Genomic DNA, 226,044 nt, shown 5'->3' with positions numbered 1-226,044 from the left:
GCAGCGCGGGCCGGGAGCACTCCCGGCCCGCGCTGCGGCGCACGGCGTGGAACAGGCCTGGCCAGTCGGTCAGTCAGGTCCTGAGGCGCCCGGCACGTGTTCCCCCACCGATCTGCGCCCCTTCGTCGTTCTCTTCGTACAATTTGAGTCCGAACGGTCAATGAAGTGCGAGGGAGCGCCCGTGCCCGGCCAGCGATCCATCACCGAAGCCGAGAAGCTCGCCGCGGCGAAACTCGGCGGCATCCCGATACGACGGGACCAGATGGCCGCCGTGGCCAACATCTACCGGGCCGCCTCCGCCGTCCGCCAGCATGTGGAGAACTCGGTGCTGCGCGGCTCCGACCTGACCTGGACGGCGTTCGTCGTGCTGTGGGTCGTATGGGTGTGGGGCGAGTCGGAGACCCGGCACGTGGCCGAGGAGGCGGGCATCTCCAAGGGCACGCTGACCGGGGTGTCGCGCACCCTGGAGTCGCGTGGCCTCCTTATGCGGGCCGGCCACCCGACGGACGGACGGCTGGTCCTGCTCAGCCTCACCGACGAGGGCGAGCAGCTGATGCAGCGGCTGTTCCCGGCCTTCAACGAGGAGGAGGCCTTCGTCACTGCCCAGTTGACGGACGAGGAGTGCCGGACCCTGGCGGAGGGCCTGCGGCGCGTGGTGATGCAGGTGGAGCAGAACGGCGAGGAGCGCCGCCAGACCCTCCTCAACGGCGCCGAGCCGGCACCCCGGCGCAGTGGCCGGCGGGCGAAGGGCTGAGTTTCGGCCGCGGTGGCCGACGGAGACCGCCCGCGGGTGACTGGACAGCGGGCGGTGTCTCATGGAGATCACGGCGAACCACCCCTATCATTTGAACTCAAACAATAAGTTCGAAGAGGCCCGCCGAGAACCAAGGAGCCACCGTGCGCGCACTCGTCGTCCAGCACGACCACACGACGGAACCGGGGCTGGTCGGTGCCCGCCTCGTGGAGCGTGGTTACGGCCTGGAGGTCGTGACCGTCGTGCCCGAGCACCGTCACCACGCACCGGACGTCGCCTTCGCCTTCCCCGACGCCGCCGACTGGGATCTCGTCGTCTCGCTCGGCGCACCCTGGTCGGTGTACGACGAGACGGCCATAGGCAGCTGGATCGGCGGGGAGCTCGCGCTGCTGCGCAAGGCGCACCACCTCGGCATACCGGTGCTCGGCGTCTGCTTCGGTGCCCAGGCGCTGACCACCGCCCTCGGCGGATCGGTCGAGCCGTCGCCGCGTCCCGAGATCGGCTGGACCGAGATCGACACGCACGACCCGTCGCTCGTGGGCCGGGGCCCCTGGATGCAGTGGCACTTCGACCGGTGCGTACTACCCCCGGGCGCCGAGGAGTTGGCGCGGAACGAGGTGGGCGTGCAGGCGTTCCGGGTCGGGCGGAGCCTCGGGGTGCAGTTCCATCCGGAGATCACGATGTGGATGCTGCGCGGGTGGCTGGCGAACGGCGGTGAACAGCAGGCACTGCGGCACGGCGTCGACCCCGGCCGGCTCCTCGCCCGAAGCAGCGACTTGGAGGCGGTCGCCCGGGCCAATACCCGCGACCTGGTCGACGGGTTCCTCGACCGGGTGGCGGGCGCGACGGACTGACACGGTCCGCAGCGAGCACGGCTCAACCACCCTCTCCGAGGAGGGAGTTGGGGCGCGATCCCACCCCTCGCCCCATCCGCCCTCCGCACAACTCCTCCCCCGCACATCACCTTGACCACCACCCCCCGCACCAGCAGAATATGGCCACTTGAGAGCGCTCTCAAAGAGCAGAGCTCTCGGACCCAGCAGCGTCACCGATCCCGAGGAGAGCAGCCATGGCCGAGATCGCCCGTCGGACGGCCATCGGGGCAGGGGGCGCCGCTGCCGCCCTGGCCGTGTTCGGCGGTGGCACGGCTCGCGCGGCCACCGGCTCAACTCCCGCCGCCGGGGCGGAAGATGCCCGGACGCGCGGCCATGCCTTCCTCGCTGCGGCCATGGACGGCTACCCGGACCACGGCGGCATCCGCCTGGCCCAGAGCTACACCGATCAGGCCGGGCTCTTCAGCACGGCGTTCACGTACGACAACGCCCTCGCGATCCTGGCCCACCTCGCCCGCTCCGCCCCCGGTTCGCGCGCCAGAGCCATCGCTCTCGGGGACGCACTGCTCTACGCACAGACCCACGACCCGCAGCACACGGACGGCAGGCTCCGGCAGGCGTACAACGTCGGGCCGTACGTCTTCTACGACGGTTCACCGCAGCCGGACGGCTTTGTGCGGGCGGACGGCACCGTGAACGTCGGCACCCAGTTCGGCTTCACCGGTACGGCCGTCGGTGACATGGCCTGGGCGGGCATCGCGCTGACGGCGCTGGCCGCCCGCACGGGGGCGGCGCGGTTCCTGACGGGTGCCGTGCGGATCGGCGAGTGGGTGGAGGCGCACGGCCGCACCGACGAGCCGCTCGGCGGCTACAAGTTCGGCGTCGACGGCAGCGATCAGAAGCTCCCCTTCACCTCCACCGAGCACAACATCGACCTGACCTGCCTCTTCGCCCGTCTCGCCCGACTCACCGGGGACGGCGTCTGGCTGGAGCGGCGAGCCCGCGCACAGGCGTTTCTCGACAAGATGTGGAACGAGTCCGGCGGCTACTTCTACACAGGCACCAACGACGGAGTCACCGTCAACACCTCGCCGGTGCCCGAGGACACCCAGACCTGGAGCCATCTGTCCCTCCACGACCGCCGCCGCGCCCGCTCGGTGGACTGGGCGGCAGACCACCTCGCGGTGCTGGACACCGCCGACCGCCCCAACAGCACGGTTCCCGCCGGGCAGTCGTACGAGGGTGTCACCTTCAGCTCGGCATCCCTCCTCGCGGACGAGAGCTCGCCCATCGCGGCCTCCCAGCCCAAGCCCGACCGCAACGGCGTGTGGTTCGAGGGCACCGCCCACCTCGCCCTGGCCCTGCGGGAACGCTGCGCGAGCGGAGACGAACGGCGGGCCGCGCGCCTCATCGCCTCCATCGAACAGGCCCAGGACCAGCTCGGCGCGGGCCAGACGGTGGGGAGCAAGGCGCTGCCCGAACGGTCGGGTGTGGTGTCGGCCAGCAGTCCCTTGGACACCGGTTTCGGCTTCGGCTACTACCCGTACCGACACCTCGGCGCCACGGCCTGGTACCTGCTTGCGGCGGCCCGCGCCAATCCGCTGCGGGGACACTGAGCCGCCTCGGGCAGACGCCCGGTCGCCGCGGAGGCCGCCGTCAGCCGCCGGCGGGGCGCTTCTGCTGCCCGCCGACGAACGTCAGGGCCTCCCGCGCAAGGGGTGACCAGTCCAGGGCGGACTCCGGGGAGAGAGCGAACCACTCCTTCATGGGGGTGCCCTTGTTGGCGTCGAAGTGGCCCCCCTCTTCCGCGTCGACCAACGCGTCCACCCGCTCTTTGGGCAGCTTCACGACCAACTGCCCGCGGACGAGCATCGCGAAGATCTTGCCGTGCACCCGCAGCGCGCTCCGACCGAAGCCGGAGCCGCCGGGAGGAGTGACCCCGGGAAGGCCCAGCAACTCGCTCACCAGGTCGTCGAAACGCTCCTCGGCCGGCGTCATACGGCTCCTCCCGGGTTCTGCGGCGAGACCGGTACCCAGCCCACTGAATCACGCCGGCATCAGGGGCGCAGCCTGTCGAAGCGGAACGGTTCCAGGGCTTCGGGACGCCGGCCCGTACAGACGTACTCGGTGAGTCGGCGCCCGGTGACCGGGCCCAGGGTGACGCCGAGCATGCCGTGTCCGGTGGCCACGAAGGCGTTGGCGTGGCCGGGGACGCGGTCGATGACCGGAAGGCCGTCGGGCAGGAAGGGGCGGCCACCGACCCAGGGGTCGCGGATCAGGCCGACCAGGTCGTCCGGGTCGTCGAACCAGCGGCCCAGGTAGTGCCGGCTCGCGAGGGCGACGGCCACGACGCGGCGCCAGTCGAGACGGTTGTTGTTGCCGCTCAGCTCCATCGTGCCGCCGATCCGTGTCGTGCCGCCGATCGGTGAGGCGACGGCCCGGCGTTCGCCGAAGTACAGGGTGTGCCGGGGGGCGGGGTCCAGATCCACGGAGAAGCTGTAGCCCTTGCCCGCCTGGAGGGGCAGCGGGTGTCCCAGCGCGCCCAGGAGGCCGGCGGAGCGCATGCCGCCCGCGATCACGACGGCCTTGCACGGCATCTCTCCCAAGGTGGTGCGCACCGCCGCGACGTGGCCCCCCTCGGTCCCCCTGCCGGTCCTGAACCCCACCGCCTCCGCGTTCTCGTGGACCTTCACACCGGTCGCGGCCAGCGCCTGTCCGAGCCCGAGGGCGAATGCCTCCGGGTCGACCACCCCCTCCCCCTCCACGAGATACGCCGCGCGCACCCCGGACGACAGCGCGCCGTCGAGCAGCCGGGCCTCGTCCCCGGTGGTGACATCGTCGGGCAACGGGTAGCGGTCCTCGGCCATCTCCCGTTGTACGGCGAGGTGATGGCGGGCCTCGGCCGGGGAGAGGAAGGCGTGGACCATGCCGGGGCGGGTCAGAGTGGTGTCGACTCCGGCGTCGCGCAGGCCGTCGAAGAGGTCGAAGGTGGTGCGGTTCAGCTCGGCGATCGCCGCGTAGCCGCGCCGGAAGGCGGCCGGGGTGCTGCTGCGCCAGAACCGCCACAACCAGCGCACGAAGGCCGGGTCGGGCAGGGGACGCAGGTACAGGGGTGAGTCCGGTCGGCCCAGGGAGCGCAGTGCGTACCGCACGACACCCGGGGCAGGGACCGGCGTCGAGTGGCTGAGGCAGACCCAGCCCGCATTGCCCCGGGACACTCCGGAAGCCAGGCCGCGCCGTTCGACGACCTCCACCGCGAGGCCCGCCTCGGCCAGGTAGTACGCGGTGCACAGTCCGACGACGCCACCTCCGAGGACCACCACGGGCGCGGTCATGACGCCGACTCGTAGGAGGCGAGGAACTCCCGGGTGCGGGCCCGGGCGGGGCGGTCGAGGACGTCCTGCGGCGCGCCCTCCTCCACGATGCGGCCGCCGTCGACGAAGACGACGTGGTCGGACACCTCGCGGGCGAACGGCAGTTCGTGGGTGACCAGCAGCATCGTCATGCCGTCGGCGGCCAGTTCACGCATCACGCCGAGCACTTCACGGGTGGCCTCAGGGTCGAGGGAGGAGGTGGGCTCGTCGAAGAGCAGCACCTCGGGGCGCAGCGCCAGCGCCCGGGCGATCGCGACGCGTTGCTGTTCTCCACCGGAGAGCTGGTCCGGCTGGGCGAGGCCGCGGTGCGCCACGCCGACCCGGCGCAGCAGCACGACAGCCCGCTCCAGCGCCTCCTGCTCGGGAATGCCGGCCCTGCGCTGCGCCAGGACGACGTTCTCCACGGCGGTCAGATGGGGAAAGAGGTTGAAGCGCTGGAAGACCATGCCGACCGTACGGCGCAGCCGGGGCAGGTCGCGGCACACCATGCGGCCGCCGCTGTGCACCACCTCGCCGGCCACCTCCACCGTTCCCTGGTCGGGGCGTTCGAGGAGGTTCACGCAGCGCATGAGGGTGGTCTTGCCGCCGCCGCTCTGTCCGATGACGCTGACGATGCGGCCGCGGTCGACCTCCAGGTTCACGTGGTCGAGCACCAGGCGGCCGTCGAAGGACTTGCTCAGGCCCTGGATCCGTACGACCGCCTCGGTGGGGGCCGTCGGCGCGTTCCTCGCCGTGGTGACGGGCTCGGTCATACGACCGCCTCCTTCGGGTTGGCTGCCGCGCCGGGGTCGGCGGCGAGCAGCACACCGGCGGCGCGCACCCGGCGCCGTCGCCAGGGGGACAGGGGGACACCGGCGCGTACCTTCCGCTCCAGCAGCAGGAGGAGTTGGGAGAGCGGGTAGCACAGGGCGAAGTAGATGGCCGAGATGACCAGGTACACCTCCAGTGCCCGGAACGTTTCCGAGGTGATGAGCCGGCCCTCCGACATCAGCTCGGCGGCGGACACGGTGACCAGCAGCGAGGTGGACTTGAGCAGGTCGACCAGCATGGTGTTGGTGCCGGGCAGGGCCTGCCGGACGGCCTGCGGAAGGACGACGTGCGCGAAGATGCCCGCCTTCCCGAGTCCGAGCGCCTCGCCCGCCTCGGTCTGTCCGGCGTGCACGCCGCTGATGGCGGAACGGAAGATCTCGGACAGGTAGGCGGCGTAGAAGACGATCAGGCTGAGGCAGCCAGCGCTGAACACGTCCAGCCGGATCCCGGCCGAGGCCAGGCCGAAGTAGGTCAGGAAGATGATGGCCAGCAGCGGGACGTTCTTGAACACCTCGGTGTAGACGGCGGCGACGGCCCGCGCCGGCCAGGCCCGGTTCAGCCGCAGCAGCGCCACGGCCAGGCCGAGGAGGACCGCGCCGACAAAGCTGACCAGTGTGTAGGAGACGGTGCGCCAGAGCGCGTCGAGGAGGTCGGACCGGTAGTCGGACCAGGGGACTTGGAAGAGGCCGGACATGTTCGCTCCCTCACTGTCCGATGGACGGCGGCGTCCAGGTGCCCGGCCGGTCCACGCCGCGGCGCGCGGTGGCGACGTCGGCGGCCGGCTTGAGGAACTGCTCCGGGTCGCCGCCGTACTTCTTCACCAGCTTGGCCATCTCGCCGTTGGTGTACATGGCGTCGATCTGCGCGGAGATCGCCTTCTCCAGCTTCGTTGCCTGCTTGGGGAGGTAGAAGCCGGTCTGGTACGGCTGGAAGTACGCGTAGGCGGGCTTGGCCTTGACCTCGGCAGCGGTGGGCGGTGTCAGGTACTCCGTCCTGATCTTCAGTTCCGGGCGTTGTTTCTGGGCCGCGATGATGATCAGCGGGTCGAGGAAGCCGACGTCGACGCGGCCCGCCCCGAGGTCGTCGAAGACGCCGGTGGCGTCCGGATAGGCGTGCAGCCTGGCGCCGGGCACGGACTGGATGGACTTCACCCAGACGTAGCCCTCGACGGTGCCGAGGTCGAGGCCCTTGAGGTCGTCGACGGTCTTGTAGGTCTTTCCGCTGCGGACCGCCATCGCCGGGGGCGAGTAGTAGGGCGGGTCCGTGAACAGGCCCTGCTTCTGCCGGTCGGCGGTCCAGGCGACCCCGCCGATGGTGATGTCCACGCGCCGGGACTGCACACCGGCGAGCATGCCGGCGAAGTCCGTGACCTGCGGCTTGACCTGCAGGCCGAGCTTCTTGGCCACGTGGGTGAGGATGTCGCCGTCCAGGCCGACGATTTTTCCGCCCTGGACGGTGGTGTAGGGCGCGTACGGCTGGACGGCGACCTTGATGACACCGGGCGTGAGCGTGCCGAGGGCGGCGGTCTTCGCGGACACGTCCTTCGGGGTGTCGTCGCCGTCCGAACCACAGGCGGCAACGGTGGACATCATCAGCATCGCGGACAAAGCGACAGCGAACGAGCGCACACGGATCATCGGCGTGGGCCTTCCGTATCGGCACTGAGGGGACCCGCCGTTCACCGCGCTGTGCCCTCGGCGGGAGCTTGGTTGGGCCCATACGCTAGAGATCGACCGTATGGTGCGTCACCGTTCGCTTCGTACGAACGTGTGGCCGGAATCATGCGATGCCCTGTACGGTGCGTCCAACCCCGGCCCGCTCTCCCCCACGGGAGGAACCGTCGTGCTGAGCCCGTCACTCGCCCAGGAGATCGCCGGGGACACCTCCGCCGTCATCGGCTTCAACGTGCTGATCACCGATGCGGAGGGCATGGTCATCGGCAGCGGTGACAGCAGCCGTCTGGGGTCCTTCCACGAGGCGTCGGTCGAGGTCCTCCGTACACAGGAACCGGCCACGCACAGCGCCTCACAGGCCCAGCAGCTGCGCGGGGTACGCCCCGGCGTCACCCTGCCGCTGGTCGCGGGCGGCCAGGCGGTGGGCACCGTCGGGATCACCGGCACCCCCGCCCAGGTGCGCCGCTTCGGACTGCTGGTGAAGCGCCAGACGGAGATCCTGCTGAGGGAGTCCGTGATGCTGCGCTCCCGTCTGCTCTCGGAGCGGGCGGCGGAGAAGCTGCTCGCCGACATCGCCTCCTACGATCCCCAGGTCGTCGAGGGCGACTTCCTCGTCTTCCGTGCCGCCGAACTCGGCTTCGACCTGCGGCTGCGGCGGGTGGCGGTGGCCATCGAGGTGACCGTGCCCGAGGGGGCCGCACGGCGCCGGGGCGGCGGGCCCGCCCAGGACGTGGCACTGGTCCGCACGGAACTGCTGCGCACCGTCCGCGAGGTCTTCGCCGACCCGCAGGACATCGTCGCCGGTGCGGCCCCCGGGCGGATCGGTGTCCTGCACCGTGTTCCGGCCCGGCGCCGCACGGAGTTGGTCGCCGACTGCCGGCGGGTCGTCGACGTCATCGCCGCGCAGGACGGTCTCACCGCCCGGGTGGGCATCGGCGAGCCCGCCTCCTCGGTGGGCGGTCTGCACGACTCGTACCAGGACGCCTGCGACGCGCTGCGCCTGGGCGGGCGTACGACGGGGGACTCCCCCGTCCAGCTGATCGCCGATCTGCGGGTCCACCAGGTCCTGGCCGCGGTGAACCAGTCCGCCCGCAACCGCCTGGTCGACCTCACCGCCGCGGAGCTGCGCGCCCAGCCGGACTGGCCGGCGCTCCGCGACACGATCACCGCCTGGTGCGAGAGCGGATTCAACCTCGTACGGGCCTCCGCCGCCCTGCACATCCACCGCAACACCGTCGTCTACCGCATGAACAAGATCGAGCAGATCACCGGCCGGCCGCTGCGCGAACACCGCACCACCATGGCGCTCTACCTCGCCTGCCTGGCGGACCGGATGGGCAGTGGCTGACCCGCCGTTCCGCTCAACTCCTGCGGCTACAGGCGCCGTTGACAGTGCACGCGATCCGCGTCACGGTGAGGGCTCCGTCGTGCCCGGAGGTCGTCCATGGCTCCGTCGTCAGCACCACGTTCCGACGCCGGCATCGTCGAACGCGCCCGCGCGATCGCCCCGTTCATCCGCGAGCACGCACTCCGTACCGAGCAGGAGAGGAGTGTGCCCAGCGAGGTCGTCTCAGCGCTGACGGACGCCGGGATCTACCGGATGAACGTCCCCCGGCGGTACGGCGGTTACCAGACCCGGCTGCGCACCCAGGTCGACACGCTCACCGAGGTCGCCGCCGCGTGCGGCTCGACCGCGTTCACGGCCCTGATCCAGGCCGGCTGCGCCTTCATCGCGGCGCTCTTCCCCGACGAGGCGCAGGACGAGATCTTCACCGGTCCCGACGTACGCATCGGCGGCACCCTCATCCCGGACGCCACTGCCCTCGCCACGACGGACGGCTATGTCGTCAACGGCACCTCGCGGTTCGCCACCGGCTGCCGGCACGCCGACTGGCACCTGCTGACGGTTCGCGTGGACTCGGGTGAGGGGCCGCCCGAGGTGCTGTGGACCGCCGTACCCATGGCCGAGTTGGAGATCCTCGACGACTGGCATGTCTCCGGTCTTGCGGGCAGCGGCAGCAGCAGCGTGGTCGCCCGTGACGTGTTCGTGCCCGCGCACCGTGTGCTGCACGTCGGGCCCCTCCTCCAGGGCGAGTTCCCCTCCAAGTCCAACGCCGACGACCCCTTCTACCGGATGCCCGTCCTGCTGATGTTCTGCGCCTGGACGGCGCCGAACGCGCTCGGCCTGGCGCGGGCGGCGCTGGAGGACTTCACGGGGCGGATTCATCGGCGGGGCATCACCTACACCTTCCACCAGCGGCAGAACGAGGCGACGGTCACTCATCTCCAGGCGGCCGAGGCGGCGCTGAAGATCTCCTGCGCCGAGCTGCTGACCAGCGATTTCGTCGCCCGTATCGAGGCCGGCGAACCGTACAGCCAGGAGGAGCGCGCCAGGATCCGCGGGCAGAGCGGCTATGTGGCGCGGCTGTGCAAGGAGGCCGTCGATCTGATCGCCTCCGCCTCCGGGGCGTCCTCCCTGCACCGGGAGGTGCCCATCCAGCGGGCGGTGCGCGATGTGCAGGCCCTGAATCTGCACTCCTTCGTCAACCCCGCGACCAATCTGGAGATCTACGGCCGGGTCCTGTCGGGACTCGATGCGGGCACACCGTTCCTGTGAGGCAGGTGCGGCACCTTCTACGGCCGTCCTGCTCCCGGCACCTCGACCGGCACCGAGAGCACCTGGCCGGTTCCGGGCGCCACCATCTCGGTCTCGGTCATGCCCTGCCAGCGGGCCGCGGTGACGAACAGCGTGCGGCGGTCGGGTCCGCCGAGCACACAGGCGAAGGCTCCGCGGTCCAGCTCCACGGTCTCCAGGACGGTGCCGCCTTCCGCGACGCGCACGCACCGCCGGTTGGGCACGTCCGCGTACCAGACGGCGTTCTCCGCGTCGACGCAGATGCCGTCCGGGACGCCCTCGCCCAGATCGGCCCAGACGCGCCGGTGCGACAGGGTGCCGTCGGCGCCGATGTCGAAGGCGAGCAGCCGGCGGCGGTAGGAGTCGGCGACGATCAGGGTGGCGTCGTCGGCGGTCACCGCCATGCCGTTGGGGAAGGCGATGTCGTCGGCCACCTCGCGCACCGAGCCGTCGGGCGCGGCCAGGTGGACGGAGCCGGGTTTGACGTCCTCCCCCGCCATCGGGTCGAAGTGGGCGCGGTTGACGTAGGCGTTGCCGCGGCCGTCCGCCACGATGTCGTTCCAGCCGGGGATGCCGAGATCCGCGTACTCGACGAGGCTTCCGTCCAGCTCGCGGCGCAGCAGCCGCCCTTCCGCGGACGAGACGATCAGCAGTCGGCCGTCGGGCAGCCAGGCGGTGCACAGCGGCAGCGACGGCACCCGCGCGACGACCTCGCTGCGGCCTTCCAGGTCGACGGCGAGGACCTCGCCGGCGGTCCAGTCGGAGAGATACAGCAGCTCGTCGTGCCAGCGGGGTGACTCGACCAGGCCCCGTCCGGTGAGCAGCGTGGATACGTGGGTCATCGTTCTCACAGCCCTGCGCTCGGGCCGGCCCGGTGCCGGCCTTCACCCTCTACACGAACGAGGGCCCGCCGCATCGACAGCGAGCGGCGACCGGTACCTGGGAACTGCTTTCCCGGCTACCCGGCCTTGCGGCCGACCCCCGCATACACCCAGTACTCCGACGGCTTGTCCGGGATCCGGTCGTCGGCGTCCGGGCGCCACAGGGGGAGGTAGACCAGGCCTGGTTCCACGAGGTCGAAGCCGGTGAAGAGTTCGAGGATCTCGTCGTGGGAGCGGGTGATGACCGGCGAGGTGGCCCTGGACCGGTACAGCTGGCCCACCGCCGCGGCCTTGTCCGGGCGGTCCTGGTTCGTGCCGTGCGACATCGCCAGGTAGCTGCCCTCCGGCAGGACGTCCCTGAAGGCGGCCACAAGGCCGGCGGGGTCCTCCTCCGCTGTGATGAAGTGCAGGATCGCATTCATGAGGACGGCGACCGGCTGCTCGAAGTCGATCAGCTTGCGCACCTGCGGAGAGGCCAGTATGTCGGCCGGCCGCCGGATGTCGGCGTCGACGATGTCCACGTCCGGGTTGTCGGCCAGCAGCGACGTGCTGTGCGCCACGGCCACCGGGTCGTTGTCCACGTAGACCACCCGGGCTCCCGGGCTGACCGCCTGCGCCACCTCATGGACGTTGCCCTGGGTGGGGATGCCCGAGCCGAGGTCGAGGAACTGCCGTACCCCGGACTCGACCAGGAAGCGCACGGCCCGGCCGAGGAAGGCGCGGTTGGCCCGGGCCAGGGTGCGCGCCTGGGGCTCGATGGCCGTGATGGCCGCCACCGCTTCCCGATCGATGGCGAAGTGGTGCTCCCCGCCCAGCAAGGCGTCGTACACGCGGGCGACGCTCGCCCTGTCCGGATCGGTCCCCGGCGGGAAACCTTCACTCTCGGGCACTGCAACTCCCTTTTTGACCAGGGGCCTTGACGCAACATCATATAGTTGCCGACGACACACGGCGAGCCACCCTCATCGCCGCGTGCCCGGAGCCCCCCACCCGGAAAGGCACGACCCCTGCGGAACGAACCGCGCAGCCGCACCGACATTCCCCCCGCCGCACTGCCCTCGCCCCGCCGGTCGGCCTTCTCCCCCGCCGCCGACGCCATCGGTTCGGAACTGAACCTGGGGCTGACCGGCAGCCATGTCGTGCACGCGCTGACCCCCGGCTTCTGCGACGCGGCCTCGATCTATCTGCTGGAGCGCTGGCTGCGCGACGAGAACCTGTACGCCGTCGCGGACCCGCCCCAGATAGAGGCGCGCCGTCTGGCGCTGCGCATCGGCACGGACGCGGTGGAGGACTGGGAGGGGGTGCTCCCGGTCGGCGAGGTGATCGTCTTCCCGCGCGAGACACCGTATGCCCGTGCGCTCGCGGCCGGCCATGCGCAGTTGCTGGACGCGATCGACCCGCACACCTCACAACGGCTGGTCGCCTCCGCGGGCGGCGACGCGCGGATCGACGACCTGCTGCGCATGTCGTCCTTTCTCGTCGTCCCGCTGCAACTGCGAGGCGCCTCGGTCGGGTTCGTCGCCTGCTCGCGCGGCCCGGACCGGGCCCCCTTCCGGCCCGCGGACGTCGTGGCCGCGGACGCGCTGGCCGCACGCGCCGCCACAGCCCTGGACAACGCGCGCCGCTACGAGCGCGAGCGCCGCACCGCCCTGGCCATCCGGAACAGCCTGCTGCCGGGCACGGCGCAGGAGGTCGAGGGCTGCCGCATCGCGCACGGCTGTCTGCCCGCCGGGCAGGGCAACATCATCGGCGGTGACTGGTTCGACGTGCTGAAACGGCCGGGCGACCGGGTCAGTCTGGTCGTCGGGGACGCCATGGGACACGGCCCGGAGTCGGCCGTCGCGATGATCCAGCTGCGCACCGCCGTCCGCACCCTGGCCACCCTCGACATCCCGCCGGCCGATCTCATACGGCGCCTCGACGCACTCGCCTGCGACACCCCGGGGGCATCGTTCGCGACCTGCATGTACGCCGAGTGGGACCCGCGGCGGCGCACCTGCACCCTGGTGGGGGCCGGCCATCCACCGCCGCTGCTGCGCGGCCCCGACGGCCGGACCGCGCCGGTCGCGCTCACCGGCCCGGGCCTGCCCCTGGGACTGGGCGCGGGCAGCTACGAGGCGACCGTGCTGACCGTGGACGAACCCGCTTTGCTCGTGCTCTACAGCGACGGCCTGGTCGAGTCCCGGGACGCCGACATCGACCAGGAGATCATCCGCCTCGCGCGCGCCCTGGACACGGCGGCCGCCCAGTCCTCGGCCGCCGGCGAGCAGGAACCGCTGCAGTCCCTGTGCCGGCGGCTGCTGAGCACCCCTTCCACCGCGGCGGCTGCCGACGACCGCACCCTGCTGCTCGCCGAGCTGACCCCGCAGAAGGGCTGAACGCCCTTCCCCCGGCAGGCTCTCAGGCCGTCAGGTGCGCCCACACGGCGTTGCCGCCGGTGAGTCTGGACCGGTCGACTCCCCAGCTGTCCGCGACCTCCCCCACGATGAGCAGCCCGCGGCCGCTCTCGTCGTCGGGGCACGGCTCGCAGCGGGGCAGGCCGCGGTCGCTGCGGTCGTGGTCGTGGACCTCGAGGCGCAGGCACTGTTCGGTGATGAGCCCGATGCCGCACAGGATCCGGGCGCTGAGCGTGTGCCGTACGGCGTTGGTGGCCAGTTCCGACACCAGCAGGACGGCGTCCGCGCACAGGTCTGCCGGCAGGCGCCAGCCGCTCAGCCGCGCGCCGACGGAGCGGCGGGCGACCCTGATGCTGGAGCGGTGCGGCGGCAGTTCGAGCCAGTGGGTGCGCTCCGGGTCCGGGGCGTCTAAGAGCTGCGGAGAGGAAGTCGTGTGGGGGGACACGCAGTTGCCTTCCGTGGGGAGCGGGGCGCGCTGTGACCGTCGTAACGATTCACACAAGTAACTATGCTCTCAGGGAAGTTCAAGCTGCAACCAGCTGCCTGATAATTTCATGGAGCCGGTATCTGTCCGTCCGCATCGTCAAGTCGCTTTCAGCAATGGCACGGTGACGGCGACTCAGGAGGTAGGGCGTGGTGAACGAAGGCCGGTCGGGCGCGGGCAACAGCCCCAGCGCACCTACCGTTCTCCGCATGATCCTCGGCCGGCGGCTGCAGGAGCGGCGCCAGGATGCGGGTCTGACGCTGGACGAGGCGGCCAGGGCCCTGCGGGTGACCTCCTTGACCATCAGGCGCCTGGAGAAGGCGGAGGTCGGCCTCAAGCCCCTGTACGTGGACAAGCTGCTGGAGACGTACGGAGCCGACCGGCAGGAGATCGACGAGTTCGTCGCCCTTGCCGAGCGGGCCAACGAGCCCGGCTGGTGGCATCTGTACCGCGATGTGCTGCCGAGCTGGTTCAGCGGCTATGTGAGCCTGGAGTCCGGCGCGACGACGCTGCGTACCTACGAGCCGCACTATGTGACGGGGCTGCTGCAGACCCACGACTACACGCGCGAGGTGCTGCGCGGCGGCTTCCCGGGCGGGAGCGAGGAGGACCTGGAGCGGCGGGTGGATCTGCGGCTGCGCCGACAGAGTCTGCTGGAGAGACCCGATGCGCCCACGCTGTGGGTGGTGCTCGAAGAGACGGTGCTGCACCGGGTGGTGGGCGGCCCAGAGGTGATGCGGGAGCAGATCGACCGGCTCCTGGAGGTCTCGGAGCTGGAGCACGTCAGCGTCGACGTCGTGCCGTTCTCCGCGGGCGCCCACGTCGGCGCGTGCGCCCCCTTCACCTACTTCCGGTTCAAGGAGCCGGAGCTGCCCGACATCGTCTACAGCGAGATCCTCTCCGGCGCCATGTACCTGGACCAGCGCTCGGACGTGGCGGCCCATCTGGAGGCGCACAACCGCATGTCCCTGCTGACCTCGGACACGGACAGCAGGGCGCTCCTGAACCGCATGCGAAAGGAGTACTCATGACCAGCGCCGACGGCGGTGTCCGCGGCGTCTACAACGGCATGCCGGCCTCGGACCTCGGCGAACAGGGCTGGGAGTCTCCGTGGAGCGGCCCCAACGGGGGCCAGTGCGTACAGACGAAACAGCTCGCCGACGGCCGGGTGGCCCTGCGGCAGTCGACCGACCCCGCAGGACCCGCGCTGATCTACACCCCGGAGGAGATCACCGCGTTCGTCGCGGGAGTCAAACGAGGTCTCGCCGATCATCTGACGGCCCTGTACCCCCCACGCACCCCACCGAAAGGGACAGCATGACCAGCTCGCACGCCGCGCGGGACATCGACACCAGCAGGCCCCACTCCGCCCGGATGTACGACTACTACCTCGGCGGCAAGGACCACTTCGAGGTCGACAAGCAGGCCGCGGAGACCGTCGCCTCGGCCTACCCGGCGATCTTCGTGTGCGCCCGTGAGAACCGGGCGTTCATGCACCGCGCCACCCGCGTGCTCGCCCAGGAGCACGGCATCCGCCAGTGGCTGGACATCGGCACCGGCATCCCCACCGAGCCGAACCTGCACCAGGTGGCCCAGTCCGTGGTCCCCGAGGCCAGGGTGGTCTACGCGGACAACGACCCGCTCGTCCTCAAGTACGCCGAGCGCCTGATGCGCAGCACGGCCCAGGGCCGCACCACGTACATCGAGGCGGATGTCAACGACCCGGCGACGCTGCTGGACTCCCCCGCCCTGGCCGAGGTCCTGGACCTGAACCAGCCGGTGGCCCTGTCCCTCAACGCCCTGATGCACTTCGTGACGGACGCGCAGGACCCGTACGGCATCGTGGACCGTCTGCTGGCCGTCCTCCCCTCGGGCAGCGCGCTGGCCCTGAGCCACTGCACGCCCGACTTCGACCCGGCCACCTGGCAGAAGGTCACCGACATCTACACCACTGCGGGCACGCCGGTGCAGTTCCGCTCGAAGGACGACGTCGCCAAGTTCTTCGGCGGACTGGAGCTGCTCGATCCCGGCATCGCGGTCGGCCACCGCTGGCGCCCGGACGGCGAGCCCGACGCCACGGACGCCGAGGTCAGCCTCTGGACCGGGGTGGGCATCAAGCCGTAGCCGCGACGTTCGGCGGGGTGCCGGACGGTCCCGGGCCCAGTGGCTCCGGGACCGTCCGGCGGCTGGTGCGAGGATCAGGGCTGGACGGGCCGGCCGCGTCCCCAGGCCCAGGCGAGACGGTCCGCGCCGGACTGGTTGGTGGTTTCCAGCCAGGGGCGGGAGGCGTCGCCGACGAGCTTCTGTATCGAGTAGATGTCGTCGGTGCGCAGGCCCGGCCAGTACACCGAGCCCATCTTCAGCTCGCGGGCGGTGTCCGTCTCGGCCTGGATGAAGTTGACGTAGTTGTCGTCGGGCGCCGGCTTGTCGTAGTTCAGGCCCGTGGTCATCGGGGCGCCGAACTCGTCGATGACCGTACGGCTCGCGCAGTCGCCGATGCGCTCCTTGAGGTCGGCCTTCCACTGGTCGTAGGTGGCGTACGACTTCCAGAAACCGTAGTGGTGCAGCGACAGGTAGGTGCCCTTCAGCCGCGGGTCGGCGCAGACCGAGGTGACGTGGTCGTTGTAGCCGGCTCCGCTGACGAAGACCCGGCCCCGCGGGACCGACCCGTACGTCGCGAGCCACTTGGCGGCGATGTCGGCCCACTGCGTGTCGGTGTAGCCGTGCGGCTCGTTCATCGGCTCGAAGTAGACCTTCGAGTTGCCCTTGTAGGCCTTGACGACGGTGTTCCACATCGGCCAGTAGGTGGCCTCGTCGTCGATGAAGCCGTCCTTCTGCGCCCCCGTGCCCTCCCAGTACGACAGGATCACCTTGAAGCCCTTGGCCGTCGCCGCGTCGATCACACCGCGGTACGACTTCCAGTAGGAGCCGTTGACGGTGTACGGGTTGATGGGCAGGCGGACGGTGTTGGCGCCGAGGTTGGCGCGGAAGGCGGAGATCACCCGGCTCGCCTTGGTGTAGGTCTGGGCGTAGGTGTCGGAGAGCGACAGACCGGACAGGACGACGGGGTCGTCGGCGTAGTTGTCGCGCGGGTCGGCCCAGTTGACGCCCTTGAACTGGGTGGTGTCCGTCTTCGGCGCGGCGGAGGCGGGGCTGCCGGTGAGGGTCGCGCCGCTGACCGCGGCGATCGCTACCGCCGCACCGGCGGCACGGAGCCGGGGAGCGAGGCGGTTGGTGGGGGTCTTGCGCATCGACGTGGCCTTTCAGGAGGTGGCGGCTCGGCGCCCCGCATGTTTACGTAAACATGCGCTGGTCGTCGCAACGGATGTTTACGTGAACTCGGCGGCGCCGGAATCGTGGCATCCGCCCCAGCGACCGTCAAGGCTCCTCACGCGTAACATCCGGTGCGTCGCGCAACAGGTCGGGCACCCGAGGGAGGCACCAGTGGTCGAACGGGGCAGCACCGGCGTCCCGGGCGGACGCCGCAAGCAGCGGGTCTCCATGGCCGATGTCGCCAAGCGGGCGGGCGTGTCCTCCCAGACGGTCTCGCGGGTCTCCAACGGCTACCCCGGGGTGATCAGTTCGACCCGGGAGCAGGTGCTCTCGGCCATGCGCGACCTGGGCTACCGGCCCAACAGCGCGGCGCGCGCCCTGCGCTACGGCCAGTTCAACACCATCGGCGTGATCCTCTTCAGCCTGTCCTCGACGGGCAACAGCCGCACCGTGGAGGCGATCGCCACCCATGCCGCGGCCGAGGGGTACGCGATCACCCTGATCCCCATCGACGTCCCGACCCAGGACAACGTCCTGGGGGCGTTCACACGCATGGGAGAGCTGGCCGTCGACGCCGTGATCGTCATCATGGAGATCCATCTGCTGGACACCGGCACGGTGCAGCTGCCGCCCGGCGTGCACGTCGTCGTGGTGGACTCCGACGCCGGCGACCGCTACAGCGTGGTCGACACCGACCAGGCCGACGGCACCCGCAAGGCCGTCAGCCACCTGCTCGACCTGGGCCACCGCACCGTCTGGCACGTGACCGGACCGGAGACGTCCTTCGCCGGTCAGCGCCGCACCCAGGCCTGGCGCACGGTCCTCAAGGAGGCGGGACGCCCGGTGCCGCCGCCCCTGCACGGCGACTGGTCGGCCGAGTCCGGCTACGCGGCCGGCCTCGCGCTCGCCGAACAGCCCGACTGCACCGCCGTGTTCGCCTCCAACGACCAGATGGCGTTGGGGCTGCTGCGTGCCTTCCACGAGCGCGGTGTGCGGGTGCCCGCGGACATCAGCGTCGTCGGCTTCGACGACATCCCCGACGCCGCCTTCTTCGTGCCGCCCCTGACCACGGTCCACCAGGACTTCGCGGAGGTCGGCCGCCGCTGCGTCCAGGACGCCCTCCAGCAGATCCGCACCCGCGGCGACTCCAAGCCCGGCACCGATCTCGTCCCGACCAGCCTGGTGGTCAGAGACAGCACCGCACCCCCACCGGACCGGCATCGATGACTGTGCCGTTGCGCACAACACCGGCGAGCCCTGGCCCGCCGGAGCAGCCGGGCAACTGCCCGCGTGCTAGAAGCCTGGGCATGGAGATCGAACCGGTCACCGCCTCCACCCCGCGGCCCGTGCGCCGGCCGACGCTGGTGCAGGGCTGGCACGAACTGACCTTCCTGCACTGGCCGGTGGAACCGGAGCGGGTGGCTCCCCTGCTGCCTTCCGGCACCCGGCCCGACACCCTCGACGGGGTCACCTACGTCGGCCTCGTGCCGTTCCTGATGCGCGGCGTGGGACTCGGTCCGGGGCCCGGTCTGCCGTATCTCGGAACGTTCTGCGAGACGAACGTACGGCTGTACTCGGTGGACGAGCGGGGCCGCCGCGGTGTCGTGTTCCGTTCCCTGGACGCGACCCGGCTGCTGCCCGTGCTGGTGGGGCGGCTGGGCGTACGGCTGCCCTATGTGTGGTCGGCCATGCGGCTGCACCGCGCGAACGACAGGATCACCTACACCTGCCGCCGCGGACGGTCCGCAGCCCGCGGCCCCAGCAGCCGGGTCGTGGTGCGACCCGGCGCGCCCATAGCGCAGCCCACACCCCTGGAGCTGTTCCTCACCGCCCGCTGGGGCATGCACGTCCCGTGGCACGGCCGCACGGTGCACCTGCCCAACGAGCATGCGCCCTGGCCGCTGCACCGGGCCGAACTTCTCGACCTGGACGACGAGTTGATCATGGCGGCCGGTCTGCCCCGGATGACGGAGGCGCCGGTCAGCGTGCTCTACTCGCCGGGCGTCTCGGTCCGGTTCGGGACACCGTCCGCCGCCCGCTGAAACACATGTGAGATCTTGGGGCGTTGTGCCGGTTGACGGGCGGAGCGCCAGTGGTGGGATGAGAGCATGGGCTGTCGCTTCGGCCTGATCCTGAGTGAGTGATCATGACTGCAGCTGAGCTTGTGTCGGCTTACCTGGCGGCGCTGGAGCGGGCGGACGCCGAGGCGGTGCTGGCGTTGTTCGCGCCTGGAGCGATGGTGCACTCTCCGCTGTACGGCCCTCGACCGGCCACGGAGTTCTATCCCGAGCTCTTCGCCGATACCAGCCGGGCGGGCCTGACTCTGCTGGGGGTGGCGGAGGGCCGGACCCAGCAGGGGGCCGCACTGATCTCGTTCTGGTTCCACTTCGACTGGCGCCTGCCGTCCGGAGCTGCCGCGCCGTTTGACGTGGTGGACCTGGCCGAGCTCGCCGAGGACGGCCGTATTGCCACGCTGCGCATCGTGTACGACACCGTGGACGTGCGTCCGGCGTTCGAACGCGAGACCGGCAGTTCGTGGCGGCCCAGCCCAGATCAGAGCTGACGGGCTGCTGTCCACCCCGGCACCACGTGCGTCTCCCTCTCGGCGCTGTTCGGCCCCGCTCCGGACGGGCGTGCCACCAGCGGTACGCGTGGACGCCGACGGCCGTTCACCCGACACCCGGACAGAGCGATCAGGAATCGAGAAGCGCAGTCCCCCGGCCACGCCTAGCGTGACGGGGGTGATCCGACGCCTCGTTCCCTCCACCTTCCGGCCGGTCCTGGCCCACCGGCTGTTCCGGCGGCTGTTCCTCGGCTTCGCGGTCTCCTGCCTCGGCGACGGCATGAGCTTCGTCGCGGTGGCGTGGCTCGCCATCGAGCTCGCGCCGCAGTCCGGTGCGGGGCTGTGGGTCGGCGGCGCGGTCGCCGCGTACACCCTGCCGGGCGTGCTCGGCGCGCTCCTGCTCGGCCGCCGGCTGCGCCGGGTGCCGGCCAGGCGGCTGCTGATCGCCGACAGTGTGGTGCGCGGGGTGTTCCTCGGCGCTGTGCCGCTCGCCTGGTTCGCCGGGCTGCTCACGCCGTCGCTGTACGTCGTGCTGCTCGCGGTCTCCTCGCTGCTGCACGCCTGGGGCAGTGCGGGCAAGTACACGCTGCTCGCCGAGCTGCTGCCGGACGAGCAGCGGCTGGCCGCGAACACCCTCGTCGGCTCGCTCGACTTCGCCGCCACGATCGCCGGCCCGGCCCTCGCCGGAGTTCTGGTCACGTACGCGAGCTCCGCGCTCGTACTGGGCCTGGACGCGCTCACCTACGTCTTCCTCGCCGTGTTCGTCGTGCGCACCCGGCTGCCGGAGTCGGGGCAGGTCTCCCCTGTCGACGGGCCGGCCGCCCGCGGCGGGCTCGCGCTGCTGCGGTCGCGTCCCGAGCTGCTCGGGCTGCTGGCCCTCACCTGGTTCTTCAACTTCCTCTACGGCCCGGTCGAGGTCGCCCTGCCGCTGCATGTGACCGAGGACCTGCACGCACCCGGCACCCTGCTCGGCCTGTACTGGATGCTGTTCGGCCTCGGGGCCGTGCTCGGCTCGCTGGCGGTCGGGGCACTGCGGCGGCTGCCGCTGTGGCCCGTGACGGTCGGCATCGTGACGGCCTGGGGGCTCGTCCTGGTGCCGTTCGGGACCGATGCGCCGACGGCCGTCACCGTCGCGTGCTTCATGCTCGGCGGCGCGATCTACGGCCCGTTCGTGGCACTGTCGGTGACGCTGATGCAGGCCAAGTCGCCCCCGCAGCACCTGGCGGCGATGCTCGCGGCCCGCAGCGCGGTACTCCTCACCGCGTCGCCGCTCGGCACGGCGCTCGGCGGACCGCTCACCACGGCGCTGAGCCCGGGCGCGACGCTCGGCGGCTCGGGCCTCGCGACCGTGGCACTCGGCGCCGTCGCCTGCGTCCTGCTCCAGGCCCGCCGGGGCGACCGGTCAGGAATCGAGAAGCGCCCACTCCTCGGCCGCGGCTAACGTGACCGCAGAACGACGACTCCCGCGCCCGCCCGGCCCGACCCATGGAGAGACGATGACCACGGCGAAGAGGACGAACGCGCAGGTGCCCGCGCTGCACGCGGCAGACAGCCACGACATGATCCGCGTGCACGGCGCGCGCGAGAACAACCTCAAGGACGTCAGCATCGAGATCCCGAAGCGCCGGCTGACGGTCTTCACGGGTGTCTCCGGCTCGGGCAAGAGCTCGCTGGTCTTCGACACGATCGCCGCCGAGTCGCAGCGCCTGATCAACGAGACCTACAGCGCCTTCGTACAGGGCTTCATGCCCAGCCTGTCGCGGCCCGAGGTCGACGTACTGGACGGGCTGACCACCGCGATCTCCGTCGACCAGCAGCGGATGGGCGCCGACCCGCGTTCCACGGTCGGCACCGCCACCGACGCCAACGCGATGCTGCGGATCCTGTTCAGCCGGCTCGGCAAGCCCTACGTCGGGCCGCCCGGGGCGTTCGCCTTCAACGTGCCCTCGGTCTCCGCGGCCGGTGCCATCTCGGTGGGCGGCGGCGCCAAGCAGAAGGTCACCTTCAACAAGGTGGGCGGCATGTGCCCGCGCTGCGAGGGCCGCGGCTCGGTCTCCGACCTGGACCTGACCCAGCTCTACGACGACAGCAAGTCGATCAACGAGGGTGCGTTCACCATCCCCGGCTACACCGGCGGCGGCTGGAACTCCCGGCTGTACGCGGAGTCCGGCTTCTTCGACCCGGACAAGCCGATCAGCAGCTTCACCAAGAAGGAGCTGCACGACCTGCTGCACCGGGAGCCGACCCGGATGAAGATCGCGGGCATCAACATGACCTACGAGGGTCTGATCCCGCGCCTGCAGAAGTCGATGCTGTCCAAGGACAAGGAGGCCATGCAGCCGCACATCCGGGCCTTCGTGGAGCGTGCGGTCACCTTCACCGTGTGTCCCGAGTGCGAGGGCACCCGGCTCGCCGAGCACGCCCGCTCCTCGAAGATCGAGAAGATCTCGATCGCGGACGCCTGCGCGATGGAGATCAGGGATCTGGCCGACTGGGTGCGCTCCCTCGCCGAGCCGTCGGTGGCGCCGCTGCTCAGCTCGCTGCAGCAGACCCTCGACTCGTTCGTCGAGATCGGTCTCGGCTACCTCTCGCTGAACCGGCCCGCGGGCACGCTCTCCGGTGGTGAGGCGCAGCGCGTGAAGATGATCCGCCACCTCGGCTCCTCTCTCACCGACGTCACCTACGTCTTCGACGAGCCGACCGCGGGCCTGCATCCGCACGACATCCAGCGGATGAACGGTCTGCTGCTGCGGCTGCGGGACAAGGGCAACACGGTGCTCGTCGTGGAGCACAAGCCGGAGGTCATCGCGATCGCGGACCACGTGGTCGACCTCGGTCCCGGCGCCGGCACGGCGGGCGGCACCGTCTGCTACGAGGGCCCGCTCGACGGGCTGCGCGGCAGCGACACCGTCACCGGGCGCCATCTCGACGACCGCGCGAAGCTCAAGGACGGGGTGCGCGAGTCCACCGGCACCCTGGAGATCCGGGGCGCCACGGCGAACAACCTGCGCGACGTCGACGTGGACATCCCGCTCGGTGTGCTCGCCGTCATCACCGGTGTCGCGGGGTCCGGCAAGAGCTCGCTCGTGCACGGGTCGATCCCCGAGGAGCTCGGGGTCGTCTCGGTCGACCAGAGCCCGATCCGGGGTTCGCGGCGCAGCAACCCGGCGACGTACACCGGTCTTCTCGAACCGATCCGCAAGGCGTTCGCCAAGGCCAACGGCGTCAAGCCCGCGCTGTTCAGCGCCAACTCCGAGGGTGCCTGCCCGACGTGCAACGGGGCGGGCGTCATCTACACCGACCTGGGCATGATGGCCGGGGTCGCCAGCACCTGCGAGGACTGCGAGGGCAAGCGGTTCGACGCCTCGGTGCTGGAGTACCGGCTCGGCGGCCGGGACATCTCCGAGGTGCTCGCGATGCCGGTCTCCGAGGCCCTGGAGTTCTTCGCCGGGGGCGAGGCCCGCACTCCGGCCGCGCACAAGGTCCTGGAGCGTCTCGCGGATGTCGGGCTCGGCTATCTCACCCTGGGGCAGCCGCTCACCACGCTCTCCGGCGGTGAGCGCCAGCGCCTGAAGCTGGCCACGCACATGGGCGAGAAGGGCGGCGTCTACGTCCTCGACGAGCCGACCACCGGCCTCCATCTCGCCGACGTCGAGCAACTCCTCGGTCTGCTGGACCGGTTGGTGGACTCGGGCAAGTCCGTGATCGTCATCGAGCACCACCAGGCGGTCATGGCGCACGCCGACTGGATCATCGACCTCGGCCCCGGCGCCGGCCACGACGGCGGCCGCGTCGTCTTCGAGGGCACCCCGGCCGACCTGGTGGCGGCCCGCTCCACTCTCACCGGCGAGCACCTCGCGGAGTACGTCGGCGCCTGACCGGTGCGCCACACCTCCGGTCGGCCTTGACCCTGTCCAAGGGGCGGGGCCGACCATGGCGGTATGGATGACGACGCACTGCTGGCGGAGCAGTTGGCCTCCTACCGGGCGGGCGCGGCCGAGTACGACCGGCCTTACGCCGAGCACGCAGAACTGCAGGCGCTGCTCACCGCCGTCGACGATCTCCCGATAGTCGGGGATGTGCTGGAGCCGGCCTGCGGAACAGGCCAGTGGACCCGGCTGCTCGCCGCGCGGGCGCAGTCGGTGACCGCCGTCGATGCGGCGGCCGAGGTGCTGGCGCTCGCTCGTGCGCGCACTGGGGCCGCCACCGTCGAGTTCGTCCAGGCCGACCTGTTCGCGTGGCAGCCGCCGCGGCGCTACGACATCGTGTTCTTCGCCTTCTGGCTCTCGCATGTCCCGCCCGCGCGCCTGCCCCGCTTCTGGGACACCGTCGCCGACTCGCTCGGCCCGGGCGGCAGAGTGATCTTCATCGACGACGGGCCTGCCGGGGCCGCGGCGGAGGACGTCGTCGCCGATCACCCGGTCCCGGCGGCGGTGCGACGGCTCGACGACGGCAGCGAGTACCGCATCGTGAAGGTCTTCCACGACGCCCGGACGCTCACGAGCGACCTCACCGCGCTGGGCTGGTCGGTCCGCGTCCGACCGGTGGCCGGGCACTTCATCGGCATCGCAGAACCCGCGAACTGATACCCGTACATCGGATCAATCTCTGATGCGTCGAGGTCGTTGACGCCTACTGTGCACCAGTCCTACGCTTCGCCGGGATATAGATCCGATGAATCGAACCGTCAGGAACTGTCCGTCGCATCGTGGAGGCACCCCGCAATGACCTCTAGACGAACCGTGCTCGGCTCAGCCCTCGGCGCCACGACGGCCGCCGCCTTACCCGGCGCCGCCGCTGCGGCCACCGCTCCCCCGGAGGCCTCCGCGCCCGGCGCGCGCTGGCGGCTTCGCAACCGGATGGACTCCGACGACGCGTGGGCCGGCTTCCTGCGGGGGCAGGATCTGGTGTGGCACCGGCTGCCCACAGTCTGGTACGAGGGCCCGTTCCTCGGCGACGGGCGCCTGGGCAGCATGGTGTACCGGGAACCGGACGCCAACAGCATCCGTTTCACCGTGCAGCACGGCGAAGTGCAGGACCACCGCCCCGAGTTCGGCAGCGGCTGGGGTACCGCCCGGCTGCCCGTGGGGCACCTCACCCTCGATCCGGCCGGCACCATCACCTCCGTCGACTGGCGACTGAGCCTGTGGAACGCCGAGCTCACCGGCACGGTCACCACCGACAAGGGCACCCTGACGCTCTCCGCACTCATCCACGACGGGATCCTCGCCGCACGCGTGACGGCCGCCGGCGAGGAGCAGGTCCGCTGGACCTTCCACCCCGAGGAGGCCATCAGCCCCCGCAAGGTCCAGGAGGCGCCCCCGGCGGGATACGTCGCCAACCCGCCCTGGACCACACGGACCACCGGCGACGTCGAACAGGTCCTTCAGCCGCTCGCCGGCGGCGGCCAGACCGCGACGGCCCACCGCCGCTCGGGCGACACCCTCCTGCTCAGCGTGGCCCACAGCCACCCCTCCGACACCCGCGCCGGTGAGGTCTCGCTCAGGAAGATCCAGCGCGCCGGTTCCTACGGCGAGCTCCGCTCGCAGCACACCCGTTGGTGGCACGCCTTCTACCGCAAGAGCTTCGTCTCGATCCCCGACCAGCGGCTGCAGAGCTTCCACTGGATCCAGCTGTACAAGGTCGCGTCGGCGAGCCGCGCGGGCGGCCCCGTGATGGCCACCTCCGGGCCGTGGCTGGAACCGACGCCCTGGCCCGCCGTGTGGTGGAACCTCAACGTCCAGCTCGAGTACTGGCTCATCCACGGCTCCAACCACCTCGAACTCGACTCCCTCGTCAGCACGTTGAGGCAGAGCCAGGAGCAGCTGACCGCCAATGTGCCCTCCGCCTATCGCCCGGACAGCGCCGGCGTCGGCCGCAGCTCCGACATGTTCGCGAACCGCAGCGTCGGCACGCCCGGCACCGGCGCCGAAGTGGGCGACCTGACCTGGGCGCTGCACAACGCGTGGCTGAGCTACCGGCACACCATGGACGAGGCCCTGCTGCGCGACACGATCCACCCGCTGCTGCGCCGCACCGTCAACTACTACTGGCACTTCCTCCAGCCCGGCGACGACGGCAGGCTCCACCTGCCCTCGACACTCTCGCCGGAGTACCCGGTGGTCCCGCCACGGGACACCAACTACGACCTGGCGCTGATCCGTTGGGGCTGCGCCACGCTTCTGGACGCCACCGCACGGCTCGGGATCGACGACCCGCTGAAGGAGCGCTGGCAGGAGATACTGGCCAGACTGACCCCGTATCCGGTCGACGAGAACGGCTTCATGATCGGCGCGGAGACCCCGTACGCCCAGTCCCACCGCCACTACTCGCACCTGCTGATGGTGTATCCGCTCTACCTCGTGAACTGGGACCAGCCCGACCAGCGGGAGCTGATCGAGAAGACGGTGGTGCGCTGGCACGCGCTGACCGGTGCGCACCGCGGTTACAGCTACACGGGCGCCGCGTCGATGTACGCGATGATGGGCCGCGGCGACACGGCGCTGACGTATCTGAAGAAGTTCTTCGACCCCACCACGCGCTACCCGTGCCGGGCCAACACCCACTACACCGAGGCCGGTCCGGTCATCGAGACACCGCTGTCGGCCTCGCAGTCCCTGCACGACATGCTCTGCCAGAGCTGGGGCGGCGTCGTCCGGGTCTTCCCCGCCGTCCCGTCCTCCTGGCCGGACGTGACCCTGCACGACTTCCGCACCCAGGGCGCCTTCCTGGTCAGCGCGGTCCGCACCAAGGGGGTCACCCGCTTCGTGCGCGTGCGCAGCCTGGCGGGCGAGCCGCTGGAACTGCGCCACGGGCTGCCTGAGGGCCGGCTGACCGCCGTCCTCGACGACGGCAGCCCGGCGCACACCCGCACCGCCTCCGACGGCACCCTCGCCGTCGACCTCCCCAAGGGCCGCGAGGTCCTGCTGTACACGGGGGAACGGCCCGATCTCGTCATCGCTCCCGTGGCCGTGAGCGAGCCCGGTGCGGCGTGGGGCCTTCCGTAGCGCCGTCCATGCCCGGCGCAGGACAATGACCGCATGGGTGAGCTGGTGGACGAGGCCGTGCGGGCGGTGCCTGCGCGGCCGCTGCGCGGGCTGGTCGGCTGGTACTCCGGCTACCGTCAGCGCGGCATCCCGCACGGCCGGCACCGGGGGCTGCCCTCCCCGTGGCTGACCCTGATCATCACCCTGGACGAGCCGCTCAGCATGGCCGCCCATCCCGATCCGGGCGCCGCCCCCGGCGACTACCCCACCCTGCTGGGCGGCCTGCACCTGACGCCCGCGCTGATCGACATCCCCGGGCGGCAGTCCGGCATCCAGATCGCCATCAGCCCGCTCGGCGCCCGCGTCCTGCTGGGGCTGCCCGCGGGAGAGCTGGCCGGGACCGACGTGCACGCCGACGAGGTGCTGGGCGCGGGCGTGCGCGAGGTCCACGACAGGGTGCGGGAGGCTCCGGACTGGGCCGCCCGGTTCGCCGTCGTCGACGACTGGCTGCTGCACCGCATGTCCCGGCACGACGGCACGGGGACGCTCACCTCCCCGGTGGCGGAGGCCTGGCAGCGGCTGCTGTCCGCCGGAGGTGGCCTGCGCATCGACCAGCTGGCCGCCGACACCGGCTTCAGCGAGCGGCACCTGCGCAACCGCTTCCGCGCCGACATCGGGCTCACCCCCAAGGCGGCCGCCCGGGTCATCCGCTTCGACCTGGCCCGACGCCGCCTGGCGGCCCTCCCCCACTCTCGGCTCCGCTCGAGCGGGGGGACCCCCATGGGCGTGCCCGATCTCGCGGGGCTGGCCGCCGACTGCGGCTATGCGGACCAGTCCCATCTCGACCGCGAGTTCGCCGCCCTGGCGGGCTGCACACCGAGCGCCTGGCTGGCTCAGGAGTTCCGAAACATCCAATCCGGGCACCATCCGCCCGCGTGACCCTGGTGAGAGCGGCCGGGCACTCCCGGCAGGCTCCCGGTTCCCGCGAAACGGAGGCGCGTCACCATGACGACCAGTACGCCCGACAACGCCAAGCAGCCGCCCGCCCCGCAGGTCTGGCCCACCCTGCGCGCCCACGACGCCCGCGCGCTGATCCGCTTCCTCGTGGAGGCCTTCGGCTTCGAGGAGACCGTGGTCCACGCAGAGGGCGACCTGGTCCAGCACGCCCAGCTCAGCTGGCCCGAGGGCGGCGGCGTCATGCTGGGCTCCGTGCGCGAGGAAAAGGAGCCCGGCAGCGGTCCGACGCCGCCCGGTGCCTTCAGTGCCTACGTCGTCACCGCCGATCCGGACGCCGTGCACGCCCGTGCCAAGGCCGCCGGCGCCGAGATCACCACGGATCTGCACGTCACCGACTACGGCTCCCGCGACTTCGCCGCCTGCGACCCCGAGGGCAACCGGTGGTACTTCGGAACATATAGGGGTGAACCACGCTGATCATCATGAGGTGAGCATTCTCACCCGGACCGGTCGCAGGCGGGCCGACCTGGGATTTGTCGCCCTCCGGCCCCTGCCCCGGCATCCACATCACTGCCACCGTTCACCGCGGGCGCGCACACTGGGGCATGCGCTGCTGCCTGTCCGCTCCCCTCGCCGCTCTCTCGGCCGTGCCCGACCCCTGTCAGATCCTGCGTTCCGGCGCCCTTCTCACCCCTGCCCTGCTGCGGGCCGCCGCCGATGCCCTGCGCGGCCCCGCGGGCAGGAACAGGCACAGCCACCGCGACGGCCTGGCCGCCGTCCATCTGGAACTGGTCACCCTGACCGAGGACCGGGCGGTCATCACCTGGTACACCGGCGTCCCCGGCACCGACGACGGCTTCGGGCACATGCTCCCCGCGGTCACCGAGGGCGAGGTCGTCTACGGCACCCATCCCGGGCGCCTCACCCGCGTCGCGGCGGAGGACGGCCCGGGGGCGCACCACTACGTGGAGCTCACGGACCTGGAGCCCGGGCAGACGTACTACTACCAGGCCCGCTCACGGGGCGTGGCCGCGACGCCGACGCCGCTGCATCTCGTACGCGGCAACGCCGTCGGCACCAACCGCCACGGGCTGGGCTCGGCCGGAGGCCCGTACTCCTTCACCACGCCGCAGCCGCCGCCGGGGCGGCACCTGCTGTCGATCGCGCTCTGCAACGACCTGCACCTGGGCGAGACCACCGCCGGCCTGGTCACCGGCATGCCCCTGATGCGCGGGATCACGCAGGAACACGGCCGCGCGCCGTATCCCGAGATCATGAGCCGGGCCGTGGTCGAGGAAGCCCGCCGGCGCGGGGCGGACGTGCTGCTGGCGGCCGGGGACATCTCCGCCGGCGGGGCGGCCGAGGACCTGGCCGAGGCCAAGCAGATCCTGGACGGTTTCGGCGCCCACGGTGAGGACTACTTCGTCGTACGCGGCAACCACGACCGGCCCGGGCACGGCAACTGCCGCTCATGTGACGGCGGTTGCGGGGACTCCTTCCGGGACGGCTTCCTCGACGGCGACGGGCCCGCGTACTTCGCGCGCGACCTCGGCGGACTGCGGATCGTCGGACTCGACACCTACGAGAAGGACGGCAACGGCGCCGACTCGGGTGGCCTCGGCGCGGAACAACTGGCATGGTTCCGGGCCCGGTTGAAGGAGAACGGGGACCAGCCCACGGTGGTGTTCGGACATCATCCGCTGGCCGTGCGGGACTCCGTCTTCCCGGTGACCGGCGGGCAGCGCCTCGGCCGCCGTCAGGCCCGCTCCATCCTCGACGCCTATGCGAGCGCACCGGGCGTCTTCCTCCATCACGCGGGCCACACCCACCGCAACAAGCGCACGGTGCTGCCGCAGGCTCCGCACGTCACGATGCAGGAGGTCAGCGCGGTCAAGGACTATCCCGGCGGGTTCTGTCTGCTGCGGATCCACTCGGGCGGGTACGCCGTGAACCACTACAAGGCGAGCAGCGCCGCGGCCCGTGAATGGACCGAGCGCAGCCGCCGGGTGGCCGCGGGGCTGTGGCCGCACCACGCCCTCGGCCGCTCGGTCACCGACCGCAACAGCATGGCCGCACGCGACCTGTCCGGCATCACCCGCCCGGCACCGGCGATCCCCTCCCAGCGCCGGCCCGAGGCGCTCTCCGTACGTCCACAGCAGTGACGGCTGACGCCGACCGGATCAGGCACGGGCGGCGGCCCACCGCACGTCGACGGCCGTGAGCGCCAAGGCCAGCGGCCCCGGCGCCAGGAACGCCAGCGGCACCAGCACCCACGCGCACACGGCAGCCGTCGCCACCGCCAGGAGCACCAGGCCGCTGCCGCCCATGTCCCGTACCGCGTCCCTGGCGGCCTCGCGCACGGCGGCCGACCAGTCGTCGAGGGACTCGGGGCGGGCGCAGGCCCTGAGGGCGGCCACGGTGGCGCAGGCGCCGATCGCGGCGGCGGTCACCGCGAACAGCGGCGCCCCCGGCAGTCCCGCCCCCGCCAGCGCCAGGTCCGCGGCGAACAGCAGCGCACCCGCCAGGGCGGCGGCACCTGCGACCAGGTCGCCCACCCGTAGGCGCCGCAGCAGCAGGGCGAAGTAGCGGCCGGCGGTGACCGGTTGGTCCTCCCGCGCGCCACGCAGGACCGCGCAGGCCGTCGACAGCGCGGCCGGGGCGGTCAGCAGCGGCAGACAGGCCGCGGCCGTGGCGAGGCCGACGCTCAGCATGTCGGCGAAGAGGGTCATGCGCGGTCCGAAGACCTCGCCCGGCTCCCGCGTGCGCGTGTCGCTCATCCCGCTCACCCCTTCAGTCCGGAGCTGGCCATGCCCTCCACCAGGAACCGCTGGAAGGCGAGGAAGAAGAGCACGATCGGCAGCAGCGCGATCACCGACATCGCGAACATCGGGCCGAACGCCGACTGACTGGAGGCGTCCACGAACGAGCGCAGCGCGAGGGTGAGCGTGAACTTGTCCGGGTCGAAGAGGTAGATCAGCTGGGTGAAGAAGTCGTTCCACGTCCAGATGAACGTGAAGATCGCCGTGGTGATCAACGCCGGTCGGGTGAGCGGCAGGATGACCTGGAAGAAGCTGCGGAACGGTCCGCAGCCGTCGATGCGCGCCGCCTCCTCCAGCTCCCTCGGCAGTCCGCGCATGAACTGCACGATCAGGAAGACGAAGAACGCCTCGGTGGCGAGGAACTTCGGCAGGATCAGCGGCCAGTAGGTGTTCACCATGCCGAGCTTGTTGAAGATGATGTACTGCGGGATCAGCACCGCATGGTGCGGCAGCATGATCGTCGCGATCATGAAGGCGAACATCGGGCCGCGGAAGCGGAAACGCAGCCGGGCGAAGGCATAGGCCGCAAGGGAGCAGCTGATGACGTTGCCGACGACCGCCCCGCCCGCGATCAGCAGCGAGTTGCCGAGCAGCCTCCAGATCGACACGTCGTTCACGCCGTCCAGGGCGGTCTTGTAGTTCGACCACTCCAGATGGCTGGGCAGGAGGTTGAGGCTCGCGATCACTTCGTCGGCCGGTTTCAGCGAGGTGGCGAGCAGCCAGGCCAGCGGATAGAGCATGACCAGCAGTGCGGCGAGACAGCCGAGGTGCACGGCGACGCGGCCCCAGCGAACGGGCCTTCGGACTACGGCGGTTGTGGTCATCGCTCCCCCTCGGAGGCGTAGAAGACCCAGGAGCGCGAGGTGCGGAACAGCACCGCGGTGACGGCGCCGATGACGAGCAGCAGCACCCAGGCCATGGCGGAGGCGTAGCCCATGTGGGAGGCGACGAAGCCGCGGTCGTAAAGGTAGAGGGTGTAGACGAGGGTCGAGTCCGCGGGACCGCCCTTGCCGCCACTGACCGCGAAGGCGGGGGTGAACACCTGGAACGCCTGGATGGTCTGCAGCACCAGGTTGAAGAAGAGCACCGGGGACAGCATCGGCACGGTGACGGACCGGAACTGCCGCCACCTGCCCGCCCCGTCCACGGCCGCCGCCTCGTACAGCTCGGCCGGTATCTGCTGCAGCCCGGCCAGGAAGATGACCATCGGCGCACCGAACTGCCACACCGTCAGCAGCGCTACGGCGACCAGCGCCCAGCCGGGTTTGTCGACCCAGCCGCCAGTGCCGAAGAGGTGGTCCACGGTGCCGCCGTCGTTGAAGACCGCGCGCCAGACGAGGGCGACGGACATGGACGCGCCGAGGAGGGAGGGGGCGTAGAAGGCGGAGCGGTAGAAGCCCTTGCCACGTTTCATGGTCTTCAGGGCGAGCGCGACCACGAGGGCGAGCGCCAGTTGCAGGGGTACCGCGATCACGACGTACGTCAGGGTCGTCACGACGGAACGCCAGTACCGCGGGTCCTCGGTGAACATCTGCGTGTAGTTGCGCAGGCCCACCCAGTGCGGCGGGTTGAACAGGTCGTAGTCGGTGAAGGAGAGATACAGCGACACGGCCATCGGCAGCACCGTCAGGACACTCGCGCCGAGCACCCACGGGGACAGGAACACCCAGGCGGCGCCCTCGCGTTCGCGTGCGGGGCGACGCCCGGCAGGGGGCGCGGGCCGGGGCGGGCGTGCGGTGGGTGCGGGAATGTCGGTGGTGGTCATGACCTCAGCTCCGCCTTCGCCTCGGTGACATAGTTCTCGGCCGCCCGGCGCGGCGACATGCGCTCGTACGACACCTGGTCGTAGTCGCGCTGGAAGGTGGTCTGCAGGGCGTTGTCACCGGAGGGCGGAGCCTGCGGCGGGTCCTTGAGGGAGCCCTCCAGGGAGGACTGGAAGCCGGCGACCGTCTTGTCGAAGTCCTTGAGCTGTGAGGCCGTCTGCTCGCGGATGGTCTCGTTGATGGGGATGCCGCGGGTCGCGCCGAGGATCTTCGCCGCCTGCGGGTCGTTGAGGAGGAACTCGACGAGTGCGGCGGCCTCCTCGCGGTGCCCGGTGTGGGCTCCTATGCCGAGGAACATGGAGGGCTTGAAGTACTGGCCGGGCGTGCCGTCCTCCCCCGAGGGCATCGGTGCGAGCGCGACGCCGCCCTTGACGAGCGCGAGGTAACCGCTCGACGGGGCGTCCCAGTTGAAGTCGGCGGTGGCCTTGCCGCGGCCGAGCGGGGTGTTCTCGACGGAGCCGTCGAGCTGCGTGGTCTGCTCGGCCGGGGAGACGGCGCCCTCCCGGCGGAGCCGGTCGGTGAAGGTCCACCAGCGGGCGAGGTCGCCGGCCGTGAAGCCGAGGCCGCCGGCCTTGGTGTACAGGGCCTTGCCCTGGCCGCGCAGCCACACCTCGAAGGCGTCCTCGCTCTGGCCCGGGTCGGTGGAGCCGGGCCCGCCGGTCCTCTTGGCCAACTGCCTCATGGCGTCGGCCCATTGGTTCCAGGTCCAGCCCTTGCGCGGGAGGGGCACCCCGGACGCCTTCCAGGCCTTCACGTCGTAGACGACGGTCTCGGTGCCGCGGCCCTGCGGGATGGCGTACTGGGCGCCGTTCACCCGGCCGGTGGCCAGCAGACCCGGGTCGATCTCCGCCGTTCGCAGGACGTCGCTGACCTTGCCGAGGTCGAGCAGGACATGGCCGGTGGCGTACTGGTCGATCTGGCGGTAGTCGAGCTGCATCACATCGGGTGCGTCGCCACCGGTGGCCTGGATGGCCAGCTTCTGCTTGTAGGCGTCGTAGCCGGAGAACGACGTCTGGACCCGCACGTTCGGATGCTGCTTCTCGAACAGGGCGACGGCCTGCTCGGTGCGTGCCGCGCGGTCGGGGTTGCCCCACCACGTGTAGCGCAGCACGACCTTGCCACCGCCGGTCGACTCCCCCGATCCCCCGCAGCCGGCCAGCACCGCACTGAGCACGAGTGCGGCGGCCGCCGCGCAGAACCCCTTTGTCCTGTGTCCGGGCATGCCGAGGTCACCTCTTTCCTCGCAGCTGCTTGCTCTCAGGGCCGGACGGTCACCACGCCAGACCCTCCAGGTGGCCGGCGACGCGGTCGCGGTCCCAGGCGCCGTCGGCGACGACAAGCCGATAGCGGTAGGCGAAGGACTCGCCGGGCGGCAGCTCGAACTCCTCGAAGAACGCCCAGGAGAACGCGACCGTGGGGATCGGTTCCGAGCGCACGAACCAGTGCGAGTCGTGGATCGCGGACTGCGCGTCGAGGTTCTCGGGGGCATGGGCGAACACGAGCGTGGAGTGCGCGTCGACGTCGTCGTGCTCGGTGGTGAAGGCCAGCCAGGGGCCCTGGGTGCCCATCAGCTTGCTCGCGTCCGTGCCCGCTCCCCCGTCGACGTCGGGGCCGAAGGCGGTGCCGCCGGTGAAGTCGCGGGGGCCGCGCCACTGCAGTCCGGTGTAGCCGGCCATCTCGCGGCCCTCGGTGGTGGGCGAGCCGAAGGCCAGGGGCTCCTCGCGGAGGTTGGTGAGGTGGATCGACCAGTCCAGGGCCCAGGCGCCGGCCTCCTGGTCGACGGAGTGGACGGTGAGCCCGCGCTCCTCGCGCGCCCACTCGGCGCCGCCGTTCTCCACCCAGGTGAGGGCCTCGGTGAAGGCGAGCCGGCCGTCCTCGACCGTGAACGCGGGGAAGCCGTCGTGGCGCATCGAGCCGATGCGGTCGGGCAGCGGCAGATAACCGCGGCCGTGGACATAGCAGTTGCCGCCCCAGAAGTTCTGCCCCGAGAGGTGACTTGCCGTCATCTGCAGGCCCTTGTGCCAGCGGTGGTCGCTGGGGCGGTAGCCGGTCACGGTGCGTCCGGCGAGGGTGCGCACCGGGTGCGCGTAGGGCTTGCGCGCCTCGAAGGCATCGGGGTCGGGACGGTAGACGTAGCGGAGGATCTCGGTGCCGTCCGGCGCCGCGACCGCGATGTGGTCGCCGTACGCGTGACTGACGCGAATGCTCATGCGCACTCCTCGGGGCGCAGTGTGGGGGTGGTCGCCATGCCTGGCCTGGTTGCAGAAAGCGCTTGCGCCCGAAGGTGACCTTAGGTGCGAGGGAATGTCAGGACAACCCCCCGTGCAGCGATGGGCGTTCGCGCCGGCCACCACCCCCGCGATGATCGACTCATCCGGTCTCCCTCACACGCGGAATTGGTATGGACCTCCCGTCGATCCCCCGCTAGGCTCTGCCGCGCATGAAGTGAGAGCGCTCTCAACGTTCTGCTGTTCCACCCCCACCCTGCTGGAACAACGAAGGGACCACTCCCTTGAGACGCACAACAGCCATGCGCACCGCGCTGTCCGCACTCCTGCTGCTCGGCAGCTGGGCCACCGCGAGTGCCGTGCCGGCCTCCGCCGCCGACTCCCGCTCACGCTCCACGGAACCCCCGGCCTCCGCCTCCCTCCTCTCTGCCATGCAGCACGACATGGGACTGACGAGAAGTCAGGCCGAAGCGCGTCTGGCCGCCGAGAAGAAGGCGACGGCAGTGGAACGGAGGGCGAAGCGTGCCGCCGGGTCGTCGTACGGCGGCTCCTGGTTCGACGCCGCAAGCGGCAAGCTGACCGTCGCCGTCACCCGCGGCGCGAACACCGAGGCCGTGCGCGCGACCGGCGCGAGCGTACGTCTGGTGCGGCACAGCGCTCGGCAGCTGGACGCGGCGAAGGCACGCATCGACGCCCTCTCCGCGCCCGCAGGCATCAGCAGTTGGCACGTCGACGCCAAGACCAACAAGGTCGTCGTGAACGTCGTCGCCGCACACCGTCGTGACAACGATGTCCGGACCTTCCTGGCCCGGGCCCGCCAGGCCGGCCCGGTCACCGTGCGGCAGACCGCCGACGCGCCGCAGACCTTCGCCGCCGGCACCGTGGGCGGCGACCCGTACTACACCGGCAACGTCCGCTGCTCCATAGGTTTCTCGGTGTACGGCGGCTTCGTCACCGCCGGGCACTGCGACCAGCACACGGGCGCGGTGTACGGCTGGGACGGCTCCTATGTCGGCAACTTCCAGGGCTCCTCGTTCCCGGACAACGACTACGCCTGGGTCAACGTGGGCAGCGGCTGGTGGACCGTGCCGGTGGTGCTCGGCTGGGGCACGGTCTCCGACCAGCTCGTGCGCGGTTCCGCCGAAGCCCCCGTCGGTGCGTCCATCTGCCGCTCCGGCTCCACCTCGCACTGGCACTGCGGCACCGTCCTGGCCAAGAACGAGACGGTCAACTACAGCCAGGGCGCCGTCCATGAGCTGACGAAGACGAGCGTGTGCGCCGAGCCCGGCGACTCCGGCGGCTCCTTCATCAGCGGCGACCAGGCACAGGGCGTCACCTCCGGCGGCTGGGGCAACTGCAGCTCCGGAGGCGAGACCTGGTACCAGCCGGTCAACGAGATCCTCAACCGGTACGGACTGACGCTCCAGACCGCCTGAGACTGCGCCACCGCGGCCGAGCGGGCTTCGCCGGACCAGTCGGCGGAGTCCGCCCAGGCCTTGGGCAAGTCAGCGCCGCCGTGACCGAGCGGCCGCGCCGCAGAGCAACCGGCAGAGCCCGCCGCCCAGCACGTGGGCAGGTACAACGGCCTCTCGGAACGCGGCCACATGACTGTGCGCCCAGTCGGCGAACATGCGGGGCGGGCGGCCCCGGACCTGCTCGACAGCGGGACTGACGCGCTGCTCGACAGGCGGGGCTCGCCCACACCGGCACGGGCTGATCCTGCATCCCGCCTGAGACCGCGCCGCCGCGGCCGAACGGGCCTCGCCGCAGAGCAATCAGCCGAGCCCGCCCAGGCCTTGGGCAAGTCAGCGCCGCCGTGACCGAGCGGCCTCGCCGCAAAGCAACCGGCAGAGCCCGCCCAGCACGTGGGCAGGTACAACGGCTTATCGGAACGCGGCCACATGACTGTGCGCCCAGTCGGCGAACATGCGGGGCGGGCGGCCCAGAACCTGCTCGACAGCGGGACTGACGCGCTGCTCGACAGGCGGGGCTCGCCCACACCGGCACGGGCTGATCCTGCATCCCGCCTGAGACCGCGCCACCGCGGCCGAACGGGCCTCGCCGCAGAGCAATCAGCCGAGCCCGCCCAGGCCTTGGGCAAGTCAGCGCCGCCGTGACCGAGCGGCCTCGCCGCAGAGCAACCGGCAGAGCCCGCCGCCCAGCACTTGGGCAGGTACAACGGCTTATCGGAACGCGGCCACATGGCTCCGCGCCCAGTCGGCGAACGTGCCGGGCGGGCGGCCCAGGACCTGCTCGACGTCGGGGCTGATGCACTGCTCGGCCGGTGTGGGCTCGCCGAGGATGGCGAGCGTCGTGTCGACCACGGGGTCGGGCAGGAACCGCAGCATCTGTGCGCGGGCCTCGTCGCGGGTCTGCTCGATGAAGCGCACCGGTTCGCCGAGCGCGTCACCGATCGCCTCGGCCTGTTGCCGGGGCGTGGTGAGGGCGGGCCCGGTCAGCTCGTAGGTCTGTCCGGCGTGGCGGTCCTCGCGCAGTGCCGCGGCGGCGACTTCGGCGATGTCGTCCGGGTCGACGGTGGGCAGGCCGATGTCGGCGAACGGCGCGGCGATCACCCGGCGGGTGCGCACGGACTCGGACCAGGCGTAGGTGTTGGAGTTGAAGCCGCCGGGCCGCGGGATCGTCCAGTCGAGTCCCGACTGCCGGACGGCGTCCTCGACGGCGCCTGCGACACCCCCGTGCGAGGCCGACTCGGGCCGGGTCGCGACCCCTTGGGAGGACAGCAGCACGACCCGCTCGATCCCGCCGGCCTTGGCGATGTCGAGGATGTCCCTCGGCCTGAGCAGGTGCGCGCTGGGGCCACCGTTCTGCAGGAACAGCGCCTCTGCGCCGTCGAACACCGGCCTCAGGCTCTCCGGATCGGTCAGGTCCGCCTGTCGGTGGCGGACGCCGTGCGGCGCGTCCGCGGCCGAGACGGCCCGGGATGTCGCGGTCACCCGAGCACCGCCGGCTGCGAGGGTCTGCACGAGCGATCGGCCGACGTTGCCAGTCGCCCCCGTCACTACGATCACGGTCAACTCCCCTGTTCATACGGTGTGTTGTCGATGCCCGATCGGGCGAGAACGCCGCGGAGTGCTGTTCTCCGGGCGCTTCGGGGACGCTAACACCGCCGGTATAGTAGGTACCTAGGGGAAAGTGGCTATCCCGGAGGGATGCTCATGGCGGTCAAGGGCATGCGGGCGGCAACTGCCGGGACCGATCCGGAAGTCGCCTGTCCGATCGGTCCGGTCGTGGACATCGTGTTCAGCCGGTGGACCACGCCGATCCTGTGGAGCCTGCACACGCACGGCCGGCAGCGGTTCGTCGAGCTGGAGCGGCGCATCGCGAGGATCACGCCGAAGGTCCTGACCCAGCGGCTGAGGCAGCTGGAACGTGACGGTCTCGTCGTGCGCACCTACCACCCGGAGGTCCCGCCCCGGGTCGAGTACGAGATCAGCGAACTCGGCCGCAGCCTCGCCCCGCTCTTCGCGCATCTCGCCGAATGGTCCGCCGACAACCTCGAAAAGGTCGAGCAGTCCCGGCAGGACTACGACGCCGAATCGGCCTGAGACCCTGTCGCTCCGCGCTCACCGCAATATCCGTCAGCGCTTCCGCGGTGAGCGCGGAGCCCGCTTCCCCGGTACGGCGAAGGGGCCGGAGGCGGCCGCCCTCAGCAGGCGGCGGAAGGTGGGGCACTCCATGTGGCTCGGCGCGGGGCAGGCTGCGGCATGCCGCAGGGAGTCACGCAGGACGCCGAGTTCACGGATCGTGCGGTCCAGCTCCTCCGCCTTGGCCGCCAGCGCCTCGCGGTCGATGCGCGGCTGCCCGTCCGGTGCGAACATGTGCGCGATCTCGTCGAGCGAGAACCCGGCGGTGCGCCCCATCGCGATCAGCGCCAGGCGCTCCAGTACGGCCGGGTCGTACTGACGGCGCAGACCCCGCCGGCCGCTGGCGGCGATCAGCCCCTTCTCCTCGTAGAAGCGCAGTGTGGAAGCGGGGACTCCGGCGCGCTGCACCACCTCCGCGATGTCCAGCTCTGTCATCCTCTTTACCTCAAGTCGACTTGAAGTGGCACGGTGTCATCTCGACCGGACCAAGGCAAGCGGAGGAGGCGATCATGAACGTCGCGCGCGGGAGCGATGACGATCAGGCGGCCCGTTGGAAGGGGCCCGGCGGCAACGCCTGGGTCGAACTGCAGACGGTGCTGGACGAGATGTTCAGGCCCTTCGAGGACCTGCTCGTCGATGCCGTGGCCGCCCGACACGCGGGCCGAGTGCTCGATGTCGGCTGCGGCACCGGCGGCGTCACGCTGGCCGTCGCCCGCCGGCTCGCTCCGGCGGGCCGCAGCGTGGGCGTCGACATCTCCGAACCGGTGATCGCGGCCGCCCGGGCGCGCGCCGAACGGGAGGGCACACCGGCGTCCTTCGTCCTCGGCGACGCCCAGGACCACCCCTTCGAGCCCGCCACCTTCGACGCCGTCATCTCACGTTTCGGTGTCATGTTCTTCAAGGATTCGGTACAGGCGTTCACGAACCTCCGACGTGCCGCGACGGACGGCGCCCTGCTGCGGTTCATCGCCTGGCGCGACCCGGCGGAGAACCCGTTCATGACGACGGCCGAACGCGCCGCGGCACCGCTGCTGCCCGACCTGCCCGTCCGCCGCCCGGACGAGCCGGGGCAGTTCGCCTTCGCGGACCCGGACCGAGTCCGCGGCATCCTGGCGGAGAGCGGCTGGGCGGAGGTCGGCATCCGGCCGATCGATGTGTCCTGTGCCCTGCCGGAGAGCGAGTTGGTCCACTACCTCACCCGGCTCGGTCCGGTCGGTCTGGCCCTGGGCCGGGTCGACGAGCAGACCCGCGCACACGTCACCGACACGGTCCGCGCCGCCTTCGACCCCTTTGTGCAGGGCACGGAGGTCCGCTTCACCGCCGCCTGCTGGCTGGTGGACGCCCACGCCTCGGGCACCCCGGCAGCCGGCTGACTCGGAGGGGAAGACGTAGGGGGCGCCCGTAAGTTGGCGGGTTCCCGCGGTCGGGGGCTCGGCGGGGGCGAAACTTTCGCGCATCCGGCAGCCCGTTGCCGGGCGCGGGTGACTGGCGCATAGTGAGGACTCCGTACGACGGGGTGAAGGAACACGATGCAGCCGAAGAAAGCCCTGGTGGTCCGAGGCGGATGGGAGGGGCACCGGCCGGTCCAGGCCACGGAGTTGTTCCTGCCCTTCCTCGAAAGCAGCGGTTTCACGGTCCGGGTCGAGGAGTCGACCGACGTCTACGCGGATGCCGCCGAGATGGCGCGCACCGACCTGGTGGTGCAGTGCGTCTCGATGTCGGAGATCAGCGCCGAGCAGGTGTCGGGACTGAGCGCGGCCGTCGCGGCCGGCACCGGTTTCACCGGCTGGCACGGCGGTATCGCCGACTCCTTCCGCGCCTCCTCCGACTATCTCCAGCTGGTGGGGGGCCAGTTCGCGTGCCACCCCGGCAAGGAGCCGTGCGAGCGCCGGGGTGAGGCGGAGGACAACTTCCTGCCGCACACCATCGGCCTCACCGAGCTCGGGCGTGAGCACCCCGTCACCAAGGGGCTCGACGACTTCGAGCTGTGCACCGAGCAGTACTGGGTGCTCCACGACGATCTGATCGACGTCCTGGCCACCACCACGCACCCCGCCCGGCCCTGGCAGCCCTGGCAGCGGCCCGTCATCTCACCGGCGATCTGGACGCGGCAGTGGGGAGCCGGGCGGATCGTGGTGACGACACCGGGGCACAGCCTGGACGTCCTGGAGAACCCGAACGTCCGCACCGTCATCGAGAGGGGCATGCTGTGGGCGACGCGCACCGCATCGGCGTCGTAGGTCTCGGCGTCATCTCCCGCGCCTATCTGGACACGCTCCTCGGCCATCCCGCCGTACAGGTCACCGCGGTCGCCGACCTCGACGCCGCGCGGTCCGCCACGGTCGCCGCCGAGCTGCCCGACGCCCGGGCGCTGACCGTCGAGGAGTTGCTGAGCAGCCCGGAGGTGGACACGGTGCTGAATCTGACCGTCCCCGCCGCCCACGCCGAGATAGCCCTGGGCGCCATCGCCCACGGCAAGAACGTCTACGGGGAGAAGCCGCTGGCCGCCACCCTCGCCGAGGCCCAGGCCGTCATGGCAGCCGCCGAGAAGGCGGGAGTCGGTGTGGGATGCGCGCCGGACACCGTCCTGGGTACCGGAGTGCAGACGGCGCGGGCGGCCGTGGAGGCGGGGAGCATCGGGCGCCCCCAGTTCGCCTCGGCCGTCATGGTCACTCCCGGACACGAGCGCTGGCATCCCCACCCCGACTTCTACTACACCGCCGGGGGCGGCCCCCTGCTCGACATGGGGCCGTACTACCTCGCGTCCCTGGTCCATCTGCTGGGTCCGGTGCGTGCCGTGATCGGGGCGGCCGGCCGGCTGCGCGGCGAGCGCGTGATCGGCTCCGGCCCGCGCGCGGGCGAGCGGATTCCGGTCGAGGTGGACAGTCATGTCTCCGGTGTCCTCGAGCACGTGGGCGGTGCCCTGACCACGATCACGACCAGCTTCGACGGCGTGGCCACCACGGCCGCCCCGATCGAGGTCCACGGCGAGACCGGCACGCTCACGGTGCCGGATCCCAACCACTTCGAGGGCGAGGTGCGGCTCCTCGCACTCGGCGGCACCCAGTGGCGCACACTCCCGCCGTCGGCGGGTTACGCCGACGGCGCGCGCGGCCTGGGCCTGCTCGACTTCATCACCGCCGACGGGCGGCGGCCGCCTCGCGCGAGCGGCGATCTCGCCCTGCACGTGCTGGAGACGATGACCACCCTGCTCCGCTCGGCGGCCGAGGGACGCCGCATCGAACTGACGACCTCGGCCCTGCCACCGGTCCTGGTTCCGCTCACGGCCGCCGAGGCGTGGCGAGAACCGGCTGCCGGCCGAACCGCGGCACGGTGAAACCGGCACTGCTCACGCAGCTTCGGAGGCCAGGTCCCTGCCGCCGGGCTCCGCGTCGCACGCAGTCTCGCTGAGGGCCGGTTTACGGATCAGGAGCAGCGCCGCGTCGTCGTGGAGACGGCCGCCGACATGCGCCAGCAGTTCGTCATGGAGCGCCCCGAGGGTGCGGGCCGGGTCGTCGGACACATGACGCGCCAGACCCTCGTCGAGCGGATAGAACGCCCGGCCGCGGTCGCGGGCCTCGGTGACGCCGTCGGTGTAGAGCAGCAGTTGCTCCCGTTCAGCGAAGGGCAGCACCTGGAGGCCGGGGGTGTGACCGGTGAGCCCACGCAGCCCGAGCGGCGGAGCCGGATGCGCGGACTCCACCGCCGCGACGCTGCCGTCCCCGCGCACCAGCAGCGGTGGCGCGTGACCGCAGTTCACCACCTCCAGCAGCCCGGCCCTCGGGTATCCGGCAACCACGGCCGTGACGAAGTCGTCGCTGCCGAGGTTGCGCGCGAGGCTCCGCTCGATCCTGTCGACGACGGCCAGGAGATCGGGCTCGTCGTAGGCGGCCTCCCGGAAGATTCCGAGCACCAGCGCGGCGGTTCCCACCGCCGGCAGCCCCTTGCCCCGCACGTCGCCGACGATCAGCCGTACCCCGTACGGGGTGGGAATCAGCGCATAGAGGTCGCCGCCGATACGGGCCTCGGCCGCGGCGGCGCTGTAGCGGACGGCCACCTGGAACGGGCCGACGGTCGCCGGGACGGGCGCGAGCAGCGCATGCTGGGCGGTCTCCGCGACCGAGCGGACGGCGGCGAGCACCCGTTCGCGGCGTCCGCGCAGCGCACTGGCCAGTCCGCTCGCCAGGGTGACGGCCGCCAGGGCGGACAGTACGGCCGCCAGCTCGCTGTCCGGTACACCGTTGCGGGTGCCGAGCGTGAAGCCCAGCACCGCGGCGAGGAGGCCGACGCACAGGACGCCGCGCGGGCCGTTGGTGGTGGCGGCCAGGGCGGGCCCGGCCGCGAGCATCGGCAGCCAGGTGATCCCCGCTCCGCCGGCCAGGTCGGCGAGCACGATCACGGAGACGATCAGCACGGGCAGGACGGGTGCCCCCGCGGCCAGTTGCGCGACGGCTTGTCTGAACGACCGTATCGGCCAGTGTCCGCCATGGTCTCGGGCCTGACTCATCTTGTGTCTGCAGTCCTCACCTGTGTGGGGCGCGTCGGTCCGGGGGCCCACCGCTGAAATGTCTGTTTCATCCAGGAAACGCGGTCGGTCCGGGCCGTCACAAGCAGAGGATTTTCAGATAGTGAGCGACAGGCTCCTCGTCACGCGGTCCGCCGTCGGGAGCAGCCGCGCCCGGATCTCCGGCAGCCGGGAGAGCCGCTCCGCCGGCATCGAGACGCCGAGCGAGCCGAGGGTGTCGCCGCTGTAGACGGGGACGGCGACGCAGACCGTGCCGAGGCTGTACTCCTCCAGGTCCGTGACGGCCGGGGCCACGGGCGAGGTGTCCAGCCGCCGGAGCAGCTCCGGTCGGCTGGTGATCGTCCGGGGGGTGAGGTCGGCGAGGTGATGGCGGGACAGGTAGTCCCTGCGGGCCTCGTCGTCCAGTTCCCGCAGCACGGACTTGCCCAGCGCGGTGGCGTGCCCCGCGTCCTCGAACCCCACCCACAGATCGACACGGGGTGCCCGGGCACTGTCGACGATCTCGGCGACGCGGATCTCGCCGTCCTCGTAGAAGGTGAGGTAGGCGGCGGTGGCGAACTCGTCCCGCAGTGCGGCGAGTGCGGGGCGGACCCGGCTGAGCAGTGCCTGTCCACGGCCCGTGGTCTGCAGTGTCTGCAGTGTGTCGCCGAGCACGAACCCGCCGTCGCCCAGCTTGCGCAGGTATCCGTCGTGGACCAGCGTCCGCAGCAGGTGATAGGCGGTGGCCAGGGGCAGCCCCGTCTCCCGTGCCAGCTGTTTCGCCGGCGCGCCGTTCTCGTGCGCGCTCACCGCCTCCAGCAGCCGGAAGGCCCGCTGGACGGAGGTGATCAGCGTCGGGCCGTCGTGCTCACCCATATGACCAGCGTGCGTCAGGCGCACAGGGCGCGCAACAACTCGCCCGATGCCCGGCCAAGTTGGCGGATTTCAATATCTGATTACGTCGCGGTTCACTCGCAAGGCGTATTTCCGGCCATCGACCAAGGTAGTGAGTGATTTCCCGAATTCGGCGCGCCGCCGGATGTTCCGGGGATATTTCTTATTAACCTCCACAACTGCACGAAGTCGATCTATCGCAGGTCGCATCCACTTCACTCCACCGGAGATGACATGCACCAGCTTCGCAAGGCTGCCGTCCTGGTCGCCGCCGTCAGCGTCGGCCTCCTGGGTGCCGGCACCGCTCAGGCCCACGACGGCGGCGGCAAGGGCGGCGGCGGCACCACCGTCCTGCAGAGCACCACCTGCAGGTCACACGACCTGAACCTGGACATCCTCGGCCAGGTCGGACTGCTCAACGGCCTGCTGGGCGGCGCGCTGAACGGCGAGGGCAACGAGGGCGCACAGTCGACCTCGCTGGGCTCGTCCATGGGCTGCAACAACAGCGTCGGCGGTAAGTAGGAAAAAGCTCGCCCCGGTGCCCCGGCCGCAAGCCGGGGCACCGGGGTTTTCGCTTGCCCGGAAAAACCCGGTCGGCCGCCGCGACCCAGAAAGCAGAAATGCCGGACGGGGAACCTCCGGGTCCGTTCATTCGTGAATACAGACGATTGTTTTCCCCTTGGCGGGGCTCTTTCCGTTCCGGCTCTCCGGGGGACGGGACGTGTGCCGGCTGCCGGGCACGGTCGAGGCCCGGATCCCCTCGCCGTCGACCGGCGAGGACCCCGGGCCCTGAACAATGCGGAAGTGCGGAAAACGCAGCAGCCCAGGCGCGCACCCCGACGGGGTTCAGCGCGTCCGGGCTGCCTCAGCTGCTCTGACGGATGTGGGCCGACCAGGGTGCGGACTACGGAGCCGCTCGCCCCTGTGACGCCTGGCTACTTCTGGCTCGAATCCTTGGAGACCGGGGCGACGAACGCATCGATGAACCGATTGAGATCCAGCTCCGGCACGGTGTATCTGGGCGCCTGCTCCGGAGTCGCCTTCTTGGAACTCTCCACCGGCGCGAAGTGCCAATGCGGGGTGACTTCGGTGGCCTGCCGCGGCCCGTCGGCATCGTCGGCGAAGCCGACACCCACACCGAGAACAGACAGCCCCGCGACCGCTGCGGCTACGACCGCAGCGCGCTGAAACTTGCGCATGGTTGACCCTTTCTCACCTGGGCGCGAAGCCCTGGGTTGACTACTTAATGTGAGCATATACATGCACTAAGTAGTAATTTGGGATCTTGGGCGCTCTCTACTCCATTTCGGCCCGCAGCGCATCCGCAGGGAGTCCGGCACCACGACCTGCGCCGCGCATTCAGCACGCCGCTCGCGCCCCAGCACTGGCCACAGCCCCGTCCGGCCTACATCACCGGCGCGCTACGCCTTCTGGGGGCGGGCGTGTCGGAGCAGGCGCCGGCGGCGCACGCCGTGAGCCACTGGTCGAAGCCGGCGTCGTAGCGGGTACCGATGTCGGAGGTGTAGACGGCGTATCCGCCCGGGTAGTCGCCGGCGCGGAAGCGGGCGAGCATGCGCTGGATGTCCGCCGGGTGGTTCTCGACCATGTAGCGGACGGCGAGATAGCCCCAGGGGTAGGTGCGGATCACGTCGCTGTTGGCGTAGGTGTTCTGGAACAGCGTGCTCAGCCGGTAGGTGTGCTTGCCCGCCTCGGCGACCGCCTGCTCGTCGGTGATGCCCCGGTAGCCGTAGGAGACGTATTCGGCCAGGCCCTCGATCCACCAGACGTCCGGCACCGATGTCTGCCGGGTGAAGTCGCCCTGCATGTCGAAGCGGGCGTCGAGGAGGTGCGTGTACTCGTGGTTGAGGTTCCAGACGCGGGCCGTGAAGCCGTCGTCGGAGGGCTTCTGGTACATGATCGAGAGCGGCTGGTTGGCGGGGTCGGCCGGGTCTCCCGTCAGCGTGATGCCCCCGTTGTCCGTGCTGACGCCGTAGATCGCCCCGGCGTAGGTCTGGTAGTCCGCGCGGCTGGCGAAGACGACGAGCTGCACCGTCGACAGGTACTGGCCGGGTATGGGGCCGTCGTCCTTGACCAGCTCGTGGAAGTACGGGTCCTGGGCGCCGAGGTCGGCGCATACGGCGTCGAGGTCGGCGGAGGTGAGCGCCTGGGCCCGGACGGTGTGGGTCGCGTCGCAGCTGTGGGTGAGGGGCAGGGCCGCGTCGGTCAGCCGGGCGGTCAGGTCGCAGATGTCGTAGTACGAGCAGTCGGGGCGGTCGTAGTAGTCGGCCTGGGTCGCCACCGCGACCCACAGGCCGGCTGTGGGACCGGTGATCTCCGAGCTGTTCAGCAGGTCCTTGGTCAGCGGCTGGACCGTGGCGCGCAGCGCGGTGTGTTCGACGTAACGGGCGAGGTTCATCCCGGCGTTGGAGTCCAGGTAGGCGCGGTCGGTGCCGAGCAGGTCGACGTGCCTCAGCGCGAACCCGTGCAGCGTCCGGGCGATGCCCGGGTCGGCGGTCACGGCCTTGACGTAGTCCGGGTTCCAGTTGCCGCGCCAGAGCGGGGTGTAGACGGCGTTGACGGCGGTGAGCATGCTGGGGACCGCGTCGTAGGAGCGGTCGTAGGCGTTGAGCAGCCGCTGATAGGCGCTCAGGTAGCGGGCCTGCTGGTCGGCGCTGTCGGTGAGGATGACGGTCTCGCCCAGTACGTCGCCGTTCGCCGCGGTGACGTCCCGGGAGCGCCGGTTGGCGAAGAAGGCGTCCAGGCCACGGGTGGTGGCCTGGGCCAGGGCCGCACCGTAGGGCCCGACGTCGGACGGGTGGTTGAACTGGACGTAGTAGCCGGCCCTCAGGAACAGGACGAGCTGCCACACCCCGAAGGAGTTGTCGCCCCCGTAGCGCCGCGCCTCTCGTGTGAAGGCCTTCGCCACGGTGACCATCTGGGACTGGCGGAAGATGTCGCGGGCGTCTGTGCCCGTCACGGCGAACAGGGTGTTGACGCAGCCCGTGGTCGAGGCTTCGACGAAGGTGACGAGCGCTGAACCGGTCCTGCTTGCGAAGTCGGCCGGGGTGCACGAGACCGGCTTCGGTTGGGACTTCGGTCCGGTCTCCGTGGCGGACCGGACTCGGGCGGGAGCCGGCCTCGACGGCGGTAGCTGAGCCGTGGTGTACGGGCGGCCCTGTACGGCGGGCCGGTCGGCTGCGGTGGCGGTCGAGCCGGTGGGCGGCGGGGTCTTCCCCGCCGGTGTCGTGGGAGTGGCGCCGTACCGGGCGGGGGGTGCCGCGAGCGCCGGCACCGACAGCAGGCCCGCGAGGGTGATGCAGACGGCGAGAGTGACGACGGCGCGTCTGGGCAGCGCGAAGAGGTAGCGCATCTCTGGACTCCTCTGCGGAAGGATGCGCCTCGATACGGGTGTTGAGGCGCGTGAGGCACCATCTCAGCGGCGACTGCCTCCAACAATGGAATGTGACATAGCACTGTGCCGCGGCCGGCCATAACACCCGGCCGACCCACGGGCCGCCCCGGTTCCGGCTACGCCCCGCTCGCCCGCCAAGTGCGCGCAGCCCACGCCCTCAAGTGCGGTGACCTCTCGGCGAGTTCGCGGTATGCGGAACCGGCGGAGTGGAACAGCTCCTCCGCCACGTCCTCGGCAACCGTGTCACGCCGCCAGGCCAGCACATAGCGGCACCACAGCGGCGTACCGATCAGCGGTTTGATCACCACGTCCGGGATCGGCCGCAACGTCGCCTGCACGACGGACACCCCGAGGCCGTCGGCGATCATGCTCTGCAACTGCAGTTGGTCACCGAGGAATTCATGGACGGCAACCGGAGAGAACCCGGCCGCGGCGCAGGCCGTGTAGAAGACGCCCGGCCAGCCGGCCCCGTCGTCCGGTGTCAGGAACCAGGCGTCCTCGGCCAGATCGGCGAGCGAGACCTGGGCGCGGCGTCCGAGGGGATGGCGGGTGGGCAGCGCCACGAAGGTGGGCTCGGTGACGATCCCTCGGTGGGTCACCGTGTCCGCATGCTTCAGCTCCATCCCCGGATAGTCCGCAGCGACGGCCACGTCGACTTCGCCGTCCTCCAGGAGTTCGACGATCCGCGAGGAGGCGTACACACTGCTGACGGCGAGGGTGAGGTCCGGCAGTCGGCTTCGGACGCGCGAGACCATGCCGGACAGCACCGGCGAGTTGGTCGCCGCGACGCGCAGGGTCCTGCGGGTGCTCGTGGCATCGGCGACCGGACGGCATCCGATCGCCGCGGCCCGGGTCAGGACGTCGCGGGCCTGGGCGACGACCTCGGCGCCGTACCGTGTCGGCCTGACGCCCTTGGCCCCGCGCTCGAACAGCGACTGCCCGAAGTAGCGCTCGATCCGCCGGAGTTGGGTGCTCAGGGCGGGTTGTGAGTAGCCGAGGTCCGAGGCGGCGCGGCCCACGCTCCCCGCATCGGCGATCGCACACAGGACGCGTAGGTGCCGAAGCTCCAGGTCCATCCGTACGCTCCCCTGCCGACCGTGGACAGGAAGCGTTCCATCGCGCCGCCCCACACACAAGACCCAGGTCAGCCACCCTCCGACAGGGGGGTCCGACCGGCACGCTACGTCGGTGGCGGCTGCGTTTCAGCGGTCGCGCTCTCCTCGCCGGCGACGCCGGGAGCCGTCCCGATCTCCTCACGCTGCTTCTTCAGGGCGAGTTCCCTGGCCGTCTTCTCCGAGTGCAGCCTCATCTCCGCCTCAGTCCGAAGATCGAACACCGTTGCCTCCTTTGCCATACACCGAAAGTTCCTTTGCTTTTACATTACCTTACGGGTGGGGTCGAAGTCACGGTCGAATTGACCTGGTGACGCAGGTGGCCAGTTTCCCTAAGTGCCGCGCGGAGCCGAGGTGTTGACACTTGACCGATGCGCGGACCGCGCGTTCGTCGAAGTGAGGTCGTGCCATGAGAGCGATCGTCGTGGGGGCGGGCATCGGGGGACTCGCCGCGACGCCGAGTCTGCGGCGGGCGACGAGTTCCACCTGCCGGACGGCCCCGAGGCCGAGGCACGCGACGCCCGTATGGCGGCGTACGCGGCCGAGTACGGGTTCATGCCCGCGGCGGCCGAGTGCGGGGGCGGCGTCGTCGACGAGCAGTCGTGACAGCACGGCGAACGTCCACCGCGTCAGTCAACCGGCCAGGTGTGCGCGGGCGCGTTCAGGTGCATGTAGTCCATGTATGTGATGGTCATCCGGCGCAGCGCCTCCTGGCGGTCGGTGCCGGTCTTCTCCAGGTGGTGGACCGTCTCCGCCTGCCACAGGGCGCCGTTGCGGGCCGTGACGCAGCGCTGTTCGATGATGCCGAGCAGGGGTTCGCGCCAGGTCGCGTCCATGCCGGCCAGTTCCAGGCCCCGGTGGGCCAGCGGCAGCAGGCGCCGCAACACCAGTTCCGTGACCGGGACTTCGCCCACGCCGGGCCAGTACAGGCGGGCGTCGATGCCGTCGCGGGCGGCCGCGTGCAGGTTCTCCTCGGCCACCGCGAAGGACATCCGCGTCCACACCGGCCGGTCCTCGTCGACCAGGGCACGGGTCAGTCCGTAGTAGAGGGCGCCGTTGGCGATGATGTCGGCCACGGTGGGCCCCGCCGGCAGGACGCGGTTCTCGATGCGCAGATGCGGGCCGCTGTCGGTGACGGCGTACACGGGGCGGTTCCAGCGGTAGATCGTGCCGTTGTGCAGCGTCAGTTCGCCCAGTTGCGGGACGCCGCCGGCGTCGAGCGTCGCCTGCGGGTCCTCCTCGTCGCACAGCGGCAGCAGGGCGGGGAAGTACCGGACGTTCTCCTCGAAGAGGTCGAAGACGCTGGTGATCCACCGCTCGCCGAACCACACCCGCGGCCGTACGCCTTGGGCCTTGATCTCCTGCGGGCGGGTGTCGGTGGCCTGCTCGAACAGGGGGATGCGGGTCTCGCGCCACAGCTCCCGGCCGAAGAGGAAGGGCGAGTTGGCGGCCAGGGCGATCTGTACGCCCGCGATGGCCTGGGCCGCGTTCCAGTAGGGCGCGAACTCCTTCGGGGCGACCTGCAGATGGAACTGGGTGCTGGTGCAGGCGGCCTCGGGCGTGATGGCGTCGGCGTACATCGACAGGCGCTCCACACCGTCCACCCGGATCCGCAGGTCCTCGCCGCGTGCCGCGAAGATCTGCTCGTTGAGCAGCTTGTACCGCGGATCCCCGGACAGGGCGGACTCGCCCACGTCCGACTCCCCCAGCGTGGGCAGAATCCCGATCATGATCATGTGTGCGCCCACCGCGGAGGCGCGTTCCTCGGCGTGGTTGAGCGCGTCGCGGATTTCCTGCTCCCAGGCACCGGGGCCACCGGCCGTCAGCTGCCGGGGCGGGATGTTGATCTCCAGGTTGAAGCGGCCGAGCTCACTCGACCAGGCGGGGTCGGCGATCGCCTGGAGCACCTCGGTGTTCCGCATCGCGGGCCGTCCCTCGCCGTCCACCAGATTGAGCTCGATCTCCAGCCCGACCTGGGGACGCTCGCTCTCGAAGCCCGACTCGCGCAGCATCTGCGCCAGCACGTCGAGACAGAGGTGCATCTTGTCCCGGTAGCGGCGGCGGTCCTCGCGCGTGAACACCAGGGCAGGTACGTCACGTCCCATCGGGCCCTCCCGAGTGCCCTCGGCGGTTGCCTCTCGTCCCAGCGTCCCACCTCGAAGGGGTCCAGCACAGTCGGCGACCTGCCGATCACGTCGAGTGTCGGACGGTGCGACGGAGGGTGAATGGGGCGGCGTCCGTGCTGAACTCGGAGGACACAGTGAGGAGCACGGCCCATGAGCAGACCGCAGTCCGAGTTCCACCGTCCCGAGGCCCCCTGGCTGCGGCCGCCCGGAGCGGCCGAGGGCGTGTGGGAGCAGCTGCTGGCCGAGGATCCGCAGACCGGGGACGCCACCGTGCTGCAACGGTACGAGCCAGGGACGGACACCAGCGCGCAGGGCAGCGTCCGGCACGACTACTTCGAGGAGGTGTACCTCGTCGACGGTTCACTGACCGACCTGCGCCTCGGCGAGACGTTCACCGCGGGGATGTACGCGTACCGGCATCCGGGAATGGAGCACGGGCCGTGGACGAGCGCGGATGGCGTGCTGATGCTGGTCAGGCGAGGGCGTGCAGGAGCGCCCGGCGGTCCTCCGGGATAAAAACGTTTTAGCCGCCATCAGGGTAGACTTGCGTCGCCCATGAGGACCACGTCGTGCCTGGTCGCACGGCTGTCACAGCGAGGGGGGGTGGACGCCATCCCGGTTCGCCCCGCCCGGATCCAGGACGTCGCAGCCGCCGCCGGAGTGTCGGTGTCGACGGTGTCGAACGTGCTGAACCGCCCGGAGCGCGTCAACGCGGCCACCGCCGAGCGGGTCCGCGACGCGGTCGCGGCGCTCGACTACGTGCCCCACCCGGGCGCCGCGGGACTGCGCACCGGCCACACGTCCTCGATCGGCCTGGTCCTGCCCGACGTGACCAACTCCTTCTACGCCCGCATCGCGCGGGGCGCCGCCGACGCCGCCTACGACCACGGCTACTCCCTCGTCCTCTGCCACAGCGGGGACGCCCCGGAGCGCGAGCAGGGCTACTTCACCATGCTCGTGGAACAGCGCGCCGTCGGTGCCGTGGTCGTCCCGCTCAGCGCCGACCCCACCCGGCTGACACGGCTGCGCGAGCGGGGCATTCCCCTGGTGCTGGCGGACCGTGCGATGCCCGCGCAGGACGGCTGCTCCGTCTCCGTCGACGACATCGCCGGTGGCCGCATCGCCGTGCAGCACCTCCTGGAGTGCGGGGCGCGCGACATCCTCGTCGTGAACGGCGAACGGTCGATACGGCAGTGCGCCGACCGCTACCAGGGCGCCCGGCAGGCCGTGCGCACCCGGCGCGAGGCCCGGCTGGGCCAGGTGGTCGCCGAGGAGATGACGGTGGCGTACGGCCTGGAGATCGCCCGGGGGCTCGACGAGCTGCCCGACGGGGTGTTCTGCACCAACGACTTCCTCGCGGCCGGACTGTGCCGGGGCCTGGCCGAGCGGGATGTGAAGGTTCCCGAGGACGTGCAGGTGGTGGGTTACGGCGACCTCGACATCGCCAGCTTCGTGGGGACGACCCTGACGACGGTCCGGCAGCCCGTCGAGGATCTCGGCCGGGCCGCCGTGGAGATGCTCCTCGACGAGGTGGAGGCCCGCGCCGAACACGCCCACGAGACAAGGGTGTTCGCGCCCGGGCTCGTCCTGCGGGACTCCACCCGGTCACTCACCGGCTGATTCCCGGACCCGCAACGTCACCGGCCCCAGCAGCCCGGACGCCAACTGGGAGGGGAAGGCCCAGGCGGTGGGGGTGGCTTCGGCGAGATACGGCGCCAGGGTGTTGTGTACGGTCACATCGATCCGAACGGTGCGCCCCGCGGCACCGGGCAGCTCGAAACGGTACGGCGCGCAGAACGCCGCGCCGACCGGCTCTCCGTCGAGAAGCACCGCGACGCTCCCTCGCACCCGCCCCAGGTCGAGCACCGGATCAGGCCCGGCGGGCACCTCCACCTCGCGTGAGTACGTCACACCGCCGCTCCAAGCACCGAGACCCAGCGACTGCCAGTTGCCGAGGGGCAGGGGCGCCGCCACGGTACGCACGCGCACCGGCCCCCACCAGGCGGAGCCGCCGCGCAGCACGGCGGTCGGGTCGGTGACCAACTCGAACTCCATCGTCCCAGTGGTGGGCTGAGGGAATGTCAGTTCCTGTCCGTCGAGGACCTGTTCCGCGCCGTCCGCGTCCCTCACCCGTGCGGGCAGCGCCAGAGGCAGCCTGAGCGACACGGTCCCCGGGGGCACGGTGAAGCGGAAACGCTGTGCGCGGGGGCGTACTTCGTCGGTGGAGCGCAGCGGCAGCACGGGGGCGCCGAGCACCGGCCGGCCGGTCAGCCACTCGGTGTCGGGCAAGGGGTGCGGTCGTACGGCGGCGTGGCAGTGCTGCAACTCGCCCCACCTGCCCTCGTGCTCGACGGTGCGCCCACGCCACTGCCCCGTCTCGGCCTCCCAGCCGGCTCCGCTCACCAGCGCGGTCACACCCGCTCCTGCTACGAGGTCGACGAACACGGCATCGCGTGCGCGGACGCTGTCGGCCACGACGTCGAGGACGTGATCGCCCGCCGGGAGGATCAGTTCGTGGCGGAAGAACATCGGCACCGCGCCCCAGTCGGACTCGTAGTACTCGACCTTCTCCTGCCGCGCCACGACCGCGCCGTCGAGCAGCACGGTGACGCCCGCCGCGGCGCCCACCACGAGCACCGCCCGCGCCCCGCTGCCGGAAAGCCGCAGTCGGCCCCGGTAGGTGACGCCGCCGTCCGGCCGTACACCCTCCGGCAGGCACATGAACTGCGGACGCGGCACGAACCCGTCGGGACGAGAAAGACAGAAGTAACTGCCCAAGGGGGCCTGGGACTTGGCCGAGATCATCGAGGGGCGGTCCTCGGCGTCGGACAGTTCGTACTCCAGGACGTTGCGGGGCCGGTCGATCTCAACCCGGGCGGACGCCAGGTATCCGCGGTCCGTGGGCAGCCTCTCGCCGTTCCACCACACCCGCTTGACGGCTGCCGCGCCGACGTGCAGATCGGCGGGCCCGCGGTGGTCGGTCTCGACGATCGACCGGACCCGGGCGACGGTTCCGCGGCCCGGCACCGGCACGCGTACGAACTCCTCGCTCACCAGCCCCTTGTTGCCCAGCAGCCCGTCCGGATCCGGGATCCCACGGCTCGACGAGAACAGTGCCACCGACCAGCTCTCGTCCCAGGGCACAAGGGGCTGCTCTCCGGCCAGGACCCGCTCGACGGAGGCCTGGTCGAGCGGGTCGGGGGCCTTCGCGGTGGGCACCGGCGGCAGCACGCGTACCCGGTTGCCGTACGTCGCCCGGGTCTGCTCCCAGCGTGCGTCGGGGGCCTCGCTCTCGGTCCACCGCATGGTCCAGATCTGCGGTTCGTCCACGGACGACCCGGCGGGCAGCGCGAGGTCGCCCCACGTGTTGTCCATGGTGGGTGCCAGGCGGCCCTCCCAGCCGCTGGACAGGTCGATGGTCCGGACCGACGCGGGCGGTGGTGCGGGACTCGGGGACCCCGGGGTGCCTTCTCGCCATACGGCGAGGGCGGCCGGGGCGCCTTCCAGCGGCACCTCGATGGTCGAGACGCCGTCGCCGACGGTGATGCGGGCCGGACGTCGGTCACCGGTCGCCGGGTTCCAGACCTCGGCCTCGGCGACCGGGGCGCGCACGGTGAGGGATTTGGTGGGGGCGTAGCGGGCGGGGTCGACGCCATGGTTGCCCGAGGGCGGATGCGCGCGGGCGTCGGGGAAGGCCCCCGTCACCAGGGCGACCGCGTCCTCTCCCTGCCGCCGCACGAGCAGCGGCACGTCACCGGTCGCGTAACCGGCGGGGTCCGCCACCGCCGCGGCGCCCGCCTCGGCGTCACTCGCCCGCTCCAGCCGGGGATGAGCACACAGTGCCGCGACGACGGCGTCGTCACCGGCCAGGCCTGCCGCAGCCGCCGGCGGGCGGCCCACGGCCACCACCCGCCCGCCGGCGTCGAGCAGTTCGGTGAGCCGTCGTGCCGTGTCCTGTTCCAGGACGCTCGCCGAGGGCAGCAGCACCGCGGTGTACGCCAGATCCCCGATCCGCAGGGCACCGTCGGCGGGCGTGGCCCGCTGCACCGAGGCGTCGTCGACGACGTCGTAGGAGACACCGTGCCGGTCCAGGGTGCCGATGTGGGGCCGCAGCCAGTTGTTGGTGCCGCACAGGTCCAGGTAGTGGCGCTGGGTCTCGTCGACCTCGGGGTGGCTCTCGCCGAGGCGGCCGTCGCCGAAGTGCTTGACGGGGGCGTCCAGCGGGATGAGGGACTGCATCGTGGTCGTGGGGTGCAGGACCGCCACGTCGGCGCTGTAGGTGCCCCAGGACAGGATCGCGCAGAGGCGGGCGACGGCCCGGGAGAAGGCGGGGTACTGCGGCCAGTAGGGCTGGCGCCAGTCGGTGGACGGCGGCGCCCACTCGAACCAGCCGCCCGCGGTGCCGAAGTAACTGGCGTGCGGGTTGTACAGATTGGCGCCGCTGCGCAGGAACGGCAGGAGCCAGTCGTAGGTGTCCTCCAGGGTGCCGCCCCAGCCGGAGGAGTGGAACGCCTCGATCCACACGCGCTCGTGTCCGTAGAGGTGCGCCATGGAGGAGTGGACCTTGGAGTCGCCGTGGTGGTCGCTGCCCGCGGCGCCGTACCAGCGGTGGGTGCGGAAGTAGTCCGAGTAGATCTGTGTGGACTGGGCGGGGAAGCCGGAGCGGGCGGGGTGGCTCTGGTCGCAGCCCAGGAGCATGCCGCGATCGTCGTGCCAGGCGGCGAGGGGTTTGAACAGGGCCTCTTCGGTGAGTTCGGCGCGGACCGCGTAGTAGTCGGCGCGGACCTTCGCGGCCCGGGCGGCGTCGGGAATGTCGTGGAAGAGGGCCGGCAGGTGATCGAGCAGGTCGTAGCCGCGACGGGCGAGGAACTCCTCCGGGAAGCGGCCGCTCCAGGCGTTGGTGCCGGGCAGTTCGTCCTGGAAGCTCCCGGCGACGACATTGCCCAGGTACTCGGGGACGCGCCGGTCGTACTCGTGGTGCACGGCCTCCAGGAGGAGGCGGACGGCGCCCGGGTCCAGGTAGTCGAAGGCCGTGGGAACGGCGGTGACGAGCTGCACCTCGCCGCCGTCGGTGGCCGCGATCCGCGCGGTGCCGGTGACGGGAAGGCGCCGGCCCTCCGCGGAGTACGCGCCGACCAGGGTTTCCGAACTCCCCAGCGGGACGGCGCCGTTGGAGACCCGCGCCGTGCGGCGGCGCAGCGCGAGGCCGGCCGCCTCGGGATGCACGCGGGTCACCGCGCCCTGGACGTTGGCGCCGGAGAACCCGATCTGGTCGTAGAACCACAGACGCATGCCCAGGTCCCGGGCGATCTCGCAGGCGTCGGTGAAGCGTGCCCACCACTCCTCGCCGAACCACGGCGGATCGTCGGCGCGGGCGCCGAAGCCGGGACCCGCCGGCGCCAGGTTGATCACCACGAGGTTGTGGACGCCGCCCTCGGCGAACCTGCGCAGCTGCCAGGCGAGGCGCTCGCGGGTGACTTTCGCACCCGACCACCACCACAGCGGAGTGGGGCCGAAGTCCCGGGGCGGGTCGTCGAACAGCTGCTGCAGCGCGGAGGAGATCACGGGCACGGTCCTTCCGAGTACTCTGGGGCTCCCTCACGGATCAAAACGTTTTACGTGTGTCTGCCTCACGATGTCTGCGCAGGTCACTCCGGCAGTCCTGCTCTTCTGCTGGGGGGTCCGGGGGTTAACCCCCGGGAAAATGCAGTACACGGGTCTGGTCGCCGACAACCTGGAATGTTCGCACCGGATCCCGGACGCGGGAAGCATGCCGACGCGTCTTCCTGCAAATGGGCGCATGAGGGGTTGTTGGAACGTTTTTCCGACCCTATATTCACTGCACTCGGCCTCAGAGCCGCCACGTCCCCCTCCGCTCGGCCCATCCCCAGACGACGGAGTCGCATCATGGTCCGAACCCCGACCGCTCCCGAACGCCCGGAACAACCCATCCCCTGGCGGCTGTGGAAGGTGGCGGCCCTGTCGGGCATGGCCTCCTACCTCGACGCCGCCCTCATCGTCAGCATCGCCGTCAACCTGGCCATCTACCGCGACAGTTACGACATGGGCGTGTGGATGGCGGGCGCGATCAGCGCGATCGTCACCGGCTGCATCGCGGTCGGATCCCTGGTCGGCGGGCGGCTGGCCGACATGTTCGGGCGCCGCCGTGTCTACAACTGGGACATCTTCTGTTTCGCGCTGGGCGCGGTCGTCATCACGCTCGCGCCGAACGACATCGTGCTCTTCGTCGGGGTGCTCGTGGCGGGGCTCGCGGCCGGCGCCGACCTGCCGACCTCCCTGGCCGTGGTCTCGGACGCCGCACCCGCCGAGGGCCGGGCGCGTCTGGTGTCCTTCACGCAGGTCATGTGGGTGGCGGGCATCGTCGTCGTCATCTTCCTCGGCTATCTGCTGTCGGACACGGGCATGACCGGGGCGCGGATCATCACCGGCCATCTGGCTGTCGCCGCCCTGGCCACCTGGCAGCTGCGCTCCCGGCTCGACCTGGCCGACGAGCCGTCGGACACGGAGCTGGCCCAGGAGGCGGCCGCGCTGGCCGCCCCGCGCGGCATCGAACTGAAGAACGTGTGGAACCGTGCCGCACTGCTGCCGATGGCGGCGACCTTCGCCTATTACGTCACCTGGGGCATCGGCGCCAACACCTTCGGGCAGTTCGGCACCTATCTGCTGGTCACGGTCAGCGGCGCCTCGCAGAGCCTGGCCACCGGGATCAACCTGGCCTTCCTGCCGATCGCGCTCGTGCTGACCCTCGTCTTCGTCCGGCTGGCCGACACCGCCTGGCGCGACCGCCTCTTCTACGTCTTCACCGTGGTGCAGATCGTCGCGTTCTGCATCGCCTCCCTCACTGCCGGCGCGCTGGCCGGGATGCTGGTCTTCTTCGTGCTCTACCAGATCTCCAACCCCTTCGCGGGGGAGGCCAGCTACAAGGTGTGGTCGCAGCTCACGCTGCCGCCGGACACCCGCGGTACCACCCAGGGCCTCACCTACGCCGTGTCGCGGGGAGTCTTCGCGGGCGTCGCCTTCGTCACGCCCGCCCTGATGGAGTACAGCGCCTCCGTGCTGCTCTGGTCGATCACCGCCTGCATGGCGGCCTCGGCGGTCGCGGGCGTGTACATCGTCCGTGTCCTCATCCAGCGCTCCCCCGGCGCCGCTGCCGCCCCGGCGGACCTGGGAGTGGCCCGGGCGTAGGGAGTGGCCCCGGCCCCCTTGAACCCGACTGTGGACCTGCGAAGGAGCTACCCCGAGTCATGGCAACCGCCGAACACTCCATGTCCCTGCAGGAGTTGCTGCCGCCGGTGCGGCGGCGCCGGACCCGTGTCGGCCTGGTCTCGGGCGGGCTCGGCACCTACTGGCCACAGTTTCCCGGTCTCCTGCCGCAGTTGAAGGAGTCGGCCGCGTACGTGGCCGAGCGGCTCGGGCAGCTGGGCGCGGAGGTCACGGACGTCGGTTTCATCTCCGACGCGGAGGAGGGGGCCCTCGCCGCCGAGGAGCTGCGCCGGGCCGACTGCGACCTGATCGTGCTGTTCCTGACGACGTATCTGACCTCGTCGATGGTGCTGCCGATCGCCCGGCGCTCGCACACCCCGGTGCTGGTCGTCGACCTCCAGCCGTCCGAGCGGATGGACCACGCCACCTTCGACACGGGTGCCTGGCTGGCGTACTGCGCGCAGTGCTCGGTGCCCGAGGTCGGCAATGTCTTCCGCCGGGCCGGGATCCCCTTCCGGTCGGTGTCGGGCTGGCTGCGCCAGGAGTCCGCCTGGCGGCGCATCGAGCAGTGGGTCCGTGCGGCCCGGGTCCGCGCGGCGCTGCGGCACGCCCGGCACGGCCTGATGGGGCATCTGTATCCCGGCATGCTGGACGTGTCGACCGATCTGACCCTGCTGCCGACGACCTTCGGCTCGCATGTGGAGGTATTGGAGTTCGACGACCTGCGACAACGGGTGGAGCGGGTGACCGAGGCTGAGGCCCGCGACCGCATGGCGCTGGCCCGCCGGGTCTTCACCCTCGACGACAGCGTGGCGGACGAGGACTTCGCGTGGGGTGCGAAGGTGTCCGTCGCACTGGACCGGCTGGTCGAGGACTTCGGCCTCGACACGCTCGCCTACTACCACCGCGGCCTCGACGGCGAACTGCACGAGCGGCTCGGCGCGGGCATGATCCTGGGCGCCTCCCTGCTCACCGCCCGGGGCGTGCCCGCGGCCGGCGAGTACGAACTGCGCACCAGCGTCGCCCAGTTGGTCTCGCAGAGCATCGGTGCCGGGGGCTCCTTCACCGAGATCCAGGCCCTCGACTTCGAGGACGGTGTGGTGGAGATGGGCCACGACGGGCCCGCCCACCTCGCTGTCAGCGCCCGTGACCCGCTGCTGCGCGGTCTTGGCGTCTACCACGGAAAGCGTGGCTGGGGCGTCAGCGTGGAGTTCGACGTCCGGCACGGCCCGGTCACCCTCCTGGGCCTCGGACAGGACGCCGACGGCAGCCTGTCGTTCATCACCTCCGAGGGCACCGTCGTGCCCGGCCCCCTGCTGGAGATCGGCAACACCACCAGCCGCGTCGACTTCGGCCGCGACCCCGGCGAATGGGTCGACGCCTGGAGCGCGACGGGCGTCGGCCACCACTGGTCCCTCGCCGTCGGCAGCCACGGCGCCGATTTCCGGGCCGCGGCGAGCCTGCTGGGCATCGACCACCGGGAGGTGTGAGCTCCCCTCCCGCGCGCCCTCGTTCACTCCGGTGCATTGCGCCGTGAGCCTGATCCGCGCGCGTTCCACGGCAAGGCGCCGCGCAACCACGCCGTCCGGTCGGGAAGGTGGGCAGTCCGTCGTCGTACGCCACCGCGACGTCCCACCGTCTCGAGGAGAGCTTCTTGCGCCTGCACCCTGTCGCGGCTGCCCTGACCTCGGCCGTGCTGCTGGCCTCGCCGCTCCCGGCGGCGTCCGCCGCCCCGGCCACGGCCGAGCCCGCACGCGCCACGGACGACCCCGCCGGCTACGTCAACCCGTTCGTCGGCACCGCTCCGGGAGGCACCGACTTCGGCCACGGCGGCGGCGCCGGGAACACCTTCCCCGGCGCCTCGGCGGCATTGGGCGGGATCCAGTGGAGCCCCGACACGGTCACCCGCCAGCACGGCGGGTACGCGTACAAGGACAACCGGATCCGGGGTTTCAGCCTCACCCACATCTCCGGCGCCGGCTGCAGCGACTACGGCAACGTGCCGTTCATGCCGCTCACCGGCCACCCGGACCCGGACCCCGCCGCGCGCCACGCCACCTTCTCCCACGCCAACGAGGAGGCTTCGCCGGGCAGTTACGGGGTCCGGTTCGACAACGGCATCCGTACGCAGATCTCCGTCACCCAGCGCTCCGGCATCGCCCGGTTCACCTACCCGGCCCACGAAGGGCGGCCCGCCGGGCTGACGGTGGACGCGGGACGGGCGTTCAACAAGGCCACCGGGAAGATCAGCATCGGGTCGCGCACCCTGTCCGGCTACACCGACAGCGGTGGCTTCTGCCACTCCTCGAACCGCTACCGGCTCTACTTCCACGTCGTCTTCGACCGGCCCTTCGCGCACACCGAGCCCCTCGACGGAAAGACCTCCGGGGCGTACGTGTCCTTCGCCCCCGGCACCCGTACGGTGACCGCACGGGTCGGTGTGTCCTTCGTGGACGTCGACGCCGCCCGCCGCAACGCCGCCGCGGAGCAGGGCAGGCGCTCCTACGACCAGCTGCACAGTGCCGCCCGTGAGCGCTGGAACGAGTGGCTGGGCAGGATCGCCGTGCGCGGCGGCACCGAGACCCAGCGCCGGGTGTTCTACACCGCGCTGTACCACGCTTTGCTGCACCCCAGCGCCTTCAGCGACACCGACGGCCGCTACCGGGGCATGGACGGCAAGGTCCACCGCACCCGGCCCGGGCATGTGCAGTACGCGGACTTCTCCGGCTGGGACGTCTACCGTTCCCAGGGCCAGCTGCTCGCCCTGATCGCGCCGCACGAGGCGTCCGACATCGCCCAGTCGATCCTCAACCAAGGCCGACAGGCAGGGTATTTCGACCGCTGGACGGTGGCCAACGGCGGCACCCGCGTCATGGTCGGCGACCCACTGCCGGCCATGGCCGCCTCCATCCACGCCTTCGGCGCCACCGACTTCGACGCCCGCGGGCTGCTGCGGGCGGCCGTGGCGGGCCGGCAGGACGACCGGCAGCGACCTGGGCACCAGCAGTACGACACCCTCGGCTACATCCCGGCCGGCACCAAGGGCGTCTGGGGCAGTGCGGCCACCACGCTGGAGTACGCCATCGCGGACGCCGCACTGGCCCATCTGGCCGGACGCCTCGGCGACACCAAGACCCAGGCGGCCCTCACCCACGCCGCCGGCAACTGGCGCAATCTGTTCAACCCGGTGAGCGGCTACATCCAGCCCCGCAACGCCGACGGCAGCTGGCCGTCCTTCTCCCCCACCCAGCACGGGGAGTACGTCGAGGGCAACGCCGCGCAGTACACCTGGCTGGTGCCGCACGACCTGCCGGGCCTGTTCACCGCCATGGGCGGCCCCACCGCGGCCGCCTCACGTCTCGACACCTTCTTCACCCAGCTCAACGCCGGCGCGGACAAGCCGTACGCCTATCTCGGCAACGAACCGTCCTTCAACATCCCCTGGGCGTACGACTACGCGGGCCGCCCCGACCGCACGGAAGACATCGTGCGGCGGGCCCTCACCACTCTCTTCACCGACCGCCCCGACGGTCTCGTCGGCAACGACGACCTGGGCGAGATGTCGTCATGGGCGGTCTGGGCCTGTCTGGGCATGTACCCCCAGGTCCCGGGGAGTTCCCAACTCGCCCTGGCCGGTCCGCTGTTCCCGGCCGCCACCGTGCGCCGCGGCAACGGGGTCGCCCTCTCCCTCCTCGCCCCGGACGCATCGGCCACGAACGCCCATGTCCGGTCCCTGAGCCTGAACGGGCTGCCCGTCAACGGCCCCTTCCTGCCGGAAGGGGTCCTGACCTCGGGCGGTGTGCTCCACTACGGGATGACGTCGTGATCGCTCGGGCCAGGGTCACCTCGACGGGCAGCCTCTTGACGCCGTTGACGAAGCTGGACCTGACGCGCGGCACGTCACCGGTCAGGCGGATGTCCGCGAGACGGGGGATCAGTTCCTCGGACGTGGTGCGGATCTCGGTGCGGGCGAGCAGGTTGCGCAGGCACAGGTGGGGGGCTGCCCTTGCCGAAGGTGACGTGGTCGTTGTGGGGCCGGGTGACGTCGACGTCGTACGGGTTGCCGAAGACCTCCTCGTCACGGTTGCCGGAGGCGAACCACATGACGACCTTGTCGCCCTCCCTGACCTGCTTGCCGCCCAGCTCCACGTCCCTGGTCACGGTGCGGCGGAAGTGGTGGACGAGGGACGCCGCGTGCCGGCTCGCCGGCGAGGCGGGGCTACCGCCGGGCGTGCTCAACGTCGTGACCGGCGACGGACCAGTGGCCGGCCGGGCGATCGGCTGCACCCCGATGTGGCTGTCCTGGCGGTCACCGGATCCACCGCGGTGGGCCGCCACTTCCTGCACCACACGGCCGACTCCCACCTCAAGCGCGTCTGGCTGGAGCTGGGCGCCTTCGACCTCGAACTCGCCCGTACGGCCCTGGACCTGGGCCTGCCCCTGCTGGCGATCTGCCGTGGCCTCCAGGTCGTCAACGTCGCCCTCGGCGGCACCCTGCAGTGAGGCGTCCTGCTGCCACCACCAGCGGGTGGACCGCCCTGGTGCCGGGCTCACGGTCACCGCGCGCGCCGCGGACGGCACGGCCGAGGGACTCGAACTCCCCGACGCCCGCGGGTGGTTCACGGCCGTTCAGCGGCACCCGGAGGACACCGCCCAGCAGGGCCTCTTCTACGCCCTGGTACGGGCGGCGGGGGACGGGCACTGACTCCTCACGGACCCGGCGTCACGCGCGCAGCCGCCGCAGGGCTCGGGCTGCGGCATGGGCTCCGCACATTCCGTGGGCGCCGGCGCCGGGCGGGGTGGCCGCCGAGCACAGATAGTGGCCGGGGACTCCGGTGTCGTAGGGGTGCAGGGTGAGGTGCGTTCCGAGGAGGAGCTGGGGGATGTCCGTGGCGCCGGTCATGATGTTGCCGCCGACGTAGTTGGGGTTGTACTCGGCGAAGCCGGGCGTGGTGCGCACCGCGGTGCCGATGACGCGGGCCCTGAAGCCCGGCGCGAAGCGTTCGATCTGGGCGGTGATCGCCGCGGTGGCGTCTCCGGTGTAGCCGTTCGGGACGTGGGCGTACGACCACACGGGGTGGACGTCGCCCGCCGAGCGTGACGGGTCGGCCAGGTACTGCTGGCCGACCAGGACGAACGGCCGCTCGGGCATCCGCCCGGCATGGACGTCCCGCTCCGCGGCCGCGATCTCGGCGTAGGTGCCGCCGAGGTGCACCGTGCCGGCCCTCCGTGCGGCCTCGGCGCGCCAGGGGACCCCGCCCTCGACCGCGAAGTCGACCTTGAACGCGCCCGGTCCGTAGCGGTAGCGCCGGTAGGCGCGGGCGGTTCGCGGCGGCAGCAGCTCGCCGAGGATGTCGGCCAGGGCGGTGGGTGCCACGTCCCACAAGGTCACGTCCGCGGGCGGGAGTTGGGCCACCGACCGCACTCGTACCCCCGTCTCGATCCTCCCGCCGAGTTCGCGCAGCAGCGCCGCCATGGCGTCGGTGATACGGCGTGAGCCTCCTTCGGCCACGGCCCAGCCGTAGCAGTGGCCCGCGGTGACGATGCCCAGGCCGATACTCGCGGTCAGCGGCCGCTCCAGGGGATGGAAGGCGTGCGCGGCGACGCCGCCCCACAGACCCCTGGCCTCCTCGGTCCTGAACGCCTTCGCCACCAGCGCGGCGGGGGCGAGCGCGGGAACACCGAAGCGGGCGAGGCGTAGCGGATGCCGGGGAAGGCGCAGGAGCGGGCCCATGATGTCCTCGCCGAAGGTGTCGTACGCCGCCGAAGGGCCCTCGAACAGCCGCCGCCAGGCCGGGCCGTCGGCGCCGAGACCGGCGGCGGTCGCGGTCACCGAGCGGTGCAGCACCCCGGCCGTGCCGCCGTCGAGCGGATGGACGCAGTCGATCTCCGGCCACGCCCACCGCAGCCCGTACCGGTCCAGGCCGAGCCCGTTCAGGAACGACGAGCCGACGGCCATGGGGTGGATGGCCGAGCAGAAGTCGTGCAGCAGTCCCGGCACGATGGCCTCGCCGGAGCGGGTGCCGCCACCGATCGTGTCGGCCGCCTCCAGCACCGTGACCCGCAGGCCGGCCCGGGCCAGGGCGACGGCGGCGGCCAGACCGTTGGGCCCGGCGCCGACGACGGTCGCCGTATTCATCCCGACTCCTCTCGTTCGACCTGTCGCACATCGTTCGAAACCTCTTGACGCTGCCCAGGACGCCGATTGAAACTCTCGCAACACGACGTCACCTCCACGTAACACCAGGCCCGCGGCGCATGCGTTGTCGGCCCGCCGCCGCTTGCCCGCATCCCGCCTTCCCCCCTCATCAGCCGTGTCTCAGCAGGGAATCCCGACATGACGCACAGCGCACGACTTCTCGGCCGCGCGAGACGCCTGGCGGGCCATCTCGCCGGGCCGACCGCCGCCGCGATGCTCCTGGCCCTCGCCGCTCCCGCCCTCCCCGCGCAGGCGGCACAGACGGCCGAACCCCCAGGTCTCACCGACGGTCTGGCTCTCTGGTACAAACTCGACGGCGGATCCGGGACCACCGTGAGCGATGCCTCCGGCAACGGCCGCGACGGCACGGTGAGCGGCACCGCCGACTGGTCGGCAACCGGTCAGGGGCTCGCCTTCAACGGATCCGACACCTACATCAAGGTGCCGGACGACGTCATGAAGGGCATGGACTCGATCACCGTCTCCCTGGACGTGCTCCTCGACTCCGCGCAGACCACGCCGTACTTCCTCTACGGCTTCGGCAACTCCAGCGGCGGAAACGGCAACGGCTACCTGTTCACGACCGGCAACTCCCTGCGCACCTCGGTGGCGACCGGCAACTGGTCCACGGAACAGACCACGAAGCCGTCCGACGCCCACAACCTCACCCGCGCGGTCTGGAAGCACCTCGCCTACACCCAGACCGGCACCACCGGCGTGCTCTACGAGGACGGCGTCGAGGTGGGCCGCAACACGTCGGTGACGATCACCCCCGGCGCGATCGGCTCCGGCAGCACCACCGCCAACTACATAGGCAAGTCGGTGTACTCGGGCGACAAGCTCTTCAAGGGCCGCATCCGTGACTTCCGCGTCTACGACCGCGCACTGGCCGGCTCGGAGGTCGAACAACTCGCCCTTTCCGTCGACACGCAGGGCGTCGCCGCCGACAAGGCGGCCCTGAGCCTGGGTGACACCAGCGCCGTCACCGCCGACCTGGAGCTGCCCAGGACCGGTACGGCGGGCGGCTCCACGATCAGCTGGGCCAGCGACAACGCCTCGGTCGTCTCGGCCTTGGGCAAGGTGACCCGCCCTGCGGCCGGTGCACCGGACGGCCACGCCACGCTGACGGCGACCCTGAAGAAGGGCACGGTCACCGACACGCGCACCTTCGAGGTCACGGTCCTGCCCGACTACGACGACGCCACCGCCACCCGGCAGGCCGCCGACGCGCTGAGCGTCCACAACCTCGACGACGCACGCGGCAACCTCACCCTCCCGACCAGCGGCTCGTACGGCACACAGGTCGCCTGGTCCTCCGCGAACCCGGACGTCGTCTCCGCCGACGGCGTGGTCCACCGCCCCGCGCACGGCGACGGCGCCACCACCGTCGAGCTGACCGCCACCGTCACCAAGGGCGGGGCGACCGCCACCCGCACCTTCACCGCACACGTGCCCGAACTGCCCACCAAGGCGGCCCTCAAGGGCTATATGTTCAGCTACTTCACCGGGGAGGGCACCGCGGACGGCGAACAGGTCTACAACGCCCTCAGCAAGGGCAACGACCCGTTGCACTGGCGGGAGTTGAACGACGGCAAGCCCGTCCTGACCTCCAGCCTCGGTGAGAAGGGCCTGCGCGACCCGTTCATCATCCGCTCCCCCGAGGGCGACAAGTTCTACCAGATCGCCACCGACCTCAGGATCTACGGCAACGGCGACTGGGACGCCGCCCAGCGCACCGGCAGCAAGTCCATCATGATCTGGGAGTCCACCGACCTGGTGCACTGGACGAACCAGCGGCTGGTGAAGATCTCCCCCGACAGCGCGGGCAACACCTGGGCGCCGGAGGCCTTCTACGACGCGAAACGCGGCGAGTACGTGGTCTTCTGGGCGTCGAAGCTGTACGACAACGCCGAGCACAGCGGCGACACGTACAACCGCATGATGTACGCCACCACCCGCGACTTCTACACCTTCAGCGAGCCCAAGGTCTGGATCGACCGCGGCTACTCGGTCATCGACTCCACGATGATCCAGCACGACGGGACGTACTACCGGCTGTCCAAGGACGAGCGGAACAACACCTCCTCCACCCCCAACAGCAAGTTCATCTTCGAGGAGAAGAGCGACTCGATCCTGGGCTCCTGGGACCCGGTCGCCGAGGGCATCGGCAAGGGCGCGATGAGCGCGGCCGAGGGCCCGCTGGTGTTCAAGTCGAACACCGAGGACAAGTGGTACGCCTTCCTCGACGAGTTCGGCGGCCGCGGCTACATCCCGTTCGAGACGACAGACCTGGCCTCCGGCAAGTGGACCCCGTCCACCGGCTACGACCTGCCGGCCAGGCCCCGCCACGGCACCGTCCTGCCCGTCACCCAGGCCGAGTACGACCGTCTGCTGCGCGCCTACCAGCCCGACCAGCTGGTGGAGAGCGTCGAGGGCGTCAAGGTGAAGACGAAGACCGGTCAGGCACCGGTCCTGCCGGCCACCGTGATCGCGAAGTACGCCGACGGCGTGGACCGGCCGGTTGCCGTCACCTGGGACGACGTCCCGGCCTCGGCCTACGCGAACCCCGGGGCCTTCACCGTGACCGGCAGCCTGCCGGACGGCACCGCCCTCCCCGTGCGGGCCGAGGTCACGGTCTCCGAGGAGGGCGCCGACGTCCCGGCCGACCTGCTCCTGCACTACGACTTCGACGAGACGAGCGGCAACATCGCCCACGACTCCAGCGGACACGGCTACCACGGCACCTACGTCCACACGCCCGACTTCGGCACGGGGGTGCAGGGCGGCTCGTTCAAGATGTCGGGGGACGCGTCGCGTTCGCCGTATGTGAAGATCCCGAACGGGGTGCTGAAGAACGCCGACAGCCTGACCGTGTCGACCTACGCCAAGTGGAAGGGCGGCAGCAGCTTCCAGTGGCTGTTCGGGCTCGGTCCCGACAGCGACAAGTACCTCTTCGCCACCCCCTCCAACGGCGGCTCCAGCCTCTACTCGGCCATCACCAAGGCCAGTTGGTCGGCGGAGTCGAAGCTGACGGCCGGCTCGCAGCTCACGCCCGGCGAGTGGCGGCACGTCACCGTCACCCTCGACGGCTCGACCGGCACGATGGTCCTCTACGTCGACGGCATCGAGGCGGCCCGCACCACGACCACCATCAAGCCGTCCGAGCTGTACGACGCGAACAAGGACTACAGCGGCTACATCGGCCGCTCCCTGTACTCGGCCGACCCGTACTTCGGCGGCGAGGTCGACGACTTCCGCATCTACGACCGGGCCCTGTCGGCCGCGGAGGTCATGGAGCTCAGCGGCAACACGGCGGGCATCGCGAAGGCCACGCACCCTGGTCTGAAGGTCGACGCCATCGTCGACAACGCGGACAGCAAAATCACGCTGCCGATGAAGGAGGGCACCGATCTCACCGCGCTGGCACCGGAGTTCACCCTCGCCCACGGCGCGGCGATCAGCCCCGCCTCCGGCAGCGTCCAGGACTTCAGCAAGCCGGTGACGTACGAGGTGACGGGCTCCGACGGCAGGAAGCGCACCTGGACCGTGACGGCGCTCGTCATGAAGAGCCCGGTGCTGCCCGGCCTGAACGCCGACCCGAACATCGTCCGCTTCGGCGACACCTTCTACCTGTACCCGACGACCGACGGCTTCGACGGCTGGAGCGGTACGCGGTTCAAGGCGTACTCCTCGACCGACCTGGTCCACTGGAAGGACCACGGCGTCATCCTCGACCTCGGCCCGGACGTCTCCTGGGCGGACAGCAGGGCCTGGGCGCCGACCATCGCCGAGAAGGACGGGAAGTACTACTTCTACTTCTGCGCCGACGCGAACATCGGCGTCGCGGTCTCCGACTCGCCGACGGGGCCGTTCAAGGACGCGCTGGGCAAGCCGCTGCTGAAGGCGGGCCAGTTCAGCGGCCAGATGATCGACCCCGCCGTCTTCACCGACGACGACGGCCAGTCGTATCTGTACTTCGGCAACGGCCACGCGTATGTGGTGCCGCTGGGCGCCGACATGACCTCCGTCGACACCTCGAAGGTCAAGGACATCACCCCGAGCGGCTACAACGAGGGCTCCTTCGTCATCAAGCGCAAGGGCACCTACTACTTCATGTGGTCGGAGAACGACACCCGGGACGAGAACTACCGGGTCGCCTACGCCACCGGCCCCTCCCCCACCGGCCCCTGGACCAAGCGGGGCGTGATCCTTTCCAAGGACCTCTCCCAGGGCATCAAGGGCACCGGCCACCACAGTGTCGTCCACGTCCCGAACACCGACGACTGGTACATCGCCTACCACCGCTTCGCCATCCCCGGCGGAGACGGCACGCACCGTGAAACCACCATCGACAAGATGGAGTTCGACTCCGACGGTCTGATCGAGAAGGTCGTCCCGACGCTCACGAGCATCGACCCGGTCACCATCGTCCACGCGGGCCCGGACGCCACCGGCACCGAGGGCGACGCCATCCCGCTGGCCGGCACCGTCTCCGGTGCGGGCGCGCCCAAGTGGACGGTGGAGAGCAGCTCACCCTGCACGGTCACCGACCCCGACTCGGCCCGCACCACGGTCACTTGCACCGACAACGGCACCTTCGAGCTCACCCTGACGGGCGGCCGCAGCACCGACACCACCACGGTCACGGTCTCCAACGCCGCCCCGTCGATCACCTCGGCGACAGGCCCGGCCGCCCCGACTCCCGTGGGGAAAGAGGTGGTTGTCACCGCATCCTTCACCGATCCGGGCACGTCCGACAGCCACACCTGCACGATCGACTGGAAGGACGGCACCCGACCGGCGTGGGGCCGGCTCACCGATTCCGGCGGCACCTGCCGGGCCGAGCACGTCTACGCCGCCGCGGGCATCCACCGCCCGGTGATCACCGTCTCGGACGACGACGGGGGCACGGACAGCACCACGCTCCCCGAGGTGATCGTCTACGACCGTGACGCCGGCCCGGCGTTCGGCGCCGGCACGATCACGTCGCCGGCCGGCGCCTTCCCGGCCAGACCCGCTCTGACCGGCAAGGCGGCGTTCACCTTCGACGCCCGGTACCGAAAGGGGGCCACCACCCCCACCGGTGAGGCCGTGTTCGTCTTCGGGGCCGCCAAGCTCACCTTCCGCTCGACCGGCTCCGACTGGCTCGTGATCACCGGCTCCCGGGCCGTCTACCAGGGCTCCGGCACGGTCGACGGCCACGGCGGCTACGGGTTCCGCATCACCGCCACCGACGGCCCGGACACGTACCGCATCAGGATCTGGAAGAAGTCCAGCGGCGACGTCGTCTACGACAACCAGGACGGTACGAGCACCAGCGGCACCGTCAGGATCGGAGACCACCGGCACTAGGCGCACACTCCCCGCGCCCGGGAGGGCGCGGGGAACACCCACGTCAACTCAGGGCTGACTTCCGTTGATTGACCGATCAAACCTGGTCACAGGTCTAGGGACGCAGCATGCTCCGAGCGTAGGGTGAGACGCCATGGGGGAACTGCGTGCGGACTGGAGACTCAGGCTGCGGCGCGAGGGCGCTCACGGGCCCATCTGTGGTGCCGGCGTGCTCGTGGACCAGAACACGGCACTGACCTGCGCACATGTGGTGGAGCGCCCGGACGCCGTCATGTGGCTGGAGTTCGCGGAGAACAGCGACCTGGAACCGGTGGCCGCCCGCGTCCTGCCCGGCGGCTGGCTCCCCGACCGCGAGAGCGGTGAGGACGTCGCCGTGCTGCGCCTGGACAGGCCACGCCCGCAGGCACGCCCCGCCCCACTGGAGCGCGCACTGCACGGCGGCATGGAGGTGTACGCGACCGGCTATGCGGTGGGCTTCGACGACGGCATGAGCCTGTGGGGCCGGATCAGCGGGGCCAGCGGCGATCTGGTGCAGCTCGACGCCGTCACCAAGGCGGAGGTGGTCCGCCGGGGCTTCAGCGGCGCCGGCGTGTGCACCGGGCCGCGTGAAGGGCCTCCCGTGCGGGTGGTCGGCCTCGTCGTCAGCTGGCGCGGCGACAAGAACGAGGTGCTGCCGGAGAAGAACCGGCTGGCCTTCTCGTATCTGATCCCCATCGAGAGGATCGCCGGGCTCTCGCCACTCGTCGACGAGTTGAGCCGCCCCTCCGCATGGGACCGCGACTTCGAGGAGCGGTCGATCCGGTGGTTCGAGGACCCGGACGAGGACCCGGTGAAGATCACCGTGGTGGCCCCGGGCAGCGGCAAGGACCGCTCGCTGCGCCATCTGCTGCACCGCGCCGACGTCGTCCATCGCGGCGGCGCCAGCAGACCGGACCTCGCCGACCGCGCCCTGGACAGGATCACCGTCCCGACCGGCGAGTACCTGGCGTACTGGTACTGGCTGCTCGGCCGCAAGCCCCAGCCCGCGCGGGTGGCCGACCGCGCGCCCGTCCGCCCGGTCACGGTCCTCGTCGACGGCCTCGACGAAGAACCAGAGCCGGGTCCGCTGATCGAACTCCTGGTCCGATTACGGGTCCTCGGCGTCCGGCTGCTGCTCGTCTTCCGCCACGAGGGCGGCACCGGCTGGAACGCCGCCCGCGACCAACTCCTGCGGCCCGCGCTGCTCGCCCATGCGGACGCGCTGGTCACCCGTCTGCAGAACGCGGAGTTCGGCCGCGCGATCCGACGCGACGTCGTCGACAGCGCCTCCCTCAGCCGCGCGACCGAGACCGCCGACCGGCGGCGGCACGAGCTCCGCGTGATCGAAGCCCTCACGCAGCCGCATCAGCAACTGTCCCGGCTGCGCGGGCTGATCAAAACCGTGCGAGCCGACCTCCGGCACCACGGAGGCCAGGGATGAGGGGCTCCGCCCGGCCCGGGCGGCGGAGGAGGGCAAGAGCATGACGGCCTGCCCGCACCGGCGTTTCAGCGGCGCCCCCTGCGGCGGCACCGTGCTGCCCACCGGTTACTGCTCCGACTGCGGCCGTGCCGTCGACGCCCCCGAGCTGCCCGCCCTGCCCGAGAACCCGCGGGAGCTGGGGCCCGGCGAACTCCTGGCGCTGCCCCGGCGCGTGCCGCGACCCGCCGAGGCACGCCTGATCGACCCCGAAGCGCCGCTGCGCATCACCATGGCCTGCTCGTCCGCCGACTGCGGCATCACCTTCGCCCCGCCCTACACCGAGGGCCCGGTGCCGACCGAGGGGCACTGCCCGGTCTGCGGCCGGCCCTACTCGTACCGTCCGGAACTGACCGAGGGCGACCTGCTGCGTGACCAGTACCGGATCATGGGGCCCATCGCGCACGGCGGGCAGGGCTGGGTCTACCTCGCCGAGGACACCCATCTCGGCGACGTCGTCGCCGTCAAGGGACTGCTCAACCGCTACGAGCAGGACGGCGCCCGGCTCGCCGACGTCGAACGCCAGAACCTCGTCGCGATCCGCCACCCGCGCATCGTCCAGATCCGCGACTTCGTCGCCCGCAGCGACGCCGACGGCCAGGTCACCGGCGGCTACCTCGTCATGGACGACGTCGGCGACGGCACCCTCGAGAAGGTCGTCGAGGAGACCCGGCGCGGCGAGACGGTCCTCGACATCGAGCACGTCGCCGCATACGGCTGCCAGATCCTGGAGGCCTTCGTCCATCTGCACGCCGGCCGCGAACGCGTCTTCGTGTACGGGGACATGAAGCCCTCGAACGTGGTGCACCACGAGGACGGCGTCAAGGTCATCGATCTCGGCGGCATGCGCGAACACGGCCAGAGCCGGCCCCCGGCCCATGTCACGCCCCCGTACATGGCGCCCGAGACCGCGTTCCTGCCGGGCCCCACCGTCGCCCACGACCTGCACACCGTCGGTGTCACCCTGCGGGAGCTCGGCGGCTGGGCCGTCGACAAGGCGCCTGGTCTCGGCGCCGCCTCGTTCTGGCGGGTCGTCGAGCGTGCCGTACGGCCGAACCCGGGCGAGCGGTTCGCCGACGCCCGGGAGATGGCCGGCCAGCTGCGCGGCGCGCTGCGGGAGATCCGTGCACTGCGCGGCAAGAGCGACCCGCCCGAGCCCTCCGACTACTTCCGGCCGTCCCCGCAGCTGCTCGGTGCCCGGCTCGGCACGGTCCCGGGCATCGAGCACTGGCTGGAGCGCCCCCGCCGCTTCCGCTACGAACCGCCGGCGGCCCCCGCCCTCGACCTGGGCGCTCCCACGCCGGCCGAGATCGCCCGCTGTCTGCCGGTGCCGCGGCGTTATCCGGGCGATCCGCAGACCGCGCGGTTCGAGGTGAGCAGCGGCTACGACCCCGGCCAACTCCTCGACCAGGAGGACCGGGAGCCGCGCTCGGTGGAGATCTGCCTGCACAACGTGCGCGTCCTGCTGGACCGGAACACCGAGGACGACCTGAACCGGGCGCAGCTGGAGCTGGACACCGCCGACTCCATCCCGGGGCCGTCCGCCGTGCGCCGGTGGCGGCTGGAGTGGCACCGCGCGCTGCTCGCCCTGCGCAGCGCCGGCCTGCACGAGGACCCCCGGCAGGTCGCCGAGGCCAGGACCCACTTCGCTCAGGTGCACCTGGAACTCCCCGGCGAGTACGCGCCCAAACTGGCCCTCGCCTACTGCGGGGAGCGGCTCGGCGACGACCGGGCCGGGCCCACCGCCAAGGAACTGTACGAGGCCGTGTTCGCCCGCAACCCCGCGCACGGCGGCGCCGCCCTCGGCCTGGCCCGCCTCGCGCTGCGGGCGGGCGACCGCGGGGCGGCCCTCGACGTGCTCGGCCGGGTCCGCCCCGGCACCCTGGACCACACCGTGGCCCGGATCGCCTCCCTGCGCATCCGCGCGGCCCGGCTGCCCGGGGACGGCGATCAGCTGCCCGCGCCGGCCGACGTGGACGCGGCGCTGGCCGAGCTGGCCGGCCTGGTGCACCAGACACCGGGCGCCGGTGAGCCGAGCCTGTCCGAGGACGAGGCGCTGCGCCTGAGCACCGAACTGCACGAATGGAAACTGGACGCCCTGCACGGCCTGAGCGACCGGCCAGGCGCCACGGGAGGAGACGCCGGACGGCTGTACGTCCGCAGCCTCAGACGCATGAGCGCGGCGGAGCGCGAGCTGCGCAGACAGATGGAGTCGCACTACCGGCAACTGGCCGCACGCAACCGGGAGTCGGCCGCCGCCCATGAGCACCTCGTGGACCTGCTGCACGCGATACGGCCCCAGACCGTGTTCTGACGGCCGGCCGTACGGCAGCGACAGCCCGAACGGCGACGAAGGGAAGGAGCGGTGACGTACGCCATGAGCAGCCACACCCTGCGGCTGCAGCCGGACATCCAGCTGCACGTCGATCTCGACGGTGACCTGCGCCCGCACCGCAGCGCGAAGATCGAGGCCCATCTGCGGGTCGACGTGGCCGCCGACAGCGCCCCCGTCGACCTGCCCGCGGTGGAACTCGCCGTGATCATCGCGGTGGACGTCGCCGAGGCCAACCGGCCGGCCGTCCGGCACGCTCTGGCGGCCGCACTGCGCGCCCTGCCCGACGGTATCTCCTTCACCGTGCTCGGCAGCGGCCCCGGGCCGGTGCGGTGCTATCCGCGGGGCGATGCCGAGTGGGCCGTCGCCGACCAGGCCGAGAAGCGCCGGGCCGTCTTCGCCGCGGGCGCGCTCCCGCTGCACCGGGACGGTCCGCGGCCCGCGGGGTACGCCGTCTGGGCGGCCGGCGCTCGCGCCCTGCTCACCGGCCGCCCGCTCTCCGTACGCCATCTGGTGCTGATCACCGACGGTAGCAGCGCCTCTGGCGAGACCCGGCTCGAGGAGGAACTGGAGGCCTGCACCGGGCAGTTCACCTGCGATGTGTTCGCCGTGGGCGCGGACTGGGACCCCGACCCGCTGCTGGCCCTCGCCGAACGGCTGCACGGCACCGCCGAGTTCGTGGAGGAGGGGCTCGGCGGGGCGATCACCGGCGCCATCGAGCGGCTGCGCCGGGTGCACACCCCGCAGCTGCCGATCGAGGTGACCGTACGGCCCTCCGTGCGCCAGGTCTCGCTCAGCGAGAAGGCACCGAGGCCGCGCCGCCTGGGCGCACTCCCGCAGCCCGACCGGCCGCACCGCTGGAGCTTCCCGACCTACCAGTGGCGGGAGCAGGGCAGGCGCGACTATCTGCTCACCCTCGTCGCCGACGCGGACGCCGACCCGCTGGAGACCGACCTCCAGTTCGCCATGGTCTCCATCGGCGAGGTCCATGCGCCCGTCGTCGCCCGCTGGCACCGCCCCGGACCGGCCCCGGCGCACGCCTCGGCGGGCGCTGCCAGCGTGCGCTTCCTGACCGGCACCACCGCCATGCGCAATGCCCTCCGGGAGGGCCTCGAGGCTCTCCAGGAAGGCCAGCGGGAGGCCGCCGAACGCTGCTTGGGGCAGGCCGCGAGCATGGCGGAGAAGTTCGACGCGGACTGGGTGCTGGGTGAGATCCGCGAGGTCGCCGAGATCGAGGACGCCGCCGCGGGGCGGGTCCGGCTGCCGACCGCCGTCGACTCCGGTGCCCTCCGCCCGATGATCCTGCGCGCCGGTTCCTATCCCGGCGGAACCCTGACCGACACGGTCTTCCCGCGTCCGGGGCCGCGCTGCAGACACTGCTCCACCCCGGCCGGGAGCGAGGCCCGTTACTGCATCGTCTGCGGGAAGGAGCTGCTGTGACGAGCGGACTCGCCGCCTCCCGGCGGGGCTACTCCCCTGCCGCCTTCTGGCGCGGACGCCTGAGCCCCTTTCGGACCCGCCGGCTGCTGGAGGTGCACCTCCTGGTCCTCACGACATGCGCGATGGTGGCGGTGGCCTCCCTGCTCCTCTCCTACCACCAGACCCAGCGCGGCGCCGAGGCACTCTCCTCCCGGGAGGCACCGGCCGTCCAGGGCCTTGCCGCCGCCCGGCTCGCGGTGTTGCGTGCCGAGTGGGAGACCGAGGTCCTGTGGCACAAGGACCTCATCCGTGTCGCGGGCTCCGGCGAGACCTACCGGTCCCAGCTCTCCGCCGCCGACCAGAGCCTGTCCCGGATCGCGGACCGGACGGACCAGGACCTCGGCACCGTCAACGGTCTGCTCGCCACCTACGGCCAGTCCCTCAACCTCGGCACGTCCCAGTACCAGGACCAGGACTTCATGCAGGAGCAGAAGCTCAAGGAGGCGAGGTCGCTGCTCACCCGCCCGGGCGTGGGGCTCGTGCCCCGGCTGGACCGGCTGCAGCAGGTCCAGCTGAAGCACGCCGAAGCCACCGCTTCCACGGGGTGGGTGCAGCGCAGCGGCTGGTGGATCTCCGAACTCTCCCTGGCGGCCCTGGCACTGACCCTGATGTCCGCACTGTTCGTGCTGCGCGACCGCTGCGGCCGCGACTGGAATCCGTACCTGCTCGCAGGCTTCGTCCTCACGGTGCTGCTCGCGGTCGTCCCGCTGATGACGACGTCCTCCACCGAGGACGACCTCGACAACGCGTTCGGCGACCTGCGGACGATCACCGAGGTCTCCGGTCAGAACTGCTGCAGCGACGAGCTGGTCGGCGCGCAGCAGGCGGTCGCGGAGAAGTCCGAGGACGTCCGGCGGCAACTGGCCGACAACGCCTGGACCGACAGGGTGTACCGGGGCACCTTGATCGGCGGGCTGCTGGTCGTCCTGCTCCCCGCGACGGGGCTCGTGCTCCGGCTCGACAGCGACTACTGGAGGCGACGGTGACCCGGCGGTTCAAGGTGCTGGTGCTCGTCCTGGTCCTGCTGCTGACCGCGGCCACCGGCATCGTGGTGGTGTGGGCGGAGCAGGACGACCGGCAGCCGGTGACCATCCTCGGGACGTGGACCGGCACCCAGGAGAAGCAGTTCAAGGAGGTGCTGCAGGGGTTCGGCATCCCGTTCCGCTACCAGGGCACCGCGGCCCAGCGCGAGGTGCTGCTCTCCAAGGTGCAGTCGGGTGAGCCCCCGGACATCGTGATCATGCCGGGTATCGGTGAACTCGCCGAGTACGCGGACCAGAAACGGCTGAAGCGGCTCAACAGCCTCTACGACCCCCAGCAGTACGGCTCGCCGTGGAGCTCGGCGAGCGGGACCTCCCAGGACGTGTACTGGGTCCCGGTCAAGGCGGACCTGAAGAGCATCGTCTGGTACCGAAAGGGCCACCGGCCCGCCAACCACCCGGCGCCGCTGACGAGTTGGTGCATCGGCATGGGGGACGACGGCGCCTCCGGCTGGCCCGGCACCGACTGGATCGAGGATCTGGTGCTGCAGCGCTCGGGTCCGCGCGTCTACGGAAAGTGGGCGCTCGGCAGGAACAAGAGCGAACACTGGTGGACCAGTGCTGCGGTGCGCGGCGCCTGGGAGGCATGGGCCCGTCCGTTCCAGAAGGACGAGCCGGCGGCCGCGCACGCCCTGCTCACCGATCACCGCGGCGCCCCGGACGGCCACGGACTGCTGTTCGGCGGCCTGCGCGGATGCACTCTGGAGCACCAGGGCTCCTTCGCCCGCTTCTTCTACGGAGAGGCGGCAGCCAAGCGCGCAGAGCTGATGGACTCCGCTCCGCTGCTGCCCGGAGGCCCGGGTCGGGTCCGGGCCCATGAGGTGACCGGTGACTTCGCGGCCCTGTTCAGCGACCGCCGCCAGGCCAAGGACCTGATCGAGCGGCTGGCCTCCAAGGAGGGCCAGCAGCAATGGGCCGAGGTGGCACACGTCTTCTCGGCCAACCGCCAGGTCCATCCGCAGGAGGGCCGGGTCGAGGACGAGATCGCGAAACGGCTCAGCGGTGACGGCCCACGCTGTCTGGACGCCTCCGACGTCATGGCTCCCGCCGTGCGGGACGCCTTCTACGAGGCCGTTCTGCTGACCCTGGCACGAGCCGCGGCCCGCCAGGACCCCGACATCCCGCACCTCCTCGCAGGCATACAGGCAGTGCAGAACGCACAGCCCACCCCGAGTGCGGCACCGAAGACGGTCTGCAGCACACAGTGAGGCGACTACCGTGCGAGTCCGGCCTTCTGACAGGCGGTCCGGAGCGCGTGGGTGCAGATCTCGTCGACGGTGTACACGCCGTCCTTGACGAGCGTCTGCTCGATGGTGTGGGCCGTGACAGGCCTCGGGGCGAGCAGCACGGACGGGATACGACTGGTGGTGGGACTGTCGGTGGTCGTGGTGGCGACGTTGCTCAGATCGTCGCCGCGCCCCAGCGCCACGGCCATGGCGGCGGCCGTGTCCGCCTCCGCCCGGAACGGCTTGTACACCGTCATGTACTGCTCGCCCGCGACGATGCGCCGTAGGGCGTCGAGGTCGGCGTCCTGACCGGTGACCGGGGGAAGCGGCCTGACGCCCGCGCGTTTCAGCGCGGACACGGCACCCGCGGCTATCGCGTCGTTGGCCGCCAGGACCCCGCCGATCCGGTCCGGGCCCAGGGCTGCGACGGCGGCGGACATCTGGGCGTGGGCGTCGTCCGTGCTCCAGCCCTGGATGGCGTACGACCTGCCGATCCTGACCTTGCCCGCCAGGACGGATAGGGCGCCCTTTCTGTACCAGGCCGCGTTGGGGCTGGTCGGATCGCCGTTCAGCATGACGACCTGACTGCTCTTCGTCCGGCCGTCCATCGCCTTCAGGAGCGCCTCGCCCTGGAGCCTGCCGACCTGTGCTCCGTCGAAGCTGACAAAACCGGAGATGGGGCCTTCCGCGAGCCGGTCGTAGGCGACGACCGGTACGTCCGCCCGGTGGGCCTCGACGATGGAGGAACGCAGCGCCCGCGCGTCGGCGGCGTCGAGGATCAGGACCCGGACCCCCGTGGTGATCATGGAGGTCAGCTGCTGCCGCTGCCGGTCCGCGTCGTTCTCGGCATTGGCGTACTTCACGGCGCAGCGCGGGCACAGCTCCTTCAGCCGCTTCTCGATCAGCGGTCTGTCGGAGTGCTCCCAGCGGGGGACCGATCGGCTCGGGAGCAGCAGGCCGACGGTGAAGCTGTCCGATCCCGCCTTGCCGTCTCCTCCGCAGGCGGCCTGGGACATCGTCATGAGCCCCGCGACGAGGGCGGCGGCGACATGCCACAGGCGGGTTCTCACCGGAGGCCCCCTCGTTCCGTTCCCGGCCCCGAGGCGGAGGGCGCCGGTGCTCGTCCCGGCAGGACGATCTCGCTCCACACCTGTTTGCCGCCGGCCACCGGCATCGAGCCGAACGACTCCGACATCGCCTCGACCAGGAGCAGACCCCGGCCGCCGGTCGACTCCCAGTCCACGATCACTGGTTTGGCGGGGGCACGGGGCGAGGAGTCGCTCACACAGACCCGTACCCGGTCGCCACGGAGCATGAGGTCGAGACGGACCGGGCCCTGTGTGTGCACCAGGGCGTTGGTGACGAGCTCGGACACGACCAGCAGGACCGCGTCGGCCACGTCCTCGGCCCGCCAGCTGCGCAGGGTGCGGGCGGTGAAACGTCGGGCGTGCATGACGGCGTCGGGCAGCCGCCACACCACCCAGCCCGCCCTGATCGGCCGGGTCCCCATCCCGTCGTAGCGCAGCAGCAGCACCGCGACGTCGTCCTCGCGGCGGCCGACGTCGCCGAGCAGTTGGTCGGCCATGCGCCCCAGATCCGCCGGATCGGCCGCTGCGAGCGCGATGCGGGTCTGGTTCATGCCCTCGTCGAGGGGCAGACCGGCGGCCTCGACCAGGCCGTCGGTGACCAGGGCGAGGACGGTGCCGGGAGACAACTCGACCGCGGTCATGGGGAATTCCGCCTCGTCGAGGATGCCCAGCGGGAGTCCGCCCTCGACCTCGATCTCCTCGGTGCTGCCGTCGGGGTGGCGCACCAGGGGGGCGAGGTGCCCGGCCCGGACGAAGAGGGTGTTGCCCTGCTCCAGGTCCAGTTCGGCGTAGCAGCAGGTGGCGAAGAGGTCGGTCTCCATGCCGACGAGCAGGCGGTTGGCGTGGGAGACGACCACGTCGGGCGGGTGGCCCTCCACGGCGTAGGCCCTGACGGCCGTACGCATCTGGCCCATGATGGTCGCGGCTCCGGCGCTGTGCCCCTGCACGTCGCCGATGACCAGGGCCACGCGGTCCTCGGACAGGGCGATGACGTCGTACCAGTCGCCGCCCACCTGCAGTCCCCGTCGGGCGGGCAGATACCGGGCCACGGCCGTCCCGCCGGGCAGCGTGGGCAGGCGACGGGGCAGCAGGCTGCGCTGCAGCATCGTCGCGAGTTCCTGCTCGGCGTCGTGCTCGTGGGCCCGCTTGAGGGCCTGTCCGACGAGCGCCGCGGTGGCGGTCAGCAGGGACCGCTCGTCGGGTGCGAACTCGTGCGGCTGGTCCCAGCCGACCATGCAGAGGCCGGCGACGCGGCCCTTGGCGGGCAGCGGCAGGACGGCCAGGCCTCCGTCACCGATGCCCGCGAGGTTCGGTTCGAAGGCCGTGCCGGCCGGCCACAGATCCAACCGGCCGTCGCGCAGGGCGAGTTGGAGGGTGGGCAGGGCGCTGACCGGTGCCTCCGGCCACTCGGTGCGCCACTCGGCGCGCCAGGCTTCCGGCCAGGCGGCGGGCTGCGGTGGATCGAGCACGGTGACCATGAGCCGGTCGCCCTGCAGCTCCGCAAGGGCCACCCGGTCGGCGCCCAGCGGCTCCCGAAGCGCGGTGACCACGACACGGCCGACGTCACGGACGGTGGTGGCGTCGTCGAGTGCGGCGGTCAGCCACTGGATCCTGGAGACGTCGTCGGGGCCGCCGCGCAGCACGGAGGTCGCCGTCACCACGCCCAGCACCTGCTCGGGGCGGTCCTCGGTGCCCGCCACGACCCGGCAGCTCAGGCTCAGCCAGCGCATCTCCCCCGTCGGGCCGCGCACCCGGAACTCCAGCTCCCGCCGGCCGAACGCCTGGGGAGCCGGTTCCAGGACCGACACCAGGGCGTGCATGTCCTCGGGCAGGGCGTGCGCGAGCAGGGTGTCCGCCTTGCCGTCGAAGTCGGCCGGCGTGATACCGAGGAGTTCGAGCAGGGCGTCGTCCGCGTCGATCAGGCCGGTGTCGGGCACCAGCACGAACGAGCCGACGCGCAGGCTCCGCAGCGCGGGGCCCAGCAGCGGCGACGGCGGGGACCGGCCGGCAGCGCTCAGAAGCAGACCGGCGACGGCATCGGCGTACCGCTCCAGGAAGCGGCGCTGCTCGTCCTCGAAGCCGTCCGCGCCACCCCCCACGACGACGAGGCAGCCGAGCCGGCTGCCGTCCGCCTCCAGCGGCAGGGCGCCGAGCGAGGACTCCGTGTGCGGCGGTGTGGGGGCGCCCTCGGGGTAGGCGGCCACTTCCGCGGGGGTGAGCCACAGCGGCCGGTCGGTGCGGAAGGCGAGCGCGGCGGGTGAGCCCCCCGACAGGGGCAGCCGCTCCGGCAGCCGGTAGTCGGAGACGGCCCAGCGTGCCGTCTCCGCCAGTCTCAGCTCGTCCGAGTCGCCGGCGGGCACGTAGACGGCTGCCATGGCCGCTCCGGCGAAGGCCAGAGCGCGCTCGCCCGCTGCCGCCTCCGGCACCGCGCGCAGCCCGCCCGAGTCCGCGCCGTCGGCTCCGGATGCCCGCAGCTGAGAGACTCCGGCCCGGGCACCGCCGTCTTCAGGCATGTCCGCAACCTACCTCCCGTCCGTGCCGCGGATGCGGCTGAGATCGGGCGTCCCCACAACAGAATCGCATATCAGAGCAAACCGCCACTGCATTCGCAGATCGCCGTGGCCGGTGCCACACTGACGGCATGGTCGTCTTGCCGCTCGCGTGAGAGGGCCAGGTGTCGCCGCGTGCGGGCAGCGACCAGTGCACTTCTGGATCTCCATGCCGGCGTGACCACCCGACCCGCGCTCGGAGGGAAGTCTCGCGCATGAAGGCCTGCATACGGGGCGCGGCCGTCGTCATGACCGCGGTCTCGACGGCCGTGGCAGTACCGGCCTGCGGGTCGGGCACCGACGGCGACTCCGACGGGGGGACCGCACCGAAGATCGCCCTGCTGCTGCCGGATGCCACCACGGCCCGTTGGGAGACACAGGACAGGCCCTTGCTGGAGAAGAAGATCATGGAGCTGTGCCGGAGCTGCACGATCGAGTACGCCAACGCCAAGGGCGATGTGGCGTTCCAGCAGGACCAGATGGACTCGATGATCACCAAGGGTGTCGACGCGATCGTGCTCGTGGCGGTGGACGCCAGATCCCTTCGCCCCGCGGTGCAGGAGGCCGCTCGGGCGCACATCCCGGTGATCGCCTACGACCGGCTCGCGCAGGGCCCGATCTCGGGCTATGTCTCCTTCGACGGCGAGGAGGTCGGCAGGCTCCAGGGCAGGGCACTGCTGAAGGCCATGGGCGACCACGGCCGCACACCCCAGATCGTCATGATGAACGGCGATCCCGGCGACCCCAATGCGGTGTCGTTCAGGAAGGGCGCGCTGTCCGTGCTCACGGGGAGAGTGAAGATCGGCAAGGCGTACGACACGCCGCAGTGGCGGCCTGAGATCGCGAACACGAACATGTCCGGCGCCATCGCCGCCCTGGGCGTGGCCAACATCCAGGGGGTCTACTCCGCCAACGACGGTCTCGCCGGGGGCAGCATCTCCGCCCTCAAGGCGAACAAGGTCGACCCGCTGCCCCCGGTCACCGGGCAGGACGCCGAACTCGGGGCCGTGCAGCGCATCGTGGCCGGCGATCAGTACATGACCGTCTACAAGCCGTTCGACCCCGAGGCCTCCGCCGGCGCCGCCATGGCCGTGGCCGCGGCCCGCCGGACCGCCCTGGAAAAGGTCGCCAGGGACAAGGCCACCACCAGCGGCGGGACGACGGTTCCGGCCGTCCTGCTCACCCCCGTGTCCGTGACCGCCGCCAACATCAGGAACACCCTGGTCAAGGACGGCTTCTACACCGTCCGGCAGATCTGCGTCCCCCGACTCGAGGCCGCCTGCAGCAGGTCCGGACTGACCTGACGAACCGGCTTCGAGCGAATCCGAGCCCCGGGAAGGAGATGGTCTTGGTGCCGGATTCCCCCTTGCTGGCGCTGCACGGCGTGTGCAAACGCTTCGGTGCCGTCGAGGTCCTCAAGGACGTCGAGCTGGAGATCCGCGCCGGCCAGGTCGTCGCCCTCCTCGGCGACAACGGCGCCGGAAAGTCCACCCTCGTCAAAGTGATCTCCGGCGTCGCCCCCGCGGACAAGGGCGTCATCGAGTGGGAGGGCCGCACGGTGCACATCAGGCGCCCGCACGACGCCCGGGACCTCGGCATCGCCACCGTCTACCAGGACCTCTCGCTGTGCGGGAACCTCGACGTCGTCGGCAATCTCTTCCTCGGCCGGGAGATCCGCAGGTTCGGGTTCCTCGACGAGATGGAGATGGAGAGCCGCACCATCGAGCTGCTCGAACGTCTCACCAGGACCGTGCCCGCACTCCGCGCCCCGGTGGTCTCCCTGTCCAGCGGCCAGCGCCAGACGGTCGCCATCGCACGGTCGCTCCTCGGCGAGCCCCGCGTCCTCCTGCTGGACGAACCGACCGCGGCGCTGGGCTTCGAGCAGACCACCGAGGTCCTGGACCTCGTCGACGCGCTGCGTGACCGCGGCATGGGAGTGCTGCTCATCAGCCACAACATGGGGGACGTCAAAGCGCTCGCGGACCGGGCCGCGGTGCTGCGGCTCGGCCGCAACAACGGCTTCTTCAACGTGAACACAGCCTCCCAGGAACAGATCATCTCCTCCATCACCGGTGCCACCGAGAACGTGCCCCGGCGGCCGGCCACCCACGAGGCGTGGTGAAAGGGATGCGCCGCATGACGGACAACACGCGGGCCGAAGAGACCGCGGCCGCCGAGACCCGCGGGCCGCACGGCCGGGCGGCCCTCGCCCTCGCCGTGAAGGACGGGGCCGACTTCCTGCGGCGCAGGTTCCGCGCCGGTGAACTGGGCTCGCTGCCCGTGGTGCTCGTTCTCGCCACGGTCTGGATCATCTTCCAGTCCCTCAACGACAACTTCCTCTCCCCCCGGAACCTGTCCAACCTCAGCGTGGACATCGTGGGCACCGGCCTGATCGCGGTCGGCATCGTGTTCGTGCTGCTGCTCGGTGAACTCGACCTGTCGGTGGGCTCGATCAGCGGCTTCGCCGCGGCCATCTTCGCCGTGCTGAACGTGAACAACGGCGTGCCCGAATGGATCGCCCTCGTCCTCGCGGTGCTCGCGGGCACCGCGGCGGGAGCCCTCCAGGGCTTCTCCTGCGCCAAGACCCGGGTACCGGCCTTCGTCGTCACGCTTGCGGGGCTGCTGACCTGGAACGGCCTGATGCTCTACGTCCTCGGCACCAGCGGCACGGTCAACCTGGACGAGAACGGGCTCGTCGCCGACCTGACCAGCTACTACTTCACCAATGACGCCGTCGCCTACGGCCTGGCGGCGCTCTGCGCGGGCCTCGTCTTCCTGATGTCGTACCTGGACCGGCGCCGCCGCGTGGCCGCCGGCATGCCGCACCGCTCACTGCGGGACATCGTGGTGCGCGCGGGAGGACTCGCGGTGGTCGCGTTCACCACCGCGTATCTGCTCAACCGGTTCCAGGGGCTGCCACTCGCCCTGCTGATCTTCCTCGTGGTGGTGGCAGGCCTGGACATCGTGCTGCGGCACACGCACTACGGCCGGCAGGTCTACGCGCTGGGCGGCGGCGTCGAGGCGGCCCGTCGCGCCAGCCTCAATGTGACGGGCATCCAGACCGCGGTGCTCGCGGTCTCCGGGACGATGGCCGCGGTCGGCGGGCTGTTCCTGGCCTCGCGCATCACCTCGGTCAGCCAGAGCTCGGGATCGGGCGTCCTGCTGCTCAACGCCATCGCGGCAGCCGTCATCGGCGGCACCAGCCTGTTCGGAGGACGCGGTACGACCTGGTCCGCGGTGCTCGGCATGCTGGTCATCCAGTCGATCGCGTCCGGAATGGCGATCACGGACACTCCCACGGCCATCCAGTTCGTCATCACGGGCGGGGTGCTCTTCGCCGCGGTGGTCATCGACGCGCTGTCGCGCCGCTCGCAGGAGGCGCACGGGCGGGCGTGACGCACCGGCCCCCTTCATCACCGAGGAGAACGTGGACGCGGTCGCCAAGTTCGCCGCCAAGGGAACGCGGTGACGAGCATGACCCGGCATGCCGAGCCGGCGGCGACGTCACCGCCGGCCTCCGGCCCGCACGTGAGGAGCCGTCATCCCTGCCGCGGGTTCGGCTTCAGGACGGCGAACACCGCCTGGCCCGGGTCGGCCAGCCAGGCGATCCGGCCGACGTCCGGCACATCCGAGGCGGGCATCAGCACCGACCCGCCGTTCTCCTGCGCCTTCGTCACGATGGCATCGGCGTCTGCCACCGCGAAGTACGGCACCCAGCGCGTCTCTTCGCCCTCGCCCTGGAGCGGCGCGACCCCGCCGAAGGAGCCCTCCTGCTGGTCGCCGTCCCTGATGCTGAGCACCCGGTACGTCATCCCGGGTGCCTGCATCTCCTGGGAACGCCAGCCGAACAGACCGGCGTAGAAGCGGATGGCCGCCTCCGGGTCCCCGACGTGCAGTTCCACCCACACCAGGGTGTTCTCCTCCGAAGCCTTCTCCAGGCCCTTGGTCCTCCCGGGCTGCCATACGGCGAACTGCGCGCCCTGGGGGTCGGTGAACTGGCCCAACCAGCCCTCACCCATGACGTCCATGGGTTCGGCGCGCACGGCGCCTCCGCCGGCGACCACGTCGCGGGCGGTGGCCTGGATGTCGTCGCTCTGGAAGTACGTCGTCCAGGCCGAGGCGGCACCCTCCTCGCTCAGCGGCCCGAGGGCGCCGACGGTCTTCCCGTCCTTCTGGAAGAACCCGTATCCGCCGGCCTCGGGCCCGGCGGACACGAACTGCCACCCGAAGACGGCGCCGTAGAAGGCGGCGGCCGTGTCCGTGTCGGGGCTGCCGAGGTCGAGCCAGTTGGGTGATCCGGTGCGGAAGTCGGTGCCGAGCATGCGGGTCCTCCTGGGAAGTCCGGGGTCGAGACTCCGTCACGATGCCGCCCCGTTCGGACGGGGCTCGGTGCACAGGCCCGGAGGCCCAGGGGGTTTCACCCGGGCGGGCGTCCCGCATGCGGCCGGACCCCGGCGCGGGGCAGCTGTCAGCGGGTGAGCGCCTTGCGCAGGCCGGGCTTCGACGCGTCGGCCCATGCGCTCGGCAGCTCCCGTTCGCGGTCTGCAGCCACGGCCTGCTCCTGGCCGTACACAAGGCCCCAGGTGAAACCGGGTTCCCCCGCGGCGTGCGCCGCCAGGGCCAGCTTCCGCAGGGCGTCCCGGGCCACGACGCTGTCCTGATGGTCCCCGAGCACCTTCTGCACGGCCTTCACACGCTTGCCGAGCCGCTTGGCCGGCTTGCCGAGCGAGGCACGCGCCGGTTCGGTGGCGTAGCGCGTCTTCTTGGCCGACTTGCGGGCCTCGTGGAGCGCCACGTCGCGTTCCGTCCCGGGGGAGAGCTCCAGCGCGTGCGCCACCCGGCCGGCCAGCCGGTCGTACTCCTTGAAGATCGCCTTGACCATCACCTTCTCCGGTGCGCGGGCGGCCTTGCGACGCAGTGGCGGCTGCTCGGTGAGAGCGGCCAGGGAGTTCAGCAGGGCCAGGTAGCGGGGTGTGCGCAGGGCATCGAGGGTGCGGTGACGCGCCTCGTCGGTGTTGGCGACGTTCCAGGCCTTCAACCGGGCCTCGACCGGCCCGAGGACCAGCTCCGTGGGCAAGGCCTCGATGCGCGCGCCGAGCCGTTCCATGAGGACCTCCTGGTCGCGTTCCGCGCCCAGCTCGCCGCCCAGCCACTTGAGGTCCTCGCGGATCGGATCGGTGACAGCGCGATCCAGCACCGACCGGTAGGAACGCAGGATGCTGCGCAGCCGACGGCAGGCGACCCGCATCTGGTGCACCGAGTCGGGCACGTCACGGCGTACCGCGGGATCGAGGCGCACCAGGGTGTGAACCAGCTCGTCCACGTAGGTGAGGACGTCATCGCCGGCCGAGCCGGGTACGACGATCTCGGCCCGGACGTCCGGCAGCCGCGGACCGCCCACTCCTGTCTCCTGCAGGGCCCGCGCCAGCTTGGACGGGTTGGCCGCACGGTCGATGCCGTTCTTGTGCAGCGTCTTGTCCACGGCGTCCAGCAGCGAGACTTCGGTGTCCTCGGCGAGTTCGACCTCCATCTCGGTCCAGGCGGCCAGCGTGGTCGTGCCGCGAAGGGACTCGGCGCGGACCTGGTCGACGGTCAGTTCGGCGAGGACCGCGCCCTCGGAGTCGACCAGGTGCCGGGTGCGGCGGGTGGACCGGATGCGGACGACCGGCGTCAGCTCCGCCCCGCGGGTACGGGAAAGGGCCAGGTCACGCAGGGTTTCCGGAACCTTCTCGGACAGCGGGGCCCGCACCTCCTCCCGGCTGTCCCGCGACAGGGGCAGCTTCAGGTGCCAGCCCGCGTCGGGGCCGCCCGTCCTGCGCCGTAGCGTGGCGGACGCGCCGGCCAGCCGCAGGTCCTCGGTGTCGTGGTACACGGCGTCCAACTCGTCGGTGCCCTGTTCCACGACCGACACGATGCCGTCCACGCCGGTGAGCTCGGGGAGCCACGAGGTGTCATCGGCCGACGGAGCATCGTACTTTCGCTCTGTCTCACGCTTCGACTGGGTCATACCGATCGCGTACACGCCTCAGCGCGGCTCAAACACAGGTGAGGCCCCCAAGACGCCCTCGCCGTCGAGCCCGAGCGCACCTTTGCCCATTGACAGAACTGAGTTCAGTCTTCACCAAAGCGGCAGGGGTGGGATCCGTCCCGGGCCTTGCTGCCCACTGCTCTACCTCTCTAGACTCGCCACAAGTGAAGCGAGTTCAGTTCATGTCCGATGACGGGCGTTCGGGAGCAGACTCATGATGGGGTCCTTGGACGACAAGATCGCGCTCGTCACCGGTGCGGGGCGGGGTATCGGGAGGGCGATCGCCGTGGAGATGGCCCGGCAGGGCGCCTCGGCGGTGGCCGTCGCCGACCGGAACAAGGACACCGCCGCACAGACCGCCGAACTGGTGCGCGCCGCCGGGGCGCGGGCCGAGGCGATCGTCTGCGATCTGCGCGATCGTGACGGCATCGCCGAGATGGTGACGCGTGCCGCGGAGCGCTTCGAGGGACTCGACGTCCTGGTCAACAACGCCGGGGTGATCGAGACCGCGTTCACGGCCGAACCGGCCCGTGGCGTCGACGCGCTCCCCGAGGAGGTCTGGGACGCGGTCTACGAGGTCAACCTGAAGGCGGTGTGGCTGACGACCAAGTTCGCCGCACCGTATCTGCGCCGCTCGCCGCGCGGTCCCGCCATCGTCAACGCCGCCTCCGTCTCCGGCCTCACCGGCTTCCGCAACGCCCCCGCCTACGGAGTCACCAAGGCCGGCGTCATCCATCTGACCAAGGTCACGGCCGTCGATCTGGCCCCGGTGCGCTGCAACTGCTTCTGCCCGGGTGTCATCGACACGCCGCTCGCCCAGGACTTCTTCGCCGCCGGAGCGGACCGTGACGCCATGGAACACGAGTTGACCGCACCGCAGTTGGTGCAACGGCTCGGCCGCCCGGAGGAGGTCGCAAGGCTGGCGTGCTTCCTGGCCTCCGACGACGCCGCCTTCATCACGGGATCGACGTACGTGATCGACGGCGGCGCCCTCGCCTGGCTCGGCGTACGGGACTGAGACCCGGCGCCGAGCGCTGCGGACCATCGAGAAGTGAGGGGACCCGATGCAATCGAGACTGTCCGGGAAGACGGCGCTGGTGACCGGCGCCACGGGAGGCATCGGCGACGCCGTCGTGCGGCGGCTCGCTGCCGAGGGCGCGGCGGTCGTGGTGACCGACCTCGACGCCGACCGCTGCGAGAAGCTCGCCGAGGAGGTCGGAGGCGGCGGACTGGGGCTGGCCCTGGACGTGTCGGACGAGTCGGCCTGGCGCGAGGTCGTCGCCACGGCGACCGCTGCATGCGGCGAGCTGTCCGTGCTGGTCAACAACGCCGGCATCGCCACGATGCACACGGTCGAGACCGAGACCATGGACTCCTGGGAGCAGGTCCTCGGCGTGACACAGAGGGGCGTGTGGCTCGGCATGAAGTACGGCGGCCCGTCGATCGAACGCTCCGGCGGCGGCTCGATCGTCAACGTCGCGTCGATCTTCGGCACGGTCGGCGGGTTCGGCGCCCAGTTCTCGTACCACGCGGCCAAGGGCGCCGTACGGCTCATGACGAAGAACGCCGCGCTGCACTGGGCGCAGCGCGGTGTCCGGGTGAACTCCCTGCACCCCGGTTTCATCGAGACGTCCCGGTCACGCGAACTGTGGCGCGACACGCCCCGGTTGACCGCGATGGTGGAGGGGACACCGCTCGGCCGGCTCGGTACGCCCGAGGAGGTGGCGGCCGCCGTGGCCTTCCTCGCCTCCGACGACGCGAGCTTCATGACCGGGTCCGAGCTCTACGTCGACGGAGGCTGGACGGCGCGTTGAATCCGGCTGGAGGCAGAAGCTCTAACCAGCCGTGGCCGTATACCAGTTGACCCCGTCGGTCCGTGTGCACCGGGCGCGTCCGCGGGCCACCAGCACGTCCAGGTGCGCCGCCGTCTCGTTGACAGCGAGCATCTGGTCGAAGGCGCCGAGATCCGCGAAGGGCACCCTGCGCCGGGTCCAGCCCAACTCCCCCGCCACGGCGTGCGCGGTGCGCGTACGGGCGCCGAGGGCGGCCAGCGTCTCGGCGAGCCGGTCGTCGTGGTGGGCCAGGAGCTCTCCGACCCGGGCGTGCACACTGTCGCCGACCGGACCGTGCGCGGGCAGCAGGCGTGCGTCGGCGAGCCTGGTCATCAGGTGCAGTGAGTCGAGGTAGTCACCCAACGGCAGGGCGGGGCCGCCGAGTTCGAAGCCGATGGACGGGGTGATGTGCGGCAGGACGTGGTCCCCGGAGAACAGCAGGCCTCGCGCCTGGTCGAGGTAGACGACGTGCCCCTGTGTGTGTCCGGGGGTCGGGACGACCGTCAACCGCGCGTCCCCGAAACAGAGTTCCTCTGCTCGCAGCCAGCGGTCCGGTGCCTCCCAGACGGTGGCGTCGAAGCTCCCCTCGTACGTCGCGGCGACGCGCTCGGCGAGGTCGTGGGCTCCTGCCCTGCGCAGGGTCTCGAGCGAGCCGACCGGCTCGTCCGTCCGCAGCTCGCCCAGCAGTTCGAGACCCCGGCGCTCGCCCGCGCCCAGGTAGACCCGGGAGCCCAGCAGCCTGCGCAGTTCGACGGCCTGGGTGTAGTGGTCACGGTGGATGTGGGTGACCAGGACATGGCTGATCTCGCCGAGGTCGTGGCCGAGGTCGGCCAGCGAGTCCTCAAGTGCCTTGCGCGACTCGGGGATCGACCACCCCCCGTCGATCAGGACCAGCCCCTCCGTCAGTCCCTCCAGCGCGTAGACGTTGACAGCCCGCAGCCCGTCCTCCGGCAGCGGGAGCGGGATGCGGTGGACCCCGGGTCGTACGGTCTCGGGTCCACCCTGCGCCCATCGGCCGCGGTCGAAACGGGTGGGGCGGGTCGTGGGGGCGGTCATGCGTCTCCTTGCCGGCGCTGTTCGGGGTGTTGCCCATGCTCTTCGCGGTGTACGGCGAGCCCCGCGTGCAGGTCGTGGGCCAGCCTGCGGGCTCCCGACCGGTCCAGCTTGCCGACGGTGGTCTGCGGCAACTCGTCCACGGTGAAGGCGAACTCGGGCCACTTGGCCTTGGACAGGCCGGTTCGGGCGAGGTGGGCGGCGATCTCGTCGAGGCCGAGTTCGCCGCTGCCGTCCTCGACCACGACGAGCACGGCGGCTCGTTCGCCGAGGAGCGGGTCCGGTACGGGGGCCACGCAGGCGCGGGCCACTGCCGGATGGGCGGCGACGGCGCGCTCGATCTCGGTGATGTCGAGGTTGCGTCCGCCGCGGATGATGATGTCCTTCTCGCGGCCCATGACGGTGACCGTGCCGTCCTCGCCGGTCACCAGCAGGTCGCCGGTGGGGAGGAAGCCGTCCGGGGTGAGGGCCGGCGGCTCGACCTTGCCGTCGCATGCGTAACCGAGGAAGAGGGACGGTCCGCGCACCTGGGCCCGGCCGGTCGCCCCGGGCCCCAGGACGGTGCCGTCGGCGGCGACGGCCCTGAGGTCGGTGCCGGGGAAGGGCCGTCCGTCTCGGCCGAGGCGGATCTCCTCGGGGTCGTCGGGCCGGGGCGAGGTGTGCCCGAGGCACTCGGACATGCCGAAGACGCGCAGGATCCTCGTCCCGAGCGAGCGTTCGGCACGGGCGAGGGCGCCGCGGTCCATGGGGCCGCCGCCGACGGTGATCGAACGGACCCCGGCGAGGGGGTGCGAACCACCCGCGGCGGAGCCCATCTGCAGCGCCATGGTCGGCACGCACATGGTCCACCGGACGCCATGGGCGGCCATCCGCGCGAGCGCCTCCTCGCGGTCCCATCGGCCGGACAGGACGAGGGGTCCGCCCAGCATGAGCGAGAGACAGACCCCGAAGCAGTAGGCGGCGGTCGAGGAGAGCGGAACGACGGCGGCCACCGCGTCCCCCTCCCGCAGGCCGTTGACGTCGATCGTGCAGGAGCACGCGTACCGCAGGGCGTTCTCGGACTGGACGACGCCCTTGGGGCGTCCGGTGGAGCCGGAGGTGAGACCGATGACGGTGCCGCCGGACCAGCGGGAGACATCGCGCGGGCCGCGGCCGGCGCGGACCGTCCAGCCGTCGAGGGCCTCGGCCGTCGTCGCGACCGGCAGGGCCGGGATGCCGCCCCACTCCTCCGTCGCGGACGGTTCGGCGATCAGGACGTCCGGCCGGATGTCCTCCATGGCCGCGGTGAACTCGGCGCGGGTGGTGTGCCGGTTGACCAGGGCCAGTACGCCTCCGGTCAGCCCCACGGCGAGGGTCGCCGCGACGGTGCGCCACGAGTTGTCGGCCTGGAGGAGCACGGTGCCACCCGGCGTGCCGTCCGGGGTCATGACGTCGGCCAGCTCGGTCGCCCGCCGCAGGAGATCACGTGCGCCGTGGCGTCCGTGGTCGTCGACGACGGCTGTGAAGTCGGCCTGTTCGGACCGGTCGTAGAACTCCCGCACTGTCTGTCGCATCCACTTCCTCGCCTCTTTGCGAAAGGGGCTCCACGCCCCGGTGTGCTCAGTCCGCGTACAGCTCCGTCTCGCCGCCAATGACGGCGATCCGGCGTCCGCGCATGTCGCCCACCTGGGCGACGGCCGCCGCCCACTCCGGGCTCCGCAGTGCCTTGTGCAGGTCCTCGGCGGTGTCGAAGCCCAGGACGGAGACGCCGTCCCAGCCTTCCGAGCGTGGTTCGAGCGCCGAGTCGATGTCGGTGTGCCGCCAGGACCTGAGCCCGGGCAACTGCCTTGTGAGTTGCGCGTGTTCGCCGCGCCACCAGTCGATGAACCGTTCGTGGGTCCACTCGGGCGGCCGGGCGGCCAGCAGGACGAGGTTGTACATCGCGCCTCCTCGATCACGCCTTCTCAGGTGAACAGGACCGCGGGCGAGCGCCCGATCAGCAGGCGCCGTACCCTGCCCTCGTCGTCCAGCCGGGCCGAGGCCACGAACGTCGCCTCCGGCACGCCCGACCGGCGCACCTCGCCGAGGTACAGCTCGTCCCGGCCGGCGGTGGACGCGGTGAGCAGATGGTGGGTACGGACCCCCACCTCGCGCTGGGCGAGGTAGCCCTCCATCTCGGGCCGGCCGCCGTGGAAGTCGGTGCCGGCCTCGCCCCCGGTGGAGAACAGGATGGAGAAGGAGAAGTCGTCGCTGATCAGGTCGAGGATCCGGTCGGCGTTGTCGCTGTCCAGGATCCCGAACCAGGTGGTCAGGAACGGCGCGGGGGATGTGGCCGGCGCGCTCACGGCCGGTCCACGAGGTCGAAGTCGGGGGTGAAGAAGGACTGGTAGCGGGCCATCAGCCCGGCGGGCGAGACCTGCACGGCGGACAGGAAGGCCCCGGTCGTCACGCCCCCGTCGACGACGAAGCCGTATGCCGTCTCGACGTCGCCGTCGACCGAGTGGCGCACGATCTCGTGCCTGCGATCCACCGCGTTCCGCCCGGCGATGTAGCCGGCGAAGTCCGCGCGGGAGGTGCCGGCCCGCTGGCCGCCGGGGAGGGCTATGAGGAACCGGAAGCCGGGTTCCAGGAGTTCGAGGGCCTTTTCCGGGTCCTGGCCGTCCATCCTGGCCATGTATTCGCGAAGCACCATTGCCGACCGCTCTCCCTCACCGCCAGGAAACAACCTGAGTTCAGTTCAGTTTGACTGTAAGGCGGCCGCCCCGCCCCGGACAAGGGGCGGGGCGGGGCCTATTCCGCGACCATCCGCACCACGCATCCCTCGATCATCTCGCTGATCTCCGCCAGGGGGATCGCGCCGGTCGGGCGGTACCACCGCCAGACACTCACGATCATGCCGAGGACGGCGAGGCCGAGGGTGTGCGCGTCACGTACCGGGAAGGCGCCCTTCGCCATGCCGCGCATCAGCAGGCTCGTCCAGTCCCGCTCGACCATCTGGACCAGCTGGCGGGCCGCGACGCGCTCGGTCTCCTCGCGCTTGGACTTCCGCGGGGTGGCGAGCAGGGACATGTTGGCCTGCAGGATGCGCATCTGGCGGATCTCCTGCTCGGTGACCGCGAAGGCGGACCGGACCGCGGCGCGCAGCTCCTCCACCGGGTCCGGCTCGTCGGTCGTGGCCTCGACGAACTGGTCGTGGGAGCGCTGGAGCTCCAGGCGCATGATGGTGAGCAGGCAGTGGGCCTTGGACTCGAAGTAGTGGTACAGGGCTGTCTGCCCGATGCCGACCCGGTCGGCGACCTCCGACCACTTGGTGTTCTCGTACCCGTCCTCCCCGAACCGCTCCACGGCAGCCACGAGAATCGCGCTGCGCTTCGACCTGGGCCCCTCCTCCGGATCCACGATCCGCGCCCTTGCCATCGCCTCTCCCTCTTCTCCACGGGCGGTACCGATCACCGTCCGGTCGTCCGAGAGTAGACCCAAGTTCAAGTCGGCTACGAATCGAAGATCGGACGGATCCGTCATGGGCCGTCCGACCGCACGGATGCCTCTTTCCTCGCGAAGTCGGGCGGGCGCCCCTCGATGAACGCCGACACGCCCTCCCTGCCCTCCGCGGACACCGCGGAGGCGGCCAGCCGGCGCGCTTCCGTCTCGAGGTGTTCGTCGAGGCCGGCGGAGAGCGCCCGCCCGACCAGCCGACGCGTTGCCGCGTACGCTCCGGTGGCTCCGCGCGCCAGCCCTCCCGCCGTCCGCGCGGCCTCCTCGTGCAGCTGTTCCGGTGCCACGATCCGGCTCACCAGACCCATCTGCAGGGCCTCGGCGGCCGGGACGCGCCTGTTCGTCAGCAGCAGGTCGACGGCCCGCCGCGGCCCGACGAGCCGGGGCAGTGACCAGCTGACCCCGGCGTCCGGCGTGTACCCGACCGCGGTGTACGCGGCCGTGAAGCCGGCGTCGCTCGCCGCGAGACTCACGTCCGCGACCGCCACGAGGCCCAGCCCGGCCCCGGCGGCCGCCCCCTGCACGGCGACCACCAGCGGAGCATCCAGCCCGGAGAGGATCCGCAACGCCCCGTGGAGCGCGTCGGTGACCTCGGTGAGATGCCCTGGCAGGCGCTCGCCCGGCAGCGCGGCGAACTCCTTGAGATCACCCCCGACGCAGAAGGACCGCCCTCGCCCGGTGAGCAGCACCGCCCGTACCCGCGCCTTCTCACACTCCCTCGCGGCGTCCAGCAACGCCCGCGCCATCGCCAGATCGATCGCGTTGCCCGATCCGCGGCACATCTCGACCCGCGCCAGGCCCTCGCCGTCGATGTCGACCGTGACTCTCATCGCGCCGTCCACCCGCCGTCGACGGTGAGTACGTGCCCGGTGCAGTACGAGGACGCGTCCGAGGCCAGGTAGAGGAGTGCACCGTCCAGTTCCCCCTGCTCACCGCCGCGCCCCAGCATCGTGCCGCGCTCGACCCACCGCCGGGAGCGCTCGTCGGAGAACAGCCCGTCGGTCATCTCGGAGCGGAACCAGCCGGGGGCGAGCGCATTGACCCGCACCCCCGACCTGCCCCACTGCCCCGCCAGCTCACGGGTCAGCCCGACCAGCCCGGCCTTGGACGCGGCGTAGGCCGCACCACCCAGTGGGGCGCCGGAGACCAGCCCCAGGACGGAGGAGACGTTCACCACCGATCGCGTACGACCGGACGACGACGGCCCCTCGGCCAGCAGCCGCGCGAGGTGGAAGGGCGCCACCAGGTTCACATCCAGCACGCCGGAGAAGTCGTCGGCGCTCTCGTCCTCGGCACGTACGGCACCGGGCGCGCCGGCGTTGTTGACGAGGACGTCGATCCGGCCGCTCTCGTCGAGCGCCGTCTCCATCAGCCGCACACGCTCCGCCTCCCGCGAGACATCGCAGACGACGGGATGGATGCGCGGGTTGTCGTCGGCGAGTTCCTTGAGCTTCTCCAGCCGCCGGGCGGCGGCGAAGACGGTGGCGCCGGCCGCCGCGAGCACCGTGGCGAACCTGGCCCCGAGCCCGGACGACGCCCCGGTGACCACGGCGGTCCGCCCGCGCAGCGAGAACAGCTCCTCGATGCCGGTCACCCCTCCACCCCGATCGGCAGCACGGTCGCCCCGCCGTCCAGGACCAGCGTCTGCCCCGTCATCCAGGACGAGGCATCGGAGGCCAGGAAGACGGCCGCGTGCGCCACGTCCTCCACCGTCCCGAGTCTGCGCAGCGGCAGCTTCGCGGTCAGGATCGGCTCCCTGGGCTCCCAGACGGCCCGGGCCAGCTCGGTCTTGATCAGCCCGGGGGCGATGGCGTTCACACGTGCCATCGGGCCGAGTTCGTAGGCGAGTTGGCGGGTCATGTGCAGCATGGCCGCCTTGGTGGCGTTGTACCAGCCGATGTGCGGGTCGACGACCAGTCCGCCGACGGAGGCGATGTTGACGACCGCTCCCCCGTGCTCCCGCATCCACGCCTGCCAGGCACAGCGGGTCCAGGCGACCATGCCGTACTGGTTGACCCGCACGGTCTTCTCCGCGCGTGGCAGGTCGAGGTCGAGGAGATCGCCCATGTAGGGATTGGTGGCCGCGTTGTTGACCAGGACGTCGAGGCTGCCGAAGCGGGACACGGTCTCCTCGGTACAGCGCTCGGCGTCCTCGGGCTCCCCGACGTTGGCGACCACCTCGTGGACGTCTCCGTCCCCCTTGACCCGCAGCAGTTCCTCGCGTGCCGCGGCCAGTCCGTCCGGCTTCCGGGAGGCGATGACCACATGCGCGCCCGCCTCCCGGTACGCCTTGGCGATACCGAGTCCGATGCCCCGGGAGCCGCCGGTGACCACGGCGACCCGGCCGCCCAGTTCCTGTCCCTTCACGCCGACTCCTCCGGATACTTGGCCAGTTCACGCCGTGCGACCGTCCGCAGATGCACCTCGTCCGGACCGTCCGCGATCCGCAGCGCCCGGGTGATCGCGTACAGCCGTGCCAGTACGGTGTCGTCGCTGACCCCCGCGGCGCCGTGCGCCTGGACGGCCCGGTCGACCACCCGGTGCGCGACCTCCAGCGCGGCCACCTTGATCGCGGCGACTTCGGTACGGGCGGCCGCGTTGCCCGAGGTGTCCATCAGCCAGGCCGACTTGAGGACCAGCAGCCGCAGTTGCTCGATCTCGATGCGGCTGCGGGCGATCCACTCGCGGACGACGCCCCGCTCAGCCAGCTTGCCTCCGAAGGCGGTACGGGTCAGCGTGCGGCGGCACATCAGCTCCAGTGCCCGTTCGGCGAATCCGACCGCGCGCATGGCGTAGTGCATACGGCCGGGTCCCAGGCGCCCCTGGGCCAGGGCGAATCCCTCGCCCTCACCGCCCACCAGTGACGACACCGGCACCCGTACGTCCTCGAAGAGCACGTCGCCGTGGCCGCAGCGGTCGGTGTAGCCGAACATCGGCAGATCGCGCAGCACGGTGATGCCAGGGGTGTCGCGCGGGATCAGCAGCATGCTCTGCTGCCGGTACGTCGGTGCGTCCGGGTCGGTGACCCCCATCAGGATGATCAGCCGGCAGTCGGGGTCGAGGATTCCGGACGTGTACCACTTGTGCCCGTTGACGACGTACTGGTCGCCGTCACGGGTGATCCGGGTACGGATGTTGCGCGCGTCGGAGCTGGCCACCTCGGGCTCGGTCATGGCGAAGCAGGACCGGATCTCGGCGGCCAGCAGCGGCCGCAGCCAGCGGTCCTGCTGCTCGGGTGTGCCGAAGAGGGCGAGCAGTTCCATGTTGCCGGTGTCCGGGGCGGAGCAGTTGAACACCTCAGGACCGATGATCGACCGCCCGGCCAGTTCGGCGAGCGGCGCGTACTCGAGGTTGGTGAGGCCGGCGCCCCAGTCGCCGTGTGCGAGAAAGAGGTTCCAGAGCCCTTCGGCGCGCGCCTTCTCCTTCAACTCGCGCATCACCGGCGGCAGTTCGTGGGGATCGTCCGCCTCGGCGAGCTGCCGGTCGTGGACTGGCTCGGCGGGCAGGACGTACTCCTCCATGAACGCGGCCATGCGAGAGCGGAGTTCGTCGGCCTTCGGGGAGAGTCCGAAATCCATGGTGGGCTCCTTCAGGACCGATGGGCGAGGAGGTCGCGGGCCGTGCGGATCATCGCCGCGATGGTCGGTGGCAGCCGCTCCTGGTCGGGGTCGTGGTGCTTGCCCTCGCGGTGCCGGCGCAGGTTGTGGCCCATGATCGCCGCCATCTTGGTGCGGGCCAGGGCGCGGAACCAGTCGAAGGCGGGGAGCTCCGAACGGCCGTCCAGATAGGCCGTGAGCAGTTCTTCCTCACCGGGTAGGCCGGGGACGACACGGCCCACCCGGGGGAAGTTTCGGTGGTCGGCGAAGAGGAGGAACCAGGCGAGGTCGATGCGCGGATCTCCGTATCCCCAGATCTCCCAGTCGACGACGGCGGCCGGCCGTTCGCCCCGGCACAGGACGTTGCCGAGGCGGAAGTCGCCGTGGGTGAGGGTGGGAGGAATGCCATCGGGGATGCGTGCTGCCAGGGCCGCCAGCACGTCCTCGGCCCCGGGGCGCAGTTCCGGTGGCACGGCCCGCATGGTGCGACTCCACCTCCCCAACTCCCCTGCCGGGCCGAGCGGTTCACCCGCCCCGGGTCCCGTCGTGCCGTGCAGATCCCGCAGCACGCCGGCCAGGGCCAGCATCCGGGCCCGACACAGGCCCGGATCGAGCCGGTGCTCGTCGAGGACCGGCTCGATCGCCTCGCCGTCCACGAACTCCATGGCGAACCAGGCCGGTTCACCCTCGTCGACGGCGACGACACCCGGCACGGGCACCGGTGATCCGGCGAGAGCGCGCAGGACCAGGGCCTGACGCAGGACGTCGTTGCGGCCGACGGGGCGTTGTCCCGGCGGCACCGCTTTCACGACGTACGAGACCGGTCCCGCCGTGAGGGAGTAGGTCAGGCCCGAGTGGCCGCCGGGCAAGGTGCGCAGGTCGCCGACGGGCTCGCCCGGATGTCGCTCGGCCAGCCGCTCGCGGACCCGTCGCCCGAGTTCGCTCACCTCGGTCGTCGTACTCAACTCCCCCCTCCTTTCGGCTCCTTGGGCAGCCGGAGCACGCGCTCGGCCAGGATGTTGCGCTGGATCTCGTCGCTGCCGCCGGCGATGCGGTAGCCGGGGGCGCCGAGCAGATGCTCCGTCCAGGCGAACGTGCCCCACTCCCCCGTGTCGGCGGCCAGGCGCGGACCGAGGAGCTGCTGGACGAGGTCGGTGGTGGCGCGCATGGTCGCCGTGGCGTGGAGCTTGCCGACCGAGGCCTCGGCACCGGGTTCGCGGCCGGCCGCCAGCGTCGACATCACACGCAGCCCGGTGAGCCGCTGAATCAGGGAACGGACGAACAGGTCTGCCGCCTGCTGTCGTTCGCCGCCGGTGAGCGGGCGGGACAGGTGGCGGGCGAGGTCGAGGACGCGGTCGGCGTTGTCCAGGCCGAGTCCGCCGGAGTCGAGGCGTTCGGCGGCGAGCACGGTGAGGGTGACCCGCCAGCCTTCGCCGACGGGGCCCAGCCGGTCGGTGTCCGGAACGAACACGTCGTCCAGGTAGACCTCGTTGAAGCTGGCGCCGCCGGTCATCTGCCGAATGGGCCGTACGGTCACGCCCGGCGCGTCCATCCGCACCAGGAAGACCGTGATGCCCGCGTGTCTGGGTACCTCGGGATCTGTACGGCAGACGGCCAGGCCCCAGGTGGCGACGCGGGCGCCGGACGTCCAGATCTTGTGCCCGCGCAGGACCCAGCCGTCTCCTTCCCGCACGGCCCGGGTGCGGACGGCGGCGAGATCGGAGCCCGCCTCGGTCTCCGAGAAGAGCTGGCAGGCAAGTTCGTCGGTGCGGAGCATGGCGCGCAACCAGCGGCGCTTCTGCTCCTCCGTGCCCCAGACCCGGAGGGCGGGGGCGACGAGCTGCTGGGTGACCGGGAAGACCTCGGTACGCCGCGGCACCTCGAAGGCGGCCTCCTCCGCACGGTACAACTGCTCGTAGTACGAGGGCAGTTCACGCCCTCCGTACTCGGGCGGCCAGCCGAACGCGCCCCACCCGTGGTCGTACCGGATGCGCTCCCAGTCCCGTATGCGGTCGGTGTGGGCATGCTCCTCGGCCTCGGTCCAGTTCTCGAAGACGGCCACCGAGTCGTCACCACGCCCCCATTCCCGGTGTCCGTTGCGCTCTTTCGCCACGCCGGTCAGCCAGTTGCGGGCTTCGGCGCGGAACTCGTGCGGGCCGGGTATGCCGTCCATGGTCCTCCTTTCAGCGGGTCAGCACGGTGCAGGCGCTGACGCCCGGCGCCCCGTACACATGGGTGAAGCCGGTCGACGGATCCCCCGGCACCTGCCGTTCGCCGGCCCGGCCGCGCAGCTGCTGCACGACCTCGTGGACCTGGCGCAGTCCGGAGGCGCCGATGGGCTCGCCGTTGGCGATGCACCCGCCGTCGGTGTTGACCGGGAGCGAGCCGCCGATCCCGGTCGCCCCGAAGGGGATGAGCGACTCCTGCTCGCCGTGCCCGCAGAACCCGCACTCGGCCAGGTGCATCACCTCGGCCCCGCTCTCGGTGTCCTGCAACTGGCACACGTCGATGTCGCGCGGCCCCAACCCGGCTTCCTCGAAGGCTTGTTGAGCGGTGTCCGCGCTCACACTCGTCGGCGATCCCGGTGGCGCCCACGGGCTGAACACCTCGAACGAGCCGAACCTGCGGGTCCGTACGACCGCCGCCCGCAGCGCGACCGGGGTTCCGCCGAGCTCGCGGGCCACCGCACGGTTGCACAGGATCAGGGCGACCGCCCCCTGGCCGGGCGAGCAGAACATGTACCGGGTCAGAGGGTCGTTGACCATCCCGGACGCCAGGATCTCGTCCGCGTCGAGCGGCTTGCGGCGCCAGGCGTGCGGGTTGAGCACTCCGTTGGCGTACGCCTTCTCGGCGACCAGGGCGAGGGTGCGGGCGCTGATGCCGTGGTCGTGCATGTACCGCTGGATCTTCATGGCGAAGAACTGCGTGGTCACCATCAGCCCGTCGCGGCCGTAGGCCTCGTCGAGCCCCCAGTCGACGGGCCGCGGGTCGAAGGCGCCGCGCGGATGCTTGTCGAAGCCGACGGCGAGGGCGACGTCCGCCGCCCCGGACCGGATCGCGTGGGTGGCCGCGACCAGCGCGCTGCCTCCGGTCGCGCAGCCGTTGCGCACGTTGGTGAACGGCACACCCGTCAGGCCGAGTTCGGCCACCAGCGTGTCGGCGTTTCCGGCCGCATCGCTGCCGCCGTAAGCGGCCCGCACCCGGGACCACGGCAGCCCGGCGTCGGCCAGAGCGGACCGCACGGCCTGCACGGCCAACTGCCGGCCGCTCACCTCCGTACGGGCGAAGGAGGTGATCCCGGCGCCGCAGACGAGCACCTCCTCCTCGCTCATACGGCGGCTCCCACGGCCCTCGGCACCCCGTCCCCCACCGTGATCGTGAGCGGCATGCCGATCTCCGCCTCCTCGGGCCGGAAGTCGAGGACGGCCAACACCCGTACTCCTTCAGGCAGTTCGACGTACCCGACAGCGAACGGGGCGAATCCGGCGGCGGGCGGAACGTACGGCGGCGACTTGGGCGCGTACCGCTGCACGGTCCAGGTCCACAGCGTGCCCGTGGCGGAGAGCACGACCGGCTCGGCCGGCCCCCCGCAGCGCGGACACGCCGGGGCGGCGGGACAGACGGCCACCGCGCAGTCGGCGCAACGGGAGCCGCGCAGCCGGCTCCCGGTCTCCTCCGCGGCGCTCAGCGGCCCTTCCACTGCGGCTCCCGCTTCTCCAGGAACGCCGACACACCCTCCGCCGCGTCCTCGGAGTTGAGCATCACACCGACCGCGAGGTGCTCCATGACCATCAGCGACTGGATGTCCGCGTCGAGGCTCCGGTCGATGGTCATCTTGGTGATCCACATGGTGAACGGGCTCTTGTCGACGAGCTGGTCGGTGAACTCCTCGACCGTGGCGTCGAGTTTGTCGGCGGGCGCCGAGGCGTTGACGAGGCCGAACTCGGCGGCCTCGACCCCGGTGAGCAGCTTGCCGGTGAGCATCAGCTCCTTGGTCTTGCGGACACCGATCATGCGCGGGACCCGGTAGATCGGGCCGGCACCGCCGAACAGCGCGCGCCGGATGTGGAAGTCACCGATCAGGGCGTCGTCCGCGGCGATCGCGAAGTCACAGGAGATCATCAACTCGAAGCCACCGGCGGTGACATGGCCCTCGAGGACCGCGACGGACGGGGTCTTCATCGAGTACAGCCGGTCGCAGACCTTCGCCGACAGCACGGCGACGTCGATCGCGTTGGACCTGCCGACGAAGTCCGCCTTGAGACTGTCCAGGTCGAACCCGGAGCAGAAGGTGTTCCCTCGCCCGCGCAGCACCAGCACGCGCAGCTCGGGGTCCGCGTCGACCTCGGTGATGATCTCGTCCAGCCGGTTGAGGATCGGCACCGTCACACAGTTCTTCTTGTGCGGACGGTTCAGCCAGACCCGCGCCACATGCCCGTCCCGCTCGAACTGGATCTCGTCCTCGACTGCCATGAGCTCCTCCAAACTGAACTGAATTGAGTTCGATTCTGTGGCGGACAGATGCCCCTGTCAATGGATCGGGAGACACTGGCCGCTGCGCGACCGACGAACGATCAGCCGGTGGAACCGGTGAGACCGAGCAACCCGGCCAGGCGCAGGCGATGGTCGTCGCCCGTACCGAACAAGGCCTCGTCGGCCCGTGCCCGGCGCAGATACAGGTGGGCCGGGTGCTCCCAGGTGAAGCCGATCCCGCCGTGGAGCTGCACGTATTCCGTGGTGGCGAGGCGATAGGCACTGGTGCACGAAACAGCTGCGGCACTCGCGGCCACGGGCAGTTCCGACGCCCCTCCGGCAAGGCAGGCGCTCGCGTACGCCGAGGCCGATCGCGCACCCTCGACCTCGACGAGCAGATCGGCGAGCCGGTGCTTGACGGCCTGGAACGAGCCGATGGCACGCCCGAACTGAGTCCGTCGGGACACGTAGTCGAGTACGGCGTCCAGTGCGTGCGCGCTGCCGCCGACGTGCTCGGCGGCCAGAGCCACCCGGCCGGCGTCGAGCACGGCGTCGACGACTCCTGCCGCCTGCCCGAGCTCACCGACCGGCTCGGCAGGCGCTTCCCGGAACCGGACGAGCGCCTGGCGGCGCGTGGGATCGAGGACCCGGCGGGCCGTACGGGCGCAGGTCGCGCCGTCCGGCTCGCAGGCGAACAGCCGCTCCCCGTCCGGCGCACGGGCCGAAACCAGCAGCAGATCGGCGCCCTCGCCGTCGGGCACGAAATCGGCTTCTCCGCGCAGCAGCCAGCCACCCGAGGTGCGCTCGGCCGTCACGTCGGCGGGGTGCAGAAATCCGGCGACGGTGGCCGTGAGTGCTCCGGAGGCGATCCCCGGCAACCAGCGTTCGCAGACCGGCCGATCACCGCTGCTCAGCAGGGCCTGTCCGGCCAGCACGACGGTCGACAGCAGCGGCGCGGGACAGACCACACGCCCCGTCTCCTCCAAAGCGACGGCGAGTTCGGCGAACGTGTACCCGGCCCCGCCGTACTCCTCGGGCAGAGCGAGCCCATGCACCCCGATCTCGCCGGCGAGCCGGTCCCAGAGCGCCCGGTCGTAGCCCCGCCGACTCTCGACCTGCTTGCGCACTCCCTCGGGCCCACAGGCGTCGTCCAGCAAGTCCCTCAGCACCGCTCGCAGTTGACGCTGCTCGTCGGACTCCAGCATCAGTGCGGGATCGGCATCCAGCCGGAACATCCAAACCTCCCTCGACCACGCCGCCTTGAGGGGCGCGGGGCTGTGACTTCCTGCGGCTCCGCCGCGTGGGCGCGACCAGCCACCCGCAACTCGCTTCCGGCCACTTCGAGTTGAACCCTCACACCGTGAACCGCCCACCATTGGCAAGCACCACAGCACCGACGACGTTCGCCGCCTCCTCACTCGCCAGGAACAACGCAACGTCGGCAATCTCCTCCGCCGTCGCATACGGACGAACCCGCGGATCGGCAAACCCCTGCCGAAGCGCTGCAGGCGTCCGCGCCGCCATGCCCGTCTCCGTCGGCCCCGGCGCCACCGTGTTGACGCGAACCCCGAAAGCGATCGCCTCCTTGGCCACCGACTGACTCAGCGCATGCGCACCGGCCTTCGAAGCCGCGTAGTGCGGATAACCGGCCTGGGCGTCGAAGGCCGACGACGAGCCGACGGTCACGACGGTTCCGGACCGGTGCGGCACCATGACCCGCAGGGCAGCGCGCAGCACATGGAACGTGCCGTCCAGGTTGACGCGCATGACGCGGCGCCATGCGTCGTCGCCGAGCCGCACCGTCACCTCCGGCGGGCGGCCCGCGACCAGGGCCTCGGCGATGCACTCCTTGGCCGCGGGGTCGTCGACTCCTGCCGCGTGCACCACGACGTCGAGCCGCCCGTGCCGCCGTACGACCTCGTCAAAGGCCTCGTCGACCTGGGCCGGTTCGGCTACGTCGAAGGTCAGGGCGTGCACTTGCGGCACCTCCTTCGCGACGGCCTGTGCCGCCTCGCCGTCGACATCCGCTGCGAACACCTCGGCCCCCTGCGCGGCGAGTCGCCGGGCGACGGCCGCGCCGATGCCGGATCCCGCGCCGGTGACGAGGGCGATCCGCCCGGTGAAACGCTCCGCGTGCTCACCCGCCATGCACGGTCACCACCTCACAGCCACTACTGAACTGACTTCATTTTTGTTACCGTCGCCGGTATGTCAACAGGCAGGACAAGAGCACTCCGGCTGACCCGCTGGGGCGGCCCACCGATCCTCACCGAGGTGGCGCGGCCCACGCACACCGCCGAAGAGGTGCTCATCCAGGTGGAGGCGGCCGGCCTCTGCCGTTCGGACCTCCACGTCACCGACGCCCGGCCGGGGGATCTTCCGTACCGGATTCCGTTCACCCTCGGACACGAGGTCGCGGGCCGGGTGGTGGAGCGCGGCCCGCTCGCCACCGGTCCGGCGGTCGGCGAGCGGGTGGTCGTCTACGGTCCCTGGGGCTGCGGGAGCTGCGCCCGCTGCGCGGCCGGGGCGGAGAACTACTGCGACCGGCGCGCGGCTCTGGACGCCGACCGCACCGGAACGGGGGCGGGTCTCGGGCGCGACGGCGGGATGGCCGACCTGATGCTCGTACCGTCCGGACGGCTTCTGGTCCCGGTCGGCGGCCTGGCCGCCGTCCAGGCAGCGCCCCTGTCGGACGCCGGGCTCACCGCGTACCACGCCGTGGCAACCGTCCGGCGCGCACTGGGCGACGACGCGAGCGCGAGCGTGGTCGTCCTCGGCGTCGGCGGCCTGGGGCATCTGGCCGTCCAGATCCTGCGCGCCACGACGTCCGCGCAGGTGCTGGCCGTGGACGTACGGGAGGAGGCGCTCGCCCTGGCCGACGAGTGCGGCGCTCATTTCAGCACGCTCCTGCGGTCCGACACGGCGGCGGTCCTGCGAAGCCGCGCGGGCGGAGTCGGCGCGGCGGCCGTGCTCGACTTCGTCGGCAGCCCCTCCAGTCTGGAGCCGGCTGTGGACGTGCTGCGGGCGGGGGGCGCACTGGCCGTGGTGGGCAGCGGCGGCGGGGAGCTCACGGTCCGCAAGCCCGGCGCGCTCCCGCCCGGAACGCAGATCTCGTTGCCGTTCTGGGGGACCCTGCCCGAACTGCGAGCGGTCGTCGCCCTGGCGCTGGAGGGCTCCTTGAGGGTGGGCGTGGAACGGTTCCCGCTGTCGGGCGCGGCGGAGGCGATCACGCGGCTGCGCGCCGGCGAGGTACGAGGCCGCGCGGTTCTGATCCCCGACTGATCCGGCCGAAACCCGTACCGTCACACCCCGCCCGCAGTCCTCTCGACTCCAGAAGTGAGTTCAATTAGCGTCTTGCTTCATTCGGCGACACGAAGGCGGTGGGACCCGCTGTGCATACGGAGACAGTGGATGTGCCGGTGACAGGCGGCGGCATGGCCGCCTTCTCTGCCGCCGCCCATGTGGCCGCCGAGGGCGGCTCGGTGGTCCTGGCGGAGAGGGCGGAGCACACCGGCGGCTCCGCGCGCTTCGCCGGTTTCGTCTGGACGACCCGACCGTCGAGGAGATGCGCCGGGTCAATCCGGACGGCGCCCCGGAGCCGGCCGACGCGCGCGCCACCGCGAGTGGATCACCGCCTCGCATGTGGAGGGCACCCCAAGGGTGGACACGTTCCCATGCCACCGCCGACGAGAACGGCACGCCGACGCCCGGTCGCCTTCTCGACCACCGCCCCCTCGACGAACCTCCGTTCTACGTCATCGAGGCCACCCCGGCGATCACCTTCACCTTCGGCGGTCTGCTGATCGACGCCGGGGCGCACGCCCCGTCCGCGTCCTCTGCCGGGCGACTTCCGGTGCCCGGCCTGCTCGCGGCCGGTGCGGACGCGTGCGGCCCGGCCCCGGCTCCGGTCTTCGGCCTGTCGGCGGCACGGATCGCACTCATCGAGACGCCGGCGCCCGTCGGGCACTGAGCCCCGACCGCCCGCTCGGCACAAATCCCGTGCACGAGGCTTGCCCGTCCGGCATTCGAGTGCCTAGCTTACCGAATTGAGTTCACTTTAACTCAAGAGTCCGTGAGGTGATCATGCTTCCCGCACACATGGCGCGAACGCGCTCGTCCCCGAGGGAGGGACTGTGAGTCAGTTCCTGCTTGTCCTGGTCAGCGGAGTGGCCAGTGGAGCCGTGTACGGCCTCATGGGTCTCGGACTGGTGATCATCTACCGGGCCACGGACGTCGTGAACTTCGCGATGGCCTCGCTCGCCACCCTGGGCCTGTACGTGGCGCTCTCGCTCCACGACCGCGGCGTGGCCACGGTGCTCGGCATCCTCGCCGCCGTCGCGATCACCGTGGTCGCGGGCCTGCTGGTGCGCGAGACGGTGATTCGCCCGCTGGGCCAGGGACAGTTGTTCTCCGCGCTCGTCGTGACGATGGGCGTGTCCCTGGTCGCGGAGAGCACGGCCGGATCGATCTGGGGCGACCAGCCCAAGGACTTCCCCAACCTGGTCGACGGGTCGGTGCGCTGGTCGGGCGCCGCGGTGCCGGTCCAGAGCCTGCTGACGATCGCCGTCGCGGCCGTGGCGATGGCGCTGGTGGGCTATCTGTTCGCCCGCACCACGCTCGGCTCGGCGATGCGGGCCGCGGCCGAGTCGGCGGACACCGCCCGCGTGGTCGGGCTGAGCTCGCAGCGGCTCGCCAGGATCTCCTGGGCGCTCGGACTCGGTCTCGCCGCGCTCGCCGCCTGCCTGTACGCGCCGCGGTCAGGCCTGGTGCCGACCGCACTGGTCGCGCCTTTGTTCCGGGCCTTCGCCGGGATCTTCCTGGGCGGCCTGACCAGCATGTACGGCGCCGTCCTCGGCGGGCTGACCATCGGCGTCCTGGACAACCTGGCGGCGAACTACGTCTCCGCCAGCTTCCGGGACACGTTCGTGTTCTCGTTCACCGTGCTGGTGCTGCTGATCCGCCCCCAGGGCATGTTCGGCACCCGCACCTTCCAACGGGTCTGAGGGGTCGCCTCCATGGTCTTCAACCGTTCCCTCCTGGCGAAAGCCGCCCTCGGTCCGGCCGCCGGCGCGGTGCTCATGGCGTTCATGGCCTCCGGCGCGATCCCCGCCTACCAGATGTACTCCGTGGGCCTCGCGGCCGTGTACACGCTCGTCATTCTGTCGGTCGGCCTGCTCGCCGGCTGGTCCGGCATCTGGTCGGTGGGCCATCCCGCGTTCTTCGCCATCGGCGCCTACTTCGCGGCGTACGGCAGCGGTCACGACTGGCCATTGGAAGCGGTGGTTCTCGCAGCCGTCGCCACCGGCGCCGTCCTGGGCGCCTTCCTCGGGTACGCGGGTGCCAGGTTCTCGGTGCTCTACATCGCCCTGCTGACCCTGGCCTTCACCACCGTGACCCTGGAGCTGATCAACCGCTGGAGCAGCGTGACCGGCGGCGACCAGGGAGTGCCGGTCGTCCAGCTGCGCAGCGCACTCGGTCCGCTCACCCTCCTGGGTGGTGGTACCGAGGCCCAGTACCTCGCGGTCGGCGCCGCCGCCGTCGTACTCGCGCTGGCCGTTCCGGCCGCCGCCTCGGGGCTGCGGATGCGGCTGGTGGCCGCCAAGTCGCATCCCCTGGCCGCCCGTACGATCGGCATCGCGCCGGAGGCACAGTCGTCGCTGTCGTTCGCGGTGAGCGGGGCCTGCACCTGCTTCGCGGGGGTGCTGCTGGGTCTGCTCACCGGGTTCGTCAGCCCGGATCCGTTCTCGCTGGCCTTCGGCATCTCGCTCATCGCGGCCTGCGTGCTCGGCGGGGTCGGCACCATCGTCGGTGCCGTGGCCGGCGGCATCTACCTGACCTGGAATCCCTCGCTCTCGTCCGCCGTGGGACTGCCCCAGCCGGTCGTACAGGGCCTCGTACTGATCGCCGTGCTCCTCTTCCTGCCGGGTGGGGTCGTACCGTTCTTTGCCAAGCCCGCACGGAGCGTGCTGCGGCGCGTGGCGCGACGGACGGAAACCGAGGTCCCGCCGCCTGCCGACGAGTCGACGGACCTCGCGCCCCTCGAACCTCCGTCCGACGGTTCCGTCCTGTTGCATCTGGAGCACGTGTCGGTCTCGTACGGCGGACTGAAGGCCCTGGAGGACGCCTCGCTGTCCCTGCGGCAGAACGAGATCCTGGCGGTCATCGGACCCAACGGAGCGGGAAAGACAACCCTCTTGAACGCCCTGTCGGGGCTCACCGGCAACGGACGGGTGAGTGGGAGCGCCGCATTCGCCGGTCGCCCCCTCCTCAAGGCCAGGGCGACCGCACGGCGGCGGCTGGGCATCGGCCGTACGTTCCAGCACGCGGAGGTCTTCTCCGAACTCACCGTCGCGGAGAACGTGTTGTGCACCCGTCGCCGGATCACCGCCCGGGACCGGGCCGAGGTCGCGCGGCTGCTGCACTCCGTCGGTCTCGCGGACGTCGCCGATCGCCGCCCCGGGGAGCTGCCGTTCGGCCTGCAGAAGCGCCTCGACCTGGCGCGTGCGACGGCAGAGGGTCCCAGACTGCTGATCCTGGACGAGCCGTTCGGCGGCCTCGACGCGGGTGAGCGGGCGCTGCTGGCTCGCCACATCAGGCGGCTGCACGACCACGGCACCGCCGTCGTGGTCATCGACCACGTCCTCGACGACCTCTTCTCCGTCGCCCACCGGGTACTCGCGTTCGACTTCGGCCGCACGATCGGCGAGGGCACCCCGGACACCGTTCTGCAGGACCCGAAGGTGCGGTCGTCGTACCTGGGAACCGTCGACGGCAGGACCCGGCCGCCCGCGCAGGTGAGCGAGCGGAGCATGATCCGCCTGCACGGGGTCGGCCACACATACGGCGGCGTGCTCGCCCTGCGCGACGTCGACCTCGATGTCCGCCAGGGGGTCGTGCTGGGTGTCGCCGGAGCCAACGGCGCGGGCAAGAGCACACTGGCAGGCATCCTGCACGGCTCGCTCGAACCGGTCCGAGGCGACCGGGAGTTGGGCGGAGCCGTCCGCACCAGCCTGGCGCCCGAGGGGCGGGCCCTGTTCAGGACGCTCTCCCTGCGCGAGAACCTCGAAGTCGCCGCCTACGCGGCGGGCATCACCGGTGCGCCGATGCGCGAGCGACTGGAGGAGACCGTCGAGTGGCTGCCGGCCCGGCTGCGCGACCGGCTGTCCGCCTCCGCGGGCGGGCTGTCCGGCGGCGAGCAGCAGATGCTCGCCATCGCGCGGGCCCTGATCGTCGCGCCGGACGTGCTGATCGTCGACGAACCTGCCCTCGGGCTGGCTCCCGCCCTGGTCGACGAGGTGTACGACCGGCTGGCCACGCTGGCCCACGAAGGCCTGACCGTCGTACTGCTCGAACAGCTGCTCAGCCGGGCCATGTCCGTGTGCCACGAGGTGGCCGTGCTGCACGAGGGCGTGGTCGCGGCCCAAGGGCGGCCGGGTGACCCGGAGTTCGCGGCGCTGGCCGAGGCGGCGTACTTCAGCGGCGGCCAGGACCCCGCCACCACGACCGCGGCGGCCGACGCCCGGACATCTTCAGTGAATTGACAATCCCGTTGTGAACGAGGTGGACCGTGTTCCGAACGATGAGAAAATTCCGCCGCACCGCGGGAGCGATGGCCGTCCTGGCCGCGGTGGCGCTCACCGCCAACGCCTGCGCCGGCCAGGACTCCGCAGCGGCCGGCGGCAGCTCTTCCGAGATCCACATCGGGGCGTGGCTCCCTCTCTCGGGCGCCACCGCCACGTACGGCGTGGGTGAAAAGGCGGGCGCCGACGCGTACTTCAAGATGCTCAACGCCAAGGGCGGCATCAACGGCCGCAAGGTCAAGTGGACCGTCAAGGACAACGCGGCCGATCCGCAGCAGACCGTGCAGATCGCACGTGAACTGGTCGGACAGGACAAGGTCGTGGCCATCGTCAACGCGAACGGCACCGCACAGGCGGAGGCGGCCTTCCCCTTCGTCCTCACCCAGTCCAAGGTGCCGGTCCTCAACGAGGTGGGCGGCACCGAGTCCTGGTACGAGCAGCCGCGTCCCGGTCTGTTCGGCACCCAGACCCTCTACGAGGACCAGGCCGCGGCGGTCGCCGCGTGGGCGGTGCAGGACGGCGCGAAGAAGATCCTCGTCGTGCACAGCGACCCGGCCGCGTTCGTGAACGTGGCCGAGCAGGTGGAGCCCGTCGCGAAGAAGGTGGATCCCTCGGTCGAGGTCGACCGGCTGCCGGTCAAGTACCAGACCACCGACTACACACCCGTGATCAGCAAGGTGAAGGCCGCGAAGACCCAGGCGGTGGTCCTGATCCTCACCTCCCCCGAGGCGGCCGCCTTCCTCAAGGAGGCCAAGCTCCAGGGTCTTTCGCTGCCCACCTACGCCTACGCCCCCGTGGCCGCCGAGTCGACGGTCGCCCTGGCCAAGGACGCCGCCGAGGGCCTCAAGGCCGTACAGCTGGTGAAGGCGCCCTCCGGCGAGGAACCCGCGGTGAAGGAGTTCCGGACCGCGATGGCCGAGTACGAGCCCGGTCAGACCGCCGGATTCCTCGCCCTGTGGGGCTGGAGCAACGCGAAGGTGTTCGCCGAGATCACGAAGACCATCAAGGGGCCCGTCACGCCCCAGACCCTCACCGCCGCGTACCAGAAGGCGAGCAAGGTGGACCCGGGGGTGTCGCCGGTCATGCACTTCAGCGCGAGCAACCACCTCGGCACGCGCAGCGTGCAGCGCGTGGTCGTGAAGAACGGTGCCTGGACATCCGTCGGTGACTTCTACACGCCCCCGGCACGCGGCTGAGAGCCCGCCCCGGTCCCGGGGGCCGCAGCGTGACACGGGGGCCACGCTGCGGCCCCCGCACGGCACGCACCAACCGGGCGAGCAGCGCGATGAGCCGTCCCGGCCGGCCACCTGGTGCATCGGACAACTTCCTTGCCCTGTCCCTCACCCCGACCTAACCTGACTTTGTGCCGATAATAAACAAAGTCCGTACGCACACCGCCGTGCCGGGCAACACCCTCGGCCGTCTCCGTGTCGCCCTCACCGTCTTCTTCGCCCTCGACGGCTTCATCTTCGCCGGCTGGGTCGTGCGCATCCCCGCGATCAAGGAACAGACCGGCGCCTCCGCCGCCGCCCTCGGGCTCGCCCTGCTCGGCGTGTCCGCCGGCGCAGTGATCACGATGATGCTCACGGGCCGCCTGTGCCGCCGCTACGGCAACCACCGGGTCACCGTCGTCTGCGGCGTGCTTCTCTCCCTCAGCGTCGCCCTGCCACCGCTCACGCACTCGGCGCCTGCACTGGGCGCCGTTCTCCTCGTCTTCGGCGCCGCCTACGGCGGCATCAACGTCGCCTTCAACAGCGCGGCCGTCGACCTCGTCACCGCCCTGCGGCGGCCGATCATGCCGGGCTTCCACGCCGCCTTCAGCCTGGGCGGCATGCTCGGCGCCGGGCTCGGCGGTCTGGTCGCCGGGCATCTCTCCCCCACCCGGCATCTCCTCGGCCTGACCGTCATCGGGCTTGTCGTGACGGCCGTGGCGGGACGCTCTCTGCTGCGCCGGCAGCCGCCCAAGCCGCCCGAGCCCGCAGGCGACCAGGGGCAGGACGGTCCGCGCCGCCTCGACGGCCGTCGCCGCGGGTTGGTTGCCGTGTTCGGGCTCATCGCCCTGTGCACCGCATACGGCGAGGGGGCCATGGCCGACTGGGGTGCACTGCACCTCGAACAGGACCTGGGCGCCTCCGCGGGAGCCGCGGCACTGGGGTACTCCTGTTTCGCGCTCGCCATGACCGTCGGCCGGCTGACGGGGACGACCCTGCTCGAACGTCTCGGCCGTACCCGCACCGTGATCGCGGGCGGCACCACCGCCGCACTCGGCATGCTGGCCGGCTCCCTGGCGCCCTCGCTGTGGGCGGCTCTGATCGGCTTCGCCGTCACGGGGCTCGGTCTCGCCAATCTCTTCCCGGTCGCCGTCGAACGCGCCGGGACGCTCGCCGGCCCCGGCGGCGTGGCGACCGCCTCCACCCTCGGCTACGGCGGCATGCTCCTGGGCCCGCCCGCGATCGGTTTCATGGCCGACTGGTTCTCCCTGCCCACCGCCCTCACCAGCGTCGCCCTGCTGGCGGCGGTCGCCGCGCTCATCGGACTGGTGACGCGCCGGACCGCCGGGGGATGACCTGACGGCCAGCCCCGGGCGACGGCACCGCGCCCTCGACTCACAGGGGCCGACGGGAGCAGTCACCCAATGGGCCGGTCGCCCGGATGCCTTCCCGGGGTACCAGGAAAGCGACAAAGCAACACACCGATCAACGTCAGTCAGCCCTTGGGGAAGGGGAGAGTCCCATGCCACAGCGCCTGCCGGCACCGTGGGGCCGCCGGACCGCACCTCCGCTCGCGTTCGCGTCGGCCGCCGCCGTCCTTCTCGCCGCGTGCAGCTCCGGCGGCGGTGCGGACGGTGGGGACAAGGGGGGACCGCCCGCGATAGTCGTGCAGCCCGAAGCCGGGAGTGCGAAGGTGCCGGTCGGGCGGAAGGTGACGGTGCACGCGCGGGGCGGATCCTTGATCTCCGTCGAGGTGGGCGCCCCGGGCCCGGGCCCGATCTCCGGCACCTGGTCCGAGGACAGGTCCGTGTGGACCTCGACCACACCGCTCGCCCCGGGCACCACCTACACGGTGAAGGCGCACGGCAAGACGGACGGCGGGTCGGCTCTCGACAAGACCGCCTCCTTCACCACCCAGGCGCCGACGAACGCCTTCGTCGGCGAGTACCACCCCGACAGGGGCACGACGGTCGGCATCGCCATGCCGGTCTCGATCACCTTCAACAAGCCGATCCGCGACAAGGCGGCCGTCGAGCGGAAGCTGCATGTCACCGCCTCCCCCGCGGTCCAGGGCGCCTGGAGCTGGATGAAGGAGCGCGACGGCAAGGACCGTATCGACTACCGCCCGGTGAACTACTGGCAGCCGGGCACCCGTGTCACGCTGCGCATGGACCTGGCGGGCGTGAACGCGGGCAACGGGCTCTACGGCACCCAGCAACGCGTCGTGGACTTCCGCATCGGGGACGCCGTGACGAGCACGGTGAACGTCACGACGAAAACGATGACGGTGCGGAAGAACGGGAGGACGCTGCGGACCCTGAAGGTCTCCAGCGGCAAGAAGGGCTACGAGACCTGGAACGGCACCATGGTCGTGCTGGGCAAGGTGCCGACCATCCGCATGAACTCCTCGACCGTGCGGATCTTCGGCCCCGAGGCGTACGACCTGGGCGCGGTCAAGTGGGACGTCCAGCTCACGCCGTCCGGCACCTATGTGCACGCGGCACCGTGGAACACGGGCAAGTTCGGCGTGGTCAACGCCAGCCACGGCTGCATCGGCATGAGCACCGGCGACGCCCAGTGGTACTACGGCCTGGTCCGCCTCGGCGACCCGGTCACGGTCGTCCACTCCGTCGACACCGTGGCGGCCAACAACGGCTACGGCGACTGGAACGTCCCCTGGGCCACCTGGAAGAAGGGCAGCGCTCTCCACTAGTGCCCGGCCGGAAACCTGGCGCCGGCGCGCTGCTGCCGGCCGGGTTCCGCGGGATGCTGTCCTCGGTACGAGCGGGTCGGGAGGTGCTGGGATGCGGTGGCGTTCCGGGGTATGGATGATCGCCGGGGTGGTCGTCCTGGCGGCGTGCGGCACGTCGGCGGGCGGTGGATCCACCGGACCGGCGTCGGCGTCCGGCAGCAGCTCGGCACGGCCGCCCTCCACGGCACCGACCGGCGCGCCCGCGTCCCCCACCGGGCAGGGCCCGAGCAAGTCGGCAACGGCGCCCTCGACTCCGGCACGCCACTGCGCCGCCGGGCACACGGAGATCAGCGTCGCCCCCGGTGACGCGGTCGAGCAGCGGCTGTGCGTGCGGCCGGGGGCGGTGGTCTCCCTCGTGCTGCGGCCCCGGACGGACGACAAGCGGTGGAAGGCCGTGGACACATCGGCACCGGCCCTGGTGGTCGCCTCCGGATGGCGGCTGGACGCCGACGGAACGGCCCACGCCACACTGCGGTGCGCCGGCACCCGCGGCGGCGAGGCCGAGGTCACCGCGCTGGCGAAGGCCCCGGACGTGGCGGGCGCGGCCCGCGCCGCCTTCACGCTGCACGTGAGTGTGGTGCCGTACCCGACGCAGGGGTGAGTCCGGAACAACAACTCCTGTGAAAGAGCGCCCAAACACTCGACAGGCCTGTGGTAACCGGCGGTAACTTCTGTCAGGCTCACGCCGAAACCGCTTTCCCTCCACAGGAGACACACCCCATGCGCAGACTCCTCGCCTGCCTGGCGGCAGCTGCCGCCGCCCTCGGCGGGCTCACCGCGGCCGCGCCCTCGGCAGCGGCGGCCGACTCGGGCAGCTTCAACGTCCTCAGCTACAACGTGGCCGGGCTGCCCGCGGCGGTCAACAGCGCGCCGACGCCCCGCGAGTCCAGCACCACGGCGATCGGGCAGCGCACAGCCCCCTACGACATCGTCCATGTCGAGGAGGACTTCAACTACCACTCCTACCTCTACGCCGCCGACACCGCGCACGCCTACCGCACCCCCACCAGCGGCGGCGCCGGCATCGGCAGCGGGCTCAACACGCTGTCGAAGATCCCGTACGACACGGACGACTTCGAGCGTGTCCACTGGAACTCCTGCCAGGTCGACTCCGGTGACTGTCTGACCCCCAAGGGCTTCACCTTCATGCGGGAGCGCCTCGCCGAGGGCGTCTACGTCGACTTCTACAACCTGCACACCAACGCCGGCACCAACGACGGCGACGAGGCCTCCCGCGCCGACAACCTCAGCCAGCTCACCGCCTTCATCAACACCCATTCGGCCGGCAACGCCGTCGTGGTCATGGGTGACACCAACACCCGCTACACCCGCTCGGCCGACACCATCGCCGAGTTCGCGGCGGCCAACGGGCTCACCGACGCCTGGGTGCAGCTGATACGGGGCGGCACCCCGCCGGCCAAGGGCAGCGACGCCCTGGTCTGCGACCAGTCCGGGGCGACCGTGCCCAACACCTGCGAGGTCGTCGACAAGGTCCTCTACCGCGGCAGCAGGCTGGTCTCGCTCAACGCGACCTCGTACAACAACGAGCACGCCAAGTTCCTCAACGACGCCGGACTGATGCTCTCCGACCACGACCCGATCACCGTCGGCTTCACCTGGTCGCGCACCTCGTCCTACCAGCTCAGCGACCAGTTCGGCGGCCCGCACGGCGACTACTACAACGACATCGGCAGCGTGCCCGCCGGCGCCCGCGCCACCACCGTCGCGCTGCGCTCCGGCTCCCGGGTCGACCAGATGAGCCTCACCCTCGCGAACGGCACCACGCTCGCGCACGGCGGGACGGGCGGCACCGCCTCCTCCCTCACCCTCGGCAGCGGCGAGTACGTCACCACCGCCTACCTCTGCCAGGGCGCGAAGGACGACCACACGCGGATCTTCTACGCCAAGTTCACGACCAACCTGGGCCGCACCCTCGCCGGCGGCACCACGACCTCCGACTGCGTGACCCGCACCGCCCCCTCGGGCTGGCAGATCGCGGGCTTCCACGGACGCTCGGGCGACGAAGTCGACAAGGTCGGTTTCATCTACACCCAGCGGTAGGGCGGTTGACGAGCGCTCAGGGGCGGCCGCGCCTTCGGCTGCCCCTGAGCGGATCGGAGCCGGCCCCGGGTCCTGTTCGGGCCTGCTCGCCGCTGCGGCCGGGTGGGTACCCGCGCCCTCTTCCCTTCACCCGCACTCCATCCGGCACACTCGCCCCATGGAGACAGCCGAGTTCGTGGAGATCCTGGAGCGGGAGGGCCGGCGGCTGGCCGCGGCGGCCGAGGAGGCCGGGGCCGGCGCCAAGGTACCGACCTGCCCGGAATGGCAGGTGAGGGACCTGCTGCGGCACCTCGGGATGGTGCACCGCTGGGCGGCCGCCTTCGTCGCCGAGGGGCACATGTCCTACCACCCCGACGGCGGGCTGCCCGACCTCGACGGCGACGAACTGCTGGCCTGGTTCCGCGCGGGGCACCGGTATCTCGTCGACACCCTGGCCTCGGCCGCCCCGGACATGCAGTGCTGGCACTTCCTGCCCGCGCCGTCACCCCTCGCGTTCTGGGCGCGCCGGCAGGCGCACGAGACCACGGTGCACCGGGTCGACGCGGAGTCGGCGAGGGGCGGAGGGCCGAGCACGATCGACCCCGGCTTCGCGGTGGACGGCATCGACGAACTGCTGCGCGGCTTCCACGCCCGCCCGAAGAGCACGGTCCGCAGCGACGAGCCCCGGGTGCTGCGGGTACGGGCGACGGACACGGGCGACGCGGTGTGGACCGTACGGCTGTCCCAGGAGCCGCCGGTGGCCGTGCGGGACGCGGCGGGCGATGCCGACTGCGAAGTGGCCGGGCCCGCCGCGCAGTTGTATCTGGCGCTGTGGAACCGGCTGCCGTTCCCGGCCGTGACCGGGGACACCGCGGTCGCCGCACTGTGGAGCGAGAGGTCGGCCGTCACCTGGAGCTGAGGTCGCCGGCCAGCATCCGCGTCAGCACCGCACGCTGCACCGGCAGCACCTCGCCGTGCAGCGTGCGCCCCTTCGCCGTGAGGGCGACGCGCACGCCCCGGCGGTCCTCCGAGCACATGGCACGCTCGACGAGGCCGTCCTTCTCCAGCCGGGCGATCAGCCGCGACAGCGCGCTCTGGCTGAGATGGACCCGCTCGGAGATCTCCTGCACCCGGTAGTTGCACGAGTCGCCCGACAGCACGTCCAGCACTTCGAAGTCGCTGGCGCACAGGCCGTGCGGATGCAGTGCGCGGTCGAGTTCGCACTGGGTGCGGGCGTGCAGAGCGAGGATGTCCCGCCACTGGTCCACGAGCGCCTGTTCGGCCTTCTTCGCCACCATGCGCGCACCGTAGCAGAGAAGCAAAATTATTGCATCGGAATTAAATGCATTTGCATTCGATGCATGCGCATGTAGTGTCTGTGTCCATGACCTCTCCGCTCTCCACCCCTGCGGTTCCGTCCTCGGCGGCTCGCTGGACCCCCCGGCTGTGGGGCACCCTGCTGGTGCTCTGCGCCGCGATGTTCCTGGACGCGCTCGACGTGTCGATGGTCGGCGTCGCACTGCCGTCCATCGGCTCCGACCTCGATCTGTCCACCTCGGCACTGCAATGGATCGTCAGCGGCTACATCCTGGGCTACGGCGGTCTGCTGCTGCTCGGCGGCCGCACCGCCGACCTGCTCGGCAGGCGCCAGGTCTTCCTGATCGCCCTGGGCGTGTTCGCGCTCGCCTCCCTGCTCGGCGGGCTCGTCGACTCGGGTCCGCTGCTGATCGCCAGTCGCTTCATCAAGGGCCTGAGCGCGGCCTTCACCGCGCCCGCCGGCCTGTCCATCATCACCACGACCTTCGCCGAGGGCCCGCTGCGCAACCGGGCCCTGTCCATCTACACCACCTGTGCGGCCACCGGCTTCTCGATGGGTCTGGTGCTCTCCGGCCTGCTCACCGAGGCCAGCTGGCGCCTGACCATGCTGCTGCCCGCGCCCATCGCCCTGATCGCCCTGGTGGCGGGCCTGAAGCTGCTGCCGCGCAGCGAACGCGAGAAGGACCACAACGGCTACGACATCCCGGGCGCCGTCATCGGCACCGCGTCGATGCTGCTGCTCGTCTTCACCGTCGTACAGGCACCGCAGGTCGGCTGGGCCTCGGCCCGCACGCTGCTGTCCTTCCTGGCGGTCGCCGCACTGCTGACCGTGTTCGTGCTCGTCGAGCGGCGCTCGGCCGGTCCGCTGATCCGGCTCGGTGTACTGCGCTCCGGCAGCCAGATCCGCGCCCAGCTCGGCGCGATGGCCTTCTTCGGGTCCTACGTCGGCTTCCAGTTCCTGGTCACCCTGTACATGCAGTCGCTGCTCGGCTGGTCGGCGCTGCACACCGCGCTCGCCTTCCTGCCGGCCGGCGCGCTGGTGGCGGTGTCCTCGACGAAGGTCGGCTCGATCGTCGACCGGTTCGGCACCCAGCGGCTGATCGCGGCGGGCTTCGCGCTGATGGTCGTCGGATACGCGCTGTTCCTGCGCGTGAACCTCGACCCCGTGTACGCCGCCGTCATCCTGCCGTCGATGCTGCTGATCGGCGCGGCCTGCGCGCTGGTCTTCCCCTCGCTCAACATCCAGGCCACCAACGGCGTCGAGGACCACGAGCAGGGCATGGTCTCCGGGCTGCTGAACACCTCGGTGCAGGTGGGCGGCGCGATCTTCCTGGCGGTGGTGACCGCGGTGGTGACCGCCGGGGCCCCCGAACACGCCACCCCGCAGGCCGTGCTGGACAGCTACCGGCCCGGTCTTGTGGTGGTGACGGGCATCGCCGTCGCCGGCCTGCTGATCACCCTCACGGGCCTGCGGACGCGCCGTACCCAGCAGTCCGTGGTGGTCGCCAAGTCCACTTCCCTGGAGGCGGAGCGCGTACCCGTACGCGACTAGGGGGCGCCTTCCCTGTGCGCCCGGCGGGGCCTGCTTGCCCCGCCAGGCGCATCGCCGTGAGACTGGGCGCATGGACGGATACGGGGGCCGGCGTCACAAGGCCGAGCAGGACGCGATGACCGTCGAGATCGGTTACGCGCTGGTCAGTGCGGTGTTCGCGGCGGCCGTGGTCTTCGGGGCGGTCGCCGGACCGGCGTTGCTCTTCGACCTGCCGGACCTGCTGTCCAGGCTGCTCCTGCTGATCGGGGTGACGCTCGCACCCATCGTGTTCGTGGTCCGGGCCGTGAGCGTCGTGGTGCGCTTCCGCCGGGGTGCTCAGCCCAGCCAGCCCGGCCGCACCAGCCCCGACTCGTAGGCCAGGACGACCAGTTGGGCCCGGTCCCGGGCGCCCAGCTTGACCATGGTGCGGCTGACGTGGGTCTTCGCGGTGAGGGGGCTGACGACCAGGCGGCGGGCGATCTCCTCGTTGGACAGGCCGATGCCGACCAGGGCCATCACCTCCCGTTCCCGCTCGGTGAGTTCGGCGAGGGTGCCGGCGGCCGCCGGTTCCTTGGAGCGGGCCGCGAACTCGGCGATCAGACGGCGGGTCACGCCGGGTGAGAGCAGTGCGTCACCCTCGACCACCGCCCTGACGGCACGCAGGAGTTCCTCCGGTTCGGTGTCCTTGACCAGGAAGCCGGAGGCGCCGGAGCGGATCGCCTCGAAGACGTACTCGTCGAGCTCGAAGGTGGTGAGCATGACCACCTTGACGTCCTGCAGGGCCTCCTCCTCGGTGATCCGGCGGGTCGCCGCCAGACCGTCCAGCCGCGGCATGCGGATGTCCATCAGGACGACGTCCGGGCGCAGTTCGCGCACCTTGCGCAGCGCCTCCTCACCGTCGGCGGCCTCCCCGGCGACCTCGATGTCCGGCTGCGCGTCGAGCAGCGCCTTGAAGCCGGCCCGCACCAGCGACTGGTCGTCGGCGAGCAGTACGCGGATCACCGGTCGTCCTCCTCCTTCGACTGCGCCCCGGCCTTGAGCGGCAGTACGGCGAGCACCCGGAAGCCGCCGTCCGGGCGCGGGCCCGCCTCGATCGTGCCACCCAGCGCCGCGGCACGCTCCCGCATTCCGGCCAGACCGTTGCCGCTGCCGCCCGCGTCGGCACCGGTCGCGGGCCCGTCGTCGTCGATGCGCAGCCGTAGCGTCTGCTCGTCGTGGTCCACGTGCACGCGCGCGTGGCGTGAGCCCGAGTGCCGTACGACGTTGGTGAGAGCCTCCTGGACGATGCGGAAGGCGGCGAGGTCGGTGCCGGGCGGGAGGAGGGGAGATTCGCCTTCGACGTCGACCGTGAGACCTGCGCTCGCCGCCTGTTCCACCAGCTCGGGCAGCCGGTCGAGGCCGGGCGCCGGAGCGCGTGGGGCGTCTCCCGGGGTGCGCAGCGTGTCGAGGACCTGGCGGACCTCGCCGAGCGCCTCCTTGCTGGCGGCCTTGATGGTGGTGAGCGCGGTGCGCGCCTGTTCGGGGTCGGTGTCGAGGAGGGCGAGGCCGACGCCCGCCTGCACATTGATCACCGAGATGCTGTGGGCGAGGACGTCATGGAGCTCCCGGGCGATCCGCAGCCGCTCCTCGTCGGCCCGCCGTCGCGCCGCCTGCGCCCGCTCGGCCCGCTCTCTGGCCCACTGCTCGCGCCGGATCCGGGCCAGCTCCGCCACCGCCACGATCGCCGCCACCCACGCGGCGATCACGGCCTCCTGCGCCCAGGGGGCCGCCGAGTCGTGCGACGGCGGCAGCCAGCGGTACAGCCAGTGGGCCACCAGCATGTGCCCGGCCCACAGCATCGCCACCGCACCCCAGGCGGCCCGCCGGTGCCCCGAGACGATCGCACTGAAGCAGGCGACCACCACGGTGAAGAAGACCGGCCCGTAGGCGTACCCGGCCCCGAGGTAGACCATCGCGGCGGCCGCCGTGCCGTACACGACGAGCACCGGACGGCGCCGGCGCCACAGCAGCAGTCCTGAGCCCACCAGCAGCAGCACGCTCGCGAAGACGTCGAGGGCGGCCCGCTTGCCCTCCTGCTGGTGCGCCGCGTAGTGGGAGCCGGCGAGCACGAAGGCGGTGAGCAGCGCGGTGGACAGCCACGGCCGGCGGGCCTGATGGTGCTCCTCGCCCCAGCGGTTCAGCCACGGCGGCCCGTGCCGCCACCACTGGGGCGGACCGCCGCCGTGCCCTCGCTGCTCGTCCATGGCGGCCACGCTAGACGTGACCGGGCATGCGGGGCGTCCGCCGGGCGTGGTGATCAGAGGTACTCCCCGGGAAGTACGACACCCGCGCCTGCGTTCACCTCAGCCCGACACCGAGGGCGAGCTGCCCCGCGGCATGCCGGAAGAACGCCGCCCGGTCCTCCACGACCCGGTGGAACTGGCCGAACAGCTCGAACCCGATCAGCCCGAAAAGCTGGGCCCAGGCCGCGACGAGGGCGGGGGCGACGGTGGGTGGCAGGTCGGAGGCGAAGTCGGCTGCCATGCGCTCGGCCTCGGGCAGCAGTTCGGCCGGGAGAACGGGCAGGGCCAGGCCGGGGCCCAGCCGGGCGTCGCGGACGATGCCGATCAGGACGAGGGCGACGCGGGCGGCGGCCGGGACGGTGGTCTCGGGCGCCTTGTAGCCGGGGACCGGCGAACCGTAGATCAGCGCGTACTCGTGCGGGTGCGCGAGGGCCCACTCGCGCACGGCCTCGCACACGGTGGTCCAGCGCTGCACGGGTCCGGCATCGGCCGCGGCGGTGTGCGCCACCTCGGCCGCCTCGCCCACGGAGTCGTACGCGTCGATGATGAGGGCGGTCAGCAGGTCGTCGCGGCTCGGGAAGTAGCGGTAGAGCGCGGAGGAGGCCATGCCGAGCTCGCGCGCCACGGAGCGCAGCGAGAGCTTGGCGGCACCCTCGGCCGCGAGCTGTCTGCGCGCCTCCTCCTTGATGGCGGCGGTGACCTCGATCCTGGCCCGGGCGCGGGCGCCGTGTGCGGTGCTCATGGGGAACAGTCTCCCATGGAACGAGAGCACTGCACACAACTGAGAGCAGCGAACAAAAAAGAGAGCACCGCTCTTGCTTTTGTTCGCCGATCCCGTGCAGACTGTTCATCAAGCGAGAGCAGCGCTCACAAAAGTGAGCGGCGATCTCTCAGTTACCGATGGGGGTCCTCATGTCCACACACGTCAAGAAGCCCGGCTGGTTCACCGTCAACGTCTTCAACCGCGCCGTGGCGTGGATGACCCGCCGCGGCATCAGCGTCTGGGGCTCACGGGTCCTGGCGGTCCGCGGACGCAAGAGCGGCGAGTGGCGCACCACCCCCGTGAACCTGCTGACGGTGGAGGGGCAGCAGTATCTGCTCGCCCCGCGCGGTCACGTCCAGTGGACGCACAACATGCGGGCGGCGGGCGGCGGCGAGCTGCGCCTCGGCAAGAACGTGGACGTGTTCACCGCGACCGAGGTCGCCGACGACGACAAGGTCCCGCTGCTGCGCGCCTACCTCAAGCGCTGGAAGGCCGAGGTCGGGGTCTTCTTCAACGGGGTCGGCCCCGACTCCCCCGACGCCGATCTGCGCCGCATCGCCCCGGACCACCCGGTCTTCCTGATCACGGTCAGGAGCTGACCTCGCCGCCGGCCACGGGACGCCGGTCGAGCGCGGTCAGCGCCCGCTGGGCCATCGGATGGGTGCGCACGATCTCGGCGAGGGACGTCGAGCCGCGCGTGATGTCCCGGAACGCGTTCCACGCGGGCCGGAACCCGGTCAGCGCCGCGTGGAACAGGCCCGGCCGGCGCTCGAACGCCGTCATCAGACGCTTGCCCACGCTCATCTCGATGCCGAGCCCCGCCTTGATCGCGAACGCGTAGTTCAGGGCCTGGCGCCGGGTGTCCACCGCGTCGTGCGCCTCGGCGATCCGCACCGCCCACTCCCCCGCGAGCCGCCCCGAGCGCAGCGCGAACGAGATGCCCTCGCGGGTCCACGGTTCCAGCAGCCCCGCCGCGTCCCCGCACACCAGCACCCGCCCGCGGGACAGCGGCGAGTCGTCGGCCCTGCACCGGGTCAGGTGGCCCGAGGAGATGCTCGGCTCGAACCCGGCGAGGCCGAGCCGTCCGATGAACTCCTCCAAGTACCGCTTGGTGGCCGCTCCTTCACCGCGCGCCGAGATCACCCCGACGGTGAGCGTGTCCCCCTTGGGGAACACCCACCCGTAACTGCCGGGCATCGGGCCCCAGTCGATGAGCACCCGCCCCTTCCAGTCCTCCGCGACGGTCTCAGGCACCGGGATCTCCGCCTCCAGGCCGAGATCCACCTGGTCCAGCTTCACCCCGACGTGCGCCCCTATCCGGCTGGCGCTGCCGTCCGCGCCCACCACGGCCCGCGCGAGCAGCGTCTCGCCGCCCTGCAGGAACACGGCGACCGTGCGCCGGTCCGGCACCGCCGAGCCGTGCTGCTCCACGCGCTGCACCGTGACGCCGGTGCGCAGCTCGGCGCCGGCCTTCTGCGCGTGCTCGACGAGCTGCTGGTCGAACTCGGGCCGGTTGATCAGCCCGAACAGCATCTGCTTGGAGCGCCGGGTGCGGGTGAAGCGCCCGTTGCTGGAGAACGTCACCGCGTGCACCCGGTCCCGGAAGGGCAGCTCGAAGCCGGGCGGCAGAGCGTCGCGCGAGGGGCCGATGATCCCGCCGCCGCACGTCTTGTAGCGCGGCAGCTCGGCCTTCTCCAGCAGCAGGACGCTGCGTCCCGCGACCGCCGCCGCATAGGCGGCCGAGGCCCCCGCGGGTCCCGCGCCCACCACGACGACGTCCCACACCCGCTGCACGTCGTCCGCCGAAGAGTTCTCGCTGCTCACGATGGTCTACTGCTCCCGATCAAGCCGCTGCCGCACCTGTCCCCCGCATCCTACGGCGGACATCACCGCAGGCCGCTGTGGGAGGATCCCGATATCCACACGTACAACGTCGCACCTACAAGGAGCGTGCCCATGTCGTCGAATCCGGTCGCCGAGACCGTCGCCTCGCTGATACCGAGGGCGCAGACGGAGCTCGCCGAACTGGTGGCGTTCAAGTCGGTGGCGGACTTCGACCAGTTCCCCAGGAGCGAGAGCGAGGGCGCCGCGAACTGGATCGCCGACGCGCTGACCGCCGAGGGGTTCCAGGACGTCGCCCTCCTCGACACCCCCGACGGCACTCAGTCCGTGTACGGCTACCTGCCCGGCCCCGAGGGCGCCAGGACCGTCCTCCTCTACGCCCACTACGACGTCCAGCCGCCGCTGGACGAGGCCGCCTGGACCACCCCGCCCTTCGAGCTGACCGAGCGCGACGGCCGCTGGTACGGGCGCGGCGCCGCCGACTGCAAGGGCGGCCTGATCATGCACCTGCTCGCGTTGCGCGCTCTGAAGGCCAACGGCGGCGTGCCCGTGCACATCAAGGTCATCGCCGAGGGCTCGGAGGAGATGGGCACGGGCGGTCTGGAGCGGTACGCCGAGGCCCACCCCGACCTGCTGGCCGCCGACACCATCGTCATCGGCGACACGGGCAACTTCCGGGTGGGCCTGCCGACGGTCACCTCCACACTGCGCGGCATGACCCTGGTCCGCATCCAGATCGACACCCTCCGGGGCAACCTCCACTCCGGCCAGTTCGGCGGCGCCGCCCCCGACGCCCTGGCCGCGCTGATCCGCGTACTGGACTCGCTGCGCGCGGAGGACGGTTCGACCACCGTCGACGGGCTCACCCCCGAAACCCGCTGGAACGGCCTGGAGTACGACGAGGAGCAGTTCCGCCAGGACGCCAAGGTGCTGGACGGCGTGCAGCTGATCGGCTCCGGCTCGGTCGCCGACCGCATCTGGGCGCGCCCGGCCGTCACGGTCCTCGGCATCGACTGCCCGCCCGTCGTCGGCGCCACCCCGTCGGTGCAGGCGGGCGCCCGGGCCCTGGTCAGCCTGCGGGTGCCGCCGGGCGTCGACGCGGCCGACGCCACGAAGCTGCTGCAGGCCCACCTGGAGGCGCACACCCCGTGGGGCGCCCGGGTGCGCACCGAACAGGTCGGCCAGGGCCAGCCGTTCAGCGCCGACACCGGCAGCCCGGCGTACGCGGCGATGGCCGAGGCAATGGCGGTCGCCTACCCCGGCCAGGAGATGCAGTACGCCGGCCAGGGCGGCTCGATCCCGCTGTGCAACACCCTTGCCGCCCTCTACCCGCAGGCGGAGATCCTCCTGATCGGCCTGAGCGAGCCGGAGGCCCAGATCCACGCGGTGAACGAGAGCGTCTCGCCCGAGGAACTGGAACGGCTGTCGGTGGCGGAGGCCCTGTTCCTGCGCAACTACGCGGCGAACTGACGGCCCCGGAACGCGGAAAGGGCCCTCGCCTGCCGGCGGGGGCCCTTTCCGCGTCCGCCGACTACCGGATGCACTCTTCCTGTGCTCCGGACCGGCCGCCGCTTCGCACCCCCTGAACTACCCCTCCGCGGCTGTACCGGTGAGGGTGACGAGCGCCGCGATGCCGGTCACCTTGAGAGCCTCGTCGCGGGCGTCGGTGATCAGGGCCCCGTCGAAGCGGTCGAGGACCAGCCCGGACGCCTCCAACACCGCGGAGCCGTCCAGTACGACCGCGAGGAGCGTCGTCCCGGCGAGAGCGGGGAGCGCCACCCGGTCCCGTACGATCTCGACCTGCGCGGTGGCCCGTCCGCGCCGGACCATCACGTTGAAATCGACGAGCGGGCCGCCCAGCAGCCGGCAGTCGGTGGCGGCATCCCCGGAGAAGGCGAAGGGGACGTACTGCTCGGCCACGGTGTGCGAGGTGCCGTCGACGGTCAGCACCATGCCGGGGCCCTCGACCAGAGTGATGATCCGGTCGACATCTTCGAAGCGGGAGAACGGTCCCGGCTCGGCCACGTCGGCGAGACTCACCCGCCACGCGAAGTCCGACATCCCCGCCCGGCTGGGGGAAGAGGCGATCTCGCGGGTCAGTCCGCCCCCGTTCTTCCACGGCACGGCCGGGCGATCGTCCGCTCTCAGAACACGCACCGTCATCTCACACCCCTACTCGTCCAGGAGCCGCGTCGGCGGCCACGCCGGCACCGATCACCTGGCCCGGCACCAGGATAGGCAAGCCCCTGAACGCCACGCGCGCCGCGCGCCAGGCACCTGGCGCGTGGGGCCCCGCCCTCGGCAAGGGCCCCACGTTCCAGGCGGCGCCAGTCGCCTACCCGGTCACTCGAGTTCTCGCGGCTTCGCCGTACCAGCCGCGAGTTCGCGCTGCCTGGCGGCCAGTGCCCTCGCCAGCATCTTCGCCCGGTAGGGGTTCTCCGAGCGGAGGGCCTTCGCCACGTCCACGGCCTCGTCCAGTAGGGCCAGCCGCCGCTCGGGCAACTCACGCACCAGGGGTGAGCCGCTCTCCTCCACCAGGACGTACACCAGCTTCGACCCGTACACCTCCGGCTCGACCCGCGTCAGCAGTCGGTAGATCCACAGCCCCTCGGCACCCCGCACCACCCGCCGGTTGGCACTGAGCAGCCGGACTTTCGCCAGCACAACCATGTCCCGGTCCATCGATCCCCTTCGTCCGCCCCTCTCCGACCGGTGCGTGTCACACGGCGAGACAGCACGGCGAACGCACCGGCAGCCGATGACGGTTGCCGGCACGTGGGCCGGAGAGTGGATGACGACGAGTCTGCGGGTACGGCACCACCCGCCACAAGGCCGAACGGGCGTGCGCTACGTCCTACCGAAAGCCTCTCCGACCAGGCATGATGGACCTGACACTCGCTCAAGCCCCGTCCGCGGGCAGGCGGTCACGATCGCACACGCGAGGACGGCACTTCCCCGATCGGCAGACAGACCCCTCCGTCACCCTGACCATGGAGGTCATGTCCTCCGCCGCGCGCCGCGCCGCCCACACCGACCTCGCCACCTCCCTGGCCCTGCTCAGCGACCGCGAACTGGCGGACCTCCTGGACTCGGGAACGCCCGCGGGCGTCGGCATCGGCGGGCGCTACCAGCTGGTCGAGGTGGACGGCAGGCGGGTCTTCGTGAAGCGGGTGCCGCTCACGGACGTCGAGTTGCGTCCCGAGAACGCGCGGTCCACGGCGAACCTGTTCGAGCTGCCGGCCTTCTGCCACTACGGCACCGGCCGCAGCCCCGGCTTCGGCGCCTGGCGCGAGCTGGCCGTGCACACGATGACGACGAACTGGGTGCTGGGTGACCGCTTTCCGGGGTTCCCGCTGATGCACCACTGGCGGGTACTGCCGGACGCCGTACAGCCCCTGCCCGAGGAACTGGCCGACGTGGAAGGGACGGTGGCCTACTGCGGCGGCTCCCCGCAGGTCCGTGAGCGCCTGGAGGCCCTGCGGACGGCCTCCGCGAGTCTGACCCTGTTCCTGGAGTACTTCCCGTACACCCTCCACGACTGGCTCGACACACAGGTGCGCACCGCCGACTCGGACCGGATCTGCACCCAGGTGGACGGCTGGCTGGGCGCGCTCACCGGCTTCCTGCGCGAAGCCCAACTCCTGCATTTCGACGCCCACTTCCAGAACGTCCTCACCGACGGCAAGGACTTCTTCCTGGCGGACTACGGGCTCGCGTTCAGTCCGCGGTTCCGGCTCTCCCGGCAGGAGCGCGCGTTCTTCGAGCGGCATCGCGACTACGACCTCGTCTACAGCCGCGCCCACCTGGTGAACTGGCTCGTCACCGCCCTGTACGGATACGACCGGCAGGAGCGGGAGGCCTTCGTGCGCGCCTGCGCGATCGGCGCGCACGCCGACGGCGTCCCCGAGGCCGCCGCCGCGATCATCGAGCGTGACGCGACCCTGACCGCCGTCGTCAACGGCTTCCTCGGCCGGCTGCGCACGGAGAGCAGGCTGACCCCCTACCCGTTCGAGGAACTGCGGCTCGCCTACAACAGCTCCACGCTCTCCGCGTAGCGACAGGCGACCGGGTTCCCGCCGCCCCGTCGACCAGGGCGGGCACCTCCTCGACGCAGGCTGTCCGTTCGCTCTCCGCCAGCCGGTTCGCGAACTTGGGGCGGCGGGTGCGGAAGCGGCAGTCGCTCGGCGGGCGGACCGGGCTCGGCACGTCCCCCTGGACGGGGATGCGGGTGCGGGCGCGCTCCTTGCGCGGGTCCGGGAGCGGGACGGCGGAGCCGAGGGCTTGGGTGTACAGGTGGGCAGGGGCGGCGGGCAGGGGCGAGTCCGACCAGGCGGCCGAGGTACGTGACCGCCACCCGGCCGGCCATGTGGCGCATCACCGACAGATCGTGGGCGACGCACAGGACGGGGGTGCTCTTACGGAGTCCTCCTCGGCGGTGGGTCGAGTGGGGGTGCGGGCGTCGTTGTGCAGGCGAAGCGGGCCGGGGCCTCGGAGTCGGCACCGACCGCGTCGAACGCCTCCGCGGCGCCGGTGGCCGCGCGTTCGTCGGCGAACCGGCGGGCGCTGAGGTGCTGGTCGTGTCCGGGTTCCGTGGTGTCGCGGGCCTCGCGGCGCAGGGGGCAGCGCGGGGCCAAGGGGCAGCTGGTCGGCAGGTTCAGCAGAGAGGGCGGGGAGCCGGTGATCGGGGTGAGTCGTCCTCCTCGCGGTCCAGTTCGCCGCAGGTCAGCCGACCGGGACGCCCGCCTCCAGGTAGAGCGCCGCCCCGCGCTCGCGCGCCCGCAGCGCCCAGCGCAACCGCTCGTAGCGCACCGGTGGCAGCAGGTCCGCGGCCTCCTCCTCGGTGGCGAACCGCCAGTCGCGCAGCTCGGGTCCGGGCAACAGGAGCCGTCCTGCCTCTGCGGAGTCGAGGCGGCCGCCGTCGAAGAGGAGGCGCAGTCCGCCGTAGCCGGGCGGTGCGGGGGCCTCCCAGTCGACGACCAGAAGGCGGGGGACCTCGTCGAGGTGGATGCCGGTCTCCTCGACGACCTCGCGCATGCCGGCGCGCGCGGGCGCCTCGCCGGGTTCGACGACACCGCCGGGGAACTCCCAGCCGGCCTTGTAGGTGGGGTCGACGAGGAGGACGCGGTCCTGCTCGTCGAAGAGGAGAACGCCGGCGGCGAGCGTCTCGGCGGTGGGTTCGGGGGTTTGCACTATGTCACACACCACCACCTCTCCCGTGCTGACGGCCTCGGCTATGCGGAGCGCACTCTCATATGGACTGAGGGCCCCGGTGTCGACGGGATAGGCATCGGCGGTGAGCCAGGAGGCGAGCGCGGCACGGTACGGCTCGATGTGGTCGTACGACCACTGCCGTACCCGCATCTCGCCGTCCGGCAGGTCGGGCGGCACCTCCCGGCCGGCTATTCGCTCCCGCAGGATCGTTTCCGCCGGAGCGAGGAGGACATGCCGGACGGAGATACGGCGTGCCGCGAGGCCGCCGAAGATCTCGTCGCGGTACTCCTGGCGCAGCAGGGTCATCGGAACCACCAGGGTTCCGCCCAGTTCGGCGAGCATCGCGGCCGCCGTGTCGATCACGAGACGTCGCCAGATCGGCAGGTCCTGGTAGTCGCCGACCTCGGCGAGGTGTTTGGGCGGCAGCAGGTGCGTGAGCGCCGCGCCGATCACCTCGGGGTCGAAGAGCGTGCTGTTCGGGATCAGCTCGATCAGTTCCCGTGCGGTGGTGGTCTTCCCCGCACCGAACGCGCCGTTGATCCAGACGACGGTCACAGGTCCCCCTCTTCTATTGGCCCCCTGAGGCTTGCCCGCTCCACCCTGCCACGGAAACCAGCCCCAGTTGAGGGCGCACAAAAGGGGGCGCCGGTGCCCCTGCTACAGGGGCACCGGCGCCGCGATCCGGCCTCGACCGCGCCGGCGCTACTGGCCGAGGGTCTTGCCGGGGCCGGCGAGGCCCTCCTCGCCGGTGGTGTGGGTGACCGTGCCGACGGTGTCCTCGACGCCCAGGTCGCCGAGCGTCTGGTGATCACCGAGCACCTGGTGGTCGGCGTGTTGCGAGGGGCTGATGGCGGCGACCACGAACCCGGTGGCGAGGGAGGCGATGGCGAGCATGCTGCGCTTCTTCATGCCCGGTTCAACTGTGAAACCGCCCGCGGGTCACGCCCACGTCCGTCGCGCACCTGGCGTACCAGGTCGGCGGCGGCCTCGGGCCACCGGGCGTACTCGAAGGCGAAGCCCGCTTCGCGCAGGCGGCCGGGGACGACCCGGCGGCTCTTCAGCAGGAGTTCGGTGTCCGAGCGCAGGGCGAAGGCGCCGAGTTCCGCCATCCAGCGCGTGGCGGGCAGTCCGACCGGCATGCCCCAGGCAGTGCGCAGGGCCCGCATGAAGGCGCGGTGCGGCAGCGGCCCTGGAGCGGCGAGGTTCACCGGCCCGGCGAGGTCGTCCCGGTCGAGGAGGAACTCCACCGCGCGGACGAAGTCGCGCTCGTGGATCCAGGAGACGTACTGGGCACCGCCCGCGACCGGGCCGCCGAGGCCGAGCCGCGCCAGCCACAGCAGGACGTCGAAGACTCCGCCGCGATCCGGGCTCATCACCATGGCGGAGCGCAGGGCGACCTTCCGGGTGTGGGGCGTGTCGGCGTCCTCCAGCGCCCGCTCCCAGTTCCTGGCGATCTCCACGCTGTAGGCCCAGTAGCCGGGGACGTCCGGCTCGCTGCCGCCGATCTCGCCGGTCGTCTCGTCGTTGGGCGCGTCGAAGCGGTGGGCGTAGACCGTGGCCGTACTCATCTGGAGCCAGACGCGGGGCGGCTGCGCGGCCGCCGCGATCGCCTCGCCGACGACCCGGGCCGAGTTCACCCGGGAGTCCATCATGGCCTTCAGGTTGGCCGGGGTGTACCGGCAGCTGACACTGCGCCCCGCCAGGTTGATCACGACGTCGCTGCCGGTGATCTCCTCGGCCCAGGGGCCCAGGTGCTCCCCGTCCCATCGGACCTCGCCCTGGCGCACCGGCCGCCGGGTGAGGATCACGACCTCGTGACCGGCGGCTGTCAGCGCGCGCCTCAGGACCGTGCCGACCTGCCCTGTTCCGCCGGGAATGACGATCTTCATCAGGCTTCCCCCTTCGTATGACGGAAGCCTAACCGAAAAACTTGAACGCGTTCAAAATTTCCCGCGCTCCGCAAGTACATCCGATGACCTGCCCCAGCTCCGGACTGGACCAACAGGTCAAACGATCACCGTGCGGCCGCGACGACAAGAGTCCCGAGGGAATATCGAACAACCGCTACCTGGCCTCTACCAACAGAGTCCGACACGTTCTAACGTAATCGCGCAGCAATGACGCGGACATGATGTCATCCCACCTTTCGTGTGCTCGGAGGAACGTAACGATGCGTCACCTTCCCACCCGCACAACCCGCCGAAGAGTGGTCGGAGCGCTCGCCGCAGGACTGCTGGGCGCCGCCGGACTCTCCGCGCCCGCCATGGCGGCGGCCACCGCAGCGCCCGCCGCCCCCGCCCTGGCCGACGGCCTCGCCCTCACCCCGCCGATGGGCTTCAACAACTGGAACTCCACGCACTGCCGTGCCGAGTTCAACGAGTCCATGGTCGAGGGCATCGCGGACATCTTCGTCCAGAAAGGCCTCAAGGACGCCGGGTACCAGTACGTCAACCTCGACGACTGCTGGGCCCTGCCGGCCCGGGACGCGAACGGCAAGCTCGTACCGGACCCGGTCCGCTTCCCCAACGGAATCAAGGCAGTTGCCGACTATGTGCACGCCAAGGGCCTCAAACTCGGCATCTACACCAGCGCGGGCACGAAGACCTGCGACAGCGCCGGATTCCCGGGCGCGCTGGGTCACGAGTACAGCGACGCCGGGCAGTTCGCGGACTGGGGCGTGGACTACGTCAAGTACGACAACTGCAACAACCAAGGTGTGGACGCCAAGTTGCGCTACACGACCATGCGCGACGCACTCAAGGCGACCGGTCGGCCGATCGTCTACAGCATCTGCGAATGGGGCCAGAACAAACCCTGGGAATGGGCGGCCGACGTGGGCCACCTGTGGCGTACGACGGGCGACATCAGCGACAACTGGGGTTCGATGCTCTCCATCCTCAAGAAGAACCTGCCACTCGCGCCGTACGCGGGCCCCGGGCACTGGAACGACCCCGACATGCTGGAGGTCGGCAACGGCGGTATGACGGACACCGAGTACCGCTCGCACTTCTCGATGTGGTCGATCATGGCCGCCCCGCTCCTCATCGGCTCCGATCTGCGCAGGGCCTCCCAGGCGACCTTCGACATCCTCGACAACAAGGAGGTCGTCGCCGTCGACCAGGACCCGCTGGGCAAGCAGGGCACGGTCGTCTCCTCCCAGGGCGGGCGCTGGGTCGTCGCCAAGGAGATGAAGGACGGCAGCCGCGCGGTGGCCCTCTTCAACGAGTCGGGAACCGCCCAGCGCATCAGCACGACCGCCCAGGCCGTGGGCCTGCCCGCCGCCGACGCCTACACCCTGCGCGACCTGTGGCAGCACAAGAGCTACAACACCGCAGGCACCGTCTCGGCAACCGTTCCGGCGCACGGCACGGTCCTGGTACGGGTCTTCGCCGACCCCAAGTGGGCAGCGCACCCGCCCGCCGTCGAACTCGGCCCGGACGGCAGCCCGTTGGTCGAGGCGGGCAAGGCGGCCGCGCTGACGTCGACCGTCACCGACCTGGGCCGTACGCCCGCCCGGCGCGTGTCCGTCTCGCTGACCGGGCCCCAGGGCTGGGCGGTCGAGGCGACCTCACGGACCACGGCCGCCTCGCTGCCCTCGGGCCGCTCCCTGCGCACCACGTGGTCGCTCACCGCCCCGGCGGGGACGCCGACGGGGTCGTACGAGCTGACCCTCAAGGCGAGTTACCGTTCGGCGAGCGGTGACCGCGTCGACAGCACGGTCCCGCTGACCGCGTCCGTCGTCGTGCCGCCGCCCTCGGGGACGTCAGGACTGGGCGACCTGCCGTGGCTGTCGGCGACGAACGGCTATGGGCCGGTCGAGCGCAACACCAGCAACGGGGAGAGCGCCGCGGGCGACGGTCACCCCCTCACCCTCGGCGGAGTGGTGTACGGCAAGGGACTCGGCGTCCACGCGGAGAGCGCCGTCGAGTACTACACCGGCAAGGCGTGCAGGACGGTCACCGCCGATGTCGGCGTCGACGACGAGAAGGGCGCGAACGGCACCGTCGCCTTCGAGGTCTGGGCCGACGGCACCAAGGTCGCCTCGACCGGTGTCCTGACCAACGCGATGCCCGCCCAGCCGCTCACCGCCGATGTGACCGGCGCCCAGGTGGTCCGCCTGGTCGTCACCGACGGCGGCGACGGCATCGACTCGGACCATGCGGACTGGGCCGACGCGCAGTTGACCTGCTGAGCCCGCTCCGCGGGGCCCGGCAGCCCGTTGTCCACCCGCCCCTCAGACCGCGGCCGCGTCCGCCCGCTTGGCGAGCGCGGCCGCGGCCGCCCCGACCAGCCCGGCGTCCGTGCCCATCTGAGCCGGCGTGATCTCCAGGCGCTGCACGAAGGACAGCGTCGCGTAGTCGCCGAGGGCCTTGCGCAACGGGGTGAACAGCACGTCGCCCGCCTTGCCCACTCCCCCGCCGATCACCGCGATGTCGATCTCGACGAGCGTGGCGGTGGCCGCGATGCCCGCGGCCAGTGCCTGGGCCGCGCGCTCGAAGGAAGCGAGAGCGACCAGGTCACCGGCGCGGGCGGCGGCGGCCACCGCGGCCGCGGAGGTGTCCCCGTCGGGGCCGGGCCGCCAGCCGTTCTCCAGGGCGCGGCGGGCGATGTTGGGGCCGCTCGCGATGCGTTCGACGCAGCCGCGCGAGCCGCAGGGGCAGAGGTCGCCGTCCAGATCGACACTGATGTGGCCGATGTGGCCCGCGTTGCCGGTGGGGCCGGGGTGCAGCTGGCCGTTCAGAACAAGGCCGCCGCCCACCCCCGTGGAGACCACCATGCACAGCGCGTTGTCGTGACCGCGGGCGGCGCCCTGCCAGTGCTCGGCCGCGGTGATCGCCACGCCGTCACCGATCAGCTCGACCGGGAGCCCCCCGGCCTCGTCCTGGACCCGCCGTACGAGCGGGAAGTCGCGCCAGCCCGGCACGTTCACCGGGCTCACCGTGCCCGCGGAGGCGTCCACCGGGCCGGCGCTGCCGATCCCGAGCGCCGTGGCGCGGCCCCACAGGGGTGCGGCGGTCAGCTCGCCGAGGACCTCCCGCACGGCACCCATCACGGTCTCGCCGTCCTGCTGCGCGGGCGTCGCACGCTGAGCGCGCACCACGATCTGGCCGTGGCCGTCCACCAGCGCTCCGGCGATCTTGGTACCGCCGATGTCGAGCGCTGCCACGAGGTCGGTGTGCATCAGTGTCGGATCTCCCCGAAAACCATCGGATCCCCGTCGAACAGGGGAAGTTCCCCCTTCAACTACGGAGATGGGCGGGCCGGTCTGACGGTGGGGGCGCAGGCCGGAGATTGCGATGGACAGTCTCTCGTGCATATGACAACGTTGTCCAGGCTCTATGCTCGACGCCACATCCTCATACAAACTCATGGTCCGACGCATCCCCGTGGACGAGACCCGCGGACGAGACCCGTGGACGAGACAGGACAGGACAGCGCATCGTGCCCGAGACCGCTCGCCGAACAGCCCCCCTCTCCGCAACGCGTTACGGCAACCGTCCCACCATGAAGGACGTGGCGGCGCGCGCCGGAGTCGGCCTGAAGACCGTCTCCCGCGTGGTCAACGGCGAGCCCGGCGTCACCCCCGAGACGGAGCGCCGCGTCCAGGAGGCCATCGACGCGCTCGGCTTCCGCCGCAACGACAGCGCGCGTGTGCTGCGCAAGGGCCGCACCGCCAGCATCGGCCTGGTCCTGGAGGACCTCGCCGACCCGTTCTACGGCCCCCTCAGCCGCGCGGTCGAGGAGGTGGCCCGTGCGCACGGCGCCCTGCTGATCAACGGCTCCAGCGCGGAGGACCCCGATCGCGAGCAGGAGCTGGCGCTGGCCCTGTGCGCGCGACGGGTGGACGGCCTGGTGATCATTCCGGCCGGTGACGACCACCGCTATCTGGAGCCCGAGATCAGGGCGGGCGTCGCCACGGTGTTCGTCGACCGGCCCGCCGGGAAGATCGACGCCGATGTCGTCCTGTCCGACAACCACGGCGGCGCCCGCGACGGCGTCGCCCATCTCATCGCCCACGGCCACCGCAGGATCGGCTTCATCGGCGACATGCCCCGCATCCACACGGCCGCCGAGCGCCTGCGGGGCTACCGGGCTGCCATGGAGGACGCGGGCATCCCGGTCGAGGACTCCTGGATGTCCCTGGGCGTCACGGACCCGCAGCGAGTGCGCAAGGCCGCCGAGGACATGCTCTCCGGCCCCGCCCCGGTCACCGCGGTCTTCGCGGGCAACAACCGCGTGACGGTCACCGTGGTCCGGGTCCTTGCCGAACAGCCCCGCCGCGTCGCCCTGGTCGGCTTCGACGACTTCGAGCTCGCCGATCTGCTGCAGCCGGGTGTCACCGTCGTCGCCCAGGACGCGGCAGCCCTCGGGCGCACCGCCGCCGACCGCCTCTTCCGCCAGCTGGACGGCACGCTGCTCACCCCGGAGCGCATCGAGCTGCCGACCCGGCTGATCACCCGCGGTTCGGGCGAGCTGCCGCCGGCGGAGTGAGCCGCCATGGACGGCGAAGCGGACCACCGCCTCGAAGCGCTGGGCCTCGCAGTGGCCCCGCGTGACCAACCGCTGCTCTACCCGGGTGCCTGGCCCACGCGGTCCGGGCTCCTCGACGGCGACCGGTTCCTGCCCCTCGACCGCCTGGTGCACGAGGACCGCGTCCCCGTGGTGGCGGTCGGCTCCAACGCCTGCCCGGGCCAGCTGCGCCACAAAATGGACGAGTCCGGGATCACCTCGCCCGTCCCGATGGTGCGCGCCCGGGTCACCGGCATCGACGTGGGCGTCTCCGCGCACGTCAGCCGCCTGGGCTATGTGTCCGCGTCACCGGTCGAGGCGCCCGGCACCCTGCGGGAGTTGTTCGTGACCTGGCTGGATGCCGGGCAACTCGCGATGATCGACGCGAGCGAGGGCGTGCCGCTGCGGTACGGCAACTTCCGGCGCGCCTGGCTGCAGGAGCCGCAGGTCCGGATCGAGTTGGAGGACGGGACGCGGCTGCCCGGCGCGTACATCTACGTCAACCGCCGCGGTGTCCTGCGCAACGGCTCGGGGGCGCCGCGCAGGCCGGTCGCTCAGCGGGCGCTGCTCACCGAACTCCTCATCCGTTCGGCCCGGTTGAGGGAGCTGTTCGGTGTCACACCCGAGGAGTTCTGCACCCGGGCGCGTGCCGACGCCGCGCTGTGCGAGCGGGGCACCCGGGTGTTCGCCCACGAGAAGCTGGTGACGGAGTCGGGGCTGGAACGGTACGTGGCGGACGGGTGAGCGTGGCGGGGGTGGCGGGCGTCAGCAGACCGGGAGTCCGGGGATCGGCTGGTCGTTGTCGCCGCCCTTGATGTAGACGTCGCTGACGTAGACGTTGGTGTTGCCGCTGTCGTCGTCCGTCTTCGCCCACCAGACGTTGGTCCACTGGCCGTAGGTCTCGCGCCGGCCCAGGTTCTGCTGGCAGTAGAAGTAGTTGGTACCCGAGCCGAGGACGCCGACCTCGGTGCCAGAGGCCGTGTAGGACTTGGCGGTGCGCCAGACCGTGCAGTCGTACTTGCCGCCGCCCGTGGAGGTGCAGGCCGGTGCCGCGGTGGTCGCGCCCCCGCCACCCGTCGTACCGCCGCTGCCGCCGCCGGTGGTGCCGCCTGACGAAGTGCCACCCGAGGTACCGCCCCCTGTGGTGCCGCCGCCCGGCGACTTCGCCGTGGACGAGGAAGAGGCCCGGCTCGTGGGTGTGGCCCCGCCCTTCCGGCCGGCGGTCTTCGTCGGTGCCGGGGTCTTCTTGTCGCCCTGTTCCGTCGGCTCGGGGCCGTCCGAGTGGTCGGCGTCGGTGCGGTCGGAGGCGGACGCCTGGGCATCCGAACGGGACGCGGAGGGGCGCGTGTTCGCTTCCGTGTTCCGCGCGTTCAGCAGGGCGACGGTGCCGCCGGCCGCCGCGAGGACGACGGTGACGGCCGCGGCGGCGAGCAGGGCGCGGCCCTTGCGGCGCGGGGAGGCCGAGGAGGATATGGGCCCGGTGGGCGCCGTCGCCAGGTCCGGTGCCGGGTGGTGCGGCGCGGGCGGGCCGAAGCCCGGCGTCACGTGTACGGCGTGCGGCGCGGGGGTGGTCCCGGGCGCCGCCTGGTCGTGCCGTCCGGCCGGGTCGGGGGCGGGTGCCGCCGGTCCGCGCTGCTCGCTGGGAGCGGCACCCCGCGTCACTGGCGCCTTCCCCTGCGCGGCTCCCGGCATCAGGAACCCGGGCGGCAGCGAAGGGACGTCCGGTTCCGTCTCAGTGCGCGGTGGCGCGTGGTCGCGCAGGGTCGTCGTCGGTGTGTCCGTGCCGCCCGCGTCCGCCACCGCCTGCAGCAGGGCGCGTCCCTGTTCGGCCTCCGGGCGGGTCTCGGGCCGCTTGTCCAGCAGTTGCTGGAGTACGGGGGTGAGCGGGCCCGCTCGCTCCGGCTCCGGGAGGGGCTCGGTGACGATCGCCGTGAGCGTGGAGTACGTCGAGGTGCGGCGGAAGGGCGAGGAGCCCTCGACGGCCGCGTAGAGCGTGGCTCCCAGGGCCCAGACGTCCGAGGCCGGGCTCGCCTCGGCGCCCTGGGCACGCTCGGGCGCCAGGTAGTCCAGGGAGCCGACGAGGGCACCGCTGCGGGTCAGGTGGGCGGTCGCGCCGTCGCCCGGGTCCTCCATGGCCGCGATGCCGAAGTCCGTCAGGACGACCCGGCCGGACCCTTCGAGCAGGATGTTTCCGGGTTTGACATCACGGTGCAGGACGCCGGCCCGGTGGGCGGCCGCCAGCGCGTCCATCACCTTGGCGCCGATGCCGGCGGCCTCGACCGGGTCGAGGGAACCGCGCTCGCGCAACACCTGTTCCAGGGACGGCCCGTCGACCAGCTCCATGACGATGACCGGGCGGCCGTCGACCTCGGTCACGTCGTGGACGGCGACGACTCCGGGGTGGCGCACCCGGGCCGCCGCGCGCGCCTCGCGCTGCATCCGCAGCCGCAGGTCGGCGAGTTCGGGCCCGTCGGCGTCGCTGTAGGTGCGCAGTTCCTTGACGGCGACCTCACGGCCCAGCACCTCGTCGACGGCTCTCCAGACGATGCCCATGCCGCCGCGGCCGAGTTGGGACACGACGCGATAGCGCCCCGCCAGCAGCCGACCGGTCCCGTCGCCCTGGTTGTTCCCGCCTGAGGTCTCCCCCGAAGACACCGCCCGCCCCGTTCCTGTGACACATCAATGCGTGCCGTACAGACTACGGGGCGGGGGTGACAACGCCGGCCGGTGGTGACTGCTGTGACGGGTCTGCTACTTGGCGGACGCGGTCAGGTCGCCGCGCCGGGGTGCCGCGAATCCCTCCAGATCGGCACGGGTCAGACCGGTCACCCGGGCGACCTCGGCGATGTCCAGCGCACCGCAGTCCAGTCCGCGCAGCAGATAGCCGCTGAGGGCCTTGGCGGTGGCGGGCTCGTCCATGACGTCACCGCCGGCCCGGTTGGCGTAGCGCGCGAGGCGGGCGGCGGCCTGCTCGAAGCCCTCGCGGTAGAAGGCGAAGACGGCCGCGTACCGGGTGGGGATGTGGCCGGGATGCATGTCCCAGCCCTGGTAGTAGGCGCGGGCGAGCGCGCGGCGGGTGAGGCCGTAGTGCAGGCGCCAGGCGTCGTGGACCTTCTCCGTCGGGCCGACCGGCAGGACGTTGGTGGAGCCGTCCGAGACGCGTACGCCCGTCCCCGCCGCCGCGACCTGCATGATCGCCTTGGCGTGGTCGGCGGCCGGGTGGTCGCTGGCCTGGTGGGCGGCGGAGACGCCGAGGCAGGCGCTGTAGTCGAAGGTGCCGTAGTGCAGTCCGGTGGCGCGGCCCTCGGCGGCCTGGATCATGCGCGCGACGGTGGCGGTGCCGTCGGTGGCGAGGATGGACTGGCTGGTCTCGATCTGGATCTCGAAGCCGATCCGGCCGGGCTCGATCCCGCGCGCCTTCTCGAAGGCCTCAAGGAGCCGCACCATGGCGGTGACCTGCTCGGCGTACGTGACCTTGGGCAGCGTCAGGACCAGCCCGTCGGGCAGAGCGCCGGCCTCCACCAGGCCGCTGAGGAAGATGTCGAGGGTGCGGATGCCCCGGTCGCGTACCGGCGCCTCCATGCACTTCATGCGGATGCCCATGTACGGGGCCGCAGTCCCCTTCGCGTAGGCCTCCGCGATCAGGCGGGCCGCGCGGGCCGCCGCCTCGTCCTCCTCGGCGTCCGGGCGGGGGCCGTAGCCGTCCTCGAAGTCGACGCGCAGATCCTCGATGGGCTCGCGCTCCAGCTTGGCGCGCACGCGGGCGTAGACGGGTTCGGCGAGTTCGTCGGACAGGCCGAGGACGGCGGCGAAGGAGGCGGCGTCCGGGGCGTGTTCGTCGAGGGCCGCGAGGGCCTGGTCGCCCCAGGAACGGATGGTGTCGGCGGCGAAGACGTCACCGGGGACGTAGACGGTGTGGACGGGCTGGCGGGTGCCGGGGTCCCCCGGGTAGCGGCGCTCCAGTTCGGCGTCGACCGGGGCGAGGGAGGCGCTGATCTCCTCGCTGATCGCGCCTGCGAGGCTCGTCGCCACCTTCTCCTGCTGGCCCTGACCCATCCCATACCCTCCTGGTTTCCACTGTGCGGAATCAACAATCCGTAGAATGAAGTTATCTGGGCACCTTCCGGTGGTCAACACCATGTCCACCGGGAGCAAGGCCGTGATCTCGGCATGTTCACGCCCATCTCACACCCGGGTAGGACACTTCCCTGCGCACGACTCGCCCTCGCACGACTCGTCCGGCTGCCGCCACCGAAGGAGCCTGAGTGCCGAACCACCGCCGAGTCACCCGCCGTCTGGGCTTCAAGGCCACCTTGGCCGCGGCGGTCACCGTGCCGCTCTCCAGCGCCGCGATCCCCGCCTCGTCCGCCTCGCCCGCGCCGTCCCCCGCGACGCGGGCTCGCCGGGCACCCGGTCTCGAGGTCATGACCTTCAACTTACGTTTCGCGAGCACGAAGGAACCCAACAGCTGGAGCGACCGCAGACCGGTGATGCGCGAGCTGCTGCGTCGCGCGCACCCCCACGTCATCGGCACCCAGGAGGGCCTCTACCAGCAGCTGCGCGACATCGACTCCGACCTCGGCCCGTCCTACGACTGGATCGGCACCGGCCGCGAGGGCGGCAGCCGCGACGAGTCCACGGCGGTGTTCTACGACAACCGGCGTCTGGCCCCCGTCGAGCACTACACCTTCTGGCTCTCCGACACCCCGGAAGTCATCCGCTCGAACACCTGGGGCGCCGCCTTCCCCCGCATCGTCACCTGGGTCCGCTTCCGCGATCTCGCCGACGGCGGACGGCAGTTCTACGTCCTGAACACCCACTTCGACCACGCGAGCCAGTACGCGCGCGAGCGCAGCGCCTCGCTGATGCTGCAGCGGATCGCCCAGCTGGACCGCTCGCTCCCGGCCGTGGTGACCGGCGACTTCAACGTCGCCGCGCACCGCAACCCGGTCTACGACACGCTGGTGGGCTCGGGGCTCCTCGACACCTGGGACGCTGCGGCGCACCGCAGTGCCGCGTACGGGACCTTCCACGGCTACAAGGGGCTCACCCCGAACGGCGACCGCATCGACTGGATCCTCACCACGCCCTGGGTGACGACACACCGTGCCTCGGTGGACACCTTCTGCGTCGACGGCCAGTTCCCGAGCGACCATCTGCCCGTACAGGCCTCGCTCAGCCTGGAATGAGCCGAGGCCCCCGCGACTGTTCGTGCAGTCGCGGGGGCCTCGGCCGGCCTTCGGGTGATCAGCCCTTGCGGGTGTTGATCTCCTCGGTGAGCTGGGGCACGACGTCGAAGAGGTCGCCGACCACGCCGTAGTCCACCAGGTCGAAGATCGGGGCCTCGGGGTCCTTGTTGACCGCCACGATCGTCTTCGAGGTCTGCATGCCGGCCCGGTGCTGGATGGCGCCGGAGATGCCGTTGGCGATGTACAGCTGCGGGGAGACGGACTTGCCGGTCTGGCCGACCTGGTTGGTGTGCGGGTACCAGCCCGCGTCCACCGCGGCACGGGAGGCGCCGACGGCCGCGCCGAGGGAGTCGGCGAGGGCCTCGATGAGCGGGAAGTTCTCGGCGCCGTTGACGCCGCGGCCGCCGGAGACCACGATCGCGGCCTCGGTCAGCTCCGGACGCCCGGTCGACTCCCGCGGGGTGCGGCCGGTGACCTTGGTGCCGGTCGCCTTCTCCGAGAAGGTGACGTTCAGGGCCTCGACGCTGCCGGCGGCCGGGGCGGCCTCCACCGCGGCCGAGTTCGGCTTGACGGTGATGACCGGGGTGCCCTTGACGACACGGGACTTGGTGGTGAAGGACGCGGCGAACACCGACTGGGTGGCCACCGGGCCCTCGTCACCGGCCTCCAGGTCGACGGCGTCGGTGATGATGCCGGAGCCGATGCGCAGCGCCAGACGCGCGGCGATCTCCTTGCCCTCGGCGGAGGACGGCACCAGCACCGCGGCCGGGGAGACGGCCTCGACGGCGGCCTGCAGGGCCTCCACCTTGGGGACGACCAGATAGTCGGCGTACTCGGACGCCTCGTGGGTCAGCACCTTGACGGCGCCGTGCTCGGCGAGCACGGCGGCGGTGTCACCGGCGCCGTTGCCCAGCGCGACGGCGACCGGCTCACCGACGCGGCGGGCCAGGGTCAGCAGCTCCAGGGTGGGCTTGCGGACGGCACCGTCCACGTGGTCGACGTAGACGAGAACTTCAGCCATGGGATTGCTCTCCTGCGGAATGCGAAGTCTGAGGGGCGGAAGGGGTGGTGAGCCTCGAGCGGCCGGTGACCCTTAGATGAACTTCTGGCTCGCGAGGAACTCAGCGAGCTGCTTGCCGCCCTCGCCCTCGTCCTTGACGATCGTGCCAGCGGTACGGGCCGGGCGCTGGGCCGCGGCGTCCACGACGGTGTAGGCACCCTCGAGACCGACCTCCTCGGCGTCGATCTCCAGGTCCGACAGGTCCCACGACTCGACCGGCTTCTTCTTCGCCGCCATGATCCCCTTGAAGGAGGGGTAGCGCGCCTCACCCGACTGGTCGGTCACCGACACGACGGCCGGAAGCGAAGCCTCCAGCTGCTCGGAGGCGGCATCGCCGTCACGGCGGCCCTTGACCGTGCCGTCCTCGACGGAGACCTCGGACAGCAGGGTGACCTGCGGGACGCCCAGGCGCTCCGCGAGCAGCGCGGGTACGACGCCCATGGTGCCGTCGGTGGAGGCCATGCCCGAGACCACGAGGTCGTAGCCGGCCTTCTCGATCGCCTTGGCCAGCACCAGCGAGGTGCCGATCGCGTCCGTGCCGTGCAGGTCGTCGTCCTCCACGTGGATGGCCTTGTCCGCGCCCATGGACAGCGCCTTGCGCAGCGCGTCCTTGGCATCCTCGGGGCCCACCGTCAGGACGGTGATCTCCACGTCGTCGTCGGAGTTCTCGGAGATCTGCAGCGCCTGCTCGACCGCGTACTCGTCCAGTTCGGAGAGCAGACCGTCCACGTCGTCCCGGTCGACGGTCAGGTCATCGGCGAAGTGCCGGTCGCCAGTGGCGTCGGGCACGTACTTCACAGTGACAACGATCCTCAAGCTCACGCCGGCTCTCCTACTGCAATCGTCATTTCGGTGCTGCCTTCTTTCAGGCAGCATAGGCGCCTCAAGCGGCCGATCCCGATCGGGGCGACCCGCGCTCCGAGCGAAATATTACTCGTCAGTACACCCAGTTCGTTCCCGCTAAGCAAGCGCTTTGAACTGTGACCTTTGCAACGCAGCGTAATCGGAACTCGACCGCTTCGCAGGCGGAGCCGACCGGCGGTCAGTCGCGCAGGCCGCTGAAATGCCCCTGGTGGTAGAGGAGGGGACGGCCGGGGCCCGTGGGGTCGCCGAGCACGACCTCGGCCAGCACGATGCGGTGGTCCCCCGCGGGGACCCGGCCCACGATCCGGCACACCAGCCAGGCGAGGACGTCGTCGAGCACGGGGACGCCTTCGGGGCCCGTACGCCAGGCGGTGGGCGCGCCGAAGCGGTCGGCGCCGCTCTTGGCGAAGGTGGCCGCCAGGTCCTGCTGATGCTCGCCGAGTATGTGGACGCCGATGTGGTCGGTCGTCGATATCGCCGGCCAGCTGGAGGCGCCGGTGCTGATGCCGAAGGACAGCAGCGGCGGTTCGGCGGAGACGGAGGTGAGCGAGGTGGCGGTGAAGCCGACCGGGCCGGAGTCGCCTTGCGCGGTGATCACGGCGACTCCCGCCGCGTGCCGCCGGAAGACGGAGCGCAACAGGTCGGGGGAGGCGAGCTGAGGGGTACGGGTGCCGAGGTCGGGCGTGGCCGTCATGGAGTTGTCCTTCTACACGGAGGGGCGGGCGTCGTGGCTGCTCAACAGCTCGGACAGCGCGCGCTCGCAGTGCGGGCGAGGTCGACGTGCACCCGCCCGTAGAGAAGGAGTTCCGTAGGCATACGGTCAGGCTGACGATAGGTGGCGTGCACAGTCAAGTACGTTCCGGCATATGGGAGATGCCTCACCGTCCGCAGCACAGCCGTCAAACCGCCTCCCCCAGTGCGGCGATGACGTCGGCCTTGCGCGGCTGGCCGGTGGCACGCCGTACGACCCTGCCGTCGGCGTCAAGGACCAGCACGGTCGGGGTCTTGAGGATGTCGAGTTCGCGCACCAGGTCCAGGTGGTCCTCGGCGTCGATCTCGACGTGGGTCACACCGGGGACCATGTCGGCGACCTCGCCGAGGACGCGTCGGGTGGCCCGGCAGGGCGCGCAGAAGGCACTGGAGAACTGCACGAGCGTGGCGCGCTCACCGAGTTCCTCGCCCAACTCGGCCACCCCGAGCCGCTTCCCGCCGTCGCGCCCGCGCACGCGCACCCTCCCGTTCCGCTGCCGATGAGTCACTCCGTAGGCGCTCGCCACCACGAGCACCACCGCGCACACCACAAGTCCGGTCATCACCTGCACAAGCATTCACGAGACTGCAAAGATTCCCGACTCCCCGGATCTTTTCCCATACGGAATGCTTGCTTCATGGACATTGATGTGAGAGGCCCCCGCTTCGGGGCGGCCGTGACGACCGTCGTCCTGGCGGTGGTGCTGATCACCGGGAGCGCCTGGCTGCTGGCCTGGCAGACGCTGGCGTTCGCGCTGGGCGCGGCGGGCGGGGTGGGCCGGTCGCCGTACGGCTGGCTGTTCCGCAAGGTGGTGCGTCCCAGGCTCGGGTCGCCGACCGAGTTCGAGTCGCCGGAGCCGCCGCGGTTCGCGCAGGCGGTGGGGCTGGTCTTCGCCGGCGTGGGGCTGGTCGGTTTCGGACTCGGCCCGACCTGGCTGGGGCTGGCGGCGACCGCCGCCGCGCTCGCCGCGGCGTTCCTCAATGCCGCGTTCGGGTACTGCCTGGGCTGCGAGATGTACCTGCTCGTACGGCGGGTGACGGTCCGTACGGAGTAAAGGCGCATTAAAAGTCCGAGGTGGACCAGTTGTCGGACGTGACGAGGATCTCGCCGTTCTGCGGCGCCAGGACTGGCCCCCCGTTCGTTCTTGGGGCACGATCTGCGCAATGCCGTAAACCTACGGCTGCGTAACTTCCCGCCGGGAGCACCCATCCAGGCAGAGAGAAGGGTCCACCCCGTCCATGGCTGAGCTTGTCTACCGTCCCGTCGTCGGTCTCGCCCAAACGTTGTTCAAGGTGTGGGACCTCAAGATCGACCTGAAGGGATCGGAGAACATTCCGCGCTCGGGCGGCGCCGTGCTGGTGAGCAATCACATCAGCTATCTGGACTTCATCTTCGACGGTCTGGCCGCCCTGCCGCAGAAGCGTCTGGTGCGCTTCATGGCGAAGGAGTCGGTGTTCCGGCACAAGATCTCCGGCCCGCTGATGCGCGGCATGAAACACATCCCGGTGGACCGCAAGCAGGGCGAGACGGCTTACCAGCACGCCTTGCAGTCGCTGCGCTCCGGCGAGATCGTCGGCGTCTTCCCCGAGGCGACCATCTCGCAGTCCTTCACCCTGAAGAGCTTCAAGTCGGGTGCCGCGCGCATGGCCCAGGAGGCGGGCGTCCCGCTCATCCCGATGGCGCTGTGGGGCACCCAGCGGCTGTGGACCAAGGGCCACCCGCGCAACTTCAAGCGCAGCCACACGCCGATCACCATCCGGGTGGGCGAGCCGGTGGAGGCCCCCCAGGACCAGTACGCGGGCGCCATCACGCGGCGGCTGCGCGAGCGCGTCCAGGAGTTGCTGGAGGCGGCGCAGCGCGCCTATCCCGTACGGCCCAAGGGTCCGGACGACACCTGGTGGATGCCCGCCCACCTCGGCGGCACGGCGCCGACCCCCGAAGAGGTGAAGGCGGCCGAGGCCCGCTGAATCGTCGCTCTGGGGCGTGGACCGCGATCCGCGCCTCGGGGGCCGGGCTTCTCCAGCAGGACGGATGCCCTTGACGGTGTCCTCGGCGAGGCGCGTGCGCGGCCCTGGCGCCAGGTTCCAGCGACGGCAGGTCACCCCGGCGTCGTGGCACCGGACGACCTCGCCCGCGTCGGATGTTCGACGCCCCCTCACCCCTGGCTGGCGTCACCCAGTCCAGGAGGGCCGGCGTCCGACAGGGCCCGCATCGCCGACGCCTCGCCCGAGTTGCGGTGCGCGAGGGCTTGGAGCCGAACGCCGTGCAGATCTCGCGCAGGCAACCATGTGCGGGGCCTCGTGCGGGGCGCGACCGTGCAGGCGGACCGAACTCTCCCCGGCGCCGGGCCTGTTGACCTGGCCGTGCGCCGGCGTCACGGCCTGCCTCAGAGTGCGGTGGGGAGCGTCTTCCAGAGACCGGGCCGGTCGGGGGCGGCCTTGAGGGCACCGATGACCGCCGGATGCGGTTCGGCGTACAGGTGCGGATAGTCCACCTCATGGGACTGCGGATCGGGGATCCAGGCCAGTCGCTCGCCCTCGAGGGAGAACTGGGCGTCGACGCCCGGTTTGTTGCCGCGGGGGTCCTGCCGGTGCCAGGCGCCGTTGAAGCGGACGGCGATCAGCCCGTGCACGGCATGGCCGCCACCGTCGTCGTGCGCCAGCCTCTGGTAGCAGAGTGCCGTGGGGATGTCCTCGGCCCGCAGCAGGGCGGCGAGGGCGTGGGCCTTGGCGTGGCAGATGCCGGTGCCCTGCCGCAGTACGTCGGAGGCCCGCCAGGTGACGCGCAGGTCGCCCGAGTCCTGGGAGTGCGGGATGGTGTCGCGCACGAACTCGAAGGCGGCCCGTGCATAGGCATACGAGTCCGATACGTCCCGGGCGAGCCGGGTGGCCGTCTGCCGTACCACTGGATGGTCGTGGTCGACGACCTCGTCAGCAGCCAAGTATGCGGACAGGTCAGGGGTGTTCTGGATCAGCTCCATGCCTGAAGAGCATAGGAATGCGATCATCAGCAGTCAATCAATTTGCAGAGCCCTGCATATTCATGCATCGTTCAGCTCTCGTCGCACATCCTGTTCAGGTCCTTCGCGATCCGATCGACTCGCGACTCGCCCTCGCTGCGCAGCCCGTACACGCCCGTGAGGCTCACGACACTGCCGTCGAAGAGGATCGCCACCGGGCGCTCCCACAGGGCGCCGTTCGTCGACCAGTCGATCCCGCTCTCGACCACCACCAGGTCGTCCCACGCCACGAACCGGGTCCGCCACAGCCCACGGCTGCGGATGCCGTCCCGGGACACCCGCAGCCGACTGAAGAGGGCGCGCCAGGCCAGCCATGTCACAGCCACCGCCGGCGCGGGGAAGAGAAAGGGCCGCACCGGCTCCGGGGCCTCGGCGACGAGGCTGAGGACCACTGCGCCGAGCATCAGGATCCCGGCGCAGCTCAGCCCGTTCGTCCACGGGTTGCGGATGGTCCTGTCCATGCCTCATGGCATACCGCCGCAATGCCCGGGACGACACCGCCGCCGCGGAGGCTTGGCGGAGCCCTAACGCGCCATCTCCTCCTTGAGCGCCGCGAGGAACGCGTCCACGTCCTCCTCGGTGGTGTCGAAGGCGCACATCCAGCGCACCACGCCCGCGGCCTCGTCCCAGAAGTAGAAGCGGAACCGCTTCTGCAGCCGTTCGCTCACATCGTGCGGGAGCCTGGCGAACACCCCGTTGGCCTGGACCGGGTAGAGGATCTCCACGCCGTGCACGGCGCGCACGCCCTCGGCCAGGCGCTGGGCCATCTCGTTGGCGTGGCGGGCATTGCGCAGCCACAGGTCCTTGGCGAGCAGAGCCTCCAACTGCACCGAGACGAAGCGCATCTTGGAGGCGAGCTGCATGGACAGCTTGCGCAGGTGCTTCATGTGGCGGACGGCGTCCTGGTTGATGACGACGACCGCCTCGCCGAACAGTGCGCCGTTCTTCGTCCCGCCCAGGGAGAGGATGTCGACGCCGACCGCGTTGGTGAACGTCCGCATCGGGACGTCCAGGGACGCGGCCGCGTTGGCTATCCGCGAGCCGTCCAGGTGCACCTTCATGCCGTGCGCGTGGGCGTGCTCGCAGATCGCGCGGATCTCGTCCGGCGTGTAGAGCGTGCCGAGCTCCGTGCTCTGGGTGATCGAGACGACCTGCGGCATCGCGCGGTGCTCGTCGTCCCAGCCGTACGCCTGCCGGTCGATCAGCTCGGGGGTGAGCTTGCCGTCCGGAGTCGGGACCGTCAGCAGCTTGAGGCCGCCCATGCGCTCCGGCGCGCCGCCCTCGTCGACGTTGATGTGGGCGCTCTCGGCACAGATCACCGCGCCCCAGCGGTCGGTGACCGCCTGGAGCGCGACGACGTTCGCGCCGGTGCCGTTGAAGACCGGGAAGGCCTCGGCCGTGGCCCCGAAGTGGCTGCGGATGATGCCCTGGAGGTTCTCGGTGTAGTCGTCCTCGCCGTACGCGACCTGGTGCCCGCCGTTGGCCAGGGCCAGGGCGGCGAGCACCTCCGGGTGGGCCCCGGCGTAGTTGTCGCTGGCGAAGCCGCGGACCTCCGGGTCGTGATGGCGACGAGCGTCGGTCCTAGGGGGGTTCACGGCTTCTCGGTCAGCCACAGACGCTTTCCGTTCACTTCGGCGGCGGGCTTGTTCCAGACGTCGGCGATGGCCTCGGCCAGCTCCTTGACGTCCGTGAAGCCCGCGAACTTCGCATTGGGTCGCTCGGCGCGCATCGCGTCGTGCACCAACGCCTTCACCACCAGGATCGCAGCCGCCGACGTCGGGCCCTCGGCGCCTCCCGCCTTGCGGAAGAAGTCGGCCATGGCCAGGGTCCACGCCTCGGCGGCGGCCTTGGCCGCGGAGTACGCGGCGTTGCCCGCGGTGGGCTTGCTCGCGCCGGCCGCGCTGATCAGGACGTAGCGGCCGCGCTCGCTGCGCTGCAGCGCCTCGGAGAAGGCGAGGGAGGTGTGCTGCACGGTGCGGATGAGCAGCAGCTCCAGAAAGTCCCAGTCGTCGAGGCTGGTCTTGATGAAGGTCTCGCTGCCGCGCCAGCCGCCCACGAGGTGGACCAGGCCGTCGACACGGCCGAACTCCTTCTCGATGTGGGTGGCCCACTCCCGGGTGGAGTCCAGGTCCAGCAGGTCGACGGGCTCGCCGGTCACGGTGGCGCCGCCGGAGGCGTAACGGGCCGCGTCCACGGCCTCCGCGAGCCGCTCGGGGTCGTTGTCCGCGGCGACGACGGTCGCCCCCGCCTCCGCGAGCCGGATCAGTGCCGCGCGCCCGGCGGGTCCGCCCGCTCCGGCCACCGCGATCACCGCACCGCTGAGAGCTCCGTTCCCCGCCATGGTCTTCGCCTCCTGCGCAGTGGTTCTGGTGTTGCGGTCGCTCACGCTGCGACTCGCTCGGCGCTCTTTGCCGTGATGCCCTTGGTGGAGGCGATCACATTCTTCAGCTTCTTGGAGAGGGCCTCATAGAACATGCTCAGGGGAAACTCGTCCGGAAGCACGTCATCGACGAGCTTTCGCGGCGGCTGGCTCAGGTCGAGGGCGTCGGGGCCCTTGGCCCAGCGGGAACCGGGGTGCGGGGCGAGGTACTGCGACACCAGGTCGTACGCGGCGAACCAGTGGACCAGCTTCGGACGGTCGATGCCGGCCCGGTAGAGGTCCTCGATCTCGGCGCACAGCTGGTTGGTGACCTGCGGGGCGCGCTGCCAGTCGATGTGCAGCTTGTTGTCGGTCCAGCGGATCACGTCGTGCTTGTGCAGGTAGGCGAAGAGGAGCTGGCCGCCCAGGCCGTCGTAGTTGCGCACGCGCTCGCCGGTGACCGGGAAGCGGAACATGCGGTCGAACAGCACCGCGTACTGCACGTCACGGGCCTGCGGGACGCCGTCGGCCTCCAGCTTCACGGCCTCCTTGAAGGCGGTGAGGTCGCAGCGCAGCTCTTCGAGGCCGTACATCCAGAACGGCTGGCGCTGCTTGATCATGAACGGGTCGAAGGGCAGGTCGCCGCGGCTGTGGGTGCGGTCATGGACCATGTCCCACAGCACGAAGGCCTCCTCGCAGCGCTTCTGGTCGTGGACCATCGCCGCGATGTCCTCGGGCAGGTCGAGGCCCAGGATGTCGACGGCCGCGTCGGTCACGCGACGGAAGCGGGCAGCCTCGCGGTCGCAGAAGATGCCACCCCAGGAGAAACGTTCCGGCGCCTCACGCACGGCTATGGTCTCCGGGAAGAGGACGGCGGAGTTGGTGTCGTAGCCGGCCGTGAAGTCCTCGAACTTGATGCCGCAGAACAGCGGGTTGTCGTAGCGGGTGCGCTCCAGCTCGGCCAGCCAGTCCGGCCAGACCATGCGCAGCACGACCGCCTCCAGGTTGCGGTCCGGGTTGCCGTTCTGCGTGTACATCGGGAAGACGACCAGGTGCTGCAGGCCGTCCGCGCGGTTCGCGGCGGGCTGAAAGGCCAGCAGCGAGTCCAGGAAGTCGGGCACCTCGAAGCCGCCCTCGGCCCACCGGAGCAGGTCCTTGGCCAGTGCCTCGTGGTAGTCGGCGTCGTGCGGGAGCAGCGGGGAGAGCTCCTCGACGGCCGCCACGACACGCCGTACGGCCGCCTCGGCCTCCGCGCGCCCGGGTGCGCCTTCGGCCCCGAGGTCGATCGATCCGTCCTTGGACTGCCATGGCCGGATCTGCTCCACGGCATTCTTGAGCACGGGCCAGGCCGGGTGCTCGACCACCCTGGTCATGGGAGGAACCTGGTCCCCCGAAGCCGCCTGCACAAGAATTTCCGTCATGTCCCATCCTCCACGGGAGAAGCTCGCGTAAGGAGACCGTATACATACGGACTTCCTCTCAGCAAGAGGAGCCTCGGGAGATTATCCTGCACCTCTCCATGGTCACAGAAGTTTTTCCTGCCGGAAACCGATCCGACAGACATTTGGGTAGGGCGCGGCTACCCGGCTCGGGAGCGTCGAAACCGGCCATCGGTCAATGCCGGAAGGACTCGCCCACGCCCGGGTGATCCCCGACGGGTACAGGCCAGGCCTGCCCCTGGCGGCACGCCGATCCCCCGTGTACGAGCGGGTTCATCGCCGGGCGGGGCCGTTAGGCTGCGGCTCTGCCCGCGCGGCCGTCCGCTCCGGTCCGCGCGCGGAGCCGAGCCGCCGTCGACGGAAGCGAGTTGAACCTTGAACTTCCTTACCATCGGTCATCGCGGAGTCATGGGTACCGAGCCCGAGAACACCCTCCGTTCCTTCGTCGCCGCCCAGCACGCCGGGCTCGACGTGATCGAACTCGATCTGCACCTGAGCAAGGACGGCGCCCTCGTCGTCATGCACGACACCGACGTGGACCGCACGACCGACGGCACCGGCCCGATCGCCGAGAAGACCCTTGCCGAGCTGCGCGGCCTGGACGCGGGCCGCGGCGAACGCGTCCCGGTCTTCGAGGAGGTCCTCGAAGCGGTGCGGGCCCCGCTGCAGGCAGAGATCAAGGACATCGCGGCGGCACGGGCGCTGGCCGAGGTCATGCTCAAACGGGACCTGGTCGCCCGGGTCGAGGTGTCCTCGTTCCACGACGAGGCGATCGCCGAGGTCTCGCGTCTGGTGCCGGGCGTACGGACCGCGCTGATCGGCAGCCGCTACGGCACCGACATCGTGGAGCGCGCCGTGGAGGCCGGTGCCGCGACCGTCTGCCTCAACATCCGCCGCCTCACCCTGGAGATCGTGGAGCAGGCCCGCAAGGCGGACCTGAGGATCATCGGGTGGGTGGTGAACACCCAGGACCATCTGCGGCTCGTCCGGGCGCTGCAGCTGGACGGCGCGACCACCGACTATCCGGAGATCAAGCGCACCGGCCGCTTCACGGCCTGAGCCTCAGACCGGCTCCTCGATCAGACCAGCTCCTTGACCAGCAGCTCGAACTGCAGGTCGGCGCGGAGCGGAATGCCGAAGCGCTCGTCGCCGTACGGGAACGGGGTCATCTTTCCCGTACGGCGGTAGCCGCGGCGCTCGTACCAGGCGATGAGGTCGGCCCGCACGGAGATCACGGTCATGTGCATCTCGCGCACGCCCCAGCTCTCGCGCGCCGTGCGCTCCGCCTCCGTGATGATCACCTTGCCGAGGCCCTCGCCCTGCAGTCGCGGGCTGACCGCGAACATCCCGAAGTAGGCGTGTTCCCCTCGGTGTTCGAGCTGGCAGCAGGCGACGACGGTACCGTCCCGCTCGACCGTCAGCAGCCGGCTGTCGGGCGACTTGATGACGGCGAGCACGCCCTCGGGGTCGGTGCGCTGCCCTTGCAGGATGTCCGCCTCGGTGGTCCACCCGGCCCGGCTGGAGTCCCCGCGGTACGCCGACTCGATCAGCGCGACCAGCACGTCGACGTCGGCGTCGGTGGCGTCGCGGAAGGTCAGTCCGTCGGCGGTGGTCTCCATGGGTGTCACTCCGGTTTCCGGCTCGGCACGGGCAGGGACGAGGGTAACCCTGCCACTAGGCTCCGTATGCATGGTGCACGTTCTCAGCAGCCGGACCCTTCTCCGGCCGAGCGATCCCGAGCGCTCCCGCACGTTCTACGGCGATCAGTTGGGCCTCGCCGTCTACCGCGAGTTCGGCACGGGGCCGCAGCGCGGCACGGTCTACTTCCTCGGCGGCGGCTTCCTGGAGGTCTCGGGCCGCTCCGAGACCCCCGCCTCCCCCGCCGTCCGGTTGTGGCTGCAGGTCGAGGACGTGGCAGCGGCGCACGAGGAGCTGCGGGCCAAGGGCGTCGAGATCGTGCGGGAGCCGGTGCGGGAGCCGTGGGGGCTGGTCGAGATGTGGATCGCGGATCCGGACGGGACACGGATCGTGCTGGTGGAGGTGCCGGCGGACCATCCGATCCGCTACCGGCCGGGGATCTGAGCGCCCGGAACGAGGCGGCCCCGGTAGCGCCGTTTCTCCCGGTCCGCAGGGAGGGGTTCACGGTCCGGGGAGACAACTTCACGCCGTACGCGTGACGAACAGTGGTATGCCACGGCGGCCGACTCTGGAATGCTCGTGAGTGATTCCGGGTGAACGTTCCCCACAACGCCAGATTGCTCTACGGAGCACAGGAGCAACCCCGTGGACATGCGTGACGAGGCCCACTGCCTCCTGGATCCCCACTTCTACGAAGCGCCCGGCCGTGCCCGGGAACAGCTCGGCGACTTCGCCCAGACCCGCCGTCCGGCCCCCGACGGGTGGCAGCGCTCCGGGTTCGGAGAGTGGGTGGTCTCCGGCCCCGAGGGCGCCGAACTCCCCCCGCAGGGCTGGAAGATCCATGTGTCTGCGTGCCTCGACATCGAGTTCGTGACGGTCCACCCGGCCGACGAGGACCGGCTCGCGGTCGTCCTCGCCGCGCTGGGGGCCCACGTCCGCCACGGCGGATTCGCCCACCGGCCGTGCGACTCGCCCGACGGGGCGACGGTGCCGGCGATCGAGGACCTCTCCGGCGGGCTGGTGCCCGATGTGCGCGGTCCGACGTTCCGTCCTCCCGCCCGGGTGCGGCTGCCCGCCGTTCTCGCACCCCATGCGGCCGCCCGGGCGGGCACGACCGTCGCCGGCCTGCCGTACCGGATCGAGAGCGCCCTGCACTACTTCAACGGCGGCGGCCCGTACCACGGTGGCGACCGGCGGACGGGGCAGCCGGTCATGCTCAAGGAGGCCCGGCCGTACGCGGGACTCACCATGCACGGCGCGGACGCGGTCACCCGGCAGCGCTACGAGCGGGAGGCCCTGGAGCGGCTGCACGGGCTCGACTGCGTGCCCGCCCTGCTCGACCACTTCGTCCTGGGCGGCCACCACTTCCTCGTCGAGAAGTACGTCCATGGCGCTCGGGATCAGCAGCCTGTTGTCGTCGGTGAACCAGCTGGCCCGGGCCCGTACGACGGTGCGGCGGATCACCGAAGGGCTGGCCCCACCCCCCGTGGCCCATGGTCACGAAAGCCTCCCCGAAGGCCCCGGAAGGCTGGAGTTCCGGCAGGTGACCATGCTGGGGACGGGCGGTCCCCTGCTCAGGAACCTCAGTCTGGTCGTCCCCGGCGGCGCTCTCGTCGCCGTCGTGGGGCGCTCCGGGGCCGGTAAGTCGCTGCCGGCCGCGCTGGCCGGGCGTCTCGTCCACCCGGACCGGGGCGAGGTACTGCTCGACGGCGTACCGCTGCGCCGCCTTCGCCGTGACGAGCTCAGGCGGGCGGTGGCGTACGCCTTCGAACACCCGGTGCTGCTCGGTGAGACCTTCGCCGACGCCATCGGCTCCGGGGCGCGGGCGACTTGCGACGAGGAGCCGACGGCGCGGGCCGACGCGTTCATCCCTCACATGCCGGCGGGCCAGGCCAGCCGCGTCGCCGAGCCCCCCGTCTCCGGCGGCGAGGCGCAGCGGAACGGGCCGGCCCGCGCGTTCCACCCGTCCCGGCGGGTGCCCGTGCTCGAAGACGCCGCGGCAAGCCTGGACACCGTGACCGAACACCACCTCAGCCAAGTGCTCACCGGCGCGCTCGCCGAGCGTACCCGGCTCGTCGTGACGCACCGAGCCTGCGCGGCCGCGCCTCGTGCTCTGGCTCGCGGACGGCGCGGTGCGCTCGGTGGGTGCGACGCGCTCAGCGGATCGGGCCGGCCCGCGCGTTCCACCCGTCCCGGCAGGTGCCCGTGCTCGAAGACGCCGCGGCAAGCCTGGACACCGTGACCGAACACCACCTCAGCCAAGTGCTCACCGGCGCGCTCGCCGAGCGTACCCGGCTCGTCGTGACGCACCGAGCCTGCGCGGCCGCGCCTCGTGCTCTGGCTCGCGGACGGCGCGGTGCGCTCGGTGGGTGCGACGCGCTCAGCGGATCGGGCCGGCCCGCGCGTTCCACCCGTCCCGGCAGGTGCCCGTGCTCGACGACGCCGCGGCAAGCCTGCACACCGTGACCGAGCACCACATCAGCCAAGTGCTCGCCGAGCGTACCCGGCTCGTCGTGACGCACCGAGCCTGCGCGGCCGCGCCTCGTGCTTTGGCTCGCGGACGGCGCGGTGCGCTCGGTGGGGGCGATGCCGCTCGTCGAGCGCCTGGGCGGCTACGACGCGCCCCTGACCCCCGCCGGCGAGCGTCAGCTGCTCGCCCTGGCGCCCGCGCCCTGCTTCCGGCGCCCCGGCTTTCCCTCCTGGACGAGGCGACCTGTCAGCTCGATCCGGCCGCCGCCCCGGCACCCTGGTCGTCGTCGCCCACCGCATCAGCTCGGCGCTGCGGGCCGACCGGGTCCTGGTGATGGACGGCGCACGGATCGACCTCGGCGCGTACGACGAGCCGCGGACCGAATCTGCGCTCTACCGGGACCTGGTGGGCCACTGGGGCGCGGCGCGACCGAACCGGGCACCGCTCGGGGCGATGGTCACATCCAGCCCGACTCCCTCGCGATCCGGATGGCGTCGATCCGGGTGCGTCCCCCGATCTTCCTGGTGATCGCCGACAGGTGGTTGCGGACCGTGGCCACGGACAAGGACAGCCGCTCGGCGACCTCCCGTGCGGGGATGCCATCGGCGGTCAGCCGCAGGATCTCCACGTCCCGCGGGGTCAGCGGGTTCGCTCCCGCCTCCAGCGCGGCCAGCGCGAACTCGGGGTCGATGAAGCGCTGCCCCCTGACCAGCTTGCGGATGCCGTGGACCAGCCGGTCCGCCGGGGCGTTCGTACTGATCACCCCGGCGGCCCGCAGATCGAGCATCCGCCGCAGCCGCGCCGGTGTGGGCGAGGCCATCATGAGCAGCACCCGGCACTCGGGCAGTCGCCGCTTCAGCTCGCCCCGCGCGGCGAGTTCCTCGCCCTCCTCGGAGTCGACGTCGATCACGGCCACGTCGGGGCGGCACAGCAGCGCCCGCGCCAGCACCTCGCCGTCGCCTGCGGACTCCGCGACGACCTCGATGTCGTCCTCGCGGGAGAGAAGGGCGGCGAAGGCTCCCCGCACGAGGCGGGTGTTCTCGACGAGAAGCACGCGGATCAATGTCGTCCACCCTCCGCAGACCTGAAGAAAATTATCGACCCTTGTGTCCGGAATTTCAGTTCGGTTGTATCCCGGCCCGGTGAGTTCGACGCGGGCGGTGTTCCCAGCGCCTGTCGGTACGGGTCAGCTCCCGGAAACCCGAAGCGAGCAGGAGGTCGACGGCTTCCTCGTCGTCGGCCGGCTCGTAGGCGAAGAGGCGGTCCGTGCCGCACAGGCGCAGCCAGTCCGCGGCCTGGGCGAGCAGCTGTCGCTCCAGGCCCTCGCCGTGGAAGGCCGGATCGATGTGCAGGTTGCCGATGTCGGCAAGGCCTGCCGCGCGGGCCTGCCGTTCGGGGCGGGACAGGGCGGTGTCGACCTCGATGAAGCCCGCGGCGCGTGCGTCGGCGCAGGCGGTGAAACGGGTGCCGCACTCCCCCAGCGACCGCTCGAACCTCACGCCTGGCCGGGGTTCGAGGGCCGGCAGGTCGGCCACCCGGGCGATCAGGACGACCTCGGTGTCTCCGACGTGCCGGAAGCCCGAGCGTTCGTAGACGGCGCGGATGTGCGGCCAGTTGCGGGGCAGGCCGTAGACAATGGGGGCCGGGAGGGCGCCGTCGGCGTACCGGACGCGTACGTCCCAGCGGGCGAACTGGGCCAGGCACGCGGCCATCAGCCGGTCCGCGGCCACCTCGGCGTCCGGCCAGAAGGAGGCCGGTGGCCGGCACACGAACCAGTCGATCTCACCGGCGTCCCGGTAGTGGTCGCCGACCTCCGCGCCGGAGCGGTAGCGCAGCAGGTGTGCGGCGGCCACGACGTGCCGGCGCTGCTCGGCGACGAGGGTGACGCGTTCGGCGACCCAGGGGTCGGTGATGAACTCGCCGGGCTGTCGCTCCAGGTCGCTGAGGACGGTGTTCACCGAGACGGAGACACCGGGGACGACGGCGGCGACATGTGCGTTGATCAGGTCGGTGAGCTGGTCGCGGTCGTCGCGGCGGAAGGGGCGCACCGTGGGCGCGGGCATGCGGAGACCTCCGGGGCAAGGATGTGGGCTGGAGGCCGCCATGCGGTGCGGTACGTGGCCGAGGGTACGTCGGGGGCGGCGCCGGGCGCGAGGGGTTCGGCCGGATGGCCACCGGGCGGGGCCGGGCTTAGCGTGCTGGAGGGGCCATTGTTCGCCCAAGGCTTCGGAAGGACACCATGAAGCTCGACAAGCCGGTGACCGGCGGGCCCTGCTGGACCGAGCTCGGGACCAGCGACCTGGCGGCGGCCAAGCGGTTCTACGCGGAGCTGTTCGGCTGGCGCAGCGAGACGGATCCGCGTCAGGAGGCGGGCGGATACACGGTCGCGCACCTCGGGGACGTCGCGGTCGCCGCGCTGACCCCGCTGTACCAGGAGTCGCAGCCCGTCGCGTGGAACGTGTCGTTCGCGGTGGCGGACGCGGATGCAGCCGCCGCGGAGGTGACCGCGGCCGGCGGGACGGTACTGCTGGGCCCGATGGACGTGTTCGACCTGGGCCGTTTCGCGGTGGCGCTCGATCCGGCGGGTGCCGCTTTCCAGTTGTGGCAGGCGCGGGCCTTCCCGGGTGCCGGACTGTTCAACGCACCCGGCTCCCTGGGCTGGGTCGAACTGCTGACCCGCGCGCCCGAGCGGGCGGAGAGCTTCTACACGACGGTGTTCGGCTGGAGCGTCAGCCCTTCCGAGCGCTACCCGCAATGGGGCATCGACGGCGCGGACTTCGGCGGCATGGTGCGCATGGACGAGAAGTTCCCGCCCGAGGTGCCGCCGCACTGGCTGCCGTACTTCGCGGTGGCCGACGTGGACGCCTGCGCGGCCACGGCGGCACAGGCGGGCGGCACCGTCCTCATGGAGCCCACGTCGGTGCCGGACGGGCCGCGCATCGCGGTGTTGCGGGATCCGCAGGCCGCGGTGTTCGGCGTGTACCGGGCGGGCGACGAGCACTGATCAGTGCGGGAGCCGGACGGTCATCTCGACGGTGATCTCGTCGCCGACGGTGATCTGCCGGGGCCCCCGGACAGCGGCCTTCAGCGGCAGCAGGTAGCCGCCGTCCTTGGGGAACAGCGAGGTCTCGAAGTCGACCTCGCCGATCCGCGCGGCCACGGGGATCACGCCCCAGCCGTAGCTGGCCTGCGCCGCGACCTCACGGATGTCCGCGGACTCCTCGTCGGGCACGGGCAGGTAGTAGTAGGGCGCCGGGCCGCGCCACTCGATCACTCGGCCGGCGAAGGTGAACTCCAGCATCGGACCCCTTTCTTGTGCCCGTCACGACAGGGCCCCTTGAGTGAGCGCGGTCACCGTGACCTGGTCGATGACCGGGGCGTACGCCGAGCGCTGGCCGTATGCGTTCTTGGTGTGGCCGTCGAAGTCGGGGAGTTCGTCGGCGGTGAAGGTGAGCGTGTTGGTGCCCTGGTCCAGGGTCACGGGCACGGAGAGGTTCCAGAAGTTGTTGAAGTGGAAGGTGGTGGGGAACAGGACGCGGTGCGGGGCGGCGCCGTTGACGGAGATGTCCGCGTGGCGGCAGACCGGGTCGGGGTTGTAGTGGGTGGCGGGCGCCTGCTCGCCGTTGGAGTAGCGGATGGTGAGCGCGTGGCGTCCGGCGCGCTCGGCGGTCACCGTCAGGGTGAGCGCGTTGTCCGGGCCGGCACCGATGCCGTCGACGGCCTTGCCGCCGGTGGCGTACGCGTGTCCCGTCACCCTCGCGGTGCCGGTCAGGATGCCTTCCTCGGCGGCGAACACCCCCGTGGGCAGCAGCCCGCGGGAGGGGCCGACGCGCAGCCGGTCCACGACCAGGCGGTCCGAGGTCCCGGTGACGGTGACCTTGTTGATGCCGCCGGTCAGGAAGAGCGGGACGGCGCCTCGCTGCACGCGTCCGAGCTCCTCGCCGTTGACCGTGAGCAGACCCTCGCCGGGGCCGAGCAGGTCGACGGTGACCGTCGCCTCGCCGTCGTCGGCCGCGTGCACCCAGAAGGTGACGGTGCCGCCTCGGGGGAGCACGGCGGTGCCGGGGCCGGAGGCGCCGAGGTTGGCGTAGCTCACCTGCGCGCCCGCGTCGAGGGCGGCGAACTCGGCGTCGTACAGGTCCTCCTGGTCGTCGCGCAGCACGAGGTCCAGCTTGTCGACGACCGCGTCCCCCTTGGTCGTACCGAGGTCGGGGTCCCGCGCGGCGAGGGTGATGCGGTGCGGGCCGGCGGTCAGCTCGACCTCGGTGTCGGTGTGGCCCCACACCGCCCACTTGTAGCCGAGCGGCAGCCGCAGTTCACGCGCGTCCTTGCCGTCGACACGCAGGAAGACGTTGGTGGGGCCGTTCTCGCGGACCAGATCGGCCAGGTTGTGGGAGTTGGCGAAGACCCGCAGGTCGTACGTCCCGTCCCGCGGGACCTCGACGTCGAAGGCGAGCACGCCGTCGGAGCCGGTGCGCAGGCCGCCGATGTGGTAGCCGCCGGACGTCGCGAACTTGTCGACGTCGGAGGGGGATCCCTCGGGGCCGTGCTTGACGTAGCCGCCGCCGGTGTACGTGGCGTCCTCGGCCTCGTAGGTCAGCCGCCGGCCCGCCGCGGGCGGCAGCAGCGCGGCGCCGTGCCCGCCGGGGGCCACGATCAGCTGGTAGGCGGACATCTCGTCGAGGTCGGTGAGCGTCAGCGTCACCCGGCCGTCCGTGACGGGCAGTTCGGCGTCGAGCAGCCGCACGGGCTGGGCGCTCGCGCCGACCTGGCCGCTCCAGGCGATCTCCTGGAGGCGTACGTGGACGGTGGCACCGAACAGGTCCGCGTCCACGCCTTCGAGGACGAGGTCCGCGGCGCCGCTCGCGCCGCCGAACAGCACGCGGGCCTGCCGTTTGAGCCGGTCGAGGGTGGCGACGCCCTGCAGCGTGTACTGGACGTTGGGGTGCGGTGCGGTGACCCGGACGGTGTTGCCGGACAGCTGCCCGTAGGCGTTGAACAGCCACCACTGGCCGTTCCCCTTGCCCGCCTCGACCGCCGAGTCGTTGAGGTTTCCTGCGATGTTCCAGTACGCCATGTCGGCGTCGACCTTGGACTCCTCGATCGCTGCGATCCACTGGACCATCTGCCCGGGGACGGACAGATGGTAGTTGTGTGCGTACTCGTTGAGGTTGACGGGCAGGGGTCCGATCCCCAACTCCCGTTCCATCTGCCGGTACTTGGCGACGTTCCTGCGGACCTCGTCCGGCGAGGACAGCTCGTGCCAGGTGATCACGTCGGGGAGCACGCCGTGCTCCCGAGCGAACTGAAGGAAGCCGCGCACCTCCGGATAGAGGATGCAGGTGTTCGGGCCGGCGATGCGCGCCTGGGGGTCCAGGCCCCTGATGAGGTGGTACGCCTGCTGCCAGGCCGTGAAGTAGGGGCCCGGCTCGGTGTGCCAGGAGACCCGGTCGTAGCTCCACTCCCCCGTGCCGAACATGTTGCCCTCGGGCTCGTTGAACGGCACGTACACGACATGGGACTTGAGCGCGCCCAGCGTCTGCCCCTGTGCGACCTGGCGGCGGATGTTCGCCAGGTAGGCGGTGAGCCGTTCCTCGCCGGTGGCGCCCGGCCACTCGTAGGGGAAGCCGCGGTGGATGTCGGTCAGGTAGACGTAGACGTCCTGGCCGCCCGCCGCGACGAAGGACGGCAGGATCTCCAGGGCGTCGGCGCCGGGGTGCTGGATGCCGTCCTGCGCCTTGGTGGTGACCGTGCGGACGTACATGCCCTCGACGACGGCCCGGCTGGGCACGCCGTCGCCGTAGAGGCCGTAGAGCGTGCCGCTCGCGCCGCCGTGGAAGGGGCCGGTCTCCGTGCCCAGATCGACAGTGAGCGTTTCGGCTGTCACAGCATCGCTCTTTCGTTCGGCATGTCGTACGCCAGTCGGTGGTTCGAAGCAGCCTGGTCGAACGTAGGGAGTCGTTGTCGATCACGTCAACGGGCACACGGCCTCCGAAAGTTCCGGAGGCGGCCGTTCAGACGCGGAGCGCGCCCAGGCGGCCTTCGAGCCGGAGGAGCAACTCGCCCAGCAGCCCGGCCAGTTCGCCCTGCTCCGGAGGATCGAGGGCGGCCAGCACGGAGGTCTCGTAGGCCAGCTGCTCGGGGAGGATGCCGTCGACGAGATCGCGGCCGGCGTCCGTGAGGCGGAGGTGGGCGACGCGCCGGTCGCGGGTGTCGCCGCGGCGTTCGACCAGGCCGCGCTCGGTGAGCTGCTTGAGGCGTTTGGTGACGGCGGCACCCGAGGAGAAGGTCTCGCGGGCGAGTTCGCCGGGGGTCAGCTCGTGGCCGGTGCGGCGCAGCGCGCCGAGCAGGTCGAACTCGGGGCGGCTGAGGCCGGCCCGGCGCAGGGGGGCGTCCTCGGCCTGCTGGAGGAGGGCGGCGCAGCGGTTGATGCGGCCGATGATCTCCATCGGGCCGGTGTCGAGGTCGGGGTGGACGGCCTGCCACTGCCGGACGACCGCGGAGACGGTGTCCTCGCCCCTGGTCGTCCCCGCCTGCCGTCCGTTCGCTGCCGTCATGGCCGTACGCCCTCCGCTCTCGCGCTCCGGTGCAGTCCCTGGTGTCTCACAGCCTGTGGCCGGCCCCCGGCCGGGGTTCAGCCGCAGGCTCTTGCCGTCGCCGCGAGCGTACGGTGTCCGGCCTGCTCGGCGCGCACGACCCGCTCCTGGGGCAGGGCGCGCTGCCACCACTCGCCGGACGCGGCGTCGACCGTGGCGCGCAGCTCCGCCAGGGAGACGGCGAGGGAGCGCCGGGCGGCCGCCAGCGCGGCGGGTGCGGGGGCGGGCTCGGCCAGCAGGCGGGCGGTGTGCTCGCGGGCGCGCTCGGCGGCGGCCAGTGCCTGCTCGACGCGGTCGCCTGCGCGGCGGTTGGTGACGGCGACGGCGGCGAGGAGGCCGACCAGGGCGCCGACGAGGGTGTCGACGACCCGCTCGGTGATCAGCCGCCCGGGCTCCTGGAAGCGGGTGAACTCGGTGATGAGCAGGGCCATCGGGGTCACACAGACGCTGCCGAGCCAGTAGTTGCGGCCCATCAGGGCCTCGGCGCCGAAGTTGAAGGCGAGGCAGCACAGCACGAGAGCCGCCGGGCCGAGGTGGGCGAGCGGGACGACAGCGGCGTAGAGCAGTACGCCGACGAGGTTGCCGACGACGCGCTGGACGCCCCGGCTCCAGGTGAGGGTGAGATTGGCCTGGTAGAGGGAGGCGGCGGTGACCAGGGCCCAGTAGGGGCGGCCGATCCCGAGGGCGAGGGCGGTGTAGCCGGCGAGGGCGCAGCCCAGGGCGGTGCGTACGGCGATCGGGGCGAGCGGGCCGAGCCGCTGCCCCAACGGGCGGGGCGGGGCGGCGAGTTCGGCGTCCACGCCGAGGAGTTCGGCGGTGGCCGCCGGGTCGTGGACCTCCGGGACGGGTCCGGTCCCGGTCAGCTCGCCGGCCCAGGTGCGCAGCCGCTCGGGGTCGGTGTCGGCGGGGGCGGCGAGGGCCACTTCGGCGCGGACGACGAGGCGTTCGAGGGCGCGCCGGGTGCGGGTGTCCCGGGTGGACAGGAGCGACTGCCAGGCGGCCTGGACGGCGGCGGCCGCCGCGGCACGGGTCCGGGCGTGGCCGGCGCCGGTGCCGCGGGTGACGGCGTAGGTGGCAGCGGCCCTCAGGGCGGCCGCGGTGGCCCGGCGCTCGGGTCCGTGCGGGCGCAGCAGCCCGGGGGCCATGCCGACCACCCAGGCCCAGCCGCCCGCGGCGAGCGCCGGCGCGAGATGGGCGGGGACCTGACCGAGGGTCTGCGGGGCGAAGAGGGACGCGGAGGTGAGGAACGTCGGGACGACATTGCCGGGCGGGCCGATGCGGGTCGCGTCGCACAGCGCCTTCTGCAGGGCGGCCAGCAGCGCGCCGACCGTGACCAGCACGACGGCGCTGCCGGTGAGCGAGGCGGCGACCAGGGAGACGGCGAGACCGCCGACCATGCCGAGGACGACCCAGGCCAGGGCGCGGGCCCGGGCGGCGTAGGGGCGGTGGTGGGCGTACAGCGCGCACAGCGACCCGGCCATCGTGTACATCGCCAGGTCGAGCCGGCCGAGGGCCAGCAGCGTCAGATTGGGCGGCGCCACCGAGGCGACCACGCTCAGCGCGGGCTTGAACCAGATGTCCGCGGGGCGGCCCACACGCAGCACACCGGCCAGCGGGAGACGGCGGGCATGTGGAGGGGCGGGGGCGGGGGTCACACGGTTCACGGTCGTGAGCTTAGCAGGTGTTTTACCAGTAAAAGATTCAGAAGGGCGCAGTCACCTGCTGTGCTCCGGCGAATGCTCCCCGTGTACATCCTTGCGCTTGCGTGCGCGCCGCGTGCTGCGGGCAACCACCGACTGTCGACACCGTCGAGCGGGGAGGTGCGCGTGCACGGACCGGCTTCGCCCGGCTGGCTGCTGGTCGCGCTGTGCGCGGCGACCGGGGCCTACTGCCTGCTGCGGATGCGCAGCGCGGTCGAGGAGCAGCGCCGGTCCGCGGGCGGCGAGGCTCTGATGGGTTTCGGCATGGCCGCGATGGCCGTACCGGCGGCGGCCTTCAGCCCGCCGGCATGGGCCTGGCCCGGCTGCGCGGCCCTCTTCGGCGCCGCGGCGCTGCGCGCCCTGTGGGCGGCGCGGACGAACAAGCATCATCTGCACCACCTGGTGGGCACCTCGGCCATGGTCTACATGGCGCTCGTGATGGCGGCCACTCCGGGACACCATGCCGGGCACGCGGGTTCGGGCGGAGTCCCGCTGGTGACCGGGGTGCTGCTGCTCTACTTCACGGGATTCGTGCTGCTGTCCGGTGTCCGGCTGATGCCGGTCGTGGCCACGGCCGGCGGCGGACGCGTGGGCTGGGGCGATCGTCCGGAGCTGGCGCGGGCGTGCCGGCTGTCGATGGGGATCGCGATGGTGGCGATGCTGATCACGCTGTGAGGCGGACTGCGCCGACCCGGGCATTGGCCTCGCGCCCCACCGGTCGGCGAGGATCGCTGCATGCATTCCCCGCCCGTCGACTCACCGCCCCGCCCGCCGGACCACCGCACGCCCACCCGCGCCGCGGCCGCCCTCGCTGTGTGCTCCGCGCTGCTGCTCACCCTGGTCGCCGTCAAGTGGCACCCGTTGATCGGCGTCGACGGCGACATCGCCCGCACCACCCACCGCTGGGCCGTCGACGAATCCGGCCTCACCCACACCTTCCGCGTCCTGACGGACTGGGTCTGGGACCCCTGGACGATGCGTCTGGTGTGCGCGACCGTCGCGGTGTGGCTGGCATGGCGGCGCTCGGCCTGGTGGACGGCACTGTGGCTGGCGGCCACCTGCGCCCTGGGCAGCCTGCTGCAACAGGCGCTCAAGGCCGCGGTCGACCGCCCGCGCCCCGTCTGGCCCGACCCCGTCGACTCGGCGAGTTACGCGGCCTTCCCCTCGGGTCACGCGATGACCGCCACGATCGTCTGCGGCCTCCTGCTGTGGCTCCTGCACCGCCACGGCCCCGGCCGCGCCGTATGGCGCACGGCGCTGGCCGTGGGGGTGGTCTCCGTGCTCGGGGTGGGCCTCACACGCGTCTGGCTGGGCGTGCACTGGCCCTCCGACGTGCTGGGCGGCTGGCTGCTGGGGGCGATGCTGGTGGCGCTGGCCGTGGTGGTCCACCAACGTAGGATCCGCTCATGACGGCCGTCCTGTTCGACTTCTCCGGCACCCTCTTCCGCATCGAGTCCACCGCGTCCTGGCTGCGTGCCGTGCTGGACGAGGCCGACATCACGCTGCCGGAGCCGGAGTTGGCGCAGGCGGCGAAGGCGCTGGAGGTGGCGGGAGCCCTGCCCGGCGGGGCGAATCCGGAGCGACTGCCCGAGGAACTCACCGAGGTGTGGCGGATCCGGGACCAGAGCGCCGAACTGCACCGGGCGGCCTACACGGGGCTGTCCCGCCAAGTAGCGCTTCCCGACCCGGCATTGCACGACGCGCTGTACGACCGGCACAGGACGCCGGCCGCGTGGACGCCGTACCCCGACGCCGCCGAGGTACTGTCCGCGCTGCGCGAGCGTGGGATCGGCATCGGGGTGGTCAGCAACATCGGCTGGGATCTGCGCCCGGTCTTCCGCGAGCACGGTCTCGACCGGTATGTGGACGCGTATGTCCTGTCGTACGAGCACGGCATCCAGAAGCCCGACCCGCGGCTGTTCGCGGTGGCCTGCGAGGCGCTCGGGGCCGATCCGAGCGAGACCCTGATGGTCGGCGACGACCGGCGCGCGGACGGCGGTGCGGCGGCCCTGGGGTGCCGGGTGCACCTGGTGGACCATCTGCCGGCGGCCGAGCGGCCGGACGGGCTGCGTCCGGTGCTGGAGCTGGCGGGCTGACCGCCGGGCCGCCCGGTCAGCCCCGATAGCCCTCGACCTGCGAGGAGGGCCGTACCTGCGCGTCGTCCGGGTTCTCCCCGAACTCGGCCTTCGCGCGCCGCTGCCGCAACAGGTCCCAGCACTGGTCGAGTTCGCGCTCCAGCACGCCGAGTCGCCGGTGTTCCGTCGCGCCGTCGATCTCGCCGGAAGCGAGGGACTCACGGAGCTTGCGCTCGTCCTCGACCATCTCCGTGATCCTGGCCAGGATCTGCTGGTCCTGTTCCATGTTCCGGCCCTCCAGACACACGCCGAGCGGCCCGGAAAGTAGCCTGAGGACACCTTCAGGGCGATGAGGCCGCCCGCCTCGGACGATCCCCCGCGTCGCCCGAAGCAGACGGCAGCCCTGACCAGCCCCTACGGAGCTCCGATCAGGACGTTCTGAGTATAGTTGGCTGGCAGCCAGTCAACGCAGGAGTTACAGCATGTCCCCGCGCAGCGCCTCGGTCAATGAAGAGTTGCGGAGACGTTCCCGGGAGCGGCTCCTGCAGGCCGCCGTCGAACTCGTCGGCGAGCGGGGCTACGAGGCGACGACCCTCGGCGACATCGCCGACAGAGCGGGCTCGGCACGCGGCCTCGTGTCGTACTACTTCCCGGGAAAACGCCAGCTCGTGCAGTCCGCGGTACACCGGCTGATGCATCGCACGCTGGAGGAGGCGGTGGAGCGCGAGCCGCGCACCGAGGACGGCCGGGAGCGGATGGCGCGGGCCATCGACGCGATTCTGGGGCTGGCCCGGGACCGGCCCGTGCTGATGCGCCAGCACATGGCGGGACTGCTGCAGGCGGAGGGCTTCGTGCAGTGCCCGGAGCAGCAGCGCCTCGCCGAGGTACTGCGGGACGTCGTCGCCCGCAACGGGGCGCGGGACGTCGACGTGGACTACCCGTTGCTGCGTTCCGTGCTGATGGGTGCCGTCTACGCGATGGTGCTGCCGAACGTGCCGATGCCGATCACGACCCTGCGGGCCGAGCTGTTCGAGCGCTACCGGCTCGACTGGGAGATGGGCGTGCCGCCGGACGCCGAGGCGGCCTCCGGCGCGACGTGCGAGACGGATCTCTCACGGTTCTTCGCGACCGGCGAGGAGCCCGGGCCCGAGACCGGTCAGCGCCGCGCGTGACGGGGCGACAGAAACCCCGAGTCACGCGCCTGCGAGATCAGTCTGAGTGACTTGCGGCGGCTGTGGCCGGTCGCGCACATCACCGCGAGAACGGGGTCGAAACCCCCTTCCTGCGCCGCGCGGTACTCCTGGGCGACGAGCCAGCGGCCCTCGACGCCCGCGGGCCACGCGGGCCGGGCCCGCCGGGGCACGGCGGATCCGCCGCCCGCGGCCGGATCCGGCCCGGGGCCGCACGCCTCGAAGAGCGGCTCCTCGATCCACTCGGCGAGTTCCGCGAGGTCGTGCAGGGACAGGGCCGGCTGGGAGCGGACCTCCTCCAGCGAGGCACAGCCCTCGCAGACCACGGCGAGCGCGTCGATCCGGGCACCGTCGGTGAACGCAAGCCGGACGGTGAACCACGAGGTGGCGCGCTCGTCCTCCCGCACTTCCCACGCGGGCCATACGGACACCGTGCCGTCCGTCGGACAACGATCAGAAAGATTAAGAAAGGATGCGTCTAGCACACGCGGAACGTAACCACTTGATCACACTCAGCAAGGTCGGACACGCACGTCGATACCGCGCCTGCACCCTGTCAGCGGAGCACCGGCGGTGCGATGCTGGAGCCGTCAGCGATCTCCTGTCGTAAGGAGTTCCGCCGTGCTGCGTGTCGCCGTCGTCGGTTCCGGGCCGAGCGGGGTCTACACCGCCCAGAACCTCGTCCAGCTGGACTCCGGGGTGCTCGTCGACGTACTGGACCGGCTGCCGTGCCCCTACGGCCTGGTGCGCTACGGCGTCGCGCCGGACCACGAGAAGATCAAGTCGTTGCAGAACAACCTGCGTACCGTGCTGGAGCACGAGCGGGTGCGGTTCCTCGGCGGCGTCCGGATCGGCCCCGGCGGGCTGCCGGCCGCCCGGCTGCGCGAGCTGTACCACGCGGTCGTGTACTGCGTGGGTGCCGCCACCGACCGGCACCTGGGGATCCCGGGCGAGGACCTGCCGGGCAGCTGGTCGGCGACGCAGTTCGTGTCCTGGTACAGCGCCCATCCGGACTCCACCGACGACGGCTTCGTACGCGACGCCCGCTCCGCCGTGGTCATCGGCGCGGGGAACGTCGCGGTGGACGTCACGCGGATGCTGGCCCGGGGCCCGGCGGAGCTGAGCCCGACCGACATGCCGCAGGCGGCGCTCGGCGCGCTGGCCGCGAGCCGGGTGCGCGACATCCACATGGTGGGCCGCCGCGGCCCCTCCCAGGCCCGGTTCACGACCAAGGAACTGCGCGAGCTGGGCGGCCTCCCGGACACCGGCCTCGCCGTGGATGCGACGGAGTTGGAGCTCGATCCGGGTTACGTGGACCCCGCCGCGCTGCCCGCGGTCCAGCGCCGCAACGTGGACGTGCTGCGCGGCTGGGCCCAGGCGCCGCCCCAGGACGCTCCGCGCCGCATCCGGCTGCGCTTCTTCCTGCGCACGGTCGAACTGCTCGCCGACGGCGACCGGGTGGGCGCGGTGCGCTTCGAGCGGACGGAGCCCGACGGGCAGGGCGGAGTGAGGGGCACGGGATGCTACGAGGACATCGTGGCTCAGTTGGTGCTGCGTTCGGTGGGCTATCGCGGGGTGCCGCTGGAGGGGCTGCCCTTCGACACGGCGGGCGGCACCGTGCCGCATCTGGCCGGCCGCGTCCTGCGCGCGGGCGTGGTCGCGCCGGGCGAGTACGTGGCCGGCTGGATCAAGCGCGGCCCGACGGGCGTCATCGGCACCAACCGTCCGTGCGCCAAGGAGACGGTGCTGTCGCTGCTCGAGGACGCCCCCGTGCTCGTACGCAAGGAGCTCCCGGAGGATCCGCTCGCGGCGCTGCGCGCCGAGGGGATCGAACCGGTCTCATGGGCGGGCTGGCAGGCCATCGAGCGGGCCGAGGCGAGCCTCGGAGCCTCGCTCGGGCGCGGTGTCGTCAAGCTGGCGGACTGGGAGTCGCTGCTGGCGGCGGCGCGGGAGGCGGGCTCGCAGCAGGCGTCGTAGCAGAGTCGAACGGCGCCCAGTGGGCAGGACACAGATCGGCAACAACCCGGAAATCAACAAACTGTTCAAGCCCCTTACGGTCTCGTGCTGTTCGGATGTCCCCCTCCCCCGCCGCCGCTCTGGAGTGCCCATGGCCACGCCCACCCCCGTCCATCCCGTCGACGAGGTCCCACCCGTACGGCAGTTGGCCGCCTTCGGTCTGCAGCACGTGCTCGCGATGTACGCGGGCGCGGTGGCGGTGCCGCTGATCGTGGGCGGTGCGATGAAGCTGTCGCCCGCGGACCTGGCGTACCTGATCACGGCGGATCTGCTGGTGTGCGGGATCGCCACGCTCATCCAGTGCGTGGGCTTCTGGCGGTTCGGGGTGCGGCTGCCGATCATGCAGGGCTGCACGTTCGCCGCGGTGTCGCCGATGGTGCTGATCGGGACGACGGGCGGCGGGCTGCCCGCGATCTACGGGTCGGTGATCGTCGCCGGGCTTGCGATCGTGCTGCTCGCTCCGGTCTTCGGCAGGCTGCTGCGCTTCTTCCCGCCGCTGGTCACCGGCACCGTCATCCTGATCATCGGGGTGTCGCTGCTGCCGGTCGCGGGCAACTGGGCCGCGGGCGGGGTCGGTGCGAAGGACTTCGGGGAGCCGAAGAACCTGGGTCTCGCCCTCTTCGTACTGCTGGTGGTGCTGGGTGTGCAGAGGTTCGCGCCGGCCTTTCTCAGCCGGATCGCGGTGCTGATCGGCATCGCGGTGGGCCTGGCGGTGGCGGTCCCCTTCGGGTTCACGGACTTCAGCGGCGTCGGCGACGCCCACTGGCTGGGCATCAGCACGCCGTTCCACTTCGGGGCGCCCACCTTCCACGCGTCGGCCATCATTTCGATGCTGGTCGTGGCGCTGGTGACGATGACCGAGACGACCGGCGACCTGATCGCGGTCGGGGAGATGACCGGACGCGGGGTCGAGCCGCGTTCACTGGCGGACGGTCTGCGCGCCGACGGTCTGTCGACCGTGCTGGGCGGCGTCTTCAACACCTTCCCGTACACGGCGTACGCGCAGAACGTGGGCCTCGTCGGAATGACCCGGGTGCGCAGCCGCTGGGTGGTGGCCACCGCGGGCGGCATCCTCGTCCTGCTCGGCCTGCTGCCCAAGCTGGGCGCGGTGGTCGCCGCGATACCCGCACCGGTGCTGGGCGGGGCGGGTCTGGTGATGTTCGGGACGGTGGCCGCGAGCGGACTCAGGACCCTCGCCCGGGTGGACTTCAAGGACAACCACAACCTCACGGTCGTGGCGGTGTCGGTGGCCGTGGGCATGCTGCCGGTCGGCGTCCCGACGGCCTACGCGAAGTTCCCGGACTGGTTCCAGACGGTGATGAACAGCGGGATCAGCGCGGGCTGCCTGACGGCGATCCTGCTGAACCTGCTCTTCAACCACCTTCCCTCGAAGGCGGCTTCAGCCGCCGAGGCGGACGGCCTGCCGAGCGGCGGCGGCGAGCAGGCTGTCGAGCAGCCCCGGGAAGAGATCGTCTAGGTCCTCCCGGCGCAGGCCGTTCATCTTGGCCGTGCCCCGGTAGCACTGCCGGACCACCCCCGCCTCGCGCAGCACCCGGAAGTGGTGCGTGGACGTGGACTTGGTGACCGGCAGGTCGAAGTGCGAACACGTGAGCTCGTCGCGCTCCGCGGCGAGCTCCCGCACGATCTGCAGCCGCATGGGGTCGGAGAGCGCGTGCAGCACGGCCTCCAGCCGGATCTCGGCACGCGCGGGGTGCGGCAGATCACGGCCGGCGGCGGGGGCGGGGGCAGGGGTACTCACACCGCCCATTGTACGAGAGGTGTCGTAGTTTGACATCTCCCGTACTACGATGCCTATCGTACGAGCCGTCCTTCGGTCCCGCGAGAACGGAGCAGCTCCCCATGAGCGCCCTTTTCCAGCCCTTCACCCTGCGCGACGTGACCATCCCGAACCGGGTCTGGATGCCCCCGATGTGCCAGTACTCGGCCGCCCCCGAGGGCCCGGAGACCGGGGCGCCGAACGACTGGCACTTCGCGCACTACGCGGCGCGCGCGGCCGGCGGCACCGGGCTGATCATCGTCGAGGCCACCGGCGTCTCGCCCGAGGGCCGCATCTCGCCCTACGACCTCGGCATCTGGAACGACACCCAGGTCGAGGCCTTCCGCCGCATCACGCGTTTCCTCGTCTCACAGGGCACGGTGCCGGCAATCCAGCTGGCCCACGCCGGCCGCAAGGCCTCGACCGACCGACCGTGGAAGGGCGGCGCGCCGGTCGGTGCGGACGCACACGGGTGGCGGGCGCTCGCGCCCAGCGCGGTCGCGTTCGACGAACGTCATGCCGTGCCGACCGAATTGACGACCGAACAGATCAAGGAGGTCGTCGGTCAGTTCGCGGACGCCGCCCGTCGGGCCCTGGCCGCCGGTTTCGAGGTCGCCGAGATCCACGGCGCCCACGGCTACCTGATCAACGAGTTCCTCTCCCCGCACTCCAACCACCGCACCGACGCCTACGGCGGCTCGTACGAGAACCGCACCCGCTTCGCCCTCGACGTCGTGGACGCCGTACGGGAGGTGTGGCCCGACGACAAGCCGCTGTTCTTCCGCATCTCGGCCACCGACTGGCTGGAGGAGGGAGGCTGGACGGCCGACGACACCGTCCGCCTCGCCGCCGACCTCAAGGCCCACGGCATCGACCTCCTTGACGTGTCCACCGGCGGCAACGCGTCGGGCGTCCGCATTCCCGTCGGCCCCGGCTACCAGGTTCCCTTCGCCGCCCGGGTGAAGGCCGAGACGGCGATGCCGGTCGCCGCGGTGGGGCTCATCACCGATGCAGAGCAGGCCGAGAAGATCCTCGCCAACGGGGAGGCGGACGCGGTGCTGCTCGGTCGGGAACTGCTGCGCAGCCCGTCGTGGGCGCGACACGCCGCGCGGGAGCTCGGCGGGGACGTGCACGTGCCCGACCAGTACCACCGGTCCGTCTGAGCCGCCCTCACCGCATCCCGGCCGGCACATGGCGGAGCACGGCCCGCTCCACGTGCGGCACCGCTCGCTGGCCGGCCACCGCGACCGCGATCGCCGCGGCGACGCCGGTCCAGGCGAGCGGGCCGAGCGGGGTGCAGCCGAAGAGCCGGCTGACGCCCGGGGTCTCCACGACGGCGAACAGGGCGGCCGCCGAGCCGAGAGCGGTGGCCGCCACCAGCGGGCTGCCTCGGCGGTCGGCCAGTGTCTGGGCGAGCTGGGTGCCGACGAGGGCACACAGCGCCATCGTGGCGGAGCGCCGGGCGGTGCCCGGTGTGAAGCGGCCGAACAGCCAGGCCGTGGTCGCGCCCAGGGTGGTGGTGAGGGCACGGTGGCGGATCTTGCGCATCAGGGGGGCGCCGAGAAGTGAGGTACCCAGTGGCTCGGTCCCTTCGGTGCCGTTCCCGCCGTCCGGCGAGTCGGGGTGCCGGTCCCCCGACGCCTGCGGGGTCACCGACACCGCCATCGCCGGGAACAGGTCCGTGAGCAGGTTCACCAGCAGCATCTGACGGGTGGACAGGGGTGCCGCGCCCGCCAGCAGCGTGCCCAGGATGCCGAAACCCACCTCGCCCGCGTTGCCGCCGATCAGGATGGTGGTGGCGTCGGCGACGCTGTGCCACAGGGCCCGTCCCTCGGCGACCGCCTCGATGAGGACCGTGAGGTCGTCGACGGTCAGGACGAGGTCGGCCGCATTGCGGGCGGCCGCCGAGCCTCGGGCGCTGATGCCCACACCGATGTCGGCGGCGCGGATGGCCGCGGCGTCGTTGGCGCCGTCGCCGACCATCCCGACCACCCGGCCCGCGTCCCGCAGCGCCTCGACCACCTGGAGCTTCTGCTCGGGCGCGACCCGGGCCACGACGCCCATGTCGCGCAGCATCCGGGCGCGCGCCTCCCGGTCCGCGGACGCCAGTTCGTCGCCCGTGACCACGCCGGTGTCCTCCGGCCAGCCCAGGTCGGCGGCGATGGCCCGAGCGGTCTGCGGGTGGTCGCCGGTCAGCACGATGGGGCGTACGCCTGCCGCCCGCAAGCCCTGGACCAGGGCGGTGGAGGTGTCACGCGGTACGTCGGCGAACGCGAGCAGCCCGGTGAACTCCAGCTCGCCCAGGGGCTGTTCGATGATCTCCGACGCCTGGTCCGCGCTGTCGAGGCGGCGCCGGGCCACGGCCAGGACGCGCAGTCCGTCGCCGGCGAGGGCCTGCGCCGCGTCCGAGGCTTCCGGGGACAGGCCGGGGCAGGCGGGGAGCACGGTCTCCGGGGCACCCTTGACGACGAATTGGGGGGCGCCGTCCTCCGCCCGGCCGACGGCGGCGGCATATCCGCGGCCGGCCTCGAAGGGCAGCCCCGCGGTCTGTGTCCACTGCTCGTCGGGGGGCGCCGCGTCCAGGACGGCCTCGTCGGTGGCGTGCACGGGCCGTTCCGTGCCGCCGTTCAGCCGGGGGCACGCGCGGGCCGCGGTCCGCAGCGTCGTGTCGACCGCCTCGTCGTCCGGCGCATGGGCGGTGCCGCCCGCGTCGCTCACCCGCACCAGGCGTAGCCGGTTCTCGGTGAGGGTGCCCGTCTTGTCGAAACAGATGGTGTCCATCCGCCCCAGCGCCTCCAGGGTGCGCGGGGTGCGGACGAGGACGCCGCGGCCGCTGAGCCGGCGGGCGGCCGCCATCTGCGCGACGGTGGCGACCAGCGGCAGTCCTTCGGGGACGGCGGCCACGGCCACCGCCACGCCGCCGCTCACCGCACGCCGGACGGGGGTGCCGCGCAGCAGCGCGAGTGCGGTCACCGCGGCCCCGCCCGCCAGCGTCAACGGCAGTTCCTTGTTGGTGAGTTCCCGCAGCCTGGCCTGCATCCCGCCGGCCGGCGGCGTGCGGGCGGCGAGGTGGACGGCCCGGGCGGCCTCGGTACGGTCGCCGGTGTCCACCACGACGGCCCGGGCCTGTCCGGCCACCAGGGTGGTGCCCTCGAACACCATGCAGTGCCGGTCCGGCACGGCGGCGTGCGGTGTCGGGTCGGTGCCCTTGTCGGCCGGGAGTGACTCTCCCGTGAGCGCGGACTCGTCCACCTCCAGACCGTCCGCCCACAGGAGGCGCGCATCGGCGGGTACGACATCGTCGGCCCGGAGTTCGATCACATCACCGGGCGTGAGCCTGGCGGCGTCCACGAGGTGCGGCTCGGCCGACGTCTCCTCCTGCGTGACCCGTGCCTTCGGTTTCTGTTCGGCCAGCAGCTTGGACAGGGCTCGCTCGGCCCGCAGCCGCTGGACGCCGCCCACGAGGGCGTTCAGATCGAGCGCGCCGACCACCAGCAGGGCGTCCACGACGGAGCCGAGGATCGCCTCGGCGGCCGAGCCGACCGCCAGCACCGGGGTCAGCGGATCGTCGAGTTCGCGGCGCACGGCCCGGGCGAGCTCCACGGGCCCGCGGACCGGCGCCAGCACGGGCTGCCGGCCCAGGGTGCGGATCGCCGTACGCGCCCGGTCCGTGAGCTGCTCGGCGAAGTCCGGCTCCGGTGCCGTCTCGTGCTCCAGCCGGTCACGCACCTCGGTCGGCCGCAGTGCGTGCCAGGCCACGCGCGGCCGGGGGCGCGGCGCGCGGGCCGCCGCCACAGCGAGGGCCGCCCGGGCCCCGCTCAGCAGGGCCCAGGCCGCGCTCACGTCGACCGGTGTGTGCCGCAGGCCCGGCCAGGGGGTGGGGCGCCCGCGCCGGGACTCGCCGATGGCCACGAGGAGCCCGGACAGCGTGGCACCGGACCGTGCGAGCGTCTGCGACCTGCGGCCCACCGCACGCGCGGCCGGGACCGCGGTCAGCAGCCGCCACACGTCGACGAGGCCGTGCAGGGCCAGGACGTCCGCGTCCCACAGGACGGCACTGTCGCCGTCGCTGACGGCGAGGGCCACGTCTCCGGCGAGCAGCCCGGTCAGGACGTCGTCGTCGGAGGCCGTCGGCCGGGCGACCGTGACGACGACGGCGCCCTCGTCCCGCAGTGCGTTCACCACCTCGGAGAGCGGTCGCTCGGCGCTCACCACCTGGTCGACGAGGCTCGTGAAGTCGGCCAGGGCCGGGTCGTCCACCAGCACCACCCGCAGCCGGGCGCGTCGTGCCACGTCCAGTACGGCCTCGGCCCACGGGTCGGCGCCCTCGCCCGGGGCCCGCAGCGCGCTCGGGTGCAGGACGACCGTGTCGGCCATCTCCAGCTGCCGCAGCCGTTCGGTGTCCCGTACCAGCACGCCCGCGCGGGACAGCGCGCCGCTCAGGACGGCGTGGAAGGCGGCGGGCCCGTAGCGCGCGGCCTTGGGGGAGCCCGCCAGCACCGCCTCCGCCGCCTCCCTGCCGTCGTGCTTGACCAGCAGCATGGCAGCGGCGCCGAGCACACTGCCGGTCTCCGCCTTCCCGGCGTACTCCTGGGCCGGGGAGGTGCGCAGCGGCGGGCGCGGACCGCGGTCCCCCGCGGCGATGCTGTCCCGCTCCGGTACGCAGACCCGGTCGTGGACGGCGTCGAACGCAGCCGTGCGGGCCACGGTCTCGGCGAGCTGGAGGGCACGCAACGCGCCGTCGAGGACCAGAGCTGTCGGGGTCCGGCCCGCGCCGTGGGCGGCCGCGTTGGCGACCGCCAGCGCCAGGTCCATGCGGGACCGGCCGATGCGGGCCCGCAGCCAGCCGCGGAAGCGGGGGTTCTCCCGCACCATGGTGACCAGCGCGGTCACCGCCCGCGGCGAAGTCGGCAGCCGCAGGCCGTAGCCGATCAGTGCGGCCGCGATGCCCGCCCCGTCGACCGCGAGCGCGGTCGCCGCGGCCCGTACGCCGGCGGGGTCGGCCGGGTGCGGGACGTCGTCGACCAGCTCGTCGGTCTGCGCCAGACCGTGCCGGGCCGCGAGTTCGGCCGCCTTCTCCACGACCCGGTCGGTGAGGGCCTCCTCGGTCGCGGTCACCACGAGCCGTCGCAGTCCGCCGTCCCAGTAGGCGAGGGCCACGTCCGGCCGCTCGGCCAGGGCCTTGGCGACCCGGCGCGCCGCATGCTCCGCACCGCCCGCCCGCCGTATCCGGTCCGGCTCGGCGGGCCGCAGCGCGAGGTGCGCCCGGGCTCCGGCCCGCCAGGGATGCGGGGCGAGCGGCAGGGCATTGCGGGCGACCCGTGCGACGCGCACGGCGGCGTCCGCACCTCGTACCCCGGCCCGCGCCGTTCCTGCGACCGCTCCGGCGGCGACACCCACCGCGGGAGCGGCTCCTGAGGCGAGCAGCCGGGGGCCGGCCGACACGAGGCCGACGGCGGCGTTCGCCGGGCGCGTGAGCAGTTGCAGAACCATCTCTCACCCTCAGCCGATTGCGCTGCTGCGGCGGGCCGTCGAGCCGGTGCCGCACGGGCGCCGGATCGCCGTGTACACCGGAGCCGGGCTGCTCGGCGTCGCCGGTGTCGTCGAGTGGCCGGGCGCCCTGACCGGAGCAGCCGTGGCCTGGCTGACCCAGCCGAAGCCGCAGGACCAGCAGGGCACATCCAACGGGAGCGGGCGCACCACGTCCGGCACCCGCGGCACGGCGGCCGCGACACAGACCAAGAAGTCCACGGCGCCGGCCAAGGAGGCCACGGCCCGCGAGACGGCTCCGATCCGCTCCGGGGCTCCCGCACCGGGCACCCTGCGCGGTGCCGAGGCCGCGGTCCGCAGCGGCTCGAACACAGCCGTCGACGCTTGCTGCGTGTCCATAGCTCTCTTCACCTCGTACGACGTCGCCGTTCGCGTGCGCACCGGGTTCCCGCGAAACGCGACGTCACCCGCCCTCCGGGTGCCGAGATGACATTCCTCCCGGAGGCGGGGCGCGGCTGATCACTTCGCATCCACCGCGGTCCCGAAGATCACGGCGGCCGGGGCCGCGCTGTTGCCCGTGTGGCTCGCCCGGTAGCCGGTGGTGACGCTCGTGCCCGGGGCGAGTGTGCCGTTGATCGTCGTCGTGCCGGTGTTGGTGATCGTCACGGAGGTGGTGGGCTCGGCGGTGGGACCGGCCGTGCGAAGCGCACCCGCGCGGCGCTTCGTACGGCCGCCGTGGTCTCAGGTTCCGGTCGATCCAGTGCCGATCGACCGGGTGATCTCACCCTGGTACGCCGCGTACGCGGCACGCAGCGTGGCGCCCGGCCAGTCCTCGGGAAGGAGTTCGCGCGGCAGCACGGGGTCGGCGAGCAAGTGGCGGACGACCGCGGCGAAGGCGGTGAAGCGGTCGGCGGGGCGGTGTGCCCCGGCCACATGGGCCAGCAGGGACCGGGCCGTGGCCGCCCAGGCGTCCAACGGCCACAATTGCGCGGCCAGTTCACGCGCGGGTCGGTCGGGGCGGGCGGTGTAGGACTGGGCCACCTGCTCCAGGTCGTCCGGCAGGGGGCGGCTGAGGTTGGCGGGGCGCAGCCAGACGCCCTCGCGCAGTTCGGCCAGGCGCAGGGCGGTCAAGCGGGTGCGCAGGTCGGCGCGTTCGGCGGGGCCGCGGCCCGTCGCCGTGATCACCACCATCTCCCAGTCGCCGTGCCATCCGCGCGTGCGGGCCTCCACCGCCTCGTCCTGACGGCGCTGGCGGGCCAGCAGGCGGTCGCTGAGCCGGTAGACGGCGTCGGTGCGCCGCAGGTCACCGGCGGCCACCATCCGGCTGAGCGCGGCACGCAGCGTGGAGCCGCCGACGCCGAAGGGCTCCACCGCACGGACGAGCTCCTTCACCGGAAGCTCCGGCGGATGCGTGCCCAGCAGCAGGCTCAGCACGACCGACCGCGCGGACAGCGGCGGCAGGTCGACCTCGCCGGGCTGCGCCGCCATGTTCATCCGCATGGGCAGGTACTGTACGTGCGCACGCCTTGTTGCATCATTGCTACGGTCGCAGAAAAGGTGCAACATGGCTGCATGGTCTCGACACCCGCGCCCGCGCAGCCCCGCCGGCAGTACGCCACGCACGACGTCACCAACCAGCCGCCCGCCCTGACGCCGTACGACGCCTCCGAGGACAGGGCCCTGCTGGAGGGCCTGCGCCGGGAGGGCGCCGGCTGGGCCGAGGAGGACATCCGGCGGCTCGGCCTGCGGGCGGGAAGCGCCGAGGCGCAGGAGTGGGCCGAGCAGGCCAACGTCCACGAGCCGGTGCTGCGCACGCACGACCGCTATGGCAACCGCATCGACGAGGTCGACTTCCACCCCAGCTGGCACCATCTGATGCGGGCCGCGGTCGCCGAGGGACTGGCCGCCACACCGTGGGCGGAGGACCGGCCCGGCGCCCATGTCGCGCGCACCGCGGGCGGGCTGGTGTGGGGGCACACCGACGCCGGGCACGGCTGCCCCACCTCGATGACGTACGCGGCCGTACCAGCCCTGCGCGCCCAGCCCGAGCTCGCGAAGATCTACGAACCCCTGCTGACCAGCCGGGAGTACGAGCCGGGGCTGCGGGTGCCGACCGAGAAACGCGGGCTGCTCGCCGGCATGGGGATGACCGAGAAGCAGGGCGGCTCAGACGTCCGTACGAACACGACCACGGCGTGGCCGACCGCCGAGCCGGGCGTGTACCAGCTGCGCGGGCACAAGTGGTTCACGTCGGCGCCGATGTGCGACGTCTTCCTGGTGCTCGCACAGGCTCCGGAGGGCCTGTCGTGCTTCCTGGTGCCGCGGATCCTGCCGGACGGGAGCCGCAACACCTTCCGCATCCAGCGGCTCAAGGACAAGCTGGGCAACCGGTCCAACGCCTCCTCGGAACCGGAGTTCGACGGGACGGTGGGCTGGCTGGTCGGGCCGGAGGGCCGCGGCGTCAGGACGATCATCGAGATGGTCAACTGCACCCGGCTCGACTGCGTGATGATGTCGGCGACGCTGATGCGCAAGACGCTCGTCGAGGCGGGACACCATGTGCGCCACCGCAGCGCGTTCGGGGCCCGGCTTGTCGACCAGCCGCTGATGCGCAACGTGCTGGCGGACCTGGCGCTGGAGTCCGAGGCGGCCACCACTGTCACCCTGCGGCTGGCGGGCGCCGCGGACCGGGCGGTGCGCGGGGACGCGGGCGAGGCCGCGTTCCGGCGGATCGCGACCGCCGTCGGCAAGTACTGGGTCACCAAGCGGGGCCCGGCCTTCACCGCGGAGGCCCTGGAGTGCCTCGGCGGCAACGGCTATGTGGAGGAGTCGGGCATGCCCCGCCACTACCGCGAGGCCCCACTGCTGTCGATCTGGGAGGGCTCCGGGAACGTCAACGCCCTGGACGTCCTGCGGGCGTTGAGGCGTGAGCCCGGAACCGCGCAGGCCCTTTTCGACGAGCTCGCCCTGGCGCGGGGCGCGGACCACCGACTGGATACGGCCGTGGTCCGGCTGGAGGGCCTGCTGACCACCGGATCCGAGTCCGGCGCCCGACGCCTGGTGGAGCTGATGGCGCTGACCCTGCAGGCCTCCCTCCTGGTCCGGCACGCCCCGCCCGCCGTCGCCGACGCCTTCTGCGCGACCCGGCTGGGCGGCGACTGGGGACATGCCTTCGGCACACTGCCGGACGCCGCCGATCTGGACGCCGTACTGGAGCGGGCGCTGCCGGGCGGGAGGTGAGCCGACGCGGTAGCCGTGGCGCGACGGAAGTGCCGTCGGCCGGGCTCCTCGCAGGTGGGACGCCGTCGCACTACGGGTCGGGCGGGTGAACCCTGGCCGGATTCTGGCTCTTCCTCCGGCCAGGAACCGGTCAGGAACGCTGTCGCGGTCCGCCGGCCTGCTCAGGATCATTCGGCGCCGACTCGTTCGTACGACATCCAGGAGGGCCGGCACGCCCGGCACCGCATCCGGTCCACCCCCTCGCCGAACCCGGCGGCACGCAGCTGTCGAGGTCACGTCCGCCGCCTGTGGCCGCGGCCGGCCCCGTCCCGAACCCGGCCGTCCGGAGCGCCGGTCGAAGCAGGCGTCACCGGTGCGGCCGGTGTGCCAGTTGTTCTCGAACTGAACCTGGTGATCGACGCCTGCTCGGTTGGCGGTGTGGTCGATCGAGTTGACCTTTCTGTAGGGGGGGAGATGACCAGCAGTGGCTGACGGGTGCCGGGCCAGCCTGTTGCAGGTGCCGCTGAACACGGACGGCTCGGTCAAGTCCGTCAAGGGCATCCCGCACCACAGCGGGACGGTCGCCGCCGCATCCGCCCAGGGCGCCTACCCGCCCCATGTGCAGAACCTCCAGGCGCAGAACGTCGCCGACACCGCGTTCGCTGCACCGCCGCAAGCGGCGCGTCGGGCACGCAGTCCGCCAGAAGAGTCTGCGCGCTTTTCAGGAGCTGCGCCCCGGACGGGTGACGGCGAGCAGGGTCAGCGCCAGGGCCTGGACGGCCACGGTGACGATGATCAGCGCCGGGATCGAGCGGGCGTACAGGGCTCCCGCGAGGATGCCGCCGACCAGGGTGGCCGCGCCCATCACGGCGGCGAACAGGCCGTAGGCGGTGGCGCGGCGCCCGGGCGGGACCAGGTCGGCGACGGTGGCCCGCAGGGTCGACTCCTGTACGCCCATGGCGGCGCCCCACAGCAGTGCGCCGGCCACGGTCAGGGCGACGGTGTCGGTGAAGGCGAGCAGGGGCACGCCGGCGGCGAGGACGGGCAGTACGGCCAGGGTGCGGGCGCCGTACCGGTCGTAGGCCCAGCCGGTGGCCAGCGCGGCGAGCGCGTCGACGCCCATGGCGGCGGCGTACAGCACCGGCACCGCGGCGGTGGGCAGCAACTGCCGCTGGACCAGGTGGTAGGAGAGCACACCGAAGGTCGCGAACCCGGCCAGCGTCGCGGCTGTGAACGCGGCATACACCCAGAAGGTGCGCGGCAGCCGCGCCCTGTCCTGATGTCCCGCCGCGGCCGTGGTGTCCGGTTCGGGTTCGTAGGCGGCCGGATCCGGCACCCGGTGGCGCAGCCACACCAGCAGGGCCAGTACGGCGACCCCGGGGGCGGCCAGGACGCCCAGCGCGGGCGCGTAGTCGTCGCCGGTCGCGGCCAGCACCCCGGCCACGACCAGGGGGCCGATCAGCGCTCCGATCTGGTCCATCGCCTCGTGGACGGCGAAGCCGCGGCCGCGCCCGGTGGCGGCAGTCGCGTGCGACAGAAGCGTGTCCTTGGCCGGTGAGCGCACCGCCTTGCCCACGCGTTCGGCGATGACCAGCGCGCTCGCCACCCACAGCACACCGGCCAGCCCGAGCACCGGCACGGAGACCACCGTGAGTGTGTAGCCGGCGATCGTCCACGCCCAGAAGCGGCGGGTGCGGTCGGTCAGCGGCCCGGAGACCAGCCGCAGTACCAGCGCGGCGGCCTCGCCGACGCCGGTGACCACGCCGACCACCAGGGCGGACGCACCGAGCGAGGCGAGCAGCGGGCCGGTGACGGAACGGGCGCCCTCGTAGACGAAGTCGGCCAGCAGGCTGACCGTGCCGAAGGTGACGACGAACCGCCACGGCCGCATCCCCGGCCCGGCCGCCGCGACCGCCGGCGTGGTCCTGCTGCCCCTCCCGGCCATGCCGTGGCGCTCCTCGCCCGGCGTGCGGGACTTCGTCGCCCTGCGCGAACGGGCGCACACCGCTGCGTACGACGGTAACCGCACTCGTCGGGCCGGGAGCGGCCGGACGGGTGACGGGCCCTCCTGGTGGAGGCCGCCTCCCGCCCGGCTCGATGCGGGCCGTGCCCGCTAGGCCATGTCTTCGCCGTCCGGTGTCGGGATGCGGCCAGGCTCCTGTTCCTCCTCACCGGTCAGGAACTGCGAGATGAAGAACTTGTAGATGGCGGCACCGATCACACCGCCGACCAGCGGCCCGACGATCGGCACCCAGAAGTAGAGGTTGCCGTACTGGTCCCGCCAGGCCGTCCCGTACCCGGTGATGAAGCTGGCGAGCCGCGGCCCGAAGTCACGGGCCGGGTTGATGGCGTAGCCGGCGTCCGTGCCCCAGGCCATGCCGATCGCCACCACCAGGAGACCGATGATGAACGGGGCCATGTTGGCGCCGGGCGGGGTATTGAGCAGGTCGGTGATGGCGAAGATGACCAGGACCAGGATGGCCGTGCCGATCACCTGGTCGCGCAGTGCGCCGAGTTCGCTCACGGGCAGGGCGCCGTTGCCCGGGAGGGTGGAGAAGACGCCCTGTGTCTTGATGGTGTGGCCTGGGTCGGCCTTGGCGAGGACCTCGGTGTAGTTCCAGCGCACCAGCAGCGCGGCGACGAAAGCGCCCGCGGTCTGCGCCACGACGTACGGCCCGACCTTCTTCCACTCGAAGCCCTTGAAGCAGGCCAGGGCCAGGGTGACGGCGGGGTTGATGTGGGCGCCGCTGAGCCGGGCGGCGACGTAGACGCCCATGGTCACGCCGAGGCCCCAGGCCCAGGCGATGCTGTCGTGGTCGCCGATCCCGGCGGCCACGACCTGGGCGACCACACCGCATCCGAAGAGGATCAGGATCATGGTGCCCAGGAACTCCGCCGACAGTTCGCCGACCAGTCCCCTTCTGGAAGTCTGCTCCGCCATGAGGCACCGCCTTCCGCCAGAAATGGTTGTGTCCGCGAGGGTAGTTGTCCGGTGCGGGGCGTCCAGGGGCCCAGCATCAACTGGTGCAACCGCCACCACTTCCGCCATGAGGCAAGGACTGTGCGCGCCGCCTCGTGGGCGTCACCTACGACGATGGCACAGGGAGCCCGTGCCCGCAGCGCGACGCCCTCCGGCAGCCTCGTCGGCAGGCGTCCTCGTCAGCTCGTCTTGCGCCCCCACAGGGGTCCGAAGCGGGCCCATTCCGTGTCCCACTGGGACATGCGGCGCCGTTCCAGTCGGCCGCACAGGACCCGGCCGCCGACGAAGGGCACCGCCGCGGCGCTCATGCCCACCAGGGCGCCGATCAGGGCGGACCGCAGCTGGGCCTGGGCGGCGGTGGCGGGCCTGGAGACCAGCCGGCCCTGCGGGTCGGTCCAGATGGTGACCGCCGTGCCGGCGCTGCTGCCGGGGCCGACCCGGACCTGCCCGGTGTGCCTGGTGCCGTCCGGAGCGGTCCAGCGCACGTTCCCCCACACCCGGTCGCCGCTCGACGTGGAGGGTTGGTCGGAGGCCGTTCCGGGTGCCTTCTCCGTCAGTCGCGCCGCGACCTGCCGCCACTCCACTCGCTCGCGGGCCAGACCGTCCTCGACGGACCTGGTGGCCGTCAGACCGGCCAGCACGCCCACCAGGACGGTGACCAGCCAGGCACCGAGAACGACCCACGCCTCCACCGCGTCGGCGCGACGCCGCAGCGGATTGCGCCGCCAGCGCCACAGCCACACCTTCGGACCACGGAACGCCATCGAAGGCATCCTCCTCATGAGCGCACGATCATCCGGAACCTCCCTCCCATACGGGCGAAGGCCGCCGGATGCTCAGGTCGACTCCACCGACTCGACGGTCGCACGCGTCACGCCGCGCGCGCAGGCGTCTTGGCGAACGGGCCGGATATCACCGCTCGAGGCGCCGACACTGCTCTGACCTGTGGTGATACCGATCCCAGAGGTGACTGTCAGTGGCGGGGTGCAGACTGGCCGGTGTCTGGGACAGAGCCGTCACAGACACCAGCGGAGGTGATGCGGCATGACCGAGGTACTGCTCGCCGTGGGCACGCGCAAAGGCCTGTTCATCGGGCGTCGGCGAGGTGGCGCATGGGAGTTCGACGAGACTCCTTACTTCAACGCGCAGGCCGTGTACTCGGTCGCGATCGACACCCGCGGCGACCGGCCGCGTCTGCTGGCCGGCGGCGACAGCGCCCACTGGGGCCCGTCCGTCTTCCACTCCGACGACCTGGGGCACACCTGGACCGAACCGGCCCGCCCGGCCGTCAAGTTCCCCAAGGACACGGGTGCCTCCCTGGAGCGGGTGTGGCAGCTGCACCCGGCGGCCGCCGAACAGGACGTGGTGTACGCGGGCACGGAGCCGGCCGCGCTGTACCGCTCCGAGGACAGAGGGGAGACCTTCGAGCTGGTGCGCCCCCTGTGGGAGCATCCCACCCGCTCGAAGTGGGTACCGGGCGGCGGCGGTGAGGGCCTGCACACCGTGCTCACCGACCAGCGCGACCCGCGGTCGGTGACGGTCGCGGTCTCGACGGCGGGGGTGTTCAGGACCAGTGACGGCGGGGCGAGTTGGGCACCGTCCAACTCCGGTGTCTCCGCGGTGTTCCTGCCCGATCCGAACCCGGAGTTCGGGCAGTGCGTGCACAAGGTCGCGCGGGACGCGGCCAACCCGGACCGGCTGTATCTGCAGAACCACTGGGGCGTGTACCGCAGCGACGACGCGGGCGGGCACTGGAGCGACATCGGCGAAGGCCTGCCGTCCACCTTCGGCTTCGCCGCGGCCGCCCACCCCCACCGCGGCGACACGGCGTATGTGTTCCCGATCAACGCGGACGCGGACCGGGTGCCCGCCGGCCACCGCTGCCGGGTCTTCCGCACGGCCGACGCGGGCAAGACCTGGGAGCCGTTGTCGGCGGGCCTGCCACAGGAGGACCACTACGGCACGGTGCTGCGCGACGCGCTGTGCACCGACGACGCGGACCCCGCGGGGGTGTACTTCGGCAACCGCAACGGCGAGGTCTACGCATCGGCCGACGACGGCGACAGCTGGCGGCAGTTGGCCTCGCATCTGCCGGATGTGCTGTGCGTGCGGGCCGCGGTGATCGGATGACCGCTGCGGGGGGAGCGCACGGCCTTGGCCACCGGTTGATCTCCGCTGCCCGTACGGCAGTAGGGTGACGCCCGTGGCACCACGACCGTTGCATGAAATCGTCGAAGCAGGCTGGGCGAAGGCCCTGGAACCGGTGGCCGGACGGATCGCCGCGATGGGGGACTTCCTGCGCGCGGAGATCTCCGCGGGGCGCACCTATCTTCCGGCCGGAGCGAATGTTCTGCGGGCCTTCCAGCAACCCTTCGACGACGTACGCGTCCTGATCGTCGGCCAGGATCCGTATCCGACACCCGGGCACGCCGTGGGGCTGTCGTTCTCGGTGGCGCCCGAGGTGCGTCCGCTGCCGGGCAGTCTCATCAACATCTACCGGGAGCTGAACACCGATCTGGGCCTGCCCCAGCCCTCCAACGGTGATCTGACGCCGTGGACGCAGCAGGGCGTGCTGCTGCTCAACAGGGCGCTCACCACCGCGCCGCGCAAGCCGGCCGCGCACCGCGGGAAGGGCTGGGAGGAGGTCACCGAGCAGGCCATTCGCGCCCTGGCCGAACGCGGCAAGCCTCTGGTGTCCATCCTGTGGGGCCGGGACGCCCGCAATCTGCGCCCGCTGCTCGGCAGCCTCCCGTCGGTGGAGTCCGCCCATCCGTCCCCGATGTCGGCCGACCGCGGCTTCTTCGGCTCGCGTCCCTTCAGCCGGGCCAACGACCTGCTGGTCAGACAGGGCGGACAGCCGGTGGACTGGCGCCTGCCGTGAGCGGCGCGGGGGACGAGGCGCGGGCGGGCGCGACCGGAATCCTCGCGGTCGACTCGGGGGGCTCGGGTCTGCGGGTCGTCGTCAGGCGTACGGACGGTGGTCCGCCGGCCCAGCGGGAGTCCCGGGAGCCGGTGCGCACCGGAGCCCAGGGGATCGATCCGGGGCATCTCATGGCTCAACTCGTGCCGATGGTGCGGGAGTTGACTGCCGAGACCGGGGTCTTGGCACTGAGCGCGGCTGCGGTGGGTGCCGCCGGGCTCGCCTCCCTGGGCGATGCCCTGCGTGCCGAACTCCCTGGTGCGCTGGGGCGGGAGTTCGGCATCCGCTCCCTCGCCCTCGCCGCCGACGCCGTCACCGCCTATGTCGGCGCCCTCGGTCCACGCCCCGGTGCCGTGGTCGCGGCCGGGACGGGTCTGATCGCCATCGGTACCGACCTGACGCGCTGGCGCCGCGCGGACGGCTGGGGGCATCTGCTGGGCGACTGCGGCAGCGGGGCCTGGATCGGGCGGGCCGGGCTGGAGGCGGCCCTGCGCGCGTACGACGGAAGACCGGGCGGTTCGCGCGGGCTGCTGGCCCGCGCCGAGGAGATGTTCGGCCCGATGCCGGGGCTGCCGGGGCGGCTCTACCCGCGCCAGGACCGGCCCGCCGTGCTCGCCTCCTTCGCGCCCCGGGTGGCCGGCTGCGCCGAGGACGACCCGGTCGCCGCGGGCATTCTGCGCGCGGCGGCCCGGCACATGGCGGAGTCGGCGGCCGCGGTCTGCCCGTCCGCGGGCGATGCTCAAGTGGCGGTCACGGGCGGTCTGTTCAAGATGGGGGATCTTCTGCTCGTCCCCCTGCTGGAAGAGCTGTCGCGGCGGCTGCCGCACGCGCCGCTGGTGCCGGCCGCCGGCGATCCGCTGGCGGGCTCGGTACGTATCGCCGACGATCTCGCGGCCGGAACGCTCACTCTCCCGGGTGATGAGGCGATGCTGAGCGTGATGACCGGCGACGACGCCTGATCTCCGTACGCCCCAAGCCGCTGATCCGTATGTAACTCATCAGACAAAATGGGACAGAAACCGCTCACCTGCACCCTCCCCGAACAGGGGAGCCCAGGAAGCCAGTAACATGCGTCGCCATGAGCTCCCCCACTGGGCCCGCGTCCGGCCTGCCAGTACGAATGCCGCGACCTCGCCAGCCCGGGCGGCACCGCCGACCCGAGCCGCTGGCGGCTCCTGAGGGCGCGCCCGCGCTCGTCCTCGCGGTGCCGGGCACTCCCGGCGCCCCCACGCGCAGCCTCGCCGAGGAGGTCGTGAGCATCGCCCGCTCCGAGCTGCCCGGCCTCGATGCGCGGATCGGGTACCTGGACGGGGACGAGGCGGAGTTCCCCACGCTGCAGGCCGTGCTCGCGCACGCCGCCGAGGAGCGTGCCGCCCGCTTCGAGCAGGCCCGGGCCGCCGGCCTGGACGTCAAGGAGCCGGACGGCCCCGTCGCCGTCGTCGTTCCGCTGCTGGCCGGCCCCGACGGCGCGCTGCTGCGCCGTATCCGGCAGGCCGTGATGGACAGCCGCGTCGCGGCCGACCTGACGGACGTGCTGGGCCCCCACCCGCTGCTCGCCGAGGCGCTGCACGTGCGCCTGTCGGAGGCCGGTCTGGCCCGCGCCGACCGCGCCCGCCTGTTCACCGTGGCGACCGCGGCGGACGGCATCATCCTGGCCTCGGTCGGCGGTGACGAGGCCGTTCAGGCGGCCGGGATCACCGGCATGCTGCTCGCCGCGCGTCTGGCCGTGCCGGTGATGGCGGCGGCCCTGGACCAGGACGGCTCGATCGCGGCCGTCGCCGAGCAGCTGCGCGGCTCGGGCTCGCAGCAGCTGGCGCTCGCGCCGTATCTGATAGGACCGGAGATCGACGCGGGCCTGATCGAGGAGGCGGCCAAGGAGGCAGGCTGCTCCGCCGCCGAGGCGCTCGGCCCCTACCCGGCGATCGGCAAGCTGGCGCTGGCCAAGTACACGACGGCCCTGGGGATCGCTCCGCCGCAGCCGCAGGGGACGCCGGTGCGCTGAGGCGTACGGCAGCTCCGCTGCTCGACCCACGCCGAAGGGCCCGCTCCACGCATCGGAGCGGGCCCTTCGGCGTGCGCCGGGCTGCCAGGCGCTCCGGGGGCTGAGCCGGTCTGCGTCACCGCCGTGGGGCGATGTGCCGTCGATCGTCTGCGGCGCCGTCGTGGCCGGTCGCGCCCATGCGGCGGAGCCGCACATCGACACAGCCCCGCGCCCTTCGGGGCGCGGCCCACTGCCAGACCCGCCCGGCCTGCTCGGACCCGCCGCTCGCGTGTGCGTTCAGGCGAAGATCACGCAGGACGCGGCCGGAACCGCGAGGGCGCCCTCGTAGCGCGGCAGACCCGTGGACGGGTCGAGGGCGAACCAGGTCACCTCGCCGGAGCGTTCGTTGGCGACGTAGAGGAATCCTCCCGACTCGGCGATCGCGCGGGGCCAGTGGCCGCCGCACGGGACCGTGCCGATCAGCTGCAACTCGTCCCCGTCGACGGCGAAGGTGGACAGGACGTCCTCGCCTCGGGTGGCGGTCCACACGAAGCGGCCGTCGGGGGAGGCGACGATGCCGGACGGGTAGGCGTCGCCGGTCGGCGCGTCGCGCAGGACATGCCGCTCGGTGAGCGGCACCAGGGAGCCCTCGCCTGCGTCCCAGCGGCAGACGGTGAGGGTCGGGGTGAGTTCGTTGAGGACGTACGCGCGCGTGCCGTCCGGGTGGAAGGCCAGGTGGCGCGGTCCGGAGCCGGGCCGCAGGGCGATCTCCCGGTGCACTTCGAGGCGGCCGCCGGTCAGCGTGCACACCCGGACCGAGTCCGTGCCGAGGTCGACGCTGACGGCCCACCGCCCGGTCGGGTCGGGCTGCACCTGGTGGGCGTGCGGCCCCTGCTGGCGCAGGGTGTGCGGACCCGAGCCCTTGTGCTGGAGGACATCGGACGCGGCGCCGGCGAGGGTGCCGTCGGAGCGGACGGGCACGGCGGTGACGCTGCCGGAGCCGTAGTTGGCGGTCAGGACGTGGCCGGCGAACACGCTGAGGTGCGTGGGGCTGTTCCCGCCGACCGGGACCGGCGCGCCTGCCTTCTCCGGCCGGTCCCCCGTCACCCGGTACGCGGCCACCGCGCCCTCGGCGGTCTCACTGACCGCGTAGAGGGTCCGCCCGTCGGGTGCCGGTGCCAGGTAGGAGGGGTCGGGCACGCCGTCCACGCTGCTCAGTGGGGTCAGCGCACCGCTGTCCGGAGCCACGGCCGCGGTCACGATCCCGGGGCCTCCCGCCGCCGTGAACGACCCGATGAAGGCCCGCCGTCGCCGCCCGCCGCCGTCTGTCACCGCTGTCCCCTCTCGGTTCTGTGCCGTCGGGGCGACGTTAGCAGTCGATCACCAGCGGTCTAGACCATACGCGGGGTATGTGACCGGGCCGCAACCGAAGCGCCTGCCCTCGCCGCGGCCCCGGCGAGGGCCTGCCCTGGGCAGGGGCTCACGCCCCGACGAGCGGCGACCCCGACGGTGTCCGCAGCGGGGCGGCCAGTTCCGCGAGGGCCCGTTCCAGGCCGTGGAGGTGGGCCAGGGCCGGTTCCGTGGCGGGTGGCTCGGGGGCGGCCGTGACGTGCTCGCCGCCGCCCGTGAGTGCCTCCACCGCCGCCTCCACGCGCCAGCAGGCGGCTGCCAGCCGGGCGTCGTGGGAGGCCTCCGGGTCGGCGGCGACGGCGACCAGGCCGCGGGTCTCGCGGGCGCAGTCGTCGAGCAGGTCCAGCACCCGGCGGGCGCGTCGTTTGCGGCCGAGCATCGGGTTGAGCGGGTGGACGAGAGGGGCGACGGACAGCCGTACGCGGCCCAGGAGTTGCTCCAGTTCCGCGATCCGCCGCGCCGGGTCGGCGGCCGTGGAGCCCGCGAGGCGGGCGGCCGCCTCTGCCGTGCACGCGTGGACACAGCGCAGGGCGCGCTGGATCCAGGCGTCGGTGATGGTGTGTGTGGTGACGGGCAGGACGAAGAGCACGGCGAGTACCGCGCCGAGTGCGCCGACGCCGGTCTCCGCGAGGCGCAGGGCGAGCAGGCCGGGGTTCAGCACGCCCAGCAGGCCGTAGAGGAGTTCGGCGAGGAGCGTGACCCAGAGCATCATCCAGGTGTACGACACCGCGGCCGAGTAGAAGATGCCGAAGACGCAGACGGCGAGGAGCGCGGCCGTGGGGAGGGCGGCTCCGTGCAGGGGGACGGCGATCAGCGGGCCGAGGCCGATGCCGATCACCGTGCCGAGGACCCGGCGGAAGCCGCGGACCAGGGTCTCGCCGCGCGAGGCGGTGTTGACGAAGATCCACCAGGTGGCGCCGACGGCCCAGTACCAGCGCTGCCCGGACACCAGCTGGCCCACGACGACCGCGAAGGCCGCGCCCGCGGTTGCCTGGACGGCCTGGCGGGTGGTGACGCGGGCCAGGCCGGCACCGGCGGGCGGGGCAGGCACGGGTGCCGGGGGCAGCTTGGCCTCGTAGCACCACAGGCCGAAGCGGACCGCGGAGGCGCTGAGCACGGACAGCAGGACGGCGGCGTACAGCTCGGGCAGGCGGCCCGTGGTGGCGTGCAGGAACTGCGCCACGAAGAAGGTCATGAACGCGAAGACGCCGAGGCTGTGCCCGCGCGGCCCGAAGCGGCGCGCGTACACGCCCGCGCCGATGACGGCGAGGAAGGCGAGGTCGCGGGCCACCGGATGGTCGTGCAGCCCGGCCGCGGCGGCGAGCACCGGCAGCCCGACGGCGGGCAGCAGCGCGGTGGTGACGGCCTGCCCGCGGACGGTGGGGTCCGTGACGGTGAACAGGGCGAGCAGCGCGGCCAGCCCGCCGGTGACGGCGCCGACGAGGGACAGCCCGGCCAGGGAGCAGCCGACGACCGCGAGCGCGATGCCGAGGACGGCCCGCGCGGCGAAGCGCAGCCGCATCCGGCCCGGATCCGGCGCCACGAACACCCTCTTCAGCACTGCTTCCCACCCCTCGACCCACCGGCATGCAAAAGGCGCCGCGGGGTCCGCAGCGCCATCGACGCGAACATTGCAGCATCAAGGCGTCTGCTGGCTCAAGTGGCCTCGAATATGCTGGACCATTGGCACAGACATATCGGTCTGTCGGCGGCCATGAGCGAGCCAACGGACCATGTACGAGGAGGACGGGCACCATGGCCGTCGACGAGCTCGACACCCGCATCCTGCGGCTGCTGATGGAGCAGCCGCGCACGAGCGTGCGCGAGTACGCCCGGATCCTGGGTGTCGCCCGCGGTACCCTCCAGGCCCGCCTCGACCGGCTGGAGCGGGACGGCGTGATCACCGGAACGGGCCCGACGCTCTCCCCCGCCGCGCTCGGCCACCCGGTGCTCGCCTTCGTGCACATCGAGGTCACGCAGGGGCATCTGGACGACGTGGGTGAGGCGCTGGCCTCCGTGCCGGAGATCGTCGAGGCCTTCTCGATCACCGGCGGCGGCGATCTGCTGACCCGGGTCGTGGCGCGCGACAACGCCCATCTGGAGGACGTGATCCAGAAGCTGATCAGCCTGCCGGGCGTCGTCCGTACCCGCACCGAGGTGGCGCTGCGCGAGCGCGTCCCGCAAAGGCTGCTGCCGCTGGTCGAGTCGATCGGCCGCGCGGCCCGCAAATGAGCGAGGTCCTCGGCCGGTGCGGCCAGGAGCGGCTGCGCCATGCCGGCGGGCCACTCGTCCTCCAGCACGGCCGCGTGTGCGGCTGTACCGGCGAGGGCCTCGGCGAGCACGTCCCGCAACGGCTCGACGGACAGCACCAGTTCTGCGTGAACGGCTCCGAGCCGCAGGATCGCGAGGAAGGCGACCGCGAAGAACGCGCTGTTGGGCAGCTGGACGGCCACACGGTCACCGGGCGCACACCCCGGCTCTCCAGCCATCCCGCCGGCCGGTCGGTGGCGTCGTCGAGTTCGCGGTGGGTGAGCGTCTGCCCCCGGGTGACGGACGCGGGTCGCTCGGGCCTCTCGTGCGCGGTGTCGGGCTGTCTGCGCCGCTTCGACTACCCCTGACGTGTGCGGGCGGCTCCGAGCAGGTGCAGATACATGGCGGTGACCTCGCGTACGGCGTCCTCGTACGTGTCGGGGTACGCGGCGACGCGGCGGGCGAACTCGACGCACATGCCGCCCACCGCGCGGGCCAGTGCGAGAGGTTCGGCGGCCGGGGCGGCCAGGCCGCGGTCGGTGAGGCGGCGGATGTAGCGGGCGTGACGGTGGACGGGCCGTTCGCGGATCTCGTCCCACAGCTGCGCCAAGCCGGGGTCGGTGCGAGCCTGCTGCTCCAGCAGGCCGAGCAGTGGCTGATGTCGGGCGTAGGCGGCGACGAAGGCGCCGATGGACGCCTCGGCGACGGCGTGCGGGTCGTCCGTGTCGACGCCCGGGACCTCCTGCGCGGCGAGGAACGCGTCCCGTACGCGGACCGCCAGGATCCGGAAGATCTCCTCCTTGGAGGCGAAGTACACGTAGAAGCCCGCCCGGGAGACCTCGGCTTCCGCCGTGATGTCGGCGACGGTGGCGGGGCCGAGTCCGAGCCGCGTGAAGACGGCCTCGGCGGCGTCCAGGAGCCGGGCGCGGGCGGGGGCCTCGGTGCGGTCGCGGGCGGTGCGGACCGCCCAGGCCTTGTGTGTGCGTGCCACACCGGGAGCGTATTGACGTTGACGTCAATGTCAATGAGCATGGCGGGGCCGGTCGATGAGGTCCGCCGAGGTCCGTGGAGGGCTCCCATGGGTAGTGCCGCCGTGCTCGTCGCCAACCGCGGGGAGATCGCCGTGCGCGTCCTGCGGGCCGCCTCGGAAGCCGGGCTGCGCTCGGTCGCGGTGTACGCCGAGGGCGACGACGCGCACGCCCGCCTGGCCGACGAGGCCGTCCCGCTGGACGACTACCTCGACGGCGGCGCGCTGCTCGCCGCCGCGCGCACCACCGGCTGCGACTTCCTGCACCCCGGGTACGGCTTCCTGAGCGAGGACGCGGACTTCGCCCGTCGCTGCGCCGACGCGGGGGTCACCTTCGTCGGGCCCACGCCCGAGGTGCTGGCGGTCTTCGGGGACAAGGCGCGGGCGCGTGAGTTCGCCGCCGAGGCGGGGGTTCCCGTGCTCGCCGGGGCCGACGGCCCGGACGGGGCGCGCAAGCTGCTGGCCGCCGGGCCCGTGATGATCAAGGCGGTGGGCGGGGGCGGCGGCCGCGGTATGCGGGTCGTACGGCTGGCAGACGAGCTGGACGAGGCCTGGGAGCGGTGTACCTCGGAGGCCCAACAGGGCTTCGGGCGGGGCGAGTTGTATGCGGAACGGCTGCTGGAGGGCGCCCGGCACATCGAGGTCCAGGTCGTCGGGGACGCGACCGGTGCCGTCACGCATCTGTGGGACCGGGACTGCAGCGCACAGCGCCGCCACCAGAAGGTGATCGAGATCGCCCCCGCTCCCGAACTCCCCGAGGACACCAGGGAGCGGATCCTCGGCGCCGCGCTTCGGATCGCCCACGCCGCCCGCTGTTCGAGCCTGGTCACCTTCGAATTCCTGCTCCGGGGCGAGGAGTTCTGGTTCATCGAGGCCAATCCGCGGCTTCAGGTGGAGCACACGGTCACCGAGGAGGTGACGGGGGTCGATCTGGTGGCCGCGCAGCTGCGCCTGGCGGCCGGGGCCACGCTGGAGGAGCTGGGGCTCGCGGGGCCGCCGGCCGCGCCGCGCGGTTTTGCCGTGCAGGCGCGGGTCGCTGCCGAGGGGGCGGGGCGGATCACGCGGTTCGACCAGCCGTCGGGGCCCGGTGTGCGGGTCGACACGGCGATCCGCGCCGGGGCCGAAGTCGGCGTCCGTTACGACCCGTTGCTCGCCAAGGTGGTCGCGCACGTCCCGGCGGGCGATGCGGAGGCGGCTTGTGCGCGGGCGCGGCGGGCGCTGGGCGAGTTCACGGTGGAGGGGGTGCGGACGGGGATCCCGCTGCTGCGCGAGGTGCTGGCGCGGCCGCGTTTCTGGGCGCACACCGGGGTGGTGGCGGACCTCGCGCAGGCCCACGTCGCTCCCGGGGAGCCAGCTGGTGACGGCACGGTCGTCGCGCCGCTCGGCGGCACCGTCGTCTCCGTCGACGTCTCCCCCGGCGAACCGGTGCGGGCCGGGCAGCAGTTGCTGGTGCTGGAGGCGATGAAGATGGAGCACGTGGTGCGGGCTCCCGGCTCCGCGGTGGTACGGCGGCTGCACGCACGCGTGGGCGAAACGGTCGGCGAGGGCTCCCCGTTGGCCGCCTTGGACGACATCACTGGTGTGCGGGGCGAGGGGCCCGCGGCGGAGCCGGTCGATCCGGATGCCGTGCGCGCGGATCTCGCCGAGGTCCTACGGCGGCACGCGTTCGGCCTCGACGAGAACCGGCCGGAGGCGGTCGCGGGGCGGCACGCTCTCGGCAGGCGCACCGCCCGCGAGAACATCGAGGACCTGTGCGACACCGGCACCTTCACGGAGTTCGGCGCCCTGGCGATCGCAGCCCAGCGCAGGCGCCGCTCGCTGGACGACCTGATCCGGTCGACACCGGCCGACGGCATGGTCACCGGCACGGGGCGGATCAACGGCCGGCCGTGCGTGGCGATGTCGTACGACTACACGGTTCTCGCCGGTACTCAGGGGCTCCAGAACCACCGCAAGACCGATCGGATGCTGGAGCTCGCCGAGGAGCGGCGGCTGCCCGTGGTGCTGTTCGCGGAGGGGGGCGGCGGGCGGCCCGGGGACACCGACACCACGGCCGTCGCGGGCCTCGACGTGACCACCTTCCAGCGGATGGGGCGGCTCAGCGGGCTGGTCCCGCTGGTGGGAATCGTCTCGGGGCGCTGTTTCGCCGGCAATGCGGCGCTGCTCGGCTGCTGCGACGTCGTGATCGCCACGCCCGACGCGACGATCGGGATGGGCGGGCCCGCGATGATCGAGGGCGGCGGCCTCGGCGTGTACCGGCCGGAGGAGGTGGGGCCCCTGTCGGTGCAGGTGCCGAACGGGGTCGTGGACCTCGTGGTCGCCGACGAGGCGGAGGCCGTGCGGGTGGCGCGGCGGTATCTGTCGTACTTCCAAGGGGGGCAGGGCAGTTGGGAGGCGCCTGATCAGCGGCTGCTGCGCCATGTGGTGCCGGAGAACCGGCGGCGGGCCTACGAGGTGCGGGCGGCGGTCACCGGGCTCGCGGACACGGACTCGGTGCTGGAGCTGCGGCGCGAGTTCGGCGTGGGCGTACTGACCTGTCTCGTGCGGATCGAGGGGCGGCCGCTGGGGCTCCTGGCCAGCAACCCGGCGCATCTGGGCGGGGCGATCGACCGGGACGCGGCCGACAAGGCGGCGCGGTTCCTGCAGTTGTGCGACGCGTTCGGGCTGCCGGTCGTCTCGCTGTGCGACACCCCGGGGTTCATGGTCGGCCCGGACGCCGAACGGACCGCCACCGTACGGCACTTCGCGCGGCTGTTCGTGACGGGCGCCCATCTGCGGGTGCCGCTGGTGAGTCTGGTGCTGCGCAAGGCGTACGGGCTCGGTGCGATGGCCATGATGGGCGGCTCGACGCGGGCGCCGCTGGCCACGGCGGCCTGGCCGAGCGGCGAGTTCGGCGGGATGGGTCTTGAGGGCGCGGTGCGGCTCGGCTATCGCAGGGAGCTGGCGGCGATCGCCGACCCGGCCGAGCGTGCGCGTGTCTTCGAGGAGCGGGTCGCCGAGTTGTACGAACGCGGGAAGGCGGTCAACGCGGCGGCCGCGCTGGAGATCGACGCGGTGATCGACCCGGCCGGGTCGCGGGCCTGGATTCTTGCGGCGCTGGAGCGGTGCCCCGTACCGGAGGCAGGGCACCGCCCGTTCGTCGACACCTGGTGAACCGAGGCCCGGTGGTGCCCCGTCCCCCGCCCGGGGCACCACCCGTTCGGCGACGCCTGGTTCAGCTGGGCCGGATGTTCTGGTTGAGGCGGAACACGTTGTCCGGGTCACGGTCGGCCTTGACGCGGGCCAGGCGGTCGTAGTTGCCGCGGTAGCCGGCCCGCACGCGGTCCTGGCCCTCGTCCATCATCATGTTGACGTAGGCGCCGCCCGCCGAGTACGGGTGCAGGGCCTCGAAGTAGTCGACGGTCCAGCGCCTGACGAGCTCCGCGTTGGCGGGATCGGGGTCGACTCCGGCGTAGACGGTGGACCACTGGGCGCCTCGGTAGGCCCAGGGGGTGTCGTCGGGGCCGACGTCGTGGGCGGCGCCGTCGATCGGGTAGAGGTGCATGGTCGACTGCATGGTCGGCACCTCGGCGCCGAACTTGGCGTGCAGTTCGACGGCCTCGTCGGGGATCTCGTTGACGAAGTCGGCACGCCAGTACCACTGGTGGCCGGGCGGGTAGAGCCCGTCGAACAGGGACTGCAGATCGGGGTGCGGCATCGGTCCGACGGCGTGCAGCATCGGTGTCGGCAGCGCGTCGAGCAGTGGGGCCATCTCATGTGCGGCCGCTTCGGGGTCGGCGCCCGCGTAGCACCAGACGACTCCGGCGGTCTTGCGCAGGTGGATGTCCTCGGGGAACGGCGGGGCCGGCGGGACGGTGCCGTACAGGAAGAAGGCGTTGAGTTCGCGGGGCGCGTTCGGGAGGAAGTCCCGGTAGGCGCTGAGGACTTCGGGGCTGATCTCGACGGGCCAGAAGGTCGGGCCGCCGACGACGGTGCCGACCTCGTGCAGCCGGAACAGGAAGGAGGTGACGACGCCGAAGTTGCCGCCGCCTCCGCGGATCGCCCAGAACAGGTCGGTGTTCTCGTCGGCGCTCGCGCGCACCTGCCGGCCGTCGGCCAGGACGATGTCGGCGGCGAGGACGTTGTCGATGGTCAGTCCGCACTTGCGGGTCAGGTGGCCGAGTCCGCCGCCGAGGGTGAGCCCGCCGACGCCGGTGGTGGAGACGATGCCACTGGGGGTGGCGAGGCCGTACGGGTTGGTGGCGCGGTCCACCTCGCCCCAGACGCAGCCGCCGCCGACCCGCACGGAGCGGGCCACCGGGTCGACGTGGATGTCCTTCAGAGGTGACAGGTCGGCCACCACTCCCCCGTCGACGGTGCCGAGTCCGGCTCCGTGGTGGCCGCCGCCGCGGACGGCGAGGGGCAGGTCGTGCGCGCGGGCGAAACCGATGACGCGGGCCACCGCGTCCGCGTCGGCGCAGCGTGCGACGAGTGCCGGGCGCCGGTCGATCATCGCGTTGTAGACGGTGCGGGCCTGTTCGTAGCCGGAGTCCTCGGGTCCGATCAACTCGCCGGTGAAGTCGGCCAGTTCCCTGCGTGCCGCCTGGGCGGGTGTGCTGGACATACGGATATCCCCCGTTTTTTCGGAGTCGGGTCGATCCGCACGTTCTACTCGGGTTGCGTCCGCCCGGGCATCCGTGGGTGTCACCCAGCTCGGGCCCGCGGGGTACCTACGTTTCGCCCTCGGCGAGCAGTCCGAGCTCCGCGGCGCGGACGGCGGCGTGCCGGCGGGTGGGTGCGCCGAGTTTGTCGAGGACCGCGCGGACGTGGTTGTCGACGGTGCGGACGGAGACGACGAGCCGGGCGGCGATCTCGGAGTTGGTCAGGCCCTCGGCGAGCAGCCGTATCACCTGCAGCTGGCGTTCGGTGAGGCCGGCCGGGTTGCCTCGGGTGGCGGCGAGGGGGCCGCGCGGGATGCGGCGCACGCCGAGCCCGCGCAGTTCGGCGCGGACCAGCCGGGCCAGCGGCTCGGCGCCCAGCGCGTCGAGCCGGGCGAGGGCGGTGAGCTTGTCGGCGGGCTCCGGGCTCTCGGCGAGCGCGGCGGCGTATTCGTAGGGGCAGCCCGCCGTGTGCCACAGGGCCGCGGCCCGCCGCCACTGCCCGTGGGCCTGCAGCGCGTACGGGTGCCCCGAGTCGTCCGCCGGGACCGGGTGTCCGGCCTTGGTGAGCCAGTAGCCGAGCTCGGCGCGGTAGGGGACGCCGGCCAGATGGCGGGCCTGGGCGTGCACCGGGGCGACGGCCTCGACGACGGCGGCGTGGTCCCCGCGCAGCCAGGCGGCCTCGGCGAGCGCGGCGGCGACGGGCCCGGTGCGCTGGAGTTCTCGCGTGCGTACGGCGATCTCCCGGGCCTCGGCGAGGAGTTCGGCGCCGCCGGGCCGGCCGCAGCGGGTGCGCACCCGGGCCAGGACGGTCAGCGCCGGGCAGCGGGCGGGCAGGAAGTCGTGGATGCCGAACTCGGCGTGCCGCTCGGCCTCGTCCCAGTCGGCGGCGGCGAGCCGGCGGAGGGCCAGCTCGACGTGGAGGTAGGTGAGGAAGCCGAGATGTTCGGCGCGGTCGGCCAGATCCATGGCCGGGAGCAGGAAACGGTCGGCCTCCGCGAACTGCAGGTGGTCGAGGAGGGTCCAGATGAGGTTGGCGTAGGCGCGGCAGGCGTGCTCGACCCAACCGGCGTCCAGGGCCACCTCGAGGCTCTCCTCCAGCTGGCGGCGCCCGCCGGGGTCTCCGCCGCGCCAGCGGGCGGTGCCCATGTTGTTGAGGGCGTGCGAGAGGATCGCCGCGTCCTGGGTCTTCTGCGCGAGCACGATGGCCCGTTCGGCGTGTTCGACGGCCTCCGGATAGCGGTCGGAGAGCATCCGCAGCTGGGCGATGTTGCTGACCGCCAGGGCCAGCAGCCGGTCGTCGCCCGCGTGTTCAAGGACGGCGACGGCCTCGCGGGCGGCGTCCTGCGCCTCGTCGGCGTCCCCGGCCCACCAGTGGATACGGGAGAGCCAGCGCAGGTCGGCGCCGAGGGCGAGGGTGTCGCCGAGGGAGCGGCGCAGGGCGACCGCCTCCCGCTGGGCGGTGACGGCGGCGGCCGAGTCGGCGATGGTGTAACTCTCCACCGCATAGCGTTCGAGCAGGCCGGCGAGGTCGGGCGGAGGGTAGCGGTGCCGTTGCTGCAGCACGAGCCGCAGCTGGGCGGCGGCCTCGCGGTGCGCGCCGGCCCCGGCTGCGTCGCGTGCCGCGTCGGGCCCGTAGCGGGCGATGGCGTCCTGGTCGCCGGCCTGGGCGGCGTGGTGGACGACGCGGGCGGCATCGGAACCTGGCCGGGCCACCAGGGCCGCGAGGACGTTGCGGTTGAGGTCGATGCGCCGGGCGGCGGGCACGGAGTCGGCGACCGCACGCCGGATCAGCTCGTGCCGGAAGGACACCCGGTCCGGGGTCACGGCCAGCAGCCCGCGCTGCTCGGCCGCCGCGAGGACGGTCACCGGTCCGCTCAGCAGCGCGTCGACCAGCGGGCGTTCGACCGCGGAGGGGACGACGGCGAGCTGCTCCAGTGCGTCGACGGTGGCGGGTTCCAGTCCGCGCAGCCGGGCGAGCACGGCGTCGACGACGGTCGGGGGCACTCCCCCGGTGGCGCCGGAGGCGAGGACCTCGGCGACGAAGAAGGGGTTCCCGGAGGTGACTTCGTAGACCTGAGCGGGGTCGAGCCGGCCGGCCGCGCTGAGTGTGCGGACGGCGTCGAGCGACAGCCTGGCCAGGGGCAGGCGGTGCACGCGGGGCGCGCGGGAGACCTGGCCGAGGAGGTGACGCAGGGGATGTCCACGGCTCAGCTCGTCGTCGCGGTAGGTGAGGACGAGCAGGGCGGGCAGCCGCTCCATGCGCCGGACGAGGAAACGCAGGGCGTCCAGGGAGGCCTCGTCGGCCCAGTGCACGTCCTCGACGACGAGTACCGCAGGGTGCGGGGTCACGGCCAGCTCGCCGTGCAGGGCCTCGTAGACGCGGTGGCGGTCGCCGCCCTCGGTGACGGCGCGGGCGAGTTCGGCGCCGACGCTGCCGACGAGGTCGCGGAACGGACCCATGGGGCGCCGTGGCGAGGTCGTCGCACTGTCCGACGAGCATCCGGGCCTGCCCGGGCAGCCGGTCGGGCATGGCCCTCACCAGGCTCGACTTGCCGATTCCGGCCTCGCCGAAGACGAGCACCACCGAACCGGCCCCGTCCGCCGCCTCCCGTGCGGCAGTGGCCAGCTGTGCCAGCTCGGGCTCGCGCTCGAGGATCCCCCGGTCCACGCCGCCGATTCTGCCACCGGAGCGGTGCGGGATGACGGGTCCTGCCGGGCGGATGTCACACTTCGGGCCGCCCGGCCCTCTTGAGTACGGACACATGGCGGAGACGTACGGGAGGCCTTCATGAACACCGCTGCCCGAGCAGACGCGTACGAGATCGAGCTGTCCGCGGGCACGGTCGCATACCAGGACACAGGCGGCGACGGTCCCGTACTGGTGCTGCTGCACGGCCTGATGATGGACGGCTCGCTGTGGGAGGGGCCGTTGGCCCACCTGGCCGCCGACCACCGGTGCATCGCCCCGACGCTGCCCCTGGGCGCCCACCGCCACCCGGTGCACGCGGATGCGGATCTGTCGCTGCCCGGGGTGGCGCGGCTTGTCGCAGAGCTCCTGGAGCGGCTGGATCTGCGGGAGGTGACCCTGGTGGGGAACGACACGGGCGGGGTGCTGGTGCAGTTCCTGATGGCCGGCGGGGAGGCGCGGGTCGCGCGGGCGGTGCTGGTGTCCTGCGATGCGTTCGACAACTTCCCGCCGGGGCTGACGGGCCGGACCCTGGTTCTCACCGGTCGGCTCTCACCGCGCCTGTTCGGGCTGTTCATGCAGCAGATGCGGGTGCGGGCGGTGCGCCGGCTGCCGATCGCATTCGGCCGGCTGACCAAGCGGGGCGATGCGGCCACCGCGCGCTGGATGCGCCCGGTGCTGCGGCAGCCGGCCATCCGCCGTGACGCCGTACGCCTCCTCCGCGGCGCGAACCGGGCCACCCGCCGCCTGCTCGAAGCCACGGCCGAACGTCTGCCGCTCTTCGACCGGCCCGCCCTGGTGGTCTGGGCGCGCGAGGACCGGGTGATGCCGCCCGAGCACGGCCGTCGCCTTGCCGCGCTGCTGCCGCAGGGGCGGCTCGTCGAGGTGGACGACGGCTACACGCTGCTCCCCCTGGACCGGCCGGCGGAACTGGCGCGGATCATCCGGGAGTTCGTGCGCACCACTCAGGTGCTCTGACCGGCCAACCCTCTCGACGCCTGCCGTCCCTTGGCGGGTGCAGTCTGATTCCGGCGACCCCGTACCGACCAGAAAACGCATCAGCGTGCCCACCCTTCATGACCTGTTGGCCGCCGACCCCTACCCCGGGCACGGAGTCCTGTGCGCCCGCCCACCGAGGCGCTCAGCGGCTTCGAGCACGAACCCGACCCCCCGATCCGCACCTCCCGCCTCACCACGCTGATCAGTCGCGACGGCGGACGCACCACCGTCTTCGGGGCCGCCCGACCCCGCCGGGCGGCGTGAGGCCACGTACATGCCCTGATGCCGACGTTGCCGTCCTCGTCACGAGGGTGTGAGCGGAAGGTCGTCCGTGTAGGCGTTGACGGGTGGGGAGATGCGCTCGGTGCGGTGGACGTCCAGGGCCGCCGTCGCGGACTTCGTGCCGAGCGTGCCCTTGGGGTGCCAGGTTCCGGTGACGGCCACCCAGGTGTTGGCCGGCAGCGCGGGCGCCCCGTACATGCGGACCTTGACCGACTGCGAGTCCGCCGCGCAGCACGTGAAGATGATCCGGGTGAGATACCAGCCGCCGCCCTGCCCCGCCGGGGTGACGAACCCGGTCATGCGGATGCTGCGGCCTCTGACGGCCTGCTCCCGGTCCTGCTGGACCCGGGCGGTGAAGTCGGTGAGGGTCATCGGCAGCGGGACGGTCGCGGGCAGCGGATCGAACCGCTGCGCCTTCGGCACGGCCTTGTTGTTCGCGTGCGAGGCCGTGTACGCGCCGAGGGCGGGCGGGGCGTAGAGGAGCAGGCTGAGCGCGGGCAGGAACAGCAGCCAGGCGATACGGGGTGCGGTGGAGTGGTCGTGGCCGTGTGCGTGCGCGTCGGCTTCGGGGGCCGCGCGGTCCAGCGCCGCTCCTGCCAGGCCCAGCAGCAGGAGCAGCACCCCGGAGGCGATCAGCAGGGGGCGCAGGCCTTCCTTGACGTAGCGCAGACACAGGTCGCTGAACAGGGCGGCGTGCAGCAGCCCCAGGCCGGTCAGGACCAGCAGGAGGACTTGGGCGTGGCGCTTCACAGCAGTGCGCCTCCGATCAGGACGCCCGCGGCGACGGCCACCACCGTCGTCGCGGTCGAGAAGCGCAGGGCGAAGGACCGGCCGAACGTGCCCGCCTGAAGGGCGATCAGCTTCAGGTCGACCATCGGGCCGACCACCATGAACACCAGCCGCGCGGTGGGCGAGAACCCGGTGAGCGAGGCGGCGACGAACGCGTCGGCCTCCGAGCAGACGGCGAGCAGGACGGCGAGCGCGGCCAGGAAGAGCACCGACAGCCACGGCGAGCCGGAGAAGGTGTCGAGGACCGAGCGCGGCACCGCCACGTTGAAGGTGGCCGCGGCCATGGCGCCCAGCACCAGGAAGCCCCCGGCGTGCAGGAAGTCGTGCTGGAAGCCGAGGCGGAACTCCCTCCAGCGGCTGTGCCCCGAGCGGTGGCCCGCAGGGCGGACTGCCGGTCGCAGCCACTCCTCGCGTCCCAGCCAGAGCCACAGCCAGCCCATCGCGGCCGCGGTGACGAGCGAGGCCAGCAGCCGGGCGGCGACCATGGCCGGGTTTCCCGGGAAGGCGACGGCCGTGGCGGTCAGCACGATCGGGTTGATGGCGGGGGCGGAGAGGAGGAAGGCGAACGCGGCGGACGGAGTGACACCGCGGCGGATCAGGCTGTTCGCGACCGGCACCGAGGCGCACTCGCAGCCCGGCAGGACGACGCCCGCGACGCCGGCCACCGGGACGGCGAGTGCGGGCCTGCGGGGCAGGATCCGGGTGAACAGGTCGGCCGGGACGAACGCGTTGATCGCCCCCGACAGGACCGTGCCCAGGAGCAGGAAGGGCAGCGCCTGGACGGTGATGGCCAGACAGACCGTGCGCCAGGCCGCGACGGCGGGCTGGTTCAGCCATCCGACGCCGGTGAGGGAGAGGATCGCCACCGAGCCGGCGGCGGTGACGATGACGAGGGGCAGGGACCGCCCGGTGACACGGCGCCCCTGATGGCCGGCCGGCGCGACGAGCGCCGCTTGCTCCGCCACACCAACCAGTTCATCCGTTTTATTCATATTTACTCCGGATGTCGGATGTCGTGGCGAAGATATGCCAGGATCACTCCCCTCACCGTGCGCACACGCCGCCGCGGGCGGATGAATGAACGGGACCGGCCAGAACCGGGCGGCACCCCGCAGGCTCTGACCGGCCTCGGAGGCATGCCGACCGCGCTCACCCGACCGCGACGTGATCGTTCGGGCAGGGGCGCTCGACCCCCGTCCCCGGCGACTCCGCCCGCCGTACCTGAAGGAGGGGCCGGGCGGTCGCCCGCTTGCGGCCGCGTTCATGGAGCAGCGCCAGGACGATCGCGGTGCCGACCGCGATCAGGTGCTCGCGACCGGCCAGATTGGGTACGGCGATCGACTCCCACACCATCGACCCGCCGGTGAGGGCGAACACGACGGGAGCGCGCCTGACGACGGCGAGATAGGTGAAGAGGCCCACGACGGCGGCAGAGGGTCCGGTGTCCAGCACCTGCCCGATCCCGGGCGGCAGCCCCAGCCCGCCCCAGCCCGGGCCCAGCGCGAGCATCACGCGCACCATGAGGGTGCCGGCAAGGGTGGTCGCGTAGGAGATGACGAGCGTTGCGGCCCGGCCGAGCGTCAGCTCGGCGAGGGCGAACGCGAGGAACAGGCTCGTGATCCCGCCCCACACGGGCAGATCCAGGGCCGGGACATACAGCGACACCGGCGTCCGCAGCAGGGCCAGCCACAACGGCAGGTCGCCCCTGACGCCGCCGAGCAGCCGCACCACCACCGCACCGGCCGGCCGCTGTGCCAGGGCATGGAAGAAGATGACGCCGAAGGCGGCCAGGAACGCCAGGAACAGTGCGGGCAGCCCACGACGTCTGAGCTGCCGCACCGGATCGACGACGATGGCCTGCCACTCGCCGCGCAGCGTGCGCCCGACGAACGCCGCCACCCGCCACGGCCCACCGCGTGACGGACGGTATCCACGGCCGGCCGGGTCGTCCCACGGTCCGTGGGCAGGCAGCCGGTCCGCGGCGGCGCCCGCGCGCCGCACCCCCTTGCGAAGCAAAACTCCCCCGCCTCCCGTCCATCGCCCCACCGGATGGTCGGAACGGGGCGAGGCCACCCCGGGGGAGGCTAGGCCCGGCGGCGGGGCTTCCTTCGCTTGGCGCCCTGGGAGACGTCGGAACCGGCCCTCGGGTTGCGCCCCGCCGACTTCCCGGCCGTCTTCCCCGCTGCCGGCTTGCGCCGGGTACCGGCCGAGCCGCCCGCCTTGCCCTTCGTTTCCGGTGCCGGCGCCTTGCGGCCGCGGGAGCTGTTGACGGTGCGGCCGCGGACGATTCCGATGAAGTCCTCGACCAGGTCCGTGGTCGCCTCCTCGGGCCACGCCAGGGCGACGCTCGACTCGGGGGCGTCCACCAGCGGCCGGTACGTGAGGTCCTTGCGGTGGTACAGACGGGCCAGCGACTGGGGGACGACCAGGAGGCCGACGCCCGCCGCGACGAGTTCCATGGCGTCCTCGGTGGTGGCGGGGCGCTCGAAGGCGGGCTCGCCCGGCGGCCGGTCCCAGTCGAAGACGTCGTCGAGGGGGTGGAAGAGGACCTCGTCCGCGAGGTCCGCCACGGTCACCTCGTCCGCCGCCGTGATCACGTGGTCCTTGGGGACGACGACGACCGTCGTCTCGGTGTAGAGGGGGATCGCGCTGAAGAACGTACGGTCGACCGGCAGCCGTACGAGTCCCGCGTCGGCCCCGCCGGCCCGCAGCACGCCGGATGCCTCGGCGGCCGGTACGGCGAGGAGGCTCAGCGGGATGTCGGGCAGGCGCTCGTTCCAGATCCGCGCCCACTTGGCGGGCGTCGCCCCCGGGACGTACGCGAGCCGGAACGCCTGGGATTCCTCGGAGCCTGTCACCAGGCCAGGCTACCGGCCGTGGTCGGAGGTCTCGAACACGCTCGATACCCTGGAGGGCATGAACTCGCACCAGAGCACCCAGACGATGAAGCCCGCGACCGCGGCGAAGAAGCTGGGTGTGTACCTCGATGCCACCCCCGCCGAGTTCCGGGAGGGTGTCGTCTCACGAGCCGAGCTCGACCAGCTCCAGGCCGAGCCACCCGAGTGGCTGCGCGAGCTGCGAGCGAACGGCCCGCACCCCCGTCCGGTGGTCGCGGCGAAGCTGGGTGTCTCCATCGCGGGTCTGGCCCGCGGCGGGATCACCGAGGCACTCACCACCGAGCAGATCGAGACCCTGAAGCAGGAACAGCCCGAGTGGCTGCAGAAGGAGCGCGCCACCCAGGCCGAGGTCCGCAAGGAGGCGGCGCGCATCAAGAAGCGCAACGCCGAGCGCGAGGAGCGCGGCGACGGTCCGCGGCCCTGACACGGCCTGTTCGCGACGGACGGTTGCCGTCCGGATCCACTGCGTGCACAACGCACGGATCTGACGGCCCGTCACGATGAAGGTCACAAAAGCGTATCGGACATTCCGGCCTTCAACCTTCACACGAGCCGCACAAGTTGGCTAGCGTGGCATCAGGCCGCACGAGTTCCTCCGGCGAACCCCGCCGGGACGCGCGGCCTCCGCCGAATCCGGTGCGCCCCCGTGGCAGCCGGAACCGGGGACCCAACCGAACCACGGGGTGAATCGGCCCAACTGCCCGCCCGGGCAGGGGCCGTAGGGCATGCCTTCCGGAACCGACCGCCCGAACCCGACAGCTAACTCGGTAGGCGGAGTACGGAAGGAGTACGGCTCCCATGGCGCCGGATCGACCATCGCGCACCGGAGGCATCGGCCTTCCCGGTATGCGCAATTCCGCTCTCGCGACCGCCGCCCTCACCTCGGTGGCGCTGTTCTCGCAGACCGCCGACGCCGCACCGACCACGGGTGACGAGGGCCCCAGCCGCGAGGCCGTCCGGCAGCGGGTGAGCAGCCTCTACGACCAGGCCGAGTCCGACACCGGCAACTTCAACTTCACCCGCGCCCAGTTGATGGGAGCACGGCCGCCCGCCGCCCCGCCCCGCGACCGCGGCCGCTCGGATCCGGCACTCGACTCGGTGTCCCGGCGGTGGTTCGAGGGAGCGCGTGCGTCCCTGGGCCCGACGGTTCCCGCGGTGCTGCCGGCCGACCGTACGCCGGCCCGAGGGGCGGAGCCCCGGCCCGCGCGTCCGGCGGACAGCCGCAGCGCCGCCGATGGGCCGGGGGCGAGCGTCCGGCCCGTGGCCGAGCTGCCCTCCGCGGAGTCCCGCAGGCCGGTGGCCGAGCTGACCGCCGGCCCCACGGCCGCGCTGCCCGCCATTCCGCAGCCCCGCCAGGAGGCCGCTCCCGCCCTGCCCGCGGCGGCCCCCGAGTCGAAGCAGTCCTCCCTGCGCAGGTCCAAGGAGCAGAACCAGCGCAAGATCGCGGCGGCCAGCGAGCTGCTGTACCGGTACACCGCCCGGCAGACCTCCGCGCCGCGCCCGGCCGCCCAGGCCCTGCCGTCCCAGCAGCCCTGGCAGGACCAGGGGGACCAGACCCACCGGGCGAACGAGGAGGCGTGGCGGCTGCAGCAGCCGACGGTCCTCGACACGGGCGTGACCCCGGCCGTCGGGCAGCTCATGCAGCCGTCCGTGCTCGACACCGGCATGTACCCGACCGGTGAGCAGCTCATGCAGCCGTCCGTGCTCGACACCGGCGTACCCGCGGTCGAGGAGCGGATCATGCAGCCGTCCGTGCTCGACACGGGCGTCACCCCGGCCGCGGACTGGCGTGCGCAGCCTTCTGCGCTCGACACCGGCACACCCACGGCCGAGGAGTGGCGCACCCAGCCGTCCGTCCTCGACACCGGCGTCACCCCCGCCGCGGACTGGCGTGCGCAGCCTTCTGCGCTCGACACCGGCACACCCACGGCCGAGGAGTGGCGCACCCAGCCGTCCGTCCTCGACACCGGCGGCATACCCCAGGCCGGGGGTTGGACCATGCAGCCGTCCGTGCTCGAGACGGGCGTGCCCGCCGCCGGCAGCTCAGCCGTCACCAAGGCCGACAGGGCGATCGACTTCGCCCGTGCCCAGATCGGCAGGCCGTGCCTGTGGGGTGCGGTCGGGCCGGAGTCGTACGACAACGCCGGACTCACCCAGGCCGCCTGGCGGGCCGCCGGGGTCACCCTGCCACGCACCACCTACGAGCAGGCGAGCGCCGGCACGGTGATTCCCCTCGCCGAGAGCCGCCCCGGAGACCTGATCTTCTTCAACGACAACTTCAGCCACGTCGGCATCTGCACCGGCAACGGCCTGATGATTCACGCGCCCGGCCCGGGCGCGGTCATCCGCGAGGACTCGGTCCACTACGCCGGTGAAGCCGCGGTCCGTATCGCCGTACGTCCCGCGTGAGGTCAGGAACGCCGGTCGGGGCGTGACACCGACAGCTCGATCAACAGCGAGGCCGCCGACGGAAGTCGGCGGCCTCCTTGTTGTTCCTCACACGTACGGAGATTCCGGTGGACGGGGGCCTCACCCCGCACGGTGGCGTCAAGTCGATCTCGGATGCGATGCGTGCGAACCCGCCCGTGCCGGAGTGAGCCGTGCGGGGCCGCCGGTCCCCCGCGCCGGCGGCCCCGCACGGCGTGGGGGACCGATGGCCGCCCCAGGCCCTGTCGCCGGGACTCCCCCGCTGCGGCTGCCGTGGCGCCGATGTGCTGGAGTGTCCGAGAACGTCGTTGTTGCTCGAGGGTGCTCGCATGCAGTGTCGGGCAGCGGACGGCGTCGCCGGTATGGGTACAACTGCGTACGCGGCGCACGAGCGGAGAAGAACGTGGCACAGGTGCCGGGCGGGGCCCACGAACGCATGCTGTCGGTGGCCGTCGCCGCCCTCAACGAGCGCGAGCCGGATCGGCTGTGGCCGCTGCTGGCGAGCGCCCTGCCCGGCCTGTGCGGCGGCGAGACCCTGATCTACAAGCTCGACGACTGGAACGAGGCCCGGGGCACGGTCGGCATGCCGTCCGAGGTCGCCGTCGCGTTCGACGGGCTCGGCAAGGAGGATCTGGGCCTGCTGCGGGCGGGTTTTCCGTTCGCGGACCACTACGCGGCCGGGCCGGACCGGACTCCCCGCACGGCGCGCGAGGCGGCCGGTGCCGCATGGTCCGCGAGCCCGACCGCGCGGCTGATCGGCGACATCATGGACGCGGACCACGTGCTGGCCGTACCCCTGCCGCAGACGACGACGCCGATCACGGGTTGCATGATCTACCGCTCCGGTACGGACTTCACCGACGACCACGTCCGCGTGGCCCGGCAGTTGCAGCCGCTGCTGGCGGCGGTGGAGCAGCAGCGGCAGCTCCTGGAGCGCTGGCAGCGGACGGCGGCCCCGGACACCGCCGACGGACCGGCCGCGGACTGCCCGCTCACCCCCCGGGAGACGACCGTCCTGCTGCTGCTCACGGACGCGCTGACGGCGGCCGCGATCGGCCGGCGGCTCGGCATCTCGGACCGTACGGTCCACAAGCACGTCGAGAAGATCTACCGCAAGCTGGGCACCCGCGACCGCATCAGCACGGTCCTGCGGGCGCAGCAGCTCGGGTTGGTGCCCACGCCGTGACCCCAGGTCGCGCAGCAGGGCGATCTCGGCCCCGTGGTGCAGGACCTCCTGGTTGACCCACCACACGATGTCGGCGAAACGCTCTTCCGCGTCGCTGCCGTGCGGATACATGCAGTGGCCGACCGTGTCGAGTGCCGCGTCCCCGCTGACGAGGTAGTCGTCCCGGCTGAGGCTGTGGCCGCCTGCCGTGTGGTCGGCGCGGAGGGTCAGCATCTCGCCGAGGTGGCTCGGCCGCCGTGCGAGGGCGGTGGCTGGCGGTGGCCAGGGGTGCGGGTAGGGCGCGGCGTCGCGTCCCCGGTCCCCGTCTGCGGGGCCGGCCAGCAGGGTGGCGCGCGGTCCGGGCCCGTGTGCCCGTCGCCGTACCGACCAGCAGTCCGGCACCGGCTCCCAGACACACGGCGCAGGCATGAACCGACGGGTTAGCCTGGCACGACCGGCGCACACCCCGCCTCTCCTTTTCCAGGGGCAGGTCTTTTCCGGCGAACGGGTTCCCGACGACAGGGAGTCGGCCATGAAGCCGAACCGCTCCATCCCCTCCGCGACCGTCATCCCCGTGCTGATCTACCCCGATGTCCGCGCGGCGGTCGCCTGGCTCGGTGCGGCCTTCGGGTTCGTGGAACGGGTACGGATCGGCGAGGACCACCGCGCGCAGCTCGGCTTCGGCGACGGCGCCGTGATCGTCGGGGACACCCACAAGGACCGCCGCCCCCCGCGCCCCGGCGAGGTCACGCACTCGGTGACGGTGCGCGTCGATGACGTCCGTGCCCACTGCGAACGGGCCCGGGCGCACGGCGCACGCATCGTCATGGAACCGACCGACTTCGCGTACGGGGAACGCCAGTACACGGCCGAGGACCTCGCGGGCCATCAGTGGACGTTCTCGGAGACCCTTGCGGACATCGCGCCGGAGGAGTGGGGCGGGCAGACGGTCTCGGTGGGCTGAGGAGCGTCAGCCCGGGCCGGGTCCCGTCCCGCCCTTGAGCCGTTCCAGGTCGGAGGGGCGGACCTGGATGACGACCAGGGCGATCAGCGCGGCGACGACGGTGAAGATCGCCGCCATGATGAAGGCCGCCGAGATGCCGGACGTGAGCACGTGGTCGGACCAGGGGCTCGGGAGCTGACCGGTGTGCTTGAAGCGCAGGCGTTCGGCCGGGGTGGCCTGGGCCAGGAAGCGCGGTATCTGCTTGTGGGCCTCGTTGGTGCTGGCGGTGCCGAACATGGTGACCAGGATGGACAGGCCGAGTGAACCACCCACCTGCTGGGTGGCGTTGAGGAGTCCGGAGGCCGCGCCGGTCTCCTGGACGGGGACGTTGGAGAGCGCCATGAGGGTGAGCGAGACGAACTCCATGCCCATGCCCAGGCTGAAGACGAGGATCGGCCCGAGAATGCTGCCCGCATAGGTGGAGTGGACGTCGGTCAGGGTGAGCCAGGCCAGGCCGGCCGCCGCGAGGATCGCTCCCACCACCATGAACGGCTTGGGGCCGAAGGTGGGCAGGAACCGCGAGGCCAGCCCGGCACCGAAGGCGATGACCGCACTGACCGGAAGGAAGGCGAACCCGGTGGCCAGTGGGCTGAAGCCCAGCACGTTCTGCACGAAGAGCGTGAGGAAGAAGAACATGCCGAAGATCGCGGCGGCGAGGCTGAGCATGATGCCGTAGGTGCCGGCGCGGTTGCGGTCGGCGAACATGTGCAGCGGGGTGATCGGCTGGCTGGAACGACGCTCGATCAGGATGAACGCCGTGAGGACGACGACGGCCGCACCGAACGAGGCCAGCGTGAGCGCGTCCCGCCAGCCGTCCTGCGCCGCTCTGATGAAGCCGTACACCAGCAGCACCATGCCCAGGGTGGACGTCAGCGCGCCGGCGAGATCGAAGTGGCCCGGGTGGCGTTGGGACTCCTTGATCCAGCGTGGCGTGGCGAGGGCGATGAGCACCGCGATGGGGACGTTCACGAAGAGCACCCAGCGCCAGTTCAGCCACTCGACGATGACCCCGCCCGCCAGGAGCCCGATGGCACCGCCGCCCGCCGAGACCCCGGCGAACACCCCGAAGGCCCGGTTGCGTTCCGGCCCCTCGCGGAAGGTCGTGCTGATCAGGGCGAGGGCCGTCGGGGACGCGATGGCGCCGCCGACACCCTGGAGTGCGCGTGCGGCGAGGAGCTGGCCGGAGTTGTGGGCGAGCCCGCCCAGCAGGGAGGCCAGCGCGAACAGCAGCACCCCGAAGACGAACATGCGCCGCCTGCCGAGGATGTCCCCGGTGCGGCCGCCGAGCAGCAGCAGGCCGCCGAAGGTCAGGGTGTATGCGTTGACCACCCAGGACAGGCTGGTGGTGGAGAAGTCCAGCGCGGTCTGGATGTGCGGCAGCGCGATGTTCACGATGGTGATGTCCAGGACCACCATCAGCTGGCAGGACGCGATGACCAGCAGCGCCATGCCGTTTCCGCCGCCGCCCGGTGCACGGGTGGCGGCCTGTGATGCGGAGGTCGGCTGCGGGCTGCTGCTCATGGCGTGTGGCACTTGGCATCAGTGAACGGTTCCGTCCACTGCGTCGTCTACCGTTCGACCGTACGCCCCTGTCGGGACCGTCACCACTTGATTGAGTCGGTGACGGTTTACACCGGTTCACCGGGAGTCGAGCGGCTCACGAGCGGGTCTTGTGGGTCATGGCGAACTCGTCGGCCTCCGGCAGGTCGAACTCGCCGTGGTCGCTGCCCAGTCCCTGCGCCACCAGTGCGGCCGCGGCGCTGCCCAGTACGGCGGCCTCGCGCGGGGTGCGGCCGAGGCTGATGCCGCGTATGAAGCCTGCCGAGAACGCGTCACCGCAGCCGGTGGTGTCGACGACGTCGACCTCGAAGGCGGGGACCGTCTCCGTGCCCTCCGCGGTCACCAGGAGCGCGCCGTCGCCGCCGCGGGTGACCGCGACGAGGCCGGCCCCGGCGGCCAGGAGCTTCTTCGCGCCGGTCACCAGGTCCTGCTCCTCGCTGAAGCCGAGGAGCTGGTCGTCGTTGGGGAGCAGGTAGTCGACATGCGGGAGCAGCGGTTCGATCTGGTCGAAGGTGCCGAGCTCACCGGGGGCGAGGAGGTCCACGGAGGTGACCACGTCGTGTTCCTTGGCGTGCGCCAGGATGCGCGCGGCGACATCGGCTCCGATCAGTTCGGGGCCGCCGAGGTGGAGGTGGCCGGCCTCGGCCACCTCGTCCCAGGGCACGTCGTCGAGGCCGTAGGTGATGTTGGCGCCGAGCAGATGGAGTGAGGGGCGGTCGCCGTTGGGGCGGATGGGCAGGACGCTCGCCGAGGTCGAGGTGTCGGTGCGGCGGACGAGCAGCCCGGTGTCGATGCCTGCCCTGTTGAGGAGCTGGACGAGCAGGTCGCCGGTCGGGTCGGTGCCGATCGCACCGGCGGTGCGTACCGAGGCGCCCAGCTTGGCGAGCGTGAGGGCGGTGCCGCCTGCCGTCCCGGCGGCGGTCATCCGGATGTCGTCGACGAGGGTCGCGCCCTGGCCCTCGGGTATCTCCTCCACCGGCCGTACCAGTACGTCCAGCACGTGCACGCCCATCGTGACGACCTTCATCGCTCTTCCTCCTGAGCCGGTGGTACGGGGTGGGTGGTGCCGTAGTTGCGGGCGATCGCGGCCTCGATGACCGCGAGTTGCTGCTGTTCGTCGAGGACGCGGGGCGGTCCGAGCGCGGCGGCGTGCCGATAGACGCCGCAGGCCCACTCCAGCAGCAGGGCGTGCTCGACGGCCGTGTCGAGGGTCGGCGCGTGGGTGAGGGCGCCGTGGTTGGCCATCAGGGCGGCGCTGCGGCCCTCCAGCGCGGTGAGCACCGACTCGGCGAGTTCGGGGGTGCCGAAGGTGGCGTACGGCGCGACGCGGACGGTGCCGCCGAGAGCGAGCAACTGGTAGTGGACGCAGGGCAGTTCGTCGAGGACCAGGGAGAGTGCGGTGGCCATCGGGGCGTGGGTGTGGACGACCGCGCCGGTGCCGTAGCGCCGGTAGACGCCGAGGTGCAGGTCGAGCTCCGAGGTCGGCTCCAGGGTTCCGCCGACGATGTTCCCGTCCAGGTCGACCACCGTCACCTGATCCTCGGTGAGTTCGGCGAGCACCGCCCCGGTCGCAGTGATCGCGACCCGCTCCCCCGCCCGCACGCTCACGTTTCCGGCCGTACCGATGAGCAGGCCCTCGGCTCCCAGCCGGCGGCAGGCGTCCGCCACGGCGGCCCGCTCCCGCCCGAGCGCCGCGCTTGAGTCGGTCATGTGCGGGACCGTAACCTAAACATGAAACAAAGTCACGTTCAGGTTCGGAGGTTGTTCGTGGGTGAGCCGACCGCGAGGGCCGGCGGGGCCGCCCCCCTGCGCCGTACCCCCCAACAGGCGCGCAGCAAGGCGCGGTTGGCGCGGGTTCTGGAGGCCTCCGAGCGTGTCCTGATCGGTGAGGGGGTCGAGGCGCTGACCACGACCCGTGTCGCGGCCGAGGCCGAGGTGTCGGTCGGCTCGCTGTATCAGTACCTGCCCGACCGGGACGCGATCATCGACGCACTGGCGTCCGGATACTTCGCGAAACTGGAGGCCGCCATGGACGCCCTCGTGCAGGCCGCGGCGGCGGAGCGCTGGGAGGACCCGGTGGGGGTGCTGATCGACGCGTTCGCCGGGATCTACCGCACCGAACACGGCTTCCGGGCCCTGTGGTTCGGCAGCGGCCTGACCGAGCGGACCCGAGCCGCGGACCGTGCGCACAAGGGCCGTATGGCCGACGGGATCCGCCGTGTCCTGCTCGCGCTCGACATGGCCCACGACCACGAGACACTCGCCCGCGCCTGCCACGCCGCGGTCCTTGCGGCCGATGCGCTGGCGCAGGAGGCGTTCCGGCGGGACGCCGAGGGGGACGTGGAACTCCTCGACGAGGCCAAGGTCATGCTGCGCGGCTATCTGGCGGACGTCACCGCGCGCCCTCGACCCCGCTGACCGCGCCGGCGAGCAACGGGGTGGGGCTGTGCTCCGCCAACCGGCCCCGCCGGCACGCTCGTTGCTGATCCCAGGGCGGGGCAGTGACGGTCGTACCGGTCTGAGGATGCTCGCGCGGCGCGGGTGCCCCCTAGAGGAAGCTGACGTTCTGGGCCAGGGCGAGTCGGCCGGAGTAGTTGACGGTGTTGGTGGCCGCCCGCATGTACGCCTTCCAGGCGTCGGAGCCCGACTCGCGGCCGCCGCCCGTCTCCTTCTCCCCGCCGAAGGCGCCCCCGATCTCGGCGCCGGAGGTACCGATGTTGACGTTGGCGATGCCGCAGTCGGAGCCCTCGGCGGAGAGGAAGAGCTCTGCTTCCAGCTGGTCGCGGGTGAAGATGCTGGAGGACAGGCCCTGCGGGACGTCGTTGTGCAGGGCGATGGCCTCCTGGAGCGTGTCGTAGGTCAGGACGTAGAGGACGGGTGCGAAGGTCTCCTCCCGTACGACCTCGGTCTGTTCGTCGACGCGGAGGATGACCGGTTCGACGTAGGCGGCCCGGGGCGCGGCCTCGGCGAGGCGGCGGCCACCGCCGGCCAGGAGCTTGCCGCCCTGCGCCTGGGCGCGGGTGACGGCGTCCTGCATGCCGTCGAGGGCCTTGGTGGAGATGAGCGGTCCGACGAGGGTGTTCTCGTCGAAGGGATCGCCGATGGGCAGCTTGGCGTAGGCGGCCGTGAGCCGTGCGACGAGCGTGTCGGCGATGTCGCGGTGCACGATGAGGCGGCGCAGGGTCGTACAACGCTGCCCCGCCGTGCCGGCCGCGGCGAAGACGATGCCCTGCACGGCGAGGTCGAGGTCGGCCGAGGGCGCGACGACGGCGGCGTTGTTGCCGCCGAGCTCCAGCAGGCTGCGGCCGAATCGGGCCGCCACGCGGGGGCCGACCTCGCGGCCCATGCGGGTGGAGCCGGTGGCGCTGACGAGGGCGACGCGCGGGTCGTCGACGAGCTGTTCGCCGACGGTGCGGTCGCCGAGCAGGAGGCGGTGTACGTCCCGGGGTGCGCCGGTGTCTTCGGCGGCCTGGGCCAGCAGCCGGTCGCAGGCGAGGGAGATCAGCGGGGTGAGCTCGGACGGCTTCCAGATCACTGTGTCGCCGCAGGCCAGGGCCACGGCGGTGTTCCAGGACCACACGGCGGCCGGGAAGTTGAACGCGGAGATCACGCCGACGACGCCCAGCGGGTGCCAGGTCTCGGCCAGGCGGTGGCCGGGGCGCTCGGAGGCGATGGTGCGGCCGTAGAGCTGGCGGGACAGGCCGACCGCGAAGTCGCAGATGTCGATCATCTCCTGGACCTCGCCGAGCGCCTCCGAGCGGATCTTGCCCGCTTCGATGGTGATGAGGTCCGCCAGGTCGCTCTTGTGCTCGCGCAGCAACTCGCCCAGACGGCGCACGAGTTCACCGCGGCGCGGAGCCGGGGTGGTGCGCCAGGTGAGGAAGGCCTCGCGGGCGGCCGCGACGGCCTCCTCGGTACCGGCAGCGGTGGCGGCCCCGAGCCCGAAGAGGTCCTCGCCGGTGATCGGCGTACGTGCCCGGATGCCGGCGCCTTCGGGGACGGTGACGCCGATGCGGTCCAGGCTCGTACGGGCGCGGGCGCGCAGCTCCTCGGTGCTGGGCAGGGCGGTGCTCGTCATGGTGCTTCCTCGGGATTCGGTGAGTGGTCAGGGGTTCGGTGAGTGGTGAGGGGCGGGTCAGTTGAGCGGGCCGTCGAGTTGCCGCTCCCGGGCTACCTGGGCGAGGGAGCGGTTCTGCTGCTGCTCGTAGGAGTCGCGCACGGTCGGGGGCGGGTGGCTGTGGGCCGGGACCGCCCGCCGTGGACGGCGGGGAGCCGGGCGGCGAAGCCGGCGCGCTCCGGAGCCACCGGCTGATCATCGAAGGGCCCTTTCGATCGAGGGTCACGCCTCATGGACTTCGGGACGTCACACCACGTGGGCTTCGGGGCGGATCTCGGCCCCCGAACGGAAGCGGTCGGCGCTGAGCGGGGAGATGTCGATGAAGGGTGCGCGGTCGAGGTGGAGGTCGCGCAGGATCTCGCCGACGGCTGGGGCCTGCAGGAAGCCGTGGCCCGAAAACCCGGTGGCGTAAAGGAAGTTGACGACTTCGCCGGAGCGGCCGATGAGGGCGTTGTGGTCGGGGGTGACCTCGTAGAGGCCGGCCCAGCCGCCGACGGTCCTCATACCGGCCAGTTCGGGGGCCCGCCTGCGTACGGCGTCCCGGAACAGTTCGAGCCACTCCGGGGTCCAGGTGGTGTCGAAACCGTCGGGCTCGCGGGGGTCGGCGAGGCCGAACAGCAGGCCGTCGTCGCTGTTGTGGAAGTAGGCCGACGAGGCGAAGTCGATGGTGAAGGGGATACGGGGCGCCGGGGGCACGAGCGGTTCGGTGAACGCGAGTTGGCGGCGCACCGGCCGGACCGGAAGGTCGAGGCCGACCATGTCACCGATCCGGCGCGACCAGGCACCCGCCGTACAGATCACGCTGTTGCAGTCGATGCTGCCCCGGTCCGTGTGCACGGCGGTGACGCGGTCGCCTGCGGTGTCGATGCCGGTCACGGTGGTGTGCGTGGCGAAGGTGACGCCGGCCCGTGCGGCGGCGTCGGCGTATCCGTTCACCACCAGTACGGGGCGGGCGTGGCCGTCGGTGGGCGAGTAGGCGGCGGCCAGGAGTCCGTCGGTGCTGACATAGGGGCAGAGGCGGCGGGCCTCGTGCGGGGTGATCATGCGGGTGGGGACGCCGAGGGCGTTCTGGGCCCTGACGCCGTCCTCGAAATCCGCGGCCTGCCGGTCGGTGGTGAGCAGGAAGAGGTAGCCGACGGTGTCCAGGCGGATGTCCGCGCCGGGGCGGTGCGGGAAGTTCTCGTAGGCGCGCAGGCTCCGGCTGCCCAGCTCGATGTTGAGCGGGTCGGAGAACTGGGCGCGTACCCCGCCGATCGGTTTGCCCGAACTGCCGCAGGCAAGATCGCCGCGCTCGATGACCACGACCTCGGTCACCCCCGCTTCGGCGAGGTGGAACGCGGCACTCGCGCCCATCACGCCCCCGCCGATGATCACGACGTCGGCGGTCGGCGGAACGGAGCGGAGGGCGGATGAGGAGGACAAGGGGCCGTCCCTTCCGGAGGCCGCGCCGGGCCGGGGGCGTTGGGCTTTCTGCCCGTCATCGTGACGCAATCCGACCTTTGACGTCCATGAACAGTTACTGCGCCCGATCTATTAGTGTTCCTATATGGACTGGACGAGCTCCCAGCTGCGTTCCCTGGTGGAGCTGACCAGACGCGGAACCATCACCGCGGTGGCCCGGGCGCTGGGGTACACGCCCGGCGGGGTCTCGCAGCAGATCGCCGCGCTGGAGAAGGCCACCGGCATGGAGCTGCTGCAGCGGGTGGGGCGGCGGGTGGAGCTGACCGATGCCGGCAGGACGCTGGCCCGGCATGCCGAGCGGATCCTGTCCACGGAGGCCGAGGCGGTCGAGGCGCTGGAGCGCAGCCGCGGCGAGGTCTCCGGGGTGCTGGTGGTGGGGCTGTTCGCCACGGCCGCCGCCGAGATCCTGCCGCCGGCCCTGGAGCGGGTGCGCGAGGCGCATCCCGGGCTCGCCGTGCACAGCCGCGACATGGACGTGGACGAGGTGTACGACGCCGTCGCCTCCGGTGCGGTGGACCTGGCGCTCGGCCTGGACTACCCGGACGTGCCCATCCCGCGCGATCCCGCGCTGCGGGTGATGCGGCTGGAGCGGGAGCGGTTCTCCCTCGCCGTGCCCACCGGGTGGCTGGCGGGCCGCGCGGAGATCGCCCTGGCCGACACGCAGAACCTGGGCTGGATCCTGCCCTCCGCCGACAGCTACTACGGCCGCGCCGTGCGCACCGCCTGCCGGCGGGCCGGCATCGAACCCGACGTCCGGCACGAGGTGACCGACACCGCGGCCACGCTGGCGCTGGTCGAGGCGGGCATCGGGATCAGCACGGTGACGGAGCTGATGCTCAGACTGCGCGCCTCCCGCTTCGACGTGGTGCGGCTGCGCGAGAGGGTCGAGCGGCACATCGTCGTGGTGTTCCGCTCCGCCGCCGAACGCCGGCCGACGGTGGCCGCACTGGTCGAGGTGCTGCGGGCGGTGGCCGGGGCCCGGCGGCCTGCGACGCCGTAGCACCGGCACCCGACTCGCTTGTCCTGCGCTACGGGAGGGTTGGAGTCCTCCCTCCCACCCGGCGGCCGCGCACAGCCGGACAGCGGTCCCTTCCCCGCAGGTGACGGCGGGGAGGGGACAAGACAGGCCGGTGCGACGAACGCCGACAGCGCGGACGGTACGCGGCTGACGCCGGCCGTCGGGAAGCAGCGCAAGCGCAGCCGGTCGCTGGGGCCGTCGGTCGGTCGCTCTTCCGGTCCTTGTGGCTGCGGCAGGCCGGACCACATCGTGGGGAGGAACAGGTCGGAGATGGCCGGTGAGCAAGGAGGGTTTCCAGCTGTGATCACCGTTGTGGAGGGTGCGCCGCCCATGGAGGCGGCCATCGGCGCGCTGCGCGCGAGTCTGCTCGGCGGGCTCGACCCGGAGGCCGGTCCGCCGCGTTCGGCCGTCCCGGTGCCGCGGGGCGAGCTCCTGCTCATGCCCGCCCACTGGGGCTCCTACGCCGGAGTCAAGGTGGTGACGGTGGCTCCGGACAACCCGGCGCGGGACCTCCCGCGGATCCAGGGCAACTACCTTCTGCTGGACGGCGAGACCCTCACCCCGCTGGCCCTGCTGGACGGGATCGCGCTCACCGGCGTACGAACCGCGGCGGTGTCCGCCGTGGCCGCCGACGCGCTCGCCGAGCCGGACGCGAGCCGACTGGTGCTGTTCGGGACGGGGCCGCAGGCACGGTCGCATGCCGAGGCCCTGCGGTGCGTCCGGCCGATCCGGGACGTGGTGGTCGTCGGCCGGAACCCCGAGCGCACCCGCGCGTTCGCCGAGGACATCGAGGCGCGAGTCGGCGGTGCGGACGAGGTGGCGGACGCCGACCTCGTGGCCTGCTGCACCACGGCGCGCACGCCGTTGTTCGACGGCTCGCTGCTGCCGCCGCACGCGACCGTGGTGGCCGTCGGATCGCACGAGCCCGACGCCCGCGAGGTCGACGAGACGGCCGTCGGGCGTTCGACGGTGGTCGTGGAGGCGGTTTCGGCGGCGCTGCGCGAGGCGGGCGACATCGTGCTGGCCGTACAGTCGGGGACGCTCGATCCCGGCACGCTGGTCGGCCTCGCCGATCTCGTGCGGGGCAAGGCCCAACTCCCCTCCGCAAAGCCGCGGTTGTTCAAGAGCGTGGGCATGGCCTGGCAGGACCTGGTGGTCGCCGTGGCCCACTTCGAGGCGAGGCGGGCATGACGGCGGCGGCCGGGAGTGCCGGTGGCCTCGACATGGCGACGGTGGCCGAGGGGCACGTTCCCACCCGGCGCCGAACCCACCGTGGACTGCCAGGTGCGACGACGCCACGGCGCACGAGATCAACGCGAGCTCGTCCTGGAGGGCGCCGGCCTGTCCGGGTCCCCGGCGCCCTCGCCGCGCGCCACCCCCCAGTGGTCCCGGACTTCGTCGCCCCCGCCCGAGCGTCGTCGCGGGCGGCTTCGTGAGGGGCCCCCGCCGCTCCGGGGGCGCCCACGCCGAAGGGCACGCTGCTCACTACAGGGCGTAGATCTGCCCCGTCTGCGCGCCCTCGACGGACCGGACGTACGCCCGGGTGACATCGGCGAGGTCCACCGGCGGCATGCCCGGGAAGTAGTCGCCGTACTCGGCGAGGCTCTCGGTGAAGACCGTCGGGCTGATCGCGTTGATGCGCTGTGGGGCGATCTCGATGGCGACGGCGCGGACGAACGCCTCCAGCGCGCCGTTGGCCATGGAGGCAGCGCTGCCGGTGGGGATGGGCTCGCGGGCGAGCACACCGGTGATGAGGGTGAAGGAGCCGCGCTCGGCGATCCGCGGGATGCCCTGGCGCACCAGGTCGATCTGGCTGAGCACCTTGCCGTGGAAGGCGGCCAGATAGTCCTCGGGAGTCAGCTCGACGACCGGCTTGTACGGCACGTGTCCGGCGGCGCTGACCACGGCGTCCACCCGGCCGGCGCGGTCGTAGAGTTCCGTGACCTGTGCGGGGTCGGTGATGTCGTGGTGCAGCTCGCCGCCGCTGCGTGCGACGGTGAGGACTTCGTGGCCGCGGGTGTCGAGTGTCTTGTGGAGGGCCGCGCCGAGCGTGCCGGTGGCACCGATGAGCAGAATCTTCATGACTGCGACGCTAGGGCCGGCCCCCTGTGGGAGGGAAATACCTTCTGGGGAGCACTTATGCTTGAGAGTTATGAATGTGGAGCTACGGCATCTGCGGGCGCTCGCCGCGATCGGCGACGAGGGCACCATCACCGGCGCGGCGGCGATGCTCCACATCAGCCAGCCCGCGCTCTCGCGCACCCTGGAACAGCTGGAGAGCAGGGTGGGCGTGCGGCTGGTGGACCGTACCACCCGCACCCTGTCCCTCACGGATGCCGGTCAACGGCTGCATGAGAGAGCCCATCTGATCCTCCGTCAGCTGGACGACGCGCTGACGGAGGCCGCGGCGGGGGTGCGTCCGCTGCGGATAGGTTTCGCCTGGGCGGCGCTCGGCGACCTGACCGTGCCGCTGTTGCGCACCTGGCGGGAGGCGCATCCCGCGACCCCGGTGCAGGTGTACCGGCGCGACGATCCGGAGGTGGCGCTGCGCCGCGGAGAGATCGACGCGGCGCTGGTGCGCAGCTCGCCCGCGCCCGGTGCCGGACTGGAGGTCCGGTCGCTGTACCGGGAGCGACGCATGGCCGCCGTACCCGACAGTGATCCGCTGGCCAGTCGTCCCTCGGTGCGGCTGACGGATCTGGCCGACCGGCCGGTGGTGCTGTGCGCGACCGCCGCGACCACCGCCGAGCTGTGGCCCGAGGGGCGGCGGCCCCGGACGTTCGAGGTGGCCAACGTCGACGAGTGGCTCACCGTGATCGCCACGGGAGAGGCCGTGGGCGTCACCGCCGAGGCCACCAAGCAGAGCCATCCGCACCCCGGGGTCCACTATCTGCCCCTGGCGGACGTACCGCCCGTGACGGTTCGCATGGCCTGGCCACGCACTCCCACACACCCGGCCACACTCGCCTTTCTCAGCCATCTGCAGTCCATGACGTCCACGCATCTGCGGGCCTGACCTGCGCGGTCGTCGGTCCGCGGAGTTCGGGGTACGTGGGTGGCATGTCGCGGCCACCGGACGCCCCGACCGCACATGACCTGTACATGACCAGTACGTCGTGCGATGTTTGCCCACCGGGGTCCGCCGTTCGTCTGGGCTTCACGCAGTACCGGCCTGAGGCTCCTATCGTTGCGGCGCCGCCTCCCCCCGCACGTGCCCGTCACTTCTGTCCGGAGGACAGTCATGACCGCCGTAAAGGCTTCCAAGAGCACCAGACGCCCCCTCACCGCACTCGCCGGGGCCGTCGCCCTCACCGCCACCTCGATCGGTGTGTGGGCCGCAACGACCTCAGCCGCTCAGGCCGCCGCTCTCCCCACCCCCGACCACGTGGTGGTCGTGGTGATGGAGAACCACGCCTACTCACAGGTGATCGGAAGCTCCAGCGCCCCGTACATCAACAACACCCTCAAGGCGGGTGGCGCCAACCTCACCCAGTCCTACGGCCTCACCCACCCCAGTGAGCCGAACTACTACATGCTCTTCTCGGGCTCCAACCAGGGCCGCACCGACGACAGTTGTGTGAGCGTCGGGTCCCTCTCCGCGCCGAACCTCGCCTCGGAGCTGATCGCCGAGGGCAAGACCTGGAAGAGCTACAACGAGTCGCTGCCCAGCCAGGGTTCGACGACGTGCAGCAGCGGCAACTACGCGCAGAAGCACAACCCGTGGTTCGGCTTCTCCAACGTGCCGACGAACACCGCGATGACCTTCGCCCAGTTCCCGACCGACTTCACGACCCTGCCGAAGGTCTCCTTCGTCGTGCCGAACCTGTGCAGTGACATGCACGACTGCTCGGTCTCCACGGGCGACACCTGGATCAAGAACAACCTTGGCGCGTACGCCACGTGGGCCCAGACGCACAACAGCATCCTCGCCGTCACCTTCGACGAGGACAACAAGCTCTCCGGCAACCGCATCCCGACCGTCCTCTACGGCCAGCACGTGGCGCCCGGAAGCTCCAGCTCGACCACGTACAACCACTACAACGTCCTGCGCACGGTGGAGGACCTGGCCGGTCTGAGCAGCCACGCGGGCAACGCCGCGTCGGCGTCCGACATCACCGGCATCTGGAACTGACGCCCGTGTATCTCGCGGACTCCCGCAGCACCAAGGCCGCCGTCGCCCCGGACACCCGTCCGGGGCGGCGGCCGGCCGCCGTCCCCGGCACCGTGCTGGCCCTGGGTGCGGTCAGCCTCATCACCGACGTCTCCTCGGAGATGGTCACCGCCGTGCTGCCCCTCTACGTGGTCGCCGGCCTCGGCCTGTCCCCGCTCGGCTTCGGTCTCCTCGACGGCATCAACAACGGTGTGGGGGCGCTGGTCCGGATGGCCGGCGGTCACCTCGCCGACCGCGGCGGCCGCCGGCACAAGGTTGTCGCGGGCCTCGGCTACGGCCTGTCGGCGCTGTGCAAGCCACTGCTGCTGCTCGCCCACACCCTCCCCGTCATCAGCGCCGTGCTCGCGGCCGACCGCACCGGCAAGGGGCTGCGCACCGCCCCACGGGACGCGATGATCTCGCTGGCCACCGAACCCGAGCACCGGGGACGGGCGTTCGGGGTGCACCGCGCCATGGACACCACCGGCGCACTGCTCGGCCCGCTGGTCGCCTTCGCCGTGCTGCGGGCCACCGTCGACGGCTACGACGCGGTCTTCACCGTCAGCGGCTGTGTCGCCGTGCTCGGGGTGCTGGTACTGGTGCTCTTCGTGCCCGGCCGCATCACGCCCGCCGGTGCCGCAGCTCCGCCCGAGGCCGCTCGCCCCGCCCTGCGCGATTCACTCGGCCTGCTGCGCCGCCCGGAGCTGCGCCGGCTCACCTTCTGCGCGGCCCTGCTGGGTCTCACCACCGTCAGCGACTCCTTCCTGTATCTGCTGCTGCAGCGCGCGGGGGACCTGTCCGCCGACCTGTTCCCGCTGCTGCCCCTGGGCACCGCCGCCGTCTTCCTGCTGCTCGCCGTCCCGCTCGGCGCGCTCGCCGACCGCATCGACCGCCGCCGGCTGTTCCTGGCCGGTCACGGCGTCCTGCTGCTCGGCTACGGCCTGGTGCTCTCCCCCTGGCACGGCATTCCCGCCGTGGTCGCGGTCCTCGTCCTGCACGGCACCTTCTACGCGGCCACCGACGGGGTCCTCGCGGCCGCCACCGCCGGTGCCGTGCCGGCACAGCACCAGGGGGCCGGGCAGGCGCTGGTGGGCACCGGCCAGGCGCTGTCCCGGTTCGCCTGCTCGCTCGCCTTCGGCGCGGCCTGGAGCCTGTGGGGCGGGCGCAGCGCGCTCGCCGGCACCGCCGCCGCGCTGGCCGTCAGCGCCGTCGTGGCCTTTTTCGTGCTCCGCCCCGCCGGCGACGCGTCCCCCGCGGAGGTGTCCGCATGACCCGAACCACCCGTCTGGTGATCCTGCTGGCCGCCGTCCTGCTGCTCGGAGGCGTCGGCACCGGTGCGGTGCTGTACGCCGCCCACCGCTCGGGCATGCGCGACGAGCAGCAGGCGAACGGTCCGACCGTGCGGACGGGCACCGTCTCGCTCCGGCCGACGGCCGGACGCCGGCTGCTGGTGCGCAACCTGGCCTGGGGCCCGCACCGCGACGAGATCGCCACCGTGCCCGCCGACGATCCGCAGGGGCCGCGCACCGCCTCGGGCGTCAAGTGCCTGCGCTTCCACGCGGCTGCCGGTACCGGCATCTGCCTCCAGGCCGTGCACGGAACGCTCAGGGACACCTACCGGGCGGTCGTCCTCGACGCACACCTGCGCGAGCGGCACCGCTTCCCGGCCGCGGGCATCCCCACCCGGGCCCGTGTCTCGCCCTCCGGCCACATGGCGGCCTGGACGGTCTTCGTCAGCGGAGACTCCTACGCCGGAACGAAGTTCTCCACCCGCACGGCCATCGTCGACACCCGCAGCTGGAAGATCGACGACAACCTGGAGACCTTCCGCATCATCCAGGACGGCCGCACCTACCGCGCCGCCGACACCAACATCTGGGGCGTCACCTTCGCCGACGACAACCGCTTCTACGCCACGCTGGCGACCGGCGGCAACACCTACCTCGTACGGGGAGACGTCGGGGCACGCACCCTCACCACCCTGCACCGCAACGTCGAATGCCCCTCCCTCTCCCCCGACGGCACCCGCATCGCCTACAAGAAACGCGTCGAGGGAGCCTCTCCCGACGCCCCTTGGCGGCTGTACGTCCTGAACCTGCGCACGATGAAGGAGACCGCGACCGCCGAGCAGCGCAACATCGACGACCAGGCCCTGTGGGCCGACGACTCCACCCTCGTCTACGCCCTCCCCGGCGACTACGGCTCGGACCTGTGGACCGTCCCGGCCGACGGCACCGGCACGGCCCGCCGGCTGATGACCTCCGCGGTGGCTCCCGCCTACCTGGGCTGAGGGGTCCTCACAGGTCCCCTGTCCACGGGCCGCCATAGTTGAACATGTTCAATTCTTCGGCGATGATGTGTGTGGCCATCGAGGTGCCGGAGAGAGGACCACGGTCATGACGAGCTCGCTTCTCACACCGCGAGGCCGTTCTCACGCCGGCACGACGAGCGAGGGAAGGGCGGCCGGGAGCACCGCCCCGACGCGGATCCTCGACTGGCGGCACCCGCAGGTCACTTCCCTGCTGCGGCAGATCGGCACGACGGCCGACACGGGGACGACGGCGCCCGACCGCAGGACAGCGGATCTGCGCCGGGCCCACCGGGTCATTGCCACGACCGTGCGGCCGGTGTACTCGGTGCAGGACGAGCGGCCCGTGTCCGAGGTACTGCGCCGTGGCCGTGGTTCGTGCAGCCAGCGGCTGGCCGTGCTGGAGGCGGTGGCGCGGGCATCGGGGGTGGCCACGCGGGTGCGTGGCCTGCTGGTCGACGGGGCTTTCTGGTATCCGCGCTTTCCGCGGCTGCGCCGGATCGTCCCGGACCGGGTTCTCCTGGCCTGGCCCGAATTCCGCGTCGACGTGCCGGCGCCGGCCGAACACGCCGCAGCTCCCTGGCTGACGGTCTCGGAACTCTTCGGCAGCCTCGACGAGTTGAGCGACGGCCAGGGCGGCTTCACCAACGCCGGTGCGGAGACGCTGTTCGAGGCGCTGTCCAGGACGGCGATCGACTGGGACGGGGTGACACTCTGCCCGGCCGACGGCGCCGCGTGCGATCTCTCCGCCCACGTCCTGGCGGACCTGGGCCACTTCGACTCGCGGGACGACCTCTTCGCCCGGCACGGCCAGACCCTCTGCCGTACGGCGAGAGTGCTGGCCGAGCCCGTCCTGGGCCGTCGGTCCGCACGACCGACCCGTGCCACACGGCCGTAGCCAGCCACACGGCTCGGGCGGCACCTTCGGGCCTCCGGGCGCTGCTCAGAGTCCGAGGAACTCGGACAGCCCGCCCAGGAGCCGGTCGACGTCCTCCGCGCTGTTGTAGGGCGCGAGGCCCATGCGGAGGCCCCCGGTGTCCCCGAGGCCGAGCCGGCGGGAGGCCTCGATGGCGTAGAAGGATCCCGACGGAGCGTGGACGCCGCGCTCGGCGAGGAAGCGGTAGGCGTCCGCGGTGGAGCGGCCCTCGAACGTGAGCAGCAGGGTGGGGGTGCGGTCGGCCGCCCGGGAGTGGATCGTGAGTCCTTCGAGTGAGGACAGTCCCTTGTCGATCTGTGTGCGCAGGCTGTGTTCGTGTGCTTCGAGCGCCGCGAACGCGGCGGTCAGGCGCTGTCGGCGGGTTCCCGTGGCGCTCGGGTCCAGGCGGGTGAGGAAGTCGACCGCGGCGGTGGTGCCCGCGAGGAACTCATAGGGCAGCGTGCCCAGTTCGAAGCGCTCGGGGACCGCGTCGGTGGAGGGCAGCAGCTTGTCCGGCCGCAGGGTCTCCAGCAACTCCGGCCGGGCGGCGAGGACTCCGTGGTGCGGACCCAGGAACTTGTACGGGGAGCAGACGAAGAAGTCCGCGCCGAGCTGCTCCAGGTCGACCAGCGTGTGGGCGGCGTAGTGGACGCCGTCGACGTAACTGAGCGCTCCCGCCTCATGGGCCAGACGGGAGATCTCGGCGATCGCGGGACGGGTGCCGATCAGGTTGGAGGCGGCGGTGACGGCGACCAGCCGGGTGCGTTCGCTGAGGACGGCGCGGATGTCGTCCGCCGTCAGCTCCCCGGTGGCGGGGTCGAAGTCGGCCCAGCGGACGGTGGCGCCGGACGCCGTGGCGGCCTGGACCCAGGGGCGGATGTTGGCGTCGTGGTCGAGGCGGGTGACGACCACCTCGTCCCCGGGCTGCCAGGCCTTGGCGAGGGTGCGGGAGAACTCGTAGGTGAGCTGGGTGGCACTGCGGCCGAAGACGATCCCCGACGGATCCGCTCCGAGCAGGTCGGCCATGGCCCCGCGGGCCCCGGTGACGATCGTGTCGGCGTTGCGCTCCCCCGGCGCCACCTGGCCCCGGTTCGACAGGGGGCTGGACAGGGCGTCGGCGATGGCTTGGATGACGGGCTGCGGGGTCTGGGTGCCGCCCGGGCCGTCGAAGTGTGCCGTTCCGGCCGCAAGGGCGGGGAAGTGGGAGCGGATGGCGGTGATGTCGTACGTCACGAGAGCTCCTGTCGAGTGCCGGGCCGGGCCAGAAGATCCTCCGCGATCGCGGGCGGCCGTGGCAACAGCCCGTACCGGCCGGCACCGGCCGGGACACCCGCAGCCTCCTTGTCGAGCTCGGCCGGCAGGGCATAGCTGGCGGCCAGGAGGACATGATCACCGATGTCGCGCTGGATCTGCTCGCCCGCGCGGAGGCGTCGTCCTGATTCCTCGCTCGGAAAATTCCTGGCCGGGTGGGACGCCGGGCGGCTGACCGACGGCCAGACGCCCTGGCCGGACGCGCGACCGGCCTGCCGGACGGTGGTGGGTCTGTTCCCCCGGCAGGGCGCGAACTGGAACGAGGAGGATCCCGACCATGTGCCCGACGCGCCGCCCGCCTGGGCCCGGGTGGTCGACATCGGGTAGGCGACCGTGGCCCGGCGGGCCCTACGAAGTGGTAACAGACAGCAACTGTCGGGGAGTTGCACGGGTCCAGCCCACCATGAAGATCCGGACACCGGCGGCGGTGTCCGGAACGTCTTCCATCCGGCGGCCACCGTCGCGGGCAACGTGGTGCGCCCCCATTGCGCGGTGGACAACGACCTGTCCGTCGAGGTGAGACGAACCGGATCTACCCTTGCCCGGTGACCAGCTTCGATCCGCCGGACCAGGCGGGCAGCGCACCCCGGCCGCAGTCTCTGATGCTGAGCTTCTTCGGCATCCACGCCCTGGGCCGGGACGTCGCCCTGTCGGCGAGCAGTCTGATCGACGTGTTCGGGCAGGCCGGGATCAGCGAGGACGCCGTACGGTCGACGCTGACCCGCATGGTCAAGCGCGGCCTGCTGGAACGGCACCGGCGCGGCCGTAAGACGTACTTCGGCCCGACGCGGCGCGCCACCCGCGTGCTCCAGGACGGGCACGACCGGATCTGGCGCACGGGCGCGGTCAACCGCACCTGGGACGGCACCTGGACCCTGGTCGGTTTCTCCCTCCCGGAAGCGTGGCGACGCGAACGGCACGACCTGCGTTCCCGGCTGCTGTGGAGCGGTTTCGGTCCGCTGCAGAACGGCCTGTGGGTGGCGCCCGGCACGGTGGACGTGCCCGGGATCGTCGCGGGGCTGGACCTCGACCCGTATCTGCGCGTCTTCCAGGGAGCCGCGGCCGTCGGCCCGACCGACGCCCGGACGATCCTGCACACGGCGTTCGACGTGGAGTCCGTCGCCAAGGGATACGAGGTGTTCCTGGCCCGCTGGAGCACGGACACCGACGAGCCGGCGGACGCCCTCGTACGGCAGCTGCTGCTGCACACCGACTGGCTGGACCAGGTCCGCCAGGATCCCCATCTGCCCGCCGATCTCCTGCCCGAGGACTGGCCGGCGGCCCGCGCGGAGGAGCGGTTCCACGAGCTGGCGCACCGCTGCGCGGAGCCGGCCCGTCAGGCGGCCGCGAGCGCTCTGGACGTGATCGCGGTGGCCGTCCCCTAGGACGGCCCGAGTATCCGGTGGCACCTGCCGGGCACAGCCATGCCCACGGTTACTGGGCAATCTATTGACCGCCGTCGAAAAACTGCCCTACATTCGTCGCGTTCTCGGCGTCCCCACATCGCTCGAAGCCGCCCAGCCGCTCAAAGGGGAGCACTCGTGTCCACCGAAACGCGCACCCAAACCGGCGCCACCGCCACCTCGCAACCATCCGGCGGCCTGCCCGTCGGCACTCTGATCGCCGGCTGTTTCGCGGTCTGCCTGGCACAGATCGCCCTGGCCATGCCGGCCACGCTGAACGGGCTCTTCCAGGAGGACCTGCACCCCGTCGGTTCGCAGCTGACCTGGATCTCGGATGCGTTCCTGCTGCCCGTCTCCGTACTGGAGCTGACCTTCGGCGTCCTCGGTGACCTCTTCGGCCGCAAGCGGCTGCTGGTCGGCGGCGGTGCGCTGCTGGTGGTCGGCGAGGCGCTGGCCGCCGCCAGCACCGGCATCCACATGCTCTGGGTGGGCCAGGCCATCGCCGGTCTGGGCGCGGCGGCGCTGTTCCCGACCTCGCTCGCGATGATCGCCGCCGGAACCCACTCGGCCAAGGACCGCGCCCGCACCATCACCATCTGGGCGGCGGCCCTGTCCAGCGGCGGTTTCGTCGCCCCCGTCCTGGGCGGCATCACCGGCAACTACGGCTCCTGGCGGTGGGCGTTCATCGTCGTGACGGGCCTGGCTCTGATCAGCACCGTGCTCAGCCAGCTGCTGGCACACAACTCCAGTGCCCCGGAAGGCCGTTCACTCGACCTGGCCGGCCAGATCACCATCGGCATCGGCATGTTCGCCCTGCTCTACGCGGTGATCCAGGGCCCGGCGGACGGCTGGAGCGCGACGCCGGTGGTGATCGCATACGTGGTCGCCGCGGTGTTCATCGGCCTGTTCATCGTGGCCGAAAGCCGGGCCGCCTCCCCGCTGCTCCGGCTCGATCTGTTCAAGAACCGGGCGTTCGCGGTGGCGTCGTTCGTCGCCGTGGTCGGCATGTTCAGCTACCTCGGCACCGCCTACGCGACCAGCATCCGGCTGGGGCCGATCCAGCACCAGAGCCCGCTGCGCGGCTCGTTCGCCTTCATCCTGCTCAACGCCTGGACGCTGCTGCTGATGCCGCTGATCTCCCGGCTCCTCGAGAAGGTCAGCCCGCGCTGGGTGCTCGGTGCCGGTCTCGGGCTGATGGCGACGGGAGACTTCATCGCCGCCACCCTCTCGGTCCACGACCGCGCCCTGACCTCGCTCATCCTCCCCATCGGCCTGGTCGGCATCGGCTTCGCACTGACGGTCTCCTCGATCACGGCGACGGCCGTCAACACGGTGGAGGTCCACTACGCGGGCATGGCCAGCGCATCGACCAGCCTGCTGCGGGACTTCGGCTTCACGCTCGGTCCGGCAGTCATCGGCGCGATCGCGCTGAGCCACGCGGCAACCGAGTTCACCTCGAAGCTGGCCGCCTCCCCTCTGTCCGCCGAGGTCAAGGCGGCGGCGGGGCAGGTGGCGGCGGAGGGCGGTCCGCTCGCCTCCAACTCCGTACCGCCGTCCTCCCCGCCGGGAGGCGCGGTCCCCCTCGCCCTGGAAGCCCTCGGCAACGGGTACGCCATCGGCTATGTCATCTGCGGCATCTCGGCCCTGGCCTGCTGCCTCCTCAGCGTGGTCGCGCTGCGCGGGAAGGGCGACCAGGACGCGACAGTCGGCATCACCAAGGAGGAGCCCGCGGCCGCCTGACGGGCCTTCAACTCCCCGGACGAGAGGGCGCCGGTCACGGCCTGGGCGAAGCCGAGGCAGACGACGGGGAGGGCGGTGCCGCCCAGGATCTCCGCGTCGCCGAGTTCGCCGGTGCGCAGCCGCTTGAGGAC

Annotated in this window: 203 protein-coding genes, 10 pseudogenes and 1 riboswitch; of the genes and pseudogenes, 106 read left to right on the top strand and 107 right to left on the bottom strand. The window is 71.7% G+C overall.

The annotated features are described in order from the left end of the window. Nucleotides 1–181: 181 nt before the first annotated feature. The 3 genes from ACWC1K_RS14830 to ACWC1K_RS14820 all read left to right on the top strand — a co-directional run bounded on the left by ACWC1K_RS14830 (nt 182) and on the right by ACWC1K_RS14820 (nt 3,203). Nucleotides 182–754, top strand: coding sequence for a MarR family winged helix-turn-helix transcriptional regulator (locus tag ACWC1K_RS14830; protein WP_450831421.1), 573 nt, complete (start codon nt 182–184; stop codon nt 752–754). A gap of 143 nt (nt 755–897) precedes the next feature. After that, the gene (locus tag ACWC1K_RS14825) at nt 898–1,608 is read left to right on the top strand and encodes a type 1 glutamine amidotransferase (RefSeq protein ID WP_450831419.1); all 711 of its coding nucleotides are present in this window, start codon (nt 898–900) and stop codon (nt 1,606–1,608) included. A gap of 215 nt (nt 1,609–1,823) precedes the next feature. Further along, nucleotides 1,824–3,203, top strand: coding sequence for a Tat pathway signal sequence domain protein (locus tag ACWC1K_RS14820; protein WP_450831417.1), 1,380 nt, complete (start codon nt 1,824–1,826; stop codon nt 3,201–3,203). A gap of 40 nt (nt 3,204–3,243) precedes the next feature. Here ACWC1K_RS14820 and ACWC1K_RS14815 read toward each other — a convergent pair whose 3' ends face one another. The 5 genes from ACWC1K_RS14815 to ACWC1K_RS14795 are packed head-to-tail and all read right to left on the bottom strand — an operon-like array spanning nt 3,244 to nt 7,408. Then, nucleotides 3,244–3,585 (bottom strand): hypothetical protein, encoded by a 342-nt coding sequence (locus tag ACWC1K_RS14815; RefSeq protein ID WP_450831415.1) that lies wholly within the window; start codon nt 3,583–3,585, stop codon nt 3,244–3,246. Nucleotides 3,586–3,644: 59 nt separating this feature from the next. Then, on the bottom strand, nt 3,645–4,922 hold the full coding sequence (locus tag ACWC1K_RS14810; RefSeq protein ID WP_450831413.1) for an NAD(P)/FAD-dependent oxidoreductase: 1,278 nt from the start codon (nt 4,920–4,922) through the stop codon (nt 3,645–3,647). Further along, nucleotides 4,919–5,713, bottom strand: coding sequence for an amino acid ABC transporter ATP-binding protein (locus ACWC1K_RS14805; protein WP_450831412.1), 795 nt, complete (start codon nt 5,711–5,713; stop codon nt 4,919–4,921). The genes ACWC1K_RS14810 and ACWC1K_RS14805 overlap by 4 nt, the downstream gene beginning before the upstream one ends. Then, nucleotides 5,710–6,465, bottom strand: coding sequence for an amino acid ABC transporter permease (locus ACWC1K_RS14800; protein WP_450831410.1), 756 nt, complete (start codon nt 6,463–6,465; stop codon nt 5,710–5,712). Before ACWC1K_RS14800 ends, ACWC1K_RS14805 begins: the two co-directional genes overlap by 4 nt. Nucleotides 6,466–6,475: 10 nt before the next feature. Next, complete coding sequence (locus tag ACWC1K_RS14795; RefSeq protein ID WP_450831408.1) at nt 6,476–7,408, bottom strand: substrate-binding periplasmic protein; 933 nt, start codon at nt 7,406–7,408, stop codon at nt 6,476–6,478. A gap of 205 nt (nt 7,409–7,613) precedes the next feature. Here ACWC1K_RS14795 and ACWC1K_RS14790 point away from each other — a divergent pair, with 205 nt between their 5' ends. Together ACWC1K_RS14790 and ACWC1K_RS14785 are read left to right on the top strand one after the other, a co-directional pair. Then, the gene (locus tag ACWC1K_RS14790) at nt 7,614–8,792 is read left to right on the top strand and encodes a CdaR family transcriptional regulator (protein WP_450831406.1); all 1,179 of its coding nucleotides are present in this window, start codon (nt 7,614–7,616) and stop codon (nt 8,790–8,792) included. A gap of 96 nt (nt 8,793–8,888) precedes the next feature. After that, nucleotides 8,889–10,061, top strand: a complete 1,173-nt coding sequence (locus ACWC1K_RS14785) for an acyl-CoA dehydrogenase family protein (protein WP_450831404.1) — start codon at nt 8,889–8,891, stop codon at nt 10,059–10,061. Between the two features lie 17 nt (nt 10,062–10,078). On the opposite strand, the gene ACWC1K_RS14780 is transcribed toward ACWC1K_RS14785, so the two are convergent. Together ACWC1K_RS14780 and ACWC1K_RS14775 are read right to left on the bottom strand one after the other, a co-directional pair. After that, entirely contained in the window at nt 10,079–10,921 is an 843-nt protein-coding gene (locus ACWC1K_RS14780; protein WP_450831402.1) for an SMP-30/gluconolactonase/LRE family protein, read from the bottom strand. Nucleotides 10,922–11,037: 116 nt separating this feature from the next. After that, nucleotides 11,038–11,850 (bottom strand): SAM-dependent methyltransferase, encoded by an 813-nt coding sequence (locus ACWC1K_RS14775; RefSeq protein ID WP_450831400.1) that lies wholly within the window; start codon nt 11,848–11,850, stop codon nt 11,038–11,040. Between the two features lie 45 nt (nt 11,851–11,895). On the opposite strand from ACWC1K_RS14775, the gene ACWC1K_RS14770 reads away from it, so the two are divergent. Next, entirely contained in the window at nt 11,896–13,338 is a 1,443-nt protein-coding gene (locus ACWC1K_RS14770) for a PP2C family protein-serine/threonine phosphatase (protein ID WP_450831398.1), read from the top strand. Nucleotides 13,339–13,360: 22 nt separating this feature from the next. Here ACWC1K_RS14770 and ACWC1K_RS14765 read toward each other — a convergent pair whose 3' ends face one another. Further along, nucleotides 13,361–13,801, bottom strand: a complete 441-nt coding sequence (locus ACWC1K_RS14765) for an ATP-binding protein (RefSeq protein ID WP_450831397.1) — start codon at nt 13,799–13,801, stop codon at nt 13,361–13,363. Nucleotides 13,802–13,992: 191 nt separating this feature from the next. On the opposite strand from ACWC1K_RS14765, the gene ACWC1K_RS14760 reads away from it, so the two are divergent. From ACWC1K_RS14760 to ACWC1K_RS14750, 3 genes are read left to right on the top strand one after another with little or no spacing between them, the layout of a single operon-like run. Continuing rightward, entirely contained in the window at nt 13,993–14,871 is an 879-nt protein-coding gene (locus ACWC1K_RS14760) for a helix-turn-helix domain-containing protein (protein ID WP_450831491.1), read from the top strand. Continuing rightward, nucleotides 14,868–15,161 carry a DUF397 domain-containing protein gene (locus ACWC1K_RS14755; protein WP_450831395.1) on the top strand — a complete coding sequence of 98 codons (294 nt, stop codon included), beginning with the start codon at nt 14,868–14,870 and terminating at the stop codon, nt 15,159–15,161. The genes ACWC1K_RS14760 and ACWC1K_RS14755 overlap by 4 nt, the downstream gene beginning before the upstream one ends. Next, entirely contained in the window at nt 15,158–15,964 is an 807-nt protein-coding gene (locus ACWC1K_RS14750; RefSeq protein WP_450831394.1) for an SAM-dependent methyltransferase, read from the top strand. The genes ACWC1K_RS14755 and ACWC1K_RS14750 overlap by 4 nt, the downstream gene beginning before the upstream one ends. Before the next feature lie 74 nt (nt 15,965–16,038). On the opposite strand, the gene ACWC1K_RS14745 is transcribed toward ACWC1K_RS14750, so the two are convergent. Further along, nucleotides 16,039–17,091, bottom strand: coding sequence for a glycoside hydrolase family 5 protein (locus ACWC1K_RS14745; protein ID WP_450831392.1), 1,053 nt, complete (start codon nt 17,089–17,091; stop codon nt 16,039–16,041). A gap of 193 nt (nt 17,092–17,284) precedes the next feature. On the opposite strand from ACWC1K_RS14745, the gene ACWC1K_RS14740 reads away from it, so the two are divergent. The 10 genes from ACWC1K_RS14740 to ACWC1K_RS14695 all read left to right on the top strand — a co-directional run bounded on the left by ACWC1K_RS14740 (nt 17,285) and on the right by ACWC1K_RS14695 (nt 29,781). Continuing rightward, the gene (locus tag ACWC1K_RS14740) at nt 17,285–18,340 is read left to right on the top strand and encodes a LacI family DNA-binding transcriptional regulator (protein ID WP_450831391.1); all 1,056 of its coding nucleotides are present in this window, start codon (nt 17,285–17,287) and stop codon (nt 18,338–18,340) included. An 80-nt stretch (nt 18,341–18,420) separates the two neighbouring features. Next, complete coding sequence (locus ACWC1K_RS14735) at nt 18,421–19,155, top strand: YqjF family protein (RefSeq protein WP_450831389.1); 735 nt, start codon at nt 18,421–18,423, stop codon at nt 19,153–19,155. 104 nt (nt 19,156–19,259) lie between these two features. Next, entirely contained in the window at nt 19,260–19,676 is a 417-nt protein-coding gene (locus ACWC1K_RS14730; protein ID WP_450831387.1) for a nuclear transport factor 2 family protein, read from the top strand. Between the two features lie 178 nt (nt 19,677–19,854). Beyond that, the gene (locus tag ACWC1K_RS14725) at nt 19,855–21,117 is read left to right on the top strand and encodes an MFS transporter (protein ID WP_450831385.1); all 1,263 of its coding nucleotides are present in this window, start codon (nt 19,855–19,857) and stop codon (nt 21,115–21,117) included. A 55-nt stretch (nt 21,118–21,172) separates the two neighbouring features. Further along, nucleotides 21,173–23,554 (top strand): ATP-binding cassette domain-containing protein, encoded by a 2,382-nt coding sequence (locus ACWC1K_RS14720; protein ID WP_450831383.1) that lies wholly within the window; start codon nt 21,173–21,175, stop codon nt 23,552–23,554. Between the two features lie 63 nt (nt 23,555–23,617). Further along, entirely contained in the window at nt 23,618–24,262 is a 645-nt protein-coding gene (locus ACWC1K_RS14715) for a class I SAM-dependent methyltransferase (RefSeq protein WP_450831381.1), read from the top strand. Between the two features lie 138 nt (nt 24,263–24,400). Further along, the gene (locus ACWC1K_RS14710; RefSeq protein ID WP_450831379.1) at nt 24,401–26,683 is read left to right on the top strand and encodes a glycosyl hydrolase family 95 catalytic domain-containing protein; all 2,283 of its coding nucleotides are present in this window, start codon (nt 24,401–24,403) and stop codon (nt 26,681–26,683) included. A 33-nt stretch (nt 26,684–26,716) separates the two neighbouring features. After that, nucleotides 26,717–27,601 carry a helix-turn-helix domain-containing protein gene (locus ACWC1K_RS14705; protein ID WP_450831377.1) on the top strand — a complete coding sequence of 295 codons (885 nt, stop codon included), beginning with the start codon at nt 26,717–26,719 and terminating at the stop codon, nt 27,599–27,601. Between the two features lie 66 nt (nt 27,602–27,667). After that, on the top strand, nt 27,668–28,096 hold the full coding sequence (locus ACWC1K_RS14700; protein ID WP_450831375.1) for a VOC family protein: 429 nt from the start codon (nt 27,668–27,670) through the stop codon (nt 28,094–28,096). A gap of 128 nt (nt 28,097–28,224) precedes the next feature. After that, nucleotides 28,225–29,781, top strand: coding sequence for a metallophosphoesterase (locus ACWC1K_RS14695; RefSeq protein ID WP_450831374.1), 1,557 nt, complete (start codon nt 28,225–28,227; stop codon nt 29,779–29,781). 18 nt (nt 29,782–29,799) lie between these two features. Here the strand turns inward: ACWC1K_RS14695 and ACWC1K_RS14690 are convergent, their stop codons facing one another. The 5 genes from ACWC1K_RS14690 to ACWC1K_RS14670 are packed head-to-tail and all read right to left on the bottom strand — an operon-like array spanning nt 29,800 to nt 34,471. Beyond that, nucleotides 29,800–30,396, bottom strand: a complete 597-nt coding sequence (locus ACWC1K_RS14690) for a hypothetical protein (protein WP_450831372.1) — start codon at nt 30,394–30,396, stop codon at nt 29,800–29,802. A 5-nt stretch (nt 30,397–30,401) separates the two neighbouring features. Then, nucleotides 30,402–31,262, bottom strand: coding sequence for a carbohydrate ABC transporter permease (locus ACWC1K_RS14685; protein WP_450831370.1), 861 nt, complete (start codon nt 31,260–31,262; stop codon nt 30,402–30,404). Beyond that, on the bottom strand, nt 31,259–32,203 hold the full coding sequence (locus ACWC1K_RS14680) for a carbohydrate ABC transporter permease (RefSeq protein WP_450831369.1): 945 nt from the start codon (nt 32,201–32,203) through the stop codon (nt 31,259–31,261). The genes ACWC1K_RS14685 and ACWC1K_RS14680 overlap by 4 nt, the downstream gene beginning before the upstream one ends. Further along, nucleotides 32,200–33,483: an ABC transporter substrate-binding protein gene (locus tag ACWC1K_RS14675; RefSeq protein ID WP_450831367.1), complete on the bottom strand. Its 1,284-nt coding sequence runs from the start codon at nt 33,481–33,483 to the stop codon at nt 32,200–32,202. Before ACWC1K_RS14675 ends, ACWC1K_RS14680 begins: the two co-directional genes overlap by 4 nt. A gap of 49 nt (nt 33,484–33,532) precedes the next feature. Then, nucleotides 33,533–34,471 (bottom strand): DUF6807 domain-containing protein, encoded by a 939-nt coding sequence (locus ACWC1K_RS14670; protein ID WP_450831365.1) that lies wholly within the window; start codon nt 34,469–34,471, stop codon nt 33,533–33,535. 320 nt (nt 34,472–34,791) lie between these two features. On the opposite strand from ACWC1K_RS14670, the gene ACWC1K_RS14665 reads away from it, so the two are divergent. Then, nucleotides 34,792–35,925 carry a S1 family peptidase gene (locus ACWC1K_RS14665; RefSeq protein ID WP_450831490.1) on the top strand — a complete coding sequence of 378 codons (1,134 nt, stop codon included), beginning with the start codon at nt 34,792–34,794 and terminating at the stop codon, nt 35,923–35,925. A 747-nt stretch (nt 35,926–36,672) separates the two neighbouring features. Here the strand turns inward: ACWC1K_RS14665 and ACWC1K_RS14660 are convergent. After that, the gene (locus ACWC1K_RS14660; RefSeq protein WP_450831364.1) at nt 36,673–37,518 is read right to left on the bottom strand and encodes an NAD(P)H-binding protein; all 846 of its coding nucleotides are present in this window, start codon (nt 37,516–37,518) and stop codon (nt 36,673–36,675) included. Nucleotides 37,519–37,665: 147 nt separating this feature from the next. Between ACWC1K_RS14660 and ACWC1K_RS14655 the strand changes: the two genes are divergently transcribed. Beyond that, nucleotides 37,666–38,055, top strand: coding sequence for a winged helix-turn-helix transcriptional regulator (locus ACWC1K_RS14655; protein WP_450831488.1), 390 nt, complete (start codon nt 37,666–37,668; stop codon nt 38,053–38,055). 33 nt (nt 38,056–38,088) lie between these two features. On the opposite strand, the gene ACWC1K_RS14650 is transcribed toward ACWC1K_RS14655, so the two are convergent. Next, nucleotides 38,089–38,529 carry a helix-turn-helix domain-containing protein gene (locus ACWC1K_RS14650; RefSeq protein ID WP_450831362.1) on the bottom strand — a complete coding sequence of 147 codons (441 nt, stop codon included), beginning with the start codon at nt 38,527–38,529 and terminating at the stop codon, nt 38,089–38,091. Between the two features lie 74 nt (nt 38,530–38,603). Here ACWC1K_RS14650 and ACWC1K_RS14645 point away from each other — a divergent pair, with 74 nt between their 5' ends. From ACWC1K_RS14645 to ACWC1K_RS14635, 3 genes are all read left to right on the top strand, one after another. Further along, nucleotides 38,604–39,467, top strand: coding sequence for a class I SAM-dependent methyltransferase (locus tag ACWC1K_RS14645; protein WP_450831361.1), 864 nt, complete (start codon nt 38,604–38,606; stop codon nt 39,465–39,467). Nucleotides 39,468–39,623: 156 nt separating this feature from the next. Next, nucleotides 39,624–40,334: a ThuA domain-containing protein gene (locus ACWC1K_RS14640; protein ID WP_450831359.1), complete on the top strand. Its 711-nt coding sequence runs from the start codon at nt 39,624–39,626 to the stop codon at nt 40,332–40,334. Beyond that, entirely contained in the window at nt 40,304–41,431 is a 1,128-nt protein-coding gene (locus ACWC1K_RS14635; RefSeq protein WP_450831358.1) for a Gfo/Idh/MocA family protein, read from the top strand. Before ACWC1K_RS14640 ends, ACWC1K_RS14635 begins: the two co-directional genes overlap by 31 nt. Nucleotides 41,432–41,443: 12 nt before the next feature. Here the strand turns inward: ACWC1K_RS14635 and ACWC1K_RS14630 are convergent, their stop codons facing one another. Continuing rightward, on the bottom strand, nt 41,444–42,601 hold the full coding sequence (locus ACWC1K_RS14630) for a PP2C family protein-serine/threonine phosphatase (protein ID WP_450831356.1): 1,158 nt from the start codon (nt 42,599–42,601) through the stop codon (nt 41,444–41,446). A 114-nt stretch (nt 42,602–42,715) separates the two neighbouring features. Then, on the bottom strand, nt 42,716–43,474 hold the full coding sequence (locus ACWC1K_RS14625) for an IclR family transcriptional regulator (protein ID WP_450831355.1): 759 nt from the start codon (nt 43,472–43,474) through the stop codon (nt 42,716–42,718). A gap of 252 nt (nt 43,475–43,726) precedes the next feature. Here ACWC1K_RS14625 and ACWC1K_RS14620 point away from each other — a divergent pair, with 252 nt between their 5' ends. Then, the gene (locus ACWC1K_RS14620; protein WP_115914413.1) at nt 43,727–44,014 is read left to right on the top strand and encodes a hypothetical protein; all 288 of its coding nucleotides are present in this window, start codon (nt 43,727–43,729) and stop codon (nt 44,012–44,014) included. A gap of 413 nt (nt 44,015–44,427) precedes the next feature. Here ACWC1K_RS14620 and ACWC1K_RS14615 read toward each other — a convergent pair whose 3' ends face one another. The 4 genes from ACWC1K_RS14615 to ACWC1K_RS14600 form a co-directional block, all read right to left on the bottom strand. Then, the gene (locus ACWC1K_RS14615; protein ID WP_450831353.1) at nt 44,428–44,691 is read right to left on the bottom strand and encodes a hypothetical protein; all 264 of its coding nucleotides are present in this window, start codon (nt 44,689–44,691) and stop codon (nt 44,428–44,430) included. Nucleotides 44,692–44,897: 206 nt separating this feature from the next. Further along, nucleotides 44,898–46,862 carry a collagenase gene (locus ACWC1K_RS14610; protein WP_450831352.1) on the bottom strand — a complete coding sequence of 655 codons (1,965 nt, stop codon included), beginning with the start codon at nt 46,860–46,862 and terminating at the stop codon, nt 44,898–44,900. A 158-nt stretch (nt 46,863–47,020) separates the two neighbouring features. Further along, nucleotides 47,021–47,980 (bottom strand): LysR family transcriptional regulator, encoded by a 960-nt coding sequence (locus ACWC1K_RS14605; protein ID WP_450831350.1) that lies wholly within the window; start codon nt 47,978–47,980, stop codon nt 47,021–47,023. A 104-nt stretch (nt 47,981–48,084) separates the two neighbouring features. Further along, a complete protein-coding gene (locus tag ACWC1K_RS14600) occupies nt 48,085–48,258 on the bottom strand; it encodes a hypothetical protein (RefSeq protein WP_450831348.1) in 174 nt (57 codons plus the stop codon). Nucleotides 48,259–48,373: 115 nt separating this feature from the next. On the opposite strand from ACWC1K_RS14600, the gene ACWC1K_RS14595 reads away from it, so the two are divergent. Beyond that, a complete protein-coding gene (locus tag ACWC1K_RS14595) occupies nt 48,374–48,622 on the top strand; it encodes a hypothetical protein (protein ID WP_450831347.1) in 249 nt (82 codons plus the stop codon). Nucleotides 48,623–48,645: 23 nt separating this feature from the next. On the opposite strand, the gene ACWC1K_RS14590 is transcribed toward ACWC1K_RS14595, so the two are convergent. Continuing rightward, the gene (locus tag ACWC1K_RS14590; protein ID WP_450831345.1) at nt 48,646–50,121 is read right to left on the bottom strand and encodes a glutamate--cysteine ligase; all 1,476 of its coding nucleotides are present in this window, start codon (nt 50,119–50,121) and stop codon (nt 48,646–48,648) included. A 171-nt stretch (nt 50,122–50,292) separates the two neighbouring features. Here ACWC1K_RS14590 and ACWC1K_RS14585 point away from each other — a divergent pair, with 171 nt between their 5' ends. Together ACWC1K_RS14585 and ACWC1K_RS14580 are read left to right on the top strand one after the other, a co-directional pair. After that, nucleotides 50,293–50,658 carry a cupin domain-containing protein gene (locus ACWC1K_RS14585; RefSeq protein WP_450831344.1) on the top strand — a complete coding sequence of 122 codons (366 nt, stop codon included), beginning with the start codon at nt 50,293–50,295 and terminating at the stop codon, nt 50,656–50,658. An 87-nt stretch (nt 50,659–50,745) separates the two neighbouring features. Then, nucleotides 50,746–51,762 (top strand): LacI family DNA-binding transcriptional regulator, encoded by a 1,017-nt coding sequence (locus ACWC1K_RS14580; protein ID WP_450831487.1) that lies wholly within the window; start codon nt 50,746–50,748, stop codon nt 51,760–51,762. On the opposite strand, the gene ACWC1K_RS14575 is transcribed toward ACWC1K_RS14580, so the two are convergent. Next, nucleotides 51,748–55,707, bottom strand: coding sequence for a glycosyl hydrolase (locus ACWC1K_RS14575; protein WP_450831343.1), 3,960 nt, complete (start codon nt 55,705–55,707; stop codon nt 51,748–51,750). The two genes, ACWC1K_RS14580 and ACWC1K_RS14575, sit on opposite strands and share 15 nt — an antisense overlap. A gap of 342 nt (nt 55,708–56,049) precedes the next feature. On the opposite strand from ACWC1K_RS14575, the gene ACWC1K_RS14570 reads away from it, so the two are divergent. The 3 genes from ACWC1K_RS14570 to ACWC1K_RS14560 all read left to right on the top strand — a co-directional run bounded on the left by ACWC1K_RS14570 (nt 56,050) and on the right by ACWC1K_RS14560 (nt 61,192). Next, a complete protein-coding gene (locus tag ACWC1K_RS14570; RefSeq protein WP_450831341.1) occupies nt 56,050–57,348 on the top strand; it encodes an MFS transporter in 1,299 nt (432 codons plus the stop codon). 59 nt (nt 57,349–57,407) lie between these two features. After that, a complete protein-coding gene (locus ACWC1K_RS14565) occupies nt 57,408–58,856 on the top strand; it encodes an arabinose isomerase (RefSeq protein ID WP_450831340.1) in 1,449 nt (482 codons plus the stop codon). Between the two features lie 164 nt (nt 58,857–59,020). Further along, nucleotides 59,021–61,192 (top strand): GH92 family glycosyl hydrolase, encoded by a 2,172-nt coding sequence (locus ACWC1K_RS14560; RefSeq protein WP_450831338.1) that lies wholly within the window; start codon nt 59,021–59,023, stop codon nt 61,190–61,192. Between the two features lie 7 nt (nt 61,193–61,199). On the opposite strand, the pseudogene ACWC1K_RS14555 reads toward ACWC1K_RS14560, so the two are convergent. Continuing rightward, nucleotides 61,200–61,557: pseudogene (locus ACWC1K_RS14555) on the bottom strand (cytochrome P450); the annotation flags it as partial. A 7-nt stretch (nt 61,558–61,564) separates the two neighbouring features. On the opposite strand from ACWC1K_RS14555, the pseudogene ACWC1K_RS14550 reads away from it, so the two are divergent. Together ACWC1K_RS14550 and ACWC1K_RS14545 are read left to right on the top strand one after the other, a co-directional pair. Continuing rightward, a pseudogene (locus ACWC1K_RS14550) lies at nt 61,565–61,869 on the top strand (aldehyde dehydrogenase family protein); the annotation flags it as partial. Nucleotides 61,870–61,894: 25 nt separating this feature from the next. Continuing rightward, nucleotides 61,895–62,071 carry a gamma-glutamyl-gamma-aminobutyrate hydrolase family protein gene (locus ACWC1K_RS14545; protein ID WP_450831337.1) on the top strand — a complete coding sequence of 59 codons (177 nt, stop codon included), beginning with the start codon at nt 61,895–61,897 and terminating at the stop codon, nt 62,069–62,071. 18 nt (nt 62,072–62,089) lie between these two features. On the opposite strand, the gene ACWC1K_RS14540 is transcribed toward ACWC1K_RS14545, so the two are convergent. Beyond that, the gene (locus tag ACWC1K_RS14540) at nt 62,090–63,505 is read right to left on the bottom strand and encodes a phytoene desaturase family protein (protein WP_450831336.1); all 1,416 of its coding nucleotides are present in this window, start codon (nt 63,503–63,505) and stop codon (nt 62,090–62,092) included. 198 nt (nt 63,506–63,703) lie between these two features. On the opposite strand from ACWC1K_RS14540, the gene ACWC1K_RS14535 reads away from it, so the two are divergent. The 6 genes from ACWC1K_RS14535 to ACWC1K_RS14510 all read left to right on the top strand — a co-directional run bounded on the left by ACWC1K_RS14535 (nt 63,704) and on the right by ACWC1K_RS14510 (nt 76,471). Next, nucleotides 63,704–68,917 carry a family 43 glycosylhydrolase gene (locus ACWC1K_RS14535; RefSeq protein ID WP_450831335.1) on the top strand — a complete coding sequence of 1,738 codons (5,214 nt, stop codon included), beginning with the start codon at nt 63,704–63,706 and terminating at the stop codon, nt 68,915–68,917. A 133-nt stretch (nt 68,918–69,050) separates the two neighbouring features. Further along, complete coding sequence (locus tag ACWC1K_RS14530; RefSeq protein WP_450831333.1) at nt 69,051–70,376, top strand: S1 family peptidase; 1,326 nt, start codon at nt 69,051–69,053, stop codon at nt 70,374–70,376. Between the two features lie 40 nt (nt 70,377–70,416). Further along, nucleotides 70,417–72,726 carry a tetratricopeptide repeat protein gene (locus ACWC1K_RS14525; RefSeq protein WP_450831332.1) on the top strand — a complete coding sequence of 770 codons (2,310 nt, stop codon included), beginning with the start codon at nt 70,417–70,419 and terminating at the stop codon, nt 72,724–72,726. 63 nt (nt 72,727–72,789) lie between these two features. Next, nucleotides 72,790–74,184 (top strand): hypothetical protein, encoded by a 1,395-nt coding sequence (locus tag ACWC1K_RS14520; protein ID WP_450831331.1) that lies wholly within the window; start codon nt 72,790–72,792, stop codon nt 74,182–74,184. Further along, nucleotides 74,181–75,209, top strand: a complete 1,029-nt coding sequence (locus ACWC1K_RS14515) for a hypothetical protein (RefSeq protein WP_450831330.1) — start codon at nt 74,181–74,183, stop codon at nt 75,207–75,209. Before ACWC1K_RS14520 ends, ACWC1K_RS14515 begins: the two co-directional genes overlap by 4 nt. Beyond that, entirely contained in the window at nt 75,206–76,471 is a 1,266-nt protein-coding gene (locus tag ACWC1K_RS14510; protein ID WP_450831329.1) for a carbohydrate ABC transporter substrate-binding protein, read from the top strand. The genes ACWC1K_RS14515 and ACWC1K_RS14510 overlap by 4 nt, the downstream gene beginning before the upstream one ends. A 5-nt stretch (nt 76,472–76,476) precedes the next feature. On the opposite strand, the gene ACWC1K_RS14505 is transcribed toward ACWC1K_RS14510, so the two are convergent. After that, nucleotides 76,477–77,559 carry a substrate-binding domain-containing protein gene (locus ACWC1K_RS14505; protein WP_450831327.1) on the bottom strand — a complete coding sequence of 361 codons (1,083 nt, stop codon included), beginning with the start codon at nt 77,557–77,559 and terminating at the stop codon, nt 76,477–76,479. Continuing rightward, a complete protein-coding gene (locus tag ACWC1K_RS14500) occupies nt 77,556–80,090 on the bottom strand; it encodes a SpoIIE family protein phosphatase (RefSeq protein ID WP_450831326.1) in 2,535 nt (844 codons plus the stop codon). The genes ACWC1K_RS14505 and ACWC1K_RS14500 overlap by 4 nt, the downstream gene beginning before the upstream one ends. Before the next feature lie 251 nt (nt 80,091–80,341). Between ACWC1K_RS14500 and ACWC1K_RS14495 the strand changes: the two genes are divergently transcribed. The 3 genes from ACWC1K_RS14495 to ACWC1K_RS14485 are packed head-to-tail and all read left to right on the top strand — an operon-like array spanning nt 80,342 to nt 83,522. Next, nucleotides 80,342–81,430: a substrate-binding domain-containing protein gene (locus ACWC1K_RS14495; RefSeq protein ID WP_450831325.1), complete on the top strand. Its 1,089-nt coding sequence runs from the start codon at nt 80,342–80,344 to the stop codon at nt 81,428–81,430. A gap of 38 nt (nt 81,431–81,468) precedes the next feature. After that, complete coding sequence (locus ACWC1K_RS14490) at nt 81,469–82,248, top strand: ATP-binding cassette domain-containing protein (protein ID WP_351463169.1); 780 nt, start codon at nt 81,469–81,471, stop codon at nt 82,246–82,248. A 5-nt stretch (nt 82,249–82,253) separates the two neighbouring features. Further along, a complete protein-coding gene (locus ACWC1K_RS14485) occupies nt 82,254–83,522 on the top strand; it encodes a sugar ABC transporter permease (RefSeq protein WP_450831324.1) in 1,269 nt (422 codons plus the stop codon). A 143-nt stretch (nt 83,523–83,665) separates the two neighbouring features. Here the strand turns inward: ACWC1K_RS14485 and ACWC1K_RS14480 are convergent, their stop codons facing one another. Together ACWC1K_RS14480 and ACWC1K_RS14475 are read right to left on the bottom strand one after the other, a co-directional pair. Beyond that, nucleotides 83,666–84,448: a VOC family protein gene (locus ACWC1K_RS14480; RefSeq protein ID WP_450831322.1), complete on the bottom strand. Its 783-nt coding sequence runs from the start codon at nt 84,446–84,448 to the stop codon at nt 83,666–83,668. 146 nt (nt 84,449–84,594) lie between these two features. Continuing rightward, a complete protein-coding gene (locus ACWC1K_RS14475) occupies nt 84,595–86,133 on the bottom strand; it encodes a CYTH and CHAD domain-containing protein (RefSeq protein WP_450831321.1) in 1,539 nt (512 codons plus the stop codon). Nucleotides 86,134–86,371: 238 nt separating this feature from the next. Between ACWC1K_RS14475 and ACWC1K_RS14470 the strand changes: the two genes are divergently transcribed. Together ACWC1K_RS14470 and ACWC1K_RS14465 are read left to right on the top strand one after the other, a co-directional pair. Further along, nucleotides 86,372–87,172: an SDR family NAD(P)-dependent oxidoreductase gene (locus ACWC1K_RS14470; protein ID WP_450831485.1), complete on the top strand. Its 801-nt coding sequence runs from the start codon at nt 86,372–86,374 to the stop codon at nt 87,170–87,172. Nucleotides 87,173–87,218: 46 nt separating this feature from the next. Next, a complete protein-coding gene (locus tag ACWC1K_RS14465; RefSeq protein WP_450831320.1) occupies nt 87,219–87,968 on the top strand; it encodes an SDR family NAD(P)-dependent oxidoreductase in 750 nt (249 codons plus the stop codon). A 21-nt stretch (nt 87,969–87,989) separates the two neighbouring features. On the opposite strand, the gene ACWC1K_RS14460 is transcribed toward ACWC1K_RS14465, so the two are convergent. The 17 genes from ACWC1K_RS14460 to ACWC1K_RS14380 all read right to left on the bottom strand — a co-directional run bounded on the left by ACWC1K_RS14460 (nt 87,990) and on the right by ACWC1K_RS14380 (nt 102,730). After that, nucleotides 87,990–89,042 carry an MBL fold metallo-hydrolase gene (locus ACWC1K_RS14460; RefSeq protein ID WP_450831319.1) on the bottom strand — a complete coding sequence of 351 codons (1,053 nt, stop codon included), beginning with the start codon at nt 89,040–89,042 and terminating at the stop codon, nt 87,990–87,992. Beyond that, entirely contained in the window at nt 89,039–90,592 is a 1,554-nt protein-coding gene (locus tag ACWC1K_RS14455; RefSeq protein WP_450831318.1) for a class I adenylate-forming enzyme family protein, read from the bottom strand. Before ACWC1K_RS14455 ends, ACWC1K_RS14460 begins: the two co-directional genes overlap by 4 nt. 46 nt (nt 90,593–90,638) lie before the next feature. After that, entirely contained in the window at nt 90,639–90,959 is a 321-nt protein-coding gene (locus ACWC1K_RS14450) for an EthD family reductase (protein ID WP_450831317.1), read from the bottom strand. Nucleotides 90,960–90,982: 23 nt separating this feature from the next. Beyond that, a complete protein-coding gene (locus ACWC1K_RS14445; protein ID WP_450831316.1) occupies nt 90,983–91,363 on the bottom strand; it encodes a hypothetical protein in 381 nt (126 codons plus the stop codon). Further along, on the bottom strand, nt 91,360–91,710 hold the full coding sequence (locus ACWC1K_RS14440) for a nuclear transport factor 2 family protein (RefSeq protein ID WP_450831315.1): 351 nt from the start codon (nt 91,708–91,710) through the stop codon (nt 91,360–91,362). The genes ACWC1K_RS14445 and ACWC1K_RS14440 overlap by 4 nt, the downstream gene beginning before the upstream one ends. A 98-nt stretch (nt 91,711–91,808) precedes the next feature. After that, a complete protein-coding gene (locus ACWC1K_RS14435) occupies nt 91,809–92,435 on the bottom strand; it encodes a TetR/AcrR family transcriptional regulator (RefSeq protein WP_450831314.1) in 627 nt (208 codons plus the stop codon). A gap of 101 nt (nt 92,436–92,536) precedes the next feature. Then, nucleotides 92,537–93,343, bottom strand: coding sequence for an enoyl-CoA hydratase-related protein (locus tag ACWC1K_RS14430; protein WP_450831313.1), 807 nt, complete (start codon nt 93,341–93,343; stop codon nt 92,537–92,539). Next, nucleotides 93,340–94,107 (bottom strand): SDR family NAD(P)-dependent oxidoreductase, encoded by a 768-nt coding sequence (locus ACWC1K_RS14425; RefSeq protein WP_450831312.1) that lies wholly within the window; start codon nt 94,105–94,107, stop codon nt 93,340–93,342. Before ACWC1K_RS14425 ends, ACWC1K_RS14430 begins: the two co-directional genes overlap by 4 nt. Beyond that, entirely contained in the window at nt 94,104–94,880 is a 777-nt protein-coding gene (locus ACWC1K_RS14420) for an SDR family oxidoreductase (RefSeq protein WP_450831311.1), read from the bottom strand. The genes ACWC1K_RS14425 and ACWC1K_RS14420 overlap by 4 nt, the downstream gene beginning before the upstream one ends. Continuing rightward, nucleotides 94,877–96,091, bottom strand: coding sequence for an acyl-CoA dehydrogenase family protein (locus ACWC1K_RS14415; RefSeq protein WP_450831309.1), 1,215 nt, complete (start codon nt 96,089–96,091; stop codon nt 94,877–94,879). Before ACWC1K_RS14415 ends, ACWC1K_RS14420 begins: the two co-directional genes overlap by 4 nt. Nucleotides 96,092–96,102: 11 nt before the next feature. Then, nucleotides 96,103–97,074, bottom strand: coding sequence for a phosphotransferase family protein (locus tag ACWC1K_RS14410; RefSeq protein WP_450831308.1), 972 nt, complete (start codon nt 97,072–97,074; stop codon nt 96,103–96,105). Next, entirely contained in the window at nt 97,071–98,282 is a 1,212-nt protein-coding gene (locus ACWC1K_RS14405) for an acyl-CoA dehydrogenase family protein (RefSeq protein WP_450831306.1), read from the bottom strand. Before ACWC1K_RS14405 ends, ACWC1K_RS14410 begins: the two co-directional genes overlap by 4 nt. Nucleotides 98,283–98,292: 10 nt before the next feature. Beyond that, nucleotides 98,293–99,441 (bottom strand): thiolase family protein, encoded by a 1,149-nt coding sequence (locus tag ACWC1K_RS14400; RefSeq protein ID WP_450831305.1) that lies wholly within the window; start codon nt 99,439–99,441, stop codon nt 98,293–98,295. Further along, nucleotides 99,438–99,809, bottom strand: a complete 372-nt coding sequence (locus ACWC1K_RS14395; RefSeq protein WP_450831304.1) for a Zn-ribbon domain-containing OB-fold protein — start codon at nt 99,807–99,809, stop codon at nt 99,438–99,440. Before ACWC1K_RS14395 ends, ACWC1K_RS14400 begins: the two co-directional genes overlap by 4 nt. Further along, nucleotides 99,794–100,582, bottom strand: a complete 789-nt coding sequence (locus ACWC1K_RS14390; RefSeq protein ID WP_450831302.1) for an enoyl-CoA hydratase/isomerase family protein — start codon at nt 100,580–100,582, stop codon at nt 99,794–99,796. The genes ACWC1K_RS14395 and ACWC1K_RS14390 overlap by 16 nt, the downstream gene beginning before the upstream one ends. Nucleotides 100,583–100,683: 101 nt before the next feature. Beyond that, nucleotides 100,684–101,817 (bottom strand): acyl-CoA dehydrogenase family protein, encoded by a 1,134-nt coding sequence (locus ACWC1K_RS14385; protein ID WP_450831301.1) that lies wholly within the window; start codon nt 101,815–101,817, stop codon nt 100,684–100,686. 118 nt (nt 101,818–101,935) lie between these two features. Further along, on the bottom strand, nt 101,936–102,730 hold the full coding sequence (locus ACWC1K_RS14380; RefSeq protein WP_450831299.1) for an SDR family NAD(P)-dependent oxidoreductase: 795 nt from the start codon (nt 102,728–102,730) through the stop codon (nt 101,936–101,938). Between the two features lie 60 nt (nt 102,731–102,790). Between ACWC1K_RS14380 and ACWC1K_RS14375 the strand changes: the two genes are divergently transcribed. The 10 genes from ACWC1K_RS14375 to ACWC1K_RS14330 all read left to right on the top strand — a co-directional run bounded on the left by ACWC1K_RS14375 (nt 102,791) and on the right by ACWC1K_RS14330 (nt 115,084). Further along, entirely contained in the window at nt 102,791–103,864 is a 1,074-nt protein-coding gene (locus ACWC1K_RS14375; protein ID WP_450831298.1) for an NAD(P)-dependent alcohol dehydrogenase, read from the top strand. A gap of 283 nt (nt 103,865–104,147) precedes the next feature. Next, entirely contained in the window at nt 104,148–104,552 is a 405-nt protein-coding gene (locus tag ACWC1K_RS14370; protein ID WP_450831296.1) for an FAD-binding protein, read from the top strand. A gap of 163 nt (nt 104,553–104,715) precedes the next feature. Further along, the gene (locus tag ACWC1K_RS14365; protein ID WP_450831294.1) at nt 104,716–105,585 is read left to right on the top strand and encodes a branched-chain amino acid ABC transporter permease; all 870 of its coding nucleotides are present in this window, start codon (nt 104,716–104,718) and stop codon (nt 105,583–105,585) included. Nucleotides 105,586–105,597: 12 nt separating this feature from the next. After that, entirely contained in the window at nt 105,598–108,123 is a 2,526-nt protein-coding gene (locus ACWC1K_RS14360) for a branched-chain amino acid ABC transporter ATP-binding protein/permease (protein ID WP_450831292.1), read from the top strand. Between the two features lie 38 nt (nt 108,124–108,161). Next, a complete protein-coding gene (locus tag ACWC1K_RS14355) occupies nt 108,162–109,358 on the top strand; it encodes an ABC transporter substrate-binding protein (RefSeq protein WP_450831291.1) in 1,197 nt (398 codons plus the stop codon). A 167-nt stretch (nt 109,359–109,525) separates the two neighbouring features. Next, entirely contained in the window at nt 109,526–110,728 is a 1,203-nt protein-coding gene (locus tag ACWC1K_RS14350; protein ID WP_450831289.1) for an MFS transporter, read from the top strand. A 167-nt stretch (nt 110,729–110,895) separates the two neighbouring features. Beyond that, nucleotides 110,896–112,086: a L,D-transpeptidase gene (locus ACWC1K_RS14345; RefSeq protein ID WP_450831287.1), complete on the top strand. Its 1,191-nt coding sequence runs from the start codon at nt 110,896–110,898 to the stop codon at nt 112,084–112,086. A gap of 91 nt (nt 112,087–112,177) precedes the next feature. After that, the gene (locus tag ACWC1K_RS14340; RefSeq protein WP_450831286.1) at nt 112,178–112,726 is read left to right on the top strand and encodes a hypothetical protein; all 549 of its coding nucleotides are present in this window, start codon (nt 112,178–112,180) and stop codon (nt 112,724–112,726) included. A 119-nt stretch (nt 112,727–112,845) separates the two neighbouring features. Then, nucleotides 112,846–114,186 carry a jacalin-like lectin gene (locus ACWC1K_RS14335; protein WP_450831284.1) on the top strand — a complete coding sequence of 447 codons (1,341 nt, stop codon included), beginning with the start codon at nt 112,846–112,848 and terminating at the stop codon, nt 114,184–114,186. A gap of 157 nt (nt 114,187–114,343) precedes the next feature. Then, nucleotides 114,344–115,084, top strand: a complete 741-nt coding sequence (locus tag ACWC1K_RS14330) for a maleylpyruvate isomerase family mycothiol-dependent enzyme (RefSeq protein WP_450831282.1) — start codon at nt 114,344–114,346, stop codon at nt 115,082–115,084. Here ACWC1K_RS14330 and ACWC1K_RS14325 read toward each other — a convergent pair. Next, nucleotides 115,071–115,463 carry a MarR family winged helix-turn-helix transcriptional regulator gene (locus ACWC1K_RS14325; protein WP_450831281.1) on the bottom strand — a complete coding sequence of 131 codons (393 nt, stop codon included), beginning with the start codon at nt 115,461–115,463 and terminating at the stop codon, nt 115,071–115,073. The genes ACWC1K_RS14330 and ACWC1K_RS14325 overlap by 14 nt on opposite strands. An 86-nt stretch (nt 115,464–115,549) precedes the next feature. On the opposite strand from ACWC1K_RS14325, the gene ACWC1K_RS14320 reads away from it, so the two are divergent. Further along, nucleotides 115,550–117,034, top strand: a complete 1,485-nt coding sequence (locus tag ACWC1K_RS14320) for an MFS transporter (protein WP_450831280.1) — start codon at nt 115,550–115,552, stop codon at nt 117,032–117,034. A gap of 70 nt (nt 117,035–117,104) precedes the next feature. Then, nucleotides 117,105–117,389: a DUF6332 family protein gene (locus ACWC1K_RS14315; RefSeq protein WP_450831278.1), complete on the top strand. Its 285-nt coding sequence runs from the start codon at nt 117,105–117,107 to the stop codon at nt 117,387–117,389. Here ACWC1K_RS14315 and ACWC1K_RS14310 read toward each other — a convergent pair. From ACWC1K_RS14310 to ACWC1K_RS14300, 3 genes are all read right to left on the bottom strand, one after another. After that, complete coding sequence (locus tag ACWC1K_RS14310; RefSeq protein ID WP_450831277.1) at nt 117,350–118,015, bottom strand: response regulator; 666 nt, start codon at nt 118,013–118,015, stop codon at nt 117,350–117,352. The two genes, ACWC1K_RS14315 and ACWC1K_RS14310, sit on opposite strands and share 40 nt — an antisense overlap. Beyond that, nucleotides 118,012–119,256 carry a sensor histidine kinase gene (locus ACWC1K_RS14305; protein WP_450831276.1) on the bottom strand — a complete coding sequence of 415 codons (1,245 nt, stop codon included), beginning with the start codon at nt 119,254–119,256 and terminating at the stop codon, nt 118,012–118,014. The genes ACWC1K_RS14310 and ACWC1K_RS14305 overlap by 4 nt, the downstream gene beginning before the upstream one ends. Nucleotides 119,257–119,350: 94 nt before the next feature. After that, on the bottom strand, nt 119,351–120,037 hold the full coding sequence (locus tag ACWC1K_RS14300; protein WP_450831274.1) for a TetR/AcrR family transcriptional regulator: 687 nt from the start codon (nt 120,035–120,037) through the stop codon (nt 119,351–119,353). Nucleotides 120,038–120,207: 170 nt separating this feature from the next. On the opposite strand from ACWC1K_RS14300, the gene ACWC1K_RS14295 reads away from it, so the two are divergent. After that, nucleotides 120,208–120,657 (top strand): nitroreductase family deazaflavin-dependent oxidoreductase, encoded by a 450-nt coding sequence (locus ACWC1K_RS14295; protein ID WP_450695345.1) that lies wholly within the window; start codon nt 120,208–120,210, stop codon nt 120,655–120,657. On the opposite strand, the gene ACWC1K_RS14290 is transcribed toward ACWC1K_RS14295, so the two are convergent. After that, nucleotides 120,647–121,882, bottom strand: coding sequence for a geranylgeranyl reductase family protein (locus tag ACWC1K_RS14290; RefSeq protein WP_450831273.1), 1,236 nt, complete (start codon nt 121,880–121,882; stop codon nt 120,647–120,649). The two genes, ACWC1K_RS14295 and ACWC1K_RS14290, sit on opposite strands and share 11 nt — an antisense overlap. A 132-nt stretch (nt 121,883–122,014) precedes the next feature. On the opposite strand from ACWC1K_RS14290, the gene ACWC1K_RS14285 reads away from it, so the two are divergent. Next, entirely contained in the window at nt 122,015–123,370 is a 1,356-nt protein-coding gene (locus tag ACWC1K_RS14285; RefSeq protein WP_450831271.1) for a M20/M25/M40 family metallo-hydrolase, read from the top strand. A gap of 117 nt (nt 123,371–123,487) precedes the next feature. Here the strand turns inward: ACWC1K_RS14285 and ACWC1K_RS14280 are convergent, their stop codons facing one another. Both ACWC1K_RS14280 and ACWC1K_RS14275 read right to left on the bottom strand, forming a co-directional pair. Continuing rightward, complete coding sequence (locus ACWC1K_RS14280; protein ID WP_450831269.1) at nt 123,488–124,063, bottom strand: HutD/Ves family protein; 576 nt, start codon at nt 124,061–124,063, stop codon at nt 123,488–123,490. A gap of 180 nt (nt 124,064–124,243) precedes the next feature. Further along, nucleotides 124,244–124,570 (bottom strand): hypothetical protein, encoded by a 327-nt coding sequence (locus ACWC1K_RS14275; protein WP_450831268.1) that lies wholly within the window; start codon nt 124,568–124,570, stop codon nt 124,244–124,246. Nucleotides 124,571–124,899: 329 nt separating this feature from the next. On the opposite strand from ACWC1K_RS14275, the gene ACWC1K_RS14270 reads away from it, so the two are divergent. After that, on the top strand, nt 124,900–125,955 hold the full coding sequence (locus ACWC1K_RS14270) for a protein kinase family protein (RefSeq protein WP_450831267.1): 1,056 nt from the start codon (nt 124,900–124,902) through the stop codon (nt 125,953–125,955). Here the strand turns inward: ACWC1K_RS14270 and ACWC1K_RS14265 are convergent. From ACWC1K_RS14265 to ACWC1K_RS14245, 5 genes are all read right to left on the bottom strand, one after another. Next, nucleotides 125,855–126,193: an ABC transporter ATP-binding protein gene (locus ACWC1K_RS14265; RefSeq protein ID WP_450831483.1), complete on the bottom strand. Its 339-nt coding sequence runs from the start codon at nt 126,191–126,193 to the stop codon at nt 125,855–125,857. The genes ACWC1K_RS14270 and ACWC1K_RS14265 overlap by 101 nt on opposite strands. 122 nt (nt 126,194–126,315) lie before the next feature. Further along, nucleotides 126,316–126,534, bottom strand: a complete 219-nt coding sequence (locus ACWC1K_RS14260) for a hypothetical protein (RefSeq protein WP_450831265.1) — start codon at nt 126,532–126,534, stop codon at nt 126,316–126,318. 88 nt (nt 126,535–126,622) lie between these two features. Next, nucleotides 126,623–127,666: an NUDIX hydrolase gene (locus ACWC1K_RS14255; protein ID WP_450831264.1), complete on the bottom strand. Its 1,044-nt coding sequence runs from the start codon at nt 127,664–127,666 to the stop codon at nt 126,623–126,625. Between the two features lie 147 nt (nt 127,667–127,813). Beyond that, nucleotides 127,814–128,020: a hypothetical protein gene (locus ACWC1K_RS14250; protein WP_450831262.1), complete on the bottom strand. Its 207-nt coding sequence runs from the start codon at nt 128,018–128,020 to the stop codon at nt 127,814–127,816. Next, nucleotides 128,017–129,000, bottom strand: a complete 984-nt coding sequence (locus ACWC1K_RS14245) for a TIGR01777 family oxidoreductase (RefSeq protein WP_450831261.1) — start codon at nt 128,998–129,000, stop codon at nt 128,017–128,019. The genes ACWC1K_RS14250 and ACWC1K_RS14245 overlap by 4 nt, the downstream gene beginning before the upstream one ends. Before the next feature lie 281 nt (nt 129,001–129,281). Between ACWC1K_RS14245 and ACWC1K_RS14240 the strand changes: the two genes are divergently transcribed. Continuing rightward, complete coding sequence (locus tag ACWC1K_RS14240; RefSeq protein WP_450831260.1) at nt 129,282–131,303, top strand: NPCBM/NEW2 domain-containing protein; 2,022 nt, start codon at nt 129,282–129,284, stop codon at nt 131,301–131,303. 42 nt (nt 131,304–131,345) lie between these two features. Here ACWC1K_RS14240 and ACWC1K_RS14235 read toward each other — a convergent pair whose 3' ends face one another. Beyond that, complete coding sequence (locus ACWC1K_RS14235) at nt 131,346–132,293, bottom strand: ROK family protein (protein ID WP_450831259.1); 948 nt, start codon at nt 132,291–132,293, stop codon at nt 131,346–131,348. Between the two features lie 260 nt (nt 132,294–132,553). On the opposite strand from ACWC1K_RS14235, the gene ACWC1K_RS14230 reads away from it, so the two are divergent. Further along, nucleotides 132,554–133,603, top strand: a complete 1,050-nt coding sequence (locus tag ACWC1K_RS14230; RefSeq protein WP_450831257.1) for a LacI family DNA-binding transcriptional regulator — start codon at nt 132,554–132,556, stop codon at nt 133,601–133,603. 6 nt (nt 133,604–133,609) lie between these two features. Next, nucleotides 133,610–134,365: a hypothetical protein gene (locus ACWC1K_RS14225; RefSeq protein WP_450831255.1), complete on the top strand. Its 756-nt coding sequence runs from the start codon at nt 133,610–133,612 to the stop codon at nt 134,363–134,365. Nucleotides 134,366–134,386: 21 nt separating this feature from the next. Here ACWC1K_RS14225 and ACWC1K_RS14220 read toward each other — a convergent pair whose 3' ends face one another. Then, nucleotides 134,387–136,276, bottom strand: coding sequence for a serine/threonine-protein kinase (locus ACWC1K_RS14220; RefSeq protein ID WP_450831253.1), 1,890 nt, complete (start codon nt 136,274–136,276; stop codon nt 134,387–134,389). A 96-nt stretch (nt 136,277–136,372) separates the two neighbouring features. Beyond that, the gene (locus ACWC1K_RS14215) at nt 136,373–137,677 is read right to left on the bottom strand and encodes a DUF6986 family protein (RefSeq protein WP_450831251.1); all 1,305 of its coding nucleotides are present in this window, start codon (nt 137,675–137,677) and stop codon (nt 136,373–136,375) included. A gap of 209 nt (nt 137,678–137,886) precedes the next feature. Between ACWC1K_RS14215 and ACWC1K_RS14210 the strand changes: the two genes are divergently transcribed. Beyond that, the gene (locus tag ACWC1K_RS14210) at nt 137,887–138,810 is read left to right on the top strand and encodes an endonuclease/exonuclease/phosphatase family protein (protein WP_450831249.1); all 924 of its coding nucleotides are present in this window, start codon (nt 137,887–137,889) and stop codon (nt 138,808–138,810) included. A 58-nt stretch (nt 138,811–138,868) separates the two neighbouring features. On the opposite strand, the gene ACWC1K_RS14205 is transcribed toward ACWC1K_RS14210, so the two are convergent. From ACWC1K_RS14205 to ACWC1K_RS14190, 4 genes are all read right to left on the bottom strand, one after another. Continuing rightward, nucleotides 138,869–139,831 (bottom strand): electron transfer flavoprotein subunit alpha/FixB family protein, encoded by a 963-nt coding sequence (locus ACWC1K_RS14205; RefSeq protein ID WP_450831247.1) that lies wholly within the window; start codon nt 139,829–139,831, stop codon nt 138,869–138,871. 72 nt (nt 139,832–139,903) lie between these two features. Continuing rightward, complete coding sequence (locus tag ACWC1K_RS14200) at nt 139,904–140,692, bottom strand: electron transfer flavoprotein subunit beta/FixA family protein (protein WP_450831246.1); 789 nt, start codon at nt 140,690–140,692, stop codon at nt 139,904–139,906. Nucleotides 140,693–140,912: 220 nt separating this feature from the next. Continuing rightward, nucleotides 140,913–141,428, bottom strand: coding sequence for a flavin reductase family protein (locus ACWC1K_RS14195; RefSeq protein ID WP_450831244.1), 516 nt, complete (start codon nt 141,426–141,428; stop codon nt 140,913–140,915). Between the two features lie 205 nt (nt 141,429–141,633). After that, the gene (locus ACWC1K_RS14190) at nt 141,634–142,047 is read right to left on the bottom strand and encodes a TlpA family protein disulfide reductase (RefSeq protein ID WP_450831482.1); all 414 of its coding nucleotides are present in this window, start codon (nt 142,045–142,047) and stop codon (nt 141,634–141,636) included. A gap of 75 nt (nt 142,048–142,122) precedes the next feature. Here ACWC1K_RS14190 and ACWC1K_RS14185 point away from each other — a divergent pair, with 75 nt between their 5' ends. Together ACWC1K_RS14185 and ACWC1K_RS14180 are read left to right on the top strand one after the other, a co-directional pair. Then, entirely contained in the window at nt 142,123–142,539 is a 417-nt protein-coding gene (locus ACWC1K_RS14185) for a DUF4395 domain-containing protein (protein WP_450831242.1), read from the top strand. Between the two features lie 184 nt (nt 142,540–142,723). Next, nucleotides 142,724–143,452 carry a lysophospholipid acyltransferase family protein gene (locus tag ACWC1K_RS14180; RefSeq protein WP_450831240.1) on the top strand — a complete coding sequence of 243 codons (729 nt, stop codon included), beginning with the start codon at nt 142,724–142,726 and terminating at the stop codon, nt 143,450–143,452. A 419-nt stretch (nt 143,453–143,871) separates the two neighbouring features. Here the strand turns inward: ACWC1K_RS14180 and ACWC1K_RS14175 are convergent, their stop codons facing one another. The 5 genes from ACWC1K_RS14175 to ACWC1K_RS14155 form a co-directional block, all read right to left on the bottom strand. Continuing rightward, the gene (locus tag ACWC1K_RS14175) at nt 143,872–144,465 is read right to left on the bottom strand and encodes a transglutaminase domain-containing protein (protein WP_450831239.1); all 594 of its coding nucleotides are present in this window, start codon (nt 144,463–144,465) and stop codon (nt 143,872–143,874) included. Nucleotides 144,466–144,536: 71 nt separating this feature from the next. After that, complete coding sequence (locus ACWC1K_RS14170) at nt 144,537–144,965, bottom strand: hypothetical protein (protein WP_450831237.1); 429 nt, start codon at nt 144,963–144,965, stop codon at nt 144,537–144,539. A gap of 63 nt (nt 144,966–145,028) precedes the next feature. Continuing rightward, entirely contained in the window at nt 145,029–146,099 is a 1,071-nt protein-coding gene (locus ACWC1K_RS14165; RefSeq protein ID WP_450831236.1) for a threonine aldolase family protein, read from the bottom strand. Beyond that, entirely contained in the window at nt 146,096–146,845 is a 750-nt protein-coding gene (locus tag ACWC1K_RS14160; RefSeq protein WP_450831480.1) for an SDR family NAD(P)-dependent oxidoreductase, read from the bottom strand. Before ACWC1K_RS14160 ends, ACWC1K_RS14165 begins: the two co-directional genes overlap by 4 nt. A 41-nt stretch (nt 146,846–146,886) precedes the next feature. Continuing rightward, the gene (locus ACWC1K_RS14155; RefSeq protein ID WP_450831234.1) at nt 146,887–148,284 is read right to left on the bottom strand and encodes a DUF6421 family protein; all 1,398 of its coding nucleotides are present in this window, start codon (nt 148,282–148,284) and stop codon (nt 146,887–146,889) included. Nucleotides 148,285–148,677: 393 nt separating this feature from the next. Between ACWC1K_RS14155 and ACWC1K_RS14150 the strand changes: the two genes are divergently transcribed. After that, nucleotides 148,678–149,361: a glycerophosphodiester phosphodiesterase gene (locus ACWC1K_RS14150; RefSeq protein WP_450831232.1), complete on the top strand. Its 684-nt coding sequence runs from the start codon at nt 148,678–148,680 to the stop codon at nt 149,359–149,361. 20 nt (nt 149,362–149,381) lie between these two features. On the opposite strand, the gene ACWC1K_RS14145 is transcribed toward ACWC1K_RS14150, so the two are convergent. After that, entirely contained in the window at nt 149,382–149,921 is a 540-nt protein-coding gene (locus ACWC1K_RS14145; protein WP_450831230.1) for a GNAT family N-acetyltransferase, read from the bottom strand. A 70-nt stretch (nt 149,922–149,991) separates the two neighbouring features. Here ACWC1K_RS14145 and ACWC1K_RS14140 point away from each other — a divergent pair, with 70 nt between their 5' ends. The 4 genes and pseudogenes from ACWC1K_RS14140 to ACWC1K_RS14125 form a co-directional block, all read left to right on the top strand. Next, nucleotides 149,992–150,384: a VOC family protein gene (locus ACWC1K_RS14140; protein ID WP_450831229.1), complete on the top strand. Its 393-nt coding sequence runs from the start codon at nt 149,992–149,994 to the stop codon at nt 150,382–150,384. A gap of 207 nt (nt 150,385–150,591) precedes the next feature. Then, nucleotides 150,592–151,584, top strand: a complete 993-nt coding sequence (locus tag ACWC1K_RS14135) for a class III lanthionine synthetase LanKC N-terminal domain-containing protein (RefSeq protein WP_450831479.1) — start codon at nt 150,592–150,594, stop codon at nt 151,582–151,584. Beyond that, nucleotides 151,562–152,182 carry an ATP-binding cassette domain-containing protein gene (locus tag ACWC1K_RS14130; RefSeq protein ID WP_450831227.1) on the top strand — a complete coding sequence of 207 codons (621 nt, stop codon included), beginning with the start codon at nt 151,562–151,564 and terminating at the stop codon, nt 152,180–152,182. Before ACWC1K_RS14135 ends, ACWC1K_RS14130 begins: the two co-directional genes overlap by 23 nt. A gap of 317 nt (nt 152,183–152,499) precedes the next feature. Continuing rightward, nucleotides 152,500–152,938, top strand: a pseudogene (locus ACWC1K_RS14125) (ABC transporter ATP-binding protein); the annotation flags it as partial. Here the strand turns inward: ACWC1K_RS14125 and ACWC1K_RS14120 are convergent. Beyond that, on the bottom strand, nt 152,868–153,464 hold the full coding sequence (locus ACWC1K_RS14120; protein ID WP_450831225.1) for a response regulator transcription factor: 597 nt from the start codon (nt 153,462–153,464) through the stop codon (nt 152,868–152,870). The pseudogene ACWC1K_RS14125 and the gene ACWC1K_RS14120 sit on opposite strands and share 71 nt — an antisense overlap. A 64-nt stretch (nt 153,465–153,528) precedes the next feature. Then, entirely contained in the window at nt 153,529–154,473 is a 945-nt protein-coding gene (locus ACWC1K_RS14115; RefSeq protein WP_450831223.1) for a GNAT family N-acetyltransferase, read from the bottom strand. A 176-nt stretch (nt 154,474–154,649) separates the two neighbouring features. Here ACWC1K_RS14115 and ACWC1K_RS14110 point away from each other — a divergent pair, with 176 nt between their 5' ends. Further along, nucleotides 154,650–155,414: a VOC family protein gene (locus ACWC1K_RS14110; protein ID WP_450831221.1), complete on the top strand. Its 765-nt coding sequence runs from the start codon at nt 154,650–154,652 to the stop codon at nt 155,412–155,414. On the opposite strand, the gene ACWC1K_RS14105 is transcribed toward ACWC1K_RS14110, so the two are convergent. From ACWC1K_RS14105 to ACWC1K_RS14090, 4 genes are all read right to left on the bottom strand, one after another. Next, nucleotides 155,415–155,708, bottom strand: coding sequence for a DUF1905 domain-containing protein (locus ACWC1K_RS14105; RefSeq protein WP_450831477.1), 294 nt, complete (start codon nt 155,706–155,708; stop codon nt 155,415–155,417). It lies immediately after the preceding gene. Between the two features lie 24 nt (nt 155,709–155,732). Then, nucleotides 155,733–158,297: a cellulosome protein gene (locus tag ACWC1K_RS14100; RefSeq protein ID WP_450831220.1), complete on the bottom strand. Its 2,565-nt coding sequence runs from the start codon at nt 158,295–158,297 to the stop codon at nt 155,733–155,735. Nucleotides 158,298–158,424: 127 nt separating this feature from the next. Continuing rightward, entirely contained in the window at nt 158,425–158,967 is a 543-nt protein-coding gene (locus ACWC1K_RS14095; RefSeq protein WP_450831218.1) for a MarR family winged helix-turn-helix transcriptional regulator, read from the bottom strand. A 77-nt stretch (nt 158,968–159,044) separates the two neighbouring features. Further along, on the bottom strand, nt 159,045–160,670 hold the full coding sequence (locus ACWC1K_RS14090; protein WP_450831217.1) for an FUSC family protein: 1,626 nt from the start codon (nt 160,668–160,670) through the stop codon (nt 159,045–159,047). A 162-nt stretch (nt 160,671–160,832) separates the two neighbouring features. Here ACWC1K_RS14090 and ACWC1K_RS14085 point away from each other — a divergent pair, with 162 nt between their 5' ends. The 3 genes from ACWC1K_RS14085 to ACWC1K_RS14075 are packed head-to-tail and all read left to right on the top strand — an operon-like array spanning nt 160,833 to nt 162,802. Further along, on the top strand, nt 160,833–161,381 hold the full coding sequence (locus ACWC1K_RS14085; RefSeq protein WP_450831215.1) for a DUF5134 domain-containing protein: 549 nt from the start codon (nt 160,833–160,835) through the stop codon (nt 161,379–161,381). A 60-nt stretch (nt 161,382–161,441) separates the two neighbouring features. Further along, nucleotides 161,442–162,116: a phosphatase PAP2 family protein gene (locus ACWC1K_RS14080; protein ID WP_450831213.1), complete on the top strand. Its 675-nt coding sequence runs from the start codon at nt 161,442–161,444 to the stop codon at nt 162,114–162,116. After that, nucleotides 162,113–162,802, top strand: a complete 690-nt coding sequence (locus tag ACWC1K_RS14075) for an HAD family hydrolase (protein WP_450831211.1) — start codon at nt 162,113–162,115, stop codon at nt 162,800–162,802. The genes ACWC1K_RS14080 and ACWC1K_RS14075 overlap by 4 nt, the downstream gene beginning before the upstream one ends. A 16-nt stretch (nt 162,803–162,818) precedes the next feature. Here ACWC1K_RS14075 and ACWC1K_RS14070 read toward each other — a convergent pair whose 3' ends face one another. After that, nucleotides 162,819–163,067, bottom strand: coding sequence for a DUF2630 family protein (locus ACWC1K_RS14070; RefSeq protein ID WP_450831209.1), 249 nt, complete (start codon nt 163,065–163,067; stop codon nt 162,819–162,821). A 196-nt stretch (nt 163,068–163,263) separates the two neighbouring features. Between ACWC1K_RS14070 and ACWC1K_RS14065 the strand changes: the two genes are divergently transcribed. Then, nucleotides 163,264–163,953, top strand: coding sequence for a TetR/AcrR family transcriptional regulator (locus ACWC1K_RS14065; RefSeq protein ID WP_450831208.1), 690 nt, complete (start codon nt 163,264–163,266; stop codon nt 163,951–163,953). Here ACWC1K_RS14065 and ACWC1K_RS14060 read toward each other — a convergent pair. Beyond that, entirely contained in the window at nt 163,938–164,402 is a 465-nt protein-coding gene (locus tag ACWC1K_RS14060) for a DUF6214 family protein (RefSeq protein WP_450831206.1), read from the bottom strand. The two genes, ACWC1K_RS14065 and ACWC1K_RS14060, sit on opposite strands and share 16 nt — an antisense overlap. A 190-nt stretch (nt 164,403–164,592) precedes the next feature. On the opposite strand from ACWC1K_RS14060, the gene ACWC1K_RS14055 reads away from it, so the two are divergent. Then, nucleotides 164,593–165,948 (top strand): FAD-dependent oxidoreductase, encoded by a 1,356-nt coding sequence (locus tag ACWC1K_RS14055; RefSeq protein WP_450831205.1) that lies wholly within the window; start codon nt 164,593–164,595, stop codon nt 165,946–165,948. A 130-nt stretch (nt 165,949–166,078) separates the two neighbouring features. Next, nucleotides 166,079–167,464: a nucleobase:cation symporter-2 family protein gene (locus tag ACWC1K_RS14050; protein ID WP_450831203.1), complete on the top strand. Its 1,386-nt coding sequence runs from the start codon at nt 166,079–166,081 to the stop codon at nt 167,462–167,464. On the opposite strand, the gene ACWC1K_RS14045 is transcribed toward ACWC1K_RS14050, so the two are convergent. After that, nucleotides 167,387–167,746, bottom strand: coding sequence for an ArsR/SmtB family transcription factor (locus tag ACWC1K_RS14045; protein WP_351463056.1), 360 nt, complete (start codon nt 167,744–167,746; stop codon nt 167,387–167,389). The genes ACWC1K_RS14050 and ACWC1K_RS14045 overlap by 78 nt on opposite strands. 101 nt (nt 167,747–167,847) lie before the next feature. On the opposite strand from ACWC1K_RS14045, the gene ACWC1K_RS14040 reads away from it, so the two are divergent. Then, nucleotides 167,848–168,927, top strand: a complete 1,080-nt coding sequence (locus ACWC1K_RS14040; RefSeq protein WP_450831202.1) for an NADH:flavin oxidoreductase/NADH oxidase — start codon at nt 167,848–167,850, stop codon at nt 168,925–168,927. 7 nt (nt 168,928–168,934) lie between these two features. On the opposite strand, the gene ACWC1K_RS14035 is transcribed toward ACWC1K_RS14040, so the two are convergent. Further along, nucleotides 168,935–173,257, bottom strand: coding sequence for an HAD-IC family P-type ATPase (locus ACWC1K_RS14035; RefSeq protein ID WP_450831200.1), 4,323 nt, complete (start codon nt 173,255–173,257; stop codon nt 168,935–168,937). Between ACWC1K_RS14035 and ACWC1K_RS14030 the strand changes: the two genes are divergently transcribed. Then, the gene (locus tag ACWC1K_RS14030; RefSeq protein WP_450831199.1) at nt 173,238–173,744 is read left to right on the top strand and encodes a hypothetical protein; all 507 of its coding nucleotides are present in this window, start codon (nt 173,238–173,240) and stop codon (nt 173,742–173,744) included. The genes ACWC1K_RS14035 and ACWC1K_RS14030 overlap by 20 nt on opposite strands. Before the next feature lie 29 nt (nt 173,745–173,773). On the opposite strand, the gene ACWC1K_RS14025 is transcribed toward ACWC1K_RS14030, so the two are convergent. Further along, nucleotides 173,774–173,920 (bottom strand): hypothetical protein, encoded by a 147-nt coding sequence (locus ACWC1K_RS14025; protein ID WP_450831197.1) that lies wholly within the window; start codon nt 173,918–173,920, stop codon nt 173,774–173,776. Between the two features lie 75 nt (nt 173,921–173,995). After that, on the bottom strand, nt 173,996–174,754 hold the full coding sequence (locus ACWC1K_RS14020; RefSeq protein ID WP_450831196.1) for a PaaX family transcriptional regulator C-terminal domain-containing protein: 759 nt from the start codon (nt 174,752–174,754) through the stop codon (nt 173,996–173,998). A gap of 72 nt (nt 174,755–174,826) precedes the next feature. Here ACWC1K_RS14020 and ACWC1K_RS14015 point away from each other — a divergent pair, with 72 nt between their 5' ends. Beyond that, on the top strand, nt 174,827–176,494 hold the full coding sequence (locus ACWC1K_RS14015) for a DNA alkylation response protein (protein WP_450831194.1): 1,668 nt from the start codon (nt 174,827–174,829) through the stop codon (nt 176,492–176,494). A 321-nt stretch (nt 176,495–176,815) separates the two neighbouring features. On the opposite strand, the pseudogene ACWC1K_RS14010 reads toward ACWC1K_RS14015, so the two are convergent. The 4 genes and pseudogenes from ACWC1K_RS14010 to ACWC1K_RS13995 form a co-directional block, all read right to left on the bottom strand. Next, nucleotides 176,816–176,979: pseudogene (locus ACWC1K_RS14010) on the bottom strand (alkaline phosphatase family protein); the annotation flags it as partial. Nucleotides 176,980–177,194: 215 nt separating this feature from the next. Further along, a complete protein-coding gene (locus ACWC1K_RS14005) occupies nt 177,195–178,418 on the bottom strand; it encodes an MFS transporter (protein ID WP_450831192.1) in 1,224 nt (407 codons plus the stop codon). A gap of 168 nt (nt 178,419–178,586) precedes the next feature. Continuing rightward, a complete protein-coding gene (locus ACWC1K_RS14000) occupies nt 178,587–179,414 on the bottom strand; it encodes an MIP/aquaporin family protein (RefSeq protein ID WP_450831191.1) in 828 nt (275 codons plus the stop codon). A gap of 218 nt (nt 179,415–179,632) precedes the next feature. Continuing rightward, nucleotides 179,633–180,217: an Rv1733c family protein gene (locus ACWC1K_RS13995; RefSeq protein ID WP_450831189.1), complete on the bottom strand. Its 585-nt coding sequence runs from the start codon at nt 180,215–180,217 to the stop codon at nt 179,633–179,635. A 280-nt stretch (nt 180,218–180,497) separates the two neighbouring features. Between ACWC1K_RS13995 and ACWC1K_RS13990 the strand changes: the two genes are divergently transcribed. From ACWC1K_RS13990 to ACWC1K_RS13975, 4 genes are all read left to right on the top strand, one after another. Then, nucleotides 180,498–181,583, top strand: a complete 1,086-nt coding sequence (locus ACWC1K_RS13990; protein ID WP_450831187.1) for a WD40/YVTN/BNR-like repeat-containing protein — start codon at nt 180,498–180,500, stop codon at nt 181,581–181,583. Nucleotides 181,584–181,656: 73 nt separating this feature from the next. After that, nucleotides 181,657–182,334: a uracil-DNA glycosylase gene (locus ACWC1K_RS13985; protein ID WP_450831186.1), complete on the top strand. Its 678-nt coding sequence runs from the start codon at nt 181,657–181,659 to the stop codon at nt 182,332–182,334. Then, on the top strand, nt 182,331–183,332 hold the full coding sequence (locus tag ACWC1K_RS13980; RefSeq protein ID WP_450831184.1) for an N-acetylglucosamine kinase: 1,002 nt from the start codon (nt 182,331–182,333) through the stop codon (nt 183,330–183,332). The genes ACWC1K_RS13985 and ACWC1K_RS13980 overlap by 4 nt, the downstream gene beginning before the upstream one ends. 119 nt (nt 183,333–183,451) lie before the next feature. Then, the gene (locus ACWC1K_RS13975; RefSeq protein ID WP_450831183.1) at nt 183,452–184,375 is read left to right on the top strand and encodes a sirohydrochlorin chelatase; all 924 of its coding nucleotides are present in this window, start codon (nt 183,452–183,454) and stop codon (nt 184,373–184,375) included. A gap of 276 nt (nt 184,376–184,651) precedes the next feature. Here ACWC1K_RS13975 and ACWC1K_RS13970 read toward each other — a convergent pair whose 3' ends face one another. After that, entirely contained in the window at nt 184,652–185,686 is a 1,035-nt protein-coding gene (locus tag ACWC1K_RS13970; protein WP_450831181.1) for a lactonase family protein, read from the bottom strand. Nucleotides 185,687–185,834: 148 nt separating this feature from the next. Next, nucleotides 185,835–187,325 carry an FUSC family protein gene (locus ACWC1K_RS13965; RefSeq protein ID WP_450831180.1) on the bottom strand — a complete coding sequence of 497 codons (1,491 nt, stop codon included), beginning with the start codon at nt 187,323–187,325 and terminating at the stop codon, nt 185,835–185,837. A 194-nt stretch (nt 187,326–187,519) separates the two neighbouring features. Between ACWC1K_RS13965 and ACWC1K_RS13960 the strand changes: the two genes are divergently transcribed. Next, nucleotides 187,520–187,996: an Lrp/AsnC family transcriptional regulator gene (locus tag ACWC1K_RS13960; RefSeq protein ID WP_030931193.1), complete on the top strand. Its 477-nt coding sequence runs from the start codon at nt 187,520–187,522 to the stop codon at nt 187,994–187,996. Then, nucleotides 187,993–188,382, top strand: a complete 390-nt coding sequence (locus tag ACWC1K_RS13955; RefSeq protein WP_450831179.1) for a hypothetical protein — start codon at nt 187,993–187,995, stop codon at nt 188,380–188,382. The genes ACWC1K_RS13960 and ACWC1K_RS13955 overlap by 4 nt, the downstream gene beginning before the upstream one ends. Here the strand turns inward: ACWC1K_RS13955 and ACWC1K_RS13950 are convergent. Beyond that, on the bottom strand, nt 188,373–189,005 hold the full coding sequence (locus ACWC1K_RS13950) for a TetR/AcrR family transcriptional regulator (RefSeq protein ID WP_450831177.1): 633 nt from the start codon (nt 189,003–189,005) through the stop codon (nt 188,373–188,375). The genes ACWC1K_RS13955 and ACWC1K_RS13950 overlap by 10 nt on opposite strands. An 87-nt stretch (nt 189,006–189,092) precedes the next feature. On the opposite strand from ACWC1K_RS13950, the gene ACWC1K_RS13945 reads away from it, so the two are divergent. Then, nucleotides 189,093–192,194 carry a carboxyl transferase domain-containing protein gene (locus tag ACWC1K_RS13945; RefSeq protein ID WP_450831176.1) on the top strand — a complete coding sequence of 1,034 codons (3,102 nt, stop codon included), beginning with the start codon at nt 189,093–189,095 and terminating at the stop codon, nt 192,192–192,194. A 61-nt stretch (nt 192,195–192,255) separates the two neighbouring features. Here ACWC1K_RS13945 and ACWC1K_RS13940 read toward each other — a convergent pair whose 3' ends face one another. The 3 genes and pseudogenes from ACWC1K_RS13940 to ACWC1K_RS13930 form a co-directional block, all read right to left on the bottom strand. Then, nucleotides 192,256–193,644 (bottom strand): FAD-binding oxidoreductase, encoded by a 1,389-nt coding sequence (locus tag ACWC1K_RS13940; protein ID WP_450831175.1) that lies wholly within the window; start codon nt 193,642–193,644, stop codon nt 192,256–192,258. Nucleotides 193,645–193,750: 106 nt separating this feature from the next. Further along, a complete protein-coding gene (locus ACWC1K_RS13935; protein ID WP_450831173.1) occupies nt 193,751–196,141 on the bottom strand; it encodes an ATP-binding protein in 2,391 nt (796 codons plus the stop codon). Nucleotides 196,142–196,202: 61 nt separating this feature from the next. Further along, nucleotides 196,203–196,445 (bottom strand): annotated as a pseudogene (locus tag ACWC1K_RS13930) (AAA family ATPase); the annotation flags it as partial. A gap of 24 nt (nt 196,446–196,469) precedes the next feature. Between ACWC1K_RS13930 and ACWC1K_RS13925 the strand changes: the two are divergent. Continuing rightward, complete coding sequence (locus ACWC1K_RS13925) at nt 196,470–197,345, top strand: alpha/beta fold hydrolase (RefSeq protein WP_450831172.1); 876 nt, start codon at nt 196,470–196,472, stop codon at nt 197,343–197,345. A 141-nt stretch (nt 197,346–197,486) separates the two neighbouring features. Next, a complete protein-coding gene (locus ACWC1K_RS13920; RefSeq protein WP_450831170.1) occupies nt 197,487–197,630 on the top strand; it encodes a hypothetical protein in 144 nt (47 codons plus the stop codon). A 39-nt stretch (nt 197,631–197,669) separates the two neighbouring features. Here the strand turns inward: ACWC1K_RS13920 and ACWC1K_RS13915 are convergent, their stop codons facing one another. The 4 genes from ACWC1K_RS13915 to ACWC1K_RS13900 form a co-directional block, all read right to left on the bottom strand. After that, nucleotides 197,670–198,398: a TIGR03943 family putative permease subunit gene (locus ACWC1K_RS13915; RefSeq protein WP_450831168.1), complete on the bottom strand. Its 729-nt coding sequence runs from the start codon at nt 198,396–198,398 to the stop codon at nt 197,670–197,672. Continuing rightward, entirely contained in the window at nt 198,395–199,429 is a 1,035-nt protein-coding gene (locus ACWC1K_RS13910) for a permease (RefSeq protein WP_450831166.1), read from the bottom strand. The genes ACWC1K_RS13915 and ACWC1K_RS13910 overlap by 4 nt, the downstream gene beginning before the upstream one ends. Before the next feature lie 157 nt (nt 199,430–199,586). Then, nucleotides 199,587–200,336 carry a hypothetical protein gene (locus ACWC1K_RS13905; protein WP_450831165.1) on the bottom strand — a complete coding sequence of 250 codons (750 nt, stop codon included), beginning with the start codon at nt 200,334–200,336 and terminating at the stop codon, nt 199,587–199,589. 185 nt (nt 200,337–200,521) lie between these two features. Further along, entirely contained in the window at nt 200,522–201,295 is a 774-nt protein-coding gene (locus tag ACWC1K_RS13900) for a LysR family substrate-binding domain-containing protein (protein WP_450831164.1), read from the bottom strand. A gap of 58 nt (nt 201,296–201,353) precedes the next feature. Between ACWC1K_RS13900 and ACWC1K_RS13895 the strand changes: the two genes are divergently transcribed. The 4 genes and pseudogenes from ACWC1K_RS13895 (at nt 201,354) to ACWC1K_RS13880 (ending at nt 204,947) form a co-directional block, all read left to right on the top strand. Continuing rightward, nucleotides 201,354–201,758 carry a DUF5997 family protein gene (locus ACWC1K_RS13895; RefSeq protein ID WP_450831162.1) on the top strand — a complete coding sequence of 135 codons (405 nt, stop codon included), beginning with the start codon at nt 201,354–201,356 and terminating at the stop codon, nt 201,756–201,758. 191 nt (nt 201,759–201,949) lie between these two features. Then, nucleotides 201,950–202,124, top strand: a riboswitch (cyclic di-AMP (ydaO/yuaA leader). 56 nt (nt 202,125–202,180) lie between these two features. Beyond that, a complete protein-coding gene (locus tag ACWC1K_RS13890) occupies nt 202,181–203,743 on the top strand; it encodes a C40 family peptidase (RefSeq protein WP_450831161.1) in 1,563 nt (520 codons plus the stop codon). Nucleotides 203,744–203,826: 83 nt separating this feature from the next. Next, a pseudogene (locus tag ACWC1K_RS13885) lies at nt 203,827–203,931 on the top strand (3-oxoacyl-ACP reductase); the annotation flags it as partial. 233 nt (nt 203,932–204,164) lie between these two features. Continuing rightward, nucleotides 204,165–204,947 carry a LuxR C-terminal-related transcriptional regulator gene (locus ACWC1K_RS13880; RefSeq protein ID WP_450831160.1) on the top strand — a complete coding sequence of 261 codons (783 nt, stop codon included), beginning with the start codon at nt 204,165–204,167 and terminating at the stop codon, nt 204,945–204,947. Nucleotides 204,948–204,950: 3 nt separating this feature from the next. On the opposite strand, the pseudogene ACWC1K_RS13875 reads toward ACWC1K_RS13880, so the two are convergent. Continuing rightward, nucleotides 204,951–205,355, bottom strand: a pseudogene (locus ACWC1K_RS13875) (DinB family protein); the annotation flags it as partial. A gap of 103 nt (nt 205,356–205,458) precedes the next feature. On the opposite strand from ACWC1K_RS13875, the gene ACWC1K_RS13870 reads away from it, so the two are divergent. Further along, entirely contained in the window at nt 205,459–205,890 is a 432-nt protein-coding gene (locus ACWC1K_RS13870) for a VOC family protein (RefSeq protein ID WP_450831158.1), read from the top strand. Between the two features lie 6 nt (nt 205,891–205,896). Here ACWC1K_RS13870 and ACWC1K_RS13865 read toward each other — a convergent pair whose 3' ends face one another. The 3 genes from ACWC1K_RS13865 to ACWC1K_RS13855 form a co-directional block, all read right to left on the bottom strand. Beyond that, on the bottom strand, nt 205,897–207,450 hold the full coding sequence (locus tag ACWC1K_RS13865) for an MFS transporter (RefSeq protein WP_450831156.1): 1,554 nt from the start codon (nt 207,448–207,450) through the stop codon (nt 205,897–205,899). Between the two features lie 136 nt (nt 207,451–207,586). Then, nucleotides 207,587–208,516 carry a carbohydrate kinase family protein gene (locus ACWC1K_RS13860; protein WP_450831154.1) on the bottom strand — a complete coding sequence of 310 codons (930 nt, stop codon included), beginning with the start codon at nt 208,514–208,516 and terminating at the stop codon, nt 207,587–207,589. Further along, a complete protein-coding gene (locus ACWC1K_RS13855; RefSeq protein ID WP_450831152.1) occupies nt 208,513–209,199 on the bottom strand; it encodes a class II aldolase/adducin family protein in 687 nt (228 codons plus the stop codon). The genes ACWC1K_RS13860 and ACWC1K_RS13855 overlap by 4 nt, the downstream gene beginning before the upstream one ends. Before the next feature lie 57 nt (nt 209,200–209,256). Between ACWC1K_RS13855 and ACWC1K_RS13850 the strand changes: the two genes are divergently transcribed. Then, nucleotides 209,257–209,907 carry a TetR family transcriptional regulator gene (locus ACWC1K_RS13850; RefSeq protein ID WP_450831150.1) on the top strand — a complete coding sequence of 217 codons (651 nt, stop codon included), beginning with the start codon at nt 209,257–209,259 and terminating at the stop codon, nt 209,905–209,907. Between the two features lie 130 nt (nt 209,908–210,037). Here ACWC1K_RS13850 and amaB read toward each other — a convergent pair whose 3' ends face one another. Together amaB and ACWC1K_RS13840 are read right to left on the bottom strand one after the other, a co-directional pair. Next, on the bottom strand, nt 210,038–211,567 hold the full coding sequence (gene amaB / locus ACWC1K_RS13845; protein WP_450831149.1) for an L-piperidine-6-carboxylate dehydrogenase: 1,530 nt from the start codon (nt 211,565–211,567) through the stop codon (nt 210,038–210,040). A gap of 285 nt (nt 211,568–211,852) precedes the next feature. Continuing rightward, the gene (locus ACWC1K_RS13840; RefSeq protein ID WP_450831147.1) at nt 211,853–213,028 is read right to left on the bottom strand and encodes an NAD(P)/FAD-dependent oxidoreductase; all 1,176 of its coding nucleotides are present in this window, start codon (nt 213,026–213,028) and stop codon (nt 211,853–211,855) included. Nucleotides 213,029–213,152: 124 nt separating this feature from the next. On the opposite strand from ACWC1K_RS13840, the gene ACWC1K_RS13835 reads away from it, so the two are divergent. Further along, nucleotides 213,153–214,067, top strand: a complete 915-nt coding sequence (locus tag ACWC1K_RS13835; protein WP_450831145.1) for a LysR family transcriptional regulator — start codon at nt 213,153–213,155, stop codon at nt 214,065–214,067. 318 nt (nt 214,068–214,385) lie between these two features. Beyond that, nucleotides 214,386–215,276 (top strand): ornithine cyclodeaminase family protein, encoded by an 891-nt coding sequence (locus ACWC1K_RS13830; protein ID WP_450831144.1) that lies wholly within the window; start codon nt 214,386–214,388, stop codon nt 215,274–215,276. A 294-nt stretch (nt 215,277–215,570) separates the two neighbouring features. Here ACWC1K_RS13830 and ACWC1K_RS13825 read toward each other — a convergent pair whose 3' ends face one another. Then, nucleotides 215,571–216,167: a short chain dehydrogenase gene (locus tag ACWC1K_RS13825; RefSeq protein ID WP_450831142.1), complete on the bottom strand. Its 597-nt coding sequence runs from the start codon at nt 216,165–216,167 to the stop codon at nt 215,571–215,573. A 70-nt stretch (nt 216,168–216,237) separates the two neighbouring features. Here ACWC1K_RS13825 and ACWC1K_RS13820 point away from each other — a divergent pair, with 70 nt between their 5' ends. From ACWC1K_RS13820 to ACWC1K_RS13800, 5 genes are all read left to right on the top strand, one after another. Beyond that, a complete protein-coding gene (locus tag ACWC1K_RS13820) occupies nt 216,238–217,101 on the top strand; it encodes a LysR family transcriptional regulator (RefSeq protein ID WP_450831140.1) in 864 nt (287 codons plus the stop codon). A gap of 225 nt (nt 217,102–217,326) precedes the next feature. After that, entirely contained in the window at nt 217,327–218,217 is an 891-nt protein-coding gene (locus ACWC1K_RS13815; protein ID WP_450831139.1) for an alkaline phosphatase family protein, read from the top strand. Nucleotides 218,218–218,222: 5 nt separating this feature from the next. Next, on the top strand, nt 218,223–219,506 hold the full coding sequence (locus tag ACWC1K_RS13810) for an MFS transporter (protein ID WP_450831137.1): 1,284 nt from the start codon (nt 218,223–218,225) through the stop codon (nt 219,504–219,506). Next, nucleotides 219,503–220,525: a TolB family protein gene (locus tag ACWC1K_RS13805; RefSeq protein ID WP_450831135.1), complete on the top strand. Its 1,023-nt coding sequence runs from the start codon at nt 219,503–219,505 to the stop codon at nt 220,523–220,525. The genes ACWC1K_RS13810 and ACWC1K_RS13805 overlap by 4 nt, the downstream gene beginning before the upstream one ends. A gap of 106 nt (nt 220,526–220,631) precedes the next feature. Beyond that, a complete protein-coding gene (locus ACWC1K_RS13800; RefSeq protein WP_450831134.1) occupies nt 220,632–221,441 on the top strand; it encodes a transglutaminase domain-containing protein in 810 nt (269 codons plus the stop codon). A gap of 45 nt (nt 221,442–221,486) precedes the next feature. Here ACWC1K_RS13800 and ACWC1K_RS13795 read toward each other — a convergent pair whose 3' ends face one another. After that, entirely contained in the window at nt 221,487–222,692 is a 1,206-nt protein-coding gene (locus tag ACWC1K_RS13795; RefSeq protein ID WP_450831132.1) for a cysteine desulfurase-like protein, read from the bottom strand. An 83-nt stretch (nt 222,693–222,775) separates the two neighbouring features. Here ACWC1K_RS13795 and ACWC1K_RS13790 point away from each other — a divergent pair. From ACWC1K_RS13790 to ACWC1K_RS13775, 4 genes and pseudogenes are all read left to right on the top strand, one after another. Continuing rightward, nucleotides 222,776–222,898, top strand: a pseudogene (locus ACWC1K_RS13790) (4-hydroxy-2-oxovalerate aldolase); the annotation flags it as partial. Nucleotides 222,899–222,941: 43 nt separating this feature from the next. Further along, a pseudogene (locus ACWC1K_RS13785) lies at nt 222,942–223,097 on the top strand (DUF2201 family putative metallopeptidase); the annotation flags it as partial. Nucleotides 223,098–223,315: 218 nt separating this feature from the next. Further along, on the top strand, nt 223,316–224,155 hold the full coding sequence (locus ACWC1K_RS13780; protein ID WP_450831131.1) for a PaaX family transcriptional regulator: 840 nt from the start codon (nt 223,316–223,318) through the stop codon (nt 224,153–224,155). A gap of 156 nt (nt 224,156–224,311) precedes the next feature. Next, nucleotides 224,312–225,913: an MFS transporter gene (locus ACWC1K_RS13775; protein WP_450831129.1), complete on the top strand. Its 1,602-nt coding sequence runs from the start codon at nt 224,312–224,314 to the stop codon at nt 225,911–225,913. A 35-nt stretch (nt 225,914–225,948) separates the two neighbouring features. Here ACWC1K_RS13775 and ACWC1K_RS13770 read toward each other — a convergent pair. After that, nucleotides 225,949–226,044, bottom strand: a pseudogene (locus ACWC1K_RS13770) (ABC transporter permease); the annotation flags it as partial.

The sequence above is a fragment of the Streptomyces sp. NPDC001492 genome (assembly GCF_053597275.1).
The sequence above is the reverse complement of the archived record's forward strand: the minus strand, read 5'-3'. Positions and strand labels throughout refer to the sequence as shown.

Bases quoted from the DNA above. Each gene is read 5' to 3' on its own strand.
- ACWC1K_RS14170 (WP_450831237.1), bottom strand. From the start codon at position 144,965: ATGGACAGGACCATCCGCAACCCGTGGACGAACGGGCTGAGCTGCGCC.
- ACWC1K_RS14670 (WP_450831365.1), bottom strand. From the start codon at position 34,471: ATGAGCATTCGCGTCAGTCACGCGTACGGCGACCACATCGCGGTCGCG.
- ACWC1K_RS14180 (WP_450831240.1), top strand. From the start codon at position 142,724: ATGGCTGAGCTTGTCTACCGTCCCGTCGTCGGTCTCGCCCAAACGTTG.
- ACWC1K_RS14640 (WP_450831359.1), top strand. From the start codon at position 39,624: ATGCAGCCGAAGAAAGCCCTGGTGGTCCGAGGCGGATGGGAGGGGCAC.
- ACWC1K_RS14095 (WP_450831218.1), bottom strand. From the start codon at position 158,967: ATGACGGCAGCGAACGGACGGCAGGCGGGGACGACCAGGGGCGAGGAC.
- ACWC1K_RS14380 (WP_450831299.1), bottom strand. From the start codon at position 102,730: ATGGCGGGTGAGCACGCGGAGCGTTTCACCGGGCGGATCGCCCTCGTC.
- ACWC1K_RS14570 (WP_450831341.1), top strand. From the start codon at position 56,050: ATGGTCCGAACCCCGACCGCTCCCGAACGCCCGGAACAACCCATCCCC.
- ACWC1K_RS14020 (WP_450831196.1), bottom strand. From the start codon at position 174,754: ATGCGGATGAACATGGCGGCGCAGCCCGGCGAGGTCGACCTGCCGCCG.
- ACWC1K_RS14695 (WP_450831374.1), top strand. From the start codon at position 28,225: ATGCGCTGCTGCCTGTCCGCTCCCCTCGCCGCTCTCTCGGCCGTGCCC.
- ACWC1K_RS14340 (WP_450831286.1), top strand. From the start codon at position 112,178: ATGCGGTGGCGTTCCGGGGTATGGATGATCGCCGGGGTGGTCGTCCTG.
- ACWC1K_RS14605 (WP_450831350.1), bottom strand. From the start codon at position 47,980: ATGGACCTGGAGCTTCGGCACCTACGCGTCCTGTGTGCGATCGCCGAT.
- ACWC1K_RS14730 (WP_450831387.1), top strand. From the start codon at position 19,260: ATGACTGCAGCTGAGCTTGTGTCGGCTTACCTGGCGGCGCTGGAGCGG.
- ACWC1K_RS14615 (WP_450831353.1), bottom strand. From the start codon at position 44,691: ATGCGCAAGTTTCAGCGCGCTGCGGTCGTAGCCGCAGCGGTCGCGGGG.
- ACWC1K_RS14005 (WP_450831192.1), bottom strand. From the start codon at position 178,418: ATGGCCGGGAGGGGCAGCAGGACCACGCCGGCGGTCGCGGCGGCCGGG.
- ACWC1K_RS14225 (WP_450831255.1), top strand. From the start codon at position 133,610: ATGGACGGCGAAGCGGACCACCGCCTCGAAGCGCTGGGCCTCGCAGTG.
- ACWC1K_RS14745 (WP_450831392.1), bottom strand. From the start codon at position 17,091: ATGCGCAAGACCCCCACCAACCGCCTCGCTCCCCGGCTCCGTGCCGCC.
- ACWC1K_RS14315 (WP_450831278.1), top strand. From the start codon at position 117,105: ATGGACGGATACGGGGGCCGGCGTCACAAGGCCGAGCAGGACGCGATG.
- ACWC1K_RS14040 (WP_450831202.1), top strand. From the start codon at position 167,848: ATGAGCGCCCTTTTCCAGCCCTTCACCCTGCGCGACGTGACCATCCCG.
- ACWC1K_RS14400 (WP_450831305.1), bottom strand. From the start codon at position 99,441: ATGAGCGAGGAGGAGGTGCTCGTCTGCGGCGCCGGGATCACCTCCTTC.
- ACWC1K_RS14705 (WP_450831377.1), top strand. From the start codon at position 26,717: ATGGGTGAGCTGGTGGACGAGGCCGTGCGGGCGGTGCCTGCGCGGCCG.
- ACWC1K_RS14465 (WP_450831320.1), top strand. From the start codon at position 87,219: ATGCAATCGAGACTGTCCGGGAAGACGGCGCTGGTGACCGGCGCCACG.
- ACWC1K_RS14370 (WP_450831296.1), top strand. From the start codon at position 104,148: ATGCGCCGGGTCAATCCGGACGGCGCCCCGGAGCCGGCCGACGCGCGC.
- ACWC1K_RS13860 (WP_450831154.1), bottom strand. From the start codon at position 208,516: ATGAAGGTCGTCACGATGGGCGTGCACGTGCTGGACGTACTGGTACGG.
- ACWC1K_RS13895 (WP_450831162.1), top strand. From the start codon at position 201,354: ATGAACTCGCACCAGAGCACCCAGACGATGAAGCCCGCGACCGCGGCG.
- ACWC1K_RS14335 (WP_450831284.1), top strand. From the start codon at position 112,846: ATGCGCAGACTCCTCGCCTGCCTGGCGGCAGCTGCCGCCGCCCTCGGC.
- ACWC1K_RS14535 (WP_450831335.1), top strand. From the start codon at position 63,704: ATGACGCACAGCGCACGACTTCTCGGCCGCGCGAGACGCCTGGCGGGC.
- ACWC1K_RS13995 (WP_450831189.1), bottom strand. From the start codon at position 180,217: ATGGCGTTCCGTGGTCCGAAGGTGTGGCTGTGGCGCTGGCGGCGCAAT.
- ACWC1K_RS14520 (WP_450831331.1), top strand. From the start codon at position 72,790: ATGAGCAGCCACACCCTGCGGCTGCAGCCGGACATCCAGCTGCACGTC.
- ACWC1K_RS14405 (WP_450831306.1), bottom strand. From the start codon at position 98,282: ATGGACGGCATACCCGGCCCGCACGAGTTCCGCGCCGAAGCCCGCAAC.
- ACWC1K_RS13990 (WP_450831187.1), top strand. From the start codon at position 180,498: ATGACCGAGGTACTGCTCGCCGTGGGCACGCGCAAAGGCCTGTTCATC.
- ACWC1K_RS14530 (WP_450831333.1), top strand. From the start codon at position 69,051: ATGGGGGAACTGCGTGCGGACTGGAGACTCAGGCTGCGGCGCGAGGGC.
- ACWC1K_RS14145 (WP_450831230.1), bottom strand. From the start codon at position 149,921: ATGGAGACCACCGCCGACGGACTGACCTTCCGCGACGCCACCGACGCC.
- ACWC1K_RS14000 (WP_450831191.1), bottom strand. From the start codon at position 179,414: ATGGCGGAGCAGACTTCCAGAAGGGGACTGGTCGGCGAACTGTCGGCG.
- ACWC1K_RS13955 (WP_450831179.1), top strand. From the start codon at position 187,993: ATGAGCGAGGTCCTCGGCCGGTGCGGCCAGGAGCGGCTGCGCCATGCC.
- ACWC1K_RS13940 (WP_450831175.1), bottom strand. From the start codon at position 193,644: ATGTCCAGCACACCCGCCCAGGCGGCACGCAGGGAACTGGCCGACTTC.
- ACWC1K_RS13910 (WP_450831166.1), bottom strand. From the start codon at position 199,429: ATGAATAAAACGGATGAACTGGTTGGTGTGGCGGAGCAAGCGGCGCTC.
- ACWC1K_RS14385 (WP_450831301.1), bottom strand. From the start codon at position 101,817: ATGTTCCGGCTGGATGCCGATCCCGCACTGATGCTGGAGTCCGACGAG.
- ACWC1K_RS14320 (WP_450831280.1), top strand. From the start codon at position 115,550: ATGACCTCTCCGCTCTCCACCCCTGCGGTTCCGTCCTCGGCGGCTCGC.
- ACWC1K_RS14680 (WP_450831369.1), bottom strand. From the start codon at position 32,203: ATGACCACCACCGACATTCCCGCACCCACCGCACGCCCGCCCCGGCCC.
- ACWC1K_RS14495 (WP_450831325.1), top strand. From the start codon at position 80,342: ATGAAGGCCTGCATACGGGGCGCGGCCGTCGTCATGACCGCGGTCTCG.
- ACWC1K_RS14195 (WP_450831244.1), bottom strand. From the start codon at position 141,428: ATGACGGCCACGCCCGACCTCGGCACCCGTACCCCTCAGCTCGCCTCC.
- ACWC1K_RS14325 (WP_450831281.1), bottom strand. From the start codon at position 115,463: ATGGTGGCGAAGAAGGCCGAACAGGCGCTCGTGGACCAGTGGCGGGAC.
- ACWC1K_RS14140 (WP_450831229.1), top strand. From the start codon at position 149,992: ATGGTGCACGTTCTCAGCAGCCGGACCCTTCTCCGGCCGAGCGATCCC.
- ACWC1K_RS13975 (WP_450831183.1), top strand. From the start codon at position 183,452: ATGAGCTCCCCCACTGGGCCCGCGTCCGGCCTGCCAGTACGAATGCCG.
- ACWC1K_RS14710 (WP_450831379.1), top strand. From the start codon at position 24,401: ATGACCTCTAGACGAACCGTGCTCGGCTCAGCCCTCGGCGCCACGACG.
- ACWC1K_RS14355 (WP_450831291.1), top strand. From the start codon at position 108,162: ATGAGAAAATTCCGCCGCACCGCGGGAGCGATGGCCGTCCTGGCCGCG.
- ACWC1K_RS14205 (WP_450831247.1), bottom strand. From the start codon at position 139,831: ATGGCTGAAGTTCTCGTCTACGTCGACCACGTGGACGGTGCCGTCCGC.
- ACWC1K_RS14685 (WP_450831370.1), bottom strand. From the start codon at position 31,262: ATGACCACAACCGCCGTAGTCCGAAGGCCCGTTCGCTGGGGCCGCGTC.
- ACWC1K_RS14700 (WP_450831375.1), top strand. From the start codon at position 27,668: ATGACGACCAGTACGCCCGACAACGCCAAGCAGCCGCCCGCCCCGCAG.
- ACWC1K_RS14785 (WP_450831404.1), top strand. From the start codon at position 8,889: ATGGCTCCGTCGTCAGCACCACGTTCCGACGCCGGCATCGTCGAACGC.
- ACWC1K_RS13865 (WP_450831156.1), bottom strand. From the start codon at position 207,450: ATGAGCAGCAGCCCGCAGCCGACCTCCGCATCACAGGCCGCCACCCGT.
- ACWC1K_RS14590 (WP_450831345.1), bottom strand. From the start codon at position 50,121: ATGGGACGTGACGTACCTGCCCTGGTGTTCACGCGCGAGGACCGCCGC.
- ACWC1K_RS14690 (WP_450831372.1), bottom strand. From the start codon at position 30,396: ATGAGCGACACGCGCACGCGGGAGCCGGGCGAGGTCTTCGGACCGCGC.
- ACWC1K_RS14500 (WP_450831326.1), bottom strand. From the start codon at position 80,090: ATGCCTGAAGACGGCGGTGCCCGGGCCGGAGTCTCTCAGCTGCGGGCA.
- ACWC1K_RS14135 (WP_450831479.1), top strand. From the start codon at position 150,592: ATGCGTGACGAGGCCCACTGCCTCCTGGATCCCCACTTCTACGAAGCG.
- ACWC1K_RS14540 (WP_450831336.1), bottom strand. From the start codon at position 63,505: ATGAATACGGCGACCGTCGTCGGCGCCGGGCCCAACGGTCTGGCCGCC.
- ACWC1K_RS14080 (WP_450831213.1), top strand. From the start codon at position 161,442: ATGCATTCCCCGCCCGTCGACTCACCGCCCCGCCCGCCGGACCACCGC.
- ACWC1K_RS14250 (WP_450831262.1), bottom strand. From the start codon at position 128,020: ATGAAGAAGCGCAGCATGCTCGCCATCGCCTCCCTCGCCACCGGGTTC.
- ACWC1K_RS14155 (WP_450831234.1), bottom strand. From the start codon at position 148,284: ATGACGGAAATTCTTGTGCAGGCGGCTTCGGGGGACCAGGTTCCTCCC.
- ACWC1K_RS14650 (WP_450831362.1), bottom strand. From the start codon at position 38,529: ATGACAGAGCTGGACATCGCGGAGGTGGTGCAGCGCGCCGGAGTCCCC.
- ACWC1K_RS14300 (WP_450831274.1), bottom strand. From the start codon at position 120,037: ATGAGCACCGCACACGGCGCCCGCGCCCGGGCCAGGATCGAGGTCACC.
- ACWC1K_RS14820 (WP_450831417.1), top strand. From the start codon at position 1,824: ATGGCCGAGATCGCCCGTCGGACGGCCATCGGGGCAGGGGGCGCCGCT.
- ACWC1K_RS14185 (WP_450831242.1), top strand. From the start codon at position 142,123: ATGGACATTGATGTGAGAGGCCCCCGCTTCGGGGCGGCCGTGACGACC.
- ACWC1K_RS14430 (WP_450831313.1), bottom strand. From the start codon at position 93,343: ATGAGAGTCACGGTCGACATCGACGGCGAGGGCCTGGCGCGGGTCGAG.
- ACWC1K_RS14485 (WP_450831324.1), top strand. From the start codon at position 82,254: ATGCGCCGCATGACGGACAACACGCGGGCCGAAGAGACCGCGGCCGCC.
- ACWC1K_RS14360 (WP_450831292.1), top strand. From the start codon at position 105,598: ATGGTCTTCAACCGTTCCCTCCTGGCGAAAGCCGCCCTCGGTCCGGCC.
- ACWC1K_RS14175 (WP_450831239.1), bottom strand. From the start codon at position 144,465: ATGGAGCTGATCCAGAACACCCCTGACCTGTCCGCATACTTGGCTGCT.
- ACWC1K_RS14330 (WP_450831282.1), top strand. From the start codon at position 114,344: ATGGAGACAGCCGAGTTCGTGGAGATCCTGGAGCGGGAGGGCCGGCGG.
- ACWC1K_RS13800 (WP_450831134.1), top strand. From the start codon at position 220,632: ATGACGAGCTCGCTTCTCACACCGCGAGGCCGTTCTCACGCCGGCACG.
- ACWC1K_RS14815 (WP_450831415.1), bottom strand. From the start codon at position 3,585: ATGACGCCGGCCGAGGAGCGTTTCGACGACCTGGTGAGCGAGTTGCTG.
- ACWC1K_RS14015 (WP_450831194.1), top strand. From the start codon at position 174,827: ATGGTCTCGACACCCGCGCCCGCGCAGCCCCGCCGGCAGTACGCCACG.
- ACWC1K_RS14450 (WP_450831317.1), bottom strand. From the start codon at position 90,959: ATGTACAACCTCGTCCTGCTGGCCGCCCGGCCGCCCGAGTGGACCCAC.
- ACWC1K_RS13925 (WP_450831172.1), top strand. From the start codon at position 196,470: ATGAACACCGCTGCCCGAGCAGACGCGTACGAGATCGAGCTGTCCGCG.
- ACWC1K_RS14240 (WP_450831260.1), top strand. From the start codon at position 129,282: ATGCGTCACCTTCCCACCCGCACAACCCGCCGAAGAGTGGTCGGAGCG.
- ACWC1K_RS14470 (WP_450831485.1), top strand. From the start codon at position 86,372: ATGGGGTCCTTGGACGACAAGATCGCGCTCGTCACCGGTGCGGGGCGG.
- ACWC1K_RS14435 (WP_450831314.1), bottom strand. From the start codon at position 92,435: ATGGCAAGGGCGCGGATCGTGGATCCGGAGGAGGGGCCCAGGTCGAAG.
- ACWC1K_RS14275 (WP_450831268.1), bottom strand. From the start codon at position 124,570: ATGGTTGTGCTGGCGAAAGTCCGGCTGCTCAGTGCCAACCGGCGGGTG.
- ACWC1K_RS14780 (WP_450831402.1), bottom strand. From the start codon at position 10,921: ATGACCCACGTATCCACGCTGCTCACCGGACGGGGCCTGGTCGAGTCA.
- ACWC1K_RS14390 (WP_450831302.1), bottom strand. From the start codon at position 100,582: ATGGCAGTCGAGGACGAGATCCAGTTCGAGCGGGACGGGCATGTGGCG.
- ACWC1K_RS13805 (WP_450831135.1), top strand. From the start codon at position 219,503: ATGACCCGAACCACCCGTCTGGTGATCCTGCTGGCCGCCGTCCTGCTG.
- ACWC1K_RS14110 (WP_450831221.1), top strand. From the start codon at position 154,650: ATGAAGCTCGACAAGCCGGTGACCGGCGGGCCCTGCTGGACCGAGCTC.
- ACWC1K_RS14655 (WP_450831488.1), top strand. From the start codon at position 37,666: ATGGCGGTCAAGGGCATGCGGGCGGCAACTGCCGGGACCGATCCGGAA.
- ACWC1K_RS14665 (WP_450831490.1), top strand. From the start codon at position 34,792: ATGCGCACCGCGCTGTCCGCACTCCTGCTGCTCGGCAGCTGGGCCACC.
- ACWC1K_RS14070 (WP_450831209.1), bottom strand. From the start codon at position 163,067: ATGGAACAGGACCAGCAGATCCTGGCCAGGATCACGGAGATGGTCGAG.
- ACWC1K_RS14525 (WP_450831332.1), top strand. From the start codon at position 70,417: ATGACGGCCTGCCCGCACCGGCGTTTCAGCGGCGCCCCCTGCGGCGGC.
- ACWC1K_RS14270 (WP_450831267.1), top strand. From the start codon at position 124,900: ATGTCCTCCGCCGCGCGCCGCGCCGCCCACACCGACCTCGCCACCTCC.
- ACWC1K_RS14565 (WP_450831340.1), top strand. From the start codon at position 57,408: ATGGCAACCGCCGAACACTCCATGTCCCTGCAGGAGTTGCTGCCGCCG.
- ACWC1K_RS14800 (WP_450831410.1), bottom strand. From the start codon at position 6,465: ATGTCCGGCCTCTTCCAAGTCCCCTGGTCCGACTACCGGTCCGACCTC.
- ACWC1K_RS14645 (WP_450831361.1), top strand. From the start codon at position 38,604: ATGAACGTCGCGCGCGGGAGCGATGACGATCAGGCGGCCCGTTGGAAG.
- ACWC1K_RS13815 (WP_450831139.1), top strand. From the start codon at position 217,327: ATGACCGCCGTAAAGGCTTCCAAGAGCACCAGACGCCCCCTCACCGCA.
- ACWC1K_RS14735 (WP_450831389.1), top strand. From the start codon at position 18,421: ATGGAGATCGAACCGGTCACCGCCTCCACCCCGCGGCCCGTGCGCCGG.
- ACWC1K_RS14075 (WP_450831211.1), top strand. From the start codon at position 162,113: ATGACGGCCGTCCTGTTCGACTTCTCCGGCACCCTCTTCCGCATCGAG.
- ACWC1K_RS14600 (WP_450831348.1), bottom strand. From the start codon at position 48,258: ATGGCAAAGGAGGCAACGGTGTTCGATCTTCGGACTGAGGCGGAGATG.
- ACWC1K_RS14285 (WP_450831271.1), top strand. From the start codon at position 122,015: ATGTCGTCGAATCCGGTCGCCGAGACCGTCGCCTCGCTGATACCGAGG.
- ACWC1K_RS14235 (WP_450831259.1), bottom strand. From the start codon at position 132,293: ATGCACACCGACCTCGTGGCAGCGCTCGACATCGGCGGTACCAAGATC.
- ACWC1K_RS13855 (WP_450831152.1), bottom strand. From the start codon at position 209,199: ATGACCGACTCAAGCGCGGCGCTCGGGCGGGAGCGGGCCGCCGTGGCG.
- ACWC1K_RS14115 (WP_450831223.1), bottom strand. From the start codon at position 154,473: ATGCCCGCGCCCACGGTGCGCCCCTTCCGCCGCGACGACCGCGACCAG.
- ACWC1K_RS14610 (WP_450831352.1), bottom strand. From the start codon at position 46,862: ATGCGCTACCTCTTCGCGCTGCCCAGACGCGCCGTCGTCACTCTCGCC.
- ACWC1K_RS14295 (WP_450695345.1), top strand. From the start codon at position 120,208: ATGTCCACACACGTCAAGAAGCCCGGCTGGTTCACCGTCAACGTCTTC.
- ACWC1K_RS14715 (WP_450831381.1), top strand. From the start codon at position 23,618: ATGGATGACGACGCACTGCTGGCGGAGCAGTTGGCCTCCTACCGGGCG.
- ACWC1K_RS14065 (WP_450831208.1), top strand. From the start codon at position 163,264: ATGTCCCCGCGCAGCGCCTCGGTCAATGAAGAGTTGCGGAGACGTTCC.
- ACWC1K_RS14720 (WP_450831383.1), top strand. From the start codon at position 21,173: ATGACCACGGCGAAGAGGACGAACGCGCAGGTGCCCGCGCTGCACGCG.
- ACWC1K_RS13890 (WP_450831161.1), top strand. From the start codon at position 202,181: ATGCGCAATTCCGCTCTCGCGACCGCCGCCCTCACCTCGGTGGCGCTG.
- ACWC1K_RS14455 (WP_450831318.1), bottom strand. From the start codon at position 90,592: ATGCGACAGACAGTGCGGGAGTTCTACGACCGGTCCGAACAGGCCGAC.
- ACWC1K_RS13870 (WP_450831158.1), top strand. From the start codon at position 205,459: ATGAAGCCGAACCGCTCCATCCCCTCCGCGACCGTCATCCCCGTGCTG.
- ACWC1K_RS13825 (WP_450831142.1), bottom strand. From the start codon at position 216,167: ATGAAGATTCTGCTCATCGGTGCCACCGGCACGCTCGGCGCGGCCCTC.
- ACWC1K_RS14035 (WP_450831200.1), bottom strand. From the start codon at position 173,257: ATGGTTCTGCAACTGCTCACGCGCCCGGCGAACGCCGCCGTCGGCCTC.
- ACWC1K_RS14585 (WP_450831344.1), top strand. From the start codon at position 50,293: ATGAGCAGACCGCAGTCCGAGTTCCACCGTCCCGAGGCCCCCTGGCTG.
- ACWC1K_RS14190 (WP_450831482.1), bottom strand. From the start codon at position 142,047: ATGACCGGACTTGTGGTGTGCGCGGTGGTGCTCGTGGTGGCGAGCGCC.
- ACWC1K_RS14245 (WP_450831261.1), bottom strand. From the start codon at position 129,000: ATGAAGATCGTCATTCCCGGCGGAACAGGGCAGGTCGGCACGGTCCTG.
- ACWC1K_RS13835 (WP_450831145.1), top strand. From the start codon at position 213,153: ATGGACTGGACGAGCTCCCAGCTGCGTTCCCTGGTGGAGCTGACCAGA.
- ACWC1K_RS14215 (WP_450831251.1), bottom strand. From the start codon at position 137,677: ATGGGTCAGGGCCAGCAGGAGAAGGTGGCGACGAGCCTCGCAGGCGCG.
- ACWC1K_RS14050 (WP_450831203.1), top strand. From the start codon at position 166,079: ATGGCCACGCCCACCCCCGTCCATCCCGTCGACGAGGTCCCACCCGTA.
- ACWC1K_RS14795 (WP_450831408.1), bottom strand. From the start codon at position 7,408: ATGATCCGTGTGCGCTCGTTCGCTGTCGCTTTGTCCGCGATGCTGATG.
- ACWC1K_RS14280 (WP_450831269.1), bottom strand. From the start codon at position 124,063: ATGACGGTGCGTGTTCTGAGAGCGGACGATCGCCCGGCCGTGCCGTGG.
- ACWC1K_RS14805 (WP_450831412.1), bottom strand. From the start codon at position 5,713: ATGACCGAGCCCGTCACCACGGCGAGGAACGCGCCGACGGCCCCCACC.
- ACWC1K_RS13935 (WP_450831173.1), bottom strand. From the start codon at position 196,141: ATGGGTCCGTTCCGCGACCTCGTCGGCAGCGTCGGCGCCGAACTCGCC.
- ACWC1K_RS14305 (WP_450831276.1), bottom strand. From the start codon at position 119,256: ATGGACGAGCAGCGAGGGCACGGCGGCGGTCCGCCCCAGTGGTGGCGG.
- ACWC1K_RS14755 (WP_450831395.1), top strand. From the start codon at position 14,868: ATGACCAGCGCCGACGGCGGTGTCCGCGGCGTCTACAACGGCATGCCG.
- ACWC1K_RS14440 (WP_450831315.1), bottom strand. From the start codon at position 91,710: ATGGTGCTTCGCGAATACATGGCCAGGATGGACGGCCAGGACCCGGAA.
- ACWC1K_RS14630 (WP_450831356.1), bottom strand. From the start codon at position 42,601: ATGAGTCAGGCCCGAGACCATGGCGGACACTGGCCGATACGGTCGTTC.
- ACWC1K_RS13820 (WP_450831140.1), top strand. From the start codon at position 216,238: ATGAATGTGGAGCTACGGCATCTGCGGGCGCTCGCCGCGATCGGCGAC.
- ACWC1K_RS14810 (WP_450831413.1), bottom strand. From the start codon at position 4,922: ATGACCGCGCCCGTGGTGGTCCTCGGAGGTGGCGTCGTCGGACTGTGC.
- ACWC1K_RS14675 (WP_450831367.1), bottom strand. From the start codon at position 33,483: ATGCCCGGACACAGGACAAAGGGGTTCTGCGCGGCGGCCGCCGCACTC.
- ACWC1K_RS14620 (WP_115914413.1), top strand. From the start codon at position 43,727: ATGCACCAGCTTCGCAAGGCTGCCGTCCTGGTCGCCGCCGTCAGCGTC.
- ACWC1K_RS14490 (WP_351463169.1), top strand. From the start codon at position 81,469: ATGGTCTTGGTGCCGGATTCCCCCTTGCTGGCGCTGCACGGCGTGTGC.
- ACWC1K_RS14415 (WP_450831309.1), bottom strand. From the start codon at position 96,091: ATGGATTTCGGACTCTCCCCGAAGGCCGACGAACTCCGCTCTCGCATG.
- ACWC1K_RS14375 (WP_450831298.1), top strand. From the start codon at position 102,791: ATGTCAACAGGCAGGACAAGAGCACTCCGGCTGACCCGCTGGGGCGGC.
- ACWC1K_RS14750 (WP_450831394.1), top strand. From the start codon at position 15,158: ATGACCAGCTCGCACGCCGCGCGGGACATCGACACCAGCAGGCCCCAC.
- ACWC1K_RS14475 (WP_450831321.1), bottom strand. From the start codon at position 86,133: ATGACCCAGTCGAAGCGTGAGACAGAGCGAAAGTACGATGCTCCGTCG.
- ACWC1K_RS13960 (WP_030931193.1), top strand. From the start codon at position 187,520: ATGGCCGTCGACGAGCTCGACACCCGCATCCTGCGGCTGCTGATGGAG.
- ACWC1K_RS14345 (WP_450831287.1), top strand. From the start codon at position 110,896: ATGCCACAGCGCCTGCCGGCACCGTGGGGCCGCCGGACCGCACCTCCG.
- ACWC1K_RS13945 (WP_450831176.1), top strand. From the start codon at position 189,093: ATGGGTAGTGCCGCCGTGCTCGTCGCCAACCGCGGGGAGATCGCCGTG.
- ACWC1K_RS14480 (WP_450831322.1), bottom strand. From the start codon at position 84,448: ATGCTCGGCACCGACTTCCGCACCGGATCACCCAACTGGCTCGACCTC.
- ACWC1K_RS14460 (WP_450831319.1), bottom strand. From the start codon at position 89,042: ATGACCGCCCCCACGACCCGCCCCACCCGTTTCGACCGCGGCCGATGG.
- ACWC1K_RS14625 (WP_450831355.1), bottom strand. From the start codon at position 43,474: ATGGGTGAGCACGACGGCCCGACGCTGATCACCTCCGTCCAGCGGGCC.
- ACWC1K_RS14160 (WP_450831480.1), bottom strand. From the start codon at position 146,845: ATGGCGGGGAACGGAGCTCTCAGCGGTGCGGTGATCGCGGTGGCCGGA.
- amaB (WP_450831149.1), bottom strand. From the start codon at position 211,567: ATGACGAGCACCGCCCTGCCCAGCACCGAGGAGCTGCGCGCCCGCGCC.